This window comes from Chitinophaga horti (genome assembly GCF_022867795.2).
GTDB classification, from domain to species: Bacteria; Bacteroidota; Bacteroidia; order Chitinophagales; family Chitinophagaceae; genus Chitinophaga; species Chitinophaga horti.
Window position 1 is genome coordinate 287,562 of the sequence record NZ_CP107006.1, and the last position, 230,686, is coordinate 518,247.

Annotated in this window: 198 protein-coding genes, 8 tRNA genes and 1 other RNA gene (2 of these 207 only partly in view); 154 read left to right on the top strand and 53 right to left on the bottom strand. The window is 49.2% G+C overall.

Annotated elements, in window-relative coordinates; all coding sequences use genetic code 11:
• From MKQ68_RS01300 to MKQ68_RS01310, 3 genes are all read left to right on the top strand, one after another.
• A protein-coding gene (locus MKQ68_RS01300) for a tetratricopeptide repeat protein (protein ID WP_264281753.1) crosses the window boundary here: on the top strand, positions 1–611 show its 3' end. 820 nt of this gene lie to the left of the window's left edge; the window shows 611 of its 1,431 coding nt (coding positions 821–1,431); the start codon falls outside the window, past its left edge; its stop codon occupies positions 609–611.
• Positions 612–803: 192 nt separating this feature from the next.
• On the top strand, positions 804–1,571 hold the full coding sequence (locus tag MKQ68_RS01305) for a phosphosulfolactate synthase (RefSeq protein WP_264281754.1): 768 nt from the start codon (positions 804–806) through the stop codon (positions 1,569–1,571).
• Positions 1,572–1,594: 23 nt separating this feature from the next.
• Complete coding sequence (locus tag MKQ68_RS01310) at positions 1,595–2,386, top strand: shikimate dehydrogenase family protein (RefSeq protein WP_264281755.1); 792 nt, start codon at positions 1,595–1,597, stop codon at positions 2,384–2,386.
• Here MKQ68_RS01310 and MKQ68_RS01315 read toward each other — a convergent pair.
• Positions 2,383–3,183: a class I SAM-dependent methyltransferase gene (locus MKQ68_RS01315; protein WP_264281756.1), complete on the bottom strand. Its 801-nt coding sequence runs from the start codon at positions 3,181–3,183 to the stop codon at positions 2,383–2,385. The two genes, MKQ68_RS01310 and MKQ68_RS01315, sit on opposite strands and share 4 nt — an antisense overlap.
• Positions 3,184–3,271: 88 nt before the next feature.
• Between MKQ68_RS01315 and MKQ68_RS01320 the strand changes: the two genes are divergently transcribed.
• The 6 genes from MKQ68_RS01320 (at position 3,272) to MKQ68_RS01345 (ending at position 9,328) form a co-directional block, all read left to right on the top strand.
• A complete protein-coding gene (locus MKQ68_RS01320; RefSeq protein ID WP_264281757.1) occupies positions 3,272–3,979 on the top strand; it encodes a hypothetical protein in 708 nt (235 codons plus the stop codon).
• A gap of 93 nt (positions 3,980–4,072) precedes the next feature.
• Positions 4,073–4,171, top strand: an RNA gene (gene ffs / locus MKQ68_RS01325) — signal recognition particle sRNA small type.
• A 149-nt stretch (positions 4,172–4,320) separates the two neighbouring features.
• Positions 4,321–4,971: a fructose-6-phosphate aldolase gene (gene fsa, locus MKQ68_RS01330; RefSeq protein WP_244837235.1), complete on the top strand. Its 651-nt coding sequence runs from the start codon at positions 4,321–4,323 to the stop codon at positions 4,969–4,971.
• A gap of 170 nt (positions 4,972–5,141) precedes the next feature.
• Positions 5,142–6,647 carry a glycerol kinase GlpK gene (gene glpK, locus MKQ68_RS01335; protein ID WP_244837234.1) on the top strand — a complete coding sequence of 502 codons (1,506 nt, stop codon included), beginning with the start codon at positions 5,142–5,144 and terminating at the stop codon, positions 6,645–6,647.
• Positions 6,648–6,660: 13 nt separating this feature from the next.
• Positions 6,661–7,368, top strand: coding sequence for an MIP/aquaporin family protein (locus tag MKQ68_RS01340; RefSeq protein ID WP_264281758.1), 708 nt, complete (start codon positions 6,661–6,663; stop codon positions 7,366–7,368).
• 619 nt (positions 7,369–7,987) lie between these two features.
• Positions 7,988–9,328 carry an NAD(P)/FAD-dependent oxidoreductase gene (locus MKQ68_RS01345; protein WP_264281759.1) on the top strand — a complete coding sequence of 447 codons (1,341 nt, stop codon included), beginning with the start codon at positions 7,988–7,990 and terminating at the stop codon, positions 9,326–9,328.
• Positions 9,329–9,363: 35 nt separating this feature from the next.
• Here the strand turns inward: MKQ68_RS01345 and MKQ68_RS01350 are convergent, their stop codons facing one another.
• Complete coding sequence (locus MKQ68_RS01350) at positions 9,364–10,647, bottom strand: type IX secretion system plug protein (protein ID WP_264281760.1); 1,284 nt, start codon at positions 10,645–10,647, stop codon at positions 9,364–9,366.
• A gap of 307 nt (positions 10,648–10,954) precedes the next feature.
• On the opposite strand from MKQ68_RS01350, the gene MKQ68_RS01355 reads away from it, so the two are divergent.
• Positions 10,955–12,187 (top strand): ABC transporter permease, encoded by a 1,233-nt coding sequence (locus MKQ68_RS01355; protein WP_264281761.1) that lies wholly within the window; start codon positions 10,955–10,957, stop codon positions 12,185–12,187.
• Between the two features lie 137 nt (positions 12,188–12,324).
• On the opposite strand, the gene MKQ68_RS01360 is transcribed toward MKQ68_RS01355, so the two are convergent.
• Positions 12,325–13,062 (bottom strand): TrmH family RNA methyltransferase, encoded by a 738-nt coding sequence (locus MKQ68_RS01360; RefSeq protein WP_264281762.1) that lies wholly within the window; start codon positions 13,060–13,062, stop codon positions 12,325–12,327.
• 91 nt (positions 13,063–13,153) lie between these two features.
• On the opposite strand from MKQ68_RS01360, the gene tamL reads away from it, so the two are divergent.
• Entirely contained in the window at positions 13,154–15,586 is a 2,433-nt protein-coding gene (gene tamL, locus MKQ68_RS01365; protein WP_264281763.1) for a translocation and assembly module lipoprotein TamL, read from the top strand.
• Between the two features lie 39 nt (positions 15,587–15,625).
• Here the strand turns inward: tamL and truB are convergent, their stop codons facing one another.
• The 4 genes from truB to MKQ68_RS01385 all read right to left on the bottom strand — a co-directional run bounded on the left by truB (position 15,626) and on the right by MKQ68_RS01385 (position 19,175).
• Positions 15,626–16,312 (bottom strand): tRNA pseudouridine(55) synthase TruB, encoded by a 687-nt coding sequence (truB, locus tag MKQ68_RS01370; protein WP_264281764.1) that lies wholly within the window; start codon positions 16,310–16,312, stop codon positions 15,626–15,628.
• A 93-nt stretch (positions 16,313–16,405) separates the two neighbouring features.
• Positions 16,406–17,560: an MFS transporter gene (locus MKQ68_RS01375; protein ID WP_264281765.1), complete on the bottom strand. Its 1,155-nt coding sequence runs from the start codon at positions 17,558–17,560 to the stop codon at positions 16,406–16,408.
• A gap of 6 nt (positions 17,561–17,566) precedes the next feature.
• Positions 17,567–18,568 carry an NAD(P)H-dependent flavin oxidoreductase gene (locus MKQ68_RS01380; protein ID WP_264281766.1) on the bottom strand — a complete coding sequence of 334 codons (1,002 nt, stop codon included), beginning with the start codon at positions 18,566–18,568 and terminating at the stop codon, positions 17,567–17,569.
• Between the two features lie 16 nt (positions 18,569–18,584).
• Positions 18,585–19,175 carry a riboflavin synthase gene (locus MKQ68_RS01385; protein ID WP_264281767.1) on the bottom strand — a complete coding sequence of 197 codons (591 nt, stop codon included), beginning with the start codon at positions 19,173–19,175 and terminating at the stop codon, positions 18,585–18,587.
• Positions 19,176–19,352: 177 nt separating this feature from the next.
• On the opposite strand from MKQ68_RS01385, the gene rpsU reads away from it, so the two are divergent.
• The 13 genes from rpsU to MKQ68_RS01450 all read left to right on the top strand — a co-directional run bounded on the left by rpsU (position 19,353) and on the right by MKQ68_RS01450 (position 25,232).
• The gene (rpsU, locus tag MKQ68_RS01390) at positions 19,353–19,550 is read left to right on the top strand and encodes a 30S ribosomal protein S21 (RefSeq protein ID WP_089920815.1); all 198 of its coding nucleotides are present in this window, start codon (positions 19,353–19,355) and stop codon (positions 19,548–19,550) included.
• Positions 19,551–19,629: 79 nt separating this feature from the next.
• Complete coding sequence (locus MKQ68_RS01395; protein ID WP_264281768.1) at positions 19,630–20,559, top strand: tyrosine-type recombinase/integrase; 930 nt, start codon at positions 19,630–19,632, stop codon at positions 20,557–20,559.
• 237 nt (positions 20,560–20,796) lie between these two features.
• Positions 20,797–21,096, top strand: coding sequence for an HPF/RaiA family ribosome-associated protein (locus MKQ68_RS01400; RefSeq protein ID WP_244837216.1), 300 nt, complete (start codon positions 20,797–20,799; stop codon positions 21,094–21,096).
• A gap of 234 nt (positions 21,097–21,330) precedes the next feature.
• A tRNA-Thr gene (locus MKQ68_RS01405) sits at positions 21,331–21,404 on the top strand.
• A gap of 85 nt (positions 21,405–21,489) precedes the next feature.
• Positions 21,490–21,572, top strand: a tRNA-Tyr gene (locus MKQ68_RS01410).
• A gap of 112 nt (positions 21,573–21,684) precedes the next feature.
• A tRNA-Gly gene (locus MKQ68_RS01415) sits at positions 21,685–21,757 on the top strand.
• A 68-nt stretch (positions 21,758–21,825) separates the two neighbouring features.
• A tRNA-Thr gene (locus MKQ68_RS01420) sits at positions 21,826–21,897 on the top strand.
• Positions 21,898–21,972: 75 nt separating this feature from the next.
• A tRNA-Asn gene (locus MKQ68_RS01425) sits at positions 21,973–22,049 on the top strand.
• 70 nt (positions 22,050–22,119) lie between these two features.
• On the top strand, positions 22,120–23,307 hold the full coding sequence (gene tuf, locus MKQ68_RS01430; RefSeq protein WP_264281769.1) for an elongation factor Tu: 1,188 nt from the start codon (positions 22,120–22,122) through the stop codon (positions 23,305–23,307).
• A gap of 104 nt (positions 23,308–23,411) precedes the next feature.
• Positions 23,412–23,482, top strand: a tRNA-Trp gene (locus MKQ68_RS01435).
• A 41-nt stretch (positions 23,483–23,523) separates the two neighbouring features.
• Positions 23,524–23,715 carry a preprotein translocase subunit SecE gene (gene secE, locus MKQ68_RS01440; RefSeq protein WP_264281770.1) on the top strand — a complete coding sequence of 64 codons (192 nt, stop codon included), beginning with the start codon at positions 23,524–23,526 and terminating at the stop codon, positions 23,713–23,715.
• Positions 23,715–24,287, top strand: a complete 573-nt coding sequence (gene nusG / locus MKQ68_RS01445; RefSeq protein WP_264281771.1) for a transcription termination/antitermination protein NusG — start codon at positions 23,715–23,717, stop codon at positions 24,285–24,287. The genes secE and nusG overlap by 1 nt, the downstream gene beginning before the upstream one ends.
• Positions 24,288–24,626: 339 nt before the next feature.
• Positions 24,627–25,232 (top strand): hypothetical protein, encoded by a 606-nt coding sequence (locus tag MKQ68_RS01450; RefSeq protein ID WP_244837213.1) that lies wholly within the window; start codon positions 24,627–24,629, stop codon positions 25,230–25,232.
• Positions 25,233–25,270: 38 nt separating this feature from the next.
• On the opposite strand, the gene MKQ68_RS01455 is transcribed toward MKQ68_RS01450, so the two are convergent.
• On the bottom strand, positions 25,271–25,840 hold the full coding sequence (locus tag MKQ68_RS01455; RefSeq protein ID WP_264281772.1) for a DUF1579 domain-containing protein: 570 nt from the start codon (positions 25,838–25,840) through the stop codon (positions 25,271–25,273).
• 325 nt (positions 25,841–26,165) lie between these two features.
• Here MKQ68_RS01455 and rplK point away from each other — a divergent pair, with 325 nt between their 5' ends.
• The 13 genes from rplK to MKQ68_RS01520 all read left to right on the top strand — a co-directional run bounded on the left by rplK (position 26,166) and on the right by MKQ68_RS01520 (position 47,463).
• Entirely contained in the window at positions 26,166–26,609 is a 444-nt protein-coding gene (rplK, locus tag MKQ68_RS01460) for a 50S ribosomal protein L11 (RefSeq protein ID WP_264281773.1), read from the top strand.
• Positions 26,610–26,637: 28 nt separating this feature from the next.
• The gene (rplA, locus tag MKQ68_RS01465) at positions 26,638–27,327 is read left to right on the top strand and encodes a 50S ribosomal protein L1 (protein ID WP_244837212.1); all 690 of its coding nucleotides are present in this window, start codon (positions 26,638–26,640) and stop codon (positions 27,325–27,327) included.
• Positions 27,328–27,396: 69 nt separating this feature from the next.
• A complete protein-coding gene (gene rplJ, locus MKQ68_RS01470; protein ID WP_244837211.1) occupies positions 27,397–27,924 on the top strand; it encodes a 50S ribosomal protein L10 in 528 nt (175 codons plus the stop codon).
• 154 nt (positions 27,925–28,078) lie between these two features.
• Complete coding sequence (gene rplL, locus MKQ68_RS01475; RefSeq protein WP_244837210.1) at positions 28,079–28,453, top strand: 50S ribosomal protein L7/L12; 375 nt, start codon at positions 28,079–28,081, stop codon at positions 28,451–28,453.
• A gap of 301 nt (positions 28,454–28,754) precedes the next feature.
• Positions 28,755–32,486 (top strand): DNA-directed RNA polymerase subunit beta, encoded by a 3,732-nt coding sequence (rpoB, locus tag MKQ68_RS01480; protein WP_264281774.1) that lies wholly within the window; start codon positions 28,755–28,757, stop codon positions 32,484–32,486.
• A gap of 94 nt (positions 32,487–32,580) precedes the next feature.
• The gene (gene rpoC, locus MKQ68_RS01485) at positions 32,581–36,876 is read left to right on the top strand and encodes a DNA-directed RNA polymerase subunit beta' (protein ID WP_264281775.1); all 4,296 of its coding nucleotides are present in this window, start codon (positions 32,581–32,583) and stop codon (positions 36,874–36,876) included.
• 167 nt (positions 36,877–37,043) lie between these two features.
• Positions 37,044–38,057, top strand: coding sequence for a glycerophosphodiester phosphodiesterase (locus MKQ68_RS01490; RefSeq protein WP_264281776.1), 1,014 nt, complete (start codon positions 37,044–37,046; stop codon positions 38,055–38,057).
• Between the two features lie 184 nt (positions 38,058–38,241).
• The gene (locus MKQ68_RS01495) at positions 38,242–38,853 is read left to right on the top strand and encodes an OmpH/Skp family outer membrane protein (RefSeq protein WP_264281777.1); all 612 of its coding nucleotides are present in this window, start codon (positions 38,242–38,244) and stop codon (positions 38,851–38,853) included.
• A 131-nt stretch (positions 38,854–38,984) separates the two neighbouring features.
• Complete coding sequence (locus MKQ68_RS01500) at positions 38,985–40,412, top strand: APC family permease (RefSeq protein WP_264281778.1); 1,428 nt, start codon at positions 38,985–38,987, stop codon at positions 40,410–40,412.
• A 527-nt stretch (positions 40,413–40,939) separates the two neighbouring features.
• The gene (locus MKQ68_RS01505) at positions 40,940–41,857 is read left to right on the top strand and encodes a FecR family protein (RefSeq protein ID WP_264281779.1); all 918 of its coding nucleotides are present in this window, start codon (positions 40,940–40,942) and stop codon (positions 41,855–41,857) included.
• Between the two features lie 109 nt (positions 41,858–41,966).
• Complete coding sequence (locus MKQ68_RS01510; protein ID WP_264281780.1) at positions 41,967–45,140, top strand: TonB-dependent receptor; 3,174 nt, start codon at positions 41,967–41,969, stop codon at positions 45,138–45,140.
• A gap of 77 nt (positions 45,141–45,217) precedes the next feature.
• Positions 45,218–46,609 (top strand): beta-helix domain-containing protein, encoded by a 1,392-nt coding sequence (locus MKQ68_RS01515; protein WP_264281781.1) that lies wholly within the window; start codon positions 45,218–45,220, stop codon positions 46,607–46,609.
• 92 nt (positions 46,610–46,701) lie between these two features.
• Positions 46,702–47,463, top strand: coding sequence for a hypothetical protein (locus tag MKQ68_RS01520; protein ID WP_264281782.1), 762 nt, complete (start codon positions 46,702–46,704; stop codon positions 47,461–47,463).
• A gap of 151 nt (positions 47,464–47,614) precedes the next feature.
• Here the strand turns inward: MKQ68_RS01520 and MKQ68_RS01525 are convergent, their stop codons facing one another.
• Both MKQ68_RS01525 and MKQ68_RS01530 read right to left on the bottom strand, forming a co-directional pair.
• Positions 47,615–48,913, bottom strand: coding sequence for a S41 family peptidase (locus MKQ68_RS01525; RefSeq protein ID WP_264281783.1), 1,299 nt, complete (start codon positions 48,911–48,913; stop codon positions 47,615–47,617).
• 10 nt (positions 48,914–48,923) lie between these two features.
• Positions 48,924–49,442, bottom strand: a complete 519-nt coding sequence (locus MKQ68_RS01530) for a sigma-70 family RNA polymerase sigma factor (RefSeq protein WP_264281784.1) — start codon at positions 49,440–49,442, stop codon at positions 48,924–48,926.
• A gap of 127 nt (positions 49,443–49,569) precedes the next feature.
• Between MKQ68_RS01530 and MKQ68_RS01535 the strand changes: the two genes are divergently transcribed.
• From MKQ68_RS01535 to MKQ68_RS01545, 3 genes are all read left to right on the top strand, one after another.
• Positions 49,570–50,172, top strand: coding sequence for a DUF4254 domain-containing protein (locus MKQ68_RS01535; protein WP_264281785.1), 603 nt, complete (start codon positions 49,570–49,572; stop codon positions 50,170–50,172).
• A 1-nt stretch (position 50,173) separates the two neighbouring features.
• Positions 50,174–51,196, top strand: a complete 1,023-nt coding sequence (locus MKQ68_RS01540) for a glycosyltransferase family 9 protein (protein ID WP_264281786.1) — start codon at positions 50,174–50,176, stop codon at positions 51,194–51,196.
• A gap of 87 nt (positions 51,197–51,283) precedes the next feature.
• A tRNA-Gln gene (locus MKQ68_RS01545) sits at positions 51,284–51,354 on the top strand.
• 130 nt (positions 51,355–51,484) lie between these two features.
• Here the strand turns inward: MKQ68_RS01545 and MKQ68_RS01550 are convergent.
• The 3 genes from MKQ68_RS01550 to MKQ68_RS01560 are packed head-to-tail and all read right to left on the bottom strand — an operon-like array spanning position 51,485 to position 55,446.
• The gene (locus MKQ68_RS01550) at positions 51,485–52,741 is read right to left on the bottom strand and encodes a DUF4861 domain-containing protein (RefSeq protein ID WP_264281787.1); all 1,257 of its coding nucleotides are present in this window, start codon (positions 52,739–52,741) and stop codon (positions 51,485–51,487) included.
• 33 nt (positions 52,742–52,774) lie between these two features.
• On the bottom strand, positions 52,775–54,106 hold the full coding sequence (locus tag MKQ68_RS01555) for a conotoxin (RefSeq protein WP_264281788.1): 1,332 nt from the start codon (positions 54,104–54,106) through the stop codon (positions 52,775–52,777).
• Between the two features lie 5 nt (positions 54,107–54,111).
• Positions 54,112–55,446 carry a glycoside hydrolase family 88/105 protein gene (locus MKQ68_RS01560; protein WP_264281789.1) on the bottom strand — a complete coding sequence of 445 codons (1,335 nt, stop codon included), beginning with the start codon at positions 55,444–55,446 and terminating at the stop codon, positions 54,112–54,114.
• A gap of 220 nt (positions 55,447–55,666) precedes the next feature.
• Between MKQ68_RS01560 and MKQ68_RS01565 the strand changes: the two genes are divergently transcribed.
• Both MKQ68_RS01565 and MKQ68_RS01570 read left to right on the top strand, forming a co-directional pair.
• Complete coding sequence (locus tag MKQ68_RS01565) at positions 55,667–58,876, top strand: SusC/RagA family TonB-linked outer membrane protein (RefSeq protein WP_264281790.1); 3,210 nt, start codon at positions 55,667–55,669, stop codon at positions 58,874–58,876.
• 20 nt (positions 58,877–58,896) lie between these two features.
• Positions 58,897–60,924 (top strand): RagB/SusD family nutrient uptake outer membrane protein, encoded by a 2,028-nt coding sequence (locus MKQ68_RS01570; RefSeq protein ID WP_264281791.1) that lies wholly within the window; start codon positions 58,897–58,899, stop codon positions 60,922–60,924.
• Positions 60,925–61,475: 551 nt separating this feature from the next.
• Here the strand turns inward: MKQ68_RS01570 and MKQ68_RS01575 are convergent.
• Positions 61,476–62,825, bottom strand: a complete 1,350-nt coding sequence (locus MKQ68_RS01575; protein WP_264281792.1) for an alkaline phosphatase family protein — start codon at positions 62,823–62,825, stop codon at positions 61,476–61,478.
• Positions 62,826–62,972: 147 nt separating this feature from the next.
• Here MKQ68_RS01575 and MKQ68_RS01580 point away from each other — a divergent pair, with 147 nt between their 5' ends.
• Together MKQ68_RS01580 and MKQ68_RS01585 are read left to right on the top strand one after the other, a co-directional pair.
• Complete coding sequence (locus tag MKQ68_RS01580; RefSeq protein ID WP_244837169.1) at positions 62,973–63,245, top strand: hypothetical protein; 273 nt, start codon at positions 62,973–62,975, stop codon at positions 63,243–63,245.
• Positions 63,246–63,303: 58 nt separating this feature from the next.
• Positions 63,304–63,888: a contact-dependent growth inhibition system immunity protein gene (locus tag MKQ68_RS01585; protein WP_264281793.1), complete on the top strand. Its 585-nt coding sequence runs from the start codon at positions 63,304–63,306 to the stop codon at positions 63,886–63,888.
• A gap of 44 nt (positions 63,889–63,932) precedes the next feature.
• Here MKQ68_RS01585 and MKQ68_RS01590 read toward each other — a convergent pair whose 3' ends face one another.
• A complete protein-coding gene (locus tag MKQ68_RS01590; RefSeq protein ID WP_264281794.1) occupies positions 63,933–65,327 on the bottom strand; it encodes an FAD-binding oxidoreductase in 1,395 nt (464 codons plus the stop codon).
• A 60-nt stretch (positions 65,328–65,387) separates the two neighbouring features.
• Between MKQ68_RS01590 and MKQ68_RS01595 the strand changes: the two genes are divergently transcribed.
• From MKQ68_RS01595 to MKQ68_RS01610, 4 genes are all read left to right on the top strand, one after another.
• On the top strand, positions 65,388–65,789 hold the full coding sequence (locus MKQ68_RS01595) for a response regulator (protein ID WP_264281795.1): 402 nt from the start codon (positions 65,388–65,390) through the stop codon (positions 65,787–65,789).
• A 131-nt stretch (positions 65,790–65,920) separates the two neighbouring features.
• On the top strand, positions 65,921–66,847 hold the full coding sequence (locus MKQ68_RS01600; protein ID WP_264281796.1) for an AraC family transcriptional regulator: 927 nt from the start codon (positions 65,921–65,923) through the stop codon (positions 66,845–66,847).
• Positions 66,848–66,993: 146 nt separating this feature from the next.
• Positions 66,994–67,866 carry an AraC family transcriptional regulator gene (locus MKQ68_RS01605; protein ID WP_264281797.1) on the top strand — a complete coding sequence of 291 codons (873 nt, stop codon included), beginning with the start codon at positions 66,994–66,996 and terminating at the stop codon, positions 67,864–67,866.
• A 149-nt stretch (positions 67,867–68,015) separates the two neighbouring features.
• A complete protein-coding gene (locus MKQ68_RS01610) occupies positions 68,016–68,390 on the top strand; it encodes a VOC family protein (RefSeq protein ID WP_264281798.1) in 375 nt (124 codons plus the stop codon).
• A gap of 63 nt (positions 68,391–68,453) precedes the next feature.
• Here the strand turns inward: MKQ68_RS01610 and MKQ68_RS01615 are convergent, their stop codons facing one another.
• Genes MKQ68_RS01615 through MKQ68_RS01645 form a run of 7 tightly spaced genes read right to left on the bottom strand, consistent with a single transcriptional unit; the run spans position 68,454 to position 74,642 of the window.
• Positions 68,454–69,128, bottom strand: coding sequence for a YoaK family protein (locus tag MKQ68_RS01615; protein ID WP_264281799.1), 675 nt, complete (start codon positions 69,126–69,128; stop codon positions 68,454–68,456).
• 6 nt (positions 69,129–69,134) lie between these two features.
• Positions 69,135–69,608 (bottom strand): Dps family protein, encoded by a 474-nt coding sequence (locus MKQ68_RS01620; protein ID WP_264281800.1) that lies wholly within the window; start codon positions 69,606–69,608, stop codon positions 69,135–69,137.
• A gap of 11 nt (positions 69,609–69,619) precedes the next feature.
• Complete coding sequence (locus MKQ68_RS01625) at positions 69,620–70,051, bottom strand: DoxX family protein (protein ID WP_264281801.1); 432 nt, start codon at positions 70,049–70,051, stop codon at positions 69,620–69,622.
• A gap of 12 nt (positions 70,052–70,063) precedes the next feature.
• Positions 70,064–71,917: an amidohydrolase gene (locus MKQ68_RS01630; RefSeq protein WP_264281802.1), complete on the bottom strand. Its 1,854-nt coding sequence runs from the start codon at positions 71,915–71,917 to the stop codon at positions 70,064–70,066.
• A gap of 13 nt (positions 71,918–71,930) precedes the next feature.
• Positions 71,931–72,629, bottom strand: coding sequence for a M17 family peptidase N-terminal domain-containing protein (locus MKQ68_RS01635; RefSeq protein WP_264281803.1), 699 nt, complete (start codon positions 72,627–72,629; stop codon positions 71,931–71,933).
• A gap of 15 nt (positions 72,630–72,644) precedes the next feature.
• Complete coding sequence (locus MKQ68_RS01640; protein WP_264281804.1) at positions 72,645–74,009, bottom strand: alginate export family protein; 1,365 nt, start codon at positions 74,007–74,009, stop codon at positions 72,645–72,647.
• Positions 74,010–74,642 carry a hydrolase gene (locus MKQ68_RS01645; protein WP_264281805.1) on the bottom strand — a complete coding sequence of 211 codons (633 nt, stop codon included), beginning with the start codon at positions 74,640–74,642 and terminating at the stop codon, positions 74,010–74,012.
• Between the two features lie 317 nt (positions 74,643–74,959).
• On the opposite strand from MKQ68_RS01645, the gene MKQ68_RS01650 reads away from it, so the two are divergent.
• The 18 genes from MKQ68_RS01650 (at position 74,960) to MKQ68_RS01735 (ending at position 95,149) form a co-directional block, all read left to right on the top strand.
• Positions 74,960–75,445, top strand: a complete 486-nt coding sequence (locus MKQ68_RS01650) for a hypothetical protein (protein WP_244837150.1) — start codon at positions 74,960–74,962, stop codon at positions 75,443–75,445.
• Between the two features lie 223 nt (positions 75,446–75,668).
• Positions 75,669–75,739: transfer RNA gene (locus MKQ68_RS01655), tRNA-Gln, on the top strand.
• 894 nt (positions 75,740–76,633) lie between these two features.
• Positions 76,634–77,254 carry an RNA polymerase sigma factor gene (locus MKQ68_RS01660; RefSeq protein ID WP_264281806.1) on the top strand — a complete coding sequence of 207 codons (621 nt, stop codon included), beginning with the start codon at positions 76,634–76,636 and terminating at the stop codon, positions 77,252–77,254.
• Entirely contained in the window at positions 77,251–77,859 is a 609-nt protein-coding gene (locus MKQ68_RS01665) for a hypothetical protein (RefSeq protein ID WP_244837148.1), read from the top strand. The genes MKQ68_RS01660 and MKQ68_RS01665 overlap by 4 nt, the downstream gene beginning before the upstream one ends.
• Before the next feature lie 20 nt (positions 77,860–77,879).
• A complete protein-coding gene (locus tag MKQ68_RS01670) occupies positions 77,880–78,911 on the top strand; it encodes a PD-(D/E)XK nuclease family protein (protein ID WP_244837147.1) in 1,032 nt (343 codons plus the stop codon).
• Positions 78,844–81,237, top strand: a complete 2,394-nt coding sequence (locus MKQ68_RS01675) for an argonaute/piwi family protein (RefSeq protein ID WP_264281807.1) — start codon at positions 78,844–78,846, stop codon at positions 81,235–81,237. Before MKQ68_RS01670 ends, MKQ68_RS01675 begins: the two co-directional genes overlap by 68 nt.
• Positions 81,238–81,247: 10 nt before the next feature.
• Positions 81,248–81,730, top strand: a complete 483-nt coding sequence (locus MKQ68_RS01680; protein ID WP_244837143.1) for a hypothetical protein — start codon at positions 81,248–81,250, stop codon at positions 81,728–81,730.
• The gene (locus tag MKQ68_RS01685; RefSeq protein WP_264281808.1) at positions 81,681–82,820 is read left to right on the top strand and encodes a hypothetical protein; all 1,140 of its coding nucleotides are present in this window, start codon (positions 81,681–81,683) and stop codon (positions 82,818–82,820) included. Before MKQ68_RS01680 ends, MKQ68_RS01685 begins: the two co-directional genes overlap by 50 nt.
• A 770-nt stretch (positions 82,821–83,590) precedes the next feature.
• On the top strand, positions 83,591–84,679 hold the full coding sequence (locus MKQ68_RS01690) for a site-specific integrase (protein WP_264281809.1): 1,089 nt from the start codon (positions 83,591–83,593) through the stop codon (positions 84,677–84,679).
• A 197-nt stretch (positions 84,680–84,876) separates the two neighbouring features.
• Complete coding sequence (locus MKQ68_RS01695; RefSeq protein WP_264281810.1) at positions 84,877–85,638, top strand: hypothetical protein; 762 nt, start codon at positions 84,877–84,879, stop codon at positions 85,636–85,638.
• Between the two features lie 70 nt (positions 85,639–85,708).
• Entirely contained in the window at positions 85,709–86,149 is a 441-nt protein-coding gene (locus MKQ68_RS01700; protein ID WP_264281811.1) for a hypothetical protein, read from the top strand.
• A gap of 158 nt (positions 86,150–86,307) precedes the next feature.
• Entirely contained in the window at positions 86,308–87,024 is a 717-nt protein-coding gene (locus tag MKQ68_RS01705) for a hypothetical protein (RefSeq protein WP_264281812.1), read from the top strand.
• A gap of 51 nt (positions 87,025–87,075) precedes the next feature.
• On the top strand, positions 87,076–87,942 hold the full coding sequence (locus MKQ68_RS01710; protein WP_264281813.1) for a hypothetical protein: 867 nt from the start codon (positions 87,076–87,078) through the stop codon (positions 87,940–87,942).
• A 105-nt stretch (positions 87,943–88,047) separates the two neighbouring features.
• Positions 88,048–88,311, top strand: coding sequence for an FAM83 family protein (locus MKQ68_RS01715; RefSeq protein WP_244837135.1), 264 nt, complete (start codon positions 88,048–88,050; stop codon positions 88,309–88,311).
• A 268-nt stretch (positions 88,312–88,579) separates the two neighbouring features.
• Entirely contained in the window at positions 88,580–90,103 is a 1,524-nt protein-coding gene (gene istA / locus MKQ68_RS01720; RefSeq protein ID WP_264279728.1) for an IS21 family transposase, read from the top strand.
• A 28-nt stretch (positions 90,104–90,131) separates the two neighbouring features.
• A complete protein-coding gene (istB, locus tag MKQ68_RS01725; protein ID WP_264279729.1) occupies positions 90,132–90,872 on the top strand; it encodes an IS21-like element helper ATPase IstB in 741 nt (246 codons plus the stop codon).
• A 74-nt stretch (positions 90,873–90,946) separates the two neighbouring features.
• Entirely contained in the window at positions 90,947–91,588 is a 642-nt protein-coding gene (locus MKQ68_RS01730) for a phospholipase D-like domain-containing protein (protein ID WP_264281814.1), read from the top strand.
• A gap of 927 nt (positions 91,589–92,515) precedes the next feature.
• The gene (locus MKQ68_RS01735) at positions 92,516–95,149 is read left to right on the top strand and encodes a tetratricopeptide repeat-containing sensor histidine kinase (protein ID WP_264281815.1); all 2,634 of its coding nucleotides are present in this window, start codon (positions 92,516–92,518) and stop codon (positions 95,147–95,149) included.
• Positions 95,150–95,457: 308 nt separating this feature from the next.
• On the opposite strand, the gene MKQ68_RS01740 is transcribed toward MKQ68_RS01735, so the two are convergent.
• The gene (locus MKQ68_RS01740) at positions 95,458–95,928 is read right to left on the bottom strand and encodes a GNAT family N-acetyltransferase (protein ID WP_244837128.1); all 471 of its coding nucleotides are present in this window, start codon (positions 95,926–95,928) and stop codon (positions 95,458–95,460) included.
• 199 nt (positions 95,929–96,127) lie between these two features.
• On the opposite strand from MKQ68_RS01740, the gene MKQ68_RS01745 reads away from it, so the two are divergent.
• Entirely contained in the window at positions 96,128–97,894 is a 1,767-nt protein-coding gene (locus MKQ68_RS01745) for a S41 family peptidase (RefSeq protein WP_264281816.1), read from the top strand.
• Between the two features lie 195 nt (positions 97,895–98,089).
• Here MKQ68_RS01745 and MKQ68_RS01750 read toward each other — a convergent pair whose 3' ends face one another.
• From MKQ68_RS01750 to MKQ68_RS01800, 11 genes are all read right to left on the bottom strand, one after another.
• Entirely contained in the window at positions 98,090–98,644 is a 555-nt protein-coding gene (locus MKQ68_RS01750) for a C39 family peptidase (RefSeq protein ID WP_244837125.1), read from the bottom strand.
• An 84-nt stretch (positions 98,645–98,728) separates the two neighbouring features.
• The gene (locus MKQ68_RS01755; RefSeq protein ID WP_264281817.1) at positions 98,729–100,099 is read right to left on the bottom strand and encodes a TlpA disulfide reductase family protein; all 1,371 of its coding nucleotides are present in this window, start codon (positions 100,097–100,099) and stop codon (positions 98,729–98,731) included.
• A gap of 1 nt (position 100,100) precedes the next feature.
• Complete coding sequence (locus MKQ68_RS01760; protein ID WP_244837123.1) at positions 100,101–101,072, bottom strand: DUF1735 domain-containing protein; 972 nt, start codon at positions 101,070–101,072, stop codon at positions 100,101–100,103.
• An 11-nt stretch (positions 101,073–101,083) separates the two neighbouring features.
• A complete protein-coding gene (locus tag MKQ68_RS01765; RefSeq protein ID WP_349773813.1) occupies positions 101,084–101,431 on the bottom strand; it encodes a RagB/SusD family nutrient uptake outer membrane protein in 348 nt (115 codons plus the stop codon).
• Positions 101,389–102,504, bottom strand: coding sequence for a RagB/SusD family nutrient uptake outer membrane protein (locus MKQ68_RS01770; RefSeq protein ID WP_264281818.1), 1,116 nt, complete (start codon positions 102,502–102,504; stop codon positions 101,389–101,391). Before MKQ68_RS01770 ends, MKQ68_RS01765 begins: the two co-directional genes overlap by 43 nt.
• Positions 102,505–102,515: 11 nt before the next feature.
• Positions 102,516–106,499: a SusC/RagA family TonB-linked outer membrane protein gene (locus MKQ68_RS01775; RefSeq protein WP_264281819.1), complete on the bottom strand. Its 3,984-nt coding sequence runs from the start codon at positions 106,497–106,499 to the stop codon at positions 102,516–102,518.
• Positions 106,500–106,825: 326 nt separating this feature from the next.
• Positions 106,826–107,992 (bottom strand): FecR family protein, encoded by a 1,167-nt coding sequence (locus MKQ68_RS01780; protein WP_264281820.1) that lies wholly within the window; start codon positions 107,990–107,992, stop codon positions 106,826–106,828.
• 88 nt (positions 107,993–108,080) lie between these two features.
• Positions 108,081–108,674, bottom strand: coding sequence for an RNA polymerase sigma factor (locus MKQ68_RS01785; RefSeq protein WP_264281821.1), 594 nt, complete (start codon positions 108,672–108,674; stop codon positions 108,081–108,083).
• A 49-nt stretch (positions 108,675–108,723) separates the two neighbouring features.
• Entirely contained in the window at positions 108,724–109,593 is an 870-nt protein-coding gene (locus MKQ68_RS01790; RefSeq protein ID WP_264281822.1) for an NmrA family NAD(P)-binding protein, read from the bottom strand.
• 127 nt (positions 109,594–109,720) lie between these two features.
• Entirely contained in the window at positions 109,721–110,992 is a 1,272-nt protein-coding gene (locus MKQ68_RS01795) for an amidohydrolase family protein (protein ID WP_264281823.1), read from the bottom strand.
• 127 nt (positions 110,993–111,119) lie between these two features.
• On the bottom strand, positions 111,120–111,815 hold the full coding sequence (locus tag MKQ68_RS01800) for a DUF4397 domain-containing protein (RefSeq protein ID WP_244837107.1): 696 nt from the start codon (positions 111,813–111,815) through the stop codon (positions 111,120–111,122).
• Between the two features lie 795 nt (positions 111,816–112,610).
• Here MKQ68_RS01800 and MKQ68_RS01805 point away from each other — a divergent pair.
• Positions 112,611–115,607 (top strand): SusC/RagA family TonB-linked outer membrane protein, encoded by a 2,997-nt coding sequence (locus tag MKQ68_RS01805; protein WP_264281824.1) that lies wholly within the window; start codon positions 112,611–112,613, stop codon positions 115,605–115,607.
• 16 nt (positions 115,608–115,623) lie between these two features.
• On the top strand, positions 115,624–117,318 hold the full coding sequence (locus MKQ68_RS01810) for a RagB/SusD family nutrient uptake outer membrane protein (RefSeq protein ID WP_264281825.1): 1,695 nt from the start codon (positions 115,624–115,626) through the stop codon (positions 117,316–117,318).
• A 117-nt stretch (positions 117,319–117,435) separates the two neighbouring features.
• Here MKQ68_RS01810 and MKQ68_RS01815 read toward each other — a convergent pair whose 3' ends face one another.
• Positions 117,436–117,855 carry a hypothetical protein gene (locus MKQ68_RS01815; protein ID WP_264281826.1) on the bottom strand — a complete coding sequence of 140 codons (420 nt, stop codon included), beginning with the start codon at positions 117,853–117,855 and terminating at the stop codon, positions 117,436–117,438.
• A gap of 575 nt (positions 117,856–118,430) precedes the next feature.
• Here MKQ68_RS01815 and MKQ68_RS01820 point away from each other — a divergent pair.
• The 21 genes from MKQ68_RS01820 to MKQ68_RS01920 all read left to right on the top strand — a co-directional run bounded on the left by MKQ68_RS01820 (position 118,431) and on the right by MKQ68_RS01920 (position 139,785).
• Entirely contained in the window at positions 118,431–118,919 is a 489-nt protein-coding gene (locus MKQ68_RS01820; RefSeq protein ID WP_264281827.1) for a sigma-70 family RNA polymerase sigma factor, read from the top strand.
• Positions 118,920–119,175: 256 nt separating this feature from the next.
• The gene (hisG, locus tag MKQ68_RS01825) at positions 119,176–120,033 is read left to right on the top strand and encodes an ATP phosphoribosyltransferase (protein ID WP_264281828.1); all 858 of its coding nucleotides are present in this window, start codon (positions 119,176–119,178) and stop codon (positions 120,031–120,033) included.
• An 18-nt stretch (positions 120,034–120,051) separates the two neighbouring features.
• Positions 120,052–121,335, top strand: a complete 1,284-nt coding sequence (gene hisD, locus MKQ68_RS01830; RefSeq protein ID WP_264281829.1) for a histidinol dehydrogenase — start codon at positions 120,052–120,054, stop codon at positions 121,333–121,335.
• A gap of 11 nt (positions 121,336–121,346) precedes the next feature.
• Positions 121,347–122,387: a histidinol-phosphate transaminase gene (hisC, locus tag MKQ68_RS01835; protein WP_264281830.1), complete on the top strand. Its 1,041-nt coding sequence runs from the start codon at positions 121,347–121,349 to the stop codon at positions 122,385–122,387.
• Complete coding sequence (gene hisB / locus MKQ68_RS01840) at positions 122,384–123,520, top strand: bifunctional histidinol-phosphatase/imidazoleglycerol-phosphate dehydratase HisB (RefSeq protein ID WP_244837100.1); 1,137 nt, start codon at positions 122,384–122,386, stop codon at positions 123,518–123,520. Before hisC ends, hisB begins: the two co-directional genes overlap by 4 nt.
• Before the next feature lie 272 nt (positions 123,521–123,792).
• Positions 123,793–125,202 carry an anthranilate synthase component I family protein gene (locus tag MKQ68_RS01845; protein WP_264281831.1) on the top strand — a complete coding sequence of 470 codons (1,410 nt, stop codon included), beginning with the start codon at positions 123,793–123,795 and terminating at the stop codon, positions 125,200–125,202.
• A 2-nt stretch (positions 125,203–125,204) separates the two neighbouring features.
• Positions 125,205–125,774: an anthranilate synthase component II gene (locus MKQ68_RS01850; RefSeq protein ID WP_264281832.1), complete on the top strand. Its 570-nt coding sequence runs from the start codon at positions 125,205–125,207 to the stop codon at positions 125,772–125,774.
• Between the two features lie 36 nt (positions 125,775–125,810).
• Positions 125,811–126,803, top strand: coding sequence for an anthranilate phosphoribosyltransferase (trpD, locus tag MKQ68_RS01855; protein ID WP_264281833.1), 993 nt, complete (start codon positions 125,811–125,813; stop codon positions 126,801–126,803).
• 8 nt (positions 126,804–126,811) lie between these two features.
• Entirely contained in the window at positions 126,812–127,615 is an 804-nt protein-coding gene (trpC, locus tag MKQ68_RS01860; protein WP_264281834.1) for an indole-3-glycerol phosphate synthase TrpC, read from the top strand.
• Positions 127,612–128,247, top strand: coding sequence for a phosphoribosylanthranilate isomerase (locus MKQ68_RS01865; protein WP_264281835.1), 636 nt, complete (start codon positions 127,612–127,614; stop codon positions 128,245–128,247). Before trpC ends, MKQ68_RS01865 begins: the two co-directional genes overlap by 4 nt.
• A gap of 7 nt (positions 128,248–128,254) precedes the next feature.
• Positions 128,255–129,463 (top strand): tryptophan synthase subunit beta, encoded by a 1,209-nt coding sequence (trpB, locus tag MKQ68_RS01870; protein ID WP_264281836.1) that lies wholly within the window; start codon positions 128,255–128,257, stop codon positions 129,461–129,463.
• A gap of 6 nt (positions 129,464–129,469) precedes the next feature.
• Positions 129,470–130,240 (top strand): tryptophan synthase subunit alpha, encoded by a 771-nt coding sequence (gene trpA / locus MKQ68_RS01875; RefSeq protein ID WP_264281837.1) that lies wholly within the window; start codon positions 129,470–129,472, stop codon positions 130,238–130,240.
• Between the two features lie 100 nt (positions 130,241–130,340).
• Positions 130,341–130,934 (top strand): imidazole glycerol phosphate synthase subunit HisH, encoded by a 594-nt coding sequence (gene hisH, locus MKQ68_RS01880; protein ID WP_264281838.1) that lies wholly within the window; start codon positions 130,341–130,343, stop codon positions 130,932–130,934.
• Positions 130,935–130,937: 3 nt separating this feature from the next.
• A complete protein-coding gene (hisA, locus tag MKQ68_RS01885; RefSeq protein WP_264281839.1) occupies positions 130,938–131,663 on the top strand; it encodes a 1-(5-phosphoribosyl)-5-[(5-phosphoribosylamino)methylideneamino]imidazole-4-carboxamide isomerase in 726 nt (241 codons plus the stop codon).
• Between the two features lie 6 nt (positions 131,664–131,669).
• Positions 131,670–132,425 (top strand): imidazole glycerol phosphate synthase subunit HisF, encoded by a 756-nt coding sequence (hisF, locus tag MKQ68_RS01890; protein WP_264281840.1) that lies wholly within the window; start codon positions 131,670–131,672, stop codon positions 132,423–132,425.
• A 32-nt stretch (positions 132,426–132,457) separates the two neighbouring features.
• Positions 132,458–133,051, top strand: coding sequence for a bifunctional phosphoribosyl-AMP cyclohydrolase/phosphoribosyl-ATP diphosphatase HisIE (hisIE, locus tag MKQ68_RS01895; protein ID WP_264281841.1), 594 nt, complete (start codon positions 132,458–132,460; stop codon positions 133,049–133,051).
• Between the two features lie 8 nt (positions 133,052–133,059).
• A complete protein-coding gene (locus MKQ68_RS01900; RefSeq protein WP_264281842.1) occupies positions 133,060–134,145 on the top strand; it encodes a TlpA disulfide reductase family protein in 1,086 nt (361 codons plus the stop codon).
• A gap of 69 nt (positions 134,146–134,214) precedes the next feature.
• Positions 134,215–135,348: a TlpA disulfide reductase family protein gene (locus MKQ68_RS01905; RefSeq protein WP_244837087.1), complete on the top strand. Its 1,134-nt coding sequence runs from the start codon at positions 134,215–134,217 to the stop codon at positions 135,346–135,348.
• A gap of 513 nt (positions 135,349–135,861) precedes the next feature.
• Positions 135,862–137,022 carry a carboxypeptidase-like regulatory domain-containing protein gene (locus tag MKQ68_RS01910; protein WP_264281843.1) on the top strand — a complete coding sequence of 387 codons (1,161 nt, stop codon included), beginning with the start codon at positions 135,862–135,864 and terminating at the stop codon, positions 137,020–137,022.
• Between the two features lie 102 nt (positions 137,023–137,124).
• Positions 137,125–137,481 (top strand): BlaI/MecI/CopY family transcriptional regulator, encoded by a 357-nt coding sequence (locus tag MKQ68_RS01915; RefSeq protein WP_244837085.1) that lies wholly within the window; start codon positions 137,125–137,127, stop codon positions 137,479–137,481.
• 36 nt (positions 137,482–137,517) lie between these two features.
• Complete coding sequence (locus MKQ68_RS01920; RefSeq protein ID WP_264281844.1) at positions 137,518–139,785, top strand: TonB-dependent receptor plug domain-containing protein; 2,268 nt, start codon at positions 137,518–137,520, stop codon at positions 139,783–139,785.
• A 50-nt stretch (positions 139,786–139,835) separates the two neighbouring features.
• Here the strand turns inward: MKQ68_RS01920 and MKQ68_RS01925 are convergent, their stop codons facing one another.
• A complete protein-coding gene (locus tag MKQ68_RS01925) occupies positions 139,836–140,885 on the bottom strand; it encodes a formylglycine-generating enzyme family protein (protein WP_264281845.1) in 1,050 nt (349 codons plus the stop codon).
• Positions 140,886–141,039: 154 nt separating this feature from the next.
• On the opposite strand from MKQ68_RS01925, the gene MKQ68_RS01930 reads away from it, so the two are divergent.
• Positions 141,040–142,425 carry a GH1 family beta-glucosidase gene (locus MKQ68_RS01930; RefSeq protein WP_264281846.1) on the top strand — a complete coding sequence of 462 codons (1,386 nt, stop codon included), beginning with the start codon at positions 141,040–141,042 and terminating at the stop codon, positions 142,423–142,425.
• A 36-nt stretch (positions 142,426–142,461) separates the two neighbouring features.
• Here MKQ68_RS01930 and bamG read toward each other — a convergent pair whose 3' ends face one another.
• The gene (bamG, locus tag MKQ68_RS01935) at positions 142,462–143,697 is read right to left on the bottom strand and encodes a BamG family beta-barrel-assembly machinery protein (protein WP_264281847.1); all 1,236 of its coding nucleotides are present in this window, start codon (positions 143,695–143,697) and stop codon (positions 142,462–142,464) included.
• Positions 143,698–143,700: 3 nt separating this feature from the next.
• Positions 143,701–145,002, bottom strand: a complete 1,302-nt coding sequence (locus MKQ68_RS01940; RefSeq protein WP_264281848.1) for a DUF4270 domain-containing protein — start codon at positions 145,000–145,002, stop codon at positions 143,701–143,703.
• A 272-nt stretch (positions 145,003–145,274) separates the two neighbouring features.
• Here MKQ68_RS01940 and MKQ68_RS01945 point away from each other — a divergent pair, with 272 nt between their 5' ends.
• The 5 genes from MKQ68_RS01945 (at position 145,275) to MKQ68_RS01965 (ending at position 149,040) form a co-directional block, all read left to right on the top strand.
• Positions 145,275–146,300 carry a Kelch repeat-containing protein gene (locus MKQ68_RS01945; RefSeq protein ID WP_264281849.1) on the top strand — a complete coding sequence of 342 codons (1,026 nt, stop codon included), beginning with the start codon at positions 145,275–145,277 and terminating at the stop codon, positions 146,298–146,300.
• Positions 146,293–146,595 carry a DUF4907 domain-containing protein gene (locus tag MKQ68_RS01950; protein WP_264281850.1) on the top strand — a complete coding sequence of 101 codons (303 nt, stop codon included), beginning with the start codon at positions 146,293–146,295 and terminating at the stop codon, positions 146,593–146,595. The genes MKQ68_RS01945 and MKQ68_RS01950 overlap by 8 nt, the downstream gene beginning before the upstream one ends.
• Positions 146,596–146,745: 150 nt before the next feature.
• Positions 146,746–147,981: a sensor histidine kinase gene (locus MKQ68_RS01955; RefSeq protein WP_264281851.1), complete on the top strand. Its 1,236-nt coding sequence runs from the start codon at positions 146,746–146,748 to the stop codon at positions 147,979–147,981.
• Positions 147,959–148,660, top strand: coding sequence for a LytR/AlgR family response regulator transcription factor (locus MKQ68_RS01960; RefSeq protein ID WP_264281852.1), 702 nt, complete (start codon positions 147,959–147,961; stop codon positions 148,658–148,660). The genes MKQ68_RS01955 and MKQ68_RS01960 overlap by 23 nt, the downstream gene beginning before the upstream one ends.
• 56 nt (positions 148,661–148,716) lie before the next feature.
• Positions 148,717–149,040 carry a hypothetical protein gene (locus MKQ68_RS01965; protein ID WP_244837071.1) on the top strand — a complete coding sequence of 108 codons (324 nt, stop codon included), beginning with the start codon at positions 148,717–148,719 and terminating at the stop codon, positions 149,038–149,040.
• On the opposite strand, the gene MKQ68_RS01970 is transcribed toward MKQ68_RS01965, so the two are convergent.
• Positions 149,024–149,308 carry a hypothetical protein gene (locus MKQ68_RS01970; RefSeq protein ID WP_264281853.1) on the bottom strand — a complete coding sequence of 95 codons (285 nt, stop codon included), beginning with the start codon at positions 149,306–149,308 and terminating at the stop codon, positions 149,024–149,026. The genes MKQ68_RS01965 and MKQ68_RS01970 overlap by 17 nt on opposite strands.
• Before the next feature lie 60 nt (positions 149,309–149,368).
• Here MKQ68_RS01970 and MKQ68_RS01975 point away from each other — a divergent pair, with 60 nt between their 5' ends.
• Both MKQ68_RS01975 and MKQ68_RS01980 read left to right on the top strand, forming a co-directional pair.
• Positions 149,369–149,575: a hypothetical protein gene (locus MKQ68_RS01975; RefSeq protein ID WP_264281854.1), complete on the top strand. Its 207-nt coding sequence runs from the start codon at positions 149,369–149,371 to the stop codon at positions 149,573–149,575.
• A gap of 24 nt (positions 149,576–149,599) precedes the next feature.
• The gene (locus MKQ68_RS01980) at positions 149,600–149,776 is read left to right on the top strand and encodes a hypothetical protein (RefSeq protein ID WP_244837069.1); all 177 of its coding nucleotides are present in this window, start codon (positions 149,600–149,602) and stop codon (positions 149,774–149,776) included.
• A 12-nt stretch (positions 149,777–149,788) separates the two neighbouring features.
• On the opposite strand, the gene MKQ68_RS01985 is transcribed toward MKQ68_RS01980, so the two are convergent.
• Entirely contained in the window at positions 149,789–150,151 is a 363-nt protein-coding gene (locus MKQ68_RS01985) for a winged helix-turn-helix transcriptional regulator (RefSeq protein ID WP_244837068.1), read from the bottom strand.
• A gap of 79 nt (positions 150,152–150,230) precedes the next feature.
• Here MKQ68_RS01985 and MKQ68_RS01990 point away from each other — a divergent pair, with 79 nt between their 5' ends.
• Positions 150,231–151,115 (top strand): NmrA family NAD(P)-binding protein, encoded by an 885-nt coding sequence (locus MKQ68_RS01990; RefSeq protein WP_264281855.1) that lies wholly within the window; start codon positions 150,231–150,233, stop codon positions 151,113–151,115.
• Positions 151,116–151,238: 123 nt separating this feature from the next.
• Here MKQ68_RS01990 and MKQ68_RS01995 read toward each other — a convergent pair whose 3' ends face one another.
• The 3 genes from MKQ68_RS01995 to glmM all read right to left on the bottom strand — a co-directional run bounded on the left by MKQ68_RS01995 (position 151,239) and on the right by glmM (position 155,748).
• The gene (locus tag MKQ68_RS01995) at positions 151,239–152,324 is read right to left on the bottom strand and encodes an SGNH/GDSL hydrolase family protein (RefSeq protein ID WP_264281856.1); all 1,086 of its coding nucleotides are present in this window, start codon (positions 152,322–152,324) and stop codon (positions 151,239–151,241) included.
• An 82-nt stretch (positions 152,325–152,406) separates the two neighbouring features.
• On the bottom strand, positions 152,407–153,534 hold the full coding sequence (locus MKQ68_RS02000) for a cysteine desulfurase family protein (RefSeq protein ID WP_264281857.1): 1,128 nt from the start codon (positions 153,532–153,534) through the stop codon (positions 152,407–152,409).
• 828 nt (positions 153,535–154,362) lie between these two features.
• A complete protein-coding gene (gene glmM / locus MKQ68_RS02005; protein ID WP_264281858.1) occupies positions 154,363–155,748 on the bottom strand; it encodes a phosphoglucosamine mutase in 1,386 nt (461 codons plus the stop codon).
• 151 nt (positions 155,749–155,899) lie between these two features.
• Here glmM and MKQ68_RS02010 point away from each other — a divergent pair, with 151 nt between their 5' ends.
• From MKQ68_RS02010 to flxY, 30 genes are all read left to right on the top strand, one after another.
• Entirely contained in the window at positions 155,900–157,918 is a 2,019-nt protein-coding gene (locus MKQ68_RS02010) for an LTA synthase family protein (protein ID WP_264281859.1), read from the top strand.
• Complete coding sequence (locus MKQ68_RS02015) at positions 157,915–158,697, top strand: class I SAM-dependent methyltransferase (protein WP_264281860.1); 783 nt, start codon at positions 157,915–157,917, stop codon at positions 158,695–158,697. The genes MKQ68_RS02010 and MKQ68_RS02015 overlap by 4 nt, the downstream gene beginning before the upstream one ends.
• Before the next feature lie 3 nt (positions 158,698–158,700).
• Entirely contained in the window at positions 158,701–159,300 is a 600-nt protein-coding gene (locus MKQ68_RS02020; RefSeq protein ID WP_264281861.1) for a phosphatase PAP2 family protein, read from the top strand.
• Positions 159,297–160,034, top strand: a complete 738-nt coding sequence (locus tag MKQ68_RS02025) for a ZIP family metal transporter (RefSeq protein WP_244837061.1) — start codon at positions 159,297–159,299, stop codon at positions 160,032–160,034. Before MKQ68_RS02020 ends, MKQ68_RS02025 begins: the two co-directional genes overlap by 4 nt.
• 23 nt (positions 160,035–160,057) lie before the next feature.
• On the top strand, positions 160,058–161,356 hold the full coding sequence (locus MKQ68_RS02030; protein WP_264281862.1) for a hemolysin family protein: 1,299 nt from the start codon (positions 160,058–160,060) through the stop codon (positions 161,354–161,356).
• Positions 161,357–161,527: 171 nt separating this feature from the next.
• Positions 161,528–163,066 carry a flexirubin biosynthesis tyrosine ammonia-lyase FlxA gene (flxA, locus tag MKQ68_RS02035; protein ID WP_264281863.1) on the top strand — a complete coding sequence of 513 codons (1,539 nt, stop codon included), beginning with the start codon at positions 161,528–161,530 and terminating at the stop codon, positions 163,064–163,066.
• 61 nt (positions 163,067–163,127) lie between these two features.
• Positions 163,128–163,856: a flexirubin biosynthesis SDR family reductase FlxB gene (gene flxB / locus MKQ68_RS02040; RefSeq protein WP_244837058.1), complete on the top strand. Its 729-nt coding sequence runs from the start codon at positions 163,128–163,130 to the stop codon at positions 163,854–163,856.
• 114 nt (positions 163,857–163,970) lie between these two features.
• Complete coding sequence (locus MKQ68_RS02045) at positions 163,971–165,191, top strand: beta-ketoacyl-[acyl-carrier-protein] synthase family protein (RefSeq protein WP_264281864.1); 1,221 nt, start codon at positions 163,971–163,973, stop codon at positions 165,189–165,191.
• A gap of 99 nt (positions 165,192–165,290) precedes the next feature.
• A complete protein-coding gene (locus MKQ68_RS02050; RefSeq protein WP_264281865.1) occupies positions 165,291–165,548 on the top strand; it encodes an acyl carrier protein in 258 nt (85 codons plus the stop codon).
• Positions 165,548–166,456: a lysophospholipid acyltransferase family protein gene (locus MKQ68_RS02055; RefSeq protein WP_264281866.1), complete on the top strand. Its 909-nt coding sequence runs from the start codon at positions 165,548–165,550 to the stop codon at positions 166,454–166,456. The genes MKQ68_RS02050 and MKQ68_RS02055 overlap by 1 nt, the downstream gene beginning before the upstream one ends.
• Positions 166,457–166,556: 100 nt before the next feature.
• Positions 166,557–166,979 carry a hotdog family protein gene (locus MKQ68_RS02060; protein WP_264281867.1) on the top strand — a complete coding sequence of 141 codons (423 nt, stop codon included), beginning with the start codon at positions 166,557–166,559 and terminating at the stop codon, positions 166,977–166,979.
• 12 nt (positions 166,980–166,991) lie between these two features.
• A complete protein-coding gene (locus MKQ68_RS02065; protein ID WP_264281868.1) occupies positions 166,992–167,642 on the top strand; it encodes a hypothetical protein in 651 nt (216 codons plus the stop codon).
• A 30-nt stretch (positions 167,643–167,672) separates the two neighbouring features.
• Positions 167,673–168,095 carry an acyl-CoA thioesterase gene (locus MKQ68_RS02070; protein ID WP_264281869.1) on the top strand — a complete coding sequence of 141 codons (423 nt, stop codon included), beginning with the start codon at positions 167,673–167,675 and terminating at the stop codon, positions 168,093–168,095.
• 10 nt (positions 168,096–168,105) lie between these two features.
• Entirely contained in the window at positions 168,106–169,275 is a 1,170-nt protein-coding gene (locus tag MKQ68_RS02075; protein WP_264281870.1) for a beta-ketoacyl synthase N-terminal-like domain-containing protein, read from the top strand.
• A gap of 18 nt (positions 169,276–169,293) precedes the next feature.
• Positions 169,294–170,364 carry a methyltransferase gene (locus tag MKQ68_RS02080; protein ID WP_244837047.1) on the top strand — a complete coding sequence of 357 codons (1,071 nt, stop codon included), beginning with the start codon at positions 169,294–169,296 and terminating at the stop codon, positions 170,362–170,364.
• 38 nt (positions 170,365–170,402) lie between these two features.
• Complete coding sequence (locus tag MKQ68_RS02085; RefSeq protein ID WP_264281871.1) at positions 170,403–171,650, top strand: NAD(P)/FAD-dependent oxidoreductase; 1,248 nt, start codon at positions 170,403–170,405, stop codon at positions 171,648–171,650.
• Positions 171,643–172,248, top strand: a complete 606-nt coding sequence (locus MKQ68_RS02090; protein ID WP_244837044.1) for a hypothetical protein — start codon at positions 171,643–171,645, stop codon at positions 172,246–172,248. Before MKQ68_RS02085 ends, MKQ68_RS02090 begins: the two co-directional genes overlap by 8 nt.
• 1 nt (position 172,249) lies before the next feature.
• Complete coding sequence (locus MKQ68_RS02095; RefSeq protein ID WP_244837043.1) at positions 172,250–172,507, top strand: phosphopantetheine-binding protein; 258 nt, start codon at positions 172,250–172,252, stop codon at positions 172,505–172,507.
• On the top strand, positions 172,507–173,703 hold the full coding sequence (locus tag MKQ68_RS02100) for a beta-ketoacyl-[acyl-carrier-protein] synthase family protein (protein WP_264281872.1): 1,197 nt from the start codon (positions 172,507–172,509) through the stop codon (positions 173,701–173,703). Before MKQ68_RS02095 ends, MKQ68_RS02100 begins: the two co-directional genes overlap by 1 nt.
• A 5-nt stretch (positions 173,704–173,708) precedes the next feature.
• Complete coding sequence (locus MKQ68_RS02105; protein ID WP_264281873.1) at positions 173,709–174,746, top strand: beta-ketoacyl synthase N-terminal-like domain-containing protein; 1,038 nt, start codon at positions 173,709–173,711, stop codon at positions 174,744–174,746.
• A complete protein-coding gene (locus MKQ68_RS02110; protein ID WP_244837040.1) occupies positions 174,740–175,516 on the top strand; it encodes a polysaccharide deacetylase family protein in 777 nt (258 codons plus the stop codon). The genes MKQ68_RS02105 and MKQ68_RS02110 overlap by 7 nt, the downstream gene beginning before the upstream one ends.
• Entirely contained in the window at positions 175,509–176,141 is a 633-nt protein-coding gene (gene lolA2, locus MKQ68_RS02115) for a flexirubin biosynthesis/transport protein LolA2 (RefSeq protein ID WP_264281874.1), read from the top strand. Before MKQ68_RS02110 ends, lolA2 begins: the two co-directional genes overlap by 8 nt.
• Positions 176,119–176,733: a flexirubin biosynthesis protein LolB2 gene (lolB2, locus tag MKQ68_RS02120; protein WP_264281875.1), complete on the top strand. Its 615-nt coding sequence runs from the start codon at positions 176,119–176,121 to the stop codon at positions 176,731–176,733. Before lolA2 ends, lolB2 begins: the two co-directional genes overlap by 23 nt.
• Positions 176,733–177,104, top strand: a complete 372-nt coding sequence (locus tag MKQ68_RS02125; RefSeq protein WP_264281876.1) for an ApeI family dehydratase — start codon at positions 176,733–176,735, stop codon at positions 177,102–177,104. The genes lolB2 and MKQ68_RS02125 overlap by 1 nt, the downstream gene beginning before the upstream one ends.
• Entirely contained in the window at positions 177,104–178,303 is a 1,200-nt protein-coding gene (locus MKQ68_RS02130) for a DUF2062 domain-containing protein (protein WP_264281877.1), read from the top strand. The genes MKQ68_RS02125 and MKQ68_RS02130 overlap by 1 nt, the downstream gene beginning before the upstream one ends.
• A gap of 5 nt (positions 178,304–178,308) precedes the next feature.
• A complete protein-coding gene (locus tag MKQ68_RS02135) occupies positions 178,309–182,163 on the top strand; it encodes a trifunctional MMPL family transporter/lysophospholipid acyltransferase/class I SAM-dependent methyltransferase (RefSeq protein WP_264281878.1) in 3,855 nt (1,284 codons plus the stop codon).
• Positions 182,144–183,658 carry a phytoene desaturase family protein gene (locus tag MKQ68_RS02140; RefSeq protein WP_264281879.1) on the top strand — a complete coding sequence of 505 codons (1,515 nt, stop codon included), beginning with the start codon at positions 182,144–182,146 and terminating at the stop codon, positions 183,656–183,658. Before MKQ68_RS02135 ends, MKQ68_RS02140 begins: the two co-directional genes overlap by 20 nt.
• Positions 183,659–183,669: 11 nt before the next feature.
• Positions 183,670–185,343: a C45 family peptidase gene (locus tag MKQ68_RS02145; protein ID WP_264281880.1), complete on the top strand. Its 1,674-nt coding sequence runs from the start codon at positions 183,670–183,672 to the stop codon at positions 185,341–185,343.
• Positions 185,340–185,720: a holo-ACP synthase gene (gene acpS, locus MKQ68_RS02150; RefSeq protein WP_244837025.1), complete on the top strand. Its 381-nt coding sequence runs from the start codon at positions 185,340–185,342 to the stop codon at positions 185,718–185,720. Before MKQ68_RS02145 ends, acpS begins: the two co-directional genes overlap by 4 nt.
• Positions 185,721–185,729: 9 nt before the next feature.
• A complete protein-coding gene (gene flxY / locus MKQ68_RS02155) occupies positions 185,730–187,022 on the top strand; it encodes a flexirubin biosynthesis putative acyl-CoA ligase FlxY (protein ID WP_264281881.1) in 1,293 nt (430 codons plus the stop codon).
• A 206-nt stretch (positions 187,023–187,228) separates the two neighbouring features.
• On the opposite strand, the gene MKQ68_RS02160 is transcribed toward flxY, so the two are convergent.
• A complete protein-coding gene (locus MKQ68_RS02160; protein WP_264281882.1) occupies positions 187,229–187,708 on the bottom strand; it encodes a DUF6702 family protein in 480 nt (159 codons plus the stop codon).
• Between the two features lie 67 nt (positions 187,709–187,775).
• Between MKQ68_RS02160 and MKQ68_RS02165 the strand changes: the two genes are divergently transcribed.
• From MKQ68_RS02165 to MKQ68_RS02175, 3 genes are all read left to right on the top strand, one after another.
• Positions 187,776–188,372: a HupE/UreJ family protein gene (locus MKQ68_RS02165; RefSeq protein WP_264281883.1), complete on the top strand. Its 597-nt coding sequence runs from the start codon at positions 187,776–187,778 to the stop codon at positions 188,370–188,372.
• 36 nt (positions 188,373–188,408) lie between these two features.
• Complete coding sequence (locus tag MKQ68_RS02170) at positions 188,409–190,736, top strand: M1 family metallopeptidase (RefSeq protein ID WP_264281884.1); 2,328 nt, start codon at positions 188,409–188,411, stop codon at positions 190,734–190,736.
• 258 nt (positions 190,737–190,994) lie between these two features.
• Entirely contained in the window at positions 190,995–191,810 is an 816-nt protein-coding gene (locus tag MKQ68_RS02175) for an alpha/beta hydrolase (protein ID WP_244837017.1), read from the top strand.
• Positions 191,811–191,982: 172 nt separating this feature from the next.
• Here MKQ68_RS02175 and MKQ68_RS02180 read toward each other — a convergent pair whose 3' ends face one another.
• Complete coding sequence (locus MKQ68_RS02180) at positions 191,983–192,858, bottom strand: AraC family transcriptional regulator (RefSeq protein WP_244837016.1); 876 nt, start codon at positions 192,856–192,858, stop codon at positions 191,983–191,985.
• 369 nt (positions 192,859–193,227) lie between these two features.
• On the opposite strand from MKQ68_RS02180, the gene MKQ68_RS02185 reads away from it, so the two are divergent.
• The 4 genes from MKQ68_RS02185 to MKQ68_RS02200 all read left to right on the top strand — a co-directional run bounded on the left by MKQ68_RS02185 (position 193,228) and on the right by MKQ68_RS02200 (position 199,831).
• Positions 193,228–194,268: a LacI family DNA-binding transcriptional regulator gene (locus MKQ68_RS02185; protein WP_264281885.1), complete on the top strand. Its 1,041-nt coding sequence runs from the start codon at positions 193,228–193,230 to the stop codon at positions 194,266–194,268.
• A 546-nt stretch (positions 194,269–194,814) separates the two neighbouring features.
• Entirely contained in the window at positions 194,815–195,150 is a 336-nt protein-coding gene (locus MKQ68_RS02190; RefSeq protein WP_264281886.1) for a carboxypeptidase-like regulatory domain-containing protein, read from the top strand.
• The gene (locus MKQ68_RS02195; RefSeq protein WP_264281887.1) at positions 195,147–198,122 is read left to right on the top strand and encodes a SusC/RagA family TonB-linked outer membrane protein; all 2,976 of its coding nucleotides are present in this window, start codon (positions 195,147–195,149) and stop codon (positions 198,120–198,122) included. Before MKQ68_RS02190 ends, MKQ68_RS02195 begins: the two co-directional genes overlap by 4 nt.
• Positions 198,123–198,142: 20 nt before the next feature.
• On the top strand, positions 198,143–199,831 hold the full coding sequence (locus MKQ68_RS02200) for a SusD/RagB family nutrient-binding outer membrane lipoprotein (RefSeq protein ID WP_264281888.1): 1,689 nt from the start codon (positions 198,143–198,145) through the stop codon (positions 199,829–199,831).
• Positions 199,832–199,938: 107 nt separating this feature from the next.
• Here MKQ68_RS02200 and mutS read toward each other — a convergent pair whose 3' ends face one another.
• Positions 199,939–202,548 carry a DNA mismatch repair protein MutS gene (gene mutS, locus MKQ68_RS02205; protein WP_264281889.1) on the bottom strand — a complete coding sequence of 870 codons (2,610 nt, stop codon included), beginning with the start codon at positions 202,546–202,548 and terminating at the stop codon, positions 199,939–199,941.
• Between the two features lie 77 nt (positions 202,549–202,625).
• Between mutS and MKQ68_RS02210 the strand changes: the two genes are divergently transcribed.
• The 7 genes from MKQ68_RS02210 to MKQ68_RS02240 all read left to right on the top strand — a co-directional run bounded on the left by MKQ68_RS02210 (position 202,626) and on the right by MKQ68_RS02240 (position 207,697).
• Positions 202,626–203,165, top strand: a complete 540-nt coding sequence (locus MKQ68_RS02210) for an RNA methyltransferase (protein ID WP_349773803.1) — start codon at positions 202,626–202,628, stop codon at positions 203,163–203,165.
• Between the two features lie 6 nt (positions 203,166–203,171).
• The gene (locus tag MKQ68_RS02215) at positions 203,172–204,050 is read left to right on the top strand and encodes a UbiA-like polyprenyltransferase (RefSeq protein ID WP_264281890.1); all 879 of its coding nucleotides are present in this window, start codon (positions 203,172–203,174) and stop codon (positions 204,048–204,050) included.
• Positions 204,051–204,076: 26 nt separating this feature from the next.
• On the top strand, positions 204,077–204,499 hold the full coding sequence (gene ruvX / locus MKQ68_RS02220; protein ID WP_264281891.1) for a Holliday junction resolvase RuvX: 423 nt from the start codon (positions 204,077–204,079) through the stop codon (positions 204,497–204,499).
• A gap of 57 nt (positions 204,500–204,556) precedes the next feature.
• Positions 204,557–205,135 (top strand): peptide deformylase, encoded by a 579-nt coding sequence (def, locus tag MKQ68_RS02225; protein WP_264281892.1) that lies wholly within the window; start codon positions 204,557–204,559, stop codon positions 205,133–205,135.
• A 67-nt stretch (positions 205,136–205,202) separates the two neighbouring features.
• On the top strand, positions 205,203–205,757 hold the full coding sequence (locus MKQ68_RS02230; RefSeq protein WP_264281893.1) for an RNA polymerase sigma factor: 555 nt from the start codon (positions 205,203–205,205) through the stop codon (positions 205,755–205,757).
• A 5-nt stretch (positions 205,758–205,762) separates the two neighbouring features.
• The gene (locus MKQ68_RS02235; protein ID WP_264281894.1) at positions 205,763–206,644 is read left to right on the top strand and encodes an anti-sigma factor; all 882 of its coding nucleotides are present in this window, start codon (positions 205,763–205,765) and stop codon (positions 206,642–206,644) included.
• Between the two features lie 132 nt (positions 206,645–206,776).
• On the top strand, positions 206,777–207,697 hold the full coding sequence (locus MKQ68_RS02240; RefSeq protein ID WP_264281895.1) for a hypothetical protein: 921 nt from the start codon (positions 206,777–206,779) through the stop codon (positions 207,695–207,697).
• Between the two features lie 37 nt (positions 207,698–207,734).
• Here the strand turns inward: MKQ68_RS02240 and MKQ68_RS02245 are convergent, their stop codons facing one another.
• Both MKQ68_RS02245 and MKQ68_RS02250 read right to left on the bottom strand, forming a co-directional pair.
• Entirely contained in the window at positions 207,735–209,432 is a 1,698-nt protein-coding gene (locus MKQ68_RS02245) for a T9SS type B sorting domain-containing protein (RefSeq protein ID WP_264281896.1), read from the bottom strand.
• 182 nt (positions 209,433–209,614) lie between these two features.
• Positions 209,615–210,670, bottom strand: a complete 1,056-nt coding sequence (locus MKQ68_RS02250) for an RluA family pseudouridine synthase (protein ID WP_264281897.1) — start codon at positions 210,668–210,670, stop codon at positions 209,615–209,617.
• A gap of 95 nt (positions 210,671–210,765) precedes the next feature.
• On the opposite strand from MKQ68_RS02250, the gene lipB reads away from it, so the two are divergent.
• Positions 210,766–211,476: a lipoyl(octanoyl) transferase LipB gene (lipB, locus tag MKQ68_RS02255; RefSeq protein WP_264281898.1), complete on the top strand. Its 711-nt coding sequence runs from the start codon at positions 210,766–210,768 to the stop codon at positions 211,474–211,476.
• A 486-nt stretch (positions 211,477–211,962) separates the two neighbouring features.
• Here the strand turns inward: lipB and MKQ68_RS02260 are convergent, their stop codons facing one another.
• The 4 genes from MKQ68_RS02260 to MKQ68_RS02275 all read right to left on the bottom strand — a co-directional run bounded on the left by MKQ68_RS02260 (position 211,963) and on the right by MKQ68_RS02275 (position 217,268).
• Positions 211,963–212,631, bottom strand: coding sequence for a hypothetical protein (locus tag MKQ68_RS02260; RefSeq protein WP_264281899.1), 669 nt, complete (start codon positions 212,629–212,631; stop codon positions 211,963–211,965).
• 119 nt (positions 212,632–212,750) lie between these two features.
• Positions 212,751–213,617 carry a 1-aminocyclopropane-1-carboxylate deaminase/D-cysteine desulfhydrase gene (locus MKQ68_RS02265; protein WP_264281900.1) on the bottom strand — a complete coding sequence of 289 codons (867 nt, stop codon included), beginning with the start codon at positions 213,615–213,617 and terminating at the stop codon, positions 212,751–212,753.
• A 4-nt stretch (positions 213,618–213,621) separates the two neighbouring features.
• The gene (locus tag MKQ68_RS02270) at positions 213,622–215,889 is read right to left on the bottom strand and encodes a family 20 glycosylhydrolase (protein ID WP_264281901.1); all 2,268 of its coding nucleotides are present in this window, start codon (positions 215,887–215,889) and stop codon (positions 213,622–213,624) included.
• Between the two features lie 47 nt (positions 215,890–215,936).
• Positions 215,937–217,268 (bottom strand): alpha-L-fucosidase, encoded by a 1,332-nt coding sequence (locus tag MKQ68_RS02275; protein ID WP_264281902.1) that lies wholly within the window; start codon positions 217,266–217,268, stop codon positions 215,937–215,939.
• A gap of 128 nt (positions 217,269–217,396) precedes the next feature.
• Between MKQ68_RS02275 and MKQ68_RS02280 the strand changes: the two genes are divergently transcribed.
• From MKQ68_RS02280 to ilvA, 8 genes are all read left to right on the top strand, one after another.
• Positions 217,397–218,299 carry a sugar phosphate nucleotidyltransferase gene (locus tag MKQ68_RS02280; RefSeq protein ID WP_264281903.1) on the top strand — a complete coding sequence of 301 codons (903 nt, stop codon included), beginning with the start codon at positions 217,397–217,399 and terminating at the stop codon, positions 218,297–218,299.
• 14 nt (positions 218,300–218,313) lie between these two features.
• A complete protein-coding gene (locus MKQ68_RS02285; protein ID WP_264281904.1) occupies positions 218,314–219,378 on the top strand; it encodes a phosphotransferase enzyme family protein in 1,065 nt (354 codons plus the stop codon).
• A 441-nt stretch (positions 219,379–219,819) separates the two neighbouring features.
• Positions 219,820–220,725 (top strand): branched-chain amino acid transaminase, encoded by a 906-nt coding sequence (locus tag MKQ68_RS02290; RefSeq protein ID WP_264281905.1) that lies wholly within the window; start codon positions 219,820–219,822, stop codon positions 220,723–220,725.
• Positions 220,726–221,041: 316 nt separating this feature from the next.
• On the top strand, positions 221,042–222,721 hold the full coding sequence (gene ilvD / locus MKQ68_RS02295; RefSeq protein WP_264281906.1) for a dihydroxy-acid dehydratase: 1,680 nt from the start codon (positions 221,042–221,044) through the stop codon (positions 222,719–222,721).
• The gene (gene ilvB / locus MKQ68_RS02300) at positions 222,687–224,450 is read left to right on the top strand and encodes a biosynthetic-type acetolactate synthase large subunit (RefSeq protein ID WP_349773804.1); all 1,764 of its coding nucleotides are present in this window, start codon (positions 222,687–222,689) and stop codon (positions 224,448–224,450) included. Before ilvD ends, ilvB begins: the two co-directional genes overlap by 35 nt.
• Before the next feature lie 34 nt (positions 224,451–224,484).
• On the top strand, positions 224,485–225,069 hold the full coding sequence (gene ilvN, locus MKQ68_RS02305; RefSeq protein ID WP_264281907.1) for an acetolactate synthase small subunit: 585 nt from the start codon (positions 224,485–224,487) through the stop codon (positions 225,067–225,069).
• 82 nt (positions 225,070–225,151) lie between these two features.
• Positions 225,152–226,195 carry a ketol-acid reductoisomerase gene (ilvC, locus tag MKQ68_RS02310; protein WP_264281908.1) on the top strand — a complete coding sequence of 348 codons (1,044 nt, stop codon included), beginning with the start codon at positions 225,152–225,154 and terminating at the stop codon, positions 226,193–226,195.
• Positions 226,196–226,262: 67 nt separating this feature from the next.
• Complete coding sequence (gene ilvA, locus MKQ68_RS02315) at positions 226,263–227,519, top strand: threonine ammonia-lyase IlvA (protein WP_264281909.1); 1,257 nt, start codon at positions 226,263–226,265, stop codon at positions 227,517–227,519.
• A 147-nt stretch (positions 227,520–227,666) separates the two neighbouring features.
• Here ilvA and MKQ68_RS02320 read toward each other — a convergent pair whose 3' ends face one another.
• Entirely contained in the window at positions 227,667–228,659 is a 993-nt protein-coding gene (locus MKQ68_RS02320) for a glycosyltransferase (protein WP_264281910.1), read from the bottom strand.
• A 222-nt stretch (positions 228,660–228,881) separates the two neighbouring features.
• Here MKQ68_RS02320 and MKQ68_RS02325 point away from each other — a divergent pair, with 222 nt between their 5' ends.
• Both MKQ68_RS02325 and MKQ68_RS02330 read left to right on the top strand, forming a co-directional pair.
• The gene (locus tag MKQ68_RS02325) at positions 228,882–230,003 is read left to right on the top strand and encodes an NAD(P)/FAD-dependent oxidoreductase (RefSeq protein ID WP_244836976.1); all 1,122 of its coding nucleotides are present in this window, start codon (positions 228,882–228,884) and stop codon (positions 230,001–230,003) included.
• An 80-nt stretch (positions 230,004–230,083) separates the two neighbouring features.
• Positions 230,084–230,686: the start of a glycoside hydrolase family 95 protein gene (locus MKQ68_RS02330; RefSeq protein WP_264281911.1), read on the top strand. It continues 1,779 nt past the right edge of the window; the window shows 603 of its 2,382 coding nt (coding positions 1–603); the start codon lies at positions 230,084–230,086; the stop codon falls past the right edge of the window.

The window sequence follows — 230,686 nt, forward strand, 5'->3', positions numbered from 1 at the left end:
TCGCCAAGCCGGAGGATGTGATCTATGAGGCGATCGGTCATTGTTACGAGCGTATGCGCAAGTATACCCAGGCACGTTACTATTACCGCAAAGCTTCGCACCTAAGCCCGAATGACGATAAGTTATATTATAAGATAGCCGTGGCCTATATGACCGAAGCTAACTGGGATAATGCAATTAAGTCACTACAGGCGGCGCTGAAGATCAATAAGCAAAGCGCCGAGTATAATATGGCCCTGGGAGAGTGTTACCTTGAACAGGGGCGTACGAAAGATGCCCTTATCCATTTCGTGAACGCGGTACGCATCCGGCCGAGTAGTCCGAACGCCTGGCAGGAGCTGATCCGGGGATTGTATGTAGCTGGTTTCTACGAAGAAGCCCTCGCGCAGCTGGAAGCAGCCGAAGCAAAGCTGGGCCGTAAACCGGTGTTCCTTTATTATCGGGTGGCCCTGCTCATTGCAGAAGGCAAAACGAAGGAAGGATTGCTGCAGCTTGAGAATGCCTTACAGGTAGCGCCACGACAGATCAAAAAGCTGGTAGAACTGGACCCGTCCATCCTGCAGCATACCTCTGTGGTAGAGCTTATTTCCCAGTACCGTAAAAAACGTTGATCGCAGTATTTTGGGCCCTCGTCTAATTTCTTCCCTCACAATTCAGTATACTTCTTATTTTTGCGGCGGTTTTGCAGAAAACCGATGTAAACAGCTATAACATTCCCGGTATTCAAAGGGATACCATGTAAAAAGGCCAACGCTCTTTTGATGGGTTACGACTGACCATTAAGAAGAAAAACTATGTTGCAAATGAATTTTAATCTGACACAAATCCCGGAAAGAACGGCTAAGCCACGTAATTTCGGTCTCACAATGGTAATGGACAAGGGTCTTAGCCTGGAGGAAGCAAGGAATTTCATATCAGTAGCAGCACCGCATGTGGATATCGTGAAGCTCGGTTTCGGGACTTCATTCGTAACACCTAACCTTCGTCAAAAGATAGAACTGTACCAGGAAGCCGGCCTCCCTGTATATTTTGGCGGCACGCTGTTCGAAGCTTTCCTGATCCGCAACCAGTTCGAGGACTATGTAAAAGTATTAAACGACTATAATATTAAACACGTAGAGGTTTCTGATGGCTCTATCACCATCCCGCATTCTGAAAAATGTGGCTATATTGAGAAACTGGCCAAACAATTCACCGTACTGAGCGAAGTTGGTTCTAAAGACGCTGAGCACATTATTCCTCCCTATAAATGGATCGAATTGATGCGCGCAGAACTGGAAGCCGGCGCCAGTTATGTAATTGCCGAAGCACGCGAAAGCGGTAACGTTGGTATTTACCGTGGTTCGGGAGAGGTACGTGAAGGCCTGGTGCAGGAGATTCTCACACAGATCCCAGCTGAAAAAATCATTTGGGAAGCACCGCAGAAAGCGCAACAGCTGTACTTCCTGGAACTGGTAGGTTGCAACGTAAACCTCGGTAACCTTGCTCCACACGAAATGATCTCCCTCGAAGCGATGCGTGTAGGTTTAAGAGGCGATACTTTCCACCTGTTCCTGAATAACAAAGACTAGCGAGATAAACTATTCGTTTTATAATGTCCTCTGTAGTAGATTTACACCTGCTACAGAGGACATTCTTTTTAATAACATTACATGAAAGTATACGGATTGATCGGCTTCCCCTTAAGCCACTCCTTTTCGAAAGTTTTTTTGCTGAGAAATTTTCACGCGAACACATACAGGGATGCCTGTACGAAAACTTTCCGCTGGAAAATATTTCGCAGTTCCCGGAGCTGTGGAAACAACAGCCTGACCTGAAAGGGATCAACGTAACTATCCCTTATAAACAAGAGGTGATCCCTTTCCTGGATGAGCTGAGCGCAGCGGTGAAAGAGATTGGTGCGGTCAACTGCGTCCGCCTCGGTGAAGATGGTAAACTGAAAGGCTTTAATACCGACGTGATCGGCTTCCGCCGTTCGCTGGAGCCTTTATTGCAGCCGCATCATAACAAAGCATTGGTGTTAGGTACAGGTGGCGCAGCAAAAGCAGTGAAGTTTGTCTTAAAGGAACTCGGCATAGGCTTTAAAGAAGTAAGCCGCAACGCCACCGATACCGCTATTGCTTACGAATCGCTTACCCCGGCGATGATGGAGGAATATACACTGATCATCAACACAACACCGCTAGGCATGTATCCGAAAGTAGATACTGCACCGCCCATTCCTTATGAATATATTACGGACAGGCATTTGCTGTACGACCTGGTGTACAATCCAGCCGTCCCATTGTTCCTCGAAAAGGGCGCGGCAAAAGGCGCTGTGATCAAGAACGGGCACGAAATGCTCATTCTGCAGGCAGAGGCCAGCTGGGAAATCTGGAACAGTTAATTGTTCGGCTTAATCAGGTAATACATACAAGTCGTGAAGAAGTTCCGTACGAACGGAATACTTTTCATAAAACCGAACTGCTCGCGCGGTTGCAGGTTAAACTTGTATTTATAGATAGGGTTGATGAGGTAGTATTTTTTCTTCGTGATGTGGTAATTCGCTTCCTTCGCAATTTTCTCGAAACGTTCGATTGTAATGCCCGTATCCACCAGCTCCATCAGCTCCTGGATGGTAGACGGATGCTCGCCCGCCATGCGCAACAGTCCGCGGTAAACAGGCCTGGGCAGCACATGTATCCACGGTAACATGCTGATTACTTTGTTCTGGCAGATTTGCTGGTGACCACCATGCGGCATGTACCATGGCGGAAAGCCGAAATACACCTGTCCGCGTACGGTGAGCAGGTCTTTCAGGTAAGCAATGAGTTTATGTTGCTCGGGGATATGTTCGATCGCATCTTTTAAGATGATGAGATCAAATGAGTTTTTGAACTCGCCCATGAAGTCGACGTCGTAAATATTTTTCGCGATCAGCTTCAGCTGACCGTTATCTACATACTGTTTAAGAAAACCGTTTGCCAGCGCGATCCTTTCGGGGAAGAGGTCTACGCCTACGCAGTAACATCCTGTTTCAAGAAATGGCGTAAGTACACCACCTTCGCCGCAGCCGATCTCCATTACGCGGAGGCCTTTAAGGTCGGGCATTTCCTGCTGAATGAACGGCAATACGTAATTGCGGGAGTTGTCTACCTGTTGCTGGTAGCGTAGGTTTGCGTCTGTGTGTTGCTTAAGCGCCATCTTTTTCTGAAAATTGTGTGAAAATAGATAAAAAATCCGGAGCGCAATGCAACCGAATATTTGGAATGATTTTAGTCTTTATTGAGATATGAGCAGCAAACTCCTGAATGTACTGTTCCTGCTGACGTTGCCAGTGCTGGCGGCGGCACAGCAACGCATCGAAAAAGTGGTGGCATATTACGACTCATCGGCGGTAGCGGAACTGTACGACTATGCACCCGTAGGCTTCGAAGTCATTTATAAAGACGGCTCCAGCCGCGCTACCGTAGGCCTTTCCGGCGGCACCATCCGTTGGAATCAGTTGACCGTGCAAACGGATGATGGTACTTTCCGGAACGGGCAGTTTCATTTTAACCGCGCTGCTATTCGCCCTAAACGTTACCTCGCACATTTTACCGTTAGCCTGAAAGAAGCGCCGGGACAGCAGTTCGGAGTAGATCTGCAGTTGCCTTATCTTACCGATATCCGTTTTCGCCAATACACCGATAGCCTCAAACGGGGCGAATACTTTTACGTGAACGTAGAAGGTGTATATAGCAGCGGCCGCATCTTTCCGCTGGATACGGGGCGTGTGCATTTAAGCGTACAGGGCGCAGAGCTGCACGGGCAGGACGTGCTGCTGGACAGGTACGATTCCACCACTAAAATAATTCACGTAGAGGCCGTATACCGCCTTAATTCGGATCTGAAAATCAAAGCGGCAATACCGGTCAAGCAAGGGCCGGAGGACTTGTCGGGACTCATCAAAAATGAAAAAGACGTACTGCAACCAAGCCGGAAGAAAAAAGGATATTAGGCTGAAAGGCTTTGCTATAAAGGATTTCAGAAAATAATTCAGAATTGCTTCGACTTTAATTTGCTTATTATCAACTTATAGTTACCTTTGCATCGGCAAGTCTTATACGACCAGCTCCTGCTGAATCCCCCAGGACAGGAATGTAGCAAGGGTAGGCGGTTGAAGCGGTGCGATATAAGTAACTTGCCACTTTTTTTTCCAGTGGTTCTCACTACCTCTCTATAGCATCCTCGCTCATAAAAATTAGATCTACTTCTGTAACTCCCACGTAAAACAGCTAAAATAGCTTTAGCAAGTTTATCTTTATTCTTACATTTGGAAACATTATAACCAATTTAATCATGAAATTTTTTATTGATACCGCTAACCTGGCACAGATAAAAGAAGCAAACGATCTGGGCATTCTTGACGGCGTAACGACGAATCCGTCCCTGATGGCGAAAGAAGGCATCAACGGTGCCGACAATATCCTGAAGCATTACGAAGCGATCTGCGAGATCGTGGATGGCGATGTAAGCGCAGAAGTATTGTCTACCGACTTTGCAAGCATCATCGAAGAAGGTAAGAAACTGGCGGCTATTCATCCGAACATCGTGGTGAAGGTGCCAATGATCAAAGACGGTGTTAAAGCCATCAAATGGTTTACAGACAACGGTATTAAAACTAACTGTACCCTGGTATTCTCTGCCGGTCAGGCTATCCTGGCGGCTAAAGCAGGCGCCAGCTACGTATCTCCGTTCATCGGTCGCATCGACGACAGCAGCTGGGATGGTGTTGAACTGATCGCACAGATCTCGCAGATTTACAGCCTGCAGGGCTTTAAAACAGAGATCCTGGCCGCTTCTATCCGCAACGCCCTTCACATTGTGAAATGTGCGGAAGTTGGTGCGGACGTGTGTACCTGCCCGCTGGATTCCATCCTCGGCCTGTTGAAACACCCGCTGACCGACATTGGTCTGGCTAAATTCCTCGAAGACGCAAAGAAACTCTAGTAGTACTGCGATATTTTAAAAACCCGGTAAGCTTGCTTGCCGGGTTTTTTATTGCGCGCTTGGTTTACTCAAATAAATTTTAGTACCTTGATACCTCGTAAAGCTAGGTGCCACGTTATGCAATACTATCTATCCGTTTCCACATCTAAAAGATTTACCGCATTAAGCATATGAAGCAACAGTACATCATGGCCCTCGATCAGGGTACTACCAGTTCGCGCGCCATCATATTCGATAAGGGAGGTAACACCATCGCTGTTGCCCAGAAAGAGTTTCCGCAGATTTACCCGCAACCGGGCTGGGTAGAGCACGATGCCATGGAAATATGGACCACCCAGGCCAGCGTAGCAGCCGAAGTATTACTCAAGGCAGAGATTGACGGCGACCAGGTATGTGCTATCGGTATTACCAACCAGCGCGAAACCACCGTAGTGTGGGACCGTGAAACCGGTAAACCCCTGTATCATGCGATTGTATGGCAGGATCGCAGAACGTCAGCTTACTGTGATGAGCTGCGCGAAAAGGGATACGCCGATACCTTCCGTAAAAAGACCGGTTTGATCGTAGACGCTTACTTCTCCGGCACCAAGATCCGCTGGATATTAGAGAACGTGGACGGTGCACGAGAGATGGCGAACAAAGGCAGGCTGGCGTTCGGTACGATCGACAGCTGGCTGGTATGGAACTTCAGTAAAGGACAATTACATATTACCGATGTGAGCAACGCCTCGCGTACGCTGTTATATAACATTCACACCATGTCGTGGGACCAGGAGCTGATGGACATACTCGGCATTCCCGCGTCTATGCTGCCAGAAGTGCGGCAGAGCAGCGAAATGTATGGTTATACCGAGGCTACGCTTACACCTTATCGTATTCCCATCGGCGGTATTGCCGGCGACCAGCAGGCGGCGTTATTCGGGCAGATGTGTACGGAGCCGGGTATGGTGAAGAATACTTATGGTACCGGGTGTTTTATGGTGATGAATACGGGAGATAAGATCATTGAATCCAGCAACAACCTGCTCGCCACTGTCGCCTGGAAGGTAAACGGCAAGGTACAGTACGCGCTGGAAGGCAGCATATTCATCGGTGGCGCGGTAGTACAGTGGCTGCGCGACGGGCTGGGCATCATCCGCAGCTCCGGCGATGTGGAGCAGCTGGCACTTTCAGTAAAAGATACTGATGGGGTGTATCTCGTACCGGCCTTTGCGGGATTGGGCGCACCACACTGGAACCAATACGCACGGGGAACGGCCGTGGGGCTTACGCGTGGCACAACGGCAGCACACCTTTCACGGGCGGCGCTGGAAAGTATTGCTTACCAGACGGTCGATGTATTAAAAGCCATGGAGGCAGATGCGGGCATTCGTATTGCTGAATTGCGGGTAGATGGCGGTGCTACTGCCAACGACCTGCTGATGCAGTTCCAGAGCGATGTGCTGAATGCTGCGGTAGTAAGGCCGAAGATCACCGAAACTACTGCGCTGGGCGCCGCCTATCTCGCCGGACTGGCCTGTGGTTTCTGGAAAGATATGGATGAAGTGCGCACGCAATGGCAACAAGACCGTAAGTTTGAGCCGCAGATGGAAGACGCGCAGCGTACACCTTTACTCAAAGGCTGGAAGCGCGCCGTGAATGCAGCAAAGGCCTGGGCGAACGATTCAAATGATTAATTAAATACACGTTATGAGTCCCTTTTTAGCAGAATTTTTAGGCACCGCCCTCCTGATTGTACTGGGTAACGGCGTAGTAGCCAACGTATTACTTACCAAAAGCAAAGGCCAGAACGGCGGCTGGATCGTGATCACCTTCGGTTGGGCGATGGCAGTTTTTGTAGGCGTGTACTCGGTAGGTTCCTTTAGCGGCGCGCATCTGAGCCCGGCGGTTACGCTGGCACTGGCCGTGGCTGGCAAGTTTGCCTGGGAGCAGGTGCCCTTGTATTTCCTGGCGCAGCTGCTTGGGGCCATGACCGGCTCCATCACCATGTGGCTGGCCTACAAACAACACTTCGACCAAACCACGGATGCGGACCTCAAGATGGCGGTATTCTGTACTTCGCCAGCCATCCGCAACCCGTTCTATAACTTATTAACGGAGATCATCGGAACATTTGTGCTGATCCTGGGTGTGTTTTACATCGCCAAACCCGGAGTAGGACTGGGCGCACTGGATGCCTTACCGGTAGCGCTACTCGTACTCGCCATCGGCTTGTCATTGGGCGGCCCAACCGGTTACGCCATTAACCCGGCGCGTGACCTGGGACCGCGCCTGGCGCACTTCATCCTGCCTATTCCCGGTAAGCGCGACAGCGATTGGGCATATTCCTGGGTGCCGATCGTAGGCCCGTTCATAGGAGCCGCATTGGCAGCGTTGGTCTTTATGCAGTTGTCGTAAAACGAGCAGCACTATAAAAAACGAAGGGGTTTGACTGGTAAGTCAGCCCCTTTTTTGTTGCCCGGCGGCGGCGGTGCGGCCGGTTTCCGCCAGGGTATACAACGCGCATCGCCAGGTCAACATAGGCAAACCCGTTAATATCCTACCAACATCCCGTAACCATCCTTTACATTGCCTAGGTTCATCCTAGGTTCAACCTAGGTTCATCCTTCGTTCAACCTACGTTCATGAGCCTAGGTTGAACGAAAGATTAACGAAAGGTAAGCCTAGGATGAACCTATGGTCCTTAAAGGATCAACGGAGGATGCAGCATGGATGGGCCTTCCCTGTACAGACGCTATGCAGGCGGATGGGCCGGGGAGCAATTTATCGGGGAATTTCGGATGATAGTATTTTACCATTTTTTGGAAAGGTGAAGAGCGCCGTGAATGTTGAACGGAGCAACGGACGCTTAACAGGGGACCAATGATCAAATCCGGAAAATCTTACTATTAACTTTCAAAGTTTTCTGAAAGTTTAGTAACTTTGCGGAGACTAAGTGATGGTACGGCATTTGCCGCAACGACTTAGTGAGTATCAAAGAATAAGAGAAGAGACTAGGAACATTAAAACTTAAGATATGTTACAGCCAAACATCCCGGAAACCAGTCAGCCCCGCGTGGTTATCGTGGGGGGAGGATTCGGAGGCATCATGTTAGCCAAAACTTTAAGAAAGGCACCCGTGCAGGTAGTATTGCTCGACAGGAATAACTATCACCTCTTTCAACCCCTCCTGTACCAGGTAGCAACGGCAGGCTTGGAACCGGATAGCATTGCGTTTCCGCTCCGCGGGATTTTTAAAAGGCAAAAGAATTTTCACTTCCGCATGGCCGAGGTATTATCGGTAAATACGGCGGGCAACATACTCGACACTAATATTGGCCCCATTCGCTACGACCACCTCATACTCGCCACGGGCAGTAACACTAACTTCTTCGGTAACAAGCAGATAGAGCAGCATGCGATCGGCATGAAATCGTTGATAGAGGCGGTGCAAATCCGTAATTACGTATTGAAGCAATTCGAAGAAAGCCTGCTGATGACGGACGAAACGGCTATACGCCAGAAGCTGAACTTCGTGATGGTAGGCGGTGGACCAACGGGTGTGGAACTGGCAGGTGCGTTTGCAGAATTGCGGGAGTACATCCTGCCGAAAGATTACCCGGAGCTGCCTGTACACCTCATGGAGGTGTACCTCATCGAGGCCGGCCCCAAAGTGCTGGCGGCCATGAGTGAGCAATCGTCTGAGAAAACGGTGAGAGGATTGCGTAAACTGGGTGTGAAGGTATTGATTAACACCGCGGTGAAGGATTATGACGGCCAGGTACTCACGCTGGGAAATGGGGAACAGATCCGTTCCCAGTCACTGTTATGGTCTGCTGGTGTAAAGGGTGTACCTATTGCAGGCATCGCGCAAGATGCCCTGATCCCGAACGGACGCATTTTGGTGAACGAGTTTAACCAGGTAAAAGGACATACGAATGTGTATGCGATCGGCGACGCGGCACAGCTGGCCAATGATGAGCGCTACCCGAAGGGATACCCGATGGTGGCGCAGGTAGCTACGCAGCAGGGTAAAAACCTGGGTAACAACATCCGCCGGCAATTGAAAGGCGAAACGATGACGGCATTTAAATACAAAGATCTCGGCAGTATGGCTACGATTGGTCGTCACCGTGCGGTGGCGGAGTTCCTCGGACTAAAGCTGGGCGGTTATTTCGCGTGGATCGTGTGGATGGTCGTACACTTGCTGAACCTGATGGGCTTCCGTAACAAGATGGTGGTATTCATTAACTGGGCGTACCGTTACCTTACGTTCGACCGGGGCACACGTATCATCATTAAACGGGGTGCAGCGAATATTGTAAAATTGAGACAAACGATAGATTCGCCCAGTGATGTGGCATTAAATCAGTCATAAAAGAAAAGCGGCTGCCTTATACGACAGCCGCTTTTTTATTTCCTGTTTTTGAGGGAGTTCATTTGTAACGTTCCCACGAGCTCGTCTGCCCGGCCGCCGAGGGAGCGGTAGTACACCAGCACGGTGTAATTATTTTCCGCTTCCCACCAATCGCCTTCGGTGTTCTCGGTACTCATTTTACCGTTGTTGGTGCGGTCTATCAACCCGTATATGTAATTATAGAAACCTTGCTTCAATACCAGGCTGCCTTCGTATGCGCGGCGCTGGCCATTGTAACGCAGGCGGTTGTCTTCGTTGCACTCATAGTTCGTCAATTCTCCGAACAGGTACAAGTCATAACCGGCGTAGGGCTCCGGAGATGGATAGGTGAAATTCACCGTGGCATAGTCGCCTTCGATGTTTACGTCGTAGTTATCCAACATGGCCGGTTGAAACCTGCCATTGATATCGCCCAGGTAGAAGTAGCGGCCATTCCCTCTTTCCGGGTCTGGTTGCGCATACACGATCGTGCCCGTTTTGAGGTAGTCGGTGTGTGCCACGCGTTCGGTCTGCAAACGCAGGCTGCGCAGGTCGATCCACCGCCACTCCTTACCTGCCGGGAACTGGCAGTCGTTTTCAGCATTGTATTCCAGCACATCGCCTTTTACAAACATCGGTTTGATGCCGGTGATCGCATTATCCCACCGGTTGTTCTGCAGGATCACCACCTTAACCTGCATGAACGGGTTGTTGACGTTCAATGCTTTGATGTTGATGGAGAAGTTTACCTTCTGGTGTGTTTTAAATGTTTTCGGACTGATGGGCGTAGAAATAAATCCGCCGGTAGAGGCCTTCGTATCCAGCACCATAAAGCGGCGGGTAAAGGCCAGCTGACTGGTATCGCTGTTGAGATAAACTTTCAGCATATAGTTGCCCGACTTGATAGGCGTACAGCTGTTGTTTGGAAAATCGAGACTGTAGTGCGTGTAGCGCTGCAACGTCATACGGGAGAACTTCGAGTCTTGTATCCTGTTTTCGGTAAAGCCGCGCAGGTAATCGAATATGTTATAGTTGGAGCGTGACCAGTCGGCGTTGCAATGCACGATGGTGTAGTAGTAACTTTTTACATCGGCATCCAGGTCGTCGAAGCTGAGCGACAGTTTTTCGCCGCTGTTAAGTGTGATGATCGGCGTGGAAAGCGGGTCGCCGCTGCGGGTCAGTTTAACGGTCTTGATGTTCTTCAGGTACACATGGTCCGGCGTCTGCACATCGGCCTGCGCGTGGGCTACGTAGCCGCAGCCCAGCAACAGGCATAGTAATATCGAAAAAGCTGTTCTCATAATGCTGTAATGGGCATTTAAGGTACAACTATTTGCCCAGTTTGTCCAGCGTTGGCGGCGGCGAGCAGGTTGCCCTGTAGCGGCTGGTATAAGGCGGCACTATCAAAATAAGTTTGCCATTTTTCCTGGGCATGCAGGAGGGGCGCGGCTAACAGCAGCAGGGGGAGTAGTGGTTTCGTGCTGCAATATTAATAAGGCCGCGCAGGTGTCGCCGGTGGATGTGACTAAACGATAATGGCATGTGACGAACAGTTGCGATGTTGTTTTGGCAAATTTTCTTTAGGTTTGATGCGCGTAAATGTCATTCATGCGAGTATCGTTTTTCATTGCCCGGCGAATCGCCTTCAACAAGGCTTCGTCGTTTTCCCGTTTCATCATCACGATTGCCACTGCGGCTACCGCTATCAGCGTGGCGGTAATGATACTGGCTACGGCGCTGGTAACGGGCTTTCAGCAAACGATACAGGACAAGATATTCAGCTTTTGGGGTCACCTGCATGTAAACCTGTACCAGCCGAATGCGAGTCCGCTCACGGAGCAGCCGCCGATCTTCAATGACGCAAACTTTCGACAGAAGGCGCTGGCGCTTCCGGGTGTGACGGGCATCAATACGTTCGCCACCAAATCGGTACTTGTAAAGGCGGGCAAAGATATAGAGGGAATGATCTTCAAAGGCGTAGGGCCCGATTATAACTGGCAGAACATCGGCCGCTTTTTACAGGAAGGCCGCCTGATCAAATATAACGACTCGGCTTTTGCTTCGGAAGTGCTCGTCTCCGCGGGTACCGCCACCTTGCTTAACCTCAAACTGAATGATCCGATTATCGTGTACTTCGTGCGTGGCGGCGGGTTGCCACCGAGGGCGCGTAAACTTACGATCGTGGGGATTTATAAGACGGGCATCGAAGAGTACGATAAAACCTATTTCCTGGGCGACCTGCAACTGATCCGCAAGCTGAATGAGTGGGAAGATAACCAGATAGGCGGGTACGAGATCTTTCTGAAAGACTATACGAAGATGGACGAAACCGCAGAACTGCTGGTGGATTTCATGCCGGAGAAGCAGACCGTACGCACGATGAAGGATATTTATCCCAACATCTTCGACTGGCTGGCGCTGCAGAACAAAAATGAGGTGATCATACTGATCATCATGACGATCGTTGCCATTATCAACATGGTAACGGCCATCCTCATCCTCATCCTGGAGCGCACCAACATGGTAGGTATTCTTAAAGCCCTGGGCATGCACGATAACAGTCTGCAGGAGATCTTCGTGTTCCAGAGTGCGTATATCGTCTTAACCGGCGTGGTAATTGGGAATGTCATTGGGCTGGGACTGGCCTTCCTGCAGCAGCAAACAGGTTTCTTCAAACTGCCCGAAGAGTCATATTATATGAGCGTGGCGCCCATCGCCCTGCAGTGGTGGAAGGTGGCGCTGATCAACGTTGGTACACTCGTCATTTGTACCGTCATCCTTTATATTCCTTCTATATTGATCCGGAAGATCGTTCCGGTGCGGGCGATACAGTTTAAGTAGGCGGGGGGCATGGCTATGGCTGCCTGGTTTAGATAAGCGGTATTCGCATGGGTAACGCTGCCGTGCGATAAATATTCCCTGTGGCCGACCGGTTTAAATAAACAGGATTCGCACGCACTGCCAATGGCAACGCTGTTCTAAATCAGCAACCGTCCACAAATAATCCCCGTAGCCACAGCGGCATTCAGCGACTCGGCCCCGCCCAGTCGCGGGATGGTGATGCGGTGGCTGCATAGCTCCATAACTTCGTCACTCAGTCCGCGGGATTCGTTGCCGATGAGGATCATGCCTTCGGTGATTTTGCCATAGCCGGCGATATTATCGCCGTGAAGCGTGGCGGCGTAGGAGGGGACGGTGGTATCTGCCAGCAGGGACACCAGGTCGGTGGTATATACTTTCACCCGGGTAATGCTTCCCATAGTAGATTGAACGGTTTTGGCATTGTAGGCGTCCACGCAGTCGGGGGAGCAAATCACCTGCGTAATGCCAAACCAGTCGGCTATACGAATAATGGTGCCCAGGTTGCCCGGGTCCTGCACGGTTTCCAGTACCAGGCTTACCTGCCCGTACAGTACCGGCTTTTCAGCAGCCGGAATGGCCACTACAGCCAGTGCGCCGTTAGGGGTGGAGAGGGAGGAGAGTTGTTTCAGTACGGCGGCATCCACTTCTGTTACATTGGCGCCAGCTGCCTTTTCGGCCAGGTCGCGGTGATCTTCCAGCCACTCGCGGGTAGCATATACTCCGGCAACCTGTTGGTTGGCCAGTAGTAACTCCTGCACGATCTTATCACCCTCCGCTACAAACTGGCCGAATTTTTGACGGTTTTTTTTTAGCTGTAATGCCTGAATATATTTAATTTGCGCCTTTGACAACATAGGGTCAAACCTACATGAATTACTTCATTCGGCCAAGCCGTGAAGTTATTGCCGGACAGGAAAATCTCAAATAAAGTTAATTAGAATCCAAGTGCAGAAACCGTTCAACTCCGCATACAATATATGTTTTACGTGCCTGTTGATATGTGCCTGCATCTTTATCAGCGCCTGTTCCAATACCAAGTACCTGCAAAAAGACCAGCGCCTGTTTACCGGCAGCGAAATGACCATCAACGGTGAAATCACATCCACCGAAAAGCAGGAATTAAAAAGCGCCCTCAGTTCCAAATCACTCATGTTGCAGCAACCCAATACCAAGTTTTTGGGGATGCGCACCCGCGTTTGGCTGTACAACCAGAAATACAACGAAAAGAAGTCAAACTGGTTCTGGCACCTGGTGCTGGCTCCCCGTAACCTGGAGGAGCCTGCCATTTACGATTCCGCTAAAACGCGGGAGTCGGTAGACAGGATGACCACTTACCTGAACAACCAGGGGTTCTTTTATGCGCAGGTAAAACATGAGGAAGAGGTAAAGAACCAACGCGTGTCGCTGAAGTACGAGGTGAATACCGGCAAAAACTTCGTGATCGACAAGGTGATTTTTGCCATTCCCGATTCGGCTATCCGGAACGTGGTGCTGGAGAACCAAACGTTATCTCTACTCAAAAAAAATACGGTTTACAAAGGTGAAACACTTAACGCGGAGCGCGAACGCCTGACGAGGGTGCTGCGTAATGCGGGCTACTATAAGTTTCCCCGCGATCTCATCGAGTTTGAACTGGATACGCTTAACAAATCACTGTTCAAAAACGCCCTTAACCCTTTCGAGAACCTCACCGGCATTTTCAATAACCGCGACCAGTCCAAACTTACACTGGATGTAGAAGTACGCATCAATAAGCCCACAGACTCCAGCAGTACGGAAGATAAATTGTATTACATCGATAGTATCTATGTTTACCCCGACCTTCCGCTTGCAGGCAACCTGAATGATTCTACGTTAAAAGAAACACAGCGCCGCGCATTTACCGTCCGTTCGTACTCCGATAACCTGCGACCCGGTGTGCTCGCACGTTCCATCCTCATACGCCCGGGTAATAAATATTCGATCGATAGCTACAACGGCACCATCAATAAACTGTACGACCTTAACCTGTTCCAGTTCATCACCCTGCAATACCGCGAAAAGCAGGACAGCCTGCATAAACTGGACGCCTACATCCAGATGACGCAGAAAAAGCGCCAGGAGCTTGGGTTAACGGCCGACGTAACGACCAGTTCCGACTACTTTGTAGGTAGCAGCCTTTCGCTAAACTACCGCAATTACAATATTAACCGCGCAGCGAACGAGCTACAGGTAAGCCTGAAAGGCGGCGTGGAAATCGTACGTAACGACGGCCGCTTCGCCCTGCAAACGCGCGAGTATGGCATCGAAAGTAACCTCACGTTCCCACGGTTTATTACGCCGTTTTTCCGGGTGCCGCAGAGTAATCGCTCCACGGCCAAAACCAGGGTGAGCGCAGGCTTCAGCTCTATTTCCCGTGTAGAGAAGTTCGTGATCTCCACCCTGTCGTCCAGCTTCGGTTACGAGTGGAATGAGTCGATCTACAAACGGTGGATTCTCCGCCCGATCACGCTGAACTACGTGGGTACGGAGTTAACAAAAGTGTTCCGCGATTCGGTGGTGAACCTCAGTCCGTACCTGGTGCGCAGCTTTGAGCCGGCATTTATCGGCGGTGAGTCCTTCACCTTCATCTACACCAATAACGATGCGTTGCACACTAAACGTAATTCCTTTGTACGCGTAAACTTTGAAGAATCAGGCTTGTGGCTGAAGGGGTTGAACAGCGCGATCTACGGCATTTCCAGCAAGAACACCAGTCTCGAAATGGGTACTAATGTGAAGATATCGCAGTTCGTTAAGCTGGATGCCGATTACCGCATTTACTGGAACAGGCCGAAAGCCTCCACGGTGGCGCGGGCGTATATTGGTGTGGGTTTACCGTACGGGCAGTCGGACGTATTGCCTTACATCCGCCAGTACACTTCAGGTGGACCGAACAGCATCCGCGCCTGGCGCTTACGTACGCTGGGTCCGGGTTCTTATGTTGACACTTCTGCTACGGCAGCCATCTTCCCCGATCAAACGGGTGATATGAAACTGGAAGCTAACCTCGAATATCGTTTTGATATTTTACGCCTATTCAACGGCACCATCAACCTCAAAGGCGCTACCTTCCTGGATGTAGGTAACATCTGGATGCTTAAACGCGACACCGTTCGTCCCGGCGCGGAGTTCCGTTTCTCTAAACTGTATAACGACCTGGCAATTGGTACAGGTGCGGGTTTACGGCTTGACTTCTCCTTCTTCGTGGTTCGTTTCGATTGGGGATTACCGCTGAAGAAACCTTTCCGTACCGATGCGGAGGATAAGAGCTGGTACATCAGCAAGTGGGATTTGGGCAGTGGCACCTGGCGTAAAGAGAATATTATCTGGAACGTGGCGATCGGCTATCCGTTCTAGCAGAACGGGCGGCCGCTTATCGCATACCGCCCGTCCATCTTATATAATCGTAGCTTTCGTTTGTTCAATAAACTGCTGAATGTCGTAGGCATCTTCCACCCTAAATTCGCCGATGCGTGTACGGCACAACGCACTCATATAACCGCCGCAACCCACGGCCGCACCGTAATCATTGGCCAGTGAGCGGATGTACGTACCAGTGCTGCATACCACACGGAAGTGTACCACAGGCAGTTCTACCTTCGTAATCTCAAATTCCGCAATGAAGATCTTCCGCGGCTCCACTTTTACTTCCACGCCTTTACGGGCCAGTTCATAAATCGGTTTGCCGTTTTGTTTAATGGCAGAGTGGATCGGCGGTAACTGCTGCTGTTCGCCTGTAAATTGGTTGGCAATTTCCTGTAAGGCAGCCTTGTCCAGTTCCGGCACTGGTTTAAAGTCCGTCGGTTCAGATTCCAGGTCGTAGGTAGGGGTTACTGCGCCCAGTGTGAATGTGCCGGTATATTCTTTCTCCTGCGCCTGGTACTCATTGATTTTTTTAGTCATTTTGCCCGTACAGCAGATGAGCAGCCCGGTAGCGAGCGGGTCCAGCGTACCGGCATGGCCTGTTTTGGCCTTGGTCGTATTGCGGATCTTACGTACAATATCAAATGAAGTCCAGTTCAGCGGCTTGTTCACCAGTATCACCTGTCCCTCCTGGAAAATGTTCTTTTCGGTTTGTTCCATGCCGCAAAGATAATGGAACCGGCGATATCGCGTTACCCGGCCGCCGTTGTGTCACTCACTTGTACCGCAACACATCGATCAGCTTTTTTCACCTTATGCTACATTCTTCCTTCTCGCCAGTACGGTTATCATCAATCCCATTACCGCCACCACCGCAAAAGAAGTTCGCAACCCGGAGGCATGTGCAATAAAACCGATCAGCGGTGGACCCAGCAGGAAGCCGAAGAAGCCCAGCGTAGTCACTGCGGCCAGGGCCATACTGGGACTCATTGTTTTGGATCGGCCAGCTTCGCTGTACACCAGCGGTATCACTGCCGAAACGCCCAATCCCACGAGGAAGAAGCCGATAACAGCGGTAATGATGTGAGGAAACAGGGCGGACATCAGCAAGCCGGAAGCAGTGAGGATGCCGCTTACTGTCAATATTTTATTGATCCCGTACCGATGCGCTAACCAGTCGCCCGTAAACCGGCCGGTGGTCGTAGCGAGCGTAAATGCCTGGAAGCCGAGCGGTACCAGGCCTGGCGGCGCTTCTATCGCACGGGCGAAGTATACGGTACTCCAGTCGTACATCGTACCCTCGCTGATCATGCAGCAAAAAGCGATAATGCCCAGGCCGATCAGGGTTTTATCGGGCTTTACAAAAAACGGTTGTTTACCCTTTACAGGCGTATGTGTTTTGACGGTCGCATGTGCATTGGTCGCCCATATGACGATAGCCGCCAGGGCAATGATCATGAAGTGGTTCATGGGCTGCAGATGCAGGTTCACCATGAGGTTACCGATGCTCGCACCAGCAAGCCCCGCCAGGCTCCAGATGGCATGAAAAGACGACATGATCGTTTTGCCGAACAGCTGTTCCACACTTACCGCCTGGGTGTTAACGGCAATATTGCCGATGTTGCCCACGAATCCAAAGAAGAAGAGGGCGATCACCAGTAATAAAATAGAAGCGGATAAACCGATGAGCGGGAGTAACAGCGCATAGAGCAAACAGGCGGCTGATAAAATGCGGCTGCTGCCTTGCCGGTTGATCAGCCAGCCGGCAATCGGCAATGAAAGCGCAGAACCGGCTGGGATCGCTAACAAAATCAAACCCAGCCCCGCTTCATCCAGCCCCAGCTTCAGTTGGATGTCCGCCACACGCGAACCCCAGCTGGAAAAACACAAGCCCGTCAGGAAAAAGAATGCGCTCACTGCGATCCTTGTCCGCCATAATTGTTTTCGCTTCACGTCTGTTGGTGTCATGCACTATTAAAACCGGGCAGAAATGGCGCCCAGACTTTGCCGGTATTCTTCGATAAGCCGGTCGATGATCGCTTTCACGCTACTGATGTCTTCCACAAAAGCCACACTTTGCCCTGCGCTCCACAACTGGTGATACGAGCCAGGTTTCACGGCTTTCTCCAGGCTCTTCATGCCCCGTAGCTGTACCAGCATCTTAAAATACTTGCGGGTGCGCGGGCTCTTCGACATAAACTTCTCGAACCAGTTTTGCTTGTACCCGATCTTTTGGGCCACCGGCGTATTAATAATATTGCAGGGGGTACCAGAGATCCGTTCCGTGAGTACAATGTCTTCCATCCCATATTCCAGGATGGCATTTTTGTACTCGTTGCTTACCGAAGCTTCCGTACTGGCTATAAAACGCGTGCCAATCGATACGCCGGCCGCGCCGAGTACCATCGCACTCGCCATTTGCCGGCCGGTGGCGATGCCGCCCGCAGCGATCACCATCTTATCGGGGAAAGCCTGCTGTAACATCGGCACCAGTACGTGCATAGGGTAGGGGCCTGCGTGTCCGCCTGCGCCGGATGACACCGCGATGAAGCCATCGCAGCCCATGTCCGCCGCTTTTTTGGCATGTACCAGGTTGGTAACGTCGCATAACACTACACCGCCGTAACTGTGTGCGGCATCTATCACCGGTTTAGGGTTGCCCAGCGAAGTGATATACAAAGGCACCTTGGCCGCCACGCAGGCGTCGAGGTGTTGCTGAAATAACGGGTTCGTTTTCTGTACGATGATATTAACGCCATAAGTTCCCCTGGCGGCCGCATGTTGCGCACGGTGTTGGTTCAATCGATCTAATACCGCTTTCAGTTCACCTTCTTTGCGGTAGTTGAGGCTGGGGAAGGTAGAGGCAACCCCGCTTTCGATGCCTGCTTTTACCATGGCCTCATTGCTTACGAGGAACATGGGCGCCATGATCAGCGGGTGACTTATATCTAGTAGTTGTGTAAGTTGGGTGTTCATAATTAAGGCGTTAGCGCTATTTCCGCACTTCCATCTGACGGGCAACGTATTTGCCCAGAATGTCGAACTCCAGGTTCACGATGTCGGAAACAGCAAGGTGCTGCATATTGGTATGTTCGTAAGTGTACGGGATGATAGCGACAGAGAATTCATCTTCCGTGATATCGAATACCGTAAGACTGATGCCATTCAGGCAGATAGAGCCCTTTTCGACCATCAGCCCGGCAAAGGCTGCCGGGTAAGCGATACGGTATAACCAGCTGCCGTTCTGGTCCGTCACCGCCAGGCACGAGCCGGTGCCATCTACATGTCCCTGAACGATGTGCCCGTCTATGCGGTGATTGAACACCATGGCGCGTTCCAGGTTCACCAGCTGGCCTGTCTTTAACAGTCCCAGGTTCGTTTTCTGAAGCGTTTCGTGTACGGCTACCGTTTTAAAGGCGTCGGCCGTTACCGCCGTTACCGTAAGGCAAACTCCATTGTGCGATACACTCTGGTCTACCTTCAATTCCGGCGCCAGCGTGCTTTGGATGGTGAGTTCCAGGTTATCTCCCTGCTTTTCTGCTGCAATAACTTGTCCTAATGTTTCTATGATACCGGTGAACATACCTTGATGGCTTAAATTTGCACACGAATTTCGGATATAATTTCCAATAAATATAAGCAGGAGCGGGGGCGGCAGCACCGGTTTACGGCGACGGAAAATATTTTTAGAAACTGTTTTGTGAATATTGAATTAAGTCCTATCTTTGCCATCCTTAAAAATCACAAACCGGAGTAATTTATGTTAATTATCGATAGCAAAGACTGCGAAAACATAGACAAAGCGCTTAAGAAGTATAAGAAGAAATTCGAGAAAGCTCGTATCCTGCTGCAACTCAGGACCCGTCAGTCTTTCACGAAACCTTCCGTGAAACGTCGCAATCAAGTGCTGAAAGCTGTGTACAAGCAACAGCTCGCGAGCGGTAAATTTGAAGATTAATCAGATCTGATTCAATTCTTATATAGAAATTGATGATTGTAAGGTTTTATATAACTTTGCAGTCATCAATTTTTTTGCGTTGACCGGAACCTATTCATCTTATACTACACCCTTTCTTTCGTGGCTGGCGCTGGAAAAGCGCTATTCTCCCCACACAATTGCCGCGTACGAAGAAGACCTTCGCCAGTTCTTTGCTTTCCTGGAGCAAACTTATGGTGATATTCCCCTTGCAGAGATACATCACAGTTTTGTGCGGTCCTGGCTTGCTGGTGGCGTTCAGGGGCGCGAGGGAGCTCAGGCGTCGCCGCGTACCATTAACCGCAAAATATCTACTCTAAAATCCTTTTTCAAGTACGCCTTAAAGCAGCAGTGGGTAACGCAGAGTGTGATGGTAAAAATTACCTCCCCCAAAGTCAACAAAAGGCTGCCGCTGTTTGTAGAAGAAAAAGGTATGCAAACGATCGCCCGGGAAGGGGAGTTGGCCCAACCACTTTTTACACCCGACCTCGAAGGCGACACAAGACGTTTAATCATAGATATATTATACCAGACAGGCATTCGGTTGTCCGAACTGATCGGGCTGCAGGACAGGCAGGTAGATGTTCATTTGCGTACTATTAAAGTACTCGGCAAAGGCAACAAGGAGCGGATTATTCCCGTAAGCCCAGAATTGCTGGAGCGGGTAGTGGCTTACCGGCAGCGTAAAGCGCGGGAGCTGGCAGTGTACGATACCGATGTTTTGCTCGTGAATGCGAAGGGAAAGAAGTTATATCCGAAGTACGTCTACAATGTAGTAAAGGAAATATTAAGCCAGGTGACCACTATCGAGAAACGAAGCCCGCACATCCTCCGTCACACCTTCGCCACCCATCTTACCAATGCCGGCGCCGATCTGAATGCCGTAAAAGAGCTGTTGGGGCACAGCAGCCTGGCGGCCACACAGGTATATACCCATAACACCATCGACCGGTTAAAGGAAATTCATAGCAAGGCCCATCCGAAAGCATAATTTACCAGTTTGAGTAGAAGCGGCTGAAAGCCTTACTGACGGCCGTCAGTAGACGATAGGGCTGCTTCTGAAAAAGGTGATTCTCATCAGTTTTAACAAAATATTTTTGGTAAAAGATGCGAATGATATCAAAGTTTGTTAAATTAGTAATCAAGTTCTTTTACAGTAAAAATCAGCCTATGATATGAGCACTACACATTCGTAATTAGATTTTTAAATATTTTAAAAAACAGTGCTATGAATCTTCAAATTCAAACAGTGCGTTTCGATGCTGACGCAAAACTGGTCGATCATGTGAATAAAAAAGTACAGAAGTTAGCCACTTTTTACGACCGGATAGTCAGCGTGGAGGTATACTTAAAACTGGATAATATAGCGCATCAGATTAAGGATAAGATAGCTGAAATTAAAGTTCACGTTCCTCGCCATGATTTCTTTGTAAAGCACGAGTCCAAATCTTTTGAAGAATCCTTCGATCTCGCCTTTGCTTCTCTTGTGAATCAGATCAAAAGACAGAAAGAGAAGAATTTTCATTAATTCCTGAAAAATATTTTGAAGTTAAAAATCACTTTACTACCTTTGCCATCCCATCCGAAAAACGGGGGGTGACAAGGGTAGTAAAGTTCTTTGCTGTAGGGCGTTTTAGCCGAATTAAAGGTCTAAAACAAGCGCAAAAAAAAAGTAAAAAAATATTTGTTTCTTAATCAGATTAACTTTTACTTTGCGCTCTCATTCAGAAACAAGGTTTTACACTTTGTGACTTTTAAAAATGCCACCATAGCTCAGTTGGCCAGAGCTACTGATTTGTAATCAGTGGGTCGGGGGTTCGAATCCCTCTGGTGGCTCATTAAATTTCCGGGTAAGGACACTGCATCAGATACAGGGTAGATAGACGGGGAGATTAACGAGAATACAAGGTTAAAGATTTAGGGGCAGGTTCCAGAGCGGCCAAATGGGGCGGACTGTAAATCCGCTGTCTTTCGACTTCAGAGGTTCGAATCCTCTCCTGCCCACATCTACTTTTTTGTTCCGCTTTTGTATACAGGGGCGGAACTTACTTGTGTAACGAATTGTTCTTTGGAAGTGTTTATAGGTTTACGATTTTGTAGGTATAAGCACCAATATGCGGGAGTAGCTCAGTTGGTAGAGCGACAGCCTTCCAAGCTGTAGGTCGCGGGTTCGAACCTCGTCTCCCGCTCTGTAAGAAATTTGGAAAGCGGGTTTGGATTTGTGCTATCAGAATTTTGCATTTAGCTTCCTTTTCATGCTGTTGTAGCTCAGGGGTAGAGCACTTCCTTGGTAAGGAAGAGGTCGTGAGTTCAATTCTCATCAACAGCTCATTAAGTCTTTTGGTTAGTTGAAAAGGGTTACAATAAATTTCTCCTTTCTATAAGACGGATTAATTTTAACTAAGCGTTTGTAGCTCAGTGGAAGAGCAAGAAGGGGGCATTAACCCCTAAAGGCCGTGAGTTCAATTCTCACCAACCGCTCAAGTTTGTAAAACAGTTTTATAACAACTATCAATACAATCTTTACAAACCATCTTAAAAAGAAAATACAATGGCAAAAGAAACCTTTAAGCGGGATAAACCCCACGTAAACATTGGTACCATCGGCCACGTGGACCACGGTAAAACTACCTTGACTGCTGCCATTACCACAATTTTGGCGAACAAGGGTCTGGCTCAGAAGAGAGGATATGATGAGATCGATGCCGCTCCTGAAGAAAAAGAAAGAGGTATTACCATCAATACAGCACACGTTGAGTACGAGACTGCAAACCGTCACTACGCACACGTAGACTGTCCTGGTCACGCTGACTATGTGAAAAACATGATCACCGGTGCTGCACAAATGGACGGTGCTATCCTCGTGGTAGCAGCTACAGATGGTCCTATGCCACAGACTCGCGAGCACATCCTGCTGGCACGTCAGGTAGGTGTACCTCGTATCGTTGTTTTCATGAACAAAGTTGACCTGGTAGACGACGCTGAACTGCTGGAACTGGTAGAGATCGAGATTCGTGATCTGCTGACTAAAAACGGCTTTGACGGTGACAACACACCAATCATCAAAGGTTCTGCAACTGGTGCTCTGGCTGGCGACGCTCAGTGGGTATCTGCAATCGACGAACTGATGGAAGCTGTTGACACTTACATTCCGCTGCCTCCTCGTCCGGTTGATCTGCCGTTCCTGATGTCTGTAGAGGACGTATTCTCTATCACAGGTCGTGGTACAGTTGCTACAGGTCGTATCGAGCGCGGTCGCATCAAAGTTGGTGAGAACGTTGAGATCATCGGTCTGATCCCAGAAGCACTGAAATCAACTTGTACTGGCGTTGAGATGTTCAAAAAACTCCTCGACCAAGGTGAAGCTGGTGACAACGCTGGTATCCTCCTCCGTGGTATTGAGAAAACTCAGATCCGTCGTGGTCAGGTTATCTGCGCACCTGGTTCTATCACTCCGCACACCGACTTCAAATGCGAAGTATACGTACTGAGTAAAGACGAAGGTGGCCGTCACACTCCATTCTTCAACAAATACCGTCCTCAGTTCTACTTCCGTACAACTGACGTAACTGGTGAAGTTGAACTGGCTGCTGGTGTTGAAATGGTTATGCCTGGTGATAACGTAACCCTGAACGTAAAACTGATTCAGCCGATCGCAATGGAGAAAGGTCTGAAGTTCGCTATCCGCGAAGGTGGTCGTACAGTAGGTGCTGGTCAGGTTACTGAAATCGTAAAATAATCAACCTATTCTGCCCTTACAAGAAGGGAACATCAGAAAAAGTTTGAAAAATAACAGTTACAAAGTACTTTAGTATTCGTACTTTGAGTACTTTGTAACTATCTACGGGCATAGTTCAATGGTAGAATAGAGGTCTCCAAAACCTTTGATCAGGGTTCGAATCCTTGTGCCCGTGCAAGCTAACGGAATAGTAGGGTAAACCTTAATTATCAGGCAATGAACAAAATCAGAACTTATTTCCGCGAATCGTACCATGAGCTTGTACACAAGGTGTCCTGGCCTACATGGCAGGAACTGCAGTCATCTACGATGATCGTACTCATTGCTACTGTTCTTATTACTTTATTAGTGTGGGGCATGGACAGTGCGGCGCACCTTGTACTCTCCCAGTACTATAAATTATTCTAATGATGGATGCAGTAAATACCCCTACTTCCCCGGAAACAAAATGGTACGTGCTGCGTGTAGTTAGTGGCAAAGAGAAAAAGGTAAAAGAATATCTCGATATCGAAGTACGCAGGTCAGACTGGGGAAATGTGATCACTCAGATATTTCTTCCGGTTGAGAAAGTTTATAAAGTGCAGGCTGGTAAAAAAGTAATGCGCGAGAAAAACTTCTACCCCGGTTATGTAATGATCGAAGCCATTGATGGTAAAATGACCGACGAGGTGATTCAATCCATCCGCAACGTATCCGGTGTTATTCACTTCCTGGGTAAAGAAAAGCCGATCGCACTGCGTAAGGCGGAAGTAAACAAGATGCTGGGTAAAGTAGACGAAATGTCTGACCAGGGTCTCACGATGAGCGAGCCTTTCATTGTAGGCGAAACCATCAAAATTATCGACGGTCCGTTCAACGATTTCAACGGTGTTATCGAAGAAGTGATCGAAGACAAGAAAAAGCTGAAAGTAACGGTGAAGATTTTCGGCCGTGCTACTCCGGTGGAGCTGAACTTCATGCAGGTAGAAAAAATTGCTTAATCTTATTTCAAATATGCGAAAGGGCGGTGTTAGATACACCGCCCTTTTTTTGTTATCATGGTCAGCCAACCGCCGAAAAATTGTAAATTCGGTTATGATTTCACAACGGGAATATAATGACATGATGGAGCTGCTTCGTAAGCAGAAGATGAGAGTCGAAACTGACCCGGCATATCGGGAACAGCTCTCCAAAGAGCTACGCATCAGCGATTTGTACTTTGGCACAGGTCCAAAATCTTCCCATAAAAGCAAGAAAATTAAAAAAAGTTAACCCGTAGGCAAAAAAGCCTGGCCCCTTTTTCTTCTTCGGACATTTGTTTAGTTCAATAGTTTCACAGGATGCTCTACACAGCAGAACCTGGACTAGTTATTGGTTTTCACGGCTGCGATCAGCGCGTGAGCGACGCAATAATTTCCGGCATTACATCTCTCCGCCCCAGCACTAATGATTGGGATTGGTTAGGGCATGGCATTTATTTTTGGCAGAATAGCTATGATCGGGCGATGAATTATGCCATGCACCCGCCGCCTAATGTGCAGATTCATCAGCCGGCGGTTATTGGCGCGGTGATCAGCCTTGGGCGCTGCCTTGATCTTACAGATAAAAGGTGGATAGATTTGACGAGATCATCATTTGAAATATTGAAGCGGACCCGTGAACCGCGTGGTTTTAGTTTGCCTGCGAACGCAGATCCGGGTGGTGGCAGGCGTTGGGGAGACAAGGTGCTTCGCCGATTGGACTGCGCTGTCATTGAGAACGTTCATAAATTACTACGGGATGCCGGCAGTCAGCCCTTCGATTCGGTGCGCTGCGTATTCTACGAAGGGAAACGTTTGTATCGTGGGGCAGGTTTTTACGAGAAAACACATGTGCAAATATGTATTCGTAACCCGAATTGCATTAAGGGGTATTTCAGGCCAAGGGAAGAGGTAGATTGGAAATAACAGGGAGGATGGCCCCATTCCGGGGCCATCTCCTGACATCACTTTGCTCTCACCAGCTTCAACTCCATGGTTTTAAATTCCTGGCCATTGTCTACCATAAACATTTCCATCAGGTGATTGTTGTCGTCTATCACCTTCATGGAGGTTTTGGTGGTCATTTCTTTGCCGGTGGCGGGGTCGAGGCTTTTGCCCGTTAAGATGACCGCTTTGGCTGCGTCATCCCATTTACCTTCTGAATTCATGATACCTGTGCCCATGTTGTCGATCCAGTTGCTGTGGAACGTCTTTTTGGCGTTATCGAAGCCGGTAATGCTGACGCCTTCGAAAGGCATGCCCATAAAGTCGCCTTTAAAAGTAGATTCCTGGTAACGGCCTCCGAGAATCATGCGGTTCATGCAGGAGCCTTCGCTTTTCATGGGTTCGGCGCCGGGCGCCATCCACATGCTCATGGTATACTTCCAGTTGCCGTCTGCGGAAGCGAGCATTTTGTGCATTTCGCCGGGCGTCATGTAGGCTTCCCATGCTTTTTGCGCGGCGGCGTCCTGGGCATTGGCGGAGAAGGAGAGGAGGAGGCAGACGATTGCCAGTAGATAGGAGTTACGTTTCATAATTGTGGAGTTTCTCCAAAGGTAAGATGAAGTAATTCATTAGCAGTCACTTGCATGTTGTAACAAGCTTTTGTGTGACCTGAGACGGGCGTGGGTTTGATTAAACAAGCCATTGCTTGGAAAATCATGTGTTTTCGTGTAAATTTGCAATGCCATTGTAAAAAATGCGCCTTATTATCAAAAAGGATGCCTAGATCGAAATTCTTTTTGTGGTTATATTAATTATACCTACCTTTGCATCCCCCTTAAAGGGTCTTTTTAGGACTTCTTAAGACTTGGGAGTGGCTGTTAAAGGCCACGTTTTCACCAAATTAAAACTCAAATAATGGCAAAAGAGATCGCAACGTACGTGAAATTGCAGGTTAAAGGCGGCCAGGCCAACCCTGCACCTCCGATTGGACCTGCTTTAGGTTCTAAAGGTGTGAACATCATGGAGTTCTGCAAACAGTTCAATGCCCGCACCCAGGATAAAATGGGTAAAGTGTTGCCTGTGTTGCTGACTGTTTACACTGACAAATCTTTCGACTTCGTAATCAAAACCCCTCCGGCTGCCGTACAGCTGTTGGAAGCTGCCAAAATTCAGTCTGGTTCTAAAGAGCCAAACCGTAACAAGGTAGGCAAGGTTTCCTGGACAAGCATCGAAGCTATTGCAAAAGACAAAATGCCTGATCTGAACTGCTTTACGCTGGAAAGCGCCATGAAAATGGTTGCCGGTACTGCACGCAGCATGGGTATTACTGTTGATGGTAAAGCTCCTTGGGAAAACTAATTTGTCAAACCTTTAAAAAACATTGAAAATGGCAACGAAGAAAAGAAAGATTGCTGACGCAAAGGTGGACAAAAACAAACAGTATAGCCTGAAAGAGGCATCCACTCTTGTTAAAGATATCAACACTACTAAATTTGACAGTTCTGTCGATTTACATATCCGCTTAGGCGTTGATCCTAAGAAAGCTGACCAGGCTATCCGTGGTTCCGTAACGCTTCCCCACGGTACTGGTAAAACCAAACGTGTATTGGTACTCTGTACTCCTGACAAGGAGAACGATGCTAAAGGCGCTGGTGCAGATTTCGTAGGTCTGGACGAGTTCATTTCCAAAATCGAGTCTGGCTGGACCGATGTAGACGTTATCGTTGCTACACCGTCTGTAATGCCTAAGATCGGTAAACTGGGTAAGATTCTCGGTCCCCGCAACCTGATGCCAAACCCTAAAACAGGTACTGTAACGAACGATGTTGCAGCTGCTGTAAACGAGGTTAAAGGCGGTAAAATCACCTTTAAAGTAGATAAAGCCGGTATCATTCACGCTTCTATCGGTCGTGTTTCCTTCTCTGCAGAAAAAATCGAGCAGAACTCACAGGAACTGATCAACGCGCTGATCAAACTGAAACCTTCTACTGCTAAAGGTACTTACCTGAAAGGTTTGTCCATGGCTGCTACAATGAGCCCTGGTATTGCGATTGACACTAAATCTGTTCAAAACTAATTGATTTAAACGTTGTAGTACGAGAGCGTATGCTGGGGAACTGCTGAAATCAATAACAATCAAAAAGCTATGAACAAAGAACAAAAAAATGATGTGATCGAGCTGCTGAAAAGCAAGTTCACTCAATATAACAACTTCTACATCACCAACACTGAGTCGCTGAGTGTAGAGCAGATTAACAACCTGCGCAGAACCTGCTTCGACAAGCAAGTGGAACTGAAGGTGGCTAAGAACACCCTCATTAAAAAGGCCCTGGAGTCTCTGGACAGCGAAAAATATGCAGGTGTTTACGAAGCCCTGCATGGTGTAACTGCCCTGATGTTCTCTGACAGCCCGAAAGAGCCTGCGTTGATCATCTCTGCATTCCGCAAAGCCAACGCTAAACTGGAGAAACCTGTACTGAAAGCTGCATTTGTAGCTGACGAGGTGTACCTGGGCGACAATGAGCTGGTAAACCTGACCAAGATCAAAACCAAGAACGAACTCATTGGCGAAGTTCTGGGTCTGTTGCAATCTCCTGCAAAACGCGTTATCGCTGCCCTGCTCGAGAAAGGCAAGAAAGAAGAAGCTGGCGCAGAAGCTCCTGCTGCCGAGTAATCTGGTACCGGCGCCAGGTTGCCGCCTGAGAATGGCGGGCTAGTGCCGGGGCTGTAATCCGGAAAGGATAGCAGTCAACAACATTGGCTTCCAAGTCAAAATATAAATTTTCGTTTTTAACAACATTTACAAAACATTACAAAAAATACATAAAATGGCAGACGTAAAATCTTTAGCCGAACAATTAGTAGGCCTGACTGTTAAGGAAGTACAGGAACTCGCAGACGTTCTGAAGAACGAATATGGTATCGAACCTGCTGCTGCTGCAGTTGTTGTAGCTGCTGGTGGTGACGGTGGTGGTGCTGCTGTTGAAGAGAAAACTTCCTTCAACGTTGTCCTGAAATCTGCAGGTGCTAGCAAACTGAACGTTGTGAAAGTAGTAAAAGATCTGACTGGCCTCGGTCTGAAAGAAGCTAAAGAACTGGTAGACGGTGCTCCGAAATCAGTTAAAGAAGGCGTTAGCAAGGCAGAAGCAGAAGATCTGAAAGCGAAGCTCACAGAAGCTGGTGCTGATGTAGAAATTCAGTAATTCTTTGCTTAACGAGATACATCTTATAAAGGTCAAAAGTGCTTCCGGCACTTTTGGCCTTATTCCCTTTGGGAATGTGTCTTTTTTCGAGGGTCAAAACAGGGGAACTATAACATTTAGTGAATTGGCGTTCGAGGGTTAATACAGCATACTGCATGTATTTCGGCAAAGAATCCTTAATTTCCCCTAATCTTACAAGTCATATTAACTGCTAACTACGAATATGTCTCTAAAAAAAGCCCAAACTAGCGAAAGAGTAAATTTTGGAAAGATCAAACAAGTTGCTGAGACACCGGATCTGTTGGCTATCCAAATCCAATCTTTCAAGGATTTCTTCCAATTAGAAACCACACCAGACAAGCGTAACAACGAAGGCCTTTTCAAAGTATTTAAAGAGAATTTCCCGATTACAGATACCAGAAATATCTTTAACCTGGAGTTCCTTGACTATTTCGTAGATCCTCCGCGTTACACTATCGAAGAGTGTATCGAGCGTGGTCTTACATATTCTGTGCCTCTGAAAGCGAAACTGCGTTTGAGCTGTAACGACGAAGAGCACGTAGACTTCCAAACCATCGTACAGGACGTATTCCTCGGAAACATTCCGTACATGACCCCAAGGGGTACCTTCGTTATCAACGGCGCTGAACGTGTAGTTGTATCCCAGCTCCACCGTTCTCCTGGTGTATTCTTTGGTCAATCCGTGCATCCTAACGGCACCAAGATCTACTCTGCAAGGGTGATCCCTTTCAAAGGCGCCTGGATGGAGTTTGCGACAGACATCAACAACGTGATGTACGCGTACATCGACCGTAAGAAGAAATTCCCGGTAACAACGTTGCTGAGGGCTATTGGCTACGAAACCGATAAAGACATCCTCCAGCTCTTCGGCATGGCGGATGAGGTGAAAGCAGACAAGAAAAGCCTCGAAAAATATGCCGGCAAAAAGCTGGCTGCCCGTGTGTTGAGAAGCTGGGTAGAAGATTTTGTGGACGAGGACACCGGTGAGGTGGTGAGCATCGAAAGGAACGAGATCATGCTTGAGCGTGATTCTATCCTGGATGAAGCGAACATCGAAACCATCGTGGATATGGACGTGAAATCTGTTTTCGTGCAGAAAGAAGAAGTGAGCGGCGATTTCTCCATCATCTACAACACATTAAATAAGGATACATCCAACTCCGAACTGGAAGCCGTTCAGCACATCTACCGCCAGCTGCGCGGTGCCGATGCGCCGGATGATGAAACAGCAAGGGGTATCATCGATAAATTGTTCTTCTCTGACAAACGTTACGATCTGGGTGACGTAGGACGTTATAAGATCAACAGGAAACTGGGTCTGCCTACGCCGCTGGATATGAAAGTTTTGACGAAAGACGACATCATTTCCATCATCAAGTACCTGGTACAACTCACCAACGGTAAGGCCGAGATCGACGATATCGATCACCTGTCTAACCGTCGTGTACGTACCGTGGGCGAACAATTGTACGCTCAGTTTGGTGTTGGTCTGGCCCGTATGGCGCGTACCATCCGTGAAAGGATGAACGTAAGGGACAATGAGGTATTTACGCCGGTAGATCTGATCAATGCAAGAACACTTTCTTCCGTGATCAACTCCTTTTTCGGTACTTCTCAGCTGTCTCAGTTCCTCGACCAAACTAACCCGCTGTCAGAGATCACGCACAAACGTCGTATCTCCGCACTCGGACCCGGTGGTTTGAGCCGCGAGCGTGCAGGCTTTGAGGTTCGTGACGTACACTATAGCCACTACGGCCGTCTGTGTACTATCGAAACACCGGAAGGTCCAAACATCGGTCTGATCTCCACCCTTTGCGTTCACGCAATGGTAAATGAAATGGGCTTTATCGAAACTCCTTACCGCAAGGTAAAAGACGGTAAAGTAGACATGCATAAAGTGGAGTACCTGAGCGCTGAAGAAGAAGATTCTGTAAAAATTGCACAGGCAAATGCTCCGCTCGACGAGAAAGGCGCATTTACCGGTGATAAAGTGAAGTCCCGCGAAACCGGCGACTTCCCGATCCTGGATCCGGGAGAGGTTGAATTCATGGACGTTGCTCCGAACCAGATCGTAGGTTTGAGCGCCTCCCTGATTCCGTTCCTGGAGCATGATGACGCCAACCGTGCGTTGATGGGATCGAACATGCAACGTCAGGCGGTTCCGTTGATCGCACCGCAGGTGCCGATCGTAGGTACAGGCCTGGAAGCAAAAGCTGCCCGCGACAGCCGTCTGCAGATTACTTCAGAAGGTAAAGGCGTGGTAGAATTTGTTGACGCAAACGAAATTCATGTTCGTTACGAGCGCGACGAAATGCAGAAGCTGGTGAGCTTCGAAGATGATCTGATGATCTACCGACTCACGAAGTTCGTTAAAACGAACCAGAGTACCTGTATCAACCTTCGTCCTGCTGTGAAGAAGGGACAGCGCCTGGAAGAAGGCGACTTCCTGACCGAAGGTTATGCTACCCGTGGTGGTGAGCTGGCACTCGGCCGTAACCTGAAAGTGGCGTTCATGCCATGGAAAGGGTACAACTTCGAGGATGCGATCGTGATCTCTGAGCGTGTTGCTAAAGAAGACTGGTTTACTTCTATTCACATCGATGAATATGAACTGGAAGTACGCGATACTAAACTGGGTGAAGAAGAACTGACCCCGGATATCCCGAACGTGAGCGAAGAGGCTACCAAAGACCTCGACCAAAACGGTATCATCCGTGTTGGTGCACACATCAAGGAAGGTGATATCCTGATCGGTAAGATCACTCCACGTGGTGAGTCTGATCCTTCTCCGGAAGAAAAACTGTTAAGAGCGATCTTCGGTGATAAAGCTTCCGATGCGAAAGACGCTTCCCTGAAGGCACCCCCATCAACAGAAGGTGTGGTGATCGACAAGAAGCTGTTCTCCCGTGCTAAGAAAGATAAAAACTCTAAAACACGCGAAAAAGCATCCCTGGAGAAACTGGAAAAAGTTCACCAGAAGAATGAAGAAGACCTGATGGAAGTACTGATGGGCAAATTGCTCACCCTGCTGAAAGACAAAACTTCACAGGGTATCACCAACACTTACGGTGAGGTGATCATTTCCAAAGGCTCTAAGTTCTCTCAGAAGAACCTGACCAATATCGATTTCCAGAATGTGAACCCGCTGGGCTGGACTACAGACGACCAGACCAACGAGCAGATCAACATCCTGTTGCACAACTACAATATCAAGTATAACGAAGAGCTGGGCCGTTACAAACGTGAGAAATTCAACATTTCGATCGGTGACGAGTTACCTGCAGGTGTACTGAAACTGGCGAAGGTTTACCTGGCCAGCAAACGTAAACTGAAAGTGGGTGATAAGATGGCGGGCCGCCACGGTAACAAGGGTATTGTTGCGAAAATTGTACGTGATGAGGATATGCCGTTCCTGGAAGACGGTACTCCGGTTGATATCGTATTGAACCCGCTGGGTGTACCTTCCCGTATGAACCTTGGTCAGATTTACGAAACTGTATTAGGCTGGGCCGGTCAGAAACTGGGCGTGCGTTTCGCTACCCCGATCTTCGACGGTGCTACTACAGAGGAAATCGCCGATTACATTACGGAAGCTAAACTGCCTAGCTTCGGCCATACTTACCTGAGCGACGGTGAAACCGGCGAGCGCTTCCACCAGAAGGCTACCGTTGGTATCATCTACATGCTTAAACTGAGCCACATGGTGGACGACAAAATGCACGCCCGTTCTATCGGACCCTACTCTCTCATCACGCAACAGCCGCTGGGTGGTAAAGCCCAATTCGGTGGTCAGCGTTTTGGTGAGATGGAAGTTTGGGCACTGGAAGCGTACGGTGCATCCAACATCCTCCAGGAGTTGCTCACGATCAAGTCTGATGACATTGTTGGACGTGCGAAAGCTTACGAATCTATCGTTAAAGGCGATAACATTCCGAAAGCCGGCGTACCTGAGTCCTTCAACGTATTGATCCACGAGTTACGTGGTCTCGGTCTTGACCTGAAATTCGAATAGTTGACATCATAACAGCCGGCGGATGTAACAGTCCGCTGGCTGTCTATATAAGATTCAGCTATTTCTTCCTAGAATTTTCTTTAAATAACATACAATGGCCATTAAGAAAGAAAATCGTCCTAAATCAAATTTTAGCAGCATTACCATTAGCCTCGCTTCACCGGACACCATCCTGGAGCGCTCTTATGGAGAGGTGCTGAAACCTGAGACCATCAACTACCGTACTTACAAGCCGGAGCGTGATGGTTTGTTCTGTGAGAGGATATTCGGCCCTGTAAAGGATTACGAATGCTATTGCGGAAAGTACAAACGTATCCGCTATAAAGGCATCGTGTGCGACCGCTGCGGTGTTGAAGTAACGGAGAAGAAAGTACGCCGCGAAAGAATGGGTCACATCCGTCTGGTTGTGCCTGTTGTACATATCTGGTATTTCAAATCACTTCCTAATAAAATCGGCTACCTCCTGGGTATGTCATCCAAAAAACTGGAAACAATCGTGTACTATGAAAGGTACGTGATCATCCAGGCGGGTGTTAAACAGGAGAAAGGCATGAACTATGGCGATCTGCTGACTGAAGAAGAGTACCTGGATATCCTGGATACCCTTCCGAAAGACAACCAGTTGCTGCCGGACGAAGATCCGAACAAGTTCATCGCTAAAATGGGTGCGGAAGCAGTAGAAATGATGCTGGCAAGGATCGACCTGGACAGCCTTTCTTATGCACTTCGTAACCAGGCCGCTACTGAAACTTCTCAACAACGTAAAGCTGAGGCCCTGAAACGCCTGAGCGTTGTGGAAGCTTTCCGTGAAGCTAACATTCGCGTAGAAAACCGTCCTGAATGGATGGTAATGCAATATATCCCGGTTGTACCGCCAGAACTGCGCCCATTGGTGCCGTTGGATGGTGGCCGTTTTGCGTCTTCCGACCTGAACGACCTGTACCGCCGTGTGATCATCCGTAACAACCGTCTCAAACGCCTGATCGAGATCAAGGCGCCTGAGGTGATCCTGCGTAACGAAAAACGTATGCTGCAGGAAGCGGTGGATTCCCTGTTCGATAACTCCAGGAAATCCAACGCTGTTAAAGCGGAAGGCGGTCGCGCCCTGAAATCCCTGTCAGACGTACTGAAAGGTAAACAAGGTCGTTTCCGTCAGAACTTGCTCGGTAAACGTGTGGACTACTCCGGTCGTTCTGTAATCGTGGTAGGCCCTGAGCTGAAGCTGCACGAATGTGGTCTTCCGAAAGATATGGCTGCTGAATTGTTCAAACCATTCATCATCCGTAAACTGATCGAAAGAGGCATCGTTAAAACCGTAAAATCGGCTAAGAAGCTGGTAGACCGTAAAGAAGCGGTGGTTTGGGACATCCTGGAGAACGTACTAAAAGGTCACCCGGTGATGCTTAACCGTGCTCCGACCCTTCACCGTTTGTCCATCCAGGCTTTCCAGCCTAAACTGGTGGAAGGTAAAGCGATCCAGCTGCACCCGCTCGTGTGTTCTGCGTTCAACGCCGACTTCGATGGTGACCAGATGGCGGTACACGTGCCTTTGAGCAACGCCGCGATCCTGGAAGCCCAGCTGCTGATGCTGTCTTCTCACAACATTCTCAACCCGCAGAACGGTACGCCGATCACCCTGCCTTCACAGGACATGGTTCTCGGTCTGTACTACATCTCTAAAGGCAAGAAGAGCACTGCTACCGAAATCGTAAAAGGTGAAGGTAAAGCGTTCTACTCTGCAGAAGAGGTGATCATCGCTCACAACGAAGGCCGTGTAGATCTGCACGCGCACATCAGGGTGAAAGCGGAAGTGAGGAATGAAGAAGGTGAACTTCAATTCAAACTGATCGAAACTACTGTTGGTCGCGTACTGTTCAACCAGTTCGTACCAAGAGACGCCGGTTATGTAAACGCATTGCTGACGAAGAAGTCACTGCGCGAAATCATCGGTGACATCATCAAAGCGACCGACATTCCTAAAACTGCTAAGTTCCTGGACGATATCAAGCAACTTGGTTTCCGTACAGCTTTCCGTGGTGGTCTGTCGTTCAACATCAATGACCTGATCATCCCAGAGGTGAAACAGCAGATGATCGATGGCGCTGCCGGTGAAGTAGACGAGGTTTGGGATAACTATAACATGGGTCTGATCACGAATAACGAACGTTATAACCAGATTATCGATATCTGGTCTCGTGTGGATACCAAAGTAACAGAAACGCTGATCCGTGAGCTGGCAAATGATAAACAGGGCTTCAACTCTGTATATATGATGCTTGACTCTGGTGCACGTGGTTCTAAACAGCAGATCAAACAGCTGGCTGGTTTAAGGGGTCTGATGGCGAAACCGCGTAAGAGTGGTTCTACCGGTTCCGAGATCATTGAAAACCCGATCCTGTCCAACTTTAAGGATGGTCTGAACGTATTGGAATACTTCATCTCTACGCACGGTGCCCGTAAGGGTCTTGCGGATACGGCACTGAAAACCGCGGATGCGGGTTACCTGACCCGTCGTCTGGTGGACGTAGCACAAGACGTGGTTATCACCGAAGAAGATTGTGGTACCCTCCGTGGTATCGCTACTTCTGCGCTGAAAGACAACGAAGAGGTGGTTGAACCGCTGTATGACCGTATTCTCGGCCGTACTTCCCTGCACGATGTATTTGATCCTCACACCGAGGAGCTGCTCATCGCAGGTGGCGAACAGATCACAGAAGAAATTGCCAAACGCATCGAAGACAGCACAATCGAAACTGTTGAAATCCGCTCTGTACTGACTTGTGAAAGCCGTCGTGGTGTGTGTGTAAGGTGTTATGGTAAAAACCTGGCGACAGGTTATACCGCGCAACGTGGTGATGCTGTAGGTATCATCGCCGCACAGTCCATCGGTGAGCCAGGTACACAGCTGACACTTCGTACCTTCCACGTGGGTGGTGTTGCCGGCTCTACTTCGGTTGAGTCTACACTGACTGCGAAATTCGATGGTACTATACAATTCGATGGTCTGCGTACCACTACTTACGAAAACAATGAAGGCGAAAAAGTACAGGTAGTAATCGGCCGTACGGGTGAGCTCAGGATCATGGACGTGAAAAACGACCGCCTGCTGATCACCAACAACATCCCTTATGGTTCTACACTGGTTGTTAAAGACGGCCAGAAAGTAGCGAAAGGTGATCCGATCTGCTCCTGGGACCCTTATAACGCCGTTATCGTTTCCGAAATCGCTGGTAAGATCCGTTTCGAAAGCATCATCGAAGGTATCACCTTCCGTGAAGAGGCCGACGAGCAAACAGGTCACCGTGAGAAAGTGGTTATCGAGACGAAAGACAAGAACAAGATACCTTCCCTGTATGTTGATGGCAACAAAGAGGTGAAATCATACAACCTTCCGGTTGGCTCACACATCGTAATTGAAGAAGCGGAAGCAGTAAAAGCAGGCCAGGTAATCGTTAAGATTCCACGTGTGCTTGGTAAACTCCGTGACATCACCGGTGGTCTGCCGCGCGTAACTGAGTTGTTCGAAGCCCGTAACCCGAGCAACCCTGCGATCGTTTCTGAGATCGACGGCGTTGTAACCTTCGGTAACATCAAACGTGGTAACCGTGAGATCATCATCGAAAGCCGCGAGCAGCATGTGAAGAAATACCTGGTGCCGTTAACACGTCACATCCTGGTACAGGACGGTGACTTCGTGAAAGCTGGCCACCCGCTGTCCGATGGTTCTACTACACCTGCAGACATCCTCGCAATTAAAGGTCCGTTCGCCGTACAGGAATACCTGGTGAATGAGATCCAGGAGGTATACCGTTTACAGGGTGTAAAAATCAACGACAAACACATCGAGGTGATCGTTCGCCAGATGATGCGTAAAGTAACTATCGAAGATCCGGGAGATACCCGCTTCCTCGAAGGTGATACTACCGATAAATTCGAGTTCTTTGAAGAAAACGATAACATCTTCGATAAGAAGGTGGTAACGGAAGCCGGTGAGTCAGCTAACCTGAAAGCTGGTCAGATCGTGACCCTGCGCCAGGTTCGTGAAGAAAACTCACTGCTGCGCCGTGCTGACAAGCGCCTGGTTGAATTCCGCGATGCAAATCCGGCTACTTCCAGCCCGCTGTTGCTCGGTATCACCAAGGCTTCACTCGGTACGCACAGCTGGATCTCTGCAGCGTCCTTCCAGGAAACAACCAAAGTACTGTCTTCTGCAGCCATCAACGGTAAAACAGATGACATGCTCGGCCTGAAAGAAAACGTTATCACAGGTCACCTGATCCCTGCTGGTACTGGTCTGCGTGAATTTGAGAACATGATCGTAGGTTCGAAAGAAGAGTACGACATCCTCTCATCTTCTAAAGAAGTATTCCAGTTCGACGAGGAAGAATAGTTTTGTTTTTTGCTCAAACGAGTAATGATAGAGAAAGAAAAGGGAAGCGTTATGCTTCCCTTTTTTATTGCCGGTAACTCGCATATCCTGAATTAACCATCATTTATCCCAAAACATTTCCTGCTGTGTGATCAATTGGCTATTTTTCAAAAAAATAATCACACGTCATGCGATTTCCCAAGAAGAGCCTGTTGATGGCCAGCCTGTTAATGCCTTTCACCATGCAAACACAAGCCCAGTTGAAGCTGGATAACTATGTCATACCTTCCGGCAAACCCGGTGCAGCTGTCGGTAAAGTGATCACCAGCGGTAAAGCGTTGGTTACCGGCGATACATCCGGCTTATTTATGATCAGTAAAAATACCCTTCGCCTTAAGAAGAACAAGTCGCTGCCAGCCGGTGCGTATAAGTTTGAAGTGGCGATTGCAGCCGGTGACGAGAAAGGCACATTCACCCTTGTAAAAGATGAATTTCATCAGAATAAAGTAATAGCGCATCGCGGTGCGTGGAAGAACCAACCGGGTAGTCAAAACTCGTTATCTTCTTTGAAAGATGCGATCAAACTGGGTTGCGCCGGTTCTGAGTTTGATGTATGGTTATCATCCGACGAAAAGCTCGTACTCTCTCACGATGCTGAAATTGGCGGTAAAGTGGTAGAGAAAACGCCGCTTGCCGAACTGCAAACCATTCAGCTTGACAACGGCGATCGTGTGCCTACGCTGGAAGAGTACCTGGATGAAGGTATGAAGCAGAACGGCACTAAACTCGTGCTGGAACTGAAGCCCTCTAAAGTAAGCAAGGAGCGTGGCAAACAGCTGGCCGCATCCGCAGTGGAAATGGTGAGAGCAAAACAAGCGCAGGGCTGGATCCTGTACATTAGTTTCGATTATGACATCCTGTTAAAAATATTGGAGCTGGACCCATATGCGAAAGTGGCTTACCTCAATGGTGAGAAAAGCCCGGCGCAACTAAAGGCCGATAAAATCTGGGGCTTCGATTACAACTATGGCGTTGTAAACAAAGACATCAGCATCCTTAAAGACGCGCGCAGCAAAGGTATTACCACCAATGTGTGGACTGTGAACAAGGCCGAACAGATGGACCAGCTGCTAAACGCCGGCGTGGATTTTTTGACTACCGACGAACCGGAACTGGCATTGGAAAAAGTAAAAACTAAATAATTTTTGAAAGCGGGAAGCATGGCGAAAGCCTCTTCCCGCCTGAAATTTCGATCGTCATGCTTGAAAAGATCGTTAATAACCAGCTTTTCAAGCGCTAACCGGTATTTTAACCTTTTTTATTATTTCAAAAACCTTATTTTAGCCCTTCAAAATTATTTTAAGGAGTCAAAACCTACCTCTTAACATGATCATTCATCAACAAATTGTGAAAAACGGATTTTTACTTATCGCGATTGCCGGCTTCATGGCATCCTGCCAGCCGAAAGATAAAGCAGCTACGCAAGCTACCGGTGCCCAGCAGGCGGCAGGTGGTGCAGAAGCGGGTGGCGCTTTCAAGATCGCTTATGTAGACCTTGACTCCCTGGAATCGCACTACGAATACTTTAAAGAAAAGAAAGCAGAACTGGAAAAACAACAGGAGCAGATAGAGAACGAGCTGAAAGCAAAAGCGAGGGTTTTACAGAACGAAGTGGCAGCGCTGCAACAAAGAGCGCAAAGCGGTCAGCTTAGCCAGGTAGAAGGCCAGGCGGCTGAAAGAGAATTGATGCAGAAGAACCAGCAACTGGAACTTACCCGTCAGCAAAGACAACAGTCTTACATGCAGCAGGAAGCACAGTTTAACGACGACCTGCAGAATAAACTCGATTCCTTCCTGCAGGGTTATAACAAAGGCCGTTATGCGTATATTTTCTCTTACAGGAAAGGTGCGAGCAACATCCTTTACAAAGACACTCAGTACGATATTACTGCCGATGTTATTAAAGGCCTGAATGACCTGGGTAACACCAAAAAATAGCATCTTAAAAATAGGAGTAGAAATCCCGGTACCGTTATGTGCCGGGATTTCTCTTTTTTTGTCCTGATGAGATATATTTTATATTTTATTCCTACATTGACAGCCAATCACACCTTTTTCAATCAACATTCATGTCATCAATCAACCAGAACGAAACCGCATCCTTTAAGCCTAGTTTAGGTTTGCTGGATGCCACCATGATCGTGGCGGGCTCCATGATCGGCTCCGGGATTTTCATCGTATCTTCTGAAATTGCCCGTAGCGTAGGCTCTGCCGGCTGGCTTATGGCCATGTGGATACTAACCGGCGTAGTTACACTTATCGCTGCGCTGAGTTACGGCGAGCTATCCGGTATGTTCCCTAAAGCGGGCGGACAGTACGTTTACCTGCGCGAAGCCTACAATCCATTCATCGCCTTCCTGTTCGGCTGGACGCAATTCGGCGTGATACAGACAGGCACCATCGCGGCCGTGGCCGTAGCGTTTGCGAAATATACCGCTTACCTGTGGCCTGCCGTGAGTGAGAACAATATTCTGCTGGACCTGGGCTGGTTAAAGATTACCGGCGCACAGTTGCTGGCAGTCGCGAGCGTGATATTGCTCACGTTTATTAATACACGCGGTGTAAAGAATGGTAAGATCATTCAAACCGTGTTTACCATCACCAAACTGGCGTCTCTCTTTGGGTTGATCATTTTCGGTCTCCTGTTAGGGGCGAAAGCGGAGATATGGAATGCGAACTGGGAAAACGCCTGGACGGCTCAGTCGATGAGTCTTGATAGTGCAGGGCAGCTGACTACGGCAGCATTAGGCGGCCTGGCCTTACTGGGTGCCATCTCTGTGTCTATGAAAGGTTCCCTGTTCAGCAGCGACGCCTGGAACAACGTTACCTTCATCGCCGCCGAAATTAAAAATCCCAATAAAAATATCGGTCGTGCCCTGTTCCTGGGAACGCTGATCGTGACCATTATTTATGTAGCCGCCAACCTGATGTACCTGGCCGTAGTGCCATTCAACGAGATCGCTTTTGCGCCGCTCGACAGGGTAGGCGTGGTGGCTGCGGAGCGGATATTCGGAGGGGTAGGACCGCACGTGATCGCCATCATGATCATGATCTCCACCTTCGGTTGTAATAACGGCCTTATACTTTCCGGTGCCCGTATCTACTACACAATGGCGGAAGATAAGTTGTTCTTTAAGAAAGCGGGCGTCTTGAACAAATACAGCGTACCAGCGTTTGGCCTGTGGGTGCAGTGTATCTGGACCTGTTTGCTGTGTTTGACCGGCCGTTATGGCGATCTGCTGGCGATGGTGATTTTTGGCGTGCTGGTGTTTTACATCCTCACCATTGCAGGCATCTTTATCCTGCGTAAAAGGCAACCGAACGCACCACGTCCTTACAAGGCTTTCGGTTACCCCGTATTGCCGGCATTGTACATCGGCGTAGCCTTTTCACTGGCGGTATTACTGCTCGTATTCGAAAGCAATTTCGCACTGGCCGGCCTTGGTATCATCCTGATAGGCATACCACTTTACTTTATCGCGAAGAAATCGTCGTAACCCACGACTGCAATAGATTTGAAGCCTGCCGCAATATTGTGGCAGGCTCTTTTTTTTACGTCTTATCATGACAAAAAAATATCCTTACTGCATGACCACCGCAGTGACCTTTACGAAATTTGAGTCAGAACCCTGAATGATTAGTGAATAGACAGACCGGAAAAAAAGACACTATGTTAACTTAAAAAGGAGCGAGGACACAGCTGGCAATGCTTAACCCGAAATTCTTCTGAAAGGACTTGTTTTTCTATATATATACTTTCTCTGCAGCCGTATTACCAATGGTGGTAGAGACCAGGTTATGGAGTTGCGATTCGTCATTGAAAAGCGCTCTATAGAGAACCATTAAAAGCCTACACAATTGCATTCTCGAACATTCACATGATTTTACAATAAGCGCAAAGTTTCCACTTTGCGCTTTTTTGTGCCCCAAAGTGACCTATGTTAACGAATTATGAACTCCGTTTTTGCATTAGGACTTCTCCTTTTCCTCAGCGTACTCTTTCCGGAAATTGATTCATACCATCATGAAAATCGACGAAGCCCTCCTGGCGAAATATTTTAAAGGTACGTGCAACGAAGCCGAACAGGCGGTCGTAGAAGCGTACATCGCCAGTGGTGACACGCCGGAGCTGGATGCGTTGATGCGTAATGTATGGGAGGAAAAAGCAGTGCCGGTTAAACGGATGCATCGCACCTGGTACGCCGCCGCAGCTGCCGTATTAGCGTTTGGAATTGTGTGTGGATGGGCCTGGCAGCGTAATAGCCACCGCAAACAAATGGCAGTATTACAGTCAGTAAAAGATACGCTTTATAACGCGTCGCCCAATGTGAAACGGGTAACCCTGCCCGATGGCTCACGCATCCTGTTAGGCGCTTATACGCAAGTGGTTTATCACCCGGAGGCCGTGCGGGAAGTTTGGTTGCAGGGCGAGGCCTTCTTTGATGTGCGTGCAGACGAGCAGCATCCGTTTTATGTGCATACCGATTCGTTGACGACGACGGTACTGGGCACCACGTTCAACATATCAACCCGCAACCGCGCCAATGGAAGTATTGAAGTCAGCCTGTTTACGGGGCGTATTGCCATAAAGGTGAAAGAGGGAAACATTGCTTTTGCACAGACATTGCGGCCCGGAGAGATGGTTTCTTATCGTAAAGGTACAATGCCGTTAGCGCCCGGTAAGTTCAAAGCAAATGAAGTGTTAGACTGGCGCACCGGTAAGTTGATTTTTGAAAATACCACTTTGGAAGATGCGTTTGCACGCCTGCAAAGCCGCTTCGGATGTCACATTCAGGTAGAGGACGAACAGTTAATGAAGAAGAAAGTATCAGCCGAATTTACCCCCGGCACCAGTGTGGAAAGCATTTTACAATCCCTTAGTTACGTACATCAATTTAGCTATACACAAACATCGCATCAAACATTTATCGTCGGTAAATAAGTAAACATTTTATCGTTAGCCAATCGTGAAGTACTGCCAGGCAGCGCTATCGGGCGAGCCATGTTCGTACGGCATCCATTCAATTATCAACATAAATAAGTTAAAACGTATGCAAAAGTCTACGTACAGATTTTTATTCCTGTTTTGTTTTATTATCGTGGAACTCCAGGGTGCCCTTGCCGCCCAATCGTACAAGAAGCTGGAAGACAAAGTAAATGTTCGCTTCGAACGGACTAACGCTGCCGCCGTGATCAAGTCGCTGCAGTCACAAACACGGTACACTTTTATTTACGATCCCGAGTACCTGGCGCAATGCGCCGTCCGCGACATAAAATTTAACAACGGCAAGCTGGCCGATGTGCTGGCCTACCTGGACCAACACGCGCCGGTAGACATTGCCTATGCAGCCGATATCATTTCTATCCGAAAAGGGAAAGCGGCTAATGTGGAGCAAGGCCGTGTAGCCGGCAGGATAGTCGATAACCGCAACGAAGCGCTGCCCGGCGTTACCATACAAGTAAACGGCGCACAGGGTGTCCTGTCTAACATGGACGGCACCTACGAATTAAAACTCGAGCCGGGCACCTATACGATCACCTTCAGTTACGTGTCTTTCGAATCAAAAAAAGTAACGGAAGTAATCGTAAAGGAGGGCCAGGTAACGCCCCTGGATATTGTGCTGAAAACCAGCGCATCCAGCCTCAAGGGCGTAACCGTAACGGCCAGCTACAAACGCGCTTCGGTGGAAGGTTTATATGCCATCCAGAAGAACAGCGCATCGTTGACCGACGGTATCAGCGCGGAGCAAATCGCCCGCACGCCGGATAAAAACATCGGTGAAGTATTGAAGCGTGTGAGCGGTGTGGCCACGGTGGATAATAAATACGTGGTAGTACGCGGCCTCAGTGAACGGTACAACCAGGCCATGTTGAACGGGCAGGTAATGCCCAGCACAGAATTGAACAGGAAAACGTTTTCGTTCGATATTATTCCGAGCAACATGGTAGAGAATATTACGGTGGTGAAGACGCTTACGCCGGACAGGAGTGCTGAATTTGGCGGTGGGCTTATCGAAGTGAATACACTCGACATTCCTACCGAAGACTTCCTGAACATCAGCGCTGGCGGTAGTGCGAATAGTCTTACCACCAACAAAACATTTAAGTCGTTAAAACTGGATGGCAGTGAGTACTGGGGCAGGGTAGCACCGCATCGCAAGCTGTTGGGCTCTTTAGATTGGAAGAACACGGCGGACGTGGTAGCGAAGTATGACGCGGGCGGCAAAAATCCATCGCAGTTTTCCAATAACTGGGGCATTTATGAAAGGAATGGCCATCCATCTCAAAACTATCAACTCGCTGGCGGTAAAAGTTTTTTGAAGAGAGAAAACAGTCAATGGGGTGCAGTGTTCTCCCTTAGTTATCGCAATACTATGCAAACGCAGGATGTGGCGATGAGCCGCGATGGCTTTACCGGTGGCGGGTTTTATGATGGTCCGGATACGATCGGTTACGTGGGCCAGCGTTATGGTTTAACCACGAACCTCGGCGGCCTGGCGGCTATCGGCTACAAGAGCAAATCGCATCGCATCTCTTTTAATACTATTTATCTCCGTACGCTCGATCAGCAACTGTTATTAGGCACCGGTAACCACGAGTTCCTGGGTGGCGGTATGAGCCTTGGTTACTATGACATCACGCAGCAAACAGATATGTGGCAATATCAGTTAAAGGGTGAACATGCACTGGGTGATAAAGGTATTAAACTGAGGTGGATGGGCAGTTACAATAAACTGGACCGCCAGAAGCCGGACAACCACCAGCTGGTAGGGCAAGTGTTGCAGAGCGGGCATCTCGAGAGCAATGAATATAACATCTCTAACCCGGTGAGTATGCTGAACGCCGGTGCATTACGCTGGTGGAGCCGCGCGCTGGAATCATCGGTGAATTGGGACGCCGGTCTGTCCATGCCCTTCAACGTCGGCAAGTTCTCCAACTCCGCTAAAGTAGGCTACGCCGGCTGGTATAAGGACAGGCTGTTTTACGTAATGAACACCGGTTCCGCAGGATACAACACATCCGACTATCCGCCGTTATCGCAGCTGTTCGTGCCGGAACGCGGCGGTAATATCTACCTGAGCCGGTTTGTGGATGACTTCCATCGCACCGCCGTGTTACATGCACCTTATGCTATGCTGGATAATAAACTGAATGATAAGTGGCGACTGGTGTGGGGCGTGCGCGCAGAATACTATGATCTGAACAAAGTGAACGCCGTGCTGGATTCATTATTTCGCCAGATCAACGGCAGCAGGGGCGGTAGCAACGACTTTGATTACAGCGCGTTGCTGAACCGCGAAAAGAGCCTGAACTGGTTCCCCTCTGCCAACCTTACTTACAGTCTTACATCACGTATGAACCTGCGCCTGGCTTATTCAAAAAGCATTGTGCGCCCCGATTTACGCGAGCTGTCATTCTTCCGTGAATATGATTATGAGTTAGGCGGTGCATATGAAAGCGACCTGGTAAAATCATCCATCATTCACCATTACGATTTCCGTTACGAATGGTATCCAGGGCCTGGTGAGATACTTTCGTTCTCCCTGTTTTACAAAGACCTGAAAGACCCGATGGAAATATATAAACACCAGAGTGCTACCTATTTCCTGTTGAAAAATAACAAGGCCGCGAAGAATTATGGTATTGAACTGGAAGCGCGTAAAAGCCTTGGCTTTACCAATGTTCCGGTAGTGCGCAACCTTACTTTATATGGCAACTTCACTTACCTGAAGTCGAAAGTAACACCGGTGAAACTCACGTTTGACGTGGATCCGGCAGATGACAAAACAGTGGTGATCAAAGAGGAAGTGTTGCCCGAAGAGGACAGACCACAGGCGGGTGCGAGCAACTATGTAGTGAATGGCGGTATTTATTATGATACCAAACCACTATCGGCCAGCCTGGTGTACAACTATGTATCCAATCGTATGTTACGTCCTTCGGAAATATACTTCCAGTCATTGTTTGAGAGGCCGCTGGAGGCACTGGACGCGCAGATCGCGATCAGGCCGTTGAAACAGCTGGAGCTGCGTTTGAATGTGAGCAACCTGTTGAACAGTTACACATTGTTATTTGAGAATTATTCGAATGATCTTGATCTGGTGACCGGTGCAAAAGTTCCTTCATCTACCAAAGAACTATTGTACAAGCGCGGTACCGATCGTGTCATCTATAAGTCGAGGCCGGGCCGCACGTTCAGCGCTACCCTCACTTACCGATTTTGATACGCGTATTATTTTATATACCTGGCCAGGTACCACTTTGTTTAACTCGAAAACCTAAAAAAACACTTAAAAAAGCCATGAAAAAGACAACCCTGATGCTTTTTGCTGCCGCTGCCCTCGTAAGTATGGGTACCGCATGTAAAAAAGAACACCAAGCCCCTGAAGCTGGCCGCCGCGCCGTAACCGCCGGCCCTTACACCTTGTGCCAGGACACCGTTGGTAAAGTAACCCTGACCGGTGTACTGACTAACAGGACCCTGTCCAGCGACACTGTTTACTATCTGAGCGGGCTGGTTTATGTGACCGGCAACATCACTATCGAACCAGGTACTTTTGTACGCGGCCTGCCCGGCAGCGCTGGTAATCCTGGTGGTGGTCTGATCGTTACCAAATCCGGTTTTATCGATGCACGTGGCACAGAAACCTGTCCTATCATTTTCACTTCAGCTAAACACGGTACAGGTGCAAACGCTCCTGCTCCTGGTGACTGGGCTGGCGTAGTGATCCTGGGTGAAGCTACACACAACAAAGGCAACGGTTCTATCATCGAAGGTATTTCCAGCAATCCTCCTGCTGATGCTACCTACGGCGGTAACAACGATGCCGACAACTCTGGTTACCTGCATTATGTTCGTATCGAGTATGCTGGTTATGAACTGAACACAGATAACGAATTGAATGGCCTTACACTGGGTGCGGTTGGTTCCGGTACTTCCATCCACCACGTAGAAGTGTACAAAGCTAACGACGATGCTTTCGAGTTCTTCGGTGGTACTGTAAACGCTTCTTACCTGATCGCTATCGATCCGCTGGATGATATGTTCGACTTCGACAACGGTTACCGCGGTACGATCGACTACGCACTGGGCGTTTCTGATCCTAACCGTGCTGACAAGAGCCAGTCAAACGGTATCGAGCTGGATAACCACTCAACCGGTGATTCACTGAAACCAATCACCCGTCCTGTATTGAATCACTTTACCATTGTAGGTCAGCCTTCTGCTGCAGCTGCTTCTATTACTAATGGCGCTCCGTCTTCAACCGGCAGATATGGCCGTACTGCTCACCTGAGAAGAGCAGGTGCTTTCAACATCAGCAACAGCGTATTCCTGGGTCTGAACTATGGCCTGTCTATCGACAGCGTAGCCAGCGTATCTACCGCTAAATGGGGTATTTCTCAATACTGGTATACACTGGGTGTTTCCAGCCTGAGCAACAATGCTGTACATGCTTATGTACTGCCTTATGCGCAAGAGCGTAACGGAGCTGCTTACTACGCCTTTACGCCGGCTGCTGGTAACACTGCTTACACCACTTCTAACCCTAACGCCAACATCCTGTTACTGGATCCGTTTGGCCGTTTCGATCTGCATGACTTCGAAGCGGTAACCGGTGGTGCTGCGCAACTGAAAGGTGCTGGTGCGGTTCCTGTAGGTGCAACATGGGTTGATACCTGGACAATTTATTAGTAAAACATTTTTAGCCAGTGCGGGAGGGAAAGCCTTCCGCACTGCTTCTTCCCTAAGTCGTAGTTAAACAAACAAAAAGAAAATCAACAATTATGTTAAGAACATTTACCATCGGGTGCTTCATTTTATTGTGTGTGATCACTGCCTGTAAAAAGGGCACTGCCGTGGAAGAATATTACTTTTCATCGCTCAGCGCCGAACTGCTGGAGTTACCAGGAACACCGGTGCTGGACGTTTATTTTAACGATACAAAGATCGATACCCTCAAACCCGGTGCTGTGTGGAGCGGAGCCTCTGCTAAAATGATGGGTGCAGGAAAAGAAGTGAACATCATCTTTAAACGGAAGGGCACTTCAGAAGTGTTGCTGGATACGACCGTAACACCCGCTGCCGGACAAACAGTGAAGTTGAAATTTGTTTGCAGCAGCGATCTTGGTTTAAAAGAGTTTATCAGCCTGGAGCCTTCAAAACCATTGGGTACAGACACGGCTACAATAAGGTTGTTCAACACTTTGCCGGAAGAGCTGGTAGCCGATTCCATCCTGCTGGATGCGATCATTTACAGTGGCCGCGGCGCGGCGCTTACACAGGTAGCTGTGTTTCCTAACCTCGAAAAAAACAAGGTACATTCCAATATTGCGACCATCCCTTTAAAAGATGCCACCGGCCGACGCATTTTATACTGGCTTAAGTTCAGGAATGCGCGTACCGGTGTATTCATCAAATCTGCTGCTGGTGTAGAAACGCAGCCGGTGAGTATACCTGCCTCGGCCCGCTACCTGCTGGTGTTAAGTGGTATTGATGACGGCGGCGGTTTGAACTGGACGGTTACGGGTAGCGAATTACCTTTTTAAGAATAGCGATTTTTACATTCTCAACCTGTTTGTTTAACTACGCTTCTTTGTACGGGCGCGGTGTATATACATCGCGCTTTTTAACGGCAAGAAGTTTGATTATTCGTTTCACGATATATTCAGCCGCGCGATGTTTTTACGTCGCGCTTTTTTACTGTATCGGCAGCAGTACCGGTTCGCCCGTAACCGGTGTTTCATACATCTTTCGGTGGACGGATGGCGTGTAAGGCGCCAAACGGCCTGTACCGGCAATGATGCTCAGTGCTTTCTGATACAACATATCTCCGAGCGGCTGCTCGTTCATTTCATCCAGCACATAATCCGGCGTAATGCCGTTATCGTAGTCGCCTTTACCGTTTGCATTGGCCAGTTTGTAGGCGATAGGTACCATGATCCAATCGATGCGCCGTGGGTTACGCATGTCGCGGATGGTGATGGCGCCTTCATCTTTACCAAACGTTTTTTCGCCGATGAGTGTTACTTGTGTAAATGGCTTCAGGTTATTGATCAATAGTTCTGAGGCAGAGGCGGTCGCCCGTCCGCACAGGATGTACACGCGCGGCAAAACAAGCGATGCCGGTGTCAGTTGCTCCATTTTCATTACACCATCAAGGACGTCATAGAAGGAGAGAAGATGTTTGCCCAGACGTTTGTTGCCGGTGTAGTACACGAAGCCGGTATTTGCTTTTACGCCCGGTGCAATAAGGGCTGCCAGTACGGCGGCGGCGCTAACACTACCGCCCTGGTTGTAACGCAGGTCCAGCACAAGATTTTTCACGCCAGCCGTTTTGAACGATTGAAAGATGCGCAACAGTTGTGTATTGTATACATCGTGGAAGCTGTTGTAAAAGAGATACGCGGTGGTACCGTTAATGCGATGTACCAGGGGGTGGTCGTAAACGGTTTTTTTCAGGTGGATGCTGTTGCCTTCCGTGACGGTGTCCGCAGTAACATCGGCAATGGTAATGGCAAAACCGGTTGAATGTAACGCCCGTTGTAATAAACCGGCCGCATTGTTTGCCGTAAGTACTTCTCCATCAACACGGGTAAAATAAGTTCCGCGTTGTATGCCGGGGTGCGCATCCGGCGCCACCAGTTTCACGACTCCCAGAACGCCGCCCGGTGCAGCAGGCCATTGAATGACGGAAAGCTCCACCCCGAAGTTGCGGAACATGTATGCCGGCTGTGTGCTGTCGTAGGCCGGATGGTACATAAAAGAAAAACGGTCGGCGGGGGAGCGGAGGCTTTGAAACCAGGAGAACGTTTCCTGCGAAGCGTCTGGGCGGACGGGCAGCTGGTCACTCCAAAGGTAGAATTGACGCAGGCTATCCAGCACCCAGGTATTGATCTCCGTCCGGGTAACAGGGCCGGTGGGAGCGGGTGGGGGAGGATCGGCTTTGCGGCACGCGTAGCAGATCGGTATCAGCAGTAAAAATGAAAAACGTGACATGAATGGGGATTTACTTGGGCTCCATCCCATAGTGTAACATCACTTCGCGCTTTATGAACTGGAGCGCCAGGGTTAAATGATTTTTTACGGTGGCGGGGGAGATGGACAGTTGTACGGCAATTTCGCGGTTCGTGCAGCCCTTGTCGCGGCTCAGCAGGTATACCGCCTTGCGTTGCTCAGGCATTTTTTCTATTACTTTCTGCAGATGCGATTGATATTCTTTTTCGAGCAAAGGCGTATCCACCGGCGCATCCTGGCCGGATTTAGGAAATTCCTGCATCGCCTTACGGCTTCTGTACAGCTTGCGCGACTCGTCGATCACCAGGTTTTTGGCATACACGAACAACAAGGGAAAAATGTCCTGTCCCGGCTTCACCTGCTCCATGTTTTCCCACAGTCGTATAAAACATTGCTGGGTAATTTCATCCGCACGGCTAACGTCTCCCGTAAGCTTCAGCGCAAAGCGGAATACTTTGTCCCTGTTGGCGTCGAACAGTTCCTGGAAATGTGTCGAAGGGTTATCAGACATAGTGGATCATTCGGATAATAAATGTAGGAAATGCATGTTACGCCAACGTTAAGGCAAATGTTACCTTTTTGTACCCCCGCCGGGCCCTGGCGTAGGAAGTTTCAAAATACCCCGTTACATTTGCTGCATGTTTACAGAACTGTGCTACCAGACCTTCGTCCGCAGCATCGCGGACTATCACCTGACGAACGACGTGTACGGACAGGTGAACAATCCGTATGAAAAAACCGCTATCGAACACCTGCTTTACACCAAAAACTGGATCGATACCGTACAATGGCACCTGGAAGATATTATCCGCGATCCGAAAATCGATCCTGTAAAGGCGTTAGAGATCAAACGCTGGATCGACCGTTCCAACCAGGAACGCACCGATATGGTGGAATACATCGACAGCTATTTCCTCGATAAATACAAAAACGTCATCCCGCAGCCCAGCGCCAGCATCAATACCGAAAGTCCGGCTTGGGCGATCGACCGCCTGTCTATCCTCGCCCTCAAGATCTACCACATGAACGAGGAGGCTACCCGCGCCGATGCCACCGAAGAACACCGCGCCGCCTGTCAGCGCAAACTCGATGTACTGCTGGAGCAGCGCCGCGATTTGTCTACCGCCATCGAAGAACTGCTGGAAGACATCCAGAAGGGGCGTAAGTACATGAAAGTGTACAAACAGATGAAGATGTACAACGATCCTTCCCTGAACCCTGTATTGTACGCACAGCAATAGTATGGCCACAGTAGCGCTTAAGACCATCGTCGCCATGCGGTTTTCCGCCCTTGGTGATGCCGCCATGACCATTCCCGTCATGCGTAAGGTACTGGAGGCAAATCCAGGCATACAAATCGTATTCGTCAGCAACCGTAACTGGGAGGCCCTTTGCTTGGGCATTCCCCGTTTACATTTTCACCCCGCCGATCTCAAAGGCGCGCATAAAGACCTGAAAGGGTTGTACCGCCTGTTCAAAGAGCTGCGCACTGCTTATAAAGTAGATGCCGTGGCCGATCTGCACAACGTGCTCCGCTCCAAAGTCGTGCGTACCCTGTTTCGCCTTACCGGCGTGCCCGTAAAAAGCATCGATAAAGGCCGGGCGGAGAAAAAAGCCCTTACCCGTAAGGAACATAAGGAGCTGAAACAGCTCACCAGCACTGTAGAACGATATGCGCTAGTTTTTCGCCAGCTTGGATATGAATGCACACTTGATGCACTAAAGCCTGAAAAACAGCCTCAAATCATCCAAAAAGGCGAAAAGAAGTGGGTGGGCATTGCGCCATTCGCGACCTACCGCGAAAAAATGTATCCGCTGGAAAAGATGGAAGACGCCATCGCCGCCCTTTGGAAAAAAGGAACGGCCGACCTGCTGTTATTCGGCGGTGGTAAAAGTGAAACGGCGATGTTGAAGGAACTGGCCGCCCGGTACCCTGGTGTGCAGGTAGTGGCCGGTCGTTTTTCGCTGGCAGAGGAGCTGTCCGTCATTTCTCAGCTCGATGTGATGGTGAGTATGGACTCTGCCAATATGCACCTCGCATCGCTGTTTGCCGTGCCCGTGGTGTCTGTTTGGGGCGCTACCCATCCCTATGCAGGTTTTATGGGATATGGCCAAAGCGAATCAAATGCAGTACAAATCGATCTGTATTGCCGGCCCTGTTCCGTATTCGGCAATAAACCCTGTTACCGGGGTGATCATGCATGTATGGAAAACCTTCCTTCAGCGGCAATTGTGAAGCAAGTGGAAGAAATTTGCAGTCTGTAACCCGCCACAGCATTGAATCGGGCAAAAATCTAAAAGTTTTTTTTGTAGAAATGAAAAAATGTATAATTTTGCCATCCCGTTAAACGATGTCCTATAGTATAATGGTAGTACAACTGATTTTGGTTCAGTCTGTCTAGGTTCGAATCCTGGTAGGACAACGAAAGGTCGAAAAGCTACAGTCTCATGACTGTAGCTTTTTTGTTTTTATGGCTACCTGGTAACGCTAACGCCGCCATCAGGAATATCCTTTTTCATTACGATCATCCGCGCCGAATGTGCGGGTCGCTTTTATTCCACCGTCACCTTCACCGTTGCAGCTACCTGTTTACCGAAGTCCGTCACATATTGGCGGAACTGTGCGGAGTCTGCAAACTTTTTATCACTCAGTTCCCAGCCGGCGATGGCATAATATTCCACCGGCTTATCGCCAATGTTCATTTTAGCCAGGTAGCAACTGGCGAGTTTCCTGCCTGCCTGTGCTTTCATGGCACCGTTGTAGCCGTCTGAAGGTACCAGTAAAGCGAGACCGATGATCCATTCTTTATTATAGCCGTGCCTTGCATGGGAGATGAGGGCCGTCCAGTCATCGTTGATCTTTACTTCCTGCGGCGCTACATCGGTGTTGATGTGCGGGATGCTGATGAGCAGTTGTTCGCCTTTGGACGCGCCGCTTACCAATACTTTATTCTGATAGGCATACATGCCGGGCCAGATGCTTACGTTTTCTTCCAATCCGTAACCTTGCCAGTTGTCGTAGCTGATGCGGAAGGCGGATTTCACCGGACCTTCAGCGGTTATTTTGAAAGTGGTTTTTTCCACGTTGTTGATGCTGTCGTCTACTGTAATGCCTAAACGAAGGGCACCGGTATCCGTCAATAAACCTACGCCACCAATACCGGCAGAGTTGCCCACTGCGAGCGGATCGCGACCCCAGGCGGCCATTGTATGATAGTTGTCTTCCACGGCGCCATTGGCGTTAATGCCTACGGTTTCGGGGGTGATGCCAGGCGTCAGTTTACCGAAAAGGTCTTTGGCATTGCGGCCGTCCAGGTAATGGCGGAAGCCTACTTTATCATTTTCCCAGGAAGGGCCGTCGGTCTGGTATTTCTGGAAGCCCTGTGCTTTGGGCATATCCTGGCGGTTAACGGTTTCGGTCAATGCCGGCTTTACCGGGTCGCTGGCGGTTGCTCTTTTGCCGAAACGTACGCTGGTGCGGGTAGTGTAATGAGGCGATTCCTTTAACCATCCCAGTGAATAGGTGGCTGTAGCTTTCGCCGGCAGGTTCACTACGAAAAATAGTTCGTCCCACTGCCCGTCGCCATCCATATCGTTTAACTGCGAAGGCACGGTGTCGCCGGTGGGCGACAGCACCAACGGGAACAGGTTGTTTTCCGGCGGCGTTTTAAAGCTGCTCCGCGCGATGGTGATCGGCTTGTCGGTTAGTGTTGTGGCCGAAGTATTTTCGAGCGTTATATGGGCTTGTTTCGATGTATTACAGGCTGTCGCTGCCAGTGTTCCCAGCAGCAGTAAGAGTGTTTGTTTCATCAGGTGGAATGTTTAGTCGGACAAGATAGTCATTTACTTCCGGTTGCCATACCGTTTCAGCCAATCCTTCGGCACGGGTATAATACAGATGTTCATCGACCGTCCGTCGGCAGACAGCATGGCAGATTGGATTTGTATTTTGGTGCCGTCGGGGCTCATAGTCGGATGTGGATGGTCGGCGGCAGTGGTTTTGTGGCCGGTGGATAGCAGCCGCATTTCACGGGTGTGCCGGTCTATCAGGTAAATATTGCGGCCGAAATCGTCACCCACCGCCCAATGCCCGTCCGCCGAGCCGCTCACATGCCAAAGACCGCTGCCGCTCTTTGTTTGCCCGGCTATTTCTACTTCGCGGGTGCGCAGGTTTACGATCGCCAGGCCGGTGGGCTTTTCGCGCGTGCCGCTTGGGCCCCAGGCAGCTTCCTGTCCCGGGTTGGCGCCTTCTACGGTGGTACCGGCTCCTACTTCTTTCCTGCTGTTCGGTATTTTACGATGTCCCATGAGGGCAAAGGCTACTTCGTCTTTTGTGATTACGGCTTCGTGTGTGACCCACTCGTGTTCCGATTCGGGGTACAACGGGCGCAAGCCGCTACCGTCGGACATTACCGTCCAGGTGCGCTGGGGGGATTTGCCGCCGGTTTCCCAGCAAAATACGATCTCGCCGGGCTGCCAGGGATTGGTTTGGATATGCCCTACCTGGAAGGGTACGGCTATCACGTGTTTTACTTCACCGGTATGCACGTTCATGGCCGCGATGCCGGAAGGGCCTGCGCCCATGTTACGCGGACCGAAGGCAGTTTCTATTTTGGTGCCGGGCGCGATGCGGCGTGCGGCTTCTTCCTTTCCAATGCGAAAATAGGCCCAGTTTTCATCACCATCCAATGCCAGGTCGCCGCTGGCACCAATTTCCGGGGGCGGACTACCACATACACGCTGATAGGCATTGGCGGGTTGCAGGCGATTGGTCTCGCTGTCCTTAAACAGTTTCTCCAGGTCAACTTCCACAATCTCCACCTGTTTGTCGCGATTGCGCAGGAAGTAGAGCTTCATGCTGTTACGGGCCACGTTCAGCATGCCGGTATATCCACCTTCGGTTACCTGCACGATCACGCCGGTTTTTTCATTCACGGCCATGGCTTCCCCTTTCACGCGGTTAGAGCGGAAGATGAGCCAGTGCCCGTCAGACGTCCACTGGTTGTGGGTTTGATAGATCTTTGAATCGCCGGCGGCAGTGCTGGTTAAGAATGTGAGGGATGTACCGGTCACCGGATCTTTCACCACTTTTCGTTCCGATGGAAACCGCCGTCCGATCTGGGCCTGTGCGCTTAAGGTAAGCAGCAATGCGGCCATCATGCAGGTAACTTTCATGACGGTTATTTTTTCATTTGCACAGCACTGTCATTAATCTCGAAAGGATGCTCGCCCAGCATGCGGTATATTTCTGCGCCGGCCAGCAGTACGGGGCCGTAGCCATGCGCTGCAAAATTGCTGATCGGGCGATAGTAGTAAAATGCAGGATCGAAGCCCATGCCGGTGCCCACGCAGGTACCTTCGACCTGCCCATTGGCAGCCACTTTAGTACTTACGGCATTCCAGGCCAGCAGGGCCATTGGGCCGTATGCTTTTGACTGGAGCCAGCCTTTGTTAATGGCGCGGGCAATACAATATGCATAGATAGCAGTAGCAGAAGTTTCGAGGTAGCTGTCGTTGCGGTCCAGCAGCTGGTGCCAGAAGCCTGTTTTATCCTGCCGCTCGGCCAGGCCGGCAGCGTGGCGGGCAAGGGTGCTCAGTATTTCCGCACGGCCTTCGTGGTTAGCGGGCAATGCGTCCAGCAATTCGACCATGGTCATGATGGCCCAGCCGTTTGCGCGCGCCCAGTGGAACTGCGGATGCGGCTCCATGTCCTGCACCCAGCCGTGCATAAACAGGTTACGTTCTTTGTTGAACATACGGTTGCTGAACAGGCGGAATTGTTTCACCGCTTCGTCGAAGTATTTATTGTCGCCGGTGAGTACGCCCATTTGCGCAATCGCCGGTAAACTCATATACAAATCATCGAGCCACAGCGTGTTGGCCAGCGGACGGTTACGCGCCAGGGTACCGTCTTTCAGACGGAACTCTTTTGTCATTACATAGTTCAGGAAGTTGTCGATCATCGGGCGCACGGTTGCTTTGTCTGCACCGGCCCTTATCGCTTTGATCATGGAGGCTGCGAGTGAACCGGCATCGTCGAGTGCATGTGGTTCCATCACAGATCGTACCGGTGTGGTGTTCGTGGGCTGACCTTTATACTTTTTCACTACCTCGCCCAGGAAGTTAACACGCTTAATCGTGTAAGCCGTGTATCGTTTGTCGCCGGTGGCAGCACCTGCTTCCAGCATGCCGGTATATGTAACGCCCCACTCATAGCTGGTAAGGCGAAAATCACCCGGCTGAAAGATAGTGTTGGCGCCGGCTTTGGCGATGTCTACTTTCTCTTTGCTTGTTTTATCTGCCAGTTGCGCAGGCGTAACCCCATCGAGATAGGTGTATACGCGGTCCAGTACCGTCTTCACTTTTTCCTGCGTGGTTTCGCCATATGGTGTTACATAATCTGGTTTAGTGAGATGCAGTGGCTGGCTTACGTCATTGCCTTTTCCGCTTACGTACTGGGCCTGTGCAGGTAACGAAAAAGCCAGGATGGCCAGAGGCAGGAATCTTCTTTTCATATCGATGGACATTCAATTAAAAATGTGAATCATAACGTGTTGATGTCCCAATATATAAATTCTTTCACTTCCGGCATCCTGTACCTTCATGTCCAGTAAATACAAGGTAAGTGTCATTCTAACAATTTTAAAAGAAGCAGGATAGAGCAGGACGCTTTTTCACTTCATCATGAGTAATTTGACATTCAATCTGAAGTTCTTTATTTAAACTCCACGAGATATGAATCCCACACTGATACGGTGGCGGAGCCGGCTGCTATTGCTGTTGCTCGCCACGTTTACGACTTATTCTATTTCTTACGCACAATCCACAGTAACCGGAAAAGTAACAGACGAAACAGGAACTCCACTCGAAGGCGCATCGATTCAACAGAAAGGAACTCCACTCAACACTATCTCGAAAAAAGACGGCACGTTTACCCTATCAAATGTCACAGCATCCTCTGTAATTGTAACATTTGTTGGTTATGAGACAAAAGAAATTAAACTAACAGGGCAACCGCTCAACATTTCGCTACAGCTCAGTTCCAGCGCGTTGCAGGACGTAGTGGTAGTAGGTTATGGCAGTCGCCGTAAGGGCGATGTAACGGGTGCGGTGGCTTCGGTCGGCGAGCAAAAGCTGCGCGAAGTACCCACGACTAACATTACACAAGCGTTGCAGGGCCGCATTCCCGGCCTTGTGGCCACGCCCTCTTCCTTCCGTCCCGGCTCCGGCGGTACGATCCGTATTCGCGGTAACCGCTCGCTCGTTGCTACCAATGATCCGTTGGTGGTGGTAGATGGTGTGCCCATCGCCTCCAGCATCAACGACCTCAACCCGTTGGATATCGAAAGCATCGACGTGCTCAAGGATGCTTCTGCCACGGCCATTTACGGCTCGCGTGGTGCGAATGGCGTTATCCAGGTAACGACTAAAAAAGGTAAGGCGGGAAAGGTAACGGTGGAATACGATGGTAAGGTATCTTTCGACGATCTCATTCGTCCGCTGGATGTATTTTCTGCCGCAGATTTTGTGCAGATGCGCCGCGATGCTTACTTCGCTAACCGCTCCTACAACACGGCTTTAAGTCCGGGCACCAACAACTATTTTCCCGATCCGCGTGTAGATACGATCCTCTTCGGTGCACGCCTCGATCATTATACCTGGCAGAACGTAGCCAATGCTTACACCTGGATCGACCGTTCCCGCAGCATCTATGCAAAACGCGCTACCACGGCCGAAGAAAAGCAACTGCTCACCAATCTTAAACTCGCTGTACTGGATAGTATCGCGATTTACGATCCATCTAAAGTAACCGGTTATAACTGGCTGAACCACGGGCTGGAAACGGGTATCACCAATAATCATAACATTACGGTGCGCGGTGGTACGGACAAGTTTAAAGGCTCTTTCAGCGGTGGTTATTTTAACCAGAAAGGGGTGGAGACAGGGCAGGACTTTACCCGCTTTTCTTTCAATCTTAGTACAGATGTAAAGCCGCATGAAAGGGTAAACTTCGGTGGTGGCGTACTATACACATTCTCTATTCAGAATACGGGCCCGAGTGTGTATCGCGGCGCGGCCGGACAATTGCCTATTGCGCAGCCTTACGACACAACGGGAACGTTTTTGCTGAACCCGGGTAATGATGCGAACATCACCAATCCTCTGAATGATGTAAATACTGTTTTTAACGAAACCCGCGTGAACAGGGCGATCCCTAATGTGTTCGGCGAAGTGCAGATATTGAAAGGACTAAAGTTCCGCGCGGCGGCTAACATCGATATGTCAAGTGTGATCAATGGTACATTTAATGGTGCGGTATCGTCTGTACGTGCGGGCAGTCCTGCTACGGCGACATATACCACCCGCAACTACTTTACCTGGTCGGCACAAAACTTCTTAACCTACGATATGAAGTTCGGCACAAAACATTCGCTGAATGCTATGGTAGGACAGGAGTTCGTGAAGAACCGATATGAAGAACAATCTGTTTCCGCAGAGCAGTTGATCTACGAAAGCCAGAAATGGCATTCCCTCCAGAACAACTCCGCTACTACGCCAAACCAGGCGCAGGGCGTGTTTACGGAGTCGCAAAACTGGTCTTACTTCGGCAGGATCAACTACGGCTTTGATGATCGTTACCTGCTTACGTTTAACGTGCGTGACGACTGGTCGTCTGTACTGCCCGCCGGCCGCCAGCACCAGGTATTTCCTTCCGGCGCATTGTCATGGCGTATTAACCAGGAACAATTTATGCGTGACGTAAGCTGGGTGGATAACCTGAAACTTCGCCTTGGATACGGTTCTGTGGGTAATGCGGGCATTAGTCCGTACCTGGCCGGTGGTACACTGGTAAGAACACCTTATAACTTCGGTCCGGCCGCGGCACAGGGATATGGCCCAAGCACATTGCCGCTGGATATTACCTGGGAGAAAACTAATTCCGCCAACATCGGTATCGACTTCGGTTTCCTGAAAAATCGCATCAGTGGTACCATCGACTTGTATCAAACTAAAAGTAACCAGATCCTGAGTAAAAGATTGCCTACGACCAGCGGTTTTCCGAGTGTGCAGGTGAATATCGGGGAAGTGGAAAACAAAGGGGTGGAATTGAGTTTGACTACTGTAAACGTCGACAGGCCTGATTTCAACTGGACGACCGACATCATTTTCGGTTTGAACAAAGAATCGATCAACCGGCTGGAAACGAAGGCCGACAATATCGCGAGCCAATGGTTTATTGGTCAGCCGTTGAGCGTGTACTACGACTACCAGTTTAAAGGCATCTTCCAGTATTCGGATACCGTGAAAGGAAGCGGTGGCATACTGGCCGATTACTTCTGGCTGAAAAGCGGCAACCGTAACAACGCAGCCTACCAGCCAGGCCGCGCGTACGTAGCGGATATGAACAAGGATACAGCGATCACTGAGTTGGATAAACGCGTGTTAGGCTTCCATAACCCGCGTTGGACGGCGAGTTTGAATAACACCTTTACGTACAAAAATTTCGAATTGAATGTGTTTGTTTATATGCGCAGAGGATCGCTTATCCGCGAAATGAGGCCCAGTCTGAATGGCCGTTATCAATCCTTTGCCGTGAATTACTGGTCGCCCACCAACCCGTCTAACGAATACGCACAGGCGAACAATACCATCGATATTCAGCAATACTGGCAGGCCATGGGCTTCCGTGACGGATCATTTATACGCGTGCGTAATATTTCGCTCACTTACCGCTTGCCACGGCGACTGCTTGATAATTGGAAAATACCCAGCCTGAGCGCATATGTGAACGTGTTAAATCCATTCCTGTTCAGTGAATATAAAACCGCCGATCCGGAAACCGTTCCGTACACGACCTCTTACCCAACGGCCTCTAACACTGCGCCGGGCCCTACTTCCTTTAACTATCGCAGCTTATTGATCGGTGTACGCTTAGGCCTTTAATTCAACTTAAATAATCGGTTATGAAAAAATATATTTTGCTGATACTTTGTTTTACGGGCATGATGAGCGCCTGTAAAAAATTCGTGCAAGAGGAGTTGGTGAGTACCCTCACCTACGAATACTATAAAACAGACCAGGGGTTGGAAGATCTGGTGAAATCTGCCTACCAGAACACTCGTTACAAATACGAAAACGAACAAGCCTATGCCTTGTGGAATTTTGGAACAGATGAATTTCGTGTAGGCGATCAGTTTAACTACGTTTTTTACAACACCTACGATCCTGCCTTCCTGAATCCTGCACAGGGTTTGCTGGACGGTTTATGGACGGCGAACTATTACGGCATCAACCGCTGTAATCTGGGTATCCAGTACATTCCGGCGTACAATAACCCGGCTTCACGCACCCTGGCTACAGAGGCGGCGAAGAACCAGCGTATTGCGGAGTTGCGTTTCCTGAGGGCGTACTATTACTTCCAGCTGGTACAACAGTTCGGCAGTATTCCGTTAGTAGTGGAGGCTTCTACCACTGCGCGCAGTGACTTTGCAAAAGCCAGTGTAGCCGACGTTTACCGGCAGATCATTTCCGACCTGCGATATGCTTCCGAAACCTTGGCGCCGCTTACTTCCGATCTGGGACGGGCCACCCGTGGTGCTGCGCAGCACTTCCTGGCCAAAGCCTATCTGACACGTGGCAGCGCGGTGACCGATCAACGCGGTCAGCTGCCTACCGATATGGATAGCGCGGCTTATTATGCCGAGCAGGTCATCAATTCCGGCAACTACATCCTGGAACCTGATTATATGAACTTATGGAAAGGCGTGTATCCAAAAGGGTATCCACAGGTAACTGCGCCGCCGGTGGGTGTTAACGGTGATCCTCCATACAACACCAACTATGCGAGCGGCGTAACCGCGGTAGATTATGCCGAGTTCCAATTATCGCAGGCGAGCAAAGAAGTGATTTTTGCTGCACAATTCAGCAGTGTGTCGAGCCTGAACAGCAGCAGTGGTAATCGTGCGCACCTGTTTTTCATGATGCAGTATGACGGTGGTATCGCTGGCCTGTCGCGGTTAGTGGATAACTTCAATATGCGTCCTTATCGCCGCCTGCGACCTACCGATTACACCATCGATCTGTACGACCGCAGGAACGATTCCCGTTTTTATAAAAGCTTCCGCACCGTGTATTATCGTAACAACGGCACCAGCACTGCGGCGGACAATGCCGTGCCTAAATTTACCGCTGCCGATGCGCCTACACCGGCACTGATAGGCCGGCCGCGTTATGGTAATGGCGATACTGCTGCGCTGTTCATTGTAAACGACAAAACGACCACCCTTACGGCCGCAGAACTGGCTAATACCACTCGTTTCCGCTACAACACTTATGCGCGTTATTATCGCAATGCCGGTGGTGCGCTGGTGGAAGGAACAAACAATAACAAGTACCTCGCCCTCGTCAAACACCTAGATCCCGTGCGGCAAACGCCGAACTATAACGAAGAACGCGGCGTTCGTAACGGCATCCTGGCCCGCCTCGGTGAAACTTACCTCATTGCTGCCGAGGCATGGGGACGTAAAGGCGATTATGCCAAAGCCTTGTTCTACGTAAACGAAGTACGTAAACGCGCGGCTTACCGCACCGGCGAGTTCAAGAACCCGGCTTTCTGGCAGGTGCATGGCGGTACGCAGGGTGATGTGACGAACACCATCGCGCAAATGACCGCTGTGGAGACCCTGTTTACGACTAACGCCCCCAGCGAATTATATCCTGCCGGCGTAGGAAGCACAGAAGCCCGCTTCATTCACTTTATGCTGAACGAGCGTACCCGCGAGCTTTGTGGCGAGTTTTACCGTTGGGAGGACCTGGTAAGGACGGAGACGCTCTTACTTCGCACCGAAGCCTATAACGACGATGCCACTGGTATTGAACCGCATCATAAACTGCGGCCGATCCCATCCCTGCAGATCGATGCGACAACAATTGGTGGCCGCCCGATGACAGCAGAGGAAAAACAGGCTTACCAAAACCCTGGCTATAATTGATTTTAGGTAGAATAAATGGTTAAGGATAGCGCCGTGGCTTCGTGCCGCGGCGTTTTTTTTTACTTGAGTGTGTTTAACTCTCAGATAACTCTCAGATAACTCTCAGATAACTCTCAGATAACTCTCAGATAACTCTCACATAACTTAAACCGAATTTTTTTTGCGGCAATTGCGACATTTTGCGGTAGTTACGACATCCGGCGACACTTAGCGACAGCTGCTGGCCGAATGGCTTTTTTACATCGTATCTTTGTAGAAGACTGCGGCGCGGAGTGGAAGCCTGTTCTCTTCGTCCCCGTCGAACGCAGTGAAGTGAACTTCGTGCATAGTCTCCGCCCCAGTCATTGTCGGTCGCCTCTTAACGCGTAGACTGAGCACGATGATGGCTTCACTGCGTTCGCCATGACGGGCGTGGGGTTTCGCCATCGCAAGTTGCAACGAACACGAATACTCGCATGATGGTAACGATTCGTCATACGAACCTGTAACTGCTACAGCGCAAACGCAAAGCGGCCCGCATTGCGGGCCGATGAAAGAAGTAACAGGCAGGTTTACTTACCGAGAATGCCATTCAGCAACACGCCGTCGCCTGCGGGCATATCGAGTTTCAGGAGTTGACTGATGATAGGAGCGATGTCCACCAGGCTCATTTGTGGAACGACAGCGCCTTTTTTGATGCCTTTTCCGAAGGCTACAAAACCGGTCTGGATCTCTTTAAAATCCGGGAAGAAGCCATGTGTGCCGCCTTTGCCTGCGCGAAGGAGCTGGCCGGTGGCAGCGCCGGAGAAGGAGTAGCCCTGTTCGCCGGCAAGGCCGAATGCGGCGGTTGGGTCGGCACCGATAGCGTCTAACTCCGCGCGGGTTTTAACCTGGAAGGTGGCCTGTTGGGCAGGCGGCAGATTTTTAAGGAGTTGCAATACTTTGTCGCGGGTTTTAGTATCGTTTTTATCCTTCAGCTGCAGGAAGGCGCCGCCGCCACAAGGGTGGAAGTAGGCTTTCCATTCATTGGGCTTTTCGGGATTGTAGAGGCCAGCCCGCACGAGCAGTACGTTCGGAGCGATACCGCCGTGAATGTCTACAAAACCATGGTCGCCGGTTACGATGAAGGTGGTGTTAGCGGCAATACCAGCCTTCTCCACCGCTTCGCGGATCACTTTGAAGGCATGGTCGGCGTTGGCTACCGCAGCACGCACTTTGTCGCCGTCGCGGCCCTGTTCGTGCTCGAAGTGATCGACCATTACCAGGTGAACGGCCAGCAGGGCAGGTTTGTGTTTTTGAATGATGTAAGCGCTCATGCGGGCGAGGTTCTGGTCGATCGTGAGGTAGTCGTCGTCCCAGGAATTTTCGTCGAGTTTGCCCGTGGCGTTTAGCTCCAGTTCCTCGAACAAGCCGGCGGGGTGGGTGTTTTCGCGCACGGCTTTGTTGGTGATACGCGCGCCGCCTTTGGCAGTTGGCAGGTACCAGTATTCGGGCACGTTGTATGTGGCAGGACTGTTGTACGATACAGGCCAGTACACCGAGGCAGAGGTAAGTCCTTTCTGTTTGGCCTGGCTGAAGATCGTCGGCACCTTAATGGAATCATAGTTCCAGATCCATTTACCGGTAACGCCTAGCGGCTCGGAAGGGGTGTTGTAAAATACGCCGTGTTTCAGGGGTTTTACGCCCGTAATCATGGTCGTGTGGGATGGATAGGTGACGGTCGGGAAAACGCCGTTTACGCCATCAGAATAGGCTCCTTCGGCCATTGCCTGGCGAAGGTTCACCATGTTCCAGGTTGGATCTTTGTAAAATTCCGGTCTTAAACCATCGATGCTGATCAGGATGACGTGCTGTTGCTCCTGGGCATTTGCCGCTGCGGTGTGCAGCAGAAAGGCTCCCATGACGAGGAGAAGTTTTTTCATGCTTGTGAACATTTTTCAGGGCGCGAATTTCTGGAATTAGGCGGCGGATCGGCTGTCCGAAGTCGTGAAGTTTAGGTTAAGTTTTGTTAAGGTCCCGGTCGGCGGAAAATGGTATATTGCTGTCGCACCTAAAACGGACACCAATTTATGGGTATTCATTTATCCCGGGAGGGCGCGGGTAAACCGCCTTTATACCACTTAACCGAAGAAACGTTTAAAATTATCGCACCCGCAAGGGAGCAACTGGCCAAACAAACAGGGGTGGAGCTGGACCTGTTTGGCGATGTGCGGCTTTCCGCCCCGCACGCGGCGCTTTTCCTGGCGTTATTACAGTCTGTGCCCGATGTGCCGGCGGAGCTGAAGCAAACGCTGGAAACGGCTGTAAAGGAGGATTTTGCATTGCTGGCGCTGGGGGACTAAAGAATCCATTGTTTTATATAGCGCATTAATTGTATATATTTGTCGTAACGACTAACCTATGAATACCTACCTGGACAACACGATCGAAGTGCTTGAGAACAAAGTATGGGAATATAAAAAGTTCCCGACTATCCTGATCGAAACCTGCCACAATGCCCGTAAAAAGAAGATCAGGGATTTATCGCTGAACGAGTTGCGTACGCTGCTTACGCAGGACATTGGCGTTCCTTATATATTGCCTTCCGTAATGGCGGCGCTGGAAAAAGACTTGCTGACAGACACGCGGTTTTACCCCGGCGACCTGTTGCTGGCGGCCGTATCCATGCCCGAACGCACCTGGCGCCGGCCCGAGCACGAAGCGATCGGTAAAAAGCTGAAATCATTGCTGGATAACGCCAGGCAGGATGCGGAATGGAAGGTGAACAGCAAGATCGAGGATGCGGTAAGCCGTTTCAGTGGCTGGTTTGAGGCGTGGTTGTTTGCTGGGGCTCTTCGTGCCCCACTCGTCATCGCGAATGAAATGAAGCCAACCTCTGCTTCAGTCTCCGAGACAGTAAGGCTGGCATCGATGAACAACTTGAGCGCAGACTACGCACGAAGTTTGTTTCATTTCATTCGCAATGAAAGATTTGAGCGTGAGTGACCGTAGGGAAGCAATTTTCCGCTCCAGTCTCCGCGTTACAAAAATTAACTCAACCCCAGTCTGCGACCGATGTTGGAGCTGAATTTCGTTTGTGGATCGTATTTCTGTTTTACTTCCTTCCACTCTGCATACTGTGGGTACATGGCTTTGAACATGCCCTCCGCGAGCAGGGCGTCTTTACCGAGGTAGAGGCGGCCGCCGGCGTGCAACACTTTCGCGTCCAGTTTGGGCGTAAATTCAAACAGCTTTTTAGTTACCGGGAAGTCGATCGCCAGCGTGTAGCCTTTAAAAGGAAACGACAGGAGGCCCTGGCCATCGCCCATCTTTTTGAACACGTTCAGGAACGGTGTACAACCGCTGTCGGCGATCATGTTCAGGATTTCTGTAAGTACCTGTTTGCCGTTGGTTTCAGGGATCACGAACTGGTATTGGATAAAGCCTCGTTTACCATAGCCGCGGTTCCAGTTATTGATCGCATCCAGCGGGAAGAAGAATTTTTCGTAGTGAATAAACTCTTTGGGAGAGTTCTGCACGAAGCCGATCACTTTGTTCAATATCCTTACGGTGAAGTTATTGAGCGTGAAGTTCGGCATGTAAAACGGCACGGCCAGTTTGCTGGTGGGGTGCAGTTTCAGGGGGGCTGCTTTCAGTTTTTCGGGCAGATCGGCCAGTTTGGCGGCATTACCCAGCGTAAGCACGCCGCTGCCGGTGTTAGCGCCTTTGGCCAGGGCATCTATCCAGGCCACGGAGTAGTTGTACTCGTGGTCGTAGGTGTCCAGGGCCTCGAGCATGTGATCGAGGTTCTTTATTTTGAGCGACTTCTGTTTAAAGTAGGTCGTTTCAATCTTTCTTAGTTTGATGCGCGCGGTGAGGATCACACCCAGCAGTCCCAATCCGCCAAAGTTAGCCCAGAACAAGTCGGGGCGCTCGTCGCGGGAGGCGGTAACGATGCTGCCGTCGGCCAGCAGGATGGTGAAAGACACGACGCAGTTCACGAAGGAGCCGTCGGTATGGTGGGCTTTACCGTGAATATCATTGGCGATGGCGCCGCCGATGGTCACGAACTTGGTACCGGGGCAAATCATGGGTAACCAGCCTTTTGGGGCAAAGGCGGTAATGATTTCTTCCAAGCTGGCGCCTGCTCCACATTCCAGGATGCCTTCGGCCTCATTCCAGTCCAGGAAGTAGTTCATGTGCGTGCAGTCACCTACGTAATTTTGGGCGTTAACGGCCTGGTCGCCGTAACTACGGCCCAGTCCACGGGGCACCAGCGTGTATTGTTCGAGGACTTGCTGCACGTCGGCCGCGCTGCGAACCGACCCTGTATAAGACTCTATAACCGGGTAATTACCCCAGCCTGCAAGTTTTTCCGTTTTTTGTACTGGCATAGCGATACTGTAAAAGTTGCCCAAATATACTACCGGTTCGCGGATATTCATAAACGGGGTGTTGGTACGGTTTTCGGAGATATTGATCCTGTCACCTTAAAACAGACTGATATGCCAAACAATACTGCAACCGCTGCTATCGCTCAGAAGTTATTGATTATAGAGGATGAAGGCGAGATGTGCCTGCTCATTAACCTGCTGCTCGACGGCCGTAAAATGGAAGTAGAACACGTAAAAACGATTGCCGATGCTGTAGAATATTTTCAACAAAATCAGCCTTCCGTAGTGTTGCTTGACAACCGCCTGCCGGATGGTTACGGACTCGATTTCCTGGGTTACATCAAAGATAATTACCCCGATACCAAGATCATTATGATCTCCGGTATGGACGCGGCTGCGAAAGACGTAGCGCTGGAAAGTGGCGCACACATCTTCCTGGAAAAACCATTTACCCGCTCGCAGCTTTGCCAGTCGATCAACGAGCTGATGGAAGAAGACATTTTCCCTTGTTAGGATATTTTTTAGCGAAATATCATGAATCGCCTTCGTGTATTCTTGATATTTCGCTAATATTTCTCCCTGTTTTCGACATTACTTTTTGTAAATCAATCAGTTGCAACTCCGGCATCTGAATTGCAAAGCTTATGCGGCTCACTGAAGGGCCTGCATATATGAGCAATGGGATCATTTTTACTGCCAATCACCATAGAGAACGGGACGCGCAACCTGCTACCGTTAGTCACCCACAATTTGAACTTTTTTCGCTGGAAAGCAATGCTGCCCTGCAATTCATGGACGATCATGAGGCGCGGCGGCTCGACCTGTTCGAGGTGCTCTGGTGCAAATCGGCCACTGGCACCGTGCAGGCCGATTCTGGTGTGCGCGATGTGGAACCGCAGCAATTGTTCATCCTGGCGCCCGGGCAACTTCGCCGGTTCCAGTTACAGCCTGGTGCCACCGGCTACTACCTTCGTTTTTCCCCCGACTTTTTATATGTGACCAGTCACCTGAAGGAGATTGCCGGCTTGCTGGAGCAGCATCATATGAACATGCAAGCACTTACACTGGATGTGCATCGTGAATTGCAGGAAGACCTGGAAGATGTGGTGAGGAAGATGAAGCGGGAGTATTATGGCAGCCAGCGCATGCGGTCGGAGTTGCTGACGGAGTTGTTAAGTATGATGATGATTTACGTATCACGCGGCCTCGATGCCATCGCTCCGTCGCCGGTGGTAACGCGCGAGGGGGAGTTAACGATCCGGTTCAGGCATCTGCTGAAAAAGAAGTTCCTGACGAAAAAGAAAGTGTCTGACTATGCATCGGAGCTGCTCGTAACGCCCAATTACCTGAACACCTCTGTGAAAAAAGTGACCGGTTTTACAGCCAGTCATCATATACAGCAACAGATCATCAACGAAGCGAAAAGACAACTGATTTCTTCAAACGGAAGTATGAAGGAGATCGCGTTTTACCTGGGATTCGATAACATTGCACACTTCTCGAAATACTTTAAGGCGAAGACGGGGGTGAACTTTACCAGTTTCCGCAATGGGCTGGAAGTGGCGAGATAAAAAAGAGGGTACACCAAAAGTGGTTTGAAGGTGATTAGAATCGTGCTAAAGAAATTCTCTGCCATCACAATGTTACTTTTGATGCAGCCCTTTTGATTTTCATTCGATTATCAGGTATATCACATGCGCATGAGCAACTGCGCAACATGTTGCCTGCTTACTATGTGAACTTACCTGTCGGGGAAAATGCGTATTTTTCAAGGATGGAAGCGCCTGCCTACATCCGCCAGTTATACATGCCTGTTCAGCCCACGGTGAAACAGTCCGGCACCGACGTGACCTACCGCGAGCTGGCGCCTGACGAGCGTTTGCGTAACTACATTTATTGTTACTGGGAACTGAAAACTACCCGGCCGCTTGATACAGATTTCATATACCGCGTAGTCGCCGATGGCTGTATCGACATCTTCTTTGAACCGGGGCATGACACCGAGCAATTCGTGATGGGCTTTTGCCGCAAGTACACGGAGTTTCCGCTGGATAAGACCTTTCATTATGCAGGCATCCGTTTCCTGCCTACCATATTTCCCCAGTTATACGGCGTAGACGCCGCTTCGCTGAGTAATGCCGCCACCCCATTGGCAGATGTGTTGCCCGCCGCCGCTACGTTCATTCGTTACCGTTTTGCACCTGGTATTTCTCTACAAGAAATGAAGCCTCTGCTGGACAGCTATTTCCTGGAAGTGATAGCAGGTACCCCATTTAACTACGACGTACGGTTGTACGATGCATTATCGCGCATCCTGGAACGCTGCGGCGTGCTGGATGTGGAAAAGGAATTGGATACGGGCATTAGTCCCCGGCAGCTGCGTCGCCTGTTTGGTTATTACCTGGGCGATTCTCCCAAGATATTCAGCCAGGTAGTGAGGTTCCAGCATATTTTGCGTGCAAGGCCGTCCGTACAAAGTTTGCGTCAGAACAAACTGTTTTTCGACGTGGGCTACTACGACCAGGCGCATTTCATCAAATCTTTCCGCAATTTCTACGGCGTTACCCCGTCCCGCGCATTTGGCCGTTGATGTTTGTCCGATTTTTACAATGTTCTTGTTGCTGATTGCATGAACTTTGGAGTATTAAATCAATTGTTATGAAACCGTTTCTTTGTTTCCTGCTGCTGATGGGAATGGCCGTTGGCACAAAGGCGCAAGTCAAACCAAAAAAGAATGTTATGAAACTTAATGCAGGCATTATTACGAAAGAGATCGCGGCTACGAAGAAATTTTATACAGAAGTATTGAACTTCGGCGTCACCTTCGAGAATGAATTTTATTTGTTGATGCATGCGCCGGGTGGTGCTTCTGAGTTGAGCTTCCTGCTGCCCGGGCATCCTTCGCAGCAACCGTTATTTCACAAGGCTTTCAAAGGCGAGGGCGTGTACCTGACCATAGAGGTGGAAGAAGTAGATGAATTGTATGCGGCGATCAAAAAGAAGGGCATTCCTATTGCCATCGAGATACGGGATGAGCCCTGGGGGGACAGGCATTTTGCGATTGTGGACCCGAACGGGGTGGGGATTGATATTGTGCGGTATCAGCCGAAGTAGTTTAGCGACTGAATAAATAAGGGCTGACCAATACTTTTGGTCAGCCCTTATTTATTAATGATCTTAATCTTTTCTCCCCAAAGGAAATAATGCCACGCACATCAGCAGCAGCAAAACGCCAGGCGCAGCCACAGACCCGAGGCCCATTTGCTTTGCCAATAGCCCACCGCAAAGGCAACCTCCCAGGAAACCGCCGAGCGTGAAGGCCTGCTTCTTCAGCGCAGTGCCTACGGAGTCGTCGAATTGGGTGCGGAGGCCCATTTCGAGGTCCAGCGCGAGTTGTGTAACGTTGCCTGTCATGATCGTGGTAGGCCCGTACGTTTCTTTTGTATACAACCGGCTAAACGCATTCTGTAGTCCCATGGCGAACACCAGTGCCAGCGCAATGGTAAACAACGTTCCCGATGGGATGGGGGCGAAGTATTCCATGGCCAGGATGGTAAGTCCGCAAGAGAGCATCAGCAGGCCTTCGATGGCGAGTACGGTGTAGCGGTTGGCCGTGCGGGCGATAATGCGGCCGCCTATACTTACAGATACAATAAAAACGGGGAACGACAATAGTTTGATCCATGCCTGCGACTTCTCATAGTGTACGAGGTCGTAAGCAAAAACGATGAAGTTGCCCGTTACGTGTGCGGAAAACAATTCGTCGGCCGCCACAAAAGTAGCGGTATCACAGAAGCCAGCACAGAATGTTAACAGCAGCGTGATGTACCGGATGGTGTTAGGCTGTTCCATAGTTTATTATTTTAGATGCGCCCTTAACATCCAGGCCATTTTTTCATGTTTTTCCATCAGGCCTGTGATAAAGTCACTGGTACCGCTGTCTTTCAGCTCGTTGGCAAAACGGTTAATGTTTTCGCGCAGTTTAATGATCAGGCTTTCGTGATCTTCCAGCAGGTGACGAATAAAGATCTCTGAAGTGTTACCATCCGGCAGTCTTTCGGAGAAGTGTGTCAGTCGCAGGTATTCGTGCAGGGTTGCAGGAGCGTAGTGACCGAGAAAGCGGATGCGTTCTGCCACCTCGTCCATGATCTCGTCCAGCGCTTCGTACTGGCTTTCGAAGAAGAGGTGTTTGTTGTAAAAGTCCGCGCCTTCGATATTCCAATGCGCGCTGCGCGTTTTTGCGTAGAGCATAAATTCATCCGCCAGGATGGTGCTGAGGGTCAGCGAAACGCTGGCCAGGTTTTCCGGAGAAATACCAATGTGTGGTTGCATATTCTTTATTTTTATTGATTTAAGAGATGGTATAAATAGTGGTCGAGCGACAGGGTGCCCGGGCCGAGAATGCCTATCAGTAAGAAACAGATCGTGTACACGTAAGGCACATCGCGTATCGCGATCGGATCGCGGCGATGTACGATAAAGTAGCCCACTGCGGTTACGCCGATCGTTGGCCACACTGCCAGTCGCACACCGAGTCCGAGTGTCACGAGTGCAGGCACCACAGTGTCTGCCACCACGGCCATCATTTGATTCAGCTTGGGAGGCAGCCCTAAAGGATTGGGTACCACTTCTTCTTCACCTGTAAATTTTTTGAGACCATGCACACGGAACAGCTGTATGGACAGCAGTATGCGAAATACCAGCATGGCCCAGTTATTTACGGTGTTGCCCAGGTCAGTGTGTAGTAGTGTATTCAGTAATTCCATCATCGTCATATCATTCTCTATTTAAAATGCAAAGCAGGAGCAGCCCAACGCGCCCCAAAAGGCGGTGTAGTTGTTTACGGCGATGTCGCTGTTGCGGGCTATGTCGTGGTCATGGCCATGCACGTCGCAGCTGCCGGAGCAGATGTGTGCTGTGGCCATTGTATCGGCCTGTTTATTTTTGGGGTTAAAGTAACCTCCATAAACTTTGGTGGGCGACCAGTCGGGCAGCACAGGAGGTGTTGGCGGTGCGAAGGAAGAAAACTCGCCCTTCGCGTATACGATTCTGCCGCCTACCACGGTTAATTCGGATTCAATCAATTTAATGGCTTCGTCCGGCGCGGTAAAATAATCGGTGTCCAATACGGCAAGATCTGCCAGCATGCCGCGTTTGATCATGCCCTTTTTATCCTGTTCGTTAGAGAACCATGCACTGCCACGCGTATAAAGTTCCAATGCCGTTTCGCGGCTCAGTTTAGTGTTATCGTCGTACAGCTGAAGGCCTCCGATGGTTTTACCTGCGCTCAGCCAGTACAGCCCAACCCAGGGGTTGTAGCTGGAAACACGGGTGGCATCGGTGCCTGCGCCAACAGGTACGCCCATTTCCAGCATCTGTTTTACCGGCGGCGTTTTACCACCGGCGTGTTTGCCGTAACGGTCTACAAAATATTCTCCCTGGAAGGCCATACGCGACTGAATAGCGATACCGCCACCCAGTTTACGCACCCTTTCGATGTTGCGCTGATCGATCGTTTCGGCATGGTCGATGATAAAATGCAAATCGTTGAACGGGATGTCGCGGTTTACTTTTTCAAACACATTGAGGAAGCGGGTGATGCTTTCGTTGTACGTGGCGTGCAGACGGAAAGGCCACCTGTTCGCGACGAGCAGGCGTACCACCTTTTCCAGGTCGGCTTCCATGTTCTCGGGTAAATCAGGCCTTGGCTCCAGGAAATTTTCGAAATCGGCGGCGGAGAATACAAGCATTTCTCCGGCTCCATTATGGCGATACATATCATCGCCCTGGTGCAGTTTGACGGATTTTACCCAGCTATCGAAATCTTCCGCTTCGTGTTTCGGCCGTTGTGTGAAAAGGTTGTATGCGATACGGACGGTGAGTTCGTTCTTCTCGTGCAGGTCGGCAATGATCTTATAATCATCCGGGTAATTCTGGAACCCACCGCCGGCGTCAATTACACTGGTGATGCCGAAGCGATTCAGCTCACGCATAAAATGACGGGTGGAATTAAGCTGGTGATCGTAAGGCAGTTTAGGGCCTTTGGCCAACGTTGAGTACAGGATCATGGCGTTGGGCGCGGCGAGCAGCAGCCCGGAAGGCTCGCCGTTCGCATCTTTCTCGATCACGCCGCCCGGAGGCGCAGGAGTGTCGCGTGTGTAGCCGACCGCCTTCAACGCTGCCCGATTCAGCAGCGCCCTGTCGTAGAGATGCATAATGAAAACCGGTGTATCGGGCGCTATCTCGTTTATTTCCGCCAGTGCAGGCATGCGGCGTTCCGCAAACTGGAAGATCGACCAACCGCCAATAACCCTTACCCATTGCGGCGAAGGAGTACGGTCCACCTGGTGCTTCAGCATACGCATTGCATCCGCCAGGGAAGGAACGCCGTCCCACCGTAACTCCAGGTTGTAGTTAAGTCCGCCCCGGATGAGGTGTGTGTGCGAATCATTGATACCCGGAATTACACATTTGCGTTTCAGGTCGATCAGTTCCGTTTTTTCGGTGGCCAGCTGCATCACGGTAAAGTCGTCACCCACGGCGACGAACCTGCCGTCTTTAATGGCGACGGCCGTGGCGGAACTGTTGTCTTTGTCAACGGTATGAATGCGCCCGTTGTACAGGATCATGTCGGCTTTCATTTGACAGTGTAGTTTAGTTTTGATAAGTGGCGATCACTTCTTTTAAAGCCTCGCCGGAAGGTTTATAGAAAGCAGGGCCGGCCAGCAGCGTCACTTTCGTAAGCGGCTTGTGGTCCGACATCTTTTTCTCTTTCAGGAATACCTGTGTGCGATAAGCACTGATAGCGCCTTTCAGCACATTGCCAGCTACCAGTTCTGTATTAGATCCCACACCTTCATCTTTCAGGTCGCTGGCGTGTGTGTAAGACGTAACGCCCAGCCGGAGCGCTTCACGCATCCCGATGCTGCCAATTGTTTCCATGATAGATGCGTCGAATTTGTTGCGGTCGCCCAAACCTACCAGTAGTAATTTTTTAGCCGGAATCGTTCCCGCCGGTGGTGTGATCAACAAAGTTTCATAAGCATGACCGGTAAACTTGCCACTTTTGCGCAGTTCTGTAATGATGCCATGCAAAGCCTCATCCAGGTGAAGCATGCCGTTAAGCGCTGCCGGCAGGGCGGGCGGATTGGTAAGATCATTTTCCGTGTATTCGAACAGGCAGGCCACCTGCAGGGGCGTGGCCTGGGCGGAAGGGCTCATCACCTTGGCTTCCACTTCAATTCCATCAACTTTACCAATGATGGTGGACGTGCCAACAGCAGGCAAATTTTGTGTTTGAGCGAAGAGGCTTGTGGCCGAGAATAACAGGGTGAATAAAAAAGCTTTTCTCATAAACCAGCGTTTAGGTCAGAATTTGAAAGTGAGTTGCGTGTTAAAGAAAAAAGAGTTTGCAGGTGTTGTAACAATGGAGTGGATGAAGGCGCCCGTCTGAAAGTATTGTGCGCCGCAACTGAATTTTATGAAAGGCGAAAAAACATAATCACCGCTAAGCAAATAAGCCGCACCGATGTAGCGCCCCGAAGCATCCGAGCCAGCCGTGTTAAAGTTCCCGCTGGGCCGGTAAATTCCATCGTTCAGTGAATACCGCCAGTTGAATACCACATCTGCCTGTACCGAAAGTTTATCCGACGGCGTTAGTCCCAGGTAAGGGTGTATATCGATCAGGTTTGCGGGGCCAACACGCGGATTGAAGCCGAAGTAACCTCCTTTCGGAAACAACGGATTGAACGTTTGCAGTTTATTATCACCGGCTTTTTTATCGCCGGATATGTAATCGTTACGTAGGTTCAGCGAGGGCTTCCAGGGTAGTTGCCCGAACGTATGCCCGATGTCGATGGCGAGCGTCCAGGCGCTGATGTCGCCTGTGCCGAACCGGCCGAACTGGTAGGCTGCTTCTATATTGTAAACGAACCCACCACCATATTTCCAGTAACGTGTGGCGATAGTATGGCGGTCTTCCCGACCCGTGCCTTCTTCGAAGATCGCTTCGTCGCGGTGCGTGCCCAGGTAGTAAAAGTCGAAGTTGCCGCTTGCAGGCACCGCCAGCCAGGCATAAGCGCCCCAGAGGTTTGCTTCGCGGGACGGCTTATTATCGAACACGCCGGGATGAATGTCGTCGTTCATCATCACAAACCCATCCACCCCAAACCATTCGCTTTTATAAATGATTTTGCCACCGGTGAAGTATTTGCGGGCGTTGGTGCCTTCGCGAACGGAGATCAGTCTGCCTGTGCCGTAATCCAGCTCCTGCCGGCCGAGGCGTAAGGTGAGTTTATCCGTCAGGCTTACATCTGCAAAAAGGTTTTGGATGGCGAGTTTGTCTTCATTCAACGGTCCTGGCTCGAACTGGCCGCCCAACTGAAAAGCGCTGGCCAGCTGCGCGAATACCCGCACCGATTTGCCCAGGTGCAGGTCGGCATGCAGCAGGTAACGATGCAGCGTGTATTGGTCGGTCCCTTGTCCGTTTTTTGTCCAGTCTTCATTTTTCGTAAGCACATATTCGTACCGCGCCTCACCGCCAAACGATGCATACAACGAAGCCGCATCCCCCAGGGGAAGATATTTCACCTGCTGATACCGGCTGCGGGCCGTATCGGTGGACAGGTAATTATAATCTTCGTTGAATCGCATCAGCTTAAATTGTTGGGCGTATAATGATTGTTGCACCAGGCAGGCCAGCGCAACAATCATGTAAGTGAATAGTTGCTTCATTTAGTGCGCCAGCATGTTGTGGGCATACTGAATGCCGATGCCGTAAGCACCACCGAAACGTTTTACCAGCGAAGTAACTGCACCATACGTTTCCTGGCGTGCCCAGTCGCGCTGCAGTTCCAGCAAGTATTGGATAGAAGTGATTGGCTGTGCGCCAGCTTGCACCATACGGTCAACCGAACGGTTATGCGCTTCGTCGCTCACATCGCCACAGGCATCAGTAATGATATATACCTCGTAACCTTCTGCCAGTGCGCATAATGCCGGACCAACAATGCATACACTCGTCCACAGGCCTGCCAACACCAGCTTCTTTTTACCAGTGCCGGTAATGGCTTCATACGCCGCTTTGTCTTCCCAGGTATTCATGGTAGTGCGATCGATATAACCGGAAGTTGCCTGCGGATATACCTCTTCGATTTCCGGGAACACCGGGCCTGCGAAGGATTTTTCTGCTACGGTGGTAACGATCGTAGGTACGTTAAAGATTTTGGAAGCGCCGGAGATGACCGCCGTATTAGCGCGCAGTATCGCGATATCGATATTGGCTACCGCAAAGGCCATCTGGCTTTCGAAGTCGATCATTACAAGCGTGTGGTTAGAAGGATCCAGCAGTCTAGATGAAATTGTCATGATGTTTAATGCTTTTAATTTTTGGTAATACAAGGCCTGGCGCTGGTTACAGCGCGTGTGGCTTTGAAGGAAATGATGTAATTGGGACCGTGGTGTAAAAGTAGATCGGAAGCGGACGTGGTACAATGGATAAATGATAGCAATGGTTATACATTTTGAATAAATTAGCCGGCATGTTGTGTTTTTTCTTACTAACTTGGCGCAGGAAACCATGATCCCGAGGTTTGCTAAGCGTAGGGGCGGCCGGAAACCCGCCGGATTCCGCCTCTCATACAGATTGCATCAAAAATTCCAATAATTGAATTAAATTGTTGCCGATGGAAAAATTTACCGGAGAAACGTTACAGGACCCAGTATTGGGCAATTTGGAGCTGTATAGCGGCCCAGAAGATATTTATCTGTGGAAAGGCAGAACGGACGGAAAAGTGCCGGTGAACATCATGCTGGAAGGCAGCAGCGATCTGTCGGTGATCAACATGGACCATTGCCGTAGTATTGTTGGTAATGAAGATAAGTGGCTGGATAACGGCATCCTGTTTTTGCAGGCGCAGCTGAAAGCCGATCCCGCATTTTTTGGTCTGGATGCAGAAGCCGGTGAAGAACTGGTGGCGATGACCCCCGATCAATTCCCTGTATACTCACCCACCTTTATATTTTATCCTGGTGAAGAATGGTTACTCCATTTTTCTGAAGGCGACTTACCGATTTGCGAACCTTACGGTGTATCCGTTTTGTTCAATGGGGAAACGCCTGTATCGGTTGACGATCTTTCCGAAGGAGAGATGTACGACGACGAGGAATAATTTTCCTGCTGAATTTTGTAATTCCAAAAGCATCCGTATATTTGCACCCCGGTTTTGCGGAGCGGTGGCTTGTAATGCAAGCTGCTAGCGGATCGGCTGCTAACAGCAGAGGTGCTGAGAAACAGGAAGGCTTAAAAAACTGCTGTTTTTATTTGGACTAAATACACTTGATTTAGTAACTTTGTACCTCGAAGGAAGCGGAAACGCAAGTCCGGAGAGAGATTGCCCGATAGTATAATGGTAGTACCGCAGATTCTGGTTCTGCTTGTCTTGGTTCGAATCCAGGTCGGGTAACTTTTTAGAAACAGAACCAAATTTTGTTTCTGCAGAATGACTGGAAATCCGCTACAGGTCTCACTTGTAGCGGATTTTGTCTTTTCAGGGTAGTCCCCTGATCTACCCCCAAAAACAGCCTTTAGAGCCATTGGTTTTACGCTTTTATTTACGGTTTTATCTACGGGATATTTCGGCATTGGCCGCCGTGTAACCAGGCTGTCAATCATTATGTAGTTGATTGATCCTTCCCCCGTTGATACCCGCTGAGACGTGTTTGGCCGCACCTGCTCTCCCGTTCCTGTACCCTTACTTTTTACGCCAGATTGCCCTCTATTTATTTACGGTTTTATTTACGGGAAGCCCTTGCCGGCATCCGCCTGATTTAAGGGACTACCTGTTTTAAGCCCTTTTACTTTGCTACTTTTGTGATGCACCTGCATCCCGCGCCTGGCCTCTATTCCTTACCCAAGCGGGCAACTTTATAGTAAACAGTACTAAATTTTATTCTGTTGAATCGCTCAAAATCTACTACAGTACTCGCTTGTAGCGGATTTTGTCTTTTCAAGGGTACTACCTTAAAATACCCTCCAAAAAGCCCCTTGGGGCAACCTTCAGCCTAACAATTATACAGCTGCACGAATCCCGTTGACCTTACGGCTGTATTCTAATGGTCTTTAAATAGGTTTGGCGCGAAAGCTGAATGTTGCTATGAAGTCTTGGAGACATTGCGGCTTGTTTGCTTTGCAGGTTGAAAAGTCAGGTCTTATACGCAAAAAGCAAACTTAAATACGCAACTTTATAAAGTTATGATGCTCAGTCAGATAAAAATAGAATATAATAGGTTGATTATCATTTTATTATAATAATTGTAACCTAAAAGCATAATTAATATAGACGAACAATATACATCAAGTGAAGTACCAAGAAATCATATCACAATTTCAGCAAGATCTACATGGAGGGTTGGCATTGCTTTATCAAGAGTATGGCGGGCAACTTTATAGTTATGCCTGCCACCGCTGGCAACTCAGCGAGGATGATAGCTATGAGGCGCTCTATAAGACCTTGGAGACAGTAGGGCGTGTCATCACACGTTACGAATTCATGTCGCAAGCCCATTTCCTAAACTGGTTATTCAAAATACATAAGAATAATATTTTAGGAATATTTCGCGCCAGAAAGAACAAGGAGTTGCCAATGGTTGGTTTGCAGGACTGGATGACTGAATCAATTGAGGATGAGGATGATTTTTCTGTAGAAGCATTTTCAGATGTAATCGAAAAGATTGCTGCCATCCCTGCGAATGATGGTGGTACGCAGCGCAGCCAGTTAATGTTTGCAATGCAAAAAGCATTGCTACTGCTCTCCGATATCGAGCGAGAATTGCTCATGCTTAGAATGAATAACTATAGTTACGATGAAATAGCGAAGATGATAGGGACCGAGAACAATCAATTGAAAGTAAAATTCAACCGCGCCAAAGCCAAAGTAAAAAAGAAAACATTAGAAATTCTTAAAGATACTCTATTATGAAGGAGATCAAACATACTACACCGTTTCACAATTTGTTAACGGGACTTGTTATACAGGATAACCAGACTGGCCAGCTAGGGACCGATTTGGAGAAAGAGGCCGCAATCGTTTTTTCAGAGGCTGCCTCTGTCTCTCTTTCTCCTGATAAGGCCGCACTTTTACTTAAATCTCTGGCCCAGGTTTTATCACAAGACACGCTGGGATCTTTAGTCGCGCAAGCGCTGACTACCAGCACCGCCCATACAGGCGAGTTACAGCATGTCACTGGGTTAACGCCATCATTGCTGGAAGCTATTCAGGCTGATATGATATTTACCAATAGCGTACCAGTTAAATCATTGGTGAAACTACTCAAGCTCTTACAGATTCCCCTAGAAAGGGCGACAGCGGCTATTGCCGCTACTTTTGAGAAGTTGCAAACTGAAAGTCGGATGTTTATTTCTATGCCTGCAGCCATACAGCCAGCTTTCAAAAAGGGAATAACGCCAGTGCTGAACCAAAGTGATTTCAAACATCTTAAGCCTGATGAAAGCTATCTATATCAAAATAAAGAAGCGCTCGATAAATATACTCAAAGGCTTAGCGAACTCTACCAACAAGTGTAAATTTTAAATGATTTAGTAAAATGGAATGGAGTATATCAAAGCTATCATGTCTGAGGCAGTGCCATCGCAAATTTTTCTTTGCGCATGAACTGGCAGATTACCATTTTACGCATCCTATTCGCCGGAAAGCCTTTGAACTGGCTCAGTCTAAGAATTTAAAAATGTGGCAGGGATCACTAATTGACTATGCCTTTAGTGACAAATTGATCGCCATATATCAAAGAAAACAACGACCGGATTTTAACGCATTGGCAGATGAAATGTTAGATATCGCCAGGCGTCAATTTGCTTTTTCTGAACAGCAACTTTATCGTGATAAAGGCATGACCAAGAGCAAGGCCGGTGAAGCTTTTCAGGTATTAGACATTCATGAAAGTGGTGCGCCTTACACGGAATCGGACGTTGAAACCATTTACAGTACGCTACGCCAAATTATTATCCAAATCCCCGAGTACCCAAGTCCAGAGATGGGCAAATCTCTGCATGAGTATTTATCATCTTCTAACTATCTGCAGCCTAATATTAACTATTGGCATTACCAATTCGGTGAAGTACGGCTTAAACCGCAAATTGACCTTGTTCGTTACAGTGGTAAATCTATTCATGTGATCGACTGGAAAGTATCCGATAGTTATAGCAGCGACTATTCCAATCAGCTATACCTGGCAGGAATCGTTGCCTATCACAACATCAAAAAAGATGCAGAGAAAAAAGGATGGGGGCTCCCTGCTAGAGGAGATGTTTCTTTATTTGAGATTAACCTTATGAACGGAAACATAAAAGAACACGCCTTCACTAGGGAGAGCACGGCCGGTGCATTAGACCATGTGTATAGATTTCGCAATGAACAGGAACAACTTTCCTCTGACAAAAAATGGAATGAACTGAACATAGAAGACTACGAGACCACAGACAAGCGTGAGACCTGTGTTTTCTGTAAGTTTAAGTCACTTTGCATTCATTTAATACTTAATAATAACAGGTATGATGAGCCCGAATATTATAAACTGGTTCAAAATCACCAACTGGCAAAAACTCAGGTTTCAGTATAGGTTGATAGATATTAGTGTGCAGGGAGCTGACGGTGATGCTAAATGGCAATACCGTGCATTCAACCATGCTGTAACTCATTTGGTTTACGCCACTAAAGGACCGGCGGTCGTAACAGTGCACAATGGGAAAAAGTATGTAGCAGTCAAAGCGGATGCGAAGCTGCGAGGTGAGATAATCCCTGGTAGCCCACTTAACATTACGCTTACGCCACTTGAGGGTATTTTTGAGGTTAATAACGCCAATATGGACAGCGCACAACTAGAGCTGGCTGCACGTTTTTTGGAGAGCGCCGTTGATTGGCAATTGAACCACCATCCCCAACTTTGGGACGGTGGGGCTGGTAATTTCTTAAAGAAAACCCCGATGCACCTTTCCGGTGACATCGAAACAGATATCTATCCTGGCTTTAAGTTTAGAGTGTTAGCCCAGGATAAAGACAATGTTTTTTTCTGTATCGATCTGGCGCACCGTTACGCTGATCGTAAAACGCTCGATCAAGTGTTGGCGAATCTTCCTAAAGAAAAGCATAGCGAGTACATCGCCAATCGTAATTTCTTATACCTGAATGGGGATAATTGGTATACTGTAAAAGGAAAATCAGCCGGTGCCTCGATCAATCAACACCAAATTAGTGTTAGGGGCAAAAACATGAGCGTGCTACGATATATCCAAGAAGAAGGCAAGTATAGCAGCGCCACCCGGAGAGTACCATTGCGTCCCCAGTGCCCCACATTTTTTCATACCAGCGGAGGTAATTCAGAGCGTGTGCTTTCAGGGGCATCTTGCTTGGCCAAACGAATTCGTTTTGCGGAAGATGAATTACATCGGCACTCCATTAATGAACCAAATAAACGTTTCACGCGTGTAGAGGCCTTTGTACAAAGCTTTTTTCAGTCGCTGGATTTTAACGGTGTTCGCCTACAAGTAGATCGAAAATCGCAGAGTAAACCTTGCTATACCTTTCCCTTGCCGGCACTCAAATACGGAAAAGGTATTATTTTGGATCCCCTACAGGCAGCCAGCAGTTATGGTCATCCTCTGGATAATTTTCCGAAACGACGTAGGGAATTTATATATAAGCACGGCATTATCAACCAGCATGCCTTTACACCTGCCCATATTCTGCTACCCGATACGCTTCCATTAAATTTCGGCCAAGCTGTAAAATATCATTTTGAAAAGGGAATGAAACAAATTGCATCCCATTTTCCAGGTTGTTCCCTGCATCATTATTCAATGCGTTCTAGCCCTTATGCCCATATGGTATTTGCTGAGCTAAAGCAGTATATCGAGAAGCATAACATGAATGGTACCAGCATCCTGCTGGTGCTTCCAGAAAATAATGGAGACGGAGGGCGCTTTAACAGGGCATTCCACCAAGTTGCTAAAAAAGAATTGTTTAATGTGGTAAAGGTAAAATGTATAAGCGCAGACAAACTAAAAGGATTTCTGAAATTGGGCGCCGATGTCCGCCAGCCATTACATTATAGCGTCCCTTATAATCTTGAGCGTCCTTTTAGGTCGTACCTGTCCAACACCTTGTTTGAGTTTTTAATTATCAATCGTAAATGGCCTTTCGCATTAGCCCAACCTCTACACAATGATATCTATATTGGTGTGGATGCCCATGATTTCTATGCCGGCTTTTGCTTTTTCTTTGGCAATGGGGAAAAAATTGTTTTTGAAATTGATCAGGTAGCAAAGGCTGTAGGCACATACCGCAATGAAAAGATTTCTCATAGAGTAATATCAGACAAGATCAGAGATGTACTTGCACGCCATTTAAGGGTTTGTCAGGATAAGCCACGCAGCATAGTTATTCTGCGTGATGGAATTAGTTATGGGGAAGAAGAGAAGGCGCTTCAGACCGCTCTATGGGAACTGGATAACATGAACTTAATAGACAGTGCTAATGTACAAACGGGCGTAATTAATGTAGCTAAGACTTCAGCCGTTCCTATTCGGGTGGCCACCTACAATGAAAGGCAGCGCTCTCTGTATAATCCGGACTGTGGTACCTACTTGTATCTGGAAGAAACAAACAAGCGAGATGCATTTATCTTCAATACCGGGTATCCTTACACAGTACCCGGGTCTTCGCAACCCCTACATGCGAGTTATGTTTGTGGAAACATTGATTTCAAGCAGGCGTTACAGGACATTTTTACCTTAACACAGATCACTTTCTCTTCACCTGACCGGCCAACCTCGTTGCCGCTACCGCTGAAGCTGATTGATACATTGATCCGTGATGTGGCTCATGAAAATGATCTTGCTACTACCCGTCAAAAAGAAAGCACCATTCCTCACGCCCATGTGGCCTAAAAATTAAGTTATGAGCGACTTCAGTCACCTTTATAAAAAATATAGTTCCGTTTCAAATCTTACCAAAGATTTAAACAACTCAGTGATCACACTAAAGAAGAGATCGCTTTTGACAGACAGTAAAGTGCAAGCAGAAGGACTTAAAGTCAGCGACGAAGATACCGATAAGGCAAAAAAGTCCCTGCAATTAATCCTGTCCATGCTGGAGCAGTTTTACAACAAGCAAGATATACACAATGATTTGTATGAGCTGATGGACAACCAACTGTTTAAAAACCAAGTCTTGGAAAACGTTGAATTTAAAGACAAAATTACCAACGCCCTTAACAAGTTAAAAAAGAATACCGAACTATCTACTCAAGACCTGACCAATATTGACCAGTTTATATCAGTATTGGATAATGAAGCATCCGTATTGTTTAAAAACTTCGAACCAGTAGAGGATGAAAGACTTTATAAAGGCCTTGTATGCGGACTTGTTACATCGGATTGATATTGTAGTAGCGGACATCAAAGGCACCAACTACCATGATGACATCAAAAACCGTTTTATTGACGAAACGGTTAAACAGTTCACTGATATCAGGGACCAGATTGTTAATACAGTAAAGAGTGGCGTGCTTGATCATGCTCTGTTTACAGGTAATAATCTATTTGGATTTAACGGTCTGCATAGGGATTTTAAGGCAATCCACTCTTATCGATACCTGGCCATTAAAAATTATAGAGATCCGGAAGTGTTCTTTTTTCAGCTGATTTCGAAAATCTACGCAGAACATCGTATATCAGCAATACCTCCCATCGTGTCTACCATCAGCAACCACGATTACTATTATTGGGCAGTGCCTTATTTTGAAATAATCGCGTTGCCCTGTGGAGAAGAGTATAGCCTTTTAAATTTACCGGACATGTATCATGAGATTGGGCATTTGCTACATTCTATGTTCCAGGGAAAAAGTTGTGAACTTTCAGGTAAAGAAATAAATCAGCATTTCGATCGTGAGCTCGTGCGTATTGTGGATGAAGGTCTCGGCGCGCATTATACCGAAAGAATCATCGAAGCTCAATATTATTGGCAGCAATCTTGGTTGGAGGAGTTTAGCTGTGACCTGGTAGGTACGTATATGACAGGCGCTGCTTATGGTTGGACTAACCTGAAATTGCTATCTACCGGACACGGTTTCAACAAGATTTATGAATCATCTGAATCGCACCCGGCAGACGAAGCACGTATGCGACTGATTATTTTAATGTTGAATAAACTAGGCCTTCGTAAGGAAAAGGCAGAAATCGAAGCGGCCTGGCAAGTATTTCTGAATGAGACCAACCCGCAGGTTCCTAACCATTATACATTGCTTTTTCCCAATCAATTATTACAACTAGTGATCGATGAATTTTTTGCATTCTATCAAAATGCAGACTTGGCCTCTCACCCTGAGCTAATCGCGGCAGGCCATTCCTCCGTTTCGGCTGTGTTAAACGAAGCCTGGCAACAGGCGCAAACTAACTCTGCCAATTATTATAAGCACGAAACAGACGCGATAAACGATCTTCGGACTAGCTTTGGCTTACCTATAATATAGTCGCCGCCTGGATATTTAACACTTTACATTTAAACTCTTAGTTTGTAAAACTGGTACTTAATATACTCAAGCACAGTTCAACAAATAGTGCGAAAAGGATGGTCTGGTAAACCCTTCTACCGGCTACTGGGTAAAAGACAGTCACCCTTTGCTAACGAAATCATTCAACGCATCCAGCAGTTGTTGATCTTACTGCAGCAACTTACCCGGCAGTACTACCAGCGCCATCTACCCTTAACCATTGCCCAGGTCTGGGTAACATTTTAGTAAACAGAACCAAATGTTGTTTCTGTTGAATCGCTCAAAATCCGCTACAGGCATCGATTGTATCGGATTTGTCTTTTTAGGGTACCATCCTGACCTCCCTTCAAAAAAGCCGTTTTGCCACTTGTTTTACACTTTTATCTACGGTATAAGAACCTGTAGAAGCTGCTCACAGCCTGTATGAAATGGCTGTTTACTTGCTTGGTTGCTCCCCGTTAACACCCGCTGACGCCTGTTGTTCCCCATGGAGCTAGGCCGCAGTGCGCTCCAGTTGTAGTATCCATGTACCCCCGTTTATTTATGGGAAATCCTTTCAGGCACCACCAGTTTCAGGGTATTACCTGTTTCAAGCCCCTTTTATTTTCTACTTTTGTGGTGCATATGCCTCCCGCACCTAGCTGCTATTCCCTATCCGCACCGCACGAAGCCTCATCCTGCGATTCATTACTGGAGATCATTGTTAACCAACCACTTTCAGGAAGTGTAGCCTTCCTGGTCACCTGCGCATGAAAAGCCCGGCCTATGCCGCCGTGCACAACTGGCGGAACGTAGTCAACAAGAGCGGACGTTATCCCATCCACCTCCGCATCACCCTTGGTACGACCAGCCGGTATTACCAGGTCGCCATTCCCCAAAAAGTCGCGCCCAAAGAATGGTCAGGCAAAGCCTTACATTGGGTAAAAGGCCAGCACCCTTTTGCTGATGAGATCAACGAACGCGTCCAGCAACTGTTGACCTTCCTGCGGGAACTTACCCGGCGCTACTACCAGCATCACCAACCCCTGGAAACCCTGCAACGTTACCAGGCGGCCCTGGGCGCACTGAACAAGTTTGACCCGGCCATTGCTTTCTATGACCTGACGGCGGAGTTGTTTGGGCGCCTAAAGACCTACCTGCGCAACAGCCTGCACCTGAAGCCTTCTACGATCCGCGGGTACTTCAATGCGTATGTAAAAGTGGTTCGCTGGGCCAGACAGGATAACCACCTCAGCGAAACCACTGAAAGAAGCCTTTTTGAAAATGTCCGTGTGAAGATTGGGAAGAAAAAGAAAGACCACCTGGAGCTGCAGGAAGTGATTGCCTGGAAAAACGCTGAAGGGCTGAGGGTTTACCAGCAAAAGGTCAGGGACTTTTTCCTGTTACAGATTTACACCGGCTTATACTATAATGACCTGCGGGTTCTTTTAAAGGCTGACCTTCGGTATGACCCTGAGTTTGGATATTACCTGTACAGAGATCGGTATAAAAATGACCAGTTATCGATCGTTCCACTGTGGATCTTTCCGGATGCCAAGCTATTGATCGATCAATACAGCGACATGGAGCCTGGCAGTATTTACCTACTCGATCAATCCTGGTTCATGGAAGACCAGGTGTATAAACGGCAACTCAAGGTGGTGGCTAAAAAGATAGGCTGGATAAGAAACGTCTACAATAAACTGGGGCGCCTGACAAACACGCAGCTACTCATCCGGTATGGAGTGCCGGTGCCTGTGATGTCCCGGCTATTAGGGCATGAAAAAACTGCCAATACTGAAGTCTACTTTGATATCAATATCAGGGAGGTCTTGAAGGGTTGCGAGGTATTGATCTAACTAAAATAATTACCTGAGGTATTTGTTCCCTTTTAACTAACCATAACAGACAAATAGGGCGCGTATTACTACCTCCCTAAAATTGCTTGCAATTTTGTAAATTCAGGAATCAGAACGCTGCCGTTATGAAGAATTACTTGCTTCCCAGCATTGAAAATTAGTTTGAAGAAATACTACATATAGAAGGGAAATTATCGGTGACAGATACCTTTCTTACCATTGCTAAAGACCAGTTCAACTCTACTGATCTGAATAATAGTCTGATTATAGAAGCTATCACCAGCTATCGGGATCTTTCGCAGTTGCTGCCTAAAGAAAACCTGTACTCCCCTAACTATGTATATAGAATGAATGTCATGGATCTTGATGAAGAAATAGCCAAGATTATTAGCCTTCATTGCTCTATGGCTATTTCTCAGGCTTATGAAGTATTTGAAAACTTCCTCTTTGATATTATTACTGACTTTTTGTTTAGGAACTCAGAGTATATGGTAACTCTTAATTTTTTGGAAGCTAAGCTAATATTGGACAAAAAGACAATTAGAGAAATGCTAAAGAAGAAAAGCGGATCAAATAATAAGGGCCTTTTAAGAATTATCAGGAAATTATCGCTGTTTTTCAAAGCGTACGAAGAAAAGAATATTCGCCAGATTAATATTTCGCAATGGTTTGATTTATTAACGATGGTTAGACATACCGCTGTCCATAATCGCCAAAAAGTATCTCACAGATTTTTAAATTACCTAAGAGAACAGAAGGCTAATAAACTGTTTGATCGACATTTTGAAAGAAAGAGAATAGGAAGAGATGTGCATGTCTACCTACAAAAAAATATAACTATTGATATCTTAAACTGGCTCAATTCGTATGCCTTTCTTATTTTCAAAGGATTATCGGTTGATCATGGCTTATCACCGGAAGTTCCACAATACACCCCTCCGCCATTGGACACTAGGTAAACAGTATGGAAATTCCCACCCTACATTGCTCAAAGAATGTTCTTATCACATTAATACGACTACTTTCGCCATGAAAGAAAAAATTAAGGACTTAATTTATAATTTTTTTGTAGAATCTGCCGATTTCAATGGAATACCGTTACGAACAATCAGTGAAACTCTACAAATTGAATACCAATACTCGATAGACATAATTGTCACGTTAGTAAATGAGGGGATAGTTTCTATACAATCCAGTACCAATCCACACATAATAGGTTTTAGCCATTATGCCATAACCGATCAGGTTTACTTACTTCAAGAGGCGAAAAACACTACAGTAAAAACAGAACAGTATGGCGAGATAATTTTTAGTGTAGAACAAACAGAATATCCAATTTGTCTATATCCCACTCCACATATCTTGGAGCAAGAAAGAGATTTGGGAAATTATGAAGGCGCAGTCTACACTAAACAATTAGCACTTGCTAAACCTCAGCTAGAGCCTGTTTTTTTCGACATTGATGTATAGACAGATATTATAATGATCCTAGGTTTGATTTTGACTTTAAAGATTACTCAGGTAGAATTCAATGTAATTATGATGAATCTGGCGCACCATTTTTACGAGAAGAAGACCAAGTTTTCTTAAAGTCATTTGGTATTGGCTATGATGAAGCGGGTAACCGTATGGCTGTTGTATTTAGGCGATTTCTCCACGATCTTACACCGGAACATCAATTTTACTGGAAGGGAAAACAGGCAAAGGGTAAATGTAAAGTTGTTAAAGAGTATTATGAAAACCTGATTCAAGGCAGATGGGTGTTCCCAAGGTCATTTTTTTCAGCATTTTTGTTAGAACTAAAATGGATAAACAAACTTACAAGCACAATCTTTGGCCAATCACTTTTCAGAGAAGGATTCGAGGCAGATAAACGTCCCAGGGATTTTACCTTTTTCTTCGTTCCTACACTCAAAAACTATCAGAATTTTGTATTACTACTGGACAAAATGCTTTCTGACAACATTAATAAAAGTTTTTTTGAAAGTAAAGGTATAGCTCTTTATAAGGAAAATGAATTACGAGATGGAAAAGTTGAGCGCATCTCAAAAGGAACTATTGCCTTGTTAGAAGAATGGCTAACCACTGTTTATACTCCTGTGACTGGAGCGAGCTTTGATCCACTTTTTGACCCATTGAAAAATATAAGACGGCAAAGACAACGCCCTGCTCATAAGATCGATCCAGATAGATATGATAAAAGCTACTCCAAAATGCAGGCAGAACTTATTGAGAGTGCTTATGAAGTTTTAAGAACTTTTAGAATGATATTCCAGGAGCACCGGGATGCTCACGCTATAATAGTGCCTGATTCCTTAGACAATGCTCCGGTGAAACCTTTTTAACTGAAAAAAATCTCCAGTATAATATTCAACCTAAATAAAAGTATTAATAAAATGACTTATGCCTGTTTATGCATCAATCTTCCTGAAACATTTTGGTGGGATTTACTCATCTCTATTGTTGGCGCTTTCATTGGATTTTATTTTGCATATATTATTTATAAATTGTCAATAAAGCATTTAAGAGCTGATCGACTAAAGTATGTGGCTTCGTTGTTGGAAAGTATAATTAGGACAACTGTTCAGCAAGGCCATAGCTGTAAACAACATGCAGAAAAAATCGCAACCAACCCTTTTGGATACAATTTCCTTCCATTAGTTGCAAGTTCAGATACCAAAAGGCTTGCGGAAAGAGTAGATCAAGAGGGGGTTTACCATGCTTATCTGGATAAATACAAGAGAAAGGCTTCAACTTACAAGGAGTTTAAGAACCTGTATGGTTATATTGATTACATTGATCAACTTCTCGAAGATTTAATACGGACAAACGAGAAAATTTTAAATGCTACTTGGGAGAGAAAAAATCAATATGCAAGTAACTTTACTGCGATAAGAGAGATTGTCAATATTTTATCAATAGATCCGGAAATTCAGGAGAAGCAACCAGAGGTTTACAGATTCTCTCAAAATTTATTTGATCAATTACAGCAGGCAAACCCAGACGCTGAAAATCTGGTCGATTCATACAACATAGTTGTAAAACCTCTTACGTCTTATTTATTAATTAACGCCAACCTACATCCCCGAATAACAGAACTTGTTTTTCTGTTGCAAAAGGCTGCAGATTACTATAGGGGTATAGAATTAGCTGCCCAGCACAATGCAAAAGATTACGATGAATATTCAAAGTCGCTAATCGAGAAGGGGCAAGAATTAGATCAAAAAAGCGCCCAATTACGTAGAGATTTCGCCATTAAATAATCGACCTGTTAGTTTGGAATGTATAAAGATAAATATAAGCCATCCCTAATAGATGGGTCATTATAGCTATTGGTAAGGCTAACTGCACATGAACCTACACCATTTATGAAAGTGAGTATAACATATAGCCAAATCAAAGAGAGAATTATTAAAGAGCTTAAACAGGCCCAAAAAGAAGTGCGAATTGCCATAGCATGGTTTACCGATGAAGACATAATACGGGAATTAACGCATTTGGCGGAGAAAGAAATATCAGTTACGACTGTAATAAGTAACGTTGAGGAAAATTTTAGAAACATCAAACCATGGTCCGATTATCTAAGGTCAGATGGCATACTGTATATTTTTACCGATACGCTGTTGCTGTAAATTCTGTTCCATGCTGACCCACCATTCTGTTTTATGTTGACCCACCATTCTGGGATGTTGACCCACCCTTTTGGTTGCCGGATTCTGGGATGCTGACCCACCCCGTTTTCGGAATGGAATGGATCGGGATTCTGGGTTGCTGACCCACCTTTTCGGAGTTTGAGTCGACTGGCATTCTGGCATGTTGACCCACCTGCGGACGTCGGTAATAAGAGTTTTTGCAGTCATTTGCTCCCAAAAACGGAGCATGGCGCAAAAACCTATAGCGATGGAACAATTAAAACAGATCGTTCAACTAAAGGAAGATGGTATCGGTATCCGTGAGATGGCGCGTCGTATCGGCATCAGCCGCAATACGGTCCGTAAATATCTTGAATTGATAGCAGAGAAGACGGAATCAACCCATGCCTTAACAGATAAGGAACTAGCAGATACTGCCTATAACAATGATTTGCTTGTGCATGACGAGCAACGGTTAGCTCAGCTGACCACCCATTTTCAGTATGCGCAAAATGAAATCAGCAAAACAGGGGTTACCCGCGCTTTACTTTGGCAGGAATACATAGATCAACACGCGGATGGCTATGTTTATAGTCATTATTGCTATCACTTCGCTCAGTATCTTAAAAGCCGGGACCTATCCATGCATCTGCAATACAGCCCGGCAGATACGATCATGGTTGACTTTGCGGGCAAAAAGCTGCATTACATTGACTCCTCTACGGGTGAGTATATTGAGTGTGAGGTCTTTATCGCTATTCTTCCTTTCAGTGGTGTTATCTTTTGTCAGGCTGTACACTCACAGCGAACCGCCGACTTTACCCACTGCATTAATAGCATGCTGAAGTTTTACGGTGGCGTCCCCGCCACGATTTTATGCGACAACCTAAAAACAGCGGTGATCCGCCCGGATCGTTACGAACCCATATTTACCGACGTTTGCACTCAGCTCGGCGAGCATTACGCTACCACCTTCAGCGCAACAAGGCCATATAGCCCTCGCGACAAAGCGATGGTGGAACGGGCCGTCAGTATTGTATACAACAGTATTTTTGGGCCATTGCGTAACCAAGACTTCACCAGTCTGGCAGCATTGAATGCTGCCATCGCACAACAGCTCATTTTACTTAACGACAAGCCCTATAAGAAGACACCTTATAGTCGTAACTATCTGTTTAAACAGGATGAGCAAAACTTGTTAAAACCGCTGCCAACAGCGGCATTTACCCCCAAAAAAGTAGTGGTGCTGACTGTCCAGCGTAACTATCACGTTCAGTTGTCTGAAGATCACCGGTATTACAGCGTCCCCTTTCAGTATACAGGAAAGAAGGTAAGGGTACTTTATGACGCCCGAACAGTGGAAATCTATCTTGACTATGAGCGTATTGCATTACACCCGCGTAATACAAAACAGGCCTATACCACCCTTGCGGAGCATATGCCGCCTAACCACCAGCGTATGCAACAAATCAAAGGATGGAATCGCGATGACCTGTTAGCCTACGCATTACGCATTGGCACCGCAACGCACCAGGCAGCCTCATTAATCCTGCAAAATAGCATCTATATGGAGCAAAATTACAAGTCCTGCTTCGGCATGTTGATGCTACAAAAGAAGTATTCGATGCAGCGCCTGGAGGCCGCCTGCACCAGAGCCCTGCTTGGCAGCAGGGTTAACTATATCATGATCAAAAACATACTGGAACGAGGTCTGGACCAACAGGTGCCTCCTCAAACCGGAATACCAATCCCGGATCATGACAACATAAGAGGCAAAGATCATTATCAATAAACAAAATTTCATCAAAAACACGACAGCAATGAACACTACTCAAACACTGGAGCAAATGCAACAACTCAGGTTATCCGGCATGTATCAGGCCTATCGCTCGCAACTGGAACTGCCTTTAAACAAGCAGTTAGAAGGCCATGACCAGGTAGCCCACCTTGTACAGGCAGAATTACTTAACCGCACTAATGAAAAAACAGCCTACTACCTTAAGCTGGCTAAATTAAGGCTGGCATCTACTATTGAACAGATAGAGTGCTCAGCAGCCCGCAATATTACCAAACAGCAGCTGGCCGGTCTTGCTGAGGGCCGATACCTGGCCCAGGGTGAAAATATTCTTATTACGGGTGCAACAGGCTGCGGAAAAAGTTACCTGGCCTGTGCTTTGGGCCATCAGGCCTGCTTGCAGGGACATAAAACTACCTACCTGAACATGAATCGCCTGATAGAAAAGATTACACTGTCGAAGCTCGACGGCTCCTATATCAGGATGCTAAATCACCTGGAACGCCAAACGCTCATTATATTAGACGACTTTGGCCTGGCACCTATGACTCAGGAGGTCAGATTAACCATATTGCAACTCCTGGAAGATAGGTATGGCAAAAAGAGCATCATCATCACCTCCCAACTTCCGGTAGCAAAATGGTACGAATATATCAACGACCCAACGCTGGCCGATGCTATTATGGACAGAATGACAGCCAATGCACAACGAATAGAATTAAAGGGTGATTCTATGAGACGGAAAAAGGGGAAAGCAAATCAATAACAAGTCTTACTTTTAACACGCAAAAGCTCTTATCACTTTTACCTGCTTCGCAGGTGGGTCAACATCCCAGAATAGTGGGTCAACATGACCAGAATATACAGTTGCATCATAAAATCTGCCTTATTGACCAGCTTACAATAATTAATGGCTCTTATAATTGGAGTTATTCAGCATGTAATAATGAAGAAAATATAATGATACTCACTATTGAAGCCAACAATTCTGCTGATAGTACGATAATAGAGAGTATTTATAGACGGCATGGATTTTTATGTAAAAATGGTAGTCAACGGATAGATAGATTTGAAACCCTAGGTTACTATCAGACTCATAATCGAGATTTTAGTATTACACTCTCTAAACTAGATGAACATGAAATTGAACTCCGAAAACTGTTTCAAGATCGTATAACAGAAACCTTTCACAAAGCACAAGGGTTGAAGTTGGGTCTATCTGATGAATTCCTACGACAAATGGTGCGTGAAGGTGGAGGGGTTAACTTTGTAAAACGTATTCTAAGAGATGAAATGAGAACAAATGAAGTAAAATCCGGTTTTATGAAGTTGGTGTTGTTGACCCCTCCAAGGCTGGATTTATCTTTAGAATTTCAGGTATTACAACCGGAATTTGGTATCCTTTTTTCCGAAGAAGAAAAAGCGTTTTGCCAAAAACTAGTAGGTTGGGGTGGAAGAGGGGAAATGCCGAATATGAGTTAATAGCCATACCCTGTAGAAGCCCGTTGTCCCTTTTTTCGTACCTTTATATTATCAATAATATATTAACTGTTAGGTGTGCTTTTGTTGATATTTGAGTTAATATAGTATTACATCTGGTTTTACACTTCTTACATAACGCATTGATAATGAATATTCGTTCGTTCCCAGGTCGGGCAACATTCTTTGACGGTCTCAGCACCCTAGTCTCCGCGCTGAGACCTTCTTTAAAGCCCGCATCTGACGTCAAGTTTGACTCGGTAAAAGTTTTACCGTTAGTTTTACACACTGCCTCTAATATATTGATTATCAACTTGGGTTCTCTCCCAGGTCGGGTAACAGATGGTGAAGATCCGCTCTCAGAGCGGATCTTCTTTTTTTGCCATTATAGCTCCCCTTGTTAATAGTTGATTTGCAATTGTCCTGCAGGACTAAGCCACCTCGAGCCACACGTTTTCTCGATACCCATACAAAGCTGTATTACTTCCTTATATGAATTAATATATTGTTCTTTCCAATGAGCACAGGACTGACTTTATTTCGCGGGTTTAAATGTGTCGTTTAACGTAGTTGCCGCAGTATGTTGGCTGAAATTCCAACGATTGCCAGACCTCGTAAGCTTAAAAATCTCTTCGTTATTGAGTTGTCGAGAGAGATGAGCTATGCTCTGTATTTTTAAACCGGCCCGTGTTGCCTGGCGGCTTTTCCTCCTGCGCACGAACTTGGGTTGCTTAACCTGGTCTCCTTTTATCAGATTCCCTTGCCATGAAATCGCCAACTCTCCCGATAAATAAATCCTGTCTGATGTGTTCTCCGATACTTTGCGGTCAAAGGATAGATGTATCTTTACTACCAGCACCTGCCCGGAGAAGTTTTCGTTCCGTTGGATTAAGTAGGTTACTGATGGACGCAGGCTAAAACTACGCCATTATGAAACAATTGTTACTTTCTGTTTGCTTTATAATCGTGCTTTCCAACAGCACTGCGGGGCAGTCGGTTGGGTGGCTTATGAAGGGGTTTCCTGCCAATCACATTTATAAACCTCCAGATACTGCAACTGCGCTGCGCATGATAAAGCTAGCTTCCGCTTGCCTGTTCAAAGCAGGAGAACTTGCAGTAGATCTTGACTCTGCGGCTGTCTTGCTACGGAATGCCCGTAAGGTTTTTGAGGCGGTGAACTATACTCCGGGCCTCAATTTGGTGCGCCCGATAGAAATTAATTTGGCGCGCGAGCAATTGAATTTTCCCATGTTAAAAACCTTCTTTTCAGGAACTGATATTCAGGAAAAGATAATGGTGAGTAAGCTATTAACCTGGGCTTACTGGGATCAACATAAAAAGGATAGCATTTCAGCGGATAGCGCTCTGCTTTATGCCAAAATGATGGAGCGGCTGGCGGTGGAAAATAGGTTTCCAGCCATGGCCAACGAAGCGCAGTATTATATTGCCCGAAGTTATTTGGCAATGGGTAATCTTACGCAGTTTAAGGTGCACATGCTTGTAATGGCAAAGTATCATGCAGATCGGAACGAACTGCGTTCCGAGTTAGATGTATGGGGTGTTTTAAATTCATTTTTAAAAAATAGGGATACAGTGGCCCCCAGCCGCTTTGAGGTTAATCAGCGAAGGCTCATATTAGCAAGGAAGCTGGGGATAAGGGAAATAGAAGTAGATGCCCTTTTTCGGCTGGGTGAACAGTATTCCCAGCGTGGAAGAAGAACTGAAGCAGAGAAAGTGCTGATGGAGGCATATGAAAAGCATGTGCCCGCCGGGCCTGTTAAACTTTATTCAATCCTCGATTTGCTTACCCGATTGCACCAGTCGGGTGGTAATGCCGATAAGGCTATCCACTATGCCTGGGCTACACTGGAGAGTGCGATAAAAGCGACCGATAACAAACTGACGCATGATAACTACCGGCTTCGTTTAGGAGAAGTCTTAACCAATTTCGGACGAAATGAATTGTTTTATGAGATGATGAGCGATTATATAGAAGGAACCCCGGAACAGCAGGCCACCAGCTGGTTCTACATTCTCAATCACGCAGCGGGGCTTCTATACCGTAAGAACCCGGCTAAAGCGTTGGCTTACCTACAGGATCGGCAGACAAATTTGCCGGCTCATCCGTTTTACAGGGCTTTAGCTAATAAAATGGCGGGACAAATCAGTCTTGACCTGAAAAATGTAGCGGGTGCTCGTAAATATATGCTCGCCGCCTTGGCCGATTCTAGCGCCCTGTACGCCAATAGTTCCAGTTACTTGTTGGCTGACATTTATCTCTATCTCGCGCAGATGGCCGGCATGGAGCAGCAGTATGATGAAGTGCTGAAGTATATCGAGCATGCCGATCGTGTACCCAAAAGCCTGGTGCCACTGTCGCGGGAGTTGGCAAGCGAGCATATGCGTTTTAAGGTAGATAGTATCAGGGGGAATTTTGACGGGGCATTGCTACACCATATTCGCTTCAAAATGCTAAGCGACAGTATCAACAACCTGGAAAAGATCGGACAAATGGAGGAGTTGAACATTCGTTATAAAACTGCCGAGCAAAATAGAACGCTCGGAGAACGTGCGCGCGAGATTGCCTGGTTAACGAATGAAACACGCCTGCGGGACTCACTGTTATATGCCACCAAATTTAATGCAGCACGGGAAGATACTTTCCAGTTGCAACGTATTGACGCGGCCAACCAACTAGCAAGACTAAGGGGCGATTCGCTTCATAATTCGCAGGAAGTGAACAGGTTTCTAAGCAGCAAATGGGATTTGCAAAATGATCTCCTCGAACAGACGCGGCGTACGCATAACTTGACTGTGACAGGAGCGGTACTCCTGGCATTATTGCTACTGCTAGGTTATAACCGTTATCGCCTGAAACAGCGTAGTAACCGGCAGTTGCAAATGCAGCAAAAGGTAATACAGACAAAAAATCAATCGCTGGAGAAATTGGTGACTGAAAAAGAATGGCTGTTAAAAGAAGTGCACCACCGCGTTAAAAACAACCTGCAGGTGGTGGCGAGCTTACTCAATATTCAGTCATTTTACCTGCGTGACGATTCCGCCATATCGGCTATTCGGGACAGTCAGCGCCGCGTTAACGCTATCTCGCTTATTCATAAAAAATTATATCAGTCCGACAATTCGGCGATGATTAACATGCCACAATACATAAAGGAACTGTTGTCATGTTTATATGAATATTCGGAAGGAGAACGTGATATTCAGTTCCGGACGGACGTGGCAGATGTTACGCTGAGTATCCGGGAGGCGTTGCCAATTGGTCTTATCCTGAATGAGGCAGTAACCAATGCTTTCAAATATGCTTTTGAGAAAAGTGGTATCATCACTATTACACTAAAGCCCGAAGAGGAGGGAAGCATGCTGCTTTCCATCGCAGACAATGGAAGAGGACTTACAATAGAGGTCGGTGAGGATACGCCTCCGTCATTAGGTATCAGCCTGATGCAGGGACTAGCCAAAGATCTTGAAGGTGAGTTTCAGATGCTGGACCGAAACGGTACCACTATAATTGTTCGTTTCCCACTCGAAGTATTAATAACATAAAAGACAGTATTAATACAGCATCTTCCGGGAAAGGCCTGAATACAAGCCCGAAGTGCATGGCGTTTTTCTCAAGCAGGCTCTCAGGTGATAACTGCGAAATTTTTAAGAAATAAAGTAATTGTTTTTCCTTTGTTCAGGAAACACTTATTACGGAATTTTTGTTTGATGCATTTATGTAATTGTTCGATTATCTTTAGAAACTGGTTTGAAAGCGATTCGTCACGGGTAACAAAAAGGAACAGCCCGCTCAAAATGAGCGAGCTTTTTTTATTTTACATTTAGCCTTATTGATCCGCGTTATAACCGCGCTAGCCTTGCACAAACTTCTTCAACACAACATTGCCACCACTGCTTCCCGCAATCTCGAAACCCAATTTCTGCACCAGCTTTATCGCCGCAAAGTTACCTGGTGTGGTTTCTCCCACAAAAATCCTGATGCCGAGCGTAGAAGCGGCGAAATCCATGACCAGTGTAAACGCCCTTGCCATATATCCTTTCCCCTGGTATTCCGGAAGTAGTGCGCCGCCTACCTGTATTTCCCCGGTAGTCGTTTCGAAATGATGTAGTGCACAGTCACCAATGATTTTGCCGGGATCATCTACCAGTGCGATCGTCCAAATGTATTCGCAGTAGGACATGATGCGGTTGGTAAATTGTTCAGGTGTTTCGCCAGGCTCGAATGGCTTTTCCTCCTGGGTATTGTACAGCAGGTAGAAAGCAGCTGCGTCGGCAGTGGTGAGTGGACGAAGTAATATCTGGCGATCATTTAAGGTGGGCATGATAAGAAGGTTAATCAGCAAATTATTCATTCGTGGTTGAAAGGCAGCCGGGCCATAAGTCTGGAGTCGGTCCTGCATATAGCAATCCTTACAAAGATAGGAATTGTTATAGTACGTTATAGTTCACCATTTTCACTTTCAGATTTGTTTAATCGCTGCTATCGGATATATTCGTATCACCTTACCAATTTGATAGTAAATGAAAACAATAACCCGCATTTTTGCCCTATTCCTTTTAGCGTTCGCCACGTACCAGGCGGCGGCACATCCCGCCCGGAAGGAGCCAGCAGCCAACACAGCTCAAACATCTGACCTGGTACTGCTCGCCCGTGTATGGGGCTATCTGAAGTATTTTTCGCCTGCCATCAGCGAGCGAGATATAGATTGGGATAAGGTACTCATCACGCAGTTGCAATACCTGGATGAAAATTCTGCGGCTGGCATCGGGCAGCCACTCAAGGAAATGCTGGACGCTGCCATCCCGGTTATGCCCTCGGGGAAGAAAACCGGTGCCAGGCAGCTTGCTAAAGCGAAAGCGATCGAAAAAGTGAATGTGGATTACAGCTGGATCAGGAATGCGTCGCAACTTAGTACCAGCGATAAGGAACGCTTGTTGGCGTTAGCTGATCATTTTGCGCCGTTTCGTAATAAGTATGTAGATGCGCCGGAAGTGGCGCAACGGCCTTCGCCTGTTTTTAAGGAAGATAGCTATGGAAAGCAATATTTGCCTGAAAAGTACTATCGGCTGCTGGCACTGTTCCGCTATTGGAACATCATGGAATATTACCTACCCGCTAAATATCAGCAGAATGGTACGTGGCCGCAAACATTGGCGAAGCTTATCCCCGAGTTCACCGCTGCGGATACAGACCGGGCATATGGCCTTGCGCTGATGAAACTGAATGCAGCCATCACCGACGGGCATACGATCATGCCAACCCGCCCTAAGTTTAATGAGCTTATATTCGGAAGCCGGTTAGTACGCCTCCCGTTTAGTATGGGCGTGATCGGCGATACGGTGTTGGTGACGCACATGGATTCCGGGTTTGCCGAAATAAGCGGCATGCGCAGAGGCGATCGCATATTAGACCTGAACGGAAAGCCGGTACGTCAGTATGCCGATTCCTTAAAAGCTTTTATGAGTGAACCGCGTGACGTAATCAAGGAATTTCATCTCACAAGGTCTGGCATGTTGCAAAGAATACCCGCACCAGCAAATCTGATGCTGGTTACCTTTGAGCGGGCGGGGAAACAGCACCAATTTGCGATGGAGTACAAAGAGAAGGAACAAGCAATGTATGCCCGATCGGCGCGTAATTATATGCTCAGGCAAGTGGAACAAGAAAAGCAGCAACCTGTAAAGCCAGCCATGCGCATGCTCGAAGGTGATGTGCTGTTCATCGATCCATCGAAATGGACGGGTACCATGGCGGATACTACGCGCAAATTGCTGGCAAAGGCAAAGTCACTGATTATTGAATGCCGCACTTATCCCAATTTCGATTTTATCAACTTTACGAGTTTCCTGTTCAAGAGGTCAACAAAATGTCTTGTCTGGAACCGGGTGAGCGTTTATCCAGGTCTGACAAAAACAATGGATTATGTTCGAGGGCCGGACCATACGATACATTTCAAAGGCCCCGTGGTGGCGCTTATTTCGGAAGCTTCGCTCAGCCGGCCAGAGATGTTGACCATGATCATCAAAGCACGTGGGGGTAACACCAGGCTTATAGGCCGTGCTACGGCTGGCGCGGATGGGGACGTGACACCCATTCCAATGGTAGGGGACCAGCAAATGTATTTTTTTATCTCCGGGTTGGGCGTGCTCTATCCGGACGGTGGTTATACGCAGGGGATCGGTATACCGCCCGATATTGAGGTGCCTAATAGTCTCGATCAGCTGGATGGTACCAGGGATGTGATATTTGAACGGGCGGTGGAATACCTTGCTTCACAACAATACTAGTCTTCTGCCAATATGGGGTTGACCAAAAAGTAAAATGAAGACTTTGAGATCGCTTAAACGATGACTTGTCGCCATCAGATACCCGAATAAATCAGGGCTGACCCATACTTTTTGGTCAGCCCTGATTTATGTAACGAAGGTTAATTTTCTTTGTCAACAGGCACATGCCTGCGGCGGTAAAGCAGGCAAGGGTGCTTACTTCACCCGGTACGTTAAAATATCCGTCCCTTGCATATTCCTGATCCACTGTTTGGTTTCCCTCGTTTCCAGTACCTGGCCATTATCATAAAAGTCACGGCTGTAACATAGATAGTCGCCGTTCTTCGTTGCACTGTCAATGATCCAGATATGCCACATAGCTGCGCCGGATTGGAGTGATACAATTACTTTTCTTCCGGCTTTCAGTTCTGCATCAATGGTCTGAAACAGCTTGTCGAAGGGGAATTGCGGTGACCTTGGATTTTTGAACTGGTGGGTGAAGGTGATGCCTTTAATGGTTTTGCCGTCGAAATCGCCAAAGGTGCCGGTGTTCTTATTCTGCCAGGCGTTCTGGAAATCATAGAAGTCAGCGTTCACTTTGTTGTTGTACTTCAGGATCATCTCTACAGAAGATGGAATGCAGGAGGATTGATATCGCTGGCGGTGTTTTTCGGCGGTGGCTTTAAGGGATCGGGTCGAAGTGGTTTGTGCGCACAGCGACAGGGAAAGCAGGCAGCTAAGCAGGAGAAGGGTAGTCTTTTTGTACGTCATAGATTAAATGTACTGTATAACCCACGTAAAACAAAGAGGGCCGGCCAAAAGGCCAGCCCCGTCTTACTTTCCATTATTCAATAACTATCCTTTACGCGCCATTTCGATCATGGCGGCCAGTTCTTCCACGGCTGCTTCTTCACCACCGGTAAAGCCCGCCAGCTTAAACCGTATCCTTCCCCTGCCATCGATCACAAATTTCGCAGGGATGGCGGTCACCCCATAAGCTTCTGCTGTCGATTTGCCATCTTCCGGCTTAGGATCGAACAGCACGTTAAAATCATATCTGTTAGTGTTGATGTAATTCTTCACAATAGTTTCGAAATCGTCTGCCTTTTCCCAGCAATCGATAAACAGGAACTGTACATTTTTATCAGACTTAAATTTATCCTGCGCCTTTTTCATCGCCGGAAAAGAAGCCTTACATGGGCCGCACCAGGTTGCCCAAAAGTCGAGTACCACTACTTTTCCTTGCAGGCTGGCCAGCGACACGGTATTGCCGTTCATGTCCTTCAGTGCGAAGGCGAGGGCTGGCTCGTTAATCATTTCTTTCGCGGCCTTGTCGCGGATGGCAGACTGCATGCGTGTTTTTAAACCGGTAACGTAGGTGTCGAATGGCTGGTCACCATGATAGATTTCCTGCAGCATTTGCCTGGTGGCGGCACCTGCATTGCCTTTGATTACCGAGGCTTCCAGTTGCGCCTGGGCCTGCAGCAGCTGACCATTGGCTTTAAGGATGCGTGCATAGATGAGAAAGAATTCAGTGTCCTTCGTATTGTCGCTGGCCGCTGCTTCGTTCATGAATGTTAAGGCCGTTTTGATATCACCTTTCCGGAGCATAAGATCTGCGTAAGTGCGTGCTGCGTAAGGGAATCCAACAGAAGCGAATTGTGCTTCGTTGCCCGGTTTGCCCAGAAATGGACGGGCACTTTCGGCGGCGCGCAGGAACAGGGGAGTGGCGCTTGCGGTGTCACCTTTCCGCAAAAGGGCGGTGCCGATTTGCATTAAGCCTTCTCCCATCCAAAATTGTTCTTCCAGGTCATTTGCATAGGCGAGTGCTTTGGGCGTATTGCCTGCATTGACGAACTGCGTGCCCACGCCAGCGCGCACATAATCGTAAATCACGAATACGCCGTCATAGTTCTTTCGCGGGAAAGCAGTGGTGCATTTTTTAATCAATTCATCGCGTTTTAAAAGATCTTTTTCTTTATAGATACCGGCCAGCAGGCTGTCGCGCATGATTTTTCCCTTCGGGAATTTTTGCCGGGATAGTGCAACGACGGAATCGGCTGCTGCCTGTCTGCCCAGCTGTTGGTAATAGGCAAACGCCTTCGGAAAGTCAGCTTCCGTCGTGCTGGCGGCAAGCGTTTTCATGTTGGTGATCACCTGTTGAGGCTTTGCTGCAAGTCCGGCGAGCAGTAATGAAATAGTGAGTAAACTTTGTCTGATGTTCATGTTACATGGAGGCTTTTGCGGTGATAATAGAGTAAACAACGTTTTTGCTGTTAAGGATTTCTTCCGGTGTCATGGGTTCGTTCCGTTTGTTTCTAACGCAGATCGCCATCACGTACGTGCTGCCGGCTGGGAACATGGCCGGAACCGGTCGATAGACGCTCCCGGCGGCCAATGCAGGGGCAGTCGCCGTTCCGGGTATCGTCACCGAATCTCTCGAAAAACTATACGATCCCGTAGGGAAAGGTTTGTAATCGGTGCTGAATTTAGCATTGTAAGCATCCACCAAAGCTTGCGTGGAAATGCCTTCCATCGCGAACTTAGCTTCATAACCGAGCGGCCTGTCAAGCGTAACTTTCATTAACGGCGTAAGCGTTTGCGGAAAATTATTGTACACGGTTTGTACCAGGTTGTTCCTGCCGGCGGAGAAGGACTCTACCCATGCGTTGGCCACGGTGACATTGTACTTTACAAACATGATCTTACTTTTCAACACGTCAGCCGGGATGCTGGTGAGGGTTACCGGCACCACGTACCGGTAGCTGCCCACGGCCATAGCGGGTAAGCTGGACGGCAAGATGCAAATAGAATCAGGCGATGTATATTTTCCTGTCGGGATGATGCATTTGCCGCCATTCACCGTAGCGAAAGCGCCTTCCGCGAAAAGTGGTGATTTCGTGTGATACAGGCTGTCGTAAATTTGAAGCAGGGCGGCGTTGGCGGACACACTTGCAGTAACGGCAACGGCTGTGGTGGACAGGCGGCCTGCCTGCGCAAAGAAAGCTGCCGGCCGGCCACCTTCGTGCAATACTTTACCATCGGAAATGACCAAACCGCCATCGGCCGAGGGTAGCTTGTTATAGGCGCCCAGGCTTTTCACCACTTCGAATGCCAGCGGGTCGCTTATTTCATCTTTCTGGCAGGATGCTATGGCTATTACTGCCAGTAAATATATCAGAAGACAACTCTTTTTCATGCGTCGTTTTTTTAACGTTGATTCTGGATGATAGCCGGATTGTTGGCGATCATTTTTGGTTCGAAAGGTAACAGGTAACGGGGCGAACCGGCGGGCAGTGTGGCCAGTACATTGCTGGTAACGTCCGACGTTCTTTGCAGTGTTCTGGCAAAGGCACTTTCCTGGTTTAATCTTTTAAGATCGAAGGTGCGCAGGCCGCCGCGGAGGAACAATTCCCTTCTTCTTTCCAGTAACACCGCGCTCAACGCATCCGCATCGTTGATGTAAGTAAGCGACACATAATCAACCGGCTTAAAACGTTTCTGACGTAACTGGTTCAGTAACGTGATCGCATCACTGCCTTTATTGCCCGCGCTAATCCCTCGGCCTTGATCAGCATCATTTCGGGTACACCGATGCTGTAGTTGAACTGCATGCCGTTATTGTTATAGGGCAGGTAGCTATAGCGGGCGTTTCCGTTTATGCGGTAAAAGTTATACACGAACCTCAAATCCTTGTTGCCCAATACGGTGTTCAGGTCATCGCTGATAAAGGGGGTATTTTTGAAGGCCCCGAAATACTGGTAGTCCACGCATATTTTGGCAAACAGTATTTCCGGATTGTTCGTCTGTTCAATCAACAGCATGGGTTTGTTATAAATGCCGACTTGTGGATTGGCATTGCTGTAAAATATAAAGCTGTTGTAATCGAGTAGGCCAGATCGTTTGGCGAGTGCCGAGTCGGCTTGCTCCTGAGCCTGCACGTATTGCCCGGCATACAGATAGGTACGGGCCAGCATAGCGTGTGCAGCAGCTTTGCCGGGATGAATAACATCTTTTCCAACACCAGGCAGTGAATCGCTGTCGATCGCATCGGTGAGGTCGCGTACGATTTGTTGGTACACTTGCTGTACGGTAGCTCTCGCCGGTTTGGCTGCTGCTTCCGGTGCCAATACCAGCGGCACGGCCAGATCGCGGGAAGCGGAACTGGACTGGTATGCAGGGCCATACATGTTCAATAACTGGAAATAATAGTAAGCGCGATTGATCTTCGCCTGCGCGCTGATCACCGATTTTTGCGCTGGTGTTCCGCCCTCTGACTGGTTGATGTGGTGTAGGATCACGTTCATCTGGAGTATCCATTTGTACGCATTGCCATACATCGGATCTGTATCGGCCAAATCCCAAACGGTAGGCGCCCACAGGTAAGCGCGGGTGTAATAGGAGTTTGGATTGACAACCGTCAGCTGTTGCTCGGGAATCATAATATCATCGCTCACCAGGTCGGCGATCACAAAGTTAGGTTCGGCCATGCCGCTGGTGTTCAGCATCTCGCCAAGATCTTTGGTTTGATTCAGATTGATCTGGTTCGTGTCTGGCCGCACGCCCAGGAATTTCTCGCAGCTGCTCGTCAACAACACGAGCGCAAGCATGGGTATTGAAAAAAGTTTCATTGTCATTTCTTTTAAAGGTTCACATTCACACTTAACATGTACTGAAGCGGCTGTCGGATGCCTACCAGGCCGTTGTCCGTTACAGAGGTCGGATCAATGTTATACTTGTTGCGCGTCCACAGGGCGACGTTCTGCAGCTGCATGGAAACGGTAAGTCCTTTGATCGATGCTTTTTTCAGCATCGCCGCCGGGAACATATACCCCAGCTGTATTTCACGCAGACGGATGTTATCGGCAGATTCGATCGTGTTGGTGGAATTCTGGATAATCAGGTTCCTGGACGTGCTGCCATTGGTCATTGCCGGCACGTCTGTAAATGCCTCGTCGCCCGGCTGGCGCCAACGTTTGGCGATCAGTTCATTTTTGTCCAGGCTGCCCGAAGCGGCAGGCATGTAAGAGCGGAACACGTGACCGAGATTAAACATGGCGCGCGCACTCAGGAAGAAATTTTTATATTCCAGGTTCTGGATCAAAGCGCCCGTCCATGGAGCACGCAGCCTGCCGCTGTACACCAGGCTGGTGGAGTCGGGCGTAGCTATCTTTTCTCCTTTGCCGTTAAAGATCTGCGGATTTCCCTGGTTGTCGAGGCCCGCCCAGCGGTAGCTCCAGAGGTTGTCTGTCGCATAACCATCGTGAATGCTGGTGAGGTAGCTCCTGTTGGCCGAATAGTTCACATGCGGCGCATTCAGTACTTCGTTGGTGTTGTAAGCGCCGTTGATGGTGCTCGTCCAGCTAAAATTCTTGTTCTCGATAATTCTGCCCACTACCTGTAATTCTACACCCCTGTTCAGCATTTCACTATAGTTATATTGCGCGCTCAAACCCGTCGACGGATCGGTAGGGATGTTGCCATTCGTTAAACCAGTGCGGATGTTGTGATAATAAATCATATCCATCAACAGCCTGTCTTTGAGAAGCCCCAGTCTTACATGTGCTTCCTTATTGCGCTGGTACTGCGGCAATACCTCGAAGTTGGTGATGCTGACATTGCTGTACCCACCGCCTTCACGTGGCGCGTTGGTCGACATCATCAGGGCTATTCCCTGGTAAGGATTGATGTCGGCTACTGTTAAATCCAGCATCATGCTGCTGATGGTGCGCGATTTGAAAAAACGCTCTTTTGTTACATCCCACGAGAGGTTGCCCGACCACTGACTTTTACCTTGCGAAGGTTTGTTATAACGCATGGTGAGGAACAAACGGTCGCCAGAAAATGACGCTTGTACCTGTCCGCCGGCATTTGTGCTGGTTTGACCATTCATCTGCGCAGGCAAGTAACTGCTTACGAAAATAGCGGCGGTGTTCCACTGTGGCTGCTGGCTGCGGCTCATTACCACGCTGGGTGGTAGTTGCGGCAAACTGATCACCTCATAATCAGCCTTTACTTTCAATGTGCTGATCCAGGGGATGTTCAAAAAGTTTTCGTGATGAACGAGCCAGGTGCCCGATGCTACATAGTCTGTAAGCTGCGCGTAATCGCCGTTGCCGCCGGTTACCGGCATAAACACGGCACCGTAACCCGAGCTTATTTCGTACCGATCGTTGAAGGTATACGCGACGTTCGCGTTCAGGTTCGCATTGCGCACTTTACTCTCTGCGCCTAAACCACGAAGTAGCAATTCTGACGGATATACTGATCTTCCCAGGTAGTTTACGAATGAAGTTTGCCCTGTATGGAGGATGGGTAAACCGGTACCGGTGGTTGTATTGTAACCGTAATAGGTTGTGTCGGGTGTGGTAGTACGGGTTTCGCTGCCCGCCCCTACACCGGCGCTCGCCACCAGCAGGTGTTTGCCGGCCAGTTTCTTACGGAAGGATAAGCCGGTACGGGCATTCCAGATATCTGTATCAATGCGGGAACGGCGCAACATGTCGCCGGGAGGTACATAGAAGTCGACTACATTACCGGAAGTGGCATTGCGAAACAATCCATGATCGTTGATACGTTTGCGTTGTGAGCTGGCCCCCATGCCTTCCCAATAGTCGGCGGTAAACCGGTTGGGATTGTATTGTACGTTAGCCGACCATTGCAGGTTTTTAGTAAGGTCCCAGGCCATGTTAAACCTGGAGTTGGCACCCGAAGTACGATTACGGGTGTGGCTGTTGTGCAGGTCTTCCAGGGCGTTCATACCGTAGTTATAGAAGCCCAGCGACTGCATGGTGTTATTAAGCTCCGGACTCACTTCGTACTGACTGTATACGTAGTTGCCATCCGGGCCAATCAGCATTTCATACGGGTCCATAAAACCCACGTTGGGGCTGCCCGGATTCAGTGATTTATTGAAGTTTGCGTTCAGATCGATCTGTGCGCGCAGTTTGCCTTTCAGCAGTCGCCAGTCGTTTTTCAGGTTCAGGATGAAGTCTTCGGATTTGCTGCCCTTTGCATTACTCATCGCATTACGGTAAGTGCCGCTCACATTAAAGCGGTACGCCTGCGAGCCGCCGGCGAGTGACAATGTGTGATTGTGAGAGAATACGTTCTGCTGCAACAATTGAAGCTGGTCGCGGTTAGACAGTAGCGACAGCGAATCCCATTGCTGCTGGAAGACGCCGGATGTGATCGTGCCTTTTTTCAGGGCATAGAGCATGCGCTGAGCGGGCGTAAGGTTGTTCATGTTCGGCGCCTCTACGTAGTTGGCCAGTCCTTTATCGTACGCCTCTTTATAATAATCTAAAACATCTTTGGTAGATGCGAGGTGCAGTGCGCCATTGCTGTTATCAGGCTTGGGTGCGAAATAAGTGTTGAAGCTGTAGTTGATCTGCATTTTGCCAGGCTGCGCGCCGGTTGTAGTAATCATGATAATACCACCTGCGGCTTTCGGTCCCCATTTTATACATTCTGCCGGATCGCGAACGATCCTCACCGATTCTACGTTGTTCATGGGATAGTCGGCCGGAAAGTTGTCCTGCGGAAATCCATCTATCACGACGAGCATGCCTGACGTACTGCCGCCAAACCCACTGGCGCCGCGCAGTTCAGGAACAATGCCGTTATTTGTAATGGTGTTAGTAAAACTGTGATTGTCTGTAGGTATGGACGATCCGCCGGGCATGGCCGTAGTATGCGCCATGTCGTGAAAGTATTTGAGATAATCCTCGTACGTCGGATAGCCCTGTGCTGCGACGTCGATGCCCATCCTTACGAATCGGTCGTACAGGTCGCGCAGTGGTGCGCCCTTGTAAACCATGTCTACCTCTGTTTTGATATCCGTTTTGAGCGTAAGCCCGGGAACGCTGCCTTCTAATACCTGTGATAATGTTTGGTGGCGGCGGTGCGTTAGTTCAACAGGTGCACCTGCGGCACGCCTGGAGGTGATTACCGCTTTTTCCAATTCCTCGATCGCGGGTTGCATTTTTATCTTTAGTACGATGCCCGCGCTGCTGCTGTATTTCAGGTCGTCTTCCTGCGGTTTGGCAAGTGTGTAAGCAGTATAGCCGCCGCTCGTGGTCTTAATACCTACGGCAATGGGTTTGTAGCCAAGACTGCTGATGATCAGCACCGCATTGTCGGGTAGATTATCGAGGGAAAAATAACCTTTACTGTTCGTCATAGCGCCCAGGGTAGTGCCTTTTACCCTGACGGATGCATTGCTCACCGGCTCGCCTTTGTAGTCTGTGATGGTGCCCGTTACGAGGGGAATGGTGACTGGTTGCTCTTCCATCAGGTCCATGCCCGCTACGAGCATAGCCTTAACAGGCCTTCCTTTCGGAATGATGGAGATCGTTTTGCTCGTGATTTCATAACCCAGCGGCTGGTCTTTCAGGACTAGTTCCAGGAAGCTATGCAGCGGCATATTAGTAGCGTTGAAGGACACTTTTCTGGACGCGTCCATGAGATCCGACTCGAAAAACACGTGATAGCCCGTTTGCTGGCGGATGGCGGAAAACACCTTTTTGAGATGCATGTTTTTGCCCGCCAGCGTTACAGATTGTGCCCTGCCCGACGCATATACGTTCAGGAAAAACACGGTGAGCAGGAATGCAGTTATTTTCATGACCAGCATTATTTTTTTGAAAGTAGCGCTGGCAGCGGGCCCTGGCGATACTAACGAGATTTTGGTGAGTGGCCGGCGCTCAGGTTGCCAACGGTTGGTGATGGCAATAGGGCTCCCCGGCCAAATCGCAGTTTTTTGCATAAATTGCAATTGATTTGGTTGTTAAATAATGAGTGACACTAAATCTTCCACCGTCACGGGTTCCAGCCGTGGCGGTTTCTTTTTGCTGATGTGTTTTTGGATGTTCTTTAACGATCAGGTAAAGGCATAATTCACCCTATGGCCCGGTTGGGAGGCCAGATCCGACTATGTGCATAGCAAACGGTTTATTTTATAATGACAAGCTTTCTGTTTTCCTCAATCCTGAATTTCAGTTTTGTTCTGCCAAGAATCTTTAAAAGCTCTTCCAGGCTTACGTTCCGGTCTATTTCGCCGCCAAACCGGATGTCGGGCACGCCATGCTCATAAACGACGTCTATGTCGTACCAGCGTTCCAGCAGGCGCATAGATTCTTCCAGCGTGAGTTGATCGAAGTTGAAGGCACCGTTTTTCCAGGCCAGCACGCGATCAGTATCCACATCGGTTTGTACGGTAAGGGCGGATGTGCCTGAATGCGCCAGTTGCGCCTGTTGGCCAGGTTGCAGCACAACCGCTTTGCCGGCGGCTTTTACGCTTACGCTTCCGTTTAATAAGGTTGTTTGGATGTACGACTCGTTAGTGTATGCATTGATGTTAAAATCAGTACCCAGTACTGCTACTTCTTGCTGGTTATTAACCGATATAAAAAATGGTTGGTTGGCATGTTGTGCTACTTCGAAGTAAGCCTCGCCGGTGATGGTTACCCGCCGTTCTTTGTTTGTAAACGCAGTCGGGTAGCGGATCGAGCTGGCGGCGTTTAGCCATACCGCACTGCCGTCGGGCAGTAACAGCCGGAACTGGCGGCCTTTGGGTGTGCTGATGGTGTTGTATTGCAACTCGCCTTCGGTCTGTCCCTGGCTGTTGTACTGCAATTGACCATTAGCGAGCATCACCTGCGAGCCTTGTTGTTGTGCCACCAGGCCGTTTTGTAGACTGTCCAGCACAATTTCCGCACCATCTGCCAGTGTGAGGATGGCCCCATTGCGGCCGGGTTGTATGTCTTTTTTACTTTGAGCGACTGTTGTTGTCGACTGGGTTGGATGCGTGCTCCAATACCATGCGCCCGCTGCGAGAAGCAAGGCTACGGCGGCGGCTGCGGGCCAGTAGAAGCGGCGTGTGGACAGGCGTTTTACCGGGTGCATACGTTCGTGCAGCAGCCTGGTGAAGCGTTCCCCGCGGGCTGCCGGCTCTGGTGTGCTGTATTCTGACTGGATGAAAGTTTCTTCAAGTATCGTTTCTATAAGCGGGCGTAACTCCGCGTCGTTCATATATTGTAACAGCAACTGACGTTCCGGCTCCGAAAGGCTGTCGGAAGCATATCTGGCAAGTAATTCCCTGAGCTGTTGTATGTCCATAGTTAGGTCTTGGGCCGGTCCGCTTTGGTCGTCCGTTAATAAAGACGCAGGAAAAAGGAGACCGGACAGGGTAAATTGAAAATATTTTTTAGCGGGATAGAAAATGTGCGGTGAGGTACAGCGCAAAGGGCGCTGCATGGCGGTAAAAGTATTGTCGCAGGGTGTTTAAAGCCGCCACCATGTGAAAATTCACCGTTCGCCTCGAAATACCCATGATCTCCGCTATCTCTTCGTAGGTTTTACCTTCCGTGCGACTAAGGTGAAAAGCCGTACGTTGCTGTGGCGAAAGGGTGGCCAGTGCTTTTTCCAGGAGTGATTGTACTTCTTTGAATTCGAGGTGGCTGTCGGGCCGCATGCCCGGCGTTTCGAGAAAGGCCAGGGCATCGTCGGAAACGGGTTGTTCCAGGCGTTTGCGCATGGCCGATATGACCTGGTTGCGCGACAAAATGAACAGGTAACCGCGGAAGTTGTCGACTTCCGTGAGCCTGGACCGGCCGTTCCAGATTTTCATGAAAATGTCCAGCACCAGTTCTTCCGCAAACTCGGGAGACTTGGTATAAGTAAGCGCATGTAAGTAAACATCGTTACGGTGCTGCCCGAACAGGAAGTTGAAAGCGGTTTCATCGCCCTCGGAAACCCGGAGCAGCAGTGCCTTTTCGTCGTATGATAGCTCTGCGGGCAATAGATTTGGTTGATTCTGTGCCGCAAGCTATAAAATATCCGGCAGAGTTTTATGGATTTGCTGTGGTGTGTTTTACGTAGTTGAGCAGATCTGTTTGAGCCGTAACCGGGATTACTCCTTCGGTGGATGCCTGTGTTTTACCATCCAGTACCGCCTGCGTCATGTCCACGAAGTTTTCTATGGCGTTGGGGGAGAAGCCGGCCCCTTTCAGTACATCCGCCCAGCCTTCCCTTGGTACATGTTGAACCGTGATCTGTTTGCCCAGCACCTGGCTGTAGGCATTGGCCACGTCTTGCGGGGTGTATGTTTGTGCCGACTGTAATTCGTAAACCGCATCCTCGTTTTGTTCCTCGACCAGCAGCCTGGCTGCCAGTGCTGCCACGTCCTCGGGCGCCACCATGGCCAGCGGCGTATCTGGCGGAAAGAAGGAGGGGAGTTGTCCTGTTTCCTGCATTACGGGCAGGTAAAGTGCCCAGTTCTTAAAATAGTAAGCGGGACGGATGAAGATGCGGCGCAGCGGTGCGCCATCAAAAGCGCGTTCCAGCATATGTGATTGCAGCAGGTTGCCTGTCCCGGTATCATGCTGGGCACCATAGGACGAAATGCCTACCACCTTGTTTACTTGTGCGGCAATAGCGGCTTCGCGGTAATGTTGTAAAATATCGCGCGTTTCTGCGAGCAGGTCTTTTTCCTTACCAGTTTCGGGGGTGATGGCGAGCAGGCTGGTGCCACCTTGAACGGCGGCTTTCAGGGCGTCTTTATCATGCAATTCTGCCAGCGCATAGGCTGCGCCTTTGTTTTGAAGTTCCGTGGCCGCCTGTTCTTTACGAACAATGCCCTTTACGGGAGCGCCGTTTTTCAGCAGCTGATCAACAATAGCACGGCCTACAGTGCCGGATGCGCCGGTAATAACATGCATAAACAATGGTTTGGCGCTGATCGCTCAAATACCATACCGCGGCCATACGGATGAGTAGGGGAAAGAAGCTGAAGAGTGCGACGCAACGGCGGCTGAAAAAAGTGCAGCGGGTGATGACCAAAAGTATCTATTTGTCGCCGCCCGCAACGATCTGTCCATTTTTCAACACCAGTTGCACATCGAACAGCGTGCGTGCGAAGTCTTTTTCGAGGTCGCCGTTGAAGATGGCAATGTCAGCATCAGCACCAGCTTTAATAACGCCCAGGCGGCCTTCGCGGCCAAAGGCTTTGGCAGCATTCCAGGTAGCGGCGCGCAGGGCATCTTTGACCGGTAAACCTTCTTCGACGTAGGCGGCAATCGTTTCTTTTGCATTGTGGCCACGCGGTGTTTCCTGCTCGAAATACGCGTCTGAGCCGGCGACGATCATTACGCCTGCTTTGTGAGCGCGCATCAGTCGTTCGCCGAGTGGCTTCAGTTCTTCGCGGATGGCGGCAGTATCCACCGGCCTGTGCATACCTTTAGTCATTGCGATGGCACTGCGAAGCGAAACGTCGGTAGGCACCAGGTACACCTTCTTTTTCGCCATGAGTGTGAGGATGCTATCTGCCATGCCATAACCGTGTTCGATGCCGTCAACGCCCGCCATGATCGCATCGTACATCACTTTCGTACCGCTGGCATGGGCCGTCACCGTGGAACCGTAATCATGCGCCGTTTTTACGATAGCTGCCATCTCTTCGCGCGAAAGTCCCAGCCGCTCGCCCCAGGCCACGATCTTGATCACATCAACACCGGCGTTGATATGCTCCTTCACCGCCCGAACGGCGTCTTCCGGGCCATTGATGACGCGATATTCGCCTGCGGTGATATCATCATACTTACTATAAGGAAGCTGGTAAAATTGTCCGTCCACGGCACTCAGGATAGGGCCGGAACATAACATGCGCGGCCCTGGAATATAACCGCGACGGATGGCCACCGATACTTCGAGATCGAGGTACTCGCCGGAATTACCCAGGTCGCGGATGGTGGTGAAGCCTGCGTTGAGATAGGCCTGGGCAAAACCGGCAGCCCGCAGTACCCTGCGCTCCGGCGAGTTCATGAGCCCATCTATAGCGAGGTTTTCCGATGTGCGCTGCTGTAACAGGATATGGGTGTGAGCGTCGATGAGGCCTGGTGTTACAGTTGAATTCGGGTAATCCAGGACACGCGCATTCGCCGGTGCTTCCAGCTTCGTTCCCACGGCTTTGACCTTGCCGCCTTCAATCAATATTTCCTGCTTGTCGAGGAACACATTTTTCTCGGCATCGTAAAAGCGACCGGCTTTGATGAGGGTGGTTTGGGCAACAACTGCGTGTGCGAATAAAAGAAACGTGATGGTGAGGCGTAAGTTAAGCATGCTGTTTGGTTTCGTGGACATTCGGGATTAAAATACAACGTGTGCCGGATATACGCAAGTGTGAAATGCAAACCGCCATACCTGTGCGGGCATGGCGGTTCACGAAACATCAGAAGTTCAGTTGTAATCAGAAGTTATTGAGTGCGAAAACTCTTAGTGCGGTCGGAGTTTTATCGGTCCAGTTGCCTGTAAACACCACTGTGTAGTTACGGTTGGGCGCAGGATTCCATGTATAAGATACCAAAAGGCTATCGTTTGCCTGGTTGCGTATTTCAAAAATGCGGCTGTTCGCAGTCGGCGTTACCCGGTATGGTTTAAAACCGGTCAGCTGCTTGTAACCCAGGTCTGTCAATTCTTTAGGCGCAGCACCTTTAATGTTCACCGAAACAGGCTGGCTGGCCGGAGACGCGTGTACGAAACGGATACCCGCCGTGCTGTCCGTATAAAAAGGAATCGCATCGCTGGTAAAAAGTGTGTCGGGACGAGTAGTGTCGCCGATCAGGTAAAGCGTGCTGATGCTGCCCGGTGCCAGCGTAAATCCGCCCTGGAAGAGCGCCCTGGACGTATCGGAATTTTGTACCACGTACATGGGTACTTCGCCACTGCCGGTGGTAAAGGAAAATGCGGCACCATAAGCAATCGTTTTAGCGATGGTGTAAGGCGTAAGCGGACCGTTTGTGAGAGATGGAATAATAGGCTTGGCATTGGCCATTACGTTTACTACGGTAATGGTGGACACTGCTTTTACCTCGTTTTCGCTGCTACAGGAGGAGGAGAGCACTGCGAGTGCTAAAATGGCTGGTAGACACTTGAAAAAATTCATGGATCGATCTGGTTGAATATTGATTAAATAGGCCGATACAGGCTGTTTATGACAGCGCCGGCGTATTAGAGAAGCGTGTCGCAGGTAATGGTACTATCCGGATTGTAAATTTTTTTTGACAAGCGCTCCATTCATCCTAAATAGCTTTGGTTTTTTCGCGAAAAGCTGTACCTTAATCCTGCAGATGATGAACGTATGGCCCTGTGAATGAAGTAATCCTGCGTCCTTTGATAATCTGATTTAATTCGCGATATTCACAATTGTAACCAAAATTATTCCGCGCAACGCCATTAGCACAGCAAGCACCATTCTTTTATGATACTTAACCAAAATAAATAATCGAACTAAAAACGAAAGAAAAAGTCAACGCCAATAGTACATTTTTTTGAAACAGTGAAAAACCGGTTTAGCTAGCATGCCACAAGGCAACCGTTTATGAGGAAAAAGGCCCCGTTTGCAAATTGTAGCAGCTAGACTTTTCAGGCAAACCAGAAGACTACTAAACTTATTGAATTCACGTATGAAACACACAGCTTTTCAATTGGCAGTCGGTATCCGCCATTCCCGCCTGCAGCCCACATTTTCGGGATTTAGTTAGCCGGCGATAGGCCCGCTCATGTCATGCGCTTTCCCAAAAGGCGTATAGTTTTTCCGTGCGTATCAAACTACGTGCGCCCATAACGGCGTGCCGGCAATTTATTGTCTTTTCGTGTCGCATGTAGCGTCCAGCAGCGTGAGCAGGCCGTGTATTGTCCAACAATGCCTTTCATTCCACTCAACCAAAAATAGATCATCATGAAAAAAACAATTTACTTCCACGAGCAAGCCAGTCGCAGTTTGCTAAAACGTTTTAAAACAGGCGTTTTCAGCAAATCGGCGTGGTTGGCTTTGCTGCTTTCCCTTTGCTGGAGCTTTACTTTTGCCCAGTCCCGGCAGGTAACAGGTACGGTTACCGATGCTAAAGGCGAGGGGCTTTTTAATGTCAACGTGCGCGTTAAAGGTACTACCAGCGGTACTTACACAGATGCCCAGGGGAAATTCAAGGTATCCGTTGCGGATAATGCCGCGGTGTTAGTATTTACTTATCTCGGTTATGAAGCAAAAGAAGTGCCGGTTGGCGAAGCGTCGGACCTGAAAATCGATCTGAAAGAATCGTTAAGCCAATTGACAGATGTGGTAGTGGTAGGTTATGGGTCCGTACAAAAAAAGAACCTGACTAATGCCGTTACTTCCATTAGCAGTAAAGACTTTTTGCAGGGCGGATTTAATAGTCCGCTGGCGCAGATAGAAGGTAAGGTAGCCGGTGTGGCGGTGTCCAACACAGCTGCTGCCGATCCGAACAACGGTGCGCAAATCCAGGTGCGTGGCGTAGGTTCCATCGGTGCCGGCTTTGAACCTTTGATCGTAATTGACGGTATGCCTGGTGGCGATCTTCGCAATATTGCGCAACAGGACATTGAATCGATCAGCGTGTTGAAAGATGCATCTGCCGCAGCGATTTACGGTACCCGTGGTGCGAACGGCGTAATACTCGTTCAAACGAAAAAGGGCAGGGCCGGTAAGGTAACACTCACGTACGACGGTTTTGCAGAACATGATGCCGTGGCCTCCAAGCCCGATATTCTTTCTGCAACAGAGTTCCTCGCCAAACAGCGCGATACCGACCGCGGCGCCCGCACGAACTGGTATGATGAGTTGATCCGGAAGGATAATTTCGGGGTGAACCACTTCCTTACGGTAAGCGGTGGTTCGGAGAACAGCATCTTCAGACTGTCGGGTAACTTCCGTAACAAAACAGGTATAGATATAGCGACCGAGCGCCGGGAGTATGGCTACCGCGCTAATTTTCAGCAGCGTGTGCTGGACGGCCGCCTAGAGTTTTCGGGCAACCTGTCACAAAGGGTGACGAAGGAAGAGTACACTAACTACGACGCCTTCAAAATGGCCGTGAAACTCAATCCCACGCTCCCGATCATGGATCCGAACAATCCGCTCATGTACAACACGCTGCAGGGTTTTGATACGTACAACCCTGTGCAGAACCTGAAAGCGCGCGAGAACGGTGCTGATCATAAGTATTCGATCATTGACCTGAACATCCGGCTGAACCTGCTGAAAAACCTGAATACGGAGCTAAAATTAGCCCGGCAGGGACATGAGCGCCTGGGCCGCGAGTATCATACTTCTAAGTCGGCAGAGTCGGTGCAGAACAACCGTACCGGCCGCGCACGCCTGCAAAATGAAACCTGGGAAGACTATACGCTCGAGTGGCTGGGCAACTACAGCCTGCGTGTAGATAAACATGACATTACCGTAATGGGTGGCTACACTTACCAGGAGTTCAATACACAGGGCTTTAATGCCGAAAACATGGACTTTATTTCCGACGCTTTCAGCTACAATAATATCGGAACAGGCGCCTGGAACCTGCAGAGCGGTCGTCTCGGTATGGGTTCCTGGAAGAGTAAGGAAAAACTGGCGGCGTTTCTTGGTCGCGTTACTTACAACTACGATGATACCTACTTCTTCACAGGGTCGCTGCGTTACGAGGCCAATGGTAAATTCGGTAGCGACAACCGCTGGGGTTTATTCCCTGCATTGTCCGGTGCGTGGCGTATTTCCAACCTGGGTGCATTGCGTGGTAACAGCGCCATCAACGAGTTGAAACTTCGCTTGTCTTACGGCGTGGTAGGTCGTTCAGGCTTCCCCCGTTACACCGCACTGGCGCGCTATTCGGCCTACGGCAAATATCGCGACGACAACGGCGAATGGATCCAGGTGTATGGTCCGGGTAATAACTATAACCCCGTACTGCAATGGGAAAAGGCGGTGGCGTACAACCTCGGTGTAGACTTCGGATTTTTCCAGAACAGGTTAACGGGTAGCATCGATGTGTTCGAACGCCAGAGCAAAGAATTGCTGGATAACTACGATGTGCCGGTAGGGGCCTACCTGCATGATCGTATGTTCGTAAACGTAGGTACTGCCAGTTCGCGTGGCGTGGAGTTAACGACGAACTACAACGTGGTTAACACCAGTAAATTTAACTGGACCACCACGGTAACTGGCTCTTATATCAAATCTAAACTGAAGTCATGGTCGAACGCGCAATACACAGGTAACATCCGTTATCTGCAGGATTTGCCATCACCTGGTAATCCGGGGCCTGGTTACAGACTCGAGCCCGGTATTGAACTCGGAAGCTTCTGGGGTTATAAGTACGCCGGTGTAGACGATCAGGGCCGCATCATGGTTTGGAAAGATGGCATCGTAGGCAAGGAAAAAATCCTGGGCAGCACTGCCAGCTCCGGTACGGATAAAACCTACCTCGGACATGGTGCGCCGCATTACGAACTGTCATGGGGTAATACATTCACGTATGGAGCTTTGGACCTGAGCCTCTATTTCCGTGGCCGTTTCGATTACAAGATCATGAACCTTTACCAGATGTACTATGGTTTGCAGGCAGAGCCAGGCATTAACCTGTTGCAGGATGCTTACGGCCGTAACGATCATATCAAGTCACCAAAACTGATCACCGATTACTTCCTGGAAAATGGAGACTTTTTCCGGTTAGATAACCTGGTGTTGGGTTGGTCGCCAAAAGTACCGATCAAGTATGTGAATAGTTTCCGCATTTATGGCGCGGTGCGTAATGTGTTCACGCTCACCAAATACACTGGCTTAGATCCCGCTGCTGTAGGCATTACCGGCTTAACCCCCGGCTATGGCAACCTGGATGTTTATCCTATTACCCGGACGTTCACATTTGGCGCACAGGTTAATTTCTAGTATCCACTTAAAAAAGATGAAAATGAACATAAAGAAGATAGGCACCCTGCTGCTTGGTATAACGCTGTTATCCGGCGCCTGTACGAACCTGGACGAGGAGCCGTTTGACATCCTGCCCTCGGGCAATTACTACCAGGATAAAAACTCTGTAATTGCAGCTTTGCTAAGGCCTTACGAACATGGCCACTGGTGCGGCTGGGATGGTGATCGCTGGCTGCTGTCCGAACTTACGGCCGATAACTTTGTTTGGACGCAAAAAGGTAAACACGGCTACGATGGCGGCGACTGGATTCGCCTGCATGGCCATAGCTGGAACGTGGACGATGGCCATATTAACGGCGGCTGGGTAGGCCCGTACCAGGGCATCGGGCAATGCAACGTAATTTCTGCTGACATCGAAAAGCTCGACTACGCCCGCTTCGGCCTACCGGAAACCGACAAGGCACAACACCTTTCGGAGCTGCGCACGCTACGTGCCTGGTTCTACCTGTTCCTGATCGATTACTTCCGCACGGTACCGATCTACAAAGAGCCGCAGAAAATCGAAGCACAAAGCACCCCGCAGGAGGTGTTCAACTACATAGAAACGGAGTTGAAAGAATCGCTGCCCGGGTTGCCGAAGAATGGGCATGCCGGTCGTTGGGACCAGGGTGGAGCGGCGGCGCTGCTCGTGCGTTTATACCTCAATGCAGAAAAATGGATCGGCACGCCCAAGTATACCGAGTGCGCCACCATCGCCCAGGAAATTATCGATGGCAAGTACGGCACCTATTCCCTGGACGCTGACTACCGTGGCCCGTTCCGTTCCGGCTTGAAAAACGTTCGTTCTCCGGAGAACATTTTCGAGTTTCCCCACGCGAAAAATATCTACGAATTGGGTTGGATATACAATGCCACCATGCACTACCAGGCCCGTTATTCGCTGGACAACGACTGGGGTGGTTGGAACGGCATTCATCTGACACCTTCGCGCGATGTAGATGGGAACCTGCTGCCTTACAAGCTGGGCATGCCTTACGAGCGCTACGAGGCTACCGACTATCGTAAACAACCATTCAAAACTACCGATGCTGCCGGCTCCCATGAAGGATTTTTCCTCGTTGGTCAGCAGTATGAGTTTAACTATTCGCGTGGTTACGGTTTCGATAGTACGAAGCCGGTGAATGGCACAGAGGAGTACAATGGTAAACCACTCGCTTATGTGGATATGGTAGGCCGTTTCTCTGAAAAGCCCGGTGGCCGCTGGGCCGAAGGCTCGCACGTAACAACCGGTGAAGAAAATTCAGGCGTAAGGCTCATGAAGTTCCCCTGGTTGCCGATGACCAAAGAGTTGTTCCAGTTCAACTCTGTACCGGAAATTCGCCTGGCCGAAATTTATTACTCGCTGGCTGAATGTAAGTACCGCGCCAACGATAAAGCAGGTGCTGCCACCTTGCTGGATGCAGTGCGTAAGCGCAACTTTCCCGTGGCTGCCTGGGCTGGTACCAGCTATGCGGCCAACCTGGCAAAACTTACCGACGATGAATTTGTGATCGAACTAGGTCGCGAGTTTATCGGCGAACGCCACCGACGCACCGACCTCGTTCGCTGGGACCGATTTGGCGCCGAGTGGTGGGATAAGCCTGTAGATGGCAAAGACCGCAGCGTGTTCCCGATCCCGCAACGCGCGCTCAACTCCAACCCATTGCTCAAGCCTAACGGCTATGAGTGATGATTAGGTTGGTTGATAAAGGCAGGCGGCCGGTGTAATACCGGCCGCCTTGTTTTTTTATCGGCTTTTATCTTTCTCTTCAGCCGCCGTTGTGTCACTCACTTCAGCAGCTTCACGCTATTTCCCCTTATCATAATAATGCACCTTCGCAGGCTTTCCGTCCTTACCCGTTCCCGACTGTTTCGTCACGGATGGATGAAACGTAAGCTGCCTGATATATAACGTACAAGCGTAAACGATAATGGCAATCAAAGAGGTGAGGAGTAATCCGAATCTTAATTTACGTTCGCGTGTGCGTCGTTTGTTTTCCTGTATGCGTTGCGAAACGAGCGGCCAGTCTGCATCAGCATTGAGGCTTTGTTTAAACTGCTGCCCTTCCGCGGAATTGATGCGCGCACGAAGGGTATGCCACAGGGAACGGACTTCCTGATCTTCACTCGCGTACTGCTGTAATACAGCTGTATCCGCGGAGGATAGGTTGCCAGATATTTCGCGTAATAATAGCGTATCAATTTTTTCCCTCTGATCCGGTCGCATATGATGGCGGTGGTACTGTTTCCTGTTTTTCTTCTTGTCTTCCTGCTCATTCGTCACAGGGCTTGCAATCTGTATTTGCGCTGACTCGTCCTATGAGCCCTATCTGCATACAAAATACAAAATCTGTGAAAAAAACGAGAAGGAACTTTTGCGCCTGAACGTATTTAACACCAATGCGAAAACACTTTATCATATATAATATGTTAAGATATTTTTAAAGAGCGTTCACCCCGAAAGGCTCTTTAGCGGTCTTCTTAGTACATCGGTACTATTTAATGTGCATCGATGGCATTTATTAAGTGTCTATAGTAGTGGGGGCCATTCCTGGCCTCCAATTCTTTCTTTTGCTCATACGTTTAACCACACATTAACAAGCAGACGCTTTTAAAGTCCCCCCATCATCCTTAGATTTGCGGCGTGAATTGTTAGGAATAGTTTGTCAACTTTAGGAGCCATGTAGGGCTAAACTTTCATCGTCGCATTGTGTAACCTGTTATTTTCCAGTCCGTTTTATTATTAGCTTAAGACCCAGTCTTCGTGTTTTCCAACATGAGGAGGGGGCAATGTTTTGAAAAATGGAAGCAGCTACATTTGAGACAGTTTACAGGCAGAAGTATGAGGTGTTTTGCATCGCCGCGTACGCTATTCTCGGCAATAAGGAAGATGCCAAAGATGTGGTGATTAACCTGTTTGCGGACATTTGGGAAAAACGGGAGTATTACCAGATTGAGGACATGGAAAGTTATATGTGGCGGGCCGTTAAGAACAGATGTTTTAATCACCTCAGCAAAAGGGCCTTACAGGAAACCAGGGAACAGGACTACCAGGCCAGTCTTCTCAATTACGTACTACCAGAGGCTTTCGCCGCCGAAGTGAAGGAGGTGCTCGTTAACGCCGTGAATGAAATGCCCCCGCAACGCTTACAGGTATTCACCTCAATTTATCTTGATGAACAAAAGTATCACGAAACGGCCTCCAGCATGGGTATTTCCATCAATTCGGTTAAAACGCACATGAAACTTGCCTTAAAGCATTTGCGGATAAGGCTTTCTGAAAATTTTTAGGGTGGATGCGGCTACTATGGCGGCTTTGACTCTTTTTTCAAAAAATAGTTGCATTTTCCCCAATACTTGTTACTTTTGTACCCGAAATGAAAAATAACAACGTACATATCCATCATCATCATTCTTACCGCGCCGGTAGGCTGGGATGATTTTATGTACGATAAAAAGATATAAAAACATCATCAAAGGCTTACCGGTTCCGGTAAGCCTTTTTTATTTTCGGCTGCCGGCTGACGCCTGCCAAAACCCAGAAACAATGCAAAAGCTAAGAATTGCGATTCAGAAATCAGGCCGTCTACACGACGATTCTATCAAACTGCTGAAAGAATGCGGTATTGACATGAACAATGGCGTTAACAAGCTCAAAACGGAAGCCAGCAACTTCCCCCTGGAAGTGTTTTTCCTGCGCGACGATGATATTCCGCAATACGTGGAAGATGGCGTAGCCGACATTGGTATCGTGGGAGAAAACGTAGTGCTGGAAAAAGCACGCACCGTAGATGCGATCGAGAAACTGGGCTTTGGCAAATGCCGCCTTTCGCTCGCAGTGCCTAAAGGCATGGAATACACGTCGGTAAAAGATATGCAGAACATGCGCATCGCGACCAGCTACCCGGTAATCCTCGAACAGTTCCTGTCTAAAAATAATATCACCGCAGAAATTCATGAGATCAGCGGATCGGTGGAAATCGCTCCCGGTATAGGTTTGGCAGAAGCGATCTGTGACCTGGTGAGCAGCGGATCTACTTTATTCATGAATGGTTTGAAAGAGGTGGAAACCGTGCTGAAGTCAGAAGCGGTATTAATCGCTAATAAAAGCCTCACAGCCGAGCAAATCCAGATCCTGGACAAATTGTTGTTCCGCATCAAGGCGGTGAAAAAAGCCAAGAATAACAAGTACGTGCTGCTGAACGCACCGAACGATAACCTGGCCCAGATCATCAGCCTGCTGCCCGGCATGAAAAGCCCCACCGTACTGCCACTCGCAGAAGCCGGCTGGAGCTCTGTACACTCCGTGCTGAACGAAAATGACTTCTGGGACATTATCGAAAGCCTGAAAGCCGCCGGTGCCCAGGGCATCCTCGTAGTGCCGATCGAAAAAATGGTGATATAAACCGCAAAACTAAAGGAGATGCAATATATCCGTTACCCGGAAAAAAGCACCTGGAATAGCATCCTGCAAAGGCCGGCCTTCGATACACGTGACCTCGAAAGCCGTGTAGCGGCTATCCTGGATGATGTTAAAGCCAATGGCGATGCAGCTATCCGCAAATATGCGCTGCAGTTCGATAAGGCAGAACTGAATGAACTCAGCATCAGCGAAGCGCAGTTCGAAGCCGCTGCAGCACAGGTAAGCGAGGAGCTGAAGGCAGCCATCCAACAGGCAAAAAGTAATATTGAAACGTTCCATAAACGGCAGGCAGAAGCGACTACCGTCGTAGAAACAATGCCTGGCGTGCAATGCTGGCGCCGCGCCACGGCGATTGAGAAAGTGGGGTTGTACATTCCCGGCGGTTCCGCACCATTGTTCTCTACCATCCTGATGCTCGGCATTCCCGCTAAGCTCGCGGGCTGTAAGGAAATCGTGCTCTGTTCACCTGCAGGTAAAGGTGGCATTCACCCTGCTATCCTTTACACCGCACAACTGGTGGGCATTACCCGCGTGTTCGGCATTGGTGGCGTACAGGCGATTGGCGCCATGGCCTACGGTACGGAAAGTGTACCACGGGTGTACAAAATCTTCGGTCCGGGTAACCAGTATGTTACCTGCGCCAAGCAACTGGTAAGCAAAGCCGGACTCGCCATCGATATGCCTGCAGGCCCTTCGGAAGTGGCGGTGCTGGCAGACGATACCTGTGTGCCTGATTTCGTAGCAGCTGATTTGTTGTCGCAGGCCGAGCATGGTCCGGACAGCCAGGTAGTATTGGTCACTACTTCAGAAAAAGTAATAACTGACGTGAAAGCCGCCGTGGAAAAACAGCTGGCCGAACTGCCCCGCCGCGATATCGCAGAAAAGGCATTAGGCAACAGTAAACTGCTGCTCGTACAATCGCTGGATGAAGCCATGGAATTATTGAACGCCTATGCCCCCGAACACCTGATCGTGGCCTGTGCAGACGATGAGGCCATCGCCGATCGGGTGGTAAATGCAGGCTCGGTGTTTCTCGGCAATTACTCTCCCGAAAGTGCAGGCGACTATGCTTCCGGTACCAACCACACCTTGCCCACCAATGGCTATGCTACTGCCTACAGCGGCGTATCGCTCGACAGCTTTGTGAAGAAGATCACATTCCAGCGACTGAGCCACGAAGGCTTGCAGCAACTGGGGCCGTTCATCGAAACCATGGCCGCCGCAGAGGGGCTGGATGCACACAAACTGGCTGTAACCGTTCGTTTAAAAGCTATCAACAATTAATGCTTTGAATTATGTTCGACTTAAATAATCTGCTTCGCGATAATATCAAAAGACTGGTGCCTTACTCTTCCGCAAGAGATGAGTTTAAAGGAGAAGCCAGCGTTTATCTCGATGCTAATGAAAATAGCTTCGGCTCACCGCTGCCAAAGGATTACAACCGTTACCCGGATCCCATGCAGTGGAAGATCAAATACAAACTGGCCGACATTAAAGGTGTTCCGCCGCAAAATATTTTTCTCGGTAATGGCAGCGATGAATGTATAGATGTACTCTATCGTGCATTCTGTCGCCCGGGTGTTGATAACGTGGTGCTTTGTCCACCGACTTATGGCATGTACGAAGTAAGTGCCAATATCAACGACACGGTTATCCGCAAAGTGAGCCTCACCGAAGATTTTCAACTTGACTTACCTGCGCTGGAGCAAGCCATCGATGAAAACACGAAACTCATTTTTATCTGTTCGCCCAATAACCCTACCGGTAATTCCATCAACCGTGAGGATATTGAAATGGTGCTGAATAATTTCGATGGGATTGTAGTGATCGATGAAGCGTACATCAACTTCGCAAAACAAAAAACATTCATCCAGGAGCTTACGGAGTATCCGAACCTGGTTGTGTTGCAAACCCTCTCCAAAGCCTGGGGACTCGCTGGTTTGCGCCTGGGTATGGCCTTTGCGGGTGAGCCTGTGATCGATGTGATGAATAAAATCAAGCCGCCGTATAACATCAATCAATCCACCCAGGAATTGGTAGAAGAAGCGTTGAACAACACAGAAAAGGTGAACGACTGGATCCGTGAAACAGTGGCGGAGCGCGAAAAGCTCGTAGCCGGACTGTTACAGCTGCCCGTCGTACAAAAAGTATATCCCAGCGACGCCAACTTCGTACTGGCTAAAACGACGGACGCGAAAGGTTTGTACAACAAACTGGTAGAACAGGGCATTATCGTACGCGATCGCTCTAAAGTGGAGCTGTGTGCAGGTTGCCTTCGCATTACCGTAGGCACGCCGGAAGAAAATGTTCAACTGTTAAACGCATTACAAGCATGAAAAGAGTACTCTTCATCGACCGCGACGGCACCATGATCAAAGAACAGCCACCAACCTACCAGATCGACAGCCTGGAGAAAGTGGAGTTCTATCCCAAGGTATTTACTTATCTCGCTAAAATAGCCGCCGAACTGGATTATGAGCTGGTCATGGTGAGCAACCAGGACGGTATGGGTACAGATTCATTCCCGGAGGATACCTTCTGGCCCGCGCAAAAACACATTCTTCGTTCCTTTGAAAACGAAGGTGTGGTATTCGCCAACATCTGCATCGACTGCAGTTTTCCGCATGAGAACAAGCCCACCCGCAAACCGGGCACAGGCATGCTTACCCAATACCTGAGCGGCGATTACGATATGGCCAACAGCTTCGTGATCGGGGATCGTATTACGGACGTGCAACTCGCCATGAACCTGGGTGCCAAAGCCATCTGGATGAAGGAAGATGCAGCATTGGGTGCAACAGAAGTGAATGACGATGCGGCGAAACTGCAAAACGTTGTTGCGCTGGAAACCACCGACTGGCAAAGGATTTATGAGTTCCTGAAGATTGGCATCCGCGAAGTAGAACATGTTCGCACTACCAAGGAAACAGACATCCGTATAAAACTAAACCTCGACGGCACCGGTAAAGCGAACATCAGCACCGGCCTGCACTTCTTCGACCATATGCTCGATCAGATCGCGCGCCACGGCAGCATCGACCTCGAGATCATTGCTAAAGGAGATCTGCATATTGACGAGCATCATACGATCGAAGACACGGGGATCGCGCTGGGAGAAGCCATTGGAGCCGCTTTGGCAGATAAAAAAGGCATGGAGCGTTATGGTTTCTGCCTGCCCATGGACGACTGTCTGGCCCAGGTAGCCATCGATTTCGGCGGTCGCAACTGGATCGTTTGGGATGCGGAGTTCAAAAGAGAGAAAGTAGGAGATATGCCGACTGAGATGTTTTTCCACTTCTTCAAATCCTTCTCAGACGCGGCAAAAGCCAACCTGAACGTGAAGGCGGAAGGCGAGAACGAGCATCATAAAATCGAGGCCATCTTTAAGACTTTTGCTAAAGCGATTAAAATGGCGGTGAAGCGCAATCCTGATAAAATGCAGCTTCCCAGTACAAAGGGCGTGCTCTAAAATAAATTTGTAATTGTGCGAAATTCCTTGCATATTTGTTCCCGATATGACAAAGACTTTCACATACAAATATTGGTGGCACGTTTCCAGAGCTTACGCTGTGTAACAGTGCCATGTTTGTATTACAAATATTTGAAGGCTCGCTGGTACACAGCGGGCCTTCTGCTTTTTAGGCCGGTTCCGGAACGGAGAAAGAAGCGAAATATCCGAAAGTAATATTCAGCCATCCCCGGGCAAAACGCCTGGTACAAAAGTCAACACTGCGTTCTATCATGAAACAGATTGAGGTACGGACGAAATACAAACAAATGCTGGCCGATGTGTTTACGCCGGTGAGCATTTACCTGCGAATCAGGGACAAATTTCCTGGCTCCATCCTCCTGGAGAGCACGGACTCCCACGCCAGCGAAAACAGTTACTCTTTTATTGCCATCAAACCTATTGCAGGTATTGAAGTAACGTCCACGGATATTTTCGAATTCAAATACCCTAACCGGGAACCGGAACGCCGGCAGTTAAGCAGTCCGGCCGAAGTGTTAAAGGAAATGGATAACTTCTTAAAGAGCTTCAAGTTCGTTGAGAAGTCGCCCGTTCCGTTTACAGAAGGGCTTTACGGCTACAGTACGTTTGATTCCGTACAGTTCTTTGAAACCATCAAGTTCCAGAAGCGCGAAGCGAACGGCAACACCATTCCACTCATGCGCTATCGTTTCTATCAATATGTGATCGTTATCAATCACTTTAAAGATGAAATGTATCTCTGCGAAAACGCGATAGATGGGGTGGAAAGCGAGTTTGACCAGATTGAATCGCTCATCCGCATTAAAGATTTCCCGGCGTATCCGTTCGCACCAAAAGGAGAGGAACAGAGTAATATGACCGGCGAGCAATACATGCAAATGGTAGAAAAGGGCCGCGAACACTGCTTTCGCGGAGATGTTTTCCAGATCGTATTGTCCCGCTCTTTCTCCCAGCAATTCTCCGGTGACGAGTTTAACGTGTATCGCGCCCTTCGCTCCATTAACCCTTCCCCTTATCTTTTTTACTTTGATTACGGTGATTATAAACTGATGGGTTCTTCGCCCGAAGCGCAGTTAATTATGCGCAATGGTAAAGCGGTGATCCATCCTATTGCCGGCACGTTCCGTCGTACGGGCAACGATGAGCAGGACAAACAACTGGCCGCACAGCTTTTGGAGGATCCGAAAGAAAATGCGGAACATGTGATGCTCGTAGACCTTGCCCGCAACGACCTTAGCAGGCACGCGACGGAAGTGGAAGTAACTTCTTACAGGCAGATCCATTTCTATTCGCATGTGATTCACCTGGTAAGTGAAGTAACCGGCAAGATCAACGGAGGTATACCGCCATTCAGCATCCTGGCAGATACGTTCCCGGCAGGCACGCTTTCCGGCGCACCGAAATTTAAAGCTATGGAACTGATCGACAAATATGAACCTACCTCGCGCGGCTTCTACGGCGGTTGCGTTGGTTTCGTAGGCTTCAACGGCGACTTTAATCACGCGATCATGATCCGCTCTATGCTGAGCAAAAACAACACACTGTACTACCAGGCCGGGGCAGGCGTTGTCGCCAAATCGGTAGCCAAATCCGAACTGGAAGAAGTGAACAACAAACTGAATGCACTGAAACAGGCCATCATCAAGGCGCAAAACATCTGACAATGAACATCCTCGTTTTCGATAACTACGATTCTTTCACCTATAACCTGGTGCACCTGGTGGAGAAGATCATCAACGGTAAAGTGACAGTGCACCGTAATGATAAGATCAGGCTGGAAGACGTTAAAGCGTATGATAAGATTATTTTGTCGCCTGGTCCTGGCATTCCTGAAGAAGCAGGTTTACTGCTTCCGCTGATCAAAGAATATGCGGCCAGTAAGTCCATATTCGGCGTATGCCTCGGTCAGCAAGCCATTGGCGAAGCCTTTGGCGGCAAATTAATCAATCTTTCCGAAGTATATCATGGCGTAGCCACGCCTGTAAACATCATATCCCGCAGCGGCAGGCTGTTTAATCAACTGCCCGATGAGCTGGAAGTGGGGCGTTACCATTCCTGGGTAGTGGATGAAAAATCATTGCCCGCCGAACTGGAAATTACCGCCAAAGATGCACATGGTTATGTAATGGCGTTACAGCATACTACTTACGACGTAAGCGGTGTACAGTTCCATCCCGAAAGCGTGCTCACACCAAGAGGAGAGCAGATTTTGCGGAACTGGCTGGAGAAATAGGCAACCACTTTTTTCTCACCATTAACATCAAACCAAATGAAAAAAATACTCAATTATCTTTTCGAACATAAAACATTTACCCGCGAAGGCGCAAAAGAAATCCTGACCGGCATTGGCAAAGGCCAATACAATGAAAGCGAACTCGCAGCATTTATGACCGTGTTCCTCATGCGCACCATTACCATTGACGAGCTGCTCGGCTTCCGGGAAGCTTTGCTGGAGATGTGCGTGCCCGTCGATTTGAACGGCCACGACGTGCTTGATATCGTAGGTACTGGCGGCGATCAGAAGAACACGTTCAACATCTCCACCTTATCCTGCTTCATCGTAGCCGGTGCGGGTGGTAAAGTAGCGAAGCATGGCAACTACGGCGTATCGTCCGTAAGCGGCGCTTCCAACGTGATGGAGCTGGTTGGCTACAAATTCAAAAATAACCAGGACGCACTGAAGAAAGAACTGGAAGAAGCAGGCATCTGTTTCCTGCATGCGCCACTGTTTCACCCGGCTTTAAAGAACGTAGCGCCTGTGCGTCGTCAGTTGGGGGTTCGTACGTTCTTCAATATGTTGGGCCCACTGGTAAATCCGGCTTTCGCAAAATCACAGCTGATAGGCGTGTATAGTCTTGAAATGGCGAGGATTTATAACTATCTTTTCCAACAGACCGATAAACGCTTCGTGATTGTGCACAGCCTGGACGGTTACGATGAAATTTCGCTCACCGGCGATACCAAAGTAATATCCAACCTGGGCGAACATAACTGGACGCCAGAGGCACTGGGCAAACGTAAAGTAACGCCGCAGGATATTTACGGCGGTGCTACTACCGAAGAAGCAGCCAGGATTTTTACTAAGGTGCTGAAGGGCGAAGGTACCTGGGCGCAAAACTCTGTAGTACTGGCTAATTCCGCTATGGGATTACATTGCCTGGGTACTTACAAGGATTATGATAGCTGTTTCCAGGCGGCGGTAGAATCGCTGGAATCGGGCAAAGCGTACAAGTCATTCCAAAAATTGATCAGTCTCCAATAAACACCGGCATGAAAAACATTTTATCTGAGATCGTTGAAACCAAGAAGGTAGAAGTGGCGGAGCGCAAGAAACTGCGCAGCATCGAAGACTTGAACCGGTCGCCTTTATACAGATGTAATCCATTTTCCCTTCGCGAGTTCCTGCGTATGCCGGACCGTACAGGCATCATTGCCGAGTTTAAACGTAAATCACCGTCCAAAGGAATTATCAATGACCGGTATTCGGTGAAAGATATTACCTGCGCGTATTCTCGTTACGGTGCTTCGGGTCTGTCAGTACTGACCGATGGTCCTTACTTTGGCGGGTCTGTAGAAGATCTGAAAGAAGCGCGTGCGATCAACCGCATCCCCATTTTGCGTAAAGATTTTGTGATAGATGAATACCAGATTGCCGAAGCGAAAGCGATTGGTGCGGATGTAATCCTGTTGATCGCAGAGTGTTTAACGAAAGACGAGGTAGCGCATCTCTCTAAATATGCCGAAGACCTTGGCCTGGAAGTGTTGCTGGAAGTGAACAGTTTGCCCCAGTTAGAAAAAGTGGCGCCTTCTGTACACCTGGTAGGCGTGAATAACCGCGACCTCACTACGTTTACCGTGGACATTAACCGCTCGTTCGAACTGGCAGAACAGATTCCTTCAGATAAATATAAAGTAGCCGAAAGCGGTATTAATGATGTGGCGAGCATCGTGTCGCTTAAGAAAGCAGGCTTCGATGGCTTCCTGATCGGTGAGCATTTTATGAAGCAGGAAAATCCACCAGCTTCCTTTGAAACCTTCGCCAATTACCTGAAGGAGCAACTGAAAAGCATATGAAAGTAAAAGTTTGCGGCATCACGAAAGCAGCGCAACTGGCATCGCTGGTAGCAGGCGGCGCGGACTACGCCGGCTTCATTTTCTACGAACGCTCCCCGCGTTTTGCAGGCAATAAGCTGGATGCGCGCACCGTGCGCGAAGTGGGCAATGGCATCCGCAAAGTGGGCGTGTTCGTAAATGCGCCCCAACAGCAGGTATTGCAGATCATCAGGGATTACGGTCTGGATGCGGCACAACTGCACGGCGACGAATCACCTGAATACTGCGCCGCTGTAAAAACCGCAACCGTCGTGATTAAAGCGTTCCGGATTGGTGGCGAGATGAGCAGCCTGGACGCATTGGCCGCTTATGAAGGTGTTTGCGACTACTTTTTGTTCGATACAGCGGGCAAAGATTATGGTGGCAACGGTCAGTTGTTCGACTGGACATTGCTGGAGCAGTACCCGTACAAAACACCTTTTTTCCTGAGCGGCGGTATTGGTCCGGCGCAGGTACAAATCTTGCTGGACCTGAAGTTGCCCGGCTTGTTCGCGGTAGATGTGAACAGCAAGTTCGAAACGGCACCCGGCGTAAAGGACATGCAGCAGGTGCAGACTTTTATCGATAACATTAAACAATCACCCGTAAAATAAACTTACGATGAACATAGCGGTTAACACGAAGGGATCTAAGTATCATGTTAATGAGAAAGGCTACTATGGCAGGTTCGGCGGCGCTTACATCCCCGAAATGCTGTACCCGAACGTAGAAGAGCTGCGTACAAAGTACCTGGAGATCATGAGCGAACCCTCGTTCCAGCAGGAGTTTGAAGCCCTGCTGCGCGACTATGTAGGCCGCCCTTCTCCATTATACCTCGCAAAACGATTGTCAGAAAAATATGGCGCGCAGATTTACCTGAAACGTGAAGACCTTAACCACACCGGCGCTCATAAAATCAACAATACCATCGGCCAGATATTACTGGCAAAACGCCTCGGTAAAAAGCGCATTATCGCAGAAACCGGCGCGGGACAGCACGGCGTAGCCACGGCTACCGTTTGTGCGTTGATGGGATTAGAGTGCATCGTGTACATGGGTAGCGTAGATATTCAGCGCCAGGCGCCTAACGTGGCCCGTATGAAAATGCTGGGTGCAGAGGTTATTGCCGCCACCAGCGGCAGCCAAACCCTGAAGGACGCAACGAACGAAGCCATCCGCGACTGGATCAACAATCCGGTGGACACACATTATATCATCGGCTCCGTAGTAGGACCGCATCCTTATCCGGACATGGTGGCCCGCTTTCAATCTGTGATCAGTGAAGAGATTCGCGCACAGCTGAAAGAGAAAACAGGTAATGAATTGCCGGCTTACGTGATCGCCTGTGTAGGCGGCGGTAGCAATGCGGCCGGTACATTCTTCCATTTTACTGAAGAGGAAGGCGTGAAGCTCGTTGCCGTAGAAGCAGCCGGCCAGGGTGTGCATAGCGGTTACTCCGCAGCTACTTCCCAGTTGGGTAAGATAGGGGTGATACATGCGAGCAAAACCCTGCTCATGCAAACCGAAGATGGCCAGATCGTAGAGCCACACTCTATTTCCGCTGGTCTGGATTACCCGGGCGTTGGACCGATGCATGCGCATTTGTACGAAAGCGGCCGCGGGCTATTCCTGAATGCGACCGATGATGAATCGCTGCAGGCGGCCTACGAGCTTTGCCGGCTCGAAGGTATTATCCCCGCCCTGGAAAGCGCGCACGCACTGGCAAAACTGAAGGAGCTGGAGCTGAAACCATCCGACGTAGTGGTAGTTTGCCTCTCCGGCCGCGGCGATAAAGACCTGGAAACTTATATCAAAAATCTTCAAAAATAAGAGGCAATGAACCGCATTGACCAACTTTTCAGTAAGAAGCAACAAAACGTTTTGAACATATACTGTACCGCAGGTTATCCCACCTTAAACGATACAGTGCCCGTAATGAAAGCCCTGGAGGCTGCCGGCGCCGATATGGTGGAACTGGGCATGCCCTTTTCCGATCCGCTGGCAGATGGCCCGGTGATCCAGGAGAGCAGTACGAAAGCCATTGCCAATGGAATGAGTATTAAAACCCTGTTCTCGCAGCTGAAAGATGTTCGGGAAAGTGTAAACCTTCCTATTATCCTGATGGGATACATTAACCCGGTGTTGCAATTCGGCGTGGAGGCTTTTCTGCAGCAATGCGCCGAAACGGGTGTGGATGGCATCATCCTGCCCGATTTGCCGATGGACGAGTACGAAGAGGAGTACCGGCCGCTGTTCGAAAAGTATGGTCTGCACCTGATCTTCCTCATCACCCCCGAAACCAGCGACGCCCGCATCCGTAAGATCGATTCGCTGAGCAGGGGATTTGTGTACGCGGTGTCGTCCTCCTCAACGACCGGTAAGGACAAGCAGTTCGAAGGCCAGCAGGCGTATTTCGAACGAATCAAAAATATGCAATTGAAAAACCCGGTATTGATAGGGTTTGGTATAAAAGATAAAGCTACTTTTGAGTCCGCAAGCGCGTATAGCAACGGGGCCATCATCGGTAGCGCATTTGTGAAAGCGCTGGAAGCAGGCGGCGATGTGCCGCAAACGGTCAACAAGTTTGTGAAGGCCATTCTGCAATAGCGGTCAATTAGGGACGGAACTAAAATAGTTGACTGTTCCAACAAAGGCAAACTGTAAAAAGTATACGTTAACATCAGGGGTATCAAGTCAAACCAGGAAGATGAAAACAGTCATTATAAAATATAACGCCGGCAACATCCGCTCCGTACTGTTCGCATTGGAGCGACTGAATGTGGAAGGCATCGTGACCGACGATCCGGCGGAAATTCGTGCAGCCGACAAGGTGATATTTCCCGGGGTGGGCGAGGCCAGCACGGCCATGGCCTATTTGCGTGAAAAAGGGCTTGACCAGGTGATCAAAAACCTGGAGCAGCCTACACTCGGTATTTGCCTGGGCATGCAGCTGATGTGTAAACATTCGGAGGAGAACAACACCGATTGTCTCGGCATATTCGATCTGAACGTAAAGAAATTCACTTCGCCCGTAGAAAACCTGCTGAAGATCCCGCAGATCGGCTGGAACAATATTACCGGCTTGCACAGCAAGATATTTGAGCACGTGCCGCAAAATGCTTACATGTATTTTGTGCATAGCTATTATGCAGAACTGGGGCCTGAAACCACCGCGATCGCTAACTACGTGATCAATTACAGCGCTGCGATGCAAAAGAACAATTTCTACGCCGTACAGTTTCACCCCGAGAAATCGGCCGAACACGGTGCTAAACTTATTGAAAGCTTTTTGAACTTATAATTGATGTCCTTCGAAATTATACCCGCTATCGACATTATCGGCGGAAAATGCGTTCGCCTCACACAGGGCGACTATGCACAGAAAACGATTTATAACGAACATCCGCTGGAAGTAGCGAAGGAGTTCGAAGATGCCGGTATTACCCGGCTGCACCTGGTTGACCTTGACGGCGCTAAAAAAGGTGCCGTGGTGAACTGGAAAGTGCTGGAGGATATTGCTGGTAAAACCGGTATGGTGATTGATTTCGGCGGCGGGATCAAAAGTGATAAAGATATCAGTATCGTATTTGAAAGCGGTGCTGCCATGGCGACCATCGGTAGTGTGGCGGTAAAACAGCCGGGGCTTTTCTTCAGCTGGGTAGCGCAATATGGTGCAGATAAAATATTCCTCGGGGCAGACGTAAAGGGCGAAAACATTGCCGTTGGCGGCTGGCTCGAAACAACGGAGCTGAGTGTGTACGACTTCCTGCTGTCCAACATTGACAAGGGTGTACACAACATATTTTGTACAGACATCTCCAAAGACGGCCTGTTGCAAGGTCCGTCGGTGGATTTATATAAGAAGATACTGGAACGTTTTCAGAACATCCATTTCATTGCCAGCGGTGGCGTAAGTAATATCCAGGACGTGGAAGCCTTACGTGAAGCGGGGTGCGCCGGTGCTATCATCGGCAAAGCCATTTATGAAAACAGGATTTCTGTGAGTGAACTTAAACAATTCAACGTTTAAAAAGCTATGCTTACCAAACGCATTATACCCTGTCTCGATATTAAAGACGGCAGGACCGTAAAGGGAGTGAATTTCGAAAACATCCGCGATGCGGGCGATCCCATTGAACTGGGCGCTCTGTACGCAGAACAGGGCGCCGACGAACTGGTGTTCCTGGATATCACGGCTACGGTAGAACGTAGAAAAACATTGGCGGAGCTCGTGACGCGCATCGCGCAGCACGTGAATATTCCATTCACCGTAGGGGGTGGCATTACTGCGGTCGAAGATGTGAGTGTATTGCTGAACGCCGGTGCCGACAAAGTATCCGTTAATTCGGCGGCCTTCCGCCGGCCGGAGCTGCTGAATGAACTGTCGTTACAGTTCGGCAGTCAATGTATCGTGCTCGCCATCGACACGAAATTCGAAGACGGCGACTGGTACGTGTACCTCAACGGTGGCCGTGTAAAAACGGATGTTAAAACCGTAGACTGGGCAAAAGAAGCAGTTGATCGTGGTGCGGGTGAAATATTGCTTACCTCTATGAACAATGATGGTACCAAACAAGGCTTTGCGCTGGATATTACAGGTAAACTGGCCCAGGACCTGCCCGTACCGGTGATTGCCTCTGGCGGCGCGGGCACCATGCAGCACTTTGCAGATGTGTTTGAGAAAGCGCAGGCTGATGCGGCGCTGGCAGCCAGCATTTTTCATTATAAGGAAATGGAGATACCCGAACTGAAGAAGTACCTTTACCAACGAAACCTTTCCATCCGCTTTTAAGAAGCAGATTATATAGACTTTTTATTATATTTATGCAGATAGATTTCAAAAAATCACCTGACGGACTGGTGCCGGCCATCATACAGGATGTAAATACCAATAAGGTGTTGATGCTCGGTTACATGGACCAGGCGGCTTTCGACAAAACCATGCAGGAAGGTAAAGTGACCTTCTTCAGCCGTTCCAAGCAAAGGCTGTGGACGAAAGGAGAGGAGAGTGGCAATTTCCTGTACATGAAAGACGTTAAGGTAGACTGTGACAACGATACCCTGCTCATCAAAGCTGATCCCGTTGGGCCGGTTTGCCATACAGGCGCCGATACCTGCTGGAACGAGCAAAACACGGGAGACGACTTCCTGTTCAAACTCGAGCAGGTGATTAAAGACAGGATTGCGCAGCCTACGGAGGCTTCTTACACCGCAAAGCTGTTTGCGCGCGGTATCAATAAGATGGCCCAGAAAGTAGGTGAAGAAGCAGTGGAACTGGTGATTGAAGCAAAAGACAATAACGATCACCTGTTTTTGAACGAAGGCGCCGACCTGCTGTTCCATTACCTGATCTTATTGCAGGCCAAAGGGTTCAGCCTGGCGGATATCATTAAAGTGTTGAAAGAAAGGCATAAATAAACCTGGTAATGAAAAACCTCTTTTTATTTGTAGTATTACTGGCTTGCGCTGCAGGAGCGAATGCGCAGCAAACGATCAGCGGCAGCTTTAAAGGCGCCAACGGCAAAGTATTGTATCTTTTTGATGATACCGCCGACGGTCCACAGGATTCTGTAGTTATAAAAGAGGAGAAATTCCGGTTTGCCATTAAAAATAATCCGGAGGCGGAAATTTACGCACTCATTTATCCCGGCGTATCTACCCCGCTGTTCATGGCGCCGGGCAAAGACGCTTTGCAATTCGAGCTGGATACGGCACATTTTCCCCTGGCGAATGATATGAAAGTGAATGAAGCGACGAAGTATATGCAAATGTACCAGCGTAACTTCAAGTCTTTCAGTAACAAAGCGGCTAAACTGAACGCTGAAGCAGCCGGCATCGCGGAAAACGACGAGGCGGCTAAGCAAGCCTTTCGCAAAAAGGCAGAGGAGTTTAATACAGGTGTGATAGCAGCTGGCAGAGACTTCATCACCCAAAATCCAGGTCAGCTCGCCAGTTTATGGATGCTAGGCAACGACCTGGCTAACCGCCTTTCCCCAAGCGACGTGGAGGCTTTGTATAAAAGTCTGACTCCCGAAGTCCGCAAATCGAAACATGCTGAGCGGATTGAGAACTATTTACAATCTGTAAAACAATCAGCCCTAAACGTAACCGCCGACGATTTTACTCAAAACGATACCAAAGGCAAGCCGGTGAAACTGTCATCCTTCCGTGGAAAGTACGTTTTGGTCGATTTCTGGGCCAGCTGGTGCGGTCCCTGCCGCCAGGAAAACCCGAATGTAGTGGCGGCTTACAATAAGTATAAAGACAAGAATTTTACCATCCTGGGTGTGTCGCTGGACGATGACCGCGCCGACTGGCTGAAGGCGATTGAGGCCGATAAGCTGCAATGGACACAGGTTTCCGACCTGGGTGGCTGGAATAATAAGGTGGCCAAACAGTATGGTATCCGCTCCATCCCGGCTAACTTTCTGGTAGATCCGCAGGGCAAAATTGTTGCCCGCAACCTGCGTGGCGAGCAGCTGGAGGCTACCCTGGCTGAGCTCCTCCACTAGCCGCTTATCAAAATAGGGTTGCTTTTCCCTCCGCAAAGCGGGATTTTTGCAGGAAAATAAACAGTGAGTATGAAAAGAATAGTTCTTTTTGCAGCGCTATTCCTGCCCTGGGCACTAAAGGCCCAACCCAAAACGAAGCAAATCCATTATGATATAAAAGGTGTTTCTTCCATCGGTCAGCCTGGCAAAATGTACATCAGCCTTAGAAAAGCGGATAAAAACATGCTGGATAGCGCCGAGGTGGTAGACGGTCAGTTTACCTTCAAAGGCAAGCTGGAAGAGCCCGTTTACGCTTCCATTTTCATCTACATCGAAACGCCTGAAAGACCAGGCGCCAAAAGCCGCAAAGAAGTAGCAAAGTTCTTCGTAGATAAAGGTACTACCACCGTTAATATCAAAGACATTAGCGGAAACGCCGAAATCAAAGGCGGCGCAGCCCAAAACGCGCTGGAGCAACTGAGCGAAATGGAATCATCCGTCGCTAAGCAGGCGGAGGAGTTGCAGAAGCAATACCGTGCGTTTTATAATGCGAAGGATGAAGAAGGCATGAAGAAGATCGAGCCCCGTTTTGCTGAACTCGATGCTAAGCGCAGCGCAACACAACGTGCCTATCTGAAGCAGCATCCTACCACACCTATCGGTATTTATGTGATCAATACGCTTGCAGGCTACGATATCAATCTCCCGGAAATAGAGCCGATTTTCAATAACTTAAGTGACGAAGTAAAAGGTAGCCCGTCCGGACAGGCGTTCAGCAAACGAATGGATATCGCGCGCAGAACGCAGGTGGGGCAGGAGTCTATCGACTTTTCACAGAACGCGCCAGACGGTACGCCACTGGCTTTATCTTCCCTTCGCGGTAAGTATGTGCTGATCGACTTTTGGGCCAGCTGGTGCGGCCCATGCAGGGCAGAAAATCCGAACGTGGTGAAAGCTTACAATCAGTATAAAGACAAAAACTTTACCGTACTGGGTATCTCGCTCGACGAGTCAAAAGAGAAGTGGTTAAAAGCCATTGAAAAAGACCAGCTGACCTGGGCGCAGGTGAGTGACCTGAAAGGCTGGCAGAACGAAGTGGCAAAACTGTACGGGATTCGCGCTATTCCACAGAACTACCTGGTAGATCCGAAGGGTCGCATCATCGGCAAAAACCTGAGAGGTGAGGCGCTGGAAAAGAAACTGGAAGAATTAATGGGGGAGTAGTGCCCGCATCTTGTAAAATAAAGAGGGCTGTACCAAATGGTGCAGCCCTTATTTTTTTCGATAGCCACCCTGTAAACCAGGGCATCTCATGCAGGCAATAAAAGGGCTTACGCCCTGGCGTTAATTGGGGGCATTATAGATTTCGGTCGTTGAATGGTAAGGAAGATTGGATAAGTTGTAAATGGTTGGTATTTGACAAGTTGCTTGTACCATTCTATTGCTTTGACGGTGCAAATATACAAACAAATTATTAATCTACAAAATTGGTAGACTATCAAGTTTGTTAGTTAGTGTAGCCTTTAGCGTAATGTGGTTTGATTACTTGTTGATGCGATGCCTTTTTGACAATGCAGTGCGTCTGCGCCCGGGGGCTGTATTTTATGCCTTCTGAAACTGCACTGCGTCTGCGTCCCGGAAGTTGTATCCGATGCTCGCTGGCAAATCAATAATTACGCACTATCAGAACGAAAGTTTCGTAAATTTACGAACGTTTCGTAATTAATTGATGATTTGATGAAATTACTCCTTTCCGCCGCCTGTTTGTTGATATGCCTGGCCACTTTCAGCCAGAGCCGTATTACCGGTACCATTCGCAGTGAAAAGGATGGCGCCACGTTAGCATTTGCAAGTGTGTTCCTGAGCCAGACGACACTTGGCGACCGCACCACTGAGCAGGGGCATTTTACTGTACGCAATATCCCGAACGGACGTTATGAGCTGATCGTGTCCTACCTGGGATATGAAACGCTCGTGGTGCCGTTGGCGTTACAGGATACAACGCTCACCCTCAACCTCCGCCTGAAACCCAAGGCCGGACAATTGGGAGAAGTCGTGATTCGCAGCGATCCGGACAGGGAGCGCTGGCTGGCTACCTTCCGCGAAACGTTTTTAGGTACAAGCCGTGCCGCACGGGCCTGCCGCATTACCAACGAAAACATACTCGACCTCCATTATGATCAGGATCATCACCAGCTGACGGGCTCCTCGGACGGCATGCTCATCGTCGACAACCCAACGCTCGGGTATCGCGTGAAATATGTTTTACAGGGATACGTGAATGATTTCGGGCGTGGTTATGTATTATATTATGGCTTTCCTCAGTTTGAAGAAATGAAGGCGAAGAATCGCAGGCAGCAGGCGAAATGGGAGGAGCGGAGGCTGCTGGCCTACCGCGGTTCGTCCATGCATTTTATGCGTAGCCTGATGAATAAGCGGTTGAAGGAAGATGGCTTCCAGGTGAACAAGATAGTACGGGTAGAGCGAAAGAACACCGCTGCACAAAGAGCGCCTGGCGATACCGCGCAAAGGGTGCTCGTAGGTAACAGGCAGCCTGTTTTTTCGCGGTATGCGGACTACCTTTATACCGGGGAGGTGAGCTATGACAGTATATACCATAAACCCGTGCAGGGAACAGGCATTGTTCTTCACTTTACCAATTACCTGCAGGTAGTATATAAGAACGAAAAAGAAGCTTTCGAATACCTGCAGTTCAAAGGTCGCAGGGCTGATAAACGATATGCGCAAACTTCGCTGGTACATTTGTTTGTTCCGGAAGTAGGGGTGGATGCTAATGGAAACGTGGATGCGCCGGCCGATGTGGTATTTGAAGGCTACTGGGGCTGGGAAAAGGTAGCGGAAATGGTTCCGCTGGACTACAAAGAGCCGGTCAAATAGTTTATAATCAGCCAGTTAAAATTATTTTAAAAAATAGTCTACGAAATATTCGTAGATGTCCGAAACGTTCGTATATTCGTATCGTTATTCAACTCATCTTATATGGAAAAGTTAACAAAACAGGAAGAAGCCGCAATGCAGGCCATCTGGAAAGTGGGAAAAGGATTTGTGAAAGATTTCCTGGAGGCGCATGCAGAACCAATACCGCCTTATACCACGCTGGCTTCTACCATTAAGAACCTGGAAAAGAAAGGTTACCTCGCCAGTACGAAAATGGGTAACGTATATGAATATACGCCCCAGATAGCGGAGGGTGACTATACCCGTAAGTTCATGAGTGGTTTCGTGAAGGACTACTTTGAAGATTCTTACAAAGAACTGGTGACCTTCTTCGCCAAAGAGAAAAAGATAAGCCCGGATGAGCTGAAAGAGATTATCCGCATGATAGAAAAGAAATAAACGCAATTCCATTCTATTACCATCCAAGTGATCCATATGCCCGATCTTTTCATATATCTCCTCAAGGCAAACGTGGCGCTCAGCCTGTTTTACCTGGCTTACCGGCTGGGGCTCAGAAGGCTTACTTTCTACACGCTGAACCGTTTTTTCCTGCTGACAGGCATCGTGTTTTCTTCGGTGTTTCCGTTAGTGGACGTGAACGATTTTTTCCACCGGAACGAAGAGGCGCTGGGTACCGTGGTATACTACGTGCCGGATTTTAACGCCTTGCGGCCAGTCGTTGCCGAGGAAACGTTTACCGTGTGGACGGCCCTTTCATGGTTGTTTTGGGCAGGTGTAGCGGTGATGTCGGTACGACTGCTCATTCAAATGGCGTCGTTGCTGCGGTTCCACCTCATGTCGGACGAGGCGCGGCTGAAGAACCGGAAAATAAGGGTGGTAAATAAAGAGATCGCACCGTTCTCCTTTTTCAAACACATCTACCTGAACCCTGCCATGCATGCGCAGGAGGAGCTGGACGCCGTGATACGCCACGAACAGGTACACGTAGAAGAATGGCATTCGGCGGATGTGATGCTGGGAGAAGTAAACAATGTTTTCTACTGGTTTAACCCGGGTGCATGGTTAATGAAAACCGCCATCCGCGAAAACCTCGAATTTATTACGGACCGCAAGATACTGCGTGCCGGGGTAGACGCTAAAGTTTACCAATACAGTCTTTTAAAAGTAAGTGGAGCTCCATACGCGACGGCCATCGCAAACAACTTCAATTTTTCACATCTCAAAAACCGAATTATGATGATGAATAAAGAACGATCATCGCGGTACCAGGTAGTCAGGTATGTGATCCTGGGTTGTATGGTAAGCATGCTCGTGCTCACACTTAACTTTAGCCGCGCCGGTGTAAGACTGTCGCCATTAGGCCAGGGAACTATCCCCCAGCTGTTCGTGGATCACAAGGATACGGTGCCTGTAACAGTCAATGAGGTCGTATTTACGGGCGTTGACAAGCTGGATAGTTCCATGCCCTCGAAAGCCGGCATTAATGAACCGGTTACGTTTTCTGCCACGAGTGCACAAAAAGGCCAGCCGCTAAACATTCGATTCGACAGTGCGCGCACCAAGTCCGGCGAATGGATCAGGTATAGAAACGATCAATGGTATTTTGATTCCATGCGCAAAAATGGAGCCTCTATAGGCGTCGATCCGTATCCCAGCACAAAAGATTTCATTCTCGTAGGTAGGGGCAATAACGGCAAGCCTGTCATCATTAGCCGTAATGAAGATGATTACGAGTTTTACCTGAACGGTAAGCGCTCTGACGAACAAACCTTGTATAAGCTGGACCGCAGCCGTATTACCAGCGTTATCGTTAAGCAGAGGGGCCAGGCTAGTGCCATAGAAGCGACCACGACAGAGCTGGATGGTGAAGGCGCTACGTCGGGTACGGCTCCAAAAAAATTATTGTCGAATATGTCAGTACATGCCGATGCGATCTTCATTAACCAGGAGCCGCCCCGTCAGCAACCGCCTGTAAATATTGGTGGCAACAACCTCAAGGGTGTACTGATTATCCTGGATGGTAAGCCTGATTCTACTGCACTCAATACGACCAAACCCGAAGACATAGAATCTATCACCGTGCTCAAAACGGGCGCGGAAGCGATCTACGGCAGCAAAGCCGCTAACGGCGCGATCATTATCACTACAAAGAAAAACAAATCGAAGACGACTAACCAGGAGGCAATAACGATTAGTGCAGACACCGTGCGCGAACACAATTACCGACTGGAAGAAGTGCTGGTGACCGGTAAGCCTGCTACTGTTACGTTCAGGCACGATAAGAGCAGGGAGGTAGTTGTCGAAGGCAGACCCACGAGGGCAGTTGCCGGAACGGCACAGCCACGTAGTGAAAAAGAACTGGAAGAAGTGGCGGTAACCGGCAGGTATGTTGGCTCCGTAAATTATGAGAAAGTACGCGAGCCAGAAGCTGTCATTGTAACGAGCAAGTCAGACAAACTCGCTGCAAAACCAGCCGCTACTACGGAACGTAAAATAAAACTGCGCGTTTATCCCAACCCCTCCGACGGTGACTTTAAGGCCACTTTCCCGATAGGTAAAGATGGTAAATACGAACTGAAAGTGTATAACAGCAATGGCGGCGAGATTCTGAGCAGTGCGGGTACCGGAAAAGCAGGTGCTACGCAATCAGCACCAATAACATTTACCGGTGCGCCAGGTACTTATTACCTGCAGGTAAAAACCGGCGGGGTTATACAAACACACAAACTCATCAAGAAATAATTTATACTCACGCAGATATAAAAAGGGAAGGAAGCATCCGCTTTCCTCCCTTATTTTTTTATGTCCATCACACAACGGAAGCCCAGGTTTTCCAAGCCTGATTCGGGTGAGGTTTTCATCCTGGCGGATACGCGATAGCCTTTGCAGTATTCATCGCTGCACATAAAGGAACCACCGCGGATGACGTGTTTAACCGAGCGGGGATCTTCGGCATCGTAGCCTTGGGCAGGGCCTTTAGGATTATGGCTGATGCTATCGGCTACGGATTTATAATAGTCGCTGTGGAACCAGTCGGCGCAAAGCTCCCAAACGTTACCACTCATATCGTATAAACCGTAAGCGTTGGCTGCATATGTTTTAACAGGCGCGAGACTGGTGTGGCCGTCTGTTTGTGTGTTTTCGTAAGGAAACCGGCCATTCCAGGTGTTGGCTTTGGTTTTGCCTTCTGTAAGTAATTCACTGCCCCAGGGATAGGGCTGGTTCGCCAGTCCGCCGCGGGCAGCATATTCCCACTCCGCTTCGGTAGGCAGGCGTTTGCCGGCCCATTTCGCGTAGGCCAGTGCGTCTTCGTAGGCGATGTGCGTAACGGGGTAATGGTCTTTACCCGTGATATTGCTTTGCGGACCTTGCGGATGCCGCCAGTCTGCCCCTTGAATAAATGACCACCATAGCGACACATCGTTCAAAGGAACAGCGTGATTTGGCGGTGTAAACACCAGCGAACCGGGTAACAGTACGCTGCTGTCGGGCTCCGGACTGCCGGGCGGCATTTCGCGCATGATCTCATCCATAGAGACAGGCTTTTCTGCAACCGTTACATAGCCGGTGCTTTCCACGAATAGCGCGAACTCGGCGTTAGTCACCTCATGTTCGTCCATCCAGAAGGAGTCGAGCTGTACGGCGTGTTTCGGGTACTCGTCCGGCTGGCCGTCGTTATCGTCGGCGCCCATGCTGAACTGTCCGCCGGGGATGAGTACCATATGATTGAGGCTGTCGGCCGGACTTGCCTGCCGTGCAATATTTGCGGAGGGCTTTTGTGCGCAGGATGCGAGGCAGGCGATGGCGCCCACTGCCAGAATACGATGAATATGTTTGGTCATTGTATCAAATGTAATAAAACAAGGGGAAGATGAAAAGCGTGTTGCTGCACAAGTGAGTGACACAACGGCGGCTCGGTCAGGGGAGCAAAAGCTGGTGCCATTAACAATATTATAATACGACGTTACCGCTTTAAGTATTAATTTGGAGGATAATATGACGTTGCCTGCATCATTTTCGCGTAGCGATTTCGGGGAAGATTTTTTGTGGGGAGTGGTGATTTCCGCTTTCCAGAACGAGGGCGCCTGTGATGCGGACGGCAAAGGGGCGTCTATCTGGGACACCTTCAGCGCGCGTCGCGGCAAGATCAAAGATGGCACACATGCACGCGAGGCCTGTCATTTCTACGTAAACTACCGCGACGATATCCGTCTCGCCAAACAACTAGGCTTTACTGTATTTCGCTTCTCCATTTCCTGGCCGCGCATATTGCCGCTGGGCAAGGGGGCTGTAAACCAGCAAGGCATTGATTTTTACCATAAAGTTATAGACGCCTGTCTCGAATACGGCCTCGAACCGTACGTTACCCTTTATCACTGGGATCTGCCACAGGCGCTGGAACAGAAAGGCGGCTGGTGCCACCGGGGTATCGTATTTGCTTTCGAAAACTATGTGCGCATTTGCGCGCAGGCTTTTGGTGATAAAGTGAAAAACTGGATCATCCTGAACGAACCGTTCGGCTTCACCTCCCTGGGTTATATGTTAGGCGTACACGCGCCCGGAAAGTTCGGCTTGTCGTACTTTTTGCCCGCCGTACACCACGTAGCGCTCGCTCAGGCAGAAGGCGGCCGTGTGGTGCGCGAAGAGGTGCGTAACGCTAACGTGGGTACGACTTTTTCCTGCTCACACATCATCCCTTACACACAAAGTGAAGCCGACATCAAAGCTGCCCGCCGCGCAGATGCACTTTTTAACCGGTTATTCATAGAACCCTCGCTGGGCATGCGTTACCCGGCGGATGACTTTCCTTTGTTACACCGGATAGAACGCCGGTACGCCATGTGGCGCGATTGGGAAAAATTGCCGTTCGACTTCGATTTTATTGGTATACAGAACTACTTTCCATTAGTGGTGAAGCATAATGCGTTTATGCCTTATGTGAAAGTGAGCGAGGTGAAACCGCGCTACCGTAATGTACCGGTGACTGCGTTAGGCTGGGAAATCAGCGGTGTGGGCATGTATAACATCCTGAAAAAGTTTGCAGCCTATCCTGGTGTGAAAAACATCATCGTGTCAGAAAGCGGCGCGGCCTTTAACGATACGCTGGAAGCCGGTGCGGTGAACGACGCGCAACGCATCCGCTATTTTAAAGAATACATCGCCGGCGCACTGCAGGCCAAACGTGAAGGTGTTCCACTGTCTGGCTATTTCGCCTGGACGCTCACCGATAATTTTGAATGGGCCGAAGGTTATCGCGCACGATTCGGACTGGTGCATGTGGATCATGCTACGCAACAACGAACGGTGAAGGCTTCTGGTAAATGGTTTTCGGACTTCCTGCACTTTCGGCACGCTTTAAAGAACGAGGAAGTGGCGTCTTAAGATAAACGCACCTCCGCGTCTCCTATGTACACCGTCTTAATATTCTACCCGCTTAAAAAACCACAAATCACGCATCGACAGGCTGAACACAATATTCGCAAAGTTCTCCTGGATAAGCCCCTTGTTTTGCGTGCCACGCTGCCCCACTTCTAATCCCACGTAATAACGGAGCGTATTGCCTGCCGGCAGCGATACACCGGCTGTAATGCCGAAATCGCGGATGTCCTGCCCCTTTACTTTAATATAGGAAGTTTGATAGTTCGCCCCCAGCTGGATGGACACGCCTTCTACACGGTTGCTGAGGTAATACTTGTAAAAGCTGTATTCCAGGCCGCCCGCCACGCGATGCGACTTCGTATACACATAGTCGTCAAGGTTCGTGTTTTTACCCGTCCAGTCGCTCATGCGATAGTCGGCCAATGCGGTGAAGCGGCCGTTGGTGAGCGACAGGCCTGCCCCATATTGTGCGGGAATGATATAGTGTTTCGTATTCACATCGTCTTCAAAAAATGTATTGTCGCTATTGTCTTTGATGGTGAACGTCTGATCGGATTTCAGCTTTGTTTGCAGCCGGTAAGTAAGGCCTGCACCCAGTTGCATATTACCCACGCGGCCCATGTATTGCAGTCCCGACGTCAGATTGAAATTATGTAATCCACGTACGTTTTCAGTGAACACGTCTGCACGCTGTCCCGTTCCACCGGTACTGTCGGTGGTGGTAACGTTGCCAAATAGAAAGGCTCCGGACAAGCCCACAGAAAAGTGTTTGCCCAGTTGTACTGCATTGGAAAAGTACGTCCGGGTAAGCCCGCCGGAACCTTCTATGGCACTTCTAACACCGGTGGGTGTGCCGGTGATATACTTTGTGTTCAATACTTTGTAATCGATGCTGCTAAAGGGCGTTACGCCGAAACTCATCCCCCAGATCCTGCCGGCCTTGAAGCCCATTGCTATCTTTTTGAAGTTGATGTCGCCGGCGTTTTGCGTATAGCTAGTTGTGCTGTATTGCACCATCTTAGCCGCTCCCGATACTTCGAAGAAGAAGCGCTGGTTAGGCAAAGCGCTGTAGCTGGCGGGGTTTTGTTCGTTCAGGAAGTTGCCCGTCCGCCGCCCGATGCCCGCACTGCCTACGCCGAAGTTGCGGCTGTAATCCCGCTCTTCCAGGTCGCCGATGCCATAAGCAGAATAAAGGGAGTTGATGCCTTTTTGCGCACTGGCATGTAAACTGGCCAGCAGTAAAAAATATATGGTGAGGTATAGTTTGTTTTGCATGTGTTATTTATAAAGCAGGTAATAGATCTTAAAGGTCATTTTGTTTTTGCTGTTCAGCTTATCGCCGATCACGAGCCGCTCCGGTTTGGTGAGATAATCGCCGTAGGTAGGCAGCATCAGCAGTCCGCGCGTAGTGATGTTGTCGGTCGTTAATTCGCTGGTGCAATAACTGGTGAGGTCGTAAGTGTACGCAGTGTTTTCATTGTACAGGTGATCGATGCTCAGGTCGCCGTACTGATAGCCACCATTAGTGCTGTTCATCAACGTGTCGTAGGTGTTTTGTTTACTGTCGGCCTTTACGAGGCACACTTTAGCGGGCAGATTATATTGCGTGTAGGTATTACGTATGGGCTGTACCGTTAGTGTGGCAGTAATTATCTTACCAAATTTTCCCAGCTCCATTGACTTCTTTATGGACGGGAAGTCAAGACGAGTGGCGATGCCGGTCAGGCCTTGCATGTAGGCGGCATTATCCAGGTTAGTGGATGAGATGCTATTATTGGTAGTTGTTAAACCAGCGATAGCAGTGCCGGTCCTGTCGGCCTGTATATTGTTAAACTGGTAACCGCTGTTGGAAAGCGGGAACTCGAAGTAACTGGTGCCACGTTCCAGGCTGTTGATATGATAATGGATGCGCATTACTGCAGTTGTTGCATTGTATCCGTAGATGGCGTTGGTTGTACCGGTCCTGATGGCGAAGCCTTTAAAATAATCGAGCCACTGCGACGCACCGGATACTTCGTTGGCATTGTTGGCAAACAGGTCCCAGATTTCCTGGCCTTTACTGTCTGCCAGGCGAATGCTCACTGTATCCTTCGCGAGCGGGCGGATATACGCGGCTCTGGAACCAAGGGGCGAGCTTTGAGTAGCGAACGAATGGTGCGTATATAAATAGCTGCTTCCTTCATTCATGTTGATGTTTTGAGCGAGCTGGTATACCTGTATGTTTTGCGGCACCATCGTATCTCCATAATAATAACCATTACTTCGCAGGATGAGCTCTGTGGAGTCATACACCATATTGTTCTCAATTTTGCGGCTATCAGGCAGGCCTACCTCAAAAAAGGAGCCCGCCGTTATTTTGCCGAATATCGGGTCATTGTAAAAGCCGTTGAGAATAACGTTTTGTCCCGAGCTGGGCACAGAGTCGAGCAGTACGGTTTTTACATCTACCGAAAACGTATCCAGTAATATATAACCGACACCATTTTCTGTATTTACATCCTCGTAACTGAATCCACTCTTTTCGCAGGCCGCCAGGTAACAGGCCGAAGCCGCGATGAGTAAGCATGATATTTTGCGCATAATCTGAAAGACAACGCACAAGTTTATAACGCGGCGCCGCGAAAGAAATGTTTAAATAGTCGGATGACGATTATTTATCGATGAATAACAGAAGTTTACCGTCGTTTGCCGGGTGAGCAAGATTGGCCGTAAATGGGCTTCGCAGGGCATTTGTCGCGATTGGCAGATGAAATACGGGTATTCGTCTGTTGGAAGAAGCAGATCCGTCTATTTTATATCCACCCTAACACTTCCCCGGATAATTTTGGCGCTGTTAAAAAAAGTAAATGCTTATGTTCAATGTTAGACATTCCTGGGTTTTGCTGGTAGCAGGCTGTTTTATGGCCTCCTGTAAAAGCAGCGACGACACCGAAGAGGTGGGCAACTGGATCAGCCGCTCTTCGCTGGAGGGCGTTGCCCGGGGAGAAGCCGTTTCGTTCGTGATAGGAGATAAAGCCTATATAGGCACTGGTTATGACGGTACCAACAGGTTAAAAGATTTTTGGTATTACAATCAAACAACCAACTCGTGGACGCAGGTTGCAGATTTGCCCGGTGCCGCCCGCAACAGCGCCGTAGCCTTTGCTGTAGGCACGAAAGGCATTGTTACAACCGGCTACGATGGCATCAACAAACTAAACGACACATGGGTGTACGACTCTCAAAACGACACCTGGAGCGCAGGTGCCGGCTTCGCGGGTACAGCGCGTTACGGTGCCACGGCCTTTGCTATCGGTGCAAAAGGTTATATCACCTGCGGATACGATGGCAATTACCTCAAAGATTTCTATTCCTACGACACCTCCGCTACCGGTGGCGCCTGGACCAAAGAGGAAGCCTTTGGTGGTAACAAACGTTCCGATGCCGTGGCGTTCGTGATCAATAATAAGGCCTACGTCGTTACCGGTTCCAATCCCAATACCGGCCAAACATTGAGCGTAAACGACATGTTTATGTTCGATCCCGCCAGCACCGCCGCTAACAAGTGGACGGAAATGAGAAAGATATCCAATGTAAGTGATGAGGACTATGATAACGATTACGACATCGTATCCAGCAATGGCGTGGCCTTCGTCATGAACAGCAAGGGTTACATAGCCACCGGGACCAAAAGCGGTTTAACTACGAATGTATGGGAGTACGATCCGTTGACCGATACCTGGGAATCGAAGCGTGCTTTTGAAGGACTGGCCCGCAGCGGCGCGGTAGGCTTTTCCATTAATAACCGCGGATATGTGGCCCTGGGCAATAGTTCCAGCTTGCCGTTCGAAGACCTGTGGGAGTTTGATCCCGCTGCAACCTACAATGAAAATGATTAAGTGGTTCGCCGTCGCTGCCTGTGTGTTGGCGCTCATTCTTATCGCTATTCGTCCCACGGACACCGTGCGGCTGGAGGTAGTACCATTCGCCACTGCCGGCGGTTGGGGGTATAATATTCAGGCAGATGGTAAAACGTATATCCACCAGGATAGGATCCCTGTACTGGCGGGCAACCATGCATTCCGTTCTAAAGAAGATGCCATGAGTGTCGGGCGCCTCATGATGAAGAAACTGGCCGCCAGGCAGTCGCCGGCTATATCGGAGCAGGAGCTGCGCGCATTAAATATAAGATGATAAAACACTGTTGCAGGCGTGTACTAACATGCGTGTAACAGTGTTTAACGTTTACTCAACTCCTGTAAATTTTAACTTTTAGTTGCACAATAGCAACTGTGTTTTAACAAGAGCTTAACCCTCTTTGGACTAAGTTTACCGCGTATTTCAATGAAGCCTTTCAAGCATATTTTCCGGAACAAGTTGGTTATCGTCGTACTGCACATCGTGGCATGGCTATGCTTTTTTATGTTCCCGTTCTTTGCCTACCGCATACAGGTAAGCGACTATTCGTTTTTTATCAGGGAGTGCGTAAACACCTTAGTGTTGATCGGCCTCTTTTACCTGAACATGTACGTGCTGATCCCGCGATTCTTCACGCTTAAAAAGATCAGTTTATATATCGCGTCTGTTTTAGTGTTGATCGTGGTGATCACCTTACAGCAGGCGATCGTGGAGTACAGGTTTATGGGACATATGATGGTGGGCAGGCCGCATATCGGGATGGCCATTAGGGCTGAACGGGGAGCGGTTGTGTTTGCCAGGCGTGTTGACAGCACAGGCCAGTTCAACAACGGCCGCCACCTCGGAGACAGGCGGATGATACGCTGGAGAGCCGGCCCACCACCGGATTCTGCGATGCATATGCGGCCGTTTCCCGGAGAAGACGAACACGTATTTCGTGATTTTATCATTCCACAAGTACTACGACGAACGGTGTTGTTTACGTTGCTGATGTTGTTTATGAGCGGATTTATCAAAATAGGGATAGAGTGGTTTAAAAGTGAACAGCAACGCGAAGAACTGAAAGTGGCCAACCTGAATGCAGAACTGAAATTCCTCAAGAATCAGATCAATCCACACTTCCTTTTCAATTGCCTGAATACCATTTATTCGCTCGCGCACAAGCAGTCGCCTGAAACCGAACATGCCCTCGTAAAACTTTCTACGATCATGCGCTACATGATTTACCAGGCCAATGAGGACAAGGTGTTACTGGCTAACGAGCTGCGGTATCTGCAAGACTATATCGATATTCAAAAGCTACGGCTGCCCAGATCTATTTCTGTAGATTATAAGGTAGAAGGGGAGGCTGATATGTACAAGATCGCGCCTATGTTGCTGATACCGTTTGTGGAGAATGCTTTCAAACACGGTATCAGTTATACCGAAGAAGCTTATATCATCGTAAAACTAACGATCGATAAAGGCACATTAAGTATGATCGTGCGCAACAAACTGATCCGCCAGAAAGCGGAAACCGGGGGCGTAGGACTTACTAACGCCCGTAAACGCCTCGATCTTTTATATGCCGGGGTGCATGAATTAGCCGCAGGCGAAAACGGAAACGAATTTATTGCAGATTTAAAAATTGTGCTGAACCATGATGAAGTGTATCGCAGTTGACGATGAGCCGCTCGCGCTGGAGATTATCGAGGACTTTGCCCGCAAGGCACCTTTCCCGATGCAGCTGAAGAAGTTTGAGGACGCCGCAATGGCCCTCCGTTATTTGCAGGAAGAGCAGGTCGATCTGCTATTCCTCGATATCAAGATGCCCGACATCAACGGCATCCAGTTCCTGAAAGCGCTGAAGCACCCGCCCGCTGTGATATTCACCACTGCCTACCAGGAATATGCGCTCGATGGTTTTAACCTGGATATTGTGGACTATTTGCTCAAACCCATTCCGTTCGAAAGATTCATTAAGGCCGTTACCAAAGTGCACGAATACCTGTCTGTGCAACAAAGGAATGGAGAGGTAGCTACTTCGGCAGATTACATTTTCGTAAAAACAGAATACAAGATCATCAAGGTAAACTTCGAAGATATCCTGTACATAGAAGCGTTGAAAGACTACATTAAGATTTATACCCGTAACCAGCCTGTACTCACCCTCAAAAGCCTGAAGTCATTCGAAAGCCGTTTGCCGAAAGAAAAGTTCATCCGCGTGCATCGCTCTTACCTTGTGTCGCTGGATAAGATCAATTCGGTGGAGAAGAACTCGGTAGTGATCGCCAACCAGTATATCCCGATCAGTGAGGGGTATCGGGATAAGTTTTATGAGTTGATTACGAAGCATTCTTAGGCTGAAATTTGCAAAAGTTGTATCTTCAGGTACATGGATAAATTGCAAGATTTCGCATGAGTACATCTAAATCAAACAGGTATCAGCGCTTTCGTTTAACCCAGCGTAAACGGCAGAACGCCGATGCGACCAACCGGCTAAGTTATTACGAGGACAATAACAACAACTCACTTTTAAATGAAGCCGGCCGCGATGCCGCGCGCAACGCCATTAATGAGAACAAGGCATTAGGCCTTCCCGTTACTTACTTTAAAGATGGTTGGGTAGTGCGCGAAATGCCAGATGGTGATATTGTAAAGGTTAAGCAGGTCGAAGAAGTAGCAGTGTCAGCTGAGGAATTGAAGGCCAAAAAAGGAATTGTGATCAATGTCCGCCGATAACGTTGTAAAACGTATGCGTGTGTTCGGCGGCCCCAATGGCTCCGGCAAAAGTTCCATCATCAAATAAGTTCGCAAGAAGGCGATCGATACAGGCGTTTACATCAATGCGGATGATATTGAGAACGTAGTTTCCGAAAGGAAGTTTCTCAACCTGGCAGACTATGACCTGGAATGTACAAGCGAAGATTTTCAGGCCTATTTGAGCGGCTCTGGTCTCATACAAAAAGCCATAAGTGAAGGATATAACGTTGATCTTCATTTTTCTCAAAACAACATCTTAATCGGGCAAACCACCAATTCTTACGAAGCAGCTATCATATCAGAATTTTTGAGGCGATTGTTGCTGGCTAAGGGAGTCACGTTTTCATTCGAAACGGTGATGTCACACGCGTCTAAGCTCCAGGTGTTCAAAGATGCGAAGGCGGCGGGCTACCGTACGTATTTATATTTCGTGGGAACGGTTTCTGTAGACATCAACATCAACCGCGTAGCAGAGCCAGTGAAAAAGGGCGGACATCCCGTCGCCGAAAACTAGATACGCGAGCGTTATGAAAAGTCAATGGAGCTCCTCTATGACGCCTTGCCTTACGTAAACCGATGCTACCTTATCGATAATTCGCTGAACGGCGAATACCGGCTTATAGGCGAAATAACCGACGCTACGCGCTTCGATCTTTACGCAGGTATTAAAGAATTGCCGATATGGGTTACCAGGTATCTTCTCGATAAGCTGTAGGCTCTCTTCTTCCTACCCAAACGCCCCCTCCATGTCCTTAAACGCCCACGTCGCCATCGCATTAATCACCGGCATCAATCCTTCTCCCGCTGCACTCAGCCGGTACGTCACAAACGGTGGCACCACGGGCTTGGCTTCCCGGATCACTAAGCCGTCTGTTTCCAGTTGTTTCAGGTGCTGGATCAATACTTTCTCTGTAACGGCCGGCATGGCCCGTTTTATTTCGCTGTAGCGTTTATCACCCTGTGAGAGGTGGTACAGGATGATAGGTTTCCAGTATCCGCCGATCTTTTGCATAGCGTGCGTTACCGGGCACTCTGCCAGGGCGTGCTGCTTATTTTCCTGTATGGTAGAACTTTCTTTGATGGCTGTCATGGGTACTTACTTTAGGGTGCGTACTTGTCAAAAAGTAAGTACAAATATACCTTTGTTCCAGCATAAAAAACACATCAATATGAAAATTATCGTAACAGGTTCCCTGGGGAATATAGGTTTGCCACTCACTAAAAACCTCGTAGCGGCAGGTCACCAGGTCATCGTAGTAAGCAGCCGTGCGGACAAAGCATCTGCCATTCAACAATTAGGTGCAGAAGCAGCGATCGGCTCCGTAAGTGATGCCGCCTTTCTTACCAATCTTTTCACCGGCGCAGACGCCGTGTGGGCAATGACGCCTCCGAATATGGGCGGCAGCAATGTGATCAAAAATACGGTGAACGCAGGCCGTGCTTACGCGGAGGCGATCAAATCTTCGGGCGTTAAAAGGGTGGTGATGCTGAGCAGCATCGGGGCCGATTTACCGTCCGGCACCGGACCTATCGAAAGCGTGCATCACATCGAAAACATTTACCGGGAGCTGGATGGCGTAAACATTACTTTCCTGCGTGCAGGTTATTTTTACACGAACTTCTACAATGATGTGCCGTTAATCAAGTCTGCAGGTATTATGGGCGGCAACTTCGCGGCCCATACACAGGTGCCGCTTGCCCACCCGGAAGATATTGCCACCATCGCAGCGGAAGAACTGCAGCAGCCAGGCAACGGTAAAAATGTGCGCTACGTGGTTAGTGAAGTACGCCAGCCTGCCGAAGTAGCTGCCGCAGTGGGAACGGCGATCGGTAACCCCGCACTGCAATGGGTGGAGTTTACAAATGAACAGTCGTTACAAGGAATGACGCAGGCAGGTGTTCCGCAGGAAATAGCAGCGCTTTACACTGAGCTGGGTGCCGCCTTGCACGACGGCCGGTTGAACGGTGACTTCATTAAGTCAGGCTCCCCGTTAGCTGGTAAGGTGAAGCTGGAAGCCTTCGCGCAGGAGTTTGCAGGCAAATTTGTGGGGTAAGTCAATAGGGGGCTGACCAGAAAGTAAAATGAAGGCTTTGTGAAAATCGCTTAAACGATGACACGTCTCCATCAGGTACCCGAATAAATTAGGGCTGACCAATACTTTTTGGTCAGCCCCTTGTTATTTTATTTTCTTAATCAGTTTCTCATAAGCCTCCGCATAACGCAGCATACCGATATCGTTCGGATGGGTGCCATCCACCATGGTTTCAATATCCTGCCCCAACGCACTGATGGGCAACAGGTAAACGCCTTTTGCTTTCATTTCAGCAAACGCTTCCCGCAACACTTTGTTCACCCGCTCAAAATACTGCCTGCGCTCCGCATTAAGGCCTGCATCGGTATAGCCGTCATGCTCGGTAAGAATAATGGGCACGCCCGGTTTCTGCGCCTGTAAATGTGTTACGGCGTTCTTTATCCGCTGTTTGATGTCGGCGTCAGGAAACTCGTTCACTCTGGTAAGGTTAGGCATACAGTCAAGGATGTACAGGCTCGCGTCGATCTCTGGCAGCAGTTCCACGATCTCTTTTTCCAGCCTGCCATTACCGGAAAACGCCAGGTTGATCACCTGCCTGTCCAGCTTGCGGCTCAGGATGTTGGTCCACGCCAGGCCGGGCCGGCTGGCGCATGCACCCTGGGCGATGGAGGTGCCATATACCACGATGGGTTTGGTTTTCGGAGGCAGCGCGGTGAACTTGCTGCCATCCGGGTAAATCACTTCCAGCCACTTAACGGAGTTGTACAGTGGGAGGTATAAGGTGTATTCCCGCTCGCCGGTGGTGGCGCTTTGCAGTTTAGGAAATTGATAAGAGATGGTGTCTTTGAAAGAATACTTGCCGGCCGACCATAACCATTGTCCTTTGCCGTCCTTCGCGTACAGGTCTACGCCACTTACGCCGGTAGCGGGCATGTGCGGCATCTGTATATTGCCTGTCACCTGGTACCTCACCGTAATTTCCGGCGCATCGGTCACGAAGCGGAGGTGTAGCCCCGCACCATTGTGCGACAGGTCCCATACGGGTTTGCGCACCGCCTTTTCTGCTTTGGCGGGCAAACGGTCATAGAAAGATGCGATGCCGGTATGCCAGGCCTGTCCGCCTACTACGCTTTCTTTATCATGAGCAGGGTTCCAGGTTTTGGTGCCCTGGGCAAGGGCGGTAGAGCCGACAGAAAGGGCGCAGAGGCCCAGGAACAAGATCAGTTTCATATACGGGTTTTAATATGGCGACAATGTATATAAAAAAAGCCGCCCGTTACAGGCGGCTTCGTTATATCAAAAAGAAATTTAGTTAGATCAGCTCTTTCAGCTTCGCTACCACTTTGTCTACCTCTTCCTTCGTGTTTTGTTTGGAGAAGGAGAACCTTACCGTGATCTTGTTAGGATCGTTGTTAATGGCGCGGATTACGTGCGAGCCGGCATCTGCGCCGGAGGTACACGCGCTGCCGCCGGAAGCGCAAATACCGTTGATGTCCATGTTGAACAGGATCATCTCGGTTTTTTCTGTTTTAGGGAAAGCTGCGCTCAGCACAGTGTACAGGCTGCGGCCATGCAGGTCGCCGTTGAAGGTAACGCCCGGAATGTGCTGCTGCAGCTGTTCTGCCATGTACATGCGCAGGTCGTTAATGTATTTGCTGTGCTCCTCGTAATGTTCAGTCGCCAGTTCCAGTGCTTTCGCGAAACCTACGATGCCGTAAAGGTTTTCGGTGCCTGCACGCATGTTACGCTCCTGCGCGCCGCCGTGAATGAAGGGATCGATCTTCACGTTCTCATTGATGTACAGGATGCCCACGCCTTTCGGACCGTGAAACTTGTGTCCTGCGCCATTGATGAAATGCACCGGCGTATTACGCAGGTCGAACGGGTAGTGACCTACAGTTTGTACGGTGTCGGAGTGGAAGATGGCGTCAAATTCTTTACAAAGATTGCCTACCGCGTGAATGTCGAGCAGGTTGCCGATTTCGTTGTTGGCGTGCATGAGGGTCACCAGGCAGCGCTCTTCAGAAGTGGAGAGCAGGCGGCGCAGGTCGTCCATGTCTACATGGCCGTTCGCCAGCAGTTTAACGTGGGAGAGCTTTACCTCCTGTTTGCAATGCAGGTGGTCAGTTGCATGCAGGGTAGCGTGATGCTCTATCGGGGATGTGATGATGTGACGGCAGCCCAGGTTGTTCACCGCGGCGTTAATGGCCGTATTGCTGCTTTCGGTACCTCCGGAAGTAAAGAAAATTTCGCCGGGGTTCGCGTTCAGGATCTTGGCCACGGTTTTACGCGCAGTTTCAATACCCAGTTTAGATTCACGGCCGTAAGAGTAAATGGAGGAGGGATTGCCGAACTTTTCCGTCAGGTAGGGCAGCATCACGTCCAACACTGCTTTGTCCAGCGGCGTGGTGGCTGCGTTGTCAAAATAAATTCTTTCCAAGGTGGTGGTTTTTGATATTCAATTAATGGTGCTGCTGTGAGCGTAGCAAATTTCGATAAAAAGGGGGAGAATATAAAACACAAAAAGGAACAACGGTCAGGTAAGGGTAAAATAGGGTAGCCATCTTTTAGCGCTCTACTCAGCCCCCGTTGTGTCACTCACTTCAGCGGCAGCCTACTCCTCGCCGTCATTAACCACAGGGGAAGCAACCTTCGTGTGCAGTCTCCGCACCGGTAGTTCCTGGCAGCCGGCCTTACGGCACCCGACTGGAGCGGAGGTTCGCTTCATTTCATTCGCGAGGACGGACGAAGTGATGCCGCAATCTAAGCGTCACTCCCTTCAACGGCAGTACATACACGGGTGTAAACCTATTTTAGGACGTGACATACCCCACCAATACTGGTAATATCCTACAACATCCTCCGCAGATCCTACCTACATCCTTCGTAGATCCTTGCTGCATCCTAGGTTCAACCTAGGTTCAACCTTCGTTCAACCTACGTTCAACCTTCGTTCGCCAGCCTGGGATGAACGAAAGATAAGCGAAGCATTAACGGAGGATGAACCTAGGATGCAGCAAGGATCCAGCAAAGATGTAGCAAAGATCCAGCTTCTGGGTAGGTAGAACGAGGCAGTAACGGCAAAAAGGGGCGTTTTTGCTGGTATTATTTTAACCTTAATGGTGAGGCGGGCGTTGCCGTTGAAGGGAGCGACACAACGGGGGAGGAGTAGCAAAGGAAAGCCGGCTAAAAAAGACCAGGCATAAAAAAAGCCGGCCCGGGTAAACCGGACCGGCAGCATCAAATATTTTCTCTTTAGAACAGGCCGTTATAGCATAAACTCCCTGATATCCTGCATAATACGCTTGGCGATATTGTCTGCAGTGGTCTCATTCTGGCTCTCGGAATAGATGCGGATGATCGGCTCGGTGTTGGAGGTACGCAGGTGTACCCAATCCTTATCGAACTCGATTTTCAGGCCATCTTCCGTGTTGATCGGCTGGTTCTTGTACTTCCCTTTGATCTTTTCAAAGATGGTTTTTACGTCCACACCTTTGTCCAGCTCAATTTTATTCTTGGAAATAAAGTAGTCAGGGTAAGAATTACGGATCGCCTTCATGTTTTTACCGAGGGTAGCCATGTGGCTCAGGAACAGGCCGATACCGATGAGGGCGTCGCGGCCGTAGTGAAAGTCGGGAACGATAATGCCGCCGTTACCTTCACCACCGATTACGGCATTTACTTCCTTCATTTTACGTACCACGTTCACTTCACCTACCGCTGAAGGGTGGTATTCGCCACCGTGTTTCAGGGTCACGTCTTTCAACGCCTGGGTAGAGGAGAGGTTGCTTACCGTATTGCCTTTGCGGTGCTTCAGGATGTAATCTGCTACGGCCACCAGGGTGTATTCCTCACCAAACATGCCACCATCTTCGCAAACGAAGCAAAGGCGGTCAACGTCCGGGTCAACGGCGATGCCGAAGTCAGCCTTGGACTTGTCTACCTCGTTAGAGAGGGCGGTCAGGTTTTCGGGCAGTGGCTCTGGGTTGTGGCTGAATTTGCCATTTACCTCGCCAAAAAGTACCGTCACATCGTCCACACCCAGTGCTTTGAGCAGGGCAGGTACGAAGATCGCGCCGGTTGAATTAACAGCATCCACCACAATTTTGAAATTGCGGGCTTTAATGGCGGCCACGTCTACCAGGGGGTAGGCGAGTACCGCATCAATGTGCTTCTGAAGGTAAGTGTCATCGGTCGTGTAGCTGCCCAGCTTGTTCACGTCCGCAAACGAAAAGTCTTCGTTGGCGGCGATGTCCAGCACGGTAGCGCCGTCTTCACCGGAAATAAACTCTCCGGCGCTGTTCAGCAGTTTCAGGGCGTTCCATTCCCTGGGGTTGTGGCTGGCAGTGAGGATAATACCTCCCGCTGCCTGCTCCATGGTCACCGCAATTTCTACGGTAGGGGTGGTGGATAAACCAAGGTCTACCACGTCAATGCCCAGCCCTACGAGGGTAGAGGCTACCAGGTTCTTTACCATTTCCCCGGAAATACGTCCATCCCGGCCAATTACCACTTTTTTGTTCTCACTGTTCTGACGGAGCAACCAGGTACCGTATGCTGCGGTGAATTTCACCACATCAAGGGGCGAAAGGCCCTCTCCCGGTTTACCTCCAATTGTTCCGCGAATGCCAGAGATAGATTTAATCAGTGCCAAATTGTTGGATTTTTTTAGGAAGGCAAAGATAAACAAAACGCCATCAGAAAACCTAGAATTGATTAGCAGCTATTTAGCAACTCAGCCATGGTGTGGAGTTTTTAGACTATATTTGCAGCTTAGCTAAAAATAAACAGCTGTATATATTAAAATGAAGGACATTTGGCTCCGCATCCCCAGGTACATCCGTTATGTGCTTGTCCAGTCACTAATTCTTTTCCTGTTCCTGGTACTGTTTAGGGTCGTTTTCTACTTCTTTTTCTTCAAATCCACCATCCACGAGTCGGCCGCCGTTACCAAAGCCTGGTACCTCGGGCTTAAGTTCGACGTGCGCCTCGCCCTGGTCATTATGGCCCCATTGGCGTTAATCGCTATCATCGCCCGCAATCGTTTGTTTGCCAACCGCATTCTCAGGAAGATCAATTACTTCTATCTTTTTATTATATACCTCGGCCTCATTTTCTTCTACGCGATTGACCTGGGGCACTATGCTTACCTCGGACTTCGTGTAGACCCTTCCGTTACCCGCTTTCTGGCGGCTGGTGAAAAAATGACCAATGCCCGCATGGTATGGCAAAGTTACCCGGTGATCAAAGGAGTAATCGGCATTGTACTGTTGATGGCGCTGCTCGTATTCCTGTACCGCCGTGTGTTTATTACCTACGCCAGCCAGGAGGACCGTCGCAATGGCCGTGGCGCGCTCGCCGGCTGGATAGGCGCGTTGGTATTGGTGTTTGCCGCCGGTATTTATGGCAACTTCGCCTACTTTCCGTTACGTTGGAGCCAGGCCATGTTCACCCGCGACAACGGCATCACCAGCCTGGCGCTTAATCCGGTATTATATTTTTATTCTAACCTGGATACGAGCCGTGACACCTACGACCTCGAGAAGACGAGGCAAACCTATAAAGTGGTGGCCGACTATCTTGGGGTAGACCAGCCCGACAGCGTACGCCTGAACTACCAGCGCCGTCAGCCTGCCGACAGCACCAAACCGCGGTTGAATGTGATCGTGGTAATGATGGAATCGACCGGCGCATCGCTTACCAGCATGTTCAACAACCCGATGATGGCCACGCCTAACCTGAAGGCTGTGTCTGACAGTGGTTTATTGTTCCGCAACTTTTATATTCCGAATATGAGCACCGCCCGTTCGGTGTTCGGTATTACTACCGGCCTGGCCGACATCTGCATCGATCAAACGGCCTCGCGTCATCCTGCGATCGTGGACCAGCGTGTGATTTTAGACCAGTTTACCGGTTATGAGAAATACTATTTGCTCGGTGGCAACACCAACTGGGCCAACATTCGTGCGGTGTTTACCAATAACGTAGATGGCATTAAAATATATGAAGAAGGTTATTATAAATCTGCCAAGGCCGATGTGTGGGGCGTATCCGATTACGACCTGATCACCGAGGCGAGTGAGATCTTTAAAGCCGCGAACGATCGTAAGCAACCGTTCATCGCCTTCCTGCAAACTGCCGACAACCACGAACCTTTTACCACTACAGCTGGTGCGGGCGACTTTAAAAAAGTTACCGAAAAGGATATCGACATGCAGAAGTTTAAGGCATCGGGCTTTTTGTCGGTCGATCAGTTTAATGGTACCCGTTACCTCGACTATAATATTGGTCACCTCATGAAAAAGGCGAAGGAAGATGGTTATCTCGACAATACCATTTTCGTTTTCTTCGGCGATCATAATATTAAGTTGAACCCGTATCACTTTATGGAACAACCAGAAGTAGAAATGGGTACCTGGGGGCATCATGTACCTTTAATTATATATGCACCGCGGCACATTGCGCCGGGGGAGATCAGGGAGACAGGCAGCCTGGTGGATGTGTACCCGACTGTTGCCGCACTGGTAGGTATGCCGGTCACCAATTACACCATGGGGGTAAACCTGCTGGACAGTAGCCGGCAGAACAGGTATGCTTTCCTGGTGTACCACAAAAATCTGCAACCTTACCATGCACTGATAGGAGATCGTTATCTTTACGAGATAAATCCGAAAACCGGGGAAACGGCTTTGTTCGATCTGTCGGCCGACCCGCTAAAGGATGTAAAGAAAGACAACCTGGATACGGCGCAAAAGCTGGATAAATTAACGCGTGGATATTACGAAAGCACACGATATTTGATGTTCAACAATAAAAAAGGGTGATAGTATTTGAGGAAGCACTGCCACCCGTTATGGATATGGAAGCAGCAAAGCATTGGTACAAAGACTGGTTCAATTCGCCGTATTATCACCTGTTATACAACAACCGGGATGAGCGCGAAGCCGCGTCGTTTATAGATAAGTTGCTGGAATACCTGCGTCCCGCGCCGGGAGCGTTGATGCTCGACGTGGCCTGTGGCCGCGGGCGGCATTCGAAGTACCTGGCCGACAAGGGGTATGGCGTTACGGGCATCGATCTGTCAGAAGAAAGTATTGCAGCCGCCCGTAAACTGGAAAACGATCACCTGAGCTTCTACCAGCACGATATGCGCCTGCCGTTCATGGTGAATTACTTCGACGTGGTGTTTAACTTCTTTACCAGCTTCGGTTATTTCGAGACACAGCGCGAGAACGATAACGCCCTTCGCACCATTAAAAACGCCCTCAAGCCCGGTGGCCGCGTAGTGCTCGACTACCTCAACAGCGTATATGTTGCCAAACACCTGGTACCCAGCGAGGTAAAGGAAAAGGATGGCGTCGTGTTCGACATTCACCGCGAAATGCAGGGGCGTAAATTCCTGAAAGAAATCAATATCTTAGATAAGAGGCAGCTGTTGCGGTTATCGTTTACTGAAAGTGTAAACGCCTTCCGCAAGGCCGACTTCGAGGCCATGTTTGCACGGCAGGGCCTAGTGATTAACGACATATTCGGCGACTACCATTTTAACCCGTATGACGAGCAACATGCTACCAGGTTAATCATTGTGGCGACAAAACAGTAATAGATGGAAAGCCTTTTAAGATTCGATCTTCAACTCTTTTTTAATATAAACGGCCAGTGGACGCACCCGTTCCTGGACCACCTGCTGCCATGGCTGCGGGAGCCCTACTTGTGGGCACCGCTATACCTCTTTCTGATGGTGTTTGCAGTATATAACTATGGTTGGAAAGGATTCTTCTGGCTGGTGATGTACATTGTGACCTTCGCCATTGCCGATCAGCTGAGCGGTTTTTGTAAAAGTTTCGTGGGCAGATTACGGCCATTTAACGATCCGGTACTGGCGCCTTATGTGAGAGTGCTGGTCGGTTATTACCCGCGCAGCGGCAGTTTTACTTCTTCGCATGCCGCCAATCACTTTGCGCTGGCCACCTTTAGTTTCATTACCCTTCGCGGCGTGTTCGGCCGCTGGGCATGGTTGTTTTTCCTGTGGGCGGCCGCCATCGGCTATTCCCAGGTATATGTAGGCGTACACTTTCCGCTGGATATTGTGGGCGGGGCTTTACTGGGCATCATGATCGGTGTGACGACGGGTAGTTTTTTTCAACGCAGGATAAGGCTCACTCCCGAACCTGAACCGGCAACAGAACCGGAACAAGCAACATGAACTGGATATACCTGATAATGATCTTACTGGCCACGGTCGCTGGCGGCATGATACCCATGCTGGTGCGTAACCTGCGGCCTAACCTGCCCATTTACATGCTGGCGTTTACGGGCGCCTTCCTGTTCGGGGTCACTATATTACACCTGTTACCGGAAGTGTACCACGAGCTGGGGCACGAAGCCGGTATATATGTAGTACTCGGCTTTTTCGTACAAGTCGCGCTGCAGGGCTTATCGCATGGCATGGAACATGGCCATACGCACCTGCCGGCCGCCGAAGGGCACCATCACCACGTAGCGGTGTTCCCGCTATTGTTCGGGTTATCGTTGCATGCGTTTATGGAAGGCATTCCGCTCGGCTTCAACTATAGCGATGCATCGGCCTTACCATCGCTTATGCTGGGGGTAATGGCGCACAAGGTACCGGAAGCGCTTACACTCATTACAGTGATGATGCACGCGCATCAACCCAAAGCTAAACTGTGGCGCATATTGATCATATTCGCCTGTGTTACACCCGTTTCCGCTATTTTAGCGGCCCAGCTGGGACAACATTTCGAACTGGTGACGAAGTCGCTGGCTTACATGGTGGCACTGGTGGTGGGCGCGTTCCTGCATATCTCTACCACGATCTTTTATGAAAGTGGCACCAAACATCATGAATTGAGCAGGAAGAAGGTAGTAGCGATTACATTTGGGTTATTACTCGCATTTCTAACACTAATATTTGAATAATTTTTTATTTTTAGGCTCTATATATGGAAGTCGTCATAATCCTCGTCCTCATTTTGTTGAATGGTATATTCTCCATGTCGGAGATAGCCCTGGTCTCGGCACGTAAAGCCAGACTTGAGAATGCAGCCAACAAGGGGGACGAAAAAGCAAAAGCTGCACTTAAACTTGCAAACAATCCGGATACATTTTTATCCACTGTTCAGATCGGCATCACGCTGATCGGTATCTTAACCGGTTTGTACTCCGGTGAGAAACTGAAGTCTGACGTACAGGCGTTCATTCTCAACAACATCCCTTCTTTACAGGCTTACAGCAGCGCCATCGCTACCTCGGTAATCGTGATCATCATCACGTACCTGTCACTGGTATTGGGTGAGCTGGTACCAAAACGTATCGGCCTGGCCCGTCCGGAAGCGATCGCAAAAGCCATGGCCAAGCCCATGAACTTTTTGTCGCGCGTCACCTTCCCGTTTATCTGGCTGCTGAGCAAATCCTCCAATATCCTGGTCAAGTTCTTTAACCTCAAAGGTGCCTCTGGCGACAGCCTGGTAACGGAAGAGGAGATCAAGGCGATTATTAACGAGGGTACTACATCCGGTGCTATTGAGGAAACCGAGCAGGAGATCATCGAACGCGTATTTCACCTGGGTGACCGTAATATTACCTCGCTGATGAGTCACCGTACCGACATCATCTGGCTGGATATTGAGGAGCCTATCGAAAGTTATCAGCAGAAGATCAAAAGCAGCCCACATTCAATTTATCCTGTTTGCCAGGGACAAATCGACCATGTGAAAGGGCTTATCAACATAAAAGATTTATATGCCGCCGGTAAGAACGCACAGTTGAAAGACGTGATGAAGAAACCACTCTTCATCCCCGACAACAACTCCGCCTATCAGGTGCTGGAAAAGTTCAAGGAAACCCAGATTCACGCTGCGTTTATCGTGGACGAATATGGCACTTTCCTGGGCATGATCACATTGAACGACATCCTGGAGGCCATCGTAGGCGACATGCCCGAAACCGGCCAGGACGATTATACCATGCTGCGCCGCGAGGACGGTACTTACCTGGTGGATGCGCAGATACCTTTTTACGATTTCCTCAGCGAGTTTGACAAAGCCGACTGGATGGCCGAGTTTGAGCAGGAATTTGATACGCTGGCCGGGTTCATCCTCCACCACCTGGAGCATATACCCCATACCGGCGAGAAGTTCGAATGGCGCAAATTCACCTTCGAGATCGTTGATATGGACGCGCACCGCATTGATAAGATACTGGTAACTGCCCCGGCGGATACAGAAGACGGAGATGAATAACTGCTGTTACTAACGCGAATACGATTGTTGCGAGAAAATCTGCTGAGCGTCAGCGGGTTGTTGTATGTTTGCGCCCCGGGAAATAATTTTCGGCACAGTTAGTAGGATAAAGCCAGCTTTGTACTAATTTTGAGCACTTTTTTACATAATCAAATACTTTAATTTAAAATAATGGTCGTAATAGGAAGTAAGTTGCTTTCTCTGAAAGAGGTGCAGCAGGTGTTGTTGGAAGGCGCAAAAGTGGAACTGGATGCTGCATCGGTAGCGAATGTAAAGGCAAGCTTCGAGTTTCTCAGAACGTTTTCTGCTAAAAAACTGATTTACGGTATCAATACCGGCTTCGGTCCCATGGCGCAGTACCGTATTTCCGATGAAGATACGCACCAGCTTCAGTACAACCTCATCCGCAGCCACAGCTCCGGCGCCGGCAAAATATTGCCTCCGCTGGTAACCAAAGGTTTAATGATCGCCCGCCTCAGCAGCTTTATGCAGGGCTTTTCCGGCGTACATACCGAAGTAGTGGAACTGCTGCGCGATATGATCAACAACGACATTTATCCATGTATATATGAGCACGGCGGCGTAGGTGCCTCCGGCGACCTCGTACAGCTGGCACACCTCGCACACACTTTAATTGGGGAGGGCGAAGTGGTATACCAGGATAAGGTGCAACTGGCGTCCGACGTATTCGCCCAGCTGGGGCTGAAGCCGATCGATGTACACGTTCGCGAGGGACTGGCCATCATTAACGGTACTTCCGCTATGACGGGCGTAGGTTTAGTGAACATCATTTACGCCAAACAACTGCTCGCCTGGAGCGCCGTACTGTCGGCCATCGTAAACGAAGTAGTAGAGGCATTCGACGATCACCTGAGCGCAGAACTGAACGCGGTGAAGAAGCACGTAGGCCAGAACCGCGTCGCCGAAATCATGCGCGGCGTGCTGAGCGGCAGCAAAATGGTTCGCCACCGTCCGGACCATCTCTATAAAGAACTGGAAGAAGAGATTTTCAAAGATAAAGTACAGGAATACTACTCCCTCCGTTGCGTACCGCAGGTACTGGGCCCCGTTTACGATACCCTGGTACATGCCGAGCGCGTGGTGGTAGAAGAACTGAACAGCGTGAGCGACAACCCTGTAGTGGACCACCACCAGCAGAACGTGTTCCATGGCGGTAACTTCCATGGCGACTATATTTCCCTGGAAATGGATAAGGTGAAGATCGCCATCACGAAACTGAGCATGCTCTCTGAACGCCAGCTGAACTACCTGATGAACGATAAGCTGAACCATAAGTTCCCGCCGTTCATGAACCTGGGCAAACTGGGCTTTAACTTCGGTATGCAGGGCATCCAGTTCACCGCAACCTCCACCGTGGCCGAGAACCAGACTTTGTCGTTCCCGATGAGTGTGCACAGCATTCCGAACAATAACGACAACCAGGACATTGTGAGCATGGGCTGTAATGCCGCCATGATGACCAACCGGGTGATCGACAATACCTTTGAGGTGCTGGCGGTACAAATGATGACCCTTTTGCAGGCGGTAGATTACCTGAATTGCCAGGAAAGACTGTCACCCGCATCACACAAGATATATCAGGATGTAAGGGCAATTTTCCCTAAATTTATTGATGATGCGCCCAGGTTTGCCGATGCGAAAAACATCAAGGCGTACCTGATGGCAACGGAACCTGTCCACATTTTTTAATCAGCTTAACAGATCGGAAAAAGCGGCGATAGGACGTATAAAACCTCATAAACATTACACAATGAAGTGTGCTTTAGTTACAGGCGGGTCGAGGGGTATTGGCAGGGCGGTTTGCATCAGGATGGCAGAGTTGGGATACCATGTGGTGATTAATTATAAAGGCAACCAGGCTGCGGCAGAAGAAACGCTGGCAGCAGTACGCGCTAAAGGTGCGGACGGTGAGTTGCTGCAGTTCAACGTAGGCGATGCCGAAGAGGTGCAACGCGTACTGGGCGGCTGGGTAGAAGGTAATAAAGAGAAATATATAGAGGTGCTGGTGAACAATGCAGGCGTTCGTGAGGATGTACTGATGTTCTGGATGAATGTGGACCAATGGCGTAATGTATTGGGTCCCAGTCTTGACGGGTTCTATTACGTGACCAAGCAGGTGCTGAACGGCATGTTGCTGAAACGTTATGGTCGCATTATTAACATGGTAAGTCTCAGCGGCCTCAAAGGCACGCCGGGACAGGTAAACTATTCCGCCGCCAAAGCCGGTATTATCGGCGCTACCAAAGCGCTTGCGCAGGAAGTGGCCAAACGGGGTATTACCGTAAATGCCGTAGCTCCGGGTTTTATCCGTACGGATATGACCGCCGAGCTGAACGAAAAGGAACTGTCGGCCCAGGTGCCGATGAGCAGGTTTGGTACCCCCGAAGAAGTAGCCGAAGCTGTGGCCTTCTTCGCTTCCAAAGGCGCATCCTACGTTACCGGCGAAGTGCTCTCCATTAACGGAGGGCTATATTCATAAGCCTATAATTGTCATAATAATAAAGTAAGCTCTGTAATACGGCCCGGCTTTTGCAGATGTGCCCGGTAACGGTTACAGGAGCGTTTTGCGCCTTATAATAACTAATTGGTGATTATGAATAGAGTCGTGATTACAGGCCTCGGTGTTTATTCCTGCATAGGAAAAAACCTGGAGGAAGTGAAAGATTCATTATATCATGGTCGCTCAGGGATCATATTTGACCAGGAGCGTAAAGACTTTGGCTACCGCTCGGCCCTTACCGGCCACGTAGCCCGCCCGGACCTGAAAGGCCTGCTTGACCGCCGTGCGCGGCTCATGATGCCCGAACAGGCCGAATTTGCTTATATGTCTACCCGCGAAGCCCTGGCCCAGGCCGGCCTTGAGCAGGATTACCTCGAGCAAACGGAAGCAGGCATCCTCTTCGGGAACGACAGTTCCGCCAAACCCACCGTAGAAGCCACCGACATCATACGCGAAAAGCATGATACCATGCTCGTTGGTTCCGGCTCCGTGTTCCAGACCATGAACTCGACTGTGAACATGAATCTCGCCACCATCTTCCGCCTGAAAGGGATCAATTTCAGCGTCAGTGCTGCCTGTGCGAGTGGCTCTCACGCCATTGGCCTCGGCTACATGTTCGTCAAAAACGGTATGCAGGACACCGTGGTGTGCGGCGGTGCGCAGGAAATCAACATTTACGCTATGGGCAACTTCGACGCCATTGCCGCCTTTTCGGTAAGGGAAAGCGATCCGGCGAAAGCCTCCCGCCCGTTCGACCGCGATCGCGACGGCCTGGTGCCCAGTGGGGGAGCGGCCACCGTAATCCTGGAAAGCCTCGAAAGTGCACAACGCCGCGGAGCAAAGATTTTAGGAGAAGTGTTAGGATACGGTTTTTCGAGCAACGGCGCGCATATTTCCAATCCCAGTGTAGACGGTCCCGTACGGTCGCTGGAAATTTCTTTGAAAGATGCAGGCTTACAGCCCCGTGATATTCAATACATTAACGCTCACGCCACCTCTACGCCGGCAGGCGACGCCAGCGAGGCCAGGGCGCTTCACCAGGTATTTGGCGACAGCAGGCCGTACATCAGCTCTACCAAGGGCATGACTGGCCACGAATGCTGGATGGCGGGCGCCAGTGAGATCGTTTATTCTATGCTCATGATGCAAAACGGCTTTATGGCCCCCAACATAAATTTCGATAACCCCGACGAAGATTCAGCGAAGCTTAATATAGTAACCGATACCATCAATAAGGATTTTAATATATTTTTGTCCAATTCTTTTGGCTTCGGGGGAACGAACTCCTCCCTGGTGATTAGGAAGTGGGATTGAGTTATTCTTATTAATTTTGCAAAGTGATGATTCATTTCCCGGCCGGAGAAGCCGGGAGCATTGTTTAACTCTTTCAACCTATATCTGGAACAATAAATTATGGAAGTTAAGGATATCATAGCGAGGACGAACGCATTCCTTGTGGAGGAATTTGAAGTTGCGCCTGAAAGTATTACACCTGCAGCGAACCTGAAAGCGACTTTGGAGCTTGACAGCCTGGATTATATTGACCTGGTGGTAGTGATCGAAAGCAATTTTGGTTTTAAGGTAAAGCCCGAAGATTTTCAGGGTATTGTTACCTTCCAGGATTTTTATGAATACGTGATCAATCGTCTTGAACAAAAAGCCCTGGTATAATGCCGTCCTGGCAAGGTAAGTCGAAAGCGAATAAGCTCGGGTACAGTATTTTTTATGGTGTGTTGCGGTATGGAGGTGTTCGCGCAGCATATGTGTTCCTGTATTTCGTCGCATCCTACTATTTCCTCTTTTCTACCAGCTCGTCGCGGGCTATCCTACATTATTTTCGTACGAAGATCGGGTATGGCAGGTGGCGCAGCATACGTAGCCTGTACGCCAATTATTATGTGTTTGGTCAGACCATTCTCGACAAGGTGGTGGTAATGGCCAACATACCCAATCCCTTTACCTTCGAGTTTGATGGCGAGCATCACCTGCACAACATGGTAGCCGGGGGCAGGGGCGGCATTATGCTCAGCGCTCACCTGGGCAACTGGGAGGTTGCCGGGCACCTGTTTACCCGCCTGAAAGCAAAAATTAACATCGTGATGTTCGACGGTGAGCATGAGCAGGTTAAAAAGTACCTTACCTCGATTACCGGCGATCGCGTGGTGAACGTAATCGTGATCAAAAACGACTTATCACATATTTATGCGATCAGTGATGCGTTAAGCAACCAGGAGCTGGTGTGTATGCATGCCGATCGTTTTATGCCGGGCAACAAAACCTTACAGGTGCCTTTCCTGGGCGAGGATGCGCTGTTCCCGCTGGGGCCTTTCCAACTGGCGGCAACGTTCAAAGTACCCGTTTCCTTCGTATTTGCTTTTAAAGAAACCGATACCCACTATCACTTGTACGCCACCGAACCCCGCGAGTACCATGGTCGCCGGAAGGAAGGCATACAGGAAGCCATACACGATTTTGCGGCCGCCATGGAGCAAAAAGTGAAACAATACCCCATTCAATGGTTTAATTATTACGACTTCTGGGATAAGTCGCCCGCAGACCCGGCTGGCGATAAAGCCTGAAAATCTCCGTAAATTGCGGTCCTGCCAACTGGAACCTCCGCGCAACTTCGCAAAAGGAGTATTACATTTGCGCGTGCGGTTTAAAACTTAACTGTTTACGATGCTAGTAACTAAAGAAGAAATTACTCAATACATCCCCCAACGCCCACCCATCGTTATGGTGCACAGGCTGTTGCGTGCGGATGATGCGGAGCTGCGGACAGGATTTGACGTGGAGCCGGATAATGTTTTTGTAGAAAATGGCGTTCTAATGCCTCCCGGACTGGTAGAGAACATTGCGCAGTCGGCCGCGGTACGTGTAGGCTACCTGGCCAAACAGCGCAACGAACCTGTGCCGATCGGCTACATTGGCGGCGTTAGCAACCTGGAAGTATTGGAATTGCCCGCAGCAGGCACCAGCATCGAAACACTGATCGCTATCGAAAGGGAAGTGATGGGCGCCACCATCGCCAAAGGCAGCGTGTTCCAGGACGGACGCCTGTTGGCCGAGTGTGAAATGAAGATTTTTGTCCCTCAAAAATAAAGACAGATAAACATGAAACTGAAACCAGTACTTTTTGCAGCATTTGCATCGCTGGTGTTGAGCGTGAACGCCAACGCCCAGGGAATCAAAGATTTATTCAACTCCGACACGCAGTTGACTTATTTTGGCATCGACTTTACACAGATGCGCCTTATTGGTGATGAAGCCGCCAACCAGGACGATATCGTGGAAAAACAACTTCCAGCCTTAAACGACCTGATCGTAAACGAACCAAAAAAATTCAAGCTGGCAGATGCCTTCCACAAAAACCGCGTAGATACCGACCTGGAAGAAAGCCACAAGAAAAACGGCAAGATCAATGCCGATAAGATCAAGTCGTCGAAATCCGCCGACTTCCATCGCCTCAAGCCCGCCGACATCGACGCAGTGGTAAAAACTTACAACTTCGCTGATTATAAAGGCCTGGGTATCTTGTTTGTATGCGAAGCGTTTTCCAAAACGGAAAAGTCGGCCTCCTACTATGTAACTATTATCGATCTGGCTACCAAAAAAGTGTTGCTTACAGAGCGTATGACCGGCGATATAGGTCGCTTCGGTGGATTTACTTTCCGCAACTACTGGGCTAACCCGGTAAAGGAAATACTCGACAGCATTGGTAAAACACAATACAAAGCCTGGAGAGCGAAGTACGCGGGCGAATAAGATCAATTTAAACAAGAGAGAAACCATTTCATGCAAGTATTGAGTGACCGCGCAGAGATCCTGGTTAAATTTAATGAAGCCGACCCGCTCGGCATCGTGTGGCATGGCCACTATGTGCGTTATTTTGAAGACGGGAGGGAAGCTTTCGGTAACAAATACGGCCTGCGCTACCTGGATATTTATGCCCACGGGTATACGGTGCCGGTAGTGAGCGTGGAATGCAACTTTAAAAAATCGCTCCGTTACGGCGACAGTGTGATCGTGGAAACGCGGTATGTGAACACCGCCGCCGCTAAACTGAGATTTGAATATACTTTATACAACGCAGCTACCAGGGATATTGTGGCAACGGGATCGACCGTACAGGTGTTTCTCGACAAAGATAAAAGTGAGCTTCAGTTGGTGGCCCCGGACTTTTTCCAGCATTGGAAAAAAGAACATGGGTTGATATAATCTGGTGAATATGAAAACGGTGTTTGTAGCAGCAGATAATATTATTTCTCCTTTGGGGAACACCACGGCCGCCAACTTTGACGAGGTGCGCCGGGGCGGGAGCGGCATCCGTTTACACAACGATCTGTCCCTGGCGGCTGCGCCTTTTTATGGATCGGTCATTACCGGGGAGCAGCTGGCAGGGTTTAAGGAAAATGGCGATTACGCAAGTGAGACCCGCGTCCCGGACAGACTTTCAAAGTTCGAAACCCTTTGCATCCTCTCTGTAAAAGACGCGCTGTCGCAGACCGATATACCGGTAAAGGATGAACGAACAGCATTCATCCTGTCTACCACCAAAGGAAATATTGAGAAGATCGCTGATGAAACCGCCCAGCCTTCCGCGCTGCAGTTATTTCCTTCTGCGCAGAAGATAGCGGATTACTTCGGTATGACGAGTAAACCTTTGGTGATCAGCAACGCCTGTATTTCAGGTCTGCTCGCCCTTATTATCGGGCAGCGGCTCATTCGCTCCGGGCAGTACGACCAGGTAATCGTTACCGGGGCCGATGTGTTTACGCGGTTCGTATTATCCGGCTTCCAGTCCTTCCTGGCAGTAAGTAACGAGCCCTGCAAACCTTTCGATGCCGCACGCAACGGCATCAGTTTAGGAGAAGCGGCGGCAACCGTAATACTGACTGCTGATCCAGGCAAATCAAAAGGCATTGTGCTGGGTGAAGGTGCTTCCAGCAACGATGCGAATCATATTTCGGGTCCTTCCCGTACAGGTGAAGAATTGGGAGGCGCGGTGAACAAGGCGATCATTAACAGCGGTTTGACCGTTGCAGATATCGGCTTCGTATCGGCCCATGGAACGGCTACTTTGTACAACGATGAAATGGAAGCGAAAGCTTTCAACTTCGCCGGTTTGCAGGAAGTGCCGGTGAATAGCCTGAAAGGTTATTATGGCCATACACTGGGAGCGGCCGGGCTCGTAGAAGCCATCATCGGCATGCGCTCGCTGGAACAAAATATTATAATACCTACAAAAGGATATAGCCAACACGGAGTACCTATGCCGTTGAACGTTTGTCATGGTACCCCATTAGCCCGCGATATGCGGCATTTCATCAAAACCACCTCCGGTTTCGGAGGCTGCAATGCAGCCATGGTGTTTAGTAAATCAGATATTCACTCTTAAACGACTAGTATAATCAGCATGCAATTCTTTAACAAGGAAACGAAAACAGCTTTGCAGGCCAAGGAGCAGGCACTTTGGATCGCATTTGCCCCCGTAGTGTTTCAGGCAGCAAAAGCGCTGCGCGACCTGGGTATTCTCAAAGCCATTGCCGACAAAGGCATGAAAGGCGTGACCATTGAAGAAATTATCGATACAACAGGCCTTAGCCGCTACGGCGTACGTGTACTGCTGGAAGCCGGTCTGGGTATGGAAATGCTGATCATCAACGACGAAAAGAAATATGTGCTCACTAAAACGGGCCATTTTATAGAGCACGATCAGCTTACCCGCATCAACATGGACTTTAGCAATGATATTTGCTACAAAGGCATGTTCCATCTTCAGGAAGCGATTACCGGGGGTAAACCCGCAGGTTTAAAAGAACTGGGGCCCTGGGAAACGATTTACGAAGGACTCACCATCCTGCCGCCGAAAGAAGGCAAAAGCTGGTATGACTTCGACCACTATTATTCCGACCTCGCCTTTCCGCAGGTATTGCCTATCATTTTCGAACATAAGCCGAAGAAACTGTTGGACATAGGCGGTAACACCGGTAAGTTTACTATGGCTGCAGCCGCCCACGATCCGGAAGTGCAGATCACCATATTCGATTTGCCCGGCCAGGTAGCGCGCGCCACTAAAAATATCACTGAGGCCGGTTTTATCGATCGTGTATCCTTTCACGTGAATAACATCCTGGACGAAAGTATTCCTTTCCCCACCGGCTTCGATGCCATCTGGATGAGCCAGTTCCTCGACTGTTTCTCCGAAGCTGAAATTATCTCTATCCTTAGCCGTTGCCGCGAAGCCCTGAACGACGGCGGTAGTGTATATATCCTGGAGCCTTTCTGGGATAAGCAGGTGTTTAAAGCCGCGGCGTTCAGCCTGCAGCAAACATCCCTGTACTTTACCGCCATGGCAAATGGTAACAGCCAGATGTACTATTCCGAAGTGTTTTATGAGTGCGTAAAACAGGCAGGGTTGCAGATCGTGAATGAGAACCATAGTATGGGACTGAGCTACACCTTGCTCCAGTGTAAAAAAGCCTAAGATTAACTCAACCTATAAACATCCCAACTTACCCCTTTATGAAGAAAGAAAAAGTGGACGTATTAGTGATAGGTGCCGGACCCGCGGGAACGGTAGCTGCATCTATCATACACCAGGCAGGTTATACCGTAAAAATAGTGGAGAAGCAAAAGTTCCCGCGTTTTGTAATCGGTGAAAGTCTTTTGCCGCGATGTATGGAAGCGCTCACTGAGGCGAAGTTCGTGGACGCTCTCGAGAAAAGAGGGTACCAGAAGAAGTTCGGCGCTAAATTCGTAAAGGGTGAAGATATATGTGATTTCACCTTCGAGAATCAATATACCGATGGCTGGAAGTGGACCTGGCAGGTGCCCCGTGCCGACTTCGACACTACGCTGGCCAACGCGGTGCAGGAAATGGGTGTGCCTGTTGAATTTGAAACCTCGGTAACCGCTATCAAATTTAATGGGTCTGATTCTGTCACCACGGTGGAAGATATCGATGGTAATCAGAAGGAAATCGAAGCCCGCTTCATCGTTGATGGCAGCGGTTACGGCAGGGTGATTCCCAAGTTGTTCAACCTGGAAAAGGAATCTGTGCTACAGCCGCGTAAAGCCCTGTTCGCGCACACCGTAGACCTGAAAAGGAATATGGATGCCGAGCCGAACAGGATTACTGCCGTGGTGCATAAAAAAGGTACCTGGATCTGGATTATCCCGTTCTCTACCGGCATTACGTCATTGGGCTTTGTAAGTGACCCCACATTTTTTGAAGGATTTGAGGGTAATAACGAAGAGAAATACCGCGCCATGCTTGAGTCTGAGCCGTATACCCGCGAACGTTTCCGGGATGTGGAGTTAGTATTCGAGCCCAGGATATTAGAGGCCTGGAGCGCTACGACTGATAAATTTTACGGAGAAGGTTTTGTACTTACCGGGAATGTAACCGAGTTCCTGGACCCGATATTCTCTTCCGGCGTAACTTTGGCTACCGTATCGAGCCAAACTGCCGCGAAACTGGTGATCAAAAAGCTGAGAGGCGAAGCCGTAGATTGGGAAAAAGAATACATGGAGCCTACCATGCAGGGCGTGAACGTTTTCCGTTCTTACGTGATGGCCTGGTACGAAGGCGTGCTGGACACTATTTTCTTTCGTAAGAACCCGGACGAAAACATTAAACAGCAGATTTGCTCCGTACTGGCCGGGTATGTGTGGGATACGAGCAATCCGTTTGTGGCGGCTCACGATACGGCGCCCAGGCGGTTAGCGCGCACGATCGTGGCGACCGATAAAATAAAGAGTTTTGAATAGCATTAACGCATATACGATTATTCGTCCGTACAAGGTGATAAGGAACGGAGAGGTGCTGACCAACGAAAGCGCCGCTCCCATGCAGGATTTCCTGCGCCGCCTGTACGACCAGTTTGCCGGTCAGTACCAGAAGTTCCATAAAATGGACCACCTCAGCAAACTGGGATGGCTGGCGACCGAGTTGTTGCTGCAGGATATGCCGATGACAGGTTACGCCGCGGAAGACACAGCACTGGTGTTCGCCAACCGCAGTGCCAGCCTCGACACGGACGAAAAGTATTACCAGACCGTGAGTGATATTGCGAGTCCTGCGCTGTTCGTATACACGCTGCCCAATATCGTGACCGGCGAAATCAGCATCCGCCACAAGTTTAAAGGAGAGAACGCCTTTTTCGTAGCAGATGCATTTGATATACCGATGATGACTGCCTACGCGCAACAACTGCTCGACACCAACGCCGCCAGGGCGTGCATCTGCGGTTGGATAGAGCAGTACCATGAGGATTTCGAGGCGGTGGTATTTTTAGTAGAAAAAGAAACGCGGGGAGTGGCATTGCCCTTTTCTGCGGAACAAGTTGAAAAATTGTATCAATCATAATATGGAAAAGTTGATGGCAGATCTGAAAGCCCAGATCATCGAGCAATTGAATTTACAGGAAGTAAAGCCCGAAGACATTGGCGATGATCAGCCCTTGTTCAAAGATGGCCTTGGCCTCGATTCTATTGACGCGCTGGAGCTGATCGTATTGCTGCAACAGCACTACCGCATTCGTATGGCCAACCCGGAAGATGGACCGAAGATCTTTCATTCCGTGCGTACCATGGCCGAGTTTATCACCGCTAATCAACCCGCATAATGAGCGGTAAGGTGCTGGTAGCCGGCGGCGGCGTGATTTGTGGTATCGGGCATACATTAGATGCCTGCCTGCAGACGTTTGCCCGCATGGAACCCGGTATGGGCGCTATGCAATACCTGCGTTCTGCGCACAAAAACACCTTTCCCGTTGCGGAAGTAAAAGCGGACAATGCCACGCTGGCCCAAATGGCCGGCATGCCGGAACATACTACCCGTACCGCTTTGCTGAGCATGATCGCAGCTAAGGCGGCCTGGGATAGTACCGGTTTAGGCAACATCAGCGATTACCGTGTAGGCTTCGTATCTGCCAATACCGTTGGTGGTATGGACAAAACCGAAGACTTCATGGAAGACTTCCTGCCGGATGCATCCAAAGGCAGGCTGAAAGGTGTTGTTAACCATGAATGTGGTACTATTACCGAGCTGGTAGGTGATGCGCTGGGCATCCGTCATCATATGTCGACCATTTCCACCGCCTGTTCTTCCGGCGCTAACGCTATGATGTACGGCTCGCGCCTGATCAGGAATGGCGTGGTGGATATAGTGATCGCCGGTGGTACAGATGCGCTTACCCGTTTTACGCTGAACGGTTTTAACACCCTCATGATATTGGACCAGCAGAAATGCCGTCCCTTCGATGATACCCGCACTGGCCTCAACCTGGGTGAAGGTGCAGGTTACGTGGTGTTGGTATCTGAAAAGATAGCGGCGCAGTTACCTCAGGGGGCCTGGTGCAGTTTAAGCGGCTTTGCGAATGCGAACGACGCCTATCACCAAACCGCCTCCTCGCCCGATGGTACCGGTAACTACCTGGCCATGAAAGGCGCGCTGGAAATGAGCGGGCTGCAGGCGAACGATATTGCGTATATCAATTTGCACGGTACTGGTACGCAGAATAATGATGTGTCTGAGGGTACGGCGATCGTGCGGTTGTTCGGGGCAACCATTCCGCCAGCCAGTTCTACCAAATCGTTCACCGGGCATACCCTGGGAGCGAGTGGTGGCATTGAGGCCGTGTTTAGTGCCTTGGCGGTGAAGGAAGGGATCATTTACCCGAACGCACAGTTTACCACGCAAATGAAGGAACTGCCTTTTTCGCCTGCCACGACCTTCTCCAAAGGCAATGATTTGAGGCATGTGATGTCTAACTCATTTGGCTTTGGAGGCAATTGTTCGAGTGTAATTTTTTCAAGATAAAAGGAATGAAAGCATACATACATGGAGCCGGCTGCATTTCTCCGCAGGATACTGCGTCGGGTGCCCCATTCCTGGAAAATGTGAGAAGCTACGAAGGCAATCGCCTGGCCGTAGCCGATCCTGATTACAAACAGTGGATCGATGTGAAACTCATCCGCCGTATGAGCCGCGTGATCAAAATGGGGGTAGGCGCTTCGCAACTCAGTTTGCAGGATGCCGGTATTACCATGCCCGATGCGATCATCACCGGCACCGCTTACGGCTGCCTGGCCGATACGAGCGTGTTTCTCAATAAAATGGTCAGTCAGCAGGAAGAAATGCTGACGCCCACCGCCTTTATTCAAAGCACCCATAACACCGTAGCAGGACAAATTGCGCTCATGCTCGGTTGTCATGCTTATAACAATACTTTCGTTCACCGCGCCTTTTCGTTCGAAAGCGCGCTGCTGGACAGTCTTATGATATTGCAGGAAGGCAGCGCCAAAACGGTGCTCGCTGGCGGGCTGGACGAGATTACCGATCATAGTCATACTATTCTTTCCCGTTTCGGCTTGTTCCGAACTAACAGCAGCGATAGTACGAAACTGTTGAACGAAGCTGGTGAAGGCACCATTAACGGCGAAGGATCTGGCTTCTTTGTATTGAGCAGCGAACAAGGTAATGCAACGGTGGCGATACACATGCCAGGTACGCTATACAAACCTTCTGGCAGAGAAGAAGTAAAAACATTTATCGAACAATACCTGGGAGATACGGTACCTGATGTGATCATCACCGGTCGTAGCGGCGATGCGGCGAACGATGCGATATTGAACGACCTGGAAGATGAGCTGTTTGCAGGCAAACCTGTTGCAGGGTTTAAGCACCTGAGTGGCGAGTATCCAACGGCTTCGGCCTTTGCGCTGTTCATGGCGGTACAGGCGCTGCGTACGCAAAAGGTGGCCTTGCTGAAAGGCACGGCACCCGCATCTTTCAAAAATATATTAATTGTAAACCAGTACCAGGGCACGCATTATTCGGCGTCGCTCGTATCGGCATGCTAAACTATACCACCATACGCATCCTGTTCGCGGCAGCTTTTTGCTTGTCGCTGGTGTTCCATTTCATGAACGGGCCGGTGGCCTGGTGGATATGGGGCATGATGGGCGTATGTTTCATCGCTTTGCTGGCCTGGGGTGCAAGTGATATTTCCCTCAGCTTCTTTACGCCTGTACATAACCGGGCGGTCACGCAGGAAAAGCAGGTGGCCCTCTCTTTTGACGATGGGCCTTCTCCGGCAATTACCCCGCAAATACTCGATATTTTATTAGAGCATCAGGTGCCTGGTGCTTTTTTCTGTATTGGGCAACGTGCGGCGCAAGCGCCGGAATTACTCAAACGTGTACACGAAGAAGGGCATGTGATCGGCAATCATAGCTTCTCACACGCCTTTTGGTTTGATATGTATGGTACGTCGCGCATGCTGGCAGAACTTAAACAGGCCGACACGGCGATTGCCACGGCCATCGGGCATCAGCCTAAATTATTTCGCCCGCCTTATGGGGTTACGAATCCTAACCTGGCAAAAGCTATTCGCAAAGGCGGGTACGAGAGCATTGGCTGGAGCATCCGCTCGCTGGATACCGTGGCCCGCGATGGTAAACTGCTGTTACAGCGCGTATTGCGGAATGTGCGTCCGGGTGATGTATTCCTGTTTCACGATACCTGCGCGATTACGGTACAGATATTGCCTGAACTGATTGAAAGCCTGCGTAATAAAGGCTTTGAGATTGTACGAGTTGATAAATTATTAAACGTGAAGGCTTATGCGTAAATGGATATGGATCATAGCATGCCTGGTGAGTACGGCCGTGCAGGCGCAAAGCACTGGCTTTAAACCGGTAGCCAACCTGGAGCAGTTTAAACAACAGTTTGCCAAAACCGCCCAGCAAACAAAATCTATAAAGAGCGATTTTGTACAGGAAAAAAATCTGAGTTTGCTGAGTGAAAAAATCACGAGTAAAGGCAAATTCTGGTTCAAAAAGGAAGATAAGGTGAAGATGGAGTACCAGCAGCCGTCGTACTACCTGGTGGTCATTAACGGGAAAGATATCAAAACAAAAGACAACAAAAAGGAACAACGGATATCGGCAAAATCGAGCAAGGTGTTTCAGCAGGTAAGCCGCATTACGGCGGACTGTGTACAAGGCAATGTATTGAACAATGCCGGTTTCTCTACCAAAGTGTTTGAGAATGCGCAATACTTTCAGCTGGAAATGACGCCGGTATCAAAAGGTATTAAAGAGTATTTCAGGAAGATCGTGTTATGGGTCGATAAAAAAGATTATTCCGTTACGAAGATGCAGATGCAGGAACAGAGCGGCGACGATACACTCATGACCTTCGTAAATAAAGAAGTGAACGTAAACATCCCGGATGAAGTATTTGCTGTTAAATAGCCTGTTGCTGTTGTGCGCCTGTACGTCCTCCTACAAAGGATTACAAAAGGCACCAGGCGACGCTGCCTGCGTGGGGCGCTTCCGGCCGCAGTACGAAGGCACGGTGATTTACAACACCCAGGTGGATGTATTGAACAATCACTTTTCCGGCTTGCTGCTTTTTAAAAAAATGGAAGACAGCAGCATGCGCATCGTGTTTACCAACGAAATGGGTTTCAAGTTCTTCGATTTTGGGTTTGATGCCGATGGCGGTTTTACGAAATACTACGTAACGCCGAAGATGGATAGAAAGGCCGTGGTAAAGACGTTGCGGAAGGACTTTGAAATGCTGCTGATGCCATACGATTTTTCCAGGGCCGAAGTGTTGCAGCGGGACGGGCAGCAATACGTAAAAGTGAAGCTGGATAAAGGTGCGGTGTATTACATTACCGCCGCCAATTGCCGGGAACTGATCAAAGTACAGAACGGCAGCCGTCGCAAACCTGTCGTAGACCTGTGGATGAAGGCTTACCGTGAAGGTATTCCTGATTCGCTCGACATCATACACCAGAAATTCAAATTCAATATTTCATCACAACGCGTTATAAAATAATGTTAGCAGGAAAATTTTACACCGTAACACAGCAGGAGCAAACCAGCGAGACCATTAGCACGGCCATCGCCTGGAATGCTGCCCACCCGATATTCGAAGGCCATTTTCCCGGTCAGCCTGTAGTACCCGGCGTTTGTATGATGCAAACCATCCAGGAAATATTAGGCAATGCGCTTCAGAAAAATGTGATGGTGCGTAAAGCATCGAACATGAAGTTCCTGAACATGATCGATCCGAACAAACAACCTGCGGTAGACGTGGAGATCAAATACGCTGTTCTCGAAACGCAGGAGTTGAAAGTGACCGCGCAGATCAAAAGCAGTGAGCTGATATTCTTAAAATTCCAGGGACTTTTCACCGTTAAGCAGTAATGTATTCGCCCGCTCCATATGATGCCCGTTTTGAAGCGCACAAAGCCTGTGTGCTGATACCTACTTATAATAACGCGACTACACTGGGCGACGTTATCCGCTCCGTACTGGCCATGACCCGCCACCTTATTATTGTGAGCGATGGTGCCACAGACGCAACTGCCAGGGTGCTGGAAGAATTTCCGGAATTGCAGGTAGTGGCCTATAAGCCCAATCACGGTAAAGGTTACGCGCTGCGGAAAGGATTTCGGTATGCACTGTCGCAGGGCTATGATCATGCTATTACGATGGATAGTGATGGCCAGCACTTCGCCAGTGACCTGCCTACCTTTCTCGATAAACTGGATGAGAAAAAAGATGCGATCGTCATCGGTGCGCGCAACCTGCAACAGGAAAACATGCCCAGCCAGAATACGTTCGCCAATAAATTCTCGAACTTCTGGTTTTGGGTAGAAACCGGCATTAAAGCACCCGATACGCAAAGTGGCTTTCGTCTTTACCCGATTCACCGTATAGGCCGCATGCGATCGTTTTGCAATAAATACGAGTTTGAGGTGGAAGTGGTGGTACGCTCGGTTTGGAAAGGCACAAAGGTCGAGTGGGCGCCCATCAAGGTATATTACCCGCCGAAGGGTGAGCGTATTTCGCACTTCAGACCGGGAGCCGACATTACGCGCATCACGATCCTTAATACCGTGCTGGTACTCATCTCGTTCTTTTATATCCATCCACGTGACTTTATCCGTACGATGTTGCGGGCGGAAGGGCGTAAAGCTTTTTTAGAAAAACACGTGATCAGCCGTGACGAGTCGAATGCAAAGAAGGCCGCATCGATAGGTTTTGGCGTGTTCATGGGCATTATTCCTATCTGGGGTTTCCAGATGATTGCAGCCCTTGCATTGGCCACCGTTATGCGCTTAAATAAAGGGTTGGTGATTATTGCTGCGAATATCAGTATTCCACCCATGATCCCTGCGATTATTACGCTAAGCTTTCTGATGGGTAAGATTTGGGTAGGAAGAGGCGCAACAGATTTGTTTTTCAGCCGGGGTATAACGTTGGAAAGTATTAAACTAAACGCGGTACAATACCTTTACGGCAGCATAACACTGGCTATCGTAGCCGGTATTGCCAGCTGGTTGATTTCGTGGGTGCTGCTCGCTATGTTGCGACGCAAGGCGGCTGCCAAGGCTAACTAATATTTATGGGTAATTTTTTCATAGCGATCTACAACTTCTTCAATAAACGTAAGACCCTGCTGTGGCTTTGCGCGGCTCTCAGTTTTGCGTTCGTTGCCTTTTTTGCTTCCAGGATAAAACTGGAAGAAGACATTACCCGCATTTTACCCCGCGACCAAAAGATCGACCGCCTGCAACAATTCCTGCAAAGCTCCCGTTTTGCGGATAAGCTGGTGGTCACTATTTCTCAGAAAGATACGTCGGCAGCCGCCGACCCCGATAGTCTGACCGCCTTCGCCGCTGCCCTTAGCGAACAGGCACAGGCACAATGGCAGCCTTACATCAAAACCATACAGGCGCAAACAGACGATGCTGCCATGCTGGAAGTAATGGGGGCCATCCGCGAAAACCTGCCCATCTTTTTAGAAGAAAAAGATTACCAGCGCATTGATACGCTCATCACAACAACACAACTACAGCAAACACTTGCCTCCAATTATAACACGCTACTTTCACCGGCCGGCATGGTCATGAAACAGATGATCCGGCAAGATCCGGTAGGCATATCGTGGCTGGGGGTGAAGAAGTTACAGCAGTTGCAGTATGATGAGCAGTTTGACCTCTACGATAATTTTGTGGTGACGAAAGACCTTCGCCACCTGATGATATTTATAACGCCTTCCAATCCGCCCGGCGCCACTGGCAAAAATGCTGTATTCCTGGCGGGATTGGATAAACTGGTGGATAGTCTGCACCGGGTATACCCCGGCGTAGAAGCTTCTTATTTCGGCGCCACCGCCGTATCGGTGGGTAACGCGCAACAACTGCGGCAGGACACGATGTTTACGCAGGGCATTACGGTCGTACTGCTCGTGATCCTCATCGGCCTGTTCTTTCGCCGCAAACGCGCGCCGCTACTGGTGATGATGCCTGTCGTATTCGGCGGCCTGTTCTCCCTCGCGATGGTGTACTTCGTACAGGGCAGCATTTCCGTTATCGCACTGGGTGGCGGTTGCGTGGTGTTGGGCATCGCGGTGAATTATTCGCTGCATGTGTTCAATCACTACCGGCACTTACCGGATATACGATTGGTGTTGAAGGATTTGTCGTTGCCGATGACGATCGGTGGACTCACTACGATTGGCGGTTTCCTCTGTTTACAGTTCGTAAAATCGCCCATGTTGCAGGATACTGGTCTATTCGCCGCCTGCAGCCTGATCGGTGCGTCGCTGTTTTCGCTGATCTTTTTACCGCATTTCATCGTACTCGGTAAACAACGGCAGGTAGCGGCGTCGCATAACATTATCGACAGACTGGCAGCCTATCGCCCCGAACGCAATAAGTACCTTGTATACGGCATACTCGCGCTTACAGTCGTGTTTTTCTTTACCATGCGCAAAGTCGGTTTCGAAAGCGATATGATGCGCATGAACTTCATGCCGGATAAACTGAAGATCGCGGAAGATAAGCTCAATCGCATTAACCAGTACGCCGCCCAAAATATCTATTTGCTTTCCGAAGGCAAAACGTTGGATGAGGCCCTGCAACACCGCGAAGCATTGAGTAGTGAGTTGTCGAAACTTGTACAGGACGGTGCCGTAAAAAAAGTATCCGGCGTAGGCGGACTGTTACTTTCCGAAGCCGGACAACGCGCCCGCATCGCCCGCTGGAACGCTTACTGGACGCCAGGAAAAAAGCAGCAATTGCTGGCGGCATTAAAAGCGGAAGCCGCGCAATACAAGTTTAAACCGGAAGCCTTTGCACCTTTTGAAGCATTGCTCGATAAATCTTACAGCACTTTGTCTGCCGAAACATCAGGTTTATTGCAGACGGGTTTCCTCGGCGATTTTATTACGCGGCAAGGCAACGCTGCCTCGGTGGTTACGATCTTAAAAGCCGATCCCGCGAAGAAGCAAGATGTGTATGCCTCGCTGGATGGCCGCGCTAATACCGTCATCTTCGATAAACAGTACACCGCCAACCGCCTCGCGGAAGTGATCCAGGAGGAATTCAACAGCATCGCCTGGATGACGGGGGTATTGGTATTCGTCGCCTTACTTATTTCTTACGGACGTATCGAACTGGCGCTGATCACGTTTATCCCGATGATGCTCAGTTGGGTATGGATACTCGGCATCATGGGGCTTTTCGGCATCAAGTTTAATATCGTTAATATCATTCTCTCTACTTTTATTTTTGGGTTGGGAGATGATTACAGCATATTCACGATGGATGGCCTCTTGCAGGAATACCGCACGGGTGGTAAACATCTTCCCTCGTTCAAATCTTCTATTTTCTTTTCCGCAATCACGACCATGCTCGGCCTAGGCGTGCTCATCTTCGCTAAACATCCCTCGCTTCGTTCCATCGCGCTCATCTCGATCATCGGTATTGGTTGTGTGGTATTGATTTCGCAGGTAATGATCCCATTCTTATTTAACTGGCTCATCACCAACAGGGTGAAGAAAGGTCGCGCTCCCTGGACGCTACACGGTTGGTCGAAGTCGGTGTTCTCGCTCACTTATTTCGCGCTCGGCAGCTGGATCATGACACTGATCGGCTGGATCTTCATCAGGTTTAATCCTGTTAAAAGTGAGAAGATCAAGTTTACGTATCACGTTTTATTGTCGAAGTTTACCTGGTCTGTGTTACACATCATGGTAAATGTGAAGAAGCGGCGTATCAATCCGATGAACGAGCAGTTAAAAAAGCCGGCTGTCATCATCAGTAACCACCAGTCTTTCCTCGATATTCTCGCTTCTACCATGTATCATCCGCAGGTGATATTGCTTACCAATGAGTGGGTGTGGAAGTCGCCGATATTCGGCGCAGTGGTACGTATGGCCGATTATTACCCCGTAGCAGAGGGCGCAGAAGGCAGCGTTGACAAGATCCGCGAAAAGGTAAAACTGGGCTATTCGGTCGTAGTCTACCCAGAGGGCACGCGTTCGCCTGATACCAACATCAAACGTTTTCATAAGGGTGCATTTTACCTGGCCGAACAATTAGGGTTGGATGTGTTGCCAATCATATTACACGGTACCGCCTACACGATGTCGAAAAGTGATTTTTTACTAAAAGATGGAACGGTGACCGTGAAATACCTGCCGCGCATCCCGCAGAGCGATTCTTCATGGGGTGAAGGGTATGCCGCAAGAACAAAATCCATCAGCAAATATTTTAAGAAGGAATATGAACAGCTGCGCGCCGAAACAGAAGTGCCGAAGTACTTCCGCGAGCAGATGATCTACAACTATATTTACAAAGGCCCGGTGCTGGAATGGTACATGCGCATCAAAACGAAACTGGAAAACAATTACGAACTCTTTAACCAGCTAGTACCTAAACAGGGGAAGGTGCTGGATATCGGGTGTGGATACGGTTTCCTGAGTTATATGCTGAACTGGGCAGGGCCCGGCCGTCATGTGACCGGCGTGGACTATGACGAAGACAAAATTGCTACGGCCAGTCACGGTTACCTGCGTAACGAAAATATCAACTTTGTACATGCAGATGTGACCCAATACGCGTTTGGTCACTACGACACTTTCATCATCAGCGATGTACTGCATTACCTGAAATCCGAAGATCAGGGACAGCTGATCGTCCGCTGCATCGAACACCTGAACCCAGGCGGCAGTATCATCATTCGGGATGGCGATGCCGAACTGGAAGAGCGACACAAGGGGACCAAACTCACTGAATTATTTTCTACCAAAATACTGGGTTTCAATAAGAGCGAAAATCAGTTATCGTTTCTGAAAGCCTCGACTATTCGCGCGCTGGCGGCTAAACACGGCGTCTCCGTAGAACAGATTGATAACACGAAATTTACTTCCAATATCATTTTTGTACTAAAGCATGAACAAACGCTCATTTGATGTCGTCATCATTGGTAGCGGCCTTGGCGGCCTGTTTTGCGGAGCTATTCTCAGCAAACATGGTTATCGTGTATGTATATTGGAAAAGAACAAACAGATCGGCGGCTGCCTGCAAACCTTCAGTCGCGATAAGGTGCTGTTCGATAGTGGCGTGCATTATATCGGCGGACTGGCAGCGGGACAAACGCTTTACAAGCTGTTTCGTTATGCCGGCATCATGGACAAACTGAACATCGAACGCCTGGACGATAAAGGCTTTGATCGCATCGTTTTCGATGGTGATCCGGTGGAATACAGGATGGGGCAGGGGTACGAGCAGTTCATCAAAGGTCTTTGTGAGCAATTTCCTGGTGAGGAAGATGCGATAAACGCTTATTGCAAAGCCATACAGGAAACCTGCGCCTGCTTTCCGCTATATAACCTCCGGACCGGTACGGCAGAAGAAAAGCAGTCGGTATTAGGCATCGATGCGTTTGAATTTATCAGCAGTCTGACAAGGAACAATAAACTGCGGCAGGTGCTCGCAGGTAATAATCTTTTGTACGCAGGGGTGGCAGGCAAAACGCCGTTCTACGTGCATGCACTGATTACGAACAGTTACATCGAAAGCGCCTGGCGCTGTGTGAACGGTGGCTCGCAGATCGGGAAATACCTTTCACGGGTAATTACCGAAAACGGCGGCGTCATTGAACGGTATAAAGAAGTGATAAAGATCACCGAAGAAAACCGTGCAGTAACGCATGTAACCATCGCCGGTGGCGAACAAATCGCAGCGAAACATTTCATATCGAATGTACATCCGTTGCGAACCATGCAGCTGCTCGACAGCGACATGATCCGCGGGGCTTACCGCACCCGGTTGCAATCGCTGGAAAATTCCATGTCCTGTTTGATGCTGAACATCGCGCTCAAGCCGGGCAGTTTCCCGTATTACAACTATAACCTGTACCTCCACCAGTCAGATAATGCCTGGTCGGCGGTAAACTATACACCCGACACCTGGCCTGGCTCGGTAGGCGTATACTTCCAGCATAACAGCCATAACGAAGGCTTTTCGGACGGTATTTCGGTGCTGGCTTATATGCGTTATGAGGAAGTGCAGCCATGGGCGCATACCTACAATGTCGTGTCGCGGGAAACGGATCGCGGGCCGGAGTACGAAACATTTAAGCGTGAAAAGGCGGAGAAGCTTATCAGCCTGCTGGAAAAGCGTTTCCCGGATTTACGGAATTGTATACAGTCGTACAGCGTAGGCACGCCGCTCACGTTACGTGACTATATGGGCACCACCGACGGGTCGATGTATGGTATTATGAAAGACAGCCAGGACCCGATGCGGACGTTGATTTCGCCCCGCACCCGGGTGCCGAATTTGTATCTTACCGGGCAAAACCTGAACTTGCACGGTATTCTGGGCGTAACGATCAGCGCTGTACTTACCTGCGGCGAGTTTATCGGCCTGGAATCTTTACTGGAAGCGATTAATAAGGAATAACATTGGAAAAGATGAAAAAGCGCAGTAGCGGATGGCGTAGGTTGGGAAAGATCGTCCTGTGGACGATCGGCGTGCTGTTGATATTGATTATAGCGCTGTGCATATATGTGGTGCGCGCGGGTAAAATGGACCCTCCGGTAATAGCGGATAAAACCCCGCTGCAATGGGAGCGAACGCAAATTAGTCCGACCGCCTATACATTGGGCAACAGCTGGTTCCGTAAGAGCCAGAGTGGCTTGTTTGAATTATACGTGGAAGGCAAACCGTTTGAAAGGGGCGTAGCGTATGGCAAACTCTCTGCTGAGCTGGTGAAGCGGCAAGAGGATGTGTTTACCGCACAATTCAAAAAGATGGTGCCATCGGAGAGCTACCTTAAATTTCTTAAATACTTTATCGGCTTCTTTAACCGCCATTTGCTGGACCACGTAGTTGAAGAATACCAGCAGGAAATTTACGGCGTATCGCTTTCTGCCTCCGATCAATACGATTTTATTGGCACCAACTTTCAGCGTATCATGAATTACCACGCCGCGCACGATATCGGGCACGCGTTGCAAAGCATGGCCCTTGTTGGTTGTACCTCTTTCGGTACCTGGAATGGCCGGTCTGCCGACAGCAACCTGATTATCGGCCGCAACTTTGATTTTTATGTGGGAGATGAGTTTGCAGAAGATAAGATCATTGCTTTTTATCGCCCCGAGCAGGGACATAAATTTATGATGGTGACCTGGGCGGGCTTTACCGGCGTGGTATCCGGCATGAACGACCAGGGGCTGACCGTAACGATCAACGCGGCCAAGACAGATTATCCAACCGGCTCGGCAACGCCCGTGTCGCTCGTAGCCAGGGAAATACTGCAATATGCAGGCAACATTCAGCAGGCGTACGCCATTGCGAAGAAGCGTAAAATGTTCGTAGCAGAATCTTTCCTGATCGGCTCTGCAGCAGATAATCGCGCTGCCCTGATCGAGAAAACGCCTGACACCATTGCCCTGTACGATCCTAAAGGCGACGAGATCACCTGTGCGAACCACTTCCAGAGCCCTGAGCTTTCCAAACTGGAGTCGAATGGCATACAAATGAAAGAAAGCGCTTCTCCTTACCGCTATAAACGTTTGGCCGAGCTGCTGCAACGCAACGGCCCGAACACTGTCGAAAAAACGATCGGCATCCTGCGCGATCAGCGTGGCCTGAACGACAGTAATATCGGGATGGGCAACGAAAAGGCCGTAAACCAGCTGATCGCCCACCACGCCATCGTGTTTGAGCCGAAGCAGCTGAAAGTATGGGTGTCGACCGCGCCATGGCAGTTAGGCGAATTCGTCGCTTATGATCTCAATAAAGTATTTGCCATGAAAGGGTTGCAAACCGATCATGAGATATGTGATAGTGCGAACATCGTTCCGGCCGATACCTTTTTGCTGACGCCGGATTACAAACGTTTCGTGGATTTCCGCCGGTTAAAGGCAGACATCAGCGATGGAAAAGAGATTGATGTGAAACGTTTGATCGCCGATAACCCGGAGTACTACCATGCTTACGTGCTGGCAGGCGATTACCTGTACAAACGTAAACAATACCAGGCGGCGCTGCCTTATTACCAGCAGGCGCTTACGAAGGTAATTGCTACCAAAGCGGAGGAGGATCACATTCGTAAACAAATAGAAAGCATTCATAAAAAATGATCACCGGGATAGGTACCGACATCGTGGAAGTAGAACGTGTAGCCGCCAAAATTGATAAAGGGCAGGGCTTCCGGGAGCTGGTGTTTACACCGCACGAGATCGGCTATTGCGAACTACAGGGCAGTAAGTACGAAAGTTATGCCGCCCGTTTTGCCGCCAAAGAAGCTTTTCTGAAGGCGCTTGGCACTGGCTATGGCCATGGTGGTGTCCATTTTTACGAGATTGAAATACGGAACGATGCGGCCGGAAAACCGGAAATCTATCTGATTGGTGACGCAGAAAAGCTTTATGCAGAAAGAAACATCAGGCAAGTATCTGTTTCCCTTTCGCATGTAAAAACGATGGCCACAGCCTTTGTGATCATCGAAGGATTTTAAAAGAAGGCTATGTATATACCCGATATAGAACTACAACCGAAAAGCAGGATCAAACAGTTCCAGGAAATGGAATTGCAACATTTGCTGGGCTACCTGCGCCAGTTTTCGCCATTTTACAAAGAATGGTTCGATCAGCACGGTGTAGATACAGGCAGCATTCGCACGCTGGAAGACCTGGTGAAGGTGCCGCCTGTGAGCAAAGAAGACCTGCAACAGCGCAACTGGGATTTCCTTTGCGTGGATAAAAGTAAGATCGCGGAATATACCACCACCTCGGGCACGCTGGGTAAACCGGTCGTGCTGCCGCTCACAGAAAAAGATTTACAACGACTGAGTTATAACGAATACATTTCGTTCTCCTGCGCCAACGGCACGGACAGCGATATTTTTCAACTGATGCTCACACTGGACCGCCAGTTCATGGCAGGTATGGCTTACTACCAGGGTATTCGTCGCCTCGGAGCAGGCGTTTTACGCGTAGGCCCTGGCGTACCATCGCTGCAATGGGAAAACATACAACGCATTCAGCCTACCACGATCGTGGCCGTTCCTTCTTTTATCCTAAAGTTGATGGCCTACGCCGAAGAACATCAGATCGACATTAACGCAAGCTCGATAAAGAAAGCCGTGTGCATCGGTGAAAACATCCGTAACGTAGATTTTTCGCTGAACGTGCTGGGACGTAAGATTACAGACAGCTGGAACATCCAGTTGTTTTCCACCTACGCCTCCACGGAAATGCAAACTGCGTTTACAGAATGTAACGCCGGCCAGGGCGGCCACCATCACCCCGAGCTGCTGATCGTAGAGCTCCTCGATGATAACGACCAGCCGGTTGGTCCGGGCCAGCCGGGTGAAGTGACCATCACCACACTTGGCGTAGAGGCGATGCCGTTACTCCGCTACAAAACCGGCGATATTTGTCAGTACGACGAAACGCCCTGCTCCTGCGGCCGGCAGACCCTCCGCTTATCACCGATCATCGGTCGCCGTAAACAGATGATCAAATACAAAGGCACGACGCTTTATCCGCCTGCGCTGTTCGATTTGCTCAGCGATATGGAAGGCGTGAAGGAGTTTGTAGTAGAAGTATTTTCCAACGAAATAGGCACCGATGAAATCCTACTGCACCTGCACACCACGGAGGAGTCGGAAGATATGGAACGTAAAGTTCGTTCGTACCTGCAGGGCAAACTTCGCGTAATACCACAGCTGCGCTATTGCAGCATGCAGGAGTTATTGAAGATGCAATTCCCGGAGGGAAGCAGGAAGCCGGTGAAGTTTATTGATAACAGAAGGTGATCGTCAGTTTTTCCCCGCTCGTCATCGCGAATGAAATGAAGCGAACCTCCGCTCCGGTCTCGCATGTAGTAAGTCTGGCAGTCGCAATCACTTGTGCGGAGACTGCATACGAGGGTGGCCGCGCTGCGCTCGCCATGACGGGAAATGAATAAGCCGCTGAAGTGAGTGACACAACGGCGGCTGAAAAAAGAACCAATGCTGGTCCCCTAAAAGTTAAACTCCGCGTCTGCTTTTGGATTGTCGAGCTTGGTGCTTTTGCGCTCGTTTTTAACGATCACGTGCACCATATTAATTTGCGATTCGTGTGATTCGAACAGCAGGTCGTCTTTCAGGCGCAGCTTGTTCAGCGTGGCACCAGCAGGGGCTTCGAGGTAACACCAGGCGGCGTCTTCCTGGATTTCGTAGCCGAGGTAACGAAGGTTTACGGGTTTGCCGTCGGCTTGTAACACCAGGTGCTTTTTGATATAGTCCCCCGCGAGCGAGTCCACCAGCCGGCGATTGGTTGGCTTGATGATATCAAAAGTTGTGTTGTAATTTTTCTTTAATGTGTTCTCAAAATCGTCTGCAAATATGCGGCAGCTTACTTCCAGCCGCTGTTTACCCGGATTGTGCTTGATTTCCGTAACGCTCACATAAAACGGATGCAGGTAGAGTGGCAACAGCCATTTACAAAATAATAGCCCCATTTCTCCCAAATATTTTAAAAATTGATCTATTGTGGGTATAATTACCAAAATTATATAATTTTTAGCGATGAGTGAGTTTGGGATGTATTTTCAATTAGGTTGGCAACATATTGCAGACCTGGAGGGTTACGACCACATCCTGTTTATAGCCGCCCTGTGTGCTGTATACCTGCTGCGCGACTGGAAAAAGGTGCTGGTACTGGTAACGGCCTTCACTGTGGGGCATTCCGTGACCCTGGCGCTCAGCGTGCTGAACTTTATTAAAGTATCGTCTGCGCTGATCGAGTTCCTGATACCGGTGACGATCGTGATTACTGCTTTAACGAATATATTCCGGAAGAATAAAGACGTAACGCCTGAGCGTGTGCAGTTGAGTTATTGGCTGGCGTTGTTTTTCGGCCTCGTGCACGGGATGGGTTTTTCCAACTACCTGAAAAGCTTACTGGGTACGGAAGGTAGTGTAGTGATGCCGCTGTTCGCATTTAACGTAGGCCTCGAGTTCGGACAACTGCTCATCGTTGCGGCAATTCTACTGATAGCGGGCCTGGCGGTGAACTTCGGAAAAGTGAAGCGGCGCGACTGGACGTTGTTCCTTTCCTCCGCCATTTTCGGCATTGCGCTGATCATGACGATCGAACGTTTTAATTTATTGATCAAAGGCTGATCATCGACCATACAAACAAAATCTATTGCATCGTTTATGTTTATGAAGAAACACTATGCTTTACTGGGATTACTGATGGCGGGCAACCTGGCCGTAATGGCGCAGAACAATCCCGGCTCCAACCACGGTAATAAATTCGAGCAGTTGGGCACCATGTTGCAGGATCCCAACATGTACCGTTCTGCATCCGGCGCTCCAGGCCCGAAATACTGGCAACAGCGCGCGGACTACGATATTACCGCTACACTGGACGATGAGAAACAAAAACTCACCGGTTCCGAAACCATTACTTATTACAACAATTCCCCGGATCCGCTCACATACATCTGGCTGCAGCTGGACGAAAACGAACATAATCCGAAAAGCGACAACCAGCATTTTGATCCGAGCAAAATGGGCGAGCGGATGACGATGCGCCAGGTGAACGGTATTTTGGGTAATGATGCGGACATGGGCGTACATATCGTTAAACTGACGGACGCCAGTGGTAACGCGCTGCCCTACACGGTGAACCAGACGATGATGCGCGTAGACCTGCCTAAAACATTAATGCCCGGCGAAAAGCTGAAGCTGAAGATCGACTGGTGGTATAACATCACCGATCGTATGACGGTTGGCGGCCGTGGTGGTTATGAATATTTTAAGGAGGATAACAACTACCTCTACACGATGGCACAGTGGTATCCGAGACTGGCCGTGTATTCGGACTTCCAGGGCTGGCAGAACAAGCAGTTTACCGGTCGCGGTGAATTTGCGCTTACGTTCGGTAATTTCCGCGTTAGCCTTAATGTGCCTGCCGATCACATCATCGGCTCCACCGGCGAATGCCGTAACTATAAAGAAGTTTTGACTGCCGCCCAGTTTCAACGCTGGCAGCAGGCGCAAACAGCCAAAGAGCCACTGGAAGTCGTGACGCTCGACGAGGCGAATAAAGCCGCTCAAAGCAAAGCGAGCGGCCGCAAAACCTGGGTGTACGAGGCCGACAATGTGCGCGACTTCGCGTGGGTGTCCAGCCGCCGTATCGTTTGGGATGCAATGGCTACCAACGTAGAAGGAAAGAAAACAATGGCGATGTCGTACTACGGTCCGGAGGCTTACCCGCTGTACCGCAAGTATTCCACCAAAGCGGTGGCGCATACACTGAAAGTATATTCCAAACACACCATTCCTTATCCTTATCCCGTGGCTATTTCGGTAGAAGCGGCTAACGGCATGGAATATCCGATGATTTGCTTCAACTACGGCCGTGCAGAGAAAGACGGTACGTATTCCGAAGCGACGAAGTACGGCATGATCGGTGTGATCATTCACGAAGTGGGACATAACTTTTTCCCGATGATCGTGAACTCCGACGAGCGTCAATGGACGTGGATGGACGAAGGCCTGAACACATTCTGCCAGTTTCTCGCAGAGCAGGAGTGGGATAATAACTACCCGTCACAGCGCGGCCCGGCACATAAGATCGTTGATTATATGAAGATGCCGAAAGACCAGCTGGAACCGATTATGACCAATTCTGAAAACATCGCGCAATTCGGTCCGAACGCTTATGCAAAACCGGCTACAGGTCTCAACATCCTCCGCGAAACCATCATGGGCCGCGAACTGTTCGACTTTGCTTTTAAAGAATATGCACGCCGCTGGGCCTTTAAACATCCTACGCCTGCCGACCTTTTCCGCACGATGGAAGATGCGTCTGCCGTTGACCTGGACTGGTTCTGGCGCGGTTGGTTCTTCGGCACCGACCCGGTAGATATTTCCCTGGATTCTGTAAAGTGGTATCGTATGGATTCTAAAAATCCGGCGGTAGAAAATAAGGTAGATGCAGATGCCGCGGGCTTTAACGCCGAACACATCGCACAGAAACGTAACCGTGAGGCCGGCATCAAATTCGCCATCGACCAGGATACCAGCCTGCAGGATTTCTACAACAAATGGGACCGTTTCGCTGTAACGCCCGCCCAGCAAGAGGCTTACACGAAATTCACCAGCAGCTTATCTCCCGAAGAGAAAAAGCTGTACGATAGCAAAAAGAACTTTTATGAACTGAGCTTCAGCAACGTTGGCGGACTGGTAATGCCTGTCATCATCGAATGGACGTTCACCGACGGCTCTAAAGAAGTAGAAACCGTACCTGCTTACATCTGGCGCAAAAACGAATACAAATTCACCAAAGTGTTTGCAAAGGATAAACTCGTAACGGCGATCAAAGTCGATCCATACCGCGAAACGGCGGACATCAACGAAGGAAATAACATGTGGCCGCGTGCAGCAGTTCCTTCCCGTTTCGAACTGTTTAAAATGGAAGCGCCGGTACGCGGAGCATCTACGGGTGGCAACCCGATGCAGCGGGCCAGGCAATAACTATATTGAATGTTTGATAGGAGGACTGTCCGTACGGGCAGTCCTTTTTTTATGCTTACCGGTTGGATGTTTGCGGTTGATGTGGATGTTGCGCATGGAGTGGACTCCGTGTGCAGGCTGCGCGGGCGAGCAACGTCGCATGTAGTTAATGTGTGATTTCGTTCCGACGGCAGTAATGGGTGCAATTAATGCGCGCGTGCATGCAAATTTATCCGCCTAAAAATCTATTTTAGGTGCCGCTAAAACCACGTCTTTTTTATGAAATCTCTTATTTATTTGCTGATAGGCGTACTCGCCCCGGCCATCACTTTTGCCGCAAAGGTCGACACCGTGTTGGTAGAAAGCGCTGCCATGCGTAAACCTGTTAAATGTGTGATCATCCGTCCGCATAGCTACCAGAAATCCAGGCAACGTTTGCCCGTCGTGTACCTGTTGCACGGCTATAGCGGTAATCATTCCGATTGGGTAAAGAAGGTGCCTGCCATTAAAAGCCTCGCCGACCGCGATTCGCTCATGATCGTTTGCCCGGACGGCGGCTATGGCAGCTGGTACTTCGACAGTCCGGTCGATAGCAGCTGGCGGTACGAAACGTTTGTAGCCAAAGAATTACCCGCCTACGTGGATCGCCAGTATCGAACTATTGCCGACCGTAAACACCGCGCTATCGCGGGTTTGAGCATGGGCGGCCACGGTGCATTGTTTCTCGCCATACGCCATCAAAATACATTCGGGGCGGCGGGCAGTATGAGTGGCGGAGTAGATATTCGTCCGTTCCCTAAGAACTGGGACATCGCTAAACGCCTTGGCGACAGTGCTACACACGCGGATAACTGGAAAAATTACAGTGTAGCTACAGTTGCAGAGCAGTTGAAAGATGGCGACCTGCAACTGAACATCGACTGCGGTGTGAAGGATTTCTTCATCGGCGTAAACCGCGCCCTGCATCAGCAGTTGTTACAAAGTGGTATTGCACATGATTATACCGAACGGCCAGGCGCGCATAACTGGCAGTATTGGGAGAACGCGGTGGTGTACCAGTTGACATTCTTCAAACGATATTTCGCGGGAAGATGAACTGGCAGTATTCCGGAACGTGACTTTTTTAACGGTATTTCCCGGGGAGATAAACTGGCAGTGTTGGGAAATGTGACTTCCTTTAAACGATATTTCTCTCTAAGATAAACCACGTAAATTGAAAAGGCCTGCAGCTGGAAGCGCAGGCCTTTTTAATATCGTTGCGTTGTTGTTAGTCTTCTTTAATCCTTAACTCGTTCTTATATTCTTTCGGGGTTTTTCCTACGATCTCTTTAAAAAAGCGGTTGAAGTTGGATAGATTCTTAAAACCACAGGAGTAGGCGATTTCGGCGATGGACCAATCTTCCTCGGTAAGTCGTTTACAGGCATGGCCGATACGTACTTCATTCAGGAACTGTACAAATGATTTCTTTGTGCGGTTTTTAAAGAAGCGGCAGAACGACTGTGGGGAAAGGTTGGTAATGCCTGCCACATCCTGGAGTGATATCTCTTTAGAGAAGTTGTTCATCACATATTTGAACACCTCATCTATCTTATGATTATCCTTCGCATTGTAGGCGTGGGAATAGCCGGTGCTGGCCAGGTAATAGCAATCCTTGGTTTCCGCAAGCGTTTTAAGGATCTGTAACAGGGCGATAATCCGCTCCAGGCCTTCTTTTTTGGGCAGGGAAAGAATTTCGTCGCGTAGCAGTTCGTGCGTGTCGCCAATGATTTTCATGCCGCGTTGCGCGCGGTGAAAGAGGTCGGTCAGGGCTTTGGTTTCGGGTAAGCCGTAAAACTTGTCGCCGAAAATGTCCTTTGGAAAATAAATCACCACCGATCGGGCTTTGAGTTCGTCCAGGCCCTTATAGTATGCCTCGTCGTTGTACCATACATGGGGGATGTTTGGTCCCAGGAAAACCATGTCTCCTACGTCGAAGCTCTCTATACTGTCGCCAACGATTCTCTTGCCGTGACTCTCCGTAACATACACCAGCTCACACTCGGGATGAAAGTGAAAGGGCGTATTGAAATGCGGGTCGCATCGCTCTATAATGGTGATTTGGTTGTCGGCAAAGGCCCCCACTTTAATAAGAATGGGTTTCATGTTTGCTTCCTTATTGTTTTAGTCCTATGAATGTAAAATGCACTATTCCTCGTATCAGATGGCCGCGTTTTCCGGGCCTGGCCTCCAAATTAGGTAAATTAAGTTAAAAAAATACAAGTCAGAAATAAAACTTGTAGTGAATTGTCAGTATTGTGAAATTTTATGCACTAGATATAATTAAAAAGATTTATTACAGCTGATGAGGGGCTTTTTAGTCATGGTTTCTAAACCATCGTTAGATAAAACTGGCCTTTGCGCGCTAAACCCTGAAAATATTTAGCAAAAAAGCTGGCCAAACTGTGTAAAAGTTAGATTTTTATGTATCTTACTTATCGCTAAATCGATTGAGCAATAACTGTCAACATCAGCATGAAAGGAGTATCCATTAAAGATATTGCAAAACAGGCAGGCGTATCGCCTACCACCGTCTCGTTCGTTCTCAATGGCAAAGCTAAAGAGAAACGTATCAGCGAGGGGGTGAGCAAAAAGATCCTGAAACTTGCCACGAAACTGAAATACAAGCCCAACCAGCTCGCCCGCGGTCTTCGTACGGGTAAAACCAAAACTATCGGTCTTATCGTTGAAGATATCGCCAACCACTTCTTTGCTAATGTAGCTAAAATCGTGGAAGAAGAGGCGGATAAATACGGTTACAAAGTATTGTACGGCAGCACCGAAGACAACCTGCAAAAGGCCAAAGGTTTGCTCGAAGTACTCGAATACCGCCAGGTAGATGGGTACATCATCACACCAACCGTAAATCTGGATAAGGACATAGAAGCGCTGAAACATGCGCGGAAGCCAATGGTGCTGCTCGACCGTTACCTGCCGAACATCCCGACGAACTATGTAATGGTAAACAACTTCCAGGGCGCGTACGATGCCGCGGAATATCTCATGCAGCAGGGATTTGAAAAGATCGCCGTAGTAACCATTACTTCAGAACAGATCCAGATGAAGGAACGCCTCGATGGTTTCCTGGCGGCAATGAAAGCACATCGCTCCGGCTTCCCGCGTAAGATGTTGAAGAAATTGTCTTTCGCTGCTACCAAGGAAGAAGCGATCGAAGAGATCAAAGCATTTATTACTTCTATTCCTAATCTGGATGCGATATTTTTCACAACGAACTATCTGGGTATTTATGGGATTGAAAGTGTAAAAGATCTAGGCTTACAAATAGGAGAGGACATTGCATTCATCAGTTTCGATGACCACGATTTATTTCGTTTATACAGTCCCGGTATAACGTGCGTGGAACAACCAATTCACGACATTGCCAGGAATGTGATACAGGTCTTGATGAACGAACTGAACAACAATACCAACCAGATCAACCAGGTCGTATTGCCTGCAACCCTTGTCAAGCGTGGGTCCTGCTCGAAGCGGCTTTCTGGAAAAAGCGCGTCTTAACGTAAACTGTTATTGAAATATTATAAGCGGCATATCAATTTTGATGTGCCGCTTTTTTTATTGATAACATCTTCACCATCGATGATATTATTTTGTTGAATACGAACACATGGTTAACGCATCATGAAAAAAAAGTTAAAATTTTTTTGCTCGTGTTCCATTTATAACTAAGTTTGATGCGTTCTTTTAAAAGAAAGTTGCTTGCGCGTGCAGAGAACGGTGTAGATGGATTTGCGCAGGTTTTTTTTATGGGAATAACTCAGTAATGCAGTGAACACGAATCAGCACGGAAACTGATCATGCTAACCACGGAGATTAACGCAGTGAACTAAATGTCGGCTTTGTTTTTTAATTGTTAGGAAACCAGGAAAGTAGTATTCCACTTACCACGCAAGGCTTCGGCGCACGTATGCGCTGCTGTTAACTAAGGAATTTCCTTTGGGAAATCTTTGCCCGTTCATGGCTGTGTTTTAAACTAAAGGATTTTTCCTAATGGGGATTTATTATCTATTCATACAAGTACTAACTAAAATTTAAAAGGAAGCTATGCGACGAATTTTGCTTTTCGTAACGCTGCTCACTTTTACCTGTTCTTCCCTTTGGGCTCAGGATAAGAAAGCAGTTACCGGAACGGTAAAGGATGAAAAAGGCACGCTGTTACCCGGTGTAACGGTGCTGGAAAAGGGCACTTCGAACGGCGCTGCCACCATGGCGGACGGTACGTTCAAGATCAACGCAGCGCCCACTGCAACGCTCGTCATTTCTTTTATGGGTTACGTAGCGCAGGAAGTGGCTGTCAATGGCCAGGCTTCCCTCAACGTAATACTGAAAGAGGACAGCAAAAACCTGAACGAAGTAGTAGTAACGGCTTTGGGCATGTGAAACGCGAACAACGTAAGCTCGGTTACGCAGTAACGGAACTGAAAGGCGCGGATCTCGCTAAAACCAACTCTATTAACCCGGTTGCCGCACTGCAGGGTAAGGTGGCAGGTGTAGACATTTCGGGCGCTGCCGGTGGTCCGCAGGCCGCTAACCGTATCGTGCTCCGCGGTGCAAAATCGCTCAACGGTAAAGACCAGCCGATCTTTGTGATCGACGGTGTAATCTTTGAGAACGAGGCTGCAAACGACGAGGTGAACTTCGGTAACGTACTGAAAAACTTTAACCCGGACGATTTCGAAACGGTGACTGTATTGAAAGGCGCCGCCGCTACTGCATTGTATGGCTCCCGTGCCATTAACGGTGCGGTACTCATCACCAGCAAAAAGGGTGTTACGCGTAAAGGTATCGGTGTAGATGTAAGCCAGACGGTTCAGTTCGAACATGCTTACAGAGGCCCGATCGATTTACAGAACAGCTACGGTGCCGGCCGTTACGGCCCCTTCCAGCAGGATGCACAGGGTAACAATGTGATCGACTGGGCAGGTGCGTACAGCTATGGTCCTAAAATGCAGGGGCAACTGGCCAAATTGCCGAACGGCGAAATCGTTCCCTACGCTGCACAACCCGACAACGCGATGGACGGCTACCAGCTGGGTAAATACTACAACACGAATGTATCAATGGAAGGTGGTAACGACAGGGCGACTTTCCGCTTTTCTTACTCTCACCTGGACAATAACAGCGTGCAGCCAAACAACGAGTTCAGCAGAAACTCTTTCGCTTTAAAATCTACTGCAGTTATCTCTAAATTCCTGAGTGCTGAAGGTGGCGTAAACTATTCCGTGAGCGACATCCTTAACCCGACACGCCAGGGAGGTAACTATACGAACTATAACATCGGCCGTAAATGGACGTATGTATTTCCAAGAAACTACGATCCTGCTTACTGGTCTGCCCGTTCCATCACGCCAACAAATGCGATGGCGGACCTGAACACGACGCCTGGCGCAGACTATTGGTTCGTACTGGCGAAAGATAGCTGGGAGCGTAACGAGAAACTGTTCTCCGGTAACCTTTCCCTCACTGCTACGGCAACCGATTACCTGAAATTCCTGCTTCGCGGTACTTTCAGCAACGAGCAGAACTTCGATGAGCGTAAACAATGGGGTCGTGGCAACAACTTCTCAGGCTCCGACGGTATGTATGCCACTAACGGCATGAACCGCTCGCAGCACACGTTTACTGGTATGGCGATGTTCACACCGAAAACAAGTGAAGACTGGAGCGTGAACCTGAATGTAGGTGCCGAAACATGGAACAGCGGTATCGGCTACAGGTTCAGCAACAGCACGGTGAACGGTTTAAGACTGCCTGGTACGTTCGCGATCACGAACAGTATCAGCACACCGAATTCCAACACGCAATCACTGGGCCGCAGGCGGATTAACTCCCTGTTCTTCGCCGGTAGCCTGGCTTACAAAAATGCGTTCTTCCTGGATGTAACCGGCCGTAACGATTGGTCTTCCGCCCTCACTTATCCCGCTGGTTACGGTAAAAACACGAACTCTTACTTCTATCCGTCTGTAAGTGCAGCCTGGGAATTTACCGAGTCGCTGAAAGCGAATATGCCTTCCTGGATCAGCTATGGTAAACTGCGCGCGTCTTACGCGATCGTAGGTGGCGATACGGATCCATACCAGATCAATGCCGGGTACCTTACAAACGGCTTCTTCAACGGTGCTTCTACCGGAGCTGATCTGCCTTTGTTCGATATTTACAACCCGGATACATATCCAAACTTCAACCTGAAGCCTTCCAAATCGAACAGTATTGAAGTGGGTGCAGACGTTCGTTTCCTGAATAACCGTATTGGCCTGGATGTGGCTTACTACCACACAGACGTGCGCAACCAGATCGTGACCCTTCCGGTAGCCAACGAATCCGGCGTAAGAAACAGGATCATCAATGCGGGTAGCATGATCAACAAGGGTATCGAGATCGCGATCAATGCAAGACCTATCGAAGGTAAAAACTTCACCTGGGACATGAACCTGAACGGCGCCCGTAACTGGAACCGTATCGATAAACTGGTCGACGGTGTTGACCAGGTGGAACTGGGTAATGATCAGGACGTAATGGCCATCGCAATGGTAGGCGCAGCTTACGGTGTAATTGTAACCAACTATGGCTTTACTCCTTACCAGGCGAAAGACGGCAGCGGTAACAATATCAGCAACCCGAACAACGGCAAACCTGTTATACAGGCCAACACCAACGACATGCGTTATAAATACCAGCGCGGTTATAAAGTGGTGGGTAATATCACACCTGACTTTAACATCGGTTGGTCCAACAACTTCGCATATAAAAACTGGTCACTCGGCTTCCTCCTGAATGCCCGTATCGGTGGCGACATCTTCTCTGCTTCTCATCAATATGGCACGGGTCGCGGTACCACGGCTAACACGATGTATGGCCGCGACGCGGCGCATGGCGGCCTTACCTGGACCGACAACCGCGGCAACGTTCGTGACGATGGTATGATCCCTGATGGTGTGTTTGCAGATGGTTACACGGTAACCGCGAATGGCACTGAAGTAAACGTTGGCGGCATGAGCTACAGGCAGGCATATGATGCCGGTTATGTTGGCGCGCTGAGCCCTTACGAGTACTACAGCATGCAGGGCGACTGGGGTATCGGTATCCGTGAAACTTCTGTGTTCGATGCTTCTTATGTAGCACTGCGTGAAATTTCCGTTGGATACACTTTGCCTTCTTCTATCGCATCACGTTTACACCTGAACAAGCTGCGTATGATGCTGGTAGGCCGTAACCTGGGTTACCTGTACAATAACCTGCCTGCAAACATCAATCCGGAAGGCCTGCGTAACAACAGCACTTTTGCCTTCTCCGAATACGGTGGCGCACCGCAGGTACGTAACTACGCGTTCACGATACAGGTTGGTTTCTAATGTTTAAATGAGAGAAAACAATGAAGATCATTAATAAATTTGGAATAGGTGTACTGGCCCTGGCAACCTTCGCCAGCTCCTGCACACGCGATTTCGAGGAACTGAATACAAACCCGGAGGTAAGCACCAACATTCAGCCCGAGCTGCTCTTTACCTCCCCGGCAAAGGCTATCGTAGACCGTGACTTTGACTGGTACTACGATAACTACGCCTACCTGATGCGCTGGATGCAGTTCTCCACGAACTACCCGATCGGTAACAGCGGTGGTATGTTCAACGCACAAAACACCAACAACCTTTACCAGGGCTTGTACAATAACATCGGCCGTAACCTGACGGAAATTCACAACCTGGTGGAGAAGCTGGACAGTGCAAACAAACCACGCTATCAGCATGTGGATGCAATTGCTTCCGTGCTTAAAACTTACGCAGCTTTCCGCGTGTCTGATGCGAACGGCAGCATTCCTTACAGCGAAGCCTGGAAGGCGCGTTCCGAAGCTAACTTCCTGCCTGCTTACGACACGCAGCAGGAATTGTTCGCTACCTGGGACGCCGACCTGAAAGTGGCAGTAGCGGTGCTGGCGCAGGACCTGCCCAACCAGGTGAGCTATGGCACCGGCGATATCTTTTACAGTGGTGACCGCGCCAAATGGGCTGCTGCAGCGAATGCACTGCGGCTGAAAATTGCCATGCGCCTCTGGAAACGTAACCCGGAAAAAACACGCGAGGTAGCTACGGAAGTAATGGCCAGCCCTGCCGGCCTTATGACCAGCATCGATAACGAATGGAAATTTGTGTCATCTACCGGCAACTTTGCCGTGGGTGGAAACTGGATGGTACAGGGTAACAACCCGAGCCGTGCAGCCGCGTCTATGCTGAATTTTATGTACGACAATGCAGACCCCCGTTTGCGTTTGTTCTATCAACCTAATGCGTTTACACAAACAGTGTTTAACTCGCTGAAAACAGCAGGCGTATTTCCTGAATCTGCTGTGTATAACCCACGCCAGTACATCGGCGCACCTTCCAGCCCGGATGCGGTTAACAATCCGGCAACGGCTGCACTTTTCGGTGTAAAAAATTATACACTGAACGGTCAGACGGTGAACTACGACACGCTGTCGACCCTGCAAAACAGGTTGTTCGACCTGAGCGCAGATGGTGGCGCGTCCGGACAGTACACGCAACCAATCCTTTCTTACGCAGAGCAATGTTTCATGATCGCTGAATTGGCGGTACGTGGCGTTGTAACGCAGGATGCACAGGAGTGGTATAACAGGGGCGTGACCGCTTCTATCAGGGCATACGACCGCATGGGTTCTATCGCGCGGATAGTGGGTTATACGGCGGTGACTGACCAGCAGATCAATGCTTACCTGCAAACTGCGGTGGTAGCCTTTACCGGTACCGATGAGCAGAAGCTGGAAAAGATCGGCGTACAGAACCACATTAACCACTATAAAGCACCATGGGAAGCATGGGGCGACTGGAAACGTACCGGTTACCCGAAAGTGGGTGGCATCCTGCCTTTCGAGCCGTTCACGACCAATGGTACTGTTCTTACAGTACCCCGCCGCTGGGCGCTGCCGCTGCCAAACAATTCCAATATGGCCAACTATAATGCTGCCATCGAAGAAATGAGGCAGTCTGGCGAATACGGTGCCGGTCCGGAAGAAATTACCGGCCGTGTATGGTGGGATAAAAGATAGTTAGTTGTTGAATAGAGAGTTGATAGATTAAGGAAAGCTCCGGGTATTTACCCGGAGTTTTTTTGTTTAAATGCAGAAGCCGGGTGACTCACCCGGCTTCTGCGCTATCAGCTTAACAAATTCTTGATCTCATTCAGCTTAAGCAATGCCTCCACCGGTGTAAGGCGGTTTACATCTACGGCCTCCAGCATCTCCCGCATCTGCTTAAACGTGTCGCTGTGCGAATCGAAAATACTCAGTTGCATTTTCGGCGGAGGTGACGCAATGTCTTTCATCGTTTGTTCCAGCGGCGCATCGATGTGCTGCGATTCCAGCTGCGACAGTATTTCGTTGGCGCGTTGGATCAGCTGCGGCGGCATGCCTGCGATCTTGGCCACGTGAATACCAAAGCTGTGACGTGTACCGCCGGAAGCGAGTTTGCGGAGGAAGATGATCTTGTTACCTACTTCTTTATTGGTGATGTGGAAGTTCTTCACCCGGTGATGTTTGTTCTCCAGCTCGTTCAGTTCATGATAGTGCGTAGCGAACAGGGTTTTGGGCTTGAACGGTGTCATGTCGTGAAGGTACTCCACGATGCTCCATGCAATGGATATACCATCGTACGTGCTGGTACCACGGCCGATTTCATCGAGAATGATGAGGCTGCGCGGTGTCATGTTATTGATGATGCTGGCCGTTTCGTTCATCTCCACCATGAAGGTAGATTCGCCACCACTCAGGTTATCGGACGCACCTACACGGGTAAATATCTTATCTGTTAAACCAATTTCGGCCTGACTCGCGGGTACAAAACTGCCCATGTGCGCCATAAGGGTAATGATGGCCGTTTGCCGCAGCAGGGCCGATTTACCGCTCATGTTCGGACCGGTAAGGATGATCACCTGCTGGTTGTCTTTGTTGAGCAGCAAATCGTTAGCCACGTAAGACTCTCCGGGAGGTAAACCCTTTTCAATTACCGGGTGGCGGCCTTCCTGTATGTCAAGCACCTCACTATCGGTTACGTTGGGCCTGCGGTATTTATGCTGGATGGCATTGTTCGCAAAACACAGCAGGCAGTCCAGTTTGCCCATCACCTGTGCATTGATCTGCACGGGTTGAATATACTCCTGCAACTGCGACAGCAACTGCTCGAACAACTGCACTTCCAGTACCGTAATCTTTTCTTCCGCCCCAACGATTTTCTCTTCATACTCCTTCAGCTCCGGTGTAATATACCTTTCGGCGTTGGCCAGGGTTTGTTTACGAATCCATTCTGGCGGTACTTTATTTTTATGCGCATTCGTTACTTCAAGATAGTAGCCAAATACGTTATTGAAGGCGATTTTGAGAGATGGGATGCCTGTTGCTTCACTTTCCTTCTGTTGAATCTGGAGCAGGTATTCCTTGCCGGAATTGGCGATCGTACGCAGTTTGTCCAGCTCCTCATGTACGCCCTCGCGAATGGCACCGCCTTTATTGGCCAGCACCGGCGGGTTGTCGGAAATGGTGCGCAGGATCGTATCCAGGATCAGCGGGCAGGGATTCAGCTGTTCGTTTAACCGTTCTATATAGGCGTTACCGTTTTTATGCAGCAACTCCTGTATGGCCGCCACCTGTTGCAGCGCCCGGGCCAGCTGTAATACCTCGCGTGGGTTAATTTTTTTCAGGGGGATCTTGGATACCAGTCGTTCCAGGTCGCCTACTTGTTTCAGGTGGTGATGCAGCGTTTTGGACAGGTCGGCCTGTTTAATGAAAAACTCCACTGCATCAAGGCGCTCATTAATCTGCATAATATCGCGCAGCGGGAACACGATCCAGCGTTTCAGCAGCCGCGCGCCCATAGGCGATACGGTATGGTCCAATACGGAGAGCAGCGTTTTGCCATTCTCCACGGAGCTGTGCAGCAGTTCCAGGTTGCGGATGGTGAAGCGGTCCATCCACAGGAAATCGTCCTGGTCGATGCGTTGGATATTTGTGATATGCTGCAGGTTCGGATGCTCCGTATCCTTCAGGTAATGCAAGGTGGCGCCTGCAGCAATGATCGCTTCATCCAGTCCTTCGATGCCGAAGCCTTTCAGCGAGTGCGTTTCGAAATGGCGGAGCAGGATCTCGCTGGCGTAAGTGGTGGTAAAGATCCACTCCTCCAGCGTATAGGTGTAAAACCGGGTACCATACAGGTGCCGGAAGTTTTTCTGTTGTTGTTTGGCAAATACGACTTCTGCAGGGCGAAAGCTTTGTAACAGTTTGTCGATGTATTCGGTATTACCCTGTGCGACAAAAAACTCGCCGGTAGAAATATCCAGGAAGGATACACCGGTGGCGTGTTCGCCGAAATGTACCGCCGCCAGGAAGTTGTTGGTGGAGTTTTCCAGCAGCTTGTCGTTTACGGCCACACCCGGCGTTACCATTTCGGTGACACCACGTTTCACAATGCCTTTGACCGTTTTAGGGTCTTCCAGCTGGTCGCATACTGCTACGCGGTAACCGGCTTTTACGAGTTTATGCAGATAGGTATCCAGCGAGTGGTGGGGGAAGCCGGCCAGGTCTATGAAAGCAGCCGAGCCATTGGCCCTTTTGGTAAGCACGATGCCCAATACCCGGGCCGCAATAACCGCATCTTCATTAAAGGTCTCATAAAAGTCGCCCACCCTGAACAGCAGCACCGCATCCGGGTACCTGGCCTTGATGGCCTTGTGCTGTTGCATAAGGGGCGTTTCTTCCGATTTGTTTTTTGCCATGGCGCAAATATAGCTAATGGAATGGTTTCCGGACAAGCGAAGCGGCGGTCAATCAACTATTAACTATCTTTGCATTTATGCGAAAATTAAGTATGGAGGAATTGGGGCGTAAATCGGTGGCCGAATTTAAGGCAGCCGACAAAACGCCATTGGTGCTGGTGCTGGATAATGTGCGGAGTATGCACAATGTTGGCTCGGTGTTCCGCACCGCCGACGCCTTCCTGCTGCAGGGCATTGTGCTTTGCGGCTACACGCCGGTGCCCCCGCACCGCGATATCCAGAAAACGGCACTGGGCGCTACCGATACGGTGGAGTGGCAGTATTTCGCTACCACACTCGAAGCGGTAAACGAACTCAAAGCCAACGGGTATAACATTTTCACCATCGAACAGGCGGAAGGCAGTCATATGCTCGATAGCTTTAAGCCTACGACTGATAAGCCGATCGCACTGGTATTCGGGAATGAGGTGAGTGGGGTAGATGGCGAGGTGATGAAGGCGGCCGACGGCTGTATCGAAATACCGCAATCGGGTATGAAGCATTCCTTAAATATATCCGTGAGCACCGGTATAGTGGTGTGGGACCTATTCTGCAAATTGAAAGTACAAAACGCATAACATTAGATGATGCCTGTTACAACGACCGTTAACAATTACCTGTCACTGGTAAAATTCAGTCACACTATATTCGCCATGCCTTTCGCCATGATCGGCTTTTTCCTGGCGACCACTACCGAAGCCACCAGCCTCGATTGGCTACTGTTCCTGAAAGTAGTATTGTGTATGGTGTTCGCCCGCAGCGCCGCCATGGCCTTTAACCGCTGGCTGGACGTGGAGATCGACAAACGTAATCCGCGTACGGCGAAAAGGGAAATTCCGGCCGGTGTAATATCCGCCAACAGTGCACTGCTGTTCGTCATCGCGAACGTACTGCTGTTCATGGCCACCACCTGGTTCATTAATATGATCTGTTTCCTGTTATCGCCGGTTGCTTTGCTGGTGGTACTTGGTTACAGCTACACCAAACGTTTCACCTCCCTGTGCCACCTGGTGCTGGGCCTGGGCTTGTCGCTCGCGCCGATCGGCGCTTTTTTATCGGTAACAGGCCACTTCGCGCTGTTGCCGGTGCTGGTGTCGGTGTTAGTACTCTGCTGGGTATCCGGCTTCGATATTATTTATTCCTTACAGGATGAGGATTTCGACCGCTCGCAGCAGCTGCATTCCATTCCCGCCTGGCTGGGTAAAGCAGGCGCACTGCGCTTTTCGGAAGTACTGCACGTCGTTGCAGGCGCGCTGGTGCTTACGATAGGGCTCATAGGGCAGTTCCATTGGCTGTACTGGATTGGTGCCGCAGTGTTCGTGGGTATGCTGGTGGCCCAACATCGCCTGGTAAAACCGAACGACCTCAGTAAAGTAAATATCGCGTTTATGACCACCAATGGTATTGCGAGCGTGGTGTTCGGCGTATTCGCCATTGCCGATATGTTCATTATCGGCTGGTAACTCATCTTCCTAAAAGAAAAATTAATATGCCGCGTATACTGGCGATAGATTATGGTAAAAAACGCACGGGACTGGCAGTGACAGATCCCCTGCAGATCATTGCCAGCGGGCTTTGCACCGTACCTTCGCACGAATTGATTCCCTATCTTAAAAAATATTTCCTGGCGGAAGAGGTATCGCTCATCCTCATCGGCGAGCCTAAAAACCTCGACGGCTCCGCCACGCACGGCACAGCCCTTGTAGAAGAGTGTATCAGGATCATCAAAAAACATTTTCCCGATATGCCCCTCAAAAAGCTGGACGAGCGCTTCACTTCTAAAATGGCGTTTCAGACGATGATTGACAGTGGTTTAAAGAAGAAAGACCGACAGAATAAGGGGCTGGTAGACGAGATCAGTGCCACGATCATTCTCCAGGAATACCTGCGGGCGCAGGGCGGCGGGTTTTAATTGCCTGCAAATATTTACATTTGCGCTTTACAATATTTAAGACAACATCTTTTTATAATGATATTACCTATCGTAGCATATGGTCACCCGGTTTTGAGAGAAGTGGCCCAGGATATTACACCAGACTACCCGGAACTGGAAAAACTGATCGCCAATATGTGGGAAACCATGTACGGCTCCAGTGGTGTTGGACTGGCCGCGCCACAAATCAATCGTTCTATCCGCCTGTTCGTGATCGACAGCCAGCAGATATTCGAGAACATGGAAGAAGATGAGAAGAAGGACTATCCAGGCGAAACCGGTGTTAAACAGGTGTTTATCAATGCACATATTGTAGGTACAGACGGTGATGACTGGGCTTACAACGAAGGTTGCCTCAGCATTCCAAAAGTGCGGGAAGATGTGTATCGCCCCGAAACAGTAACGATCCGTTATGTAGACGAAAAGTTCCAACCCCGTGAAGAAACGTTTTCCGGCATTACCGCCCGCGTTATCTTCCACGAGTACGATCATATCGACGGTAAATTATTTATCGACCACCTGAAACCGTTGAAGAAAAGAATGCTGAAAAGCAAGCTGGACGACATTTCCAAGGGTAAAATAAGGGTGGATTATAAGATGACCTTCCCCCGGTAAGGAAAAATTTATTTCATATTGTAATTTTTTTCTTTATTTTAGTAACACTAACTTACTGACTTTTTAATTGGGATCTGCCATAACATATACAGAAGCTGAACTGGTGGCCGGCCTGCGGGCGCGGGACCAGCAGATATTCGGCTATCTATATGATCACTACTCCCCGGCATTATTCGGAGTGATCCTGAAAGTCATTAATGAAGAAAACATCGCCGGCGACATTCTGCAGGAAGTTTTTGTGAAGATCTGGAAGAGTATTGAAAAGTATGATTCAGACAAAGGACGCCTGTTTACATGGATGTTGAACATTGCCCGCAATACCGCTATAGACGCGCTGCGGTCCAAGGCTTACAAGCTGGACCAGAAAATCCAGGACATAGACAGCGACGTATATCATAATGCGAGTCAACTATCCGTCAACCCGTCAGTGGATCATCTTGGACTTGTTAAAGTGTTAGAGCGACTTAACAAGGATCAACGTGTAATTATAGATCTGGCCTACTTTAAAGGATGCACCCAGGAAGAAATTGCCAAGGTGCTGGACATCCCGTTGGGTACCGTGAAGACAAGAATGCGTAACGCGATCATACAGTTAAGGAATATATTAAAACAACAACAGTAAGCAAAGTGGACGTTCAACGTTACATATCATCTGGTATTATTGAGAGCTACGTGGCAGGCTCCGCTTCCGCCCAGGAAGAGAAGGAGTTGTTTGCGGCGATGTCTCAATTCCCGGAAGTAAGAGCTGCGGTAGAAGCCTGCCAGCTCGATATGGACGGCTATCTCGAACTGGTGGCCACCGCGGCCGCGAAACCCGTGCCTGCTGATGTGAAGAATCGTATTTTCCGTATTATCGAAGAAGAAGTAAGCGAGCCTGGTGCAACGATGACAGAGCAGGTGGATGACAGGCCGCGCTACATTTACGACGATGCTCCCGAAGAAAGCGGCGTTCCCGTTCGCAAACTGCGCTTCTGGCAATTCGCTGCCGCAGCCTCTATGGCATTGTTTATCGGCAGTATCGCGTTCAACTTTATCTATCTCAATCGTTATAACGAATACAAAGGCAAGTACATCGCTTTGCTCGAAGAGCATCGTAGCGCGATCGCCCAGAACGAAACCTACCAGGCCAAGTTCCAGGAGTCCGATCGTATGCTGGCCATGATCAAGAACCCATCTACCCAGATGGTAAAAATGGGCGACGTATCTAAAAAGAACCCGGACAGGCAGGCCACTGTCTTCTGGAATGCCGGCTCACAGGAAGTGATGATCACCATCAACAACCTGCCCGAACCGCAGCCCGATCAGCAATACCAGCTGTGGGCGATCGTCGACGGCAAGCCCGTAGACGCCGGCGTGTTCGAAATGGGCGAATTGGCTAAATCGTTACAGAAGATGAAAGCCGTATCCGGCGAGGCCAAAATGTTCGCCGTAACGCTCGAAAAGAAAGGTGGCAGCCCAACACCTACTCTCACCGCTATGTATGTAGCCGGCAAAGTGACCGGTTCCTGATTTTAACAATTTTTTATGGCCGTATATTCCTCCTCGTTACCGCAATGGCAACGGGCATTTCGCTGTAGTGGCCTGGAATTTGAAGCATAAGGACAGACCGGGCAGGTCTTTATAATTCCTTAAATTTGCGCGATGCGAAAAAGTCTTTTCTCCCTGTTATTGTTACACTGTTGCCTACCGATATTCGCCCAGGATACCGCCCGCTATAAAGGGATGACGGTAAACCTCGACGAGGTGATCGTAAAAGCAAAACGTTTTGGCTTTGATGTGAATGGTTTTATCAAAAGGGTAGAAGAAGATACCACCTTCTATATGGCCTTTAAACACCTGCGCCAGGTAAGCTTTACCGCCGATAACGATATTAAGATCTTCTCCAAAAAGAAAGAAGTAAAAGCATCTCTTAAAAGCCAGACCCGCCAGATCGTTGAGGGCAAGTGTCGTCATATGGAGGTGATCGAAGAGAAAACTACGGGCGACTTCTACACCGCTAAAAAGAATTACAACTACTACACGGCCGAACTCTACGCCAACCTGTTTTTTACAACGGGCAAAATCTGCGACGATGGTCAGGATACAGAGAAGGGCCGTGGCAGTATGGAAAAGCATAAATCACAACTGAAGCAACTGATCTTCAATCCCGGCAAACCCATATCCGGTGTGCCTATCGTAGGTCAGAAGGTAGCGATTTTTACGCCGGATGTGATGAAGCTGTACAACTTCGCCATCACTTCTCAATCCTACATCGGCAAAGATTGTTACGTGTTCGCTGCCCAAGCGCGCGAAGACCTGAATAAACTCGACCGCTCCGAAATTGTGATCAACGAACTGGTGACTTATTTCGACAAAGATACCTGGGAGATCGTCGGTCGTAAATATTCGCTGTCGTACAAAACTATGCTGTTCGACTTCAATGTAAAAATGAACGTGCAGATGACGAAGGTAGGCGACCTGCTGGTACCCGCACTCATCACGTATTCCGGCACCTGGGACGTGGCCGTGAAGAAGCGCGAAACGGCCGACTTCACCGCAAGATTCTTTGACTTCAGGCAATAAAAAAGCCCGGCGATGAGCCGGGCCTTTTTTGTTCAAACTATCTTATCAAAGTAACCGTGCCGCGTTGGTTATACAGCTTGCCGGTGGTACTGTCTTTATATTCCGCTATCCACACGTACGTGCCCGTCGTAGCTTCCTTCCCGTTGATCGATCCGGTCCAGGCGACACTGGGATCGGTGGTGAAGAATTGCAGCTCGCCCCAACGGTTATAGATCCACAATTTATAGTCTGTAAAGAAACATCGGTACACCGGCCGGAACAAGTCATTTAGCCCATCGTTGTTGGGACTGAAGCCCGTCGGGAAGTAGAACGTACAATCACACTGCCTAAAGTTTACTTCTACCGAATCCACCGATCGGTTACAGGTGTTACTGGCTACCACGGCATAAATGCCTGGTTGCGTAACCGTAAACGTAGGCGAAGAAGTGCTGTCCTGCCACTTGAAGCTAGTACCAGCGCCGTTCGGAGAAAGTACGAACCGGTCGAGCCGGCAAATGGTTGTATCAGGCCCTAAATTCACCTGTAAGGTATCGTCGTAATTCACACGAATCGTATCGGTGGATACGCAACGCCCTATCTGGGCGCGCACGTAGTAGTAGCCGGGAGAGTCCACGTAGAACGTAGCCTGTTTGGAGCCGTCCTGCCACAGGTAACTGCCCGTGCCGTAGTTGGCGGTGAGTACCAAAGCTTCGCCCACACAAACGGTAGTATCATTTCCAAGGTTCACATCGCGCAACGGGTTATAGTTTACATTGATCGTGTCTACCACATCGCAGTTGCCCATCGGTGTGCTGGTCGTAACCAGCGCCCAGTAAGCGTTGCGGGTACTTACGTTAATGCTTTGTGTGCGTGCGCCGGTGTTCCAGCGGTAGGCGATCGCCGCGTTCACATCGGCGCGTATCGTAATTGTTTCGCCTGCACAAAGCAACGTATCCTTACCGAGGTCGAAGGTTTGCGGCATGCCGCTGAAGTTCACATTGATCGTATCTCTATACACCCCGCAGCCTGTAATGGTAGCTTCCACCCAGTACTGCCCGCTGCGATTGCCATCTACCAGTATTGTAGGCGATGTTTCGCCGGTGCTCCACAGGTAGTCGGCGTTTTGCGCAGTAGCATCAAGGGTGATGCGTTCGTCGGTACAAAGGTTCAGGTCCTGCCCCAGTTCGAAGTCCGGAACAGGCGAGTAGAAAACATTCACCGAATCGTCGGGCTGGCAACCATCGAACTGTATGCGATAGGTGCCCGTTTCCGTTACATCGTAAGTAAGCCCAAAACCAGTTACGGTATCCTGCCAGGTAATCACTTCCATGCCGGTAAGCGGCGTACTCGGATCTACTGTGACCGTAATGGTATAGAGCGGCGCGTTCTCACAAAGGGTAATGTCCGGGTCCATAGTCACCAGCTTTTTAGGCACAATGGTGATCACCTGTGTGGTGGTATCGGCCACGCCGCCACGAAAAGCGATCAGCGTTACGGTATACGGGCCAGTGGCGCGATACCGATGACCTGCATTTTCTTCCCGTTTCGAGGAGTCCAGTGCCAGCGAAGCCGGGTCGCCAAAGTTCCATTTAACGGAGTCAATCTGGTCTATATCGTCTGTTATCCTAAAGCTGATCGAGTCGTTCAGGCAGGTAGAGTTCCAGGTAAAGTTCGTGAGCAGGGGAGCCGATCTGCCGTTGATAAAACAACTCAGCAGTAACAGGAGGCATAGCTGGTATTTCAAAAGGCTATTCATGTAAGGTATGGTGGCTCTAAATTAGCAGAATTATTGATATATAGAATGTTTTCTATAAAATAATTGATCGATACGGTTGTTATGCTTGGGGTAAACCCGCTATTAAACGGCGTTCTTCAGTAAATAGTGTACAGTTACAGGGAAAGATTTATCCCCGCAAAGTCTTGCGGGGATAAGTATTATCAGGGACGGTTGTTCGAATACCTGCGCCATTTTTCAAGTACGGCGGTAAAGTCGTCCGGCACGGGACTTTCAAAGTGCACTTCTTTACGCGTGCGCGGATGAATAAAGCCAAGGGTACGGGCGTGCAGCGCATGTCTCGGCATTACCTCAAAGCAGTTGTCCACGAACTGTTTGTACTTCGTAAACACAGTGCCTTTCACAATGCGGTCGCCCCCATACGTATCGTCGTTGAACAACGAGTGGCCGATATGCTGCATGTGCACCCTGATCTGGTGCGTACGGCCTGTTTCCAGGCGACATTCCACCAGGGTTACATAGTTGAAGCGTTCCAGCACCTTGTAGTGCGTAATGGCTTCTTTACCATACTCGCCATCGGGATAAGCGGTCATAATTTTCCGGAAGCGCTGGTGCCTGCCTACGTGGGCAACGATGGTGCCTTCGTCTTCCTCGAAATTGCCCCAGACAAGCGCCATATAGCGGCGTTGTACGGTATGCGCGGCAAACTGCTTGGCCAGGTCGTTCATCGCCTTGTCGGTTTTGGCAATAGCGAGCAGGCCACTGGTGTTTTTATCGATACGGTGTACCAGTCCAAACCGCGGAATATCCGGGATGGGCTGGGTTTTATCTTCGTTCAGGTAGTAAGCCAGGCCGTTTACCAGGGTGCCGGTATAGTTACCGCAACCCGGGTGTACCACCAGGCCCGGCGGCTTGTTGATGATCATAATGTCCTCATCCTCATAGGTAATGCTAAGGGGCATGTTCTCGGGTAAAATCTCCGTATGCTCCGGGTTTTTGTTGGAGAGTACGATGATTTTGTCGAGTGGACGGATCTTGTAGTTGGACTTGATCGGCTTTTCGTTCACCGTTACCATCCCATCTTCAATGGCCTGCTGAATTTTGTTGCGGGTCGCGTTTTGGATGCGGGTCAGCAGGAACTTGTCGATGCGCAATGGTTCCTGGCCCTTGTCCACCACCATATTGATGCGCTCATAAATTTCCTCGCTGCCTTCCCCGTTGTCCAGTTCGTCTTCCAGCTCCAGCATTTCGTCGGTCATGTATCAAAATTTTTGCAAAGGTACGTAATTGTAGTGGCCCGGGCTGTGTTTGCGGATTATTAGTTAATTTTGACGCCTCAAATCCAGCACGGTTTATGACGCAGATCAGGGTAAAGGACCTCGGGAAAATAGCTTACGACACAGCCTGGCAGTACCAGGAATCGCTGCTTCAGCACAATGTGGGCATCAAAGCCGCCCGCCGCACGCACCCCGACGAGGGCCACGAGCCTACCACCAACCACCTCCTGTTCTGCGAACACCTGCCCGTGTACACCCTGGGCAAAAGCGGCCACCTCGAAAACCTGCTCATCTCCGACGATCAGCTGATGGAAAAAGGTATCCAGTTCGTGAATACGAACCGGGGGGGCGATATTACTTTTCACGGCCCCGGCCAGATCGTAGGCTACCCCGTCATCGACCTCGAATACTTTTTCACCGACATCGGCAAGTACCTCCGTAACCTGGAGGAAGTGATTATCCGCACCCTGGCCCACTATGGCGTAACCGCAGGTCGTTCTCCCGGCGAAACCGGCGTATGGCTCGACCCCGACATGCCTGGCCGCGCCCGCAAGATCTGCGCGATGGGCATCCGCTGCAGCCGCTGGGTAACGATGCACGGTTTTGCGCTGAACGTCAACACCGACCTTGGGTATTTTAGCAACATCGTCGCCTGCGGCATTGCAGACAAACAGGTAGCCTCCCTCGACCGCGAACTCGGCCGCCCGGTCGATGAAACGGAGGTGAAGCAACTGATCACCAAACACTTCGGCGAAATCTTCGGCGCCGATATGCAGTGGGAAGCGTAAAAATCTTTTGCAGTCATCTTTCTCTTCTCTTTTCTTCCCCCGTTGCGACGCTCCGTTCAACGGCAGTCACGCTATTTTTCCAAATTGAATTTCGGTAAAATACTATTACCGTTACCAACAGCTTTTGCCCTCCATCCAGGCATCTCCGCCCACGGAAAGCCGCGTCTTTAAGCTATCCCCGCGGCCTGGAAGCCACGTCCCTGCTGCATCCTTGCTATATCCTTGCTGTTGCCTAGGTTCATCCCAGGCTTATACTTCGTTCATCCTACGTTCAACCTTCGTTCGTGAGCCTAGGTTGAACGAAGGTTGAACGTAGGTTGAACGTAGGTTGAACCTAGGGAGTAGCAAGGATGCAGGGAGGATCCAGAGAGGATCCTGGTAGGATATTACCATAGGGCAATAGCGATGTCGCCGCTGAACGGAGCGTCGCAACGGGGGCCGAATGGCAAAGAAAAAGCCGGGGCCAACACCCCGGCTCTGCCGTATTTAAGATCGGTAATTGAGTGGGATGTAGAAGTTCCACTTTTCGAGCAGCTTGCCTTCTTCGAATATTTCGAAGTTGAACCAGCCGGCATGCAGGAAGATGGCTTTTTCGATAATCAGGAACGGTTCTGCCACCTGCTCGATCTCGAAGAGGGGGGCGCCGGTGGCCTCGTAGAACTTCACTACGTATTTCTTTTTGGGTGCTTCAGGCAATTTGATGTTGATATTGCCGTCGGCAGTGGTGTATATATAGTTAGAGGGCTTCCAGGGAATAACGGCTTCTTTTTCTGCCGGTTTGCCTGTTTTGTTGGTCATCGCCTGTATGTCGGTGGCCGACAGTTTCGCACCGGCATTAATGGTGCTGTCTTCCACGGCCAGCATAGTTTTGGTGTACATGAAACGGCCATTGGAGAAGGTGATCAGCATGCGGTAGTAATTTTTACCGGGCAGGGGCTTGTTGTCGACGTAACTGCCGCGAAAGCCGTTAGGGTCTGCAATGTAGCCGATGGTGTTGAAGTTCAGTACACTATCCAGCGAGCGCTGTACACCGATGGTGGATACACCCCGGAAACCCGAAATGAAGTCCAGCTGGATTTTGCCGGTCTTGATAAGCGCCTGGAAGTTAGGCAATACAGGCGGGTTAGCTACCTGGGCTTTCACCGTTGTGTTCATCAAAATTAGGATTCCCGCAGCGAATAGTAATCTGACAATCTGCTTCATACAATTAAAACCATTCAATCTTATAAGTTGGCAAAAATACATACAGTTGTTCAAATATAATGAACGGACCGCTAAAAGCATAGAACGCCGGGCGCCAGGGAAAGATTGCCCTGCAGGCCACCAGTATGTATACACAGCAACTGCGACCCTGCCGGAAAATACCCCGTTTCAGCCAGTTTTTTTACCGCGAGCATCATTTTACCGGTATATACACCATCCAGCGGAATGCCGGTTTGCCGGAAAAAATCGTTCATAAAGCCGATCACGTTCGCATTGATCTTACCATAACCACCTTCATGATAATCATGCAGGATGCGCCAATTCGCAGCATGCCCGGGTTTCAGCAGGGCTTGTACATCGTGTTGCAGTGACAGCGCACCTTTCAGCGCACTAATGCCGATGATTTCACCACGGCCGGCGTTAACGAGGCCGGCCAGCGTAGTGCCGGTGCCGACGGCGCAAAAGAGATGGGTGTAGGTGGTGTGGGCGAGATCGAGTATGTCCTCGCAACCCCTTGCGCCCAGGTCGTTGTGCCCACCTTCCGGTACGATGTAATGATCGGGGAACAGTGCGGCCCAATCCGTTTGTTGCTTGTCGCGGTAAGCCTCGCGGCTGATGAAAAGCAACTCCATGCCATCAGCTTCCGCTTTCGCGAGCGTGTGACTGAGAACAGGCGGCCGCTCGCCGCGGATCACGGCCAGGCAGGGCCAGTGGGCCATACGGCAGGCCGCCGCGGTCGCTGCAATGTGATTGGAATAAGCGCCGCCGAAGGTGAGTATCGCCCGTTTACCCGCCTGCTGCGCGGCCTCCAGGTTGTATTTAAGCTTAAACCATTTGTTGCCCTGTATTTCAGGATGTAAACGGTCTAAACGCAACATGGCTGCCTGCACATTGTGCGGCAGCCATGTTGTTATAAATGTTTGTAAAAGCTCGTTCATCTTGCTACTGCGCTGTAAACAGCACATTGCGCAAGTTAATACTTTGTTTGCCTTTAATGCCCGCCTGCACGATGAGTTGTTGCGCGCCGCCGGCATTAAAAAACTGTACGCGTATTTTGTGGTAACCTTTCTTCAGCGGGATCAGTCCTGTTTTTTCGATCGACCCATGCTCGCCGTCATTGTTGACGATCAGTTCATCGTCGATGAACAGGATAGAGCCGTCATCGCTGGTGGTTTTGAACTCGTACAGGGCATCGCTTTCCGCGTTAAACAGGCCTGAATAGGTAACGCCATACACGTCTTTACCCGAAAACGGGCGAATGTCGAAGGTGGCGGTATTGCCTGTTGAGTCGGCCGTTTTGCCCGTAAGCCTCGCTGCCTGGCGCACGCGGGTGTTGAACAGTTCGAACGTAACGCCTTTGTTACCGGGTTGCACGTTCTGCGCGGCGTTGTAGCTCCTGCGCAGGTAGGTGGCCGTGTAAGCGGCGCTGGTTCTGCCGGTGTCGGTAACGGTGATCACTTTCAGTGTTTTGCTTTCCTTTTCTGCCAGCGGAATGGTGATGGCTTTGGTGTAAAGCGTGGAAGCGGTAGTTGGCTCGCTGCCATCCAGTGTGTAGTACAGGTTGGCACCTGCTACCATTGGCGTAAGCGTTACCGTGGCGCTTTCGCTGCTGGTTACACCGTCTTCCAGCCCTGCCGGTTCGGGTATACGGAAGTTCACCTTTTGTTTATCGAGGCGCGCCAGGTGGGCTGGCAGCACTTTCAGGAAGGCGTCGTAATTCTTCTTGTCCGCCGGCGACCAGGCTATTTCCGATACGGCCAGGGCACGGGGATAGGTCATATAGTCTGCCTTTTTACCTTCGTTAATGTACTCCGTCCAGATGTTGCCCTGTATACCGATGATGTGTTTCTGCTCTTCGGCGGTAAGTGCCGCTGGCAGTGGTTCGTAGCTATATACGGTTTTGAGCGGCAGGTAACCACCTATGTTCAGCGGCTCGTTAGCCGGGTTACCCTGGTAGTAGTCGAGATACAGGTAAGTATTGGGCGTCATGATCACATCATGCCTTTGTTTGGCGGCCTCAATACCACCGGCTTCACCTCTCCAGCTCATCACGGTGGCATTCGGTGCCAGGCCGCCTTCCAGTATCTCGTCCCAGCCAATAATGTTACGGCCTTTGCTGTTCAGGTATTTCTCCATGCGGCTGACGAAATAGCTTTGCAGTTCGTGTTCATCTTTCAATCCCAGCGCTTTAATGCGGGATTGACATTTAGGACATTGTTTCCAGCGGTCTTTCGGACATTCGTCGCCGCCGATGTGGATGTATTTGCTGGGGAACAGTGGCAGCACTTCGTCCAGCACATCTTCCAGGAACGCATATACGCTGTCATTACCGGCGCAGTATACTTCTTTCATTACACCGAAGGTGGTACCTACTTCGTACGGGCCGCCGGTGCAACCCAGGTGCGGATAGGCGGCCAGGGCTGCTGTAGCGTGACCGGGCATCTCAATTTCGGGGATGACGGTGATGAAACGATCGGCGGCATATTGCACGATGTCTTTCACTTCTTCCTGCGTATAATAACCACCATGTGGTTTGCCGTCATATTCTTTACTTCGGCCGGCGTGGCCTACCACCGTTTGTTTGCGAACGGAAGCGACAGACTGCAGGCGCGGGTATTTTTTTATTTCGATGCGCCAGCCCTGGTCTTCGGTGAGGTGCCAGTGAAAGCGGTTAAACTTGTACTGTGCCATTACATCGATGTATTGTTTGATGTACGATACGGGGAAGAAATGGCGGCCTACGTCCAGCATCAGCCCACGGTGAGAAAAACGGGGCGCGTCTTTAATGGTGAGCGCGGGAATCTTCATCGAAGATTTTGCAGCCGGCAGCAGTTGCTGCAACGTCTGCAAACCATAAAACAGTCCGGCGCCATTACCTTTCACCGTAATGCCATTATTGGTAACGCGCAGCTCATAGGCTTCTGCCGGCATGCTGTTGTCTTCCTGGAAAACTACAGCGGCAGCACCTTTGCCGGCTACCTGCTTAAAGGCATAGTTCGCAGCGATAAAGCTGTTGAACATATCGGCATATTTCGCGCTGGCAGGGGAGGAGGCAATCGCCTTCTTCGTAATAAAATTTTCAGCAAGGGTAAAACTACCGGTCTGCATTACGACAGATTGCGGTTGCGGTATCAATGCTACCTGCTGCGTTTGGGCATAGGCTGTAAGGCCTGTGCATAGCGTCATCAGCGACGCGAGGAACTTCTTCATAGATGACAATGTAAATTTAAAATGAGCATGAGTGGATATAAAACTAACTAATTCAGTCCTCCTTTGCCGCGATAAAGCTTCACGGCCTTATCCAGCTTCAATTCCAGTACCGTCATATACTTATCCTGCACATTCGCCGGTACGGAAATGTATACGAGTCCGGGCACGGGGCTCCAGGAAATTTTACCAACGATCTTAGGCGTAAGCGCCGTACCGTTACCTACCACTTTCACACTTTGGATCTTGTTGTCCAATCCTTTGATCATGATCGGGCCGGTAGTATTGCCGGCTACGAATAAATATAGTGTGGTAGAGTCCTTGGAAAGGGTAGTAGGTCCGTAGAAGTGGCCTTGCGGTAAACCGCCAATAGTGCCGAAGATAGCGCTGTCGTGCTTCTTGTTCCAGGCACCCAGTTCTTTCAGCACACTCACCTGTTGCGGTGGTATCGTCCCATCTTCTTTAGGACCAATATCCAGCAGCATATTACCGCCATTGCTGATCGCATCTGCAAAAATGGTAATCACTTCGTAAGGTGTTTTCCAATTCGTGTCCTGTGGCTGATAACCCCAGTTGTTATTGATCGTCATGCATAATTCCCACCAGTGAAATTGGGGGCGCACCACCGGGAAGTTTTGCTCCGGCGTATCGTAATCGCCATAACCTGTGAGGCGGCCGTTAATGATCGTGTTGGGATTGTGTTTTAACAACATGCTGCGGATCGCAGGTGCATTCCATTCATCGGCACTATGTTCCCAATCGCCGTCGAACCACCACAAGTCGGGGTTAAATTTCGTCGCGATCTCATTCATCTGCCCGTTATTAAAGGCCATGAACTTTTGCCAGCGCTGCGGTTCTTTCTTAATATCATAACGGCTGCTATCTTTCAAAAAGCCGGGGTAGTCATTGTTTGTCCAGTCGAGTAGCGAATAATAAGCCCCTGCCTTGATGCCGTGCTTACGGATGGCTGCATAAAACGGCGTGAGCAAGTCGCGTTTGGCGGGCGTTTGCTTAACCACGTCGAGTTTACCAAACTTCGTTTCCCAAAGGGCTACGCCATCGTGGTGTTTGGTCGTGATCACTGCGTAACGGGCACCCGATTCCTTCACGAGATCGGCCCATGCCTGAGGGTCGTAGTTCTTTGCTGTAAAGCCTTTCAGCTGTTTCATGTAATCCGGGTGACTGATCTTCCGGTTGTGGAACGACCATGATTCGTCGATCCCGTTCACTGCGTAAATACCCCAATGGATAAAGATGCCCAGTTTAGCATCTGCAAACCACTGCATTTTTTGTTGGATGGATTCAGGGTCCGTTTTTTGTTGTGCACACACAGGCTTCACCAGCTGCAGGAGCATGGCTCCCGCCACAATTAATCGTTTCATCGGCTATGTTATGGTTATTTAAATAATGTCGTCCTGGAAAAAGAAATAGATCAAAAAAGGTATTAATGATTAAATTTAGCCCCCGATATTCAAAGTTAAGCGTGAAAATTATAAACTAATATCAACAAATGCAACCTACGTTATTAATCCTTGCTGCCGGTATGGCAAGCCGTTATGGCAGTTTGAAGCAAATCCAGAAATTTGGCCCCAGTGGAGAAACCATTGTGGATTATTCTATCTACGACGCTATCCGCGCGGGTTTCGGTAAAATCGTATTCATAATACGTAAGGAGTTTGCAACCGAGTTTAAAGAGATCTTCGAGCCTAAACTGAAAGGTAAAGTGGCTACAGATTACGTATTCCAGGAAATGGGCGCCTACATGCAGGGCTTCGAGCTGCCTGCCGACAGGACCAAGCCATGGGGTACCGCTCACGCCGTACTGTGTGCAAAAGATGCGATCAATGAGCCTTTTGCGGTTATCAACGCCGACGACTTCTATGGTCGCGACGCTTTCGAGAAAGCAGCTGCTTTCCTGAAAAATGATGTAAATGCCTCTACATATGCCCTCATCGGCTACGAGCTGGGCAAAACAGTGAGTGAGCACGGTTCAGTATCACGTGGTGTTTGTGAAGTAGATGAGAACAGCAACCTGGCTTCTATCACCGAGCGCACTAAAATCGCTTTGGAAGATGGTAAGATACAGTTTGAGCATGCTGACGGTACTAAAGAGGAGCTGTCGCCTGCTACCAGCGTATCGATGAACTTTTTTGCGTTCCATCCTTCGGTATTTTCCCTGAGCGAGCGCCTGTTCCAGAACTTTTTGGAGAAACACCGCAGCGAAGCGAAGTCTGAGTTCTTTATTCCATTGGTGGTAGACCAGTTCATCGGCGACGGTGGCGGTGTTGTAAACGTGATTCCTACTACTGCACAGTGGTTTGGCGTTACTTACAAAGAAGATGCGCCGGGTGTGCAGGCTTCCCTGAATGCTTTGGTGGAAGCGGGCGAATACCCCAACAATCTCTGGAAGTAAGAAGTTAAATCAACATGGTGAATATTGTGATCTTACAAGCCTTTGGGCTTGACGCCGCCGATTTGGACATACAACGGTTCGGATCGGGCCATATTAACAACACCTTCCTGTTAAGTTGCAAAAACGGCGATAAATATGTTCTGCAGAAGATCAACACGAATGTGTTCCAAGAACCCTGGGTAATAGCCCGTAACCAGCGACTGGCGGCGGACTACCTGGCACAAAAGGCGCCGGACTACCTGTTTATCACGCCAATTAAAACGGTGCAGGGTGACGAGCTGTTCGTGTTCAATAAAGAATACTGGCGACTGATCCCGTTCATAGATGGATCTATGAGTGTGGACCAGGCCGACAATCCGAAGCAGGCTTACGAAGCGGCAAAAGAGTTTGGGAAGATGGCGCGTTTACTCGACGGCATCGATATGAGTGGTTTTAAAGCCACTATCCCTAACTTTCACAACCTGACGCTTCGTTACAGTGCCTTCCAGGACGCGACACGTACGGCATCTGACGAAAGGAAACGTTTTGCGGAAGAACTGACGGAAGCCTTCCTCGGTTATTCCGACATCGCAGTGACCTTCGAAAAGCTAAAGACCAGCACCGATTTCGGCGACCGCGTGATGCACCACGATACGAAGATCAACAACGTATTGTTACGCAAAGGCACTTTCGAAGGCCTTTGTGTGTGCGACCTGGATACGCTGATGCCCGGCAAGATCATCTCCGACCTGGGCGATATGGTGCGTACTTATGTATGTCCCGTATCCGAAGAGGAGCAGGACTACAGCCGCATTGAGGTACGGAGCGAGTATTACGAAGCACTCATGAAAGGTTACCTGTCCGAAGTAGGCGGCACGCTTACCCAAACAGAAAAGGAACACCTTTTTTATGCAGGTAAGTTCATGATTTACATGCAGGGCATCCGGTTTTTAACCGATTACCTCAATGGCGATGTGTACTACCCGATCAAGTACCCGGAGCATAACTTCAACCGCGCCAAAAACCAGCTTACGCTTTTACAGGCGCTGGTGGCCAAGGAAGAGGAATTGCAGCAGATTATAGATGCTTGTCTTAAATAAGTAAACCGGCCTCGTACCAACGGGGCCGGTTTTTTATGGCCGAACTGGGCTTCTACGATTGAATATTCCCTATCGGATTCCCATACTTCTTTAAAAAAAGACAAAGAATGTTGGTTTTATTTCGTTTTTGTCAAAAAACGTTATTCTGGTTAGCGGATTTCAAAATATTTGCCCCTGTATTGTTTTTTCTGATCAAGGCTAATACATTTGTAGTGTTCGCAAAAAAAGAACTTTCAACCTCCCATGTGGTTAAACAAAGACAATAACAAGATGAATCACATCGTACCAAAGCTCAACTGGGCTATCACATTGGTCGTGATCGTCGTTGTCATTATTAGCCACCAGCAAATTGGAGGATAACAGCGCGTATATAATGACCTAAGATATCAAACGCCTTCCTCCACCAAGAGGAAGGCGTTTTTTTTACAAATTCCAATTTCTATGTATAGCTATTACAACGAGAACACGATTCTGTACTTCAACGGCGAGTATGTAAAGGCGTCGGAAGCAAAAATGGACCTGTACGGTCAGTCTCTCCACTATGGTTACGCGGTGTTTGAAGGCATCCGTGCGTACAAGACGGCCAGTGGAGAAGTGAAGATCTTTAAGGGCGAAGAGCACTTCGACCGTTTCCGCCGCAGCTGTGAGCTGATCCACATCCCTTACAAGTGGACCAACCAGGAGCTGATCGATGCCTGTTACAAGGTGCTGGAGCTGAACGGCCTGCAGGAAGCTTATGTTCGTCCGCTGGTATTTTGCCCGCCGAACATGACATTGAAGGCTGCCCAGGAAGCTTATGTAATGATCTGTGCATGGGAATGGCCCGCTTACCTCGGAGACAAACTGATCCGTGTAATGACTTCTTCTTACCAGCGCCCGAACCCGAAAGCGTTCAAGATCGAGTCTAAGTCTGCCGGTTTGTACATCAACTCCATTCTTTCTTCTGAAGAAGCCCGTGCAAAAGGTTTCGACGAAGCACTGCTGCTCGACGCTGCCGGTTATGTAGCGGAGGGCTCCAGCGCCAACGTATTCTTCGAAAAAGAAGGTAAGATCTACACCCCGCCCCCAGGTGCTATCCTGCCAGGCATTACCCGCGCTACCGTAATCGAGATCTGCGCAGAACTGGGTATTCCGCTGGAAGAGAAACTGTTTACCGTAGACGAACTGAAAACTGCTGAAGCTGCCTTCTATTGCGGTACAGCTGCCGAAATCATCGGATGGGAATCCATCGATGGTCACAAACTCTCCAAACCATTCGCCGATTCACTCTGCAGAGTCATTCAACAGGCTTACAAGGCGAAAGTCATCGAAAAAGCATTTAAAAGAGAAGAAGCACAGGTAGCTTAATTTATTAAGCTAATTGGGTTTTCCACGATAATAGTTACCAGACCGCTTCCCACTACGGGAAGCGGTATTGGATACTATTTTCCCTGTCGGACCGGTACTTTTTGAATAAATCCACGGGAGAAAATAGCCCACCCGGCCCTTGAATGGTGTAAAATCGAAATCATCATTTCTTTTACAGTAAAGGGTTTCAGCCGAAAACCGACCATTTGACGACCGGGGCAGGGGAAATTACAGTTTTGGAATTTGGTCGCTTCAGCGGCTAACTTGTAGTCATTATTTAGATTAGGTCAATAAGGAAACGAATCAAGATTTTAAGATGGAATTAAATAAATACAGCAAAACACTCACACAAGATCCTACGCAGCCCGCTGCGCAAGCGATGTTGTACGGTATTGGTCTTACCGAAGAAGACCTCGCAAAAGCCCAGGTAGGCATCGCCAGCATGGGTTACGACGGAAACACCTGTAACATGCACCTCAACGACCTGGCACAGATCGTAAAAAAGGGTGTGTGGGCCAACGATCTCGTAGGCCTTACTTTTCATACCATCGGCGTAAGTGATGGTATGAGCAACGGTACCGAGGGCATGCGTTATTCCCTCGTTAGCCGCGACCTTATTGCAGACTCTATTGAAACCGTGTGCGGCGCGCAATATTATGATGCGCTCATTACCGTACCGGGTTGTGATAAAAATATGCCTGGCTCCCTCATCGCTATGGGCCGCCTGGATCGTCCGTCCATCATGGTGTACGGCGGTTCCATCGCCCCAGGTAAATGGAAAGGCCAGGACCTCAACATCATCTCTTCTTTCGAAGCCCTCGGTCAACGCATCGCAGGCCAGCTGGATGAAGGTGATTTTAAAGGTATCGTGATGAACTCTTGTCCCGGTGCAGGCGCCTGTGGCGGTATGTATACGGCTAACACCATGAGTTCTGCGATTGAAGCGCTGGGAATGAGCTTACCTTACAGTTCATCTAACCCGGCATTAAGCCAGCAGAAAAAAGACGAGTGCCTGGAGGCGGGTAAATACATCCGCATCCTGCTCGAAAAAGATATTAAGCCCTCCGACATCATGACGTTCAAAGCGTTTGAAAACGCCATCACGGTAGTGATCGCACTCGGAGGCAGCACCAACGCGGTACTACACTTCCTGGCCATCGCCAAAGCGGTGAACGTGAAGTTTACCCTCGAAGATTTCCAGCGCATCAGCGACAAAACACCACTGATTGCCGACCTGAAACCTTCCGGTAAATACATGATGGAAGACCTGCACAATGTAGGCGGTGTACCGATGGTGATGAAATACCTGTTACAGAAAGGCCACCTGCATGGCGACTGCCTGACTGTAACCGGCAAAACCATCGCAGAAAACCTGGAGTCCATCCCGGACATCGACTTCGAAAAACAGGATATTATTTATCCGCTCGAAACACCGCTGAAAGCAAATGGTCACATCCAGATGCTGTACGGCAACATCGCCGAAAAAGGTTCCGTGGCGAAAATCACCGGTAAAGAAGGTGAACGCTTTACCGGCCCGGCACGTGTGTTCGACGGTGAGTTTGAACTCATCGCAGGCATATCCTCCGGTAAAGTGAAGAAAGGAGACGTAGTGGTGATCCGTAACGTAGGTCCGAAAGGTGCACCGGGTATGCCCGAAATGCTGAAACCTACTTCCGCCATCATTGGTGCTGGTTTGGGTAAAAGCGTAGCGCTCATCACCGATGGCCGCTTCTCTGGTGGTACCCACGGTTTCGTAGTAGGCCACATCGTACCGGAAGCAGTAGAAGGTGGCGCGATTGGCCTGGTGCAGGACGACGACATTATTGAAATAGACGCAGTAAAGAATACGATTAATGTGCAGTTGACGCCCGAAGAGCTGGCGGCCCGTAAATCGAAATGGGTAAAACCAGCCCTGAAGGTAACGAAGGGGATATTATTTAAGTACGCAAAACATGTTAAAGATGCAACAGAAGGATGTGTTACCGATGAAGACTGAGAAGTCTGACAAGCGGCCCGCACCAGCCCCGGTATCAGAACCGATTACCGGCGCAGAAGCGGTGATCCGTTCCCTGATCGCAGAAGGCGTGGAAACCATTTTTGGTTATCCCGGAGGAGCCATCATGCCTATTTATGACGCTTTATACGACTTCCAGGTCTCTGGCCAGGTCAATCATATTTTGGTCCGTCACGAACAGGGGGCTACGCATGCCGCTCAAGGTTATGCACGCAGCTCAGGCAAAACGGGTGTGGTGTTCGCCACCTCAGGCCCCGGTGCTACCAACCTGGTAACAGGTTTGGCAGATGCTTACATGGACTCGACCCCCATGGTAGCGATTACCGGACAGGTGGCAGCGGCATTGCTCGGCACCGATGCATTCCAGGAAACGGATGTGATAGGTATTACCATGCCCATCACCAAATGGAACATCCAGGTAACACGCCCCGAAGATATTCCGGGTGCGATTGCCAAAGCATTTTATATCGCGAAGAGCGGCCGCCCGGGCCCGGTGCTGGTAGACATTACCAAGAACGCCCAGTTCGGCAAGCTCGACTTCCAATACGAAGCCTGCGAATACATCCGCAGTTATCGCCCGAAACCTGTGCTGAACATGGAACAGGTAGAAGCTGCTGCTGCACTGATCAATGCATCTAAACGACCTTACATCCTGTGTGGTCATGGTGTTTTGATTGCAGACGCACAAAAGGAACTGATTGCCTTTGCAGAAAAGGCAGGCATTCCCATCGCCTCTACCTTACTCGGTTTGAGCGCTGTTTCAGTTGATCACCCGCTGTACGTTGGCTATGTAGGCATGCACGGTAATTACAGTCCTAACATCAATACCAACGAATGTGATGTGCTGATTGCAGTAGGTATGCGTTTCGACGACCGCATCACCGGTGATGTAAACACTTACGCCCGCCAGGCTAAAGTAGTACACATCGAGATCGACGAAGCGGAAATCCACAAGATCATTAAAGCCGATGCACCCGTACATGCCGATGCAAAAGAAGCATTACAGGCGCTGACCGGTAAAATCGATGCCAAGGACACGAAAGCCTGGATCCAGTCTTTCAAAGAACTGGACAAGCAGGAAGATGAGAAAGTACGCCACAAAGAGTTGTATCCTACCGAAGGTGAACTGAAAATGGCGGAAGTGATCCGGTTGATTTCTGAGAAGACAGGCGGCGAGGCCATCCTGGTTACAGACGTGGGTCAGCACCAGATGATTGCTTCCCGTTACTACGGTTTTAAATCACCTAATACAAATATTACTTCCGGCGGGATGGGTACCATGGGCTTTGCATTGCCTGCAGCCATGGGAGCTAAAGTTGGGAAGGAAGAAAGGGAAGTAGTGGCCATTATCGGCGACGGCTGTTTCCAGATGACGTTGCAGGAGTTGGGTACGATTTATCAATCCAAGATCGGTGTTAAGATCGTGATCCTGAACAACAACTTCCTGGGCATGGTGCGCCAGTGGCAGCAACTGTTCTTCGACCGTCGTTATTCTTCTACCGAAATGACCAATCCTGATTTTGTGCAGATCGCGAAAGGATTTTTCATCCCCGGTAAAAAAGTAACTGACCGCTCCGAGATCAGCGATGCGATTGACGAAATGCTGAACACGCCCGGCGCTTATCTGCTGGAAGTAGTGGTGGAAAAGGAGGACAACGTATTCCCGATGGTGCCTGCGGGCGCGCCTATTGCATCAATCAGGCTCGACTAGTACCATCCACCTAAACCACTTAACAGAACACAAAATGCAAAAGGAATATACAATAACGGTGTATACGGAAGACCGCATAGGTATTACCAACCGTATCACCATTATCTTTACCAGGAGACGAATCAACATCACCAGCCTCACCACCTCTGAAACAGAAATTCCGGGCGTATACAAATTCGTCATTACCGTACTGGCTACCCGCGAACTGCTGGATAAAGTAGTGCTGCAGATCGAACGCCTCATCGAAATTCACCGTGCCTTTGTGCATGAGGAAGACGAGGTGGTGTACCAGGAACTGGCGTTGTACAAGGTGTCTACTAAGGCATTGTCAAACGGCAACATCGAACGGCTGATTCGTGATAACCATGCACGTATTCTCACCATTGCGGAAGATTATTTCGTGATCGAGAAAACAGGGCATCAGCAGGAACTGCTCGATATGCTGAAAAAGCTGGAGCCATATGGGCTGATCGAGTATACTAAAAGTGGCCGTGTAGCCATCGTGAAATGGAGCCGCAGGTTCCATGAACACCTGAAAAACCTGGGGGAGAAACAAATGGACAATTTGCCTCCCGGCGTTACACACCCGGAAGCTAACCGCTCAGGTATATCTTTATAACACTACATTCATTCACAAGTAAATTTTCAAACAGCCACTGCCTTCTCACACGTTGGAGGCGGCGGGTAAACAAACAAAACACATGGCAACTATCAATTTTGGCGGTGTACAGGAAGAAGTGGTAACCAGGGAAGAATTCCCAATGGAAAAAGCTAGAGAAGTCCTGAAAGACGAAGTAATTGCAGTTATCGGTTACGGCGTTCAGGGTCCTGGACAGGCGCTCAACCTGAAAGACAATGGTTTTAACGTAATCGTTGGCCAAAGGAAAAATTCCAAAACATGGGATAAAGCCGTTGCAGACGGTTGGGTTCCAGGTCAAACACTGTTCGAGATCGAAGAAGCAGCGCAGAAAGGCACCATCATCCAGTTCCTGCTGTCTGATGCCGGCCAGATCACACTGTGGCCTACACTGAAACAATACCTCACACCTGGTAAGGCACTGTACTTCTCCCATGGTTTCGGTATTACTTATAAAGAGCAGACTGGTATTATTCCTGCTGCTGATATTGATGTGATCCTGGTTGCGCCTAAAGGCTCCGGTACATCACTGCGCCGCCTGTTCCTGGCTGGTCAGGGTCTGAACTCCAGCTTCGCTATCTTCCAGGATGCAACCGGCAAAGCCCGCCAGCGCGCTATCGCACTGGGTATCGGCGTAGGTTCCGGCTACCTGTTCGAAACAGATTTCAAGAAAGAAGTATTCTCTGACCTCACCGGCGAGCGTGGCTCCCTGATGGGTGCTATCCAGGGCATCTTCGCGGCTCAGTACCAGACACTGCGCAGCAATGGTCACTCACCTTCCGAAGCTTTCAACGAAACGGTTGAAGAGCTGACACAGTCACTCATGCCACTGGTTGCAGAAAACGGTATGGACTGGATGTATGCTAACTGTTCTACTACCGCTCAGCGTGGTGCGCTCGACTGGTGGAAGAAGTTTAAAGAAGCTACCCAGCCTGTATTTGACGAGCTGTATGCAAGCGTTGCCGCAGGTAAAGAAGCTGCCCGTTCTATCGCCTCCAACAGCACTGCTGACTACCGCGAGAAACTGGACGCAGAACTGAAAGAACTGCGCGAAAGCGAAATGTGGCAAGCCGGCGCCGCAGTAAGAAAACTGAGGCCTGGTAAATAAACCATAAATTTGTGTCAACCGGCTGCTTTTGCGGCCGGTTGATTTTTTAAAGCCAACCACTAAAATAATGCCCGGACTATTGACCCTTGTAGATGCACGAAATATACTGGAAGCAGCGAGGTCGCTGAAGCCGGTAGTCCGTCGCACGGAGCTTACTTATAGCGCCAGCCTTTCGAGAAAATATCAATGCGATGTGTATCTCAAAAGAGAAGATATGCAGATCGTACGTTCTTATAAACTGCGCGGCGCTTACCATCTGATTAGCAGCCTGCCCATGGAGCAGCTGCGTAAAGGCGTAACCTGCGCGAGTGCAGGCAACCACGCCCAGGGATTTGCTTACAGCTGCAAACAGCTTGGCATTCGTGGCGTTGTGTTCATGCCCATTATTACACCAAAACAAAAAGTAAATCAAACCCGCATGTTCGGCGGCGAGTTTATCGAAATACGCCTCATTGGCGATACGTTCGATGACTGTGCAGCAGAGGCCCAGGCCTATACGCAGGAACATGATATGACATTTATTCCCCCGTTCGATAACCTGAAGATCATTGAAGGGCAGGGAACTGTGGCAGTAGAGATCCTCGAAGACCAGCAGGGCATCGACTATATCTTTGTGCCTGTAGGCGGCGGCGGTTTAGCTTCCGGCGTAGGTGCTTATTTCAAGACTTACAGCCCGCAAACAAAGATCATCGGTGTAGAGCCGGAAGGCGCCCCCAGCATGCTGAAAGCGCTGGAAAACGGAGGCCCCGTTACGCTCCCGCAGATCGAACGTTTTGTGGATGGCGCCGCGGTAAAACGCGTAGGTCAGATCACTTATGAAATTTGTAAAGAAGTGCTGGATCAAATGCAGCTCGTGCCGGAAGGCCGCATCTGCAGCACCATCCTGCGTTTATATAATGAAGATGCGATTGTTGTAGAACCTGCAGGCGCCTTGTCCATCGCGGCGCTCGACGACTTCGCCGCGGAGATCAAAGGCAGGAAAGTGGTGTGTGTGGTGAGCGGCAGCAACAACGACATCGATCGTATGCAGGAAATAAAAGAGCGCTCTTTGTTGTATGAAGGCCTCAAACATTACTTCCTCATCCGTTTCGCGCAGCGCCCCGGTGCATTGAAGGAGTTCGTGAACCATGTGCTGAGCCCGGACGATGATATTACCCGCTTCGAATACATTCAGAAACATAACAAAGAAACCGGTCCGGCGCTGATTGGCGTGGAGTTGCGGAATAAAGAAGATTACGACAAGCTGATCGCCAACCTCAATAAGTATAACATTGATTATACCGAGTTGAAGAAGGATGATAAGCTGTTTGGGTATCTGGTGTAACGGGTTGCCTGTAAAATATAAAAGCACTGGTCGGGAGGCCAGTGCTTTTTTTATGTAGATACGTTTTACATTTTCGCCGTCTCCGGCCAGCGGTTGAACATCCGGATGGATGTGGCGCCGGGATTTCTTTCAGATGAAGATGTCAAGTTACATTTTCGCCGTCTCCGGCCAGCGGTTGAACATCCGGATGGCCAGCGTTTCCTTCCAGCGGTTGACGAACGACCTTTGCTCAGTAAACGCCTGTTCTGCCTGCCGGCGTTCGTCGCGCAGCTCCTGCGCAATATGCCGGGGAATAGGCAGGTGCCTGCTGAGGCGGCGGCATAAGACGACCCGTTTGCGGCGTGCGTGCACCAAATTCACCAGGTCCTGCGTGGTGGAAGCACGATGTAGTTCGCGCCGCATCGTCGGTGTGACCATGTCTTCACCGGCGTGCAGCCGTTTCAGTTTGGTGCCGCAGCCTACCTGTTGGGAGGCGTGGATGCGGTAGGAGATAAGTTCATCTTCGATGTAATTGAGTGCGCCGTGGCTCGCGGCAGCAAAGGCAATCCAGGCATCATGCCACATGCGTTTCATCATTTTGAAAGGCAGTAGTTTAGGCACAAAGTTTTTGCGCACGGCCAGCGTGGCGCCGGTGACCATACGCTCGTGGCGTAAGAGGTAACGCAGCAGGTCGAACTGTGTGCCGGCCGTGCGGCGCGATTCTTCCGTAAAGCGGTTCACGGACCACAGGCAGCCTGGAATGCGTTGGTCATTATCATCGATCAGCACCCCGTTGGAAAATACCGCCTGGTCTGCCGGATTCGCTTCAAAATGCGCCAATGTAGCCGCTACCTTATGCGGCATCCATATATCATCATGGTCGCTAAAAAATATAACCTCGCCGCCGCATAGCTGCAACAGCTGTTCGAAGTTCTTCTTCGCACCCTTGTTTTCCTTATTGAAAATAAGCCGGAAGATGCCCGGGTAACGTTCATTGTAGGCTGACAGTATTTCCTGGGTACCATCGGTAGAAACGTCGTCTATGACCACGATTTCGGTTACCGGAAGGGTTTGTTGCAGGATGCTGTCGAGCTGTTTTGTTAAGTGGCGTTTTGCGTTATAGGTGCACAGGCCAACGGAAGCTGACAATTGCTCAAGCATTTAATAAGGTTTTCATTCAGTAATGACAGTTGTTGGTTCTACGGGTAAGCCTATAGCTTCCTGTCGGGCTTCTTTTAATTGTGTGTAATCAGTGTCTCTGTAGGTCGTCCCGAAGCGCAACTTCCGGGATTCTTCACAAGATAAGCAATCTCTCCATAGGTTGGGTACGGATCGCTGTAAAATTAGGATGCCTTTCACAAAACTTTCCTATCTTTCTCACACATGATAAGCTACTGGGAACGGCAAAGTTTGCTGCAATACAACGACATCATCCTTGGTGGTGGTATTACCGGGCTTTCTACGGCCATCTCGCTGAAGGAGCGTCATCCCGGCAGGCGTATTGCTGTGTTTGAACGGGGCATTTTGCCTACCGGCGCCAGTACGCGCAATGCCGGTTTCGCTTGTATCGGTAGTCTTACAGAGATATTGGCCGATCTTAAAACCATGCCGGCCGCAGATATCGTCGACCTTGTAGCGTTGCGCAAAGACGGGCTGTGCCAGTTGCGGGAGCGGCTGGGCGACGAGCGCATCGGTTACCGGGAAAATGGCAGTTACGAGCTGCTCTCCGCCAAAGAAGTTTCCGCCCTGGAACATATCGATGAAGTAAATGAACTGTTGTGGCCGGTGCTGGGCATGCCTGCCTACCTGCGGGCCGATCATAAGATCCGCGATTTCGGGTTCAATACCACCGCTTTAATTGAAAATAACTGCGAAGGCGAACTGCATAGCGGCAAAATGATGCGCGCCCTTATCGACCTGGCCATTGAAAAGGGCATAGAGATCAAAACAGGCTGTGAAGTGTTGGCGTACGACGAAAATGCGGGTGGCATTACCATAACGGTGCAACGCCAATGGATGAACGAAAGCGTAAGATTTCAGGCCCAACGACTCGCCATCTGTACAAATGCATTTGCCAAACAACTACTGCCCGGCGAGGATATTACGCCCGGCCGCGGACAAGTATTGGTCACACATCCTATACCCACGCTACCTTTTAAGGGCGTATACCATTTTGATGAAGGATATTATTATTTTCGTGAACTGGAAGGCCGCATTCTTTTTGGTGGCGGCCGTAACTTCGATTTTGAAGGAGAGACGACAACTGATTTTGAACTGAGTGAGCAGATACAACGGCAGCTGGAGGAAAAGTTGCGCACGATCATTATCCCTGATATTCCCTTTACCGTAGATATGCGCTGGTCGGGCATTATGGCCTTCGGCGCCAGCAAGCGGCCGATCGTTAAACAGCTTTCGCCTCAGCTTTTCGTAGCGGCCCGTATGGGTGGCATGGGCGTAGCGATAGGCACAGCGGTGGCAAAGCAGCTGGCAGCACTGATGGATTAAATTCGCAAAAACTGATGGGTTATTAACCACAGCTTGTAAGCATGGAAGGGATAGATTAAATTTATACAACTCCTACCCATATGAAACAGATCTATGCTTTTCTCTTGATGATCGCAGGAGTGATGCCTGCAGGAGCGCAAACGAACAAATTGTGGTACAAACAACCGGCGGCTGACTGGTTACAGGCGTTGCCCGTGGGTAATGGTCGTATGGGGGCGATGGTGTACGGGCGGCCAGATAAAGAGATGATCCAGCTAAACGAGGAAAGTGTATGGGGCGGCCTGAAGTTCAACGATGCCAATCCCAACGCTTACAAAGTACTCGACTCCCTCCGCCAGTTACTGTTTGCAGAAAAGAACAAGGAGGCACAAGACCTCGCCCAGGCGAACTTCGTAGCCGTGACCAGCGAAAATGGGAGCGAGGTGGCCCGCAACTTCAGGTCTATGCAAACGCTCATGAATCTGAATATCGATTATGGCTTTACCGATTACACTGATTATCGCCGTGAACTGGATATTATTAATGGTATAGCCACTTCCAGCTTTAAATATAACGGGGTACAATACACGCAGGAGGTGATCGCATCTGCCCCTGACAATGTGATTGCCGTTCGCCTCGCCGCCGGTAAGCCTGGCGCGTTAAATCTTATATTAACACTCGATCGCCCGGATACAAAAGATACT

Coding starts and splice junctions, on each gene's coding strand:
- MKQ68_RS01305 (WP_264281754.1), top strand. CDS start 804: ATGAATTTTAATCTGACACAAATCCCGGAAAGAACGGCTAAGCCACGT.
- MKQ68_RS01310 (WP_264281755.1), top strand. CDS start 1,595: ATGTCCTCTGTAGTAGATTTACACCTGCTACAGAGGACATTCTTTTTA.
- MKQ68_RS01315 (WP_264281756.1), bottom strand. CDS start 3,183: ATGGCGCTTAAGCAACACACAGACGCAAACCTACGCTACCAGCAACAG.
- MKQ68_RS01320 (WP_264281757.1), top strand. CDS start 3,272: ATGAGCAGCAAACTCCTGAATGTACTGTTCCTGCTGACGTTGCCAGTG.
- fsa (WP_244837235.1), top strand. CDS start 4,321: ATGAAATTTTTTATTGATACCGCTAACCTGGCACAGATAAAAGAAGCA.
- glpK (WP_244837234.1), top strand. CDS start 5,142: ATGAAGCAACAGTACATCATGGCCCTCGATCAGGGTACTACCAGTTCG.
- MKQ68_RS01340 (WP_264281758.1), top strand. CDS start 6,661: ATGAGTCCCTTTTTAGCAGAATTTTTAGGCACCGCCCTCCTGATTGTA.
- MKQ68_RS01345 (WP_264281759.1), top strand. CDS start 7,988: ATGTTACAGCCAAACATCCCGGAAACCAGTCAGCCCCGCGTGGTTATC.
- MKQ68_RS01350 (WP_264281760.1), bottom strand. CDS start 10,647: ATGAGAACAGCTTTTTCGATATTACTATGCCTGTTGCTGGGCTGCGGC.
- MKQ68_RS01355 (WP_264281761.1), top strand. CDS start 10,955: ATGCGAGTATCGTTTTTCATTGCCCGGCGAATCGCCTTCAACAAGGCT.
- MKQ68_RS01360 (WP_264281762.1), bottom strand. CDS start 13,062: ATGTTGTCAAAGGCGCAAATTAAATATATTCAGGCATTACAGCTAAAA.
- truB (WP_264281764.1), bottom strand. CDS start 16,312: ATGGAACAAACCGAAAAGAACATTTTCCAGGAGGGACAGGTGATACTG.
- MKQ68_RS01375 (WP_264281765.1), bottom strand. CDS start 17,560: ATGACACCAACAGACGTGAAGCGAAAACAATTATGGCGGACAAGGATC.
- MKQ68_RS01380 (WP_264281766.1), bottom strand. CDS start 18,568: ATGAACACCCAACTTACACAACTACTAGATATAAGTCACCCGCTGATC.
- MKQ68_RS01385 (WP_264281767.1), bottom strand. CDS start 19,175: ATGTTCACCGGTATCATAGAAACATTAGGACAAGTTATTGCAGCAGAA.
- rpsU (WP_089920815.1), top strand. CDS start 19,353: ATGTTAATTATCGATAGCAAAGACTGCGAAAACATAGACAAAGCGCTT.
- MKQ68_RS01400 (WP_244837216.1), top strand. CDS start 20,797: ATGAATCTTCAAATTCAAACAGTGCGTTTCGATGCTGACGCAAAACTG.
- tuf (WP_264281769.1), top strand. CDS start 22,120: ATGGCAAAAGAAACCTTTAAGCGGGATAAACCCCACGTAAACATTGGT.
- secE (WP_264281770.1), top strand. CDS start 23,524: ATGAACAAAATCAGAACTTATTTCCGCGAATCGTACCATGAGCTTGTA.
- nusG (WP_264281771.1), top strand. CDS start 23,715: ATGATGGATGCAGTAAATACCCCTACTTCCCCGGAAACAAAATGGTAC.
- MKQ68_RS01450 (WP_244837213.1), top strand. CDS start 24,627: ATGCTCTACACAGCAGAACCTGGACTAGTTATTGGTTTTCACGGCTGC.
- MKQ68_RS01455 (WP_264281772.1), bottom strand. CDS start 25,840: ATGAAACGTAACTCCTATCTACTGGCAATCGTCTGCCTCCTCCTCTCC.
- rplK (WP_264281773.1), top strand. CDS start 26,166: ATGGCAAAAGAGATCGCAACGTACGTGAAATTGCAGGTTAAAGGCGGC.
- rplA (WP_244837212.1), top strand. CDS start 26,638: ATGGCAACGAAGAAAAGAAAGATTGCTGACGCAAAGGTGGACAAAAAC.
- rplJ (WP_244837211.1), top strand. CDS start 27,397: ATGAACAAAGAACAAAAAAATGATGTGATCGAGCTGCTGAAAAGCAAG.
- rplL (WP_244837210.1), top strand. CDS start 28,079: ATGGCAGACGTAAAATCTTTAGCCGAACAATTAGTAGGCCTGACTGTT.
- rpoC (WP_264281775.1), top strand. CDS start 32,581: ATGGCCATTAAGAAAGAAAATCGTCCTAAATCAAATTTTAGCAGCATT.
- MKQ68_RS01490 (WP_264281776.1), top strand. CDS start 37,044: ATGCGATTTCCCAAGAAGAGCCTGTTGATGGCCAGCCTGTTAATGCCT.
- MKQ68_RS01495 (WP_264281777.1), top strand. CDS start 38,242: ATGATCATTCATCAACAAATTGTGAAAAACGGATTTTTACTTATCGCG.
- MKQ68_RS01500 (WP_264281778.1), top strand. CDS start 38,985: ATGTCATCAATCAACCAGAACGAAACCGCATCCTTTAAGCCTAGTTTA.
- MKQ68_RS01505 (WP_264281779.1), top strand. CDS start 40,940: ATGAAAATCGACGAAGCCCTCCTGGCGAAATATTTTAAAGGTACGTGC.
- MKQ68_RS01510 (WP_264281780.1), top strand. CDS start 41,967: ATGCAAAAGTCTACGTACAGATTTTTATTCCTGTTTTGTTTTATTATC.
- MKQ68_RS01515 (WP_264281781.1), top strand. CDS start 45,218: ATGAAAAAGACAACCCTGATGCTTTTTGCTGCCGCTGCCCTCGTAAGT.
- MKQ68_RS01520 (WP_264281782.1), top strand. CDS start 46,702: ATGTTAAGAACATTTACCATCGGGTGCTTCATTTTATTGTGTGTGATC.
- MKQ68_RS01525 (WP_264281783.1), bottom strand. CDS start 48,913: ATGTCACGTTTTTCATTTTTACTGCTGATACCGATCTGCTACGCGTGC.
- MKQ68_RS01530 (WP_264281784.1), bottom strand. CDS start 49,442: ATGTCTGATAACCCTTCGACACATTTCCAGGAACTGTTCGACGCCAAC.
- MKQ68_RS01535 (WP_264281785.1), top strand. CDS start 49,570: ATGTTTACAGAACTGTGCTACCAGACCTTCGTCCGCAGCATCGCGGAC.
- MKQ68_RS01540 (WP_264281786.1), top strand. CDS start 50,174: ATGGCCACAGTAGCGCTTAAGACCATCGTCGCCATGCGGTTTTCCGCC.
- MKQ68_RS01550 (WP_264281787.1), bottom strand. CDS start 52,741: ATGAAACAAACACTCTTACTGCTGCTGGGAACACTGGCAGCGACAGCC.
- MKQ68_RS01555 (WP_264281788.1), bottom strand. CDS start 54,106: ATGAAAGTTACCTGCATGATGGCCGCATTGCTGCTTACCTTAAGCGCA.
- MKQ68_RS01560 (WP_264281789.1), bottom strand. CDS start 55,446: ATGAAAAGAAGATTCCTGCCTCTGGCCATCCTGGCTTTTTCGTTACCT.
- MKQ68_RS01565 (WP_264281790.1), top strand. CDS start 55,667: ATGAATCCCACACTGATACGGTGGCGGAGCCGGCTGCTATTGCTGTTG.
- MKQ68_RS01570 (WP_264281791.1), top strand. CDS start 58,897: ATGAAAAAATATATTTTGCTGATACTTTGTTTTACGGGCATGATGAGC.
- MKQ68_RS01575 (WP_264281792.1), bottom strand. CDS start 62,825: ATGAAAAAACTTCTCCTCGTCATGGGAGCCTTTCTGCTGCACACCGCA.
- MKQ68_RS01580 (WP_244837169.1), top strand. CDS start 62,973: ATGGGTATTCATTTATCCCGGGAGGGCGCGGGTAAACCGCCTTTATAC.
- MKQ68_RS01585 (WP_264281793.1), top strand. CDS start 63,304: ATGAATACCTACCTGGACAACACGATCGAAGTGCTTGAGAACAAAGTA.
- MKQ68_RS01590 (WP_264281794.1), bottom strand. CDS start 65,327: ATGAATATCCGCGAACCGGTAGTATATTTGGGCAACTTTTACAGTATC.
- MKQ68_RS01595 (WP_264281795.1), top strand. CDS start 65,388: ATGCCAAACAATACTGCAACCGCTGCTATCGCTCAGAAGTTATTGATT.
- MKQ68_RS01600 (WP_264281796.1), top strand. CDS start 65,921: ATGCGGCTCACTGAAGGGCCTGCATATATGAGCAATGGGATCATTTTT.
- MKQ68_RS01605 (WP_264281797.1), top strand. CDS start 66,994: ATGTTGCCTGCTTACTATGTGAACTTACCTGTCGGGGAAAATGCGTAT.
- MKQ68_RS01610 (WP_264281798.1), top strand. CDS start 68,016: ATGAAACTTAATGCAGGCATTATTACGAAAGAGATCGCGGCTACGAAG.
- MKQ68_RS01615 (WP_264281799.1), bottom strand. CDS start 69,128: ATGGAACAGCCTAACACCATCCGGTACATCACGCTGCTGTTAACATTC.
- MKQ68_RS01620 (WP_264281800.1), bottom strand. CDS start 69,608: ATGCAACCACACATTGGTATTTCTCCGGAAAACCTGGCCAGCGTTTCG.
- MKQ68_RS01625 (WP_264281801.1), bottom strand. CDS start 70,051: ATGACGATGATGGAATTACTGAATACACTACTACACACTGACCTGGGC.
- MKQ68_RS01630 (WP_264281802.1), bottom strand. CDS start 71,917: ATGAAAGCCGACATGATCCTGTACAACGGGCGCATTCATACCGTTGAC.
- MKQ68_RS01635 (WP_264281803.1), bottom strand. CDS start 72,629: ATGAGAAAAGCTTTTTTATTCACCCTGTTATTCTCGGCCACAAGCCTC.
- MKQ68_RS01640 (WP_264281804.1), bottom strand. CDS start 74,009: ATGAAGCAACTATTCACTTACATGATTGTTGCGCTGGCCTGCCTGGTG.
- MKQ68_RS01645 (WP_264281805.1), bottom strand. CDS start 74,642: ATGACAATTTCATCTAGACTGCTGGATCCTTCTAACCACACGCTTGTA.
- MKQ68_RS01650 (WP_244837150.1), top strand. CDS start 74,960: ATGGAAAAATTTACCGGAGAAACGTTACAGGACCCAGTATTGGGCAAT.
- MKQ68_RS01665 (WP_244837148.1), top strand. CDS start 77,251: ATGAAGGAGATCAAACATACTACACCGTTTCACAATTTGTTAACGGGA.
- MKQ68_RS01670 (WP_244837147.1), top strand. CDS start 77,880: ATGGAATGGAGTATATCAAAGCTATCATGTCTGAGGCAGTGCCATCGC.
- MKQ68_RS01675 (WP_264281807.1), top strand. CDS start 78,844: ATGATGAGCCCGAATATTATAAACTGGTTCAAAATCACCAACTGGCAA.
- MKQ68_RS01680 (WP_244837143.1), top strand. CDS start 81,248: ATGAGCGACTTCAGTCACCTTTATAAAAAATATAGTTCCGTTTCAAAT.
- MKQ68_RS01685 (WP_264281808.1), top strand. CDS start 81,681: ATGAAAGACTTTATAAAGGCCTTGTATGCGGACTTGTTACATCGGATT.
- MKQ68_RS01690 (WP_264281809.1), top strand. CDS start 83,591: ATGAAAAGCCCGGCCTATGCCGCCGTGCACAACTGGCGGAACGTAGTC.
- MKQ68_RS01700 (WP_264281811.1), top strand. CDS start 85,709: ATGAAAGAAAAAATTAAGGACTTAATTTATAATTTTTTTGTAGAATCT.
- MKQ68_RS01705 (WP_264281812.1), top strand. CDS start 86,308: ATGGCTGTTGTATTTAGGCGATTTCTCCACGATCTTACACCGGAACAT.
- MKQ68_RS01710 (WP_264281813.1), top strand. CDS start 87,076: ATGACTTATGCCTGTTTATGCATCAATCTTCCTGAAACATTTTGGTGG.
- MKQ68_RS01715 (WP_244837135.1), top strand. CDS start 88,048: ATGAAAGTGAGTATAACATATAGCCAAATCAAAGAGAGAATTATTAAA.
- istA (WP_264279728.1), top strand. CDS start 88,580: ATGGAACAATTAAAACAGATCGTTCAACTAAAGGAAGATGGTATCGGT.
- istB (WP_264279729.1), top strand. CDS start 90,132: ATGAACACTACTCAAACACTGGAGCAAATGCAACAACTCAGGTTATCC.
- MKQ68_RS01735 (WP_264281815.1), top strand. CDS start 92,516: ATGAAACAATTGTTACTTTCTGTTTGCTTTATAATCGTGCTTTCCAAC.
- MKQ68_RS01740 (WP_244837128.1), bottom strand. CDS start 95,928: ATGCCCACCTTAAATGATCGCCAGATATTACTTCGTCCACTCACCACT.
- MKQ68_RS01745 (WP_264281816.1), top strand. CDS start 96,128: ATGAAAACAATAACCCGCATTTTTGCCCTATTCCTTTTAGCGTTCGCC.
- MKQ68_RS01750 (WP_244837125.1), bottom strand. CDS start 98,644: ATGACGTACAAAAAGACTACCCTTCTCCTGCTTAGCTGCCTGCTTTCC.
- MKQ68_RS01755 (WP_264281817.1), bottom strand. CDS start 100,099: ATGAACATCAGACAAAGTTTACTCACTATTTCATTACTGCTCGCCGGA.
- MKQ68_RS01760 (WP_244837123.1), bottom strand. CDS start 101,072: ATGAAAAAGAGTTGTCTTCTGATATATTTACTGGCAGTAATAGCCATA.
- MKQ68_RS01770 (WP_264281818.1), bottom strand. CDS start 102,504: ATGAAACTTTTTTCAATACCCATGCTTGCGCTCGTGTTGTTGACGAGC.
- MKQ68_RS01775 (WP_264281819.1), bottom strand. CDS start 106,499: ATGAAAATAACTGCATTCCTGCTCACCGTGTTTTTCCTGAACGTATAT.
- MKQ68_RS01780 (WP_264281820.1), bottom strand. CDS start 107,992: ATGGACATACAACAGCTCAGGGAATTACTTGCCAGATATGCTTCCGAC.
- MKQ68_RS01790 (WP_264281822.1), bottom strand. CDS start 109,593: ATGCATGTTATTACCGGCGCATCCGGCACTGTAGGCCGTGCTATTGTT.
- MKQ68_RS01795 (WP_264281823.1), bottom strand. CDS start 110,992: ATGCTTAACTTACGCCTCACCATCACGTTTCTTTTATTCGCACACGCA.
- MKQ68_RS01800 (WP_244837107.1), bottom strand. CDS start 111,815: ATGAATTTTTTCAAGTGTCTACCAGCCATTTTAGCACTCGCAGTGCTC.
- MKQ68_RS01805 (WP_264281824.1), top strand. CDS start 112,611: ATGAAAAAAACAATTTACTTCCACGAGCAAGCCAGTCGCAGTTTGCTA.
- MKQ68_RS01810 (WP_264281825.1), top strand. CDS start 115,624: ATGAAAATGAACATAAAGAAGATAGGCACCCTGCTGCTTGGTATAACG.
- MKQ68_RS01815 (WP_264281826.1), bottom strand. CDS start 117,855: ATGCGACCGGATCAGAGGGAAAAAATTGATACGCTATTATTACGCGAA.
- MKQ68_RS01820 (WP_264281827.1), top strand. CDS start 118,431: ATGGAAGCAGCTACATTTGAGACAGTTTACAGGCAGAAGTATGAGGTG.
- hisG (WP_264281828.1), top strand. CDS start 119,176: ATGCAAAAGCTAAGAATTGCGATTCAGAAATCAGGCCGTCTACACGAC.
- hisD (WP_264281829.1), top strand. CDS start 120,052: ATGCAATATATCCGTTACCCGGAAAAAAGCACCTGGAATAGCATCCTG.
- hisC (WP_264281830.1), top strand. CDS start 121,347: ATGTTCGACTTAAATAATCTGCTTCGCGATAATATCAAAAGACTGGTG.
- hisB (WP_244837100.1), top strand. CDS start 122,384: ATGAAAAGAGTACTCTTCATCGACCGCGACGGCACCATGATCAAAGAA.
- MKQ68_RS01845 (WP_264281831.1), top strand. CDS start 123,793: ATGAAACAGATTGAGGTACGGACGAAATACAAACAAATGCTGGCCGAT.
- MKQ68_RS01850 (WP_264281832.1), top strand. CDS start 125,205: ATGAACATCCTCGTTTTCGATAACTACGATTCTTTCACCTATAACCTG.
- trpD (WP_264281833.1), top strand. CDS start 125,811: ATGAAAAAAATACTCAATTATCTTTTCGAACATAAAACATTTACCCGC.
- trpC (WP_264281834.1), top strand. CDS start 126,812: ATGAAAAACATTTTATCTGAGATCGTTGAAACCAAGAAGGTAGAAGTG.
- MKQ68_RS01865 (WP_264281835.1), top strand. CDS start 127,612: ATGAAAGTAAAAGTTTGCGGCATCACGAAAGCAGCGCAACTGGCATCG.
- trpB (WP_264281836.1), top strand. CDS start 128,255: ATGAACATAGCGGTTAACACGAAGGGATCTAAGTATCATGTTAATGAG.
- trpA (WP_264281837.1), top strand. CDS start 129,470: ATGAACCGCATTGACCAACTTTTCAGTAAGAAGCAACAAAACGTTTTG.
- hisH (WP_264281838.1), top strand. CDS start 130,341: ATGAAAACAGTCATTATAAAATATAACGCCGGCAACATCCGCTCCGTA.
- hisA (WP_264281839.1), top strand. CDS start 130,938: ATGTCCTTCGAAATTATACCCGCTATCGACATTATCGGCGGAAAATGC.
- hisF (WP_264281840.1), top strand. CDS start 131,670: ATGCTTACCAAACGCATTATACCCTGTCTCGATATTAAAGACGGCAGG.
- hisIE (WP_264281841.1), top strand. CDS start 132,458: ATGCAGATAGATTTCAAAAAATCACCTGACGGACTGGTGCCGGCCATC.
- MKQ68_RS01900 (WP_264281842.1), top strand. CDS start 133,060: ATGAAAAACCTCTTTTTATTTGTAGTATTACTGGCTTGCGCTGCAGGA.
- MKQ68_RS01905 (WP_244837087.1), top strand. CDS start 134,215: ATGAAAAGAATAGTTCTTTTTGCAGCGCTATTCCTGCCCTGGGCACTA.
- MKQ68_RS01910 (WP_264281843.1), top strand. CDS start 135,862: ATGAAATTACTCCTTTCCGCCGCCTGTTTGTTGATATGCCTGGCCACT.
- MKQ68_RS01915 (WP_244837085.1), top strand. CDS start 137,125: ATGGAAAAGTTAACAAAACAGGAAGAAGCCGCAATGCAGGCCATCTGG.
- MKQ68_RS01920 (WP_264281844.1), top strand. CDS start 137,518: ATGCCCGATCTTTTCATATATCTCCTCAAGGCAAACGTGGCGCTCAGC.
- MKQ68_RS01925 (WP_264281845.1), bottom strand. CDS start 140,885: ATGACCAAACATATTCATCGTATTCTGGCAGTGGGCGCCATCGCCTGC.
- MKQ68_RS01930 (WP_264281846.1), top strand. CDS start 141,040: ATGACGTTGCCTGCATCATTTTCGCGTAGCGATTTCGGGGAAGATTTT.
- bamG (WP_264281847.1), bottom strand. CDS start 143,697: ATGCAAAACAAACTATACCTCACCATATATTTTTTACTGCTGGCCAGT.
- MKQ68_RS01940 (WP_264281848.1), bottom strand. CDS start 145,002: ATGCGCAAAATATCATGCTTACTCATCGCGGCTTCGGCCTGTTACCTG.
- MKQ68_RS01945 (WP_264281849.1), top strand. CDS start 145,275: ATGTTCAATGTTAGACATTCCTGGGTTTTGCTGGTAGCAGGCTGTTTT.
- MKQ68_RS01950 (WP_264281850.1), top strand. CDS start 146,293: ATGATTAAGTGGTTCGCCGTCGCTGCCTGTGTGTTGGCGCTCATTCTT.
- MKQ68_RS01955 (WP_264281851.1), top strand. CDS start 146,746: ATGAAGCCTTTCAAGCATATTTTCCGGAACAAGTTGGTTATCGTCGTA.
- MKQ68_RS01960 (WP_264281852.1), top strand. CDS start 147,959: ATGATGAAGTGTATCGCAGTTGACGATGAGCCGCTCGCGCTGGAGATT.
- MKQ68_RS01965 (WP_244837071.1), top strand. CDS start 148,717: ATGAGTACATCTAAATCAAACAGGTATCAGCGCTTTCGTTTAACCCAG.
- MKQ68_RS01980 (WP_244837069.1), top strand. CDS start 149,600: ATGGAGCTCCTCTATGACGCCTTGCCTTACGTAAACCGATGCTACCTT.
- MKQ68_RS01985 (WP_244837068.1), bottom strand. CDS start 150,151: ATGACAGCCATCAAAGAAAGTTCTACCATACAGGAAAATAAGCAGCAC.
- MKQ68_RS01990 (WP_264281855.1), top strand. CDS start 150,231: ATGAAAATTATCGTAACAGGTTCCCTGGGGAATATAGGTTTGCCACTC.
- MKQ68_RS01995 (WP_264281856.1), bottom strand. CDS start 152,324: ATGAAACTGATCTTGTTCCTGGGCCTCTGCGCCCTTTCTGTCGGCTCT.
- MKQ68_RS02010 (WP_264281859.1), top strand. CDS start 155,900: ATGAAGGACATTTGGCTCCGCATCCCCAGGTACATCCGTTATGTGCTT.
- MKQ68_RS02020 (WP_264281861.1), top strand. CDS start 158,701: ATGGAAAGCCTTTTAAGATTCGATCTTCAACTCTTTTTTAATATAAAC.
- MKQ68_RS02025 (WP_244837061.1), top strand. CDS start 159,297: ATGAACTGGATATACCTGATAATGATCTTACTGGCCACGGTCGCTGGC.
- MKQ68_RS02030 (WP_264281862.1), top strand. CDS start 160,058: ATGGAAGTCGTCATAATCCTCGTCCTCATTTTGTTGAATGGTATATTC.
- flxA (WP_264281863.1), top strand. CDS start 161,528: ATGGTCGTAATAGGAAGTAAGTTGCTTTCTCTGAAAGAGGTGCAGCAG.
- flxB (WP_244837058.1), top strand. CDS start 163,128: ATGAAGTGTGCTTTAGTTACAGGCGGGTCGAGGGGTATTGGCAGGGCG.
- MKQ68_RS02045 (WP_264281864.1), top strand. CDS start 163,971: ATGAATAGAGTCGTGATTACAGGCCTCGGTGTTTATTCCTGCATAGGA.
- MKQ68_RS02050 (WP_264281865.1), top strand. CDS start 165,291: ATGGAAGTTAAGGATATCATAGCGAGGACGAACGCATTCCTTGTGGAG.
- MKQ68_RS02055 (WP_264281866.1), top strand. CDS start 165,548: ATGCCGTCCTGGCAAGGTAAGTCGAAAGCGAATAAGCTCGGGTACAGT.
- MKQ68_RS02060 (WP_264281867.1), top strand. CDS start 166,557: ATGCTAGTAACTAAAGAAGAAATTACTCAATACATCCCCCAACGCCCA.
- MKQ68_RS02065 (WP_264281868.1), top strand. CDS start 166,992: ATGAAACTGAAACCAGTACTTTTTGCAGCATTTGCATCGCTGGTGTTG.
- MKQ68_RS02070 (WP_264281869.1), top strand. CDS start 167,673: ATGCAAGTATTGAGTGACCGCGCAGAGATCCTGGTTAAATTTAATGAA.
- MKQ68_RS02075 (WP_264281870.1), top strand. CDS start 168,106: ATGAAAACGGTGTTTGTAGCAGCAGATAATATTATTTCTCCTTTGGGG.
- MKQ68_RS02080 (WP_244837047.1), top strand. CDS start 169,294: ATGCAATTCTTTAACAAGGAAACGAAAACAGCTTTGCAGGCCAAGGAG.
- MKQ68_RS02085 (WP_264281871.1), top strand. CDS start 170,403: ATGAAGAAAGAAAAAGTGGACGTATTAGTGATAGGTGCCGGACCCGCG.
- MKQ68_RS02095 (WP_244837043.1), top strand. CDS start 172,250: ATGGAAAAGTTGATGGCAGATCTGAAAGCCCAGATCATCGAGCAATTG.
- MKQ68_RS02100 (WP_264281872.1), top strand. CDS start 172,507: ATGAGCGGTAAGGTGCTGGTAGCCGGCGGCGGCGTGATTTGTGGTATC.
- MKQ68_RS02105 (WP_264281873.1), top strand. CDS start 173,709: ATGAAAGCATACATACATGGAGCCGGCTGCATTTCTCCGCAGGATACT.
- MKQ68_RS02110 (WP_244837040.1), top strand. CDS start 174,740: ATGCTAAACTATACCACCATACGCATCCTGTTCGCGGCAGCTTTTTGC.
- lolA2 (WP_264281874.1), top strand. CDS start 175,509: ATGCGTAAATGGATATGGATCATAGCATGCCTGGTGAGTACGGCCGTG.
- lolB2 (WP_264281875.1), top strand. CDS start 176,119: ATGAAGTATTTGCTGTTAAATAGCCTGTTGCTGTTGTGCGCCTGTACG.
- MKQ68_RS02125 (WP_264281876.1), top strand. CDS start 176,733: ATGTTAGCAGGAAAATTTTACACCGTAACACAGCAGGAGCAAACCAGC.
- MKQ68_RS02130 (WP_264281877.1), top strand. CDS start 177,104: ATGTATTCGCCCGCTCCATATGATGCCCGTTTTGAAGCGCACAAAGCC.
- MKQ68_RS02135 (WP_264281878.1), top strand. CDS start 178,309: ATGGGTAATTTTTTCATAGCGATCTACAACTTCTTCAATAAACGTAAG.
- MKQ68_RS02140 (WP_264281879.1), top strand. CDS start 182,144: ATGAACAAACGCTCATTTGATGTCGTCATCATTGGTAGCGGCCTTGGC.
- MKQ68_RS02145 (WP_264281880.1), top strand. CDS start 183,670: ATGAAAAAGCGCAGTAGCGGATGGCGTAGGTTGGGAAAGATCGTCCTG.
- acpS (WP_244837025.1), top strand. CDS start 185,340: ATGATCACCGGGATAGGTACCGACATCGTGGAAGTAGAACGTGTAGCC.
- flxY (WP_264281881.1), top strand. CDS start 185,730: ATGTATATACCCGATATAGAACTACAACCGAAAAGCAGGATCAAACAG.
- MKQ68_RS02160 (WP_264281882.1), bottom strand. CDS start 187,708: ATGGGGCTATTATTTTGTAAATGGCTGTTGCCACTCTACCTGCATCCG.
- MKQ68_RS02165 (WP_264281883.1), top strand. CDS start 187,776: ATGAGTGAGTTTGGGATGTATTTTCAATTAGGTTGGCAACATATTGCA.
- MKQ68_RS02170 (WP_264281884.1), top strand. CDS start 188,409: ATGTTTATGAAGAAACACTATGCTTTACTGGGATTACTGATGGCGGGC.
- MKQ68_RS02175 (WP_244837017.1), top strand. CDS start 190,995: ATGAAATCTCTTATTTATTTGCTGATAGGCGTACTCGCCCCGGCCATC.
- MKQ68_RS02180 (WP_244837016.1), bottom strand. CDS start 192,858: ATGAAACCCATTCTTATTAAAGTGGGGGCCTTTGCCGACAACCAAATC.
- MKQ68_RS02185 (WP_264281885.1), top strand. CDS start 193,228: ATGAAAGGAGTATCCATTAAAGATATTGCAAAACAGGCAGGCGTATCG.
- MKQ68_RS02190 (WP_264281886.1), top strand. CDS start 194,815: ATGCGACGAATTTTGCTTTTCGTAACGCTGCTCACTTTTACCTGTTCT.
- MKQ68_RS02200 (WP_264281888.1), top strand. CDS start 198,143: ATGAAGATCATTAATAAATTTGGAATAGGTGTACTGGCCCTGGCAACC.
- mutS (WP_264281889.1), bottom strand. CDS start 202,548: ATGGCAAAAAACAAATCGGAAGAAACGCCCCTTATGCAACAGCACAAG.
- MKQ68_RS02210 (WP_349773803.1), top strand. CDS start 202,626: ATGCGAAAATTAAGTATGGAGGAATTGGGGCGTAAATCGGTGGCCGAA.
- MKQ68_RS02215 (WP_264281890.1), top strand. CDS start 203,172: ATGATGCCTGTTACAACGACCGTTAACAATTACCTGTCACTGGTAAAA.
- ruvX (WP_264281891.1), top strand. CDS start 204,077: ATGCCGCGTATACTGGCGATAGATTATGGTAAAAAACGCACGGGACTG.
- def (WP_264281892.1), top strand. CDS start 204,557: ATGATATTACCTATCGTAGCATATGGTCACCCGGTTTTGAGAGAAGTG.
- MKQ68_RS02240 (WP_264281895.1), top strand. CDS start 206,777: ATGCGAAAAAGTCTTTTCTCCCTGTTATTGTTACACTGTTGCCTACCG.
- MKQ68_RS02245 (WP_264281896.1), bottom strand. CDS start 209,432: ATGAATAGCCTTTTGAAATACCAGCTATGCCTCCTGTTACTGCTGAGT.
- MKQ68_RS02250 (WP_264281897.1), bottom strand. CDS start 210,670: ATGACCGACGAAATGCTGGAGCTGGAAGACGAACTGGACAACGGGGAA.
- lipB (WP_264281898.1), top strand. CDS start 210,766: ATGACGCAGATCAGGGTAAAGGACCTCGGGAAAATAGCTTACGACACA.
- MKQ68_RS02260 (WP_264281899.1), bottom strand. CDS start 212,631: ATGAACACAACGGTGAAAGCCCAGGTAGCTAACCCGCCTGTATTGCCT.
- MKQ68_RS02265 (WP_264281900.1), bottom strand. CDS start 213,617: ATGAACGAGCTTTTACAAACATTTATAACAACATGGCTGCCGCACAAT.
- MKQ68_RS02270 (WP_264281901.1), bottom strand. CDS start 215,889: ATGAAGAAGTTCCTCGCGTCGCTGATGACGCTATGCACAGGCCTTACA.
- MKQ68_RS02275 (WP_264281902.1), bottom strand. CDS start 217,268: ATGAAACGATTAATTGTGGCGGGAGCCATGCTCCTGCAGCTGGTGAAG.
- MKQ68_RS02280 (WP_264281903.1), top strand. CDS start 217,397: ATGCAACCTACGTTATTAATCCTTGCTGCCGGTATGGCAAGCCGTTAT.
- MKQ68_RS02285 (WP_264281904.1), top strand. CDS start 218,314: ATGGTGAATATTGTGATCTTACAAGCCTTTGGGCTTGACGCCGCCGAT.
- MKQ68_RS02290 (WP_264281905.1), top strand. CDS start 219,820: ATGTATAGCTATTACAACGAGAACACGATTCTGTACTTCAACGGCGAG.
- ilvD (WP_264281906.1), top strand. CDS start 221,042: ATGGAATTAAATAAATACAGCAAAACACTCACACAAGATCCTACGCAG.
- ilvB (WP_349773804.1), top strand. CDS start 222,687: ATGCAACAGAAGGATGTGTTACCGATGAAGACTGAGAAGTCTGACAAG.
- ilvN (WP_264281907.1), top strand. CDS start 224,485: ATGCAAAAGGAATATACAATAACGGTGTATACGGAAGACCGCATAGGT.
- ilvC (WP_264281908.1), top strand. CDS start 225,152: ATGGCAACTATCAATTTTGGCGGTGTACAGGAAGAAGTGGTAACCAGG.
- ilvA (WP_264281909.1), top strand. CDS start 226,263: ATGCCCGGACTATTGACCCTTGTAGATGCACGAAATATACTGGAAGCA.
- MKQ68_RS02320 (WP_264281910.1), bottom strand. CDS start 228,659: ATGCTTGAGCAATTGTCAGCTTCCGTTGGCCTGTGCACCTATAACGCA.
- MKQ68_RS02325 (WP_244836976.1), top strand. CDS start 228,882: ATGATAAGCTACTGGGAACGGCAAAGTTTGCTGCAATACAACGACATC.